The following is a 194,913-nucleotide window of genomic DNA, read 5'->3' as shown; positions in this document are numbered from 1 at the left end:
GCCGCCTCGCTGGTCGCCGCCTCAACGCTGGCCTTCTCGCTCGGGAAAATGACCTCCCAAAACGCTCCCGACCGCGCAGCCGGCCGATGAAACGGTGCGGGCCCGCGCGCCGATATTCAGACCCGGCGGTTCCGGTTTTTCTCGCCGTAGGCTGGATTTCGTGACGTCTTCGAGCGTTATGCGATCTGCTATCAATCGATAGTAGATGTAATATGAATGTATACGCTGGCGATGCCCCGAGTGTGCCCGCGTCTTTTTGGCGACTATCGCCGTCGAATTTGGGAGTCGCGTGCCGGGACCGCTTGATGTCCGATCGAGAAATCAATGCGGTGAGGCGGATCGGGGCCAATTCATCTGCGAAGGGGTGGAGGCGGTGGGCTCCGACTGCTACAAAGCTTGTCCGATTGCCAAGCTAACTCTGCGGGGAGGGCGCTGGCCGAGACGGATTCGCCGTTCGGTGTTCGCTGACCGATGCGCCTTCTGCCCGCTCGTTGGCAGGTCGCCTCTCTTCTGACGCCCAAAAGCCGCCCTCACAGTTCCAAACCGGAAGGCCGCCCCGTGACGCAGACCAGTGAACCTCCGAAAACCTGGCGTGAGTCCCTGCGCCTGATCGATCGACCGACCTTTCTCGGTGCCATCGGCCTTCTTCTGTTCGCCACCTTGCCGTTGGCGTTCTGGCCGAACGAGGGCGCCCTGTGGGTCGGCGTGGCGCGCGCCTTCATGGTGGATAAGATCGGCGTCGCCTATCTGCTGATCGGCCTCGGCGCCTTCTTCTTCATGATCTACGTCATCTTCAGCAAGATCGGGAAGATCAAGCTGGGCGATCCGGATGAGGAGCCGGAGTTCCCGACCGGTTCTTGGGCGGCCATGCTGTTCTGCGGCGGCATTGGCGCCAGCATTCTCTATTGGGGCGTGATCGAGTGGGCCTATTACTATGTCTCGCCGCCGTTCGGGCTGGAACCCGGCAGCCGGCCGGCGATCGAGTGGGCCGCAGCCTACGGCATGTTCCATTGGGGCCTGATCGCCTGGTCGATCTATCTGATCCCCGCACTGCCGATCGCCTACTTCTACTATGTGCGCAAGCGGCCGGCGCTCAAGATCTCGATCGCGGTGATGCCGGTGATCGGCCAGCGCGCGGCGGAAGGCTGGCCGGGCAAGGTGATCGACGTTCTCTTTATCTTCGGTCTTCTGGGCGGCGCGGCGACCACGCTCGGCCTCGCCGCGCCCTTGATCACCCAAGGTCTGAACATCCTGTTCGGTCTTCCGATGTCGATCTCCTCTCAGATCCTCGCCTTGTTGATCTGCACGGTGATCTTCGCGCTGTCGTCTTATGCCGGTCTTGGACGCGGCCTCAAGCTGCTCAGTAACATCAACCTGTGGCTTGCGATCGCCGTGCTGGCCTTCGTGCTGGTGGTTGGGCCGACGGTGTTCATGCTGGAGACGGGGCTTTCCTCCATGGGTCGGATGCTCTCCGACTTCTTCATCATGGCCACCTACACCGAATCCCTCGGCGGGTGGGGCCCGTTCGGCGACAGCCATTTCCCGCAGGACTGGACCATCTTCTATTGGGCCTGGTGGCTCGTCTTCGCCCCCAGCATGGGTCTCTTCATCGCGCGGATCTCCCGCGGCCGCACCATCGGCGAGATGGTGGCCGGATCGATCTTCTTCGGTTCCGTGGGCTGCATTCTGTTCTTCGTGATCCTCGGCAACTATGGCCTCTGGCTGCAGATTACCGGCGGGCTGGACATCGTCTCGCTGCTCGATGCGGATGGGCCGTTCGTGGCGATCTTCGCCGTCCTCGACACGCTGCCGTTCACTTGGCTGGTGATCCTCGCCTTCACCGTGCTGGCGGTTTTGTTCACGGCGACGAGCTTCGATTCCATCTCCTACATCCTCGCCTCCGTCGTGCAGAACGACGTGTCCGAGGAGCCGATGGCCTGGAACCGGCTGTTCTGGGCGCTGGCGCTCACCTTCCTGCCGGCGGTTCTGTTGATCGTAGGCGGTCTGGATACCTTGCAGACGGCGGCGATCGTGGGCGGCGTTCCGCTCTTGGTGATCACCGTGATGCTTTGCATCTCCACGATCCGCGTCGCTCAGATCGATTTGCGTCAGCAGCCCGACTACACCGATCCGATCATCAACATCGAGGATGTTCCGCGCATCGACCCCTGGTCGCCGGAGGGCGTGGCGCTCGGTCGGTTCGATCAGAAGCGGGCGGAAGCGAGCGCGGCGGCGGCGCGCGAGCGCGAGGCGCTGGAAGCGCTCACCACCTTCAAGCACACCTTGCGTCGGCGCTACGGTCCGTTCGGGACCTTCCGACCTGGCTCGCCGCAGGCGAACAAGGAAGAGCTGAAGCTCTTGGAGGAGTTGGAGGCGAGCTACGACGATGCCTCCTCCCACAAGATCGAGGCAACGCGGGCCGCCCAGCGGGCCCGCGCCGAATTCGATCGGCTGATGGCCGAGGGGGCGCCAGCCTGAACCCGCTTCGGTTGGGAGGCCGACTTTCGTCGGCCTCCTGCGCCCCTTGGGGGACGCGGTCGGGCTTCCCATATGGACGCTGGCTTTGAGCGCTTCGAGGCGAAGTGGAAATCGGTTCGCGGTTCGGAGGTGCGCCAAAGCGAAAGCTAAGGATCGATCTGCGAAGCCGTGAGAAGCGGGCCGGTTCTGGTTGGCAGCATCCGTCGGGAGGAAATCGATGTTCGACACGCGCAAGCTCTTGGACCAGTTTCTCGGCGCGGGCGGTCTCCCGTCGGGGCAAGCGGGCCAAGGTCAGACGCCGGCGCCACAGAAGGGCGGGTCCGTTTCCCAGTCGGGAGGTGGCGATCTGATCGGCCGCGTGTTGAACAGTGGTGCCTTCGGCGGCGCGGCCGCCGGTGGGCTCGTGACGCTGCTGTTGTCCAACAAGAAAAGCCGCAAGATGGCCGGCAGTCTCGTCAAGTACGGGGCGCTCGCCGCCGTCGGGGGGCTGGCCTACAAAGCCTATTCCGATTGGCAGAATGGCAAGGGCGCCGGCGCCACCCAGGCCGACATGGTGCGCGAGGCGACACCGCCCGCTCCGCCGAGCGGTTCCGCGTTCGAAGGCGGGGCCACGGTGGAGGCTCAGAGCGACCTGAGCCTGGCGCTGTTGCGGGCGATGATCGCGGCCGCCAAGGCCGACGGCCACATCGACGCGGACGAACAGTCCCGGATTTTTGGTTTTCTCGACCAGGTGGATCTCGACACCGAGGCCAAGGCCTTCGTGATGGACGAGCTGCGTGCGCCGTTGGATGTGGATGCGGTCGCCAAAGCTGCCACCAGCCAAGAGATCGCGGCCGAGCTCTATGCCGCGTCGCTTCTGATCGTCGACGAGCAGAATCCGGCGGAGAAAGGCTATCTCGCCATGCTGGCCGCTCGGCTGAACCTGCCGGAAGATCTGGTGGCCCACCTGCACGCCTCGGTCGCGGGAGCGAGCGAGCAGGCTCAGATTACGGGCTGACGAAGCAAAGCGGGAACCGGCTTTCCGGTCGGTTTTCTCCCCTCACACCGAAGTCGCTTCGCTCACCGGCGCCGCGAGAGGAAGAGCGGGCCGGAGCCGCGTATCAGGTGCGTGACTTTCGGGCGGTGGTCTTGCGCGGTGTCTTTGGTTTCTGTGCGGCCTTGAGCGCCGGAGCGGGAGCCTTGCGGAAATCGCCAAGGGTGTCGGCCGCCGTTTTCTGCAAAGCGTCCGTGTCGCAGGCGAGGATGGTGAGCTGAGCTCCGAGCGCGCGCCATTTGGCGCCGACGCTTTCGTTGATGGAGAAGGCGCCCGCAGCGGAACCGGCGGCGCGGACCTTTGAGATTATCGTGCCGACGGCGGTTTCGTGGGCCTCGCCGAGCGTCGGGAACAGGCTGAGCGACATGGCAAGATCGCCAGTGCCGACGAAGACCAGGTCGATCCCGTCGACGGCGGCGATCTCGGAGGCAGCCTCCATGCCCGCGCGTGTTTCGATCATCACCGCGACGAACGGCGCATCCTTGCTGACGGCGGCGAAGTGCGCGGAGAAATCCATGAGCGGACGCACGCCGCCCGCCGAGCGGATGCCCTCGGGCGGATAGCGCGTGGCGGCGACGGCGGCGCGGGCCGTGGCTGCGTCCTCCACCATCGGCACGATCACGCCGGCGGCGCCGGCCTCCAGGGCGACTGCGATGTCCTCGGCCCTCGCGGACAGAGTGCGCACCAGCGGGATCGTCCGGTTGGCAACGATCGAGATCGCGCTTTCCAGCGCTTGCCGGCTCCAGAGGCCATGCTGCAGGTCGAACACGGCGGCATCCGGCCCGCAATACGTCATCACCTCGGCCGCCGCCGTCGATCCCAGCGAGAGCCAGAGCGCGCCGATCGCCTCGCCCGCCGCCAGCTTGGCGCGCAGCTTTGCCTGTCCGGTGCGTGGTGACGTCGATGGGGCCATGAGAGGGGTTCCTGCTTATCTGTTGTTGTTGTCGCGGAATGTTTCGTTTGATCGCAATTTCGAACGGAAAATCGGTATCCACTTTTCCTGAAATTACTTTAGCGCTTCAGCACGATGCCGGCGGCTTCCCGGTCCCAGGTGGTGTCGGAACGGCCCTGTTCGCGCAGCTTGAACTTCTGGACCTTGCCGCTTTCGGTGCGCGGCAGTTCGGCCGCGAACTCCACGAACCGGGGCACCGCGAAATAGGACATCTTGCCCTCGCAATAGCGCACGATCTCCTCTTCGGTAAGGCTCGTGCCCTCTTTCAGGACCAAAGTCGCCATCACTTCGTCCTCGGCGAGATCGGAGCGGACGGGAAACACCGCCGCCAGCGCGACCGCCGGATGGCTGGTCAGCACCTGCTCCACCTCGTAGGAGGAGATGTTCTCGCCGCGCCGGCGGATCGCATCCTTCATGCGGTCGACGAAGCGATAGTAGCCGTCGGCGTCGCGCACCACCCGATCGCCGGTATGGAGCCAGAGATTGCGCCAGGTCTCGACCGTCTTTTCCGGCATGGCGAAATAGCCGTTAGAAAAGGCGAATGGCTCGTCGGCCCGCAAGATCAGCTCGCCGGCGACGCCGTCGGGCACCTCGTTGTCGTGCTCGTCGACCACCCGCGCCTGGACGCCATCGATCACGCGCCCCATCCAGCCGGGCTTGCGGGCCTCGGGCACGGAGGCGATCACAGCGTTGGTCTCCGTCGTGCCGAAGCCGTCGAGCAGGATGACGCCGGTGCGTTCGGTAAAGGGGGCGTGGTAGTTTTCCGGGACGCCCGGCGAGAGCGCGACGCGCACCTTGTGGCCTTTTTCGGCCGGCGTGGGGTCGCGTGACAAGAGCATCGGCACCATGGCGCCGAGCAGATAGGTGACGGTGGCGCCGGAGCGCACCAGCGCGGGCCAGAAATCGGTGACGGAGAAGCGCCGCTCCACCACCTGGGTGGCGCCGTAGACCATTGCCTGGAAGAAGCAGTTGAGCGCGTTGGTATGAAACAGCGGGAGCGGCGTGTGCAGCACGTCGCCTTCGACGACGCCGAGCTGGCGGCCGGTATAGACCGCCCACCAGAAGAATTGAGCGTGGGGGCAGCAGACCCCTTTCGAGGGGCCGGTGGTGCCGGAAGTGTAGAGGATCGTCAGGAGGTCGCCCGGCTGGCAAGGGGCGGCCGCGATCGCGCTGTCCGGTTCGGGCAGCGGCTCCAGGGTGAGGCCGGCCGGGGCTTCCGGCAGGTCCGGCTCTCCGAATGTCCAGATCCGCTCCACGGCGAGATCGGAAAAATCGACGGTTTCGAGCGCCGACAGGAAGGCGTCCTGCACCACTAGGATCTTCGCACCGGAATTGGCAAGCATATGGTGGAGTTGGAAGCCGCGCGAGGCGGTGTTGATCGGGACCGACACCGCCCCCAGCCAGGCAAGCCCGAGAAATAGGCGGACGAATTCCGGTGCGTTGCCGGAAATCAGCGCGACACGGTCGCCGCGCTCGACGCCCGTCTCGGCAAAGAGAGCGGCATAGCGTTTGGCATCGACGAGTGCGTCCGCGAAGCTGATCGCGACGTCGCCGCAACGGAACAGCGCCTGATCGCCGTAAGTTTCCGCCTGGCGTGCGAGCATCTGCGGCACCGTTCGCGCCTCGGGCGGGAAGATGGCTGTGGGACCAATCGGCGTCTTAGGGCTGGTCATCGGTCTGGAGACTCGTTCGTTCGTTATTCACAAGGGCAAAGACCCGGAGCGGGCTCCCCGAGCCGTTCTTGATCTTGAGCGGGGCGGCGACCACGACCGCGCCGGTCGGCGGCAGCAGGTCGAGATGGGTCAGGCATTGCAGGCCGTAGCGCCCGCCGCCGTGCAGAAAATGATGGGCCGGGTAGGGCGGAACGAAATGGTGCGCCTGTCCGGCATCGGTGCCGATCGTCTCTGTGCCGAAGCCCAGAATGCCGCGCGTCTCCACCAGCCACTTCATCACGTCGGAATCGGGACCGGGCGTGTGGGCGCCGTCTTCCAGGAGATTGGCGTACGCGCGTCCGCGCCGTTTCGACCAGTCGGTGCGAAACAGCACCCACTGGCCGGGCCGGATCTGGCCATGTTCGGCCTCCCAAGCCTCGACACGCGGGATGGTGAGAAGAAAGTCGGCGTCGTCCGCCGCCTCATCGGAGCAGTCGATTACGGCCGCCGGCGCGACAAAATGGGCCGCTGGCAGGGTGTCGACGGCGTTGTCGGAGAGATCGCGGCCGGTGATCCAGTGGATCGGCGCATCGAAATGGGTGCCGCAATGCTCGCCGACGGTAATGTTGTTCCAGTAGCAGAAGCCGCCTCGCTCGTCGTAACGGGAAATCTCCTCCATCCGGAACGGGGCGCACTGGCCGAGCTCGGGTGGCAGCACGATGGTCGGAAAATCTGGCGACAGCGTCTCCGTCAGGTCGACGACGCGGATGGCGCCAGCGGCAATCGCCGAGGCGAACGACAAGAGATCGGGTGCGGTCATGAAAGGGTCCTCACCGTCCAAGCTCGCGTTCGAGCGCTTTGGGGTCGTCGCGGAAACGGTCGCGGATGTCCGCGGCGACATCGCCGACATAGACGTCTTCCAGGCCGCGCTTCAGCCCGTCTACGAGCGCGCGCGCCAGCGCGGCCGGGCTCACCTTCGGCGGTGGTACGGTCTGGTACCATTCGGTATCGGTCGGGCCGGTAAAGACGTTCATGACGCGGATGCCGCCGGGCGCAAGCTCGGCGCGCAGGCTCTGGGTGGCGGAGAGACAGGCGGCGTCCACGGCGGAAGTGGCCCCGTAGGCCGGCCAATTGGTCAGCGCATAGACCGATAGGATGGAGACGAAGGCGGTGGCCGAGCGCGCGCCGTCGGCGCCGCGGGCGCGCATCACTGGGCCGAACGCCTGGGCGAGCCGCATCAGCCCGAGATAGCGGACCTCCAGCTCTTCCCGGGCGACCGTCACGCCATGGCGGTCCACCATGCCGCCGGGGCGGATGTGCTCGGCGGTGTTGACCAGGATATCGACCCGCTGGCCGTCCTGCTTGGCCCATTCTTCCACCGATTCGGAATCGGTCACGTCGAGGGGGACGATCTCGACGCCGGCGATGGTGCGTAGCGCCTCCTCGCCCGGAAACGGCTTCCAGGGGGAGGGAATGCCCACGAACACGATGTCGGCGCCGGCTGCCGCGAGCGCCTTGGCGACCGCCTGGCCGATCGGATGCCGACCGTCGGTCACCAGCGCGCGACGATATTTCGGGTCACAGGTGAGCTCGCGCAGCATCGGATCGTCCGCCATGTTCGGCGTCTCCTTGGCCGGCAGCGCGGCCATCACCGGCGCGCCGCTGCGATCGATCATGAGGGCAAGCCGGGTCTGCCCGCCTTCGGCGAGGTCGCCATGGAGATGGGCAACGACGATGGGCCCGGCATCGAGCTCGACGATGCCTGTGCGCCAGGGCGCGCGTTCGCGGAAATGCACGTCGGACGGCAAGCGGATCGTGGTTTCCGCCAGGAGCGTTCCGGCGGGATCGACGTCGCGCACGGTGAAGCCGCCGGACAGGCAAGCGGGACAGGCATCGCGCGGCGGATAGGCGACCTGGCCACAGGCGTCGCACACCTGTAGCGCGAAACGACCCTCGGCCGCGGCGGCAAGCAGATGATCGGCGGTGCGGCTGCGGGTTCCCTGGGGCGCCGTCGGCGTCCGGGTCCGCGCCAGTGGGTTTTTGCGTCCAGGGCGGGGCATCGCTTCGCTCATGCCGCCCTCGCCAGTAGCGCGGCACCGGAGGCAAGGCCGCGATCGTAGTTGATCATGCCGAAGCCGGACACGAGCCCGATCTCGGCGCCGGCCACCGGATTGCCGAGATGGTTGTCCGTAAGCTGTCGGATTGCTTCCACCATACCGAGATGGCCGCCGGCCGCGCCTGCCTGGCCCACGGAAAGCTGACCGCCGGAGGTGTTGTGCGGAAAGCTGCCGCCGGTGGTAAAGGAATGGCTGCGCACGAACTCCGGTCCCTCTCCCTTGGCACAGAAGCCGAGATCCTCGAACTGCATCATCGAGATCACGGGATAGTCGTCGTAGGTTTCCATGAAGTCGACCGCATCGGGTTTGACGTCCGCCATCGCCCAGAAGTCGTCAATGTCGGCCGCCCAGCCGCCGCGGATCTGGATCGGGTCGTCGGGAAAGCCGTTGTGGCGCTCGATGGTCGAAAGCAGCCGGGCGAACGGAACCCCAAGGGTCGCCGCCGTCTCTTCCCGCATGACCAGAAACGCCTCCGCGCCCGCGCACGGCATCACGCAATCGAAGAGGTGGACCGGATCGGAGATCGGCCGTGCCGCCATGTAGGCGTCGAGGGTGAGTGGCTTTTTCATCAGCGCATGGGGAACGGCGAGCGCGTTGGTGCGCTGGTCGACGCAGAGCTTCCCGAAGTCCTCCCGGGTCGCCCCGTACCGGTTCATGTAGTTCTTGGTAATGAGGGCAAAGCTCGCATTCGCGCCGCCCGCGCCATAGGGGTAGACGGCATCCTGGGCGAAGCGGGAAAAGCGCTCCAGCGTCTGGCGGTGAGAGTCCACGTGGTTGGTGTCGCCGGCAAGGCAGGCGACCACCTCGGCATCGCCGGCCTGGACGGCGCGGGCGGCCCGCCTGAGCGCCACGACAGCGGAGGCTCCGCCCAGCGCCACATGATCGAGCCAGCGTGGGGAGAGCCCGAAATGCTGGGTCAGGCCAATCGCGCTGTCGGGATGAAGCGTGAAACTCGCCACCGAGAAGCCGTCGATGTCGGTACGCTCCAGTCCGGTCCGGGTCAGCAGCTCATGGAGCGCACGGCCGAGCCACCAATGGGCGGTCTCGATCGAATAGCGCGCATAGGGGATCGTGACCGGGACGGCGACGGCCACCCCCTCGTAGCCAAGGCGCCGAGCCTGCTGTCTTGATTGCCTGCTGGCGCTCACGCTGCGTCTCCGCCGGTGGCGCACGGGCCGAGCTGACGATCGATGCTCATCGGTAGCCGTTTCGAAAGAACAGCAAGGGATCGCCTTCACCGGTCCTAACATCGACCAGGCGCCCCAGCGCGAGAACGCTGCCGTTGCGCTCGATCATCTCCTCCAGCCGGCAATCGAACGCGCAAATGGAGTCAGCGAGAATCGGGGCACCGGTCGCAAGCGTGGTCCAGCGGGTGGGCTCGAAGCGGTCGGCGCCTTGGCGCTCGGTTCGGCCGGAAAAGTCGTTGGCGAGGGCCTCGTCGGTGCGCACCAGATAGTTGACGGCGAAATGGCCCGCCGAGCGAACGGTGGCGAGCGCCGAGGTGCGGCCGTCGATGCTGACGGTGACGATCGGCGGATCGGCGGAGAGATGGGCGACGGACAGGGCCATGAAGCCGGCCGGCCCGTTCGCGTCCGCAGCCGTCACCACGGCCACAGCCGACGGCTTGGCCGCGATCGCGCTCCAGAACGTCTTCACATCGATCGGGGAGGAGGGCTGTTCGGAATCGGTCGTGCTCACCTGGCACCTCTGTCTTTTCGGTGGCTGTCGTCGGTCTGCGGCGACCGCTTGACGACGGTGCGTCGGTCGATAAGATCGCCAAACAGTATACTGTCGACGGTCGGCGGTGCAATGTCGGGTCCCATCGAATGACGCCACTTGCCCTCGATGAGCTGCAACGTGCGCCGGCGCTGGCCGACCAGATCTATCTGCAGCTTCGCTTTCAGCTCCGTTCCGGCGTTCATGCGCCGGGGGAGCGGCTGGTGGAGTCGGCGCTCGCCAGCGCTTTGTCGGTGTCGCGCTCGCCGGTGCGCGAGGCGCTCGCCCGGCTGGTGGCGGACGGCTTCCTCGACAGTGGCGGCATCGGCTATCAGGTCGTGGCGCCCACGGCCGCCGACATGGCTGAGATCTTCGAGATGCGCCGCCTGCTGGAGCCGACGGCGGCGCGCCATGTGGCCCGTCTCGCCGATGCGAGTCTCCTGGAGCGGCTTTCGCAGGTTCGCGACCGGGTCGAGACGGCGCACCGGGCGGATGATTTTTCCGGATTTCTCGCGGCGAACTACGATTTTCGCGCCGCCTGGGTGGAGCGCGTGCCGAACCGGCGGCTCGCCGAGGCGATCCTGAAATTCGACGATCAGGCGGGCTTCGTCCGGCGCACCACCCTCGTCCATGCGACCGCCCGCGAAGAGGTGTTGCACCTTCTCGCGCTGCATCTCGATGCCTTCGGCGCCAACGACGAAGCGGCTGCGGCGCGTGCCGCGCACGGCTTCATCGACGGCGCCGAACGCTACTACCGCGATGGCGAGGGTCGGCCAGACTGACCCCGTCTTCCATCCAGAGGCAAGAAAATGACAGCAACAAATCCCATGCACGGTCCGAACAAGTTCAAGATCGGCGTGTTTTCGATGAACGCCGATGGCGGGCTTGCCCTCACCAAGGTGCCGGAGCGCTGGCCGGCCAAATGGACCGAGATCGTCGAAGCCGCGCAGATGGCCGACCGCGCCGGCCTTGAGTTCGTGCTGCCGATTGCCCGTTGGAAGGGCTTCGGCGGCGAGCTCAACAGCCGTGAATGGAGCTTCGAAACCTTCACCTTCGCCGCCGGCCTCGCGGGTTTCACCAAGAACATCGCGCTGTTTGCCACCGTGCATGTGCCGATGGTGCATCCGGTGTTCGCCGCCAAGGCGCTCACCACCATTGACCACGCCTCCGGCGGCCGGGCCGGCTTCAACATCGTATGCGGCTGGAACCCGGAAGAGTTCGGCATGTTCGGCCTGCCGATGATCGAGAACCGCTACGACCAGGGGCTCGAATGGTTCGAGATCATCCAGAAGATCTACACCGCCGATGAGCCGTTCGATTATGACGGCCAGTTCTACAAGCTGGAGGGGGTGTCGGGTAAGCCGCAGCCGATCCAGAGCCCGCGACCGATCACGCTGAACGCCGCGTTCTCTCCGCCCGGACGGGAGTTCGCCGCCAAGGCCGCGGACTTCCTGTTCACCACCTTCATGGAGTTCGAGGATGCGGCGACGAACATCGCCGACATGAAGACGCGCAGTGCGGCCACCGGTCGCGAGGTTGGCGTCTTCACCACCTGTCCGGTGGTCTGCCGGCCGACCCAGGCGGAGGCGGAGGACTATTTCGAACACTACGCCGTCACCATGGCCGACACCGAAAGCGTCGATCACTACATGGCGCAGAAGCAGAAATTCTCCGGCTCCCATGATCCGGAAGCCTACCGGCTGCATCGCAAGCGCTTCGCCGGCGGTGCCGGCGGCTATCCGCTGGTCGGCACGCCCGAGCACATCGCGTCGGAAATCGAGAAGATGCACGAGGTCGGCTTCGCCGGGATGGCGATGTCGTTTGTGAACTATAAGAACGAGCTGCCCTACTTCAACGCGCAGGTGCTGCCGCTCCTGCGCGAGGCGGGGCTGCGCGAGACCTGAGTGCATCACGTGCCGATCTCGACCACGATCTTGCCCCGCACCGGCCCGGTTTCCGATTGGCCCTGTGCGACTCGGAATTCTGCGAAAGGGTAGATGCGGTCGATGATCGGCTTGAGCTTGCCGCAGCCGGCGAGCGCAAGGATCTCCGTCAGCGCGGCCGGGTCGGGGGCGATCGTCGGCCGGATCAGGGTGACGCCGTAGTCGGCGCTCTGCTCGACGAACGGTGCGGCGTTGAGCGCGACCAGCGCGCCACCCTTTTTGAGGACGCCGTAGCTGCGCGCGTGGACCTCGCCCCCCACCGTGTCGAAGACCAGGTCGAGATCGGTAAGCCGGTCCTCGAAACGGTCTTCGTCGTGGGCGATCACCTCCGAGGCCCCCAGGTTGCGCACGAAATCGGCGTTGCGCGCGGAACACGTCGCGGCAACGCTGGCGCCGCGCAGGCAAGCGAGCTGGATCGCGAGTGTCCCGATCCCGCCAGCCCCGGCGTGGATCAGCACCCGCATGCCCGGTTCGATCGGGGGCGCTGCGGCAAGCGCGGACCAGGCACTGAGGCCGGCGAGCGGCAGCGCGGCGGCCTCAGCGAAAGACAGGGTCTCCAGTATCGCAACGGCGAGATCGGCCCGCAAGGTGATGCGCTCGGCAAACGTGCCGCGATCATGGCCCACCATGAAGGCCACGCGTTGTCCGATCCGGCCGGGATCCACGCCCTCGCCGACGTCCGCAATGACGCCCGACCCGTCGCGCCCGACGGCGACTGGGAAGCGCGCGGGGAAAACGTCTTTTAGAAGGCCCTTGCGGAGCTTCCAGTCGATCGGGTTGACGCTCGCCGCCTTCATGTCGATGGCGACCTCGCCGGGCGCGGGGGTCGGCGCCTCGATCCGGTCTGCCGACAGGACGTCGACCGGGCCGTATGCGTGGAAGCGAATTGCGGTGATCTCAGCCATCGGCGGCCACCAGTTGCGGTGCGGCGGGGCCCGCCGCGCTGTCGAGGTCCGGGTGCCAGGTCGCGGTCGGATCGTCGGGCGGCACCGCGGCCAGAAGCGTGCGGGTGTAGGGATGCTGCGGCGCGTCGAACACCTGGGACGTGATGCCGCTTTCCACCACCTCGCCTTGGTACATCACCAGCACTCGGTCGCAGAGATAGCGCACCACCGACAGGTCGTGCGAAATCAGAAGCATGGAGAAGCCGCGTTTGCGGCGCAGCTCCAGCAGCAGGTTCAGAAGTTGCGCCTGCACGGAGACGTCGAGGCCGGAGACGATCTCGTCGGCGACCAGGATGGTCGGCGCCACGCACAGCGCTCGGGCGATGTTGACCCGCTGTTTTTGGCCGCCGGAGAGCTGGGTCGGGAAGCGCATGGCGGCCTCCGGCGGCAGCCCGATCTCCGACAAGAGCGCTTCGGCGCGCGACAGCCTGGTCTGCCAGTCCCGGTCGCCGGCCGCTTCCATCGCCTGAGTGACGATACTGCCCACGCGCCGGCGGGGGTTGAGCGCCGATTGCGGGTCCTGGAACACCATCTGGACATGATGGCGCTGATGGTTGCGATCGGCCGGCGAGGCCGCCGTCACGTCGCGCCCAGAGATGGCCAGGCTCCCGGAGGTCGGTGGTTCCAGCCCGCTCAGCATGCGCGCCACCGTGCTCTTGCCGCTGCCGCTCTCGCCCACGATGCCCACGAACTCGTTCTCGTGCAGGTCGAAGCTGATGGCTTTGACCGCTTCGACCCGGCTCTTGCGGAAAAAGCCCTGATCCACGGTGAAGGTCTTCGTCAGCGCCTTAACCTGAAGGACGGGGGTGCCGAGGTCGGGTTTTTCCGATGCCGTGAAAGGCGGGGCCGCGATGGCGGCGGTCTTGGCGCTTTGGAGGCAGGCGACCTGCTGATCGTCGCCGACCGTTCGGAACGCGGGAAGCCCGGTGCGGCAGTCGTCCTCCGCCACCGGGCAGCGCGGCGCGAAGGAGCAGCCGGCGAGATCCTTCAGAACGCTCAGCCCCGGCATGCGCTCCGGTAGCGTGTAGAGCCCGCGGCGCGGCCCGCTCATGGCCGGATTGGAGAGCTGCAGGCAGCGGGTATAGGGGTGGCCGGGGGTGGCGAACACCGATCGCGCGGGGCCGTATTCCACCGGCCGGCCGGCATAGAGCACCATGATGTCGTCGCAGATCTGGGCGGCAAGCTGCAGATCGTGGGTGATGAAGATGACGGCGGTGCCGTCGCGTTCCTTCATCTCGGCAATCAGCCGGACGACGCGGGCCTGGATCGTCACGTCCAGGGCGGTGGTCGGCTCGTCGGCGACGAGCAGCTTCGGCCGGCTGGCGAACGCCATGGCGATCAGCACTCGCTGGCACATGCCGCCGGAGAGCTGGTGGGGATATTTGTCCAGAAGCTCGGCCGGGCGCGACAGGTGCACCTCGTCCAGCATGGCTGTCGCGCGGTCGCGACGGGCTCGGCGCGATCCGCCGGCGATCCGCTTCAGGTGCTCGTCGAATTGCTGGCCGATGGTCAGAACTGGGTTCAGGCCGGAAAGCGGCTCCTGGGGCACGAAAGCGATTTCACGCCCGAGCATCGCCCGGAGTGTCGGGTCCGGCATCCGCACCAGGTCCTGCCCGTCGAACATCAGCTCGCCGCTTGCGATCCGGAAGCGCGAGGGCAAGAGCTTGGCGATCGTGCGGCCGATCATCGACTTGCCGGCGCCGGATTCGCCCACGAGCCCGAGAATGCGGCCGGCGGGCAGCGAGAAATCGAGTTCCCGGATAACCGGCACCACGCCGCCCGGCAGATCCGCCTCGACGCCGATATTCTTGGCGATCAGCATGTCCATGGCCATCAAACCCGCTGCGTTGCCGAGACGCGCACGTCCAGGGTGCGCCTCAGGCCGTCGCCCAGCATGTTGAAGCCGAACACCGCGAGGAAGATGGCCAGGAAAGGAAGGAACAGGTTCCAGGGCGCGTCGTAGATATATTGTCGCGCGTCAGCGATCATCTGGCCCCAGGCCGGCGTCTCGGCGCTCACCGACATGCCGACGAAGGACAGGATCGCTTCCACGATGACGGCGATCCCCATTTCCAGACTGACGAGGGTGATCAGAAGCGGCAGGCTCGCCGGCACGATCTCGCGAGTGATGGTGCGCCAGTGCGAGAAGCCGACCAGCCGGGCGGCGGCGACATAGTCGCGCCGGGCTGTCACCATCACCTCCGCGCGCAAGACGCGGCAAAAGCGGGTCCAGTCGACCAGGACGATCGCCAGGATCACGTTGGAAAGCCCGACGCCCAGCCCCACCATCAAGATCAGCGATAGGATCACCGGCGGAAACGACATCCAGACGTCCACCGCGCGGCCGATCACGGTGTCGACCTTGCCGCCGAAATAGCCGGCGAGATAGGCGAGCACGGCGCCGATCGCCATGGCGCCGAACGAGGCGACAATGGCGACCAGCATGGCGACACGGGCGCCATAGAGAAGCTGGGAGAGCACGTCGCGGCCGAGCCCGTCGGTGCCGAGCAGATGGGCGGGATCGCCGCCGGGCACCCAGACTGGCGGCAGATACATCGCCAGGAGATCCTGCTCGTTGGGATCGTAGGGCGACAGAACCGGCGCGAACACCGCGCATAGGAAGATCGCGGTCACGATCGTCAGCCCGGTCAGAACACGGGCGGACCGCATCCAGGGCGGCAGGATCTGCATCATCGCCGGATCCTCAGCTTGGGATTGAGGATGAGGTAGAGGCTGTCGACCACGGTGTTGATGAGGAGCACCATCACGCAGTAGGCGAGGCCGACCGCCTGGATGATCGGCAGGTCCGCGTTGCGCACGGCATCGACCATCAGATTGCCGAGGCCGGGATAGGAGAAGATCACTTCCACCAGAAGCGTGCCGCCGAATAGGAAACCGAATTGCACGCCCATCAGGCTGAGCGTCGGCAGGATCGCGTTCTTGAGCGCGTGGCGGATCAGGATGCGCCGCTCCGACAGGCCCCGCAGCCGCGCCAGATGGATATAGTCCTCATGGTAGGTGTCGATCAGGCTGGAGCGCAGCACCCGCATGATCGGCGGCGCAAAGCCGATCCCGAGCGCGAGAGACGGCAGGATCATGTGCTCGAACGCGCTCGCGAACACGTCGAACTGGCCGGCGACGAGGGAATCGACCAGCAGGAAGCCGGAGCCGTCGGGCATCGCCATGGAGGAATCCACCCGGCCGGTGAACGGCAGCCAGTTCAGCTCCACCCCGAAAAAGAAGATGAAGAACAAGGCCCAGAGGAATTCCGGGACCGACAGAAGCATGATGGAGCCAACATCGGCCGGGGCCTCCGCATAGCTGTCGCGGACATAAAACAGGAACAACCCACCGGCGAGGCCGAGCACGGTGGCGATGATCATGGAGAGCACGGCGAGCTCGATCGTCGCCGGCAGCGTCTCCAGAACCAGGCCGAGCACGCTGCGGCGGAACAGGATCGAAATCCCGAAGTCGCCATGGAGCACGTCGCCGAGCCAGATCACATATTGATGGGGCAGCGGCAGATTGAGCCCCATCTCCTGGCGCTTCTGCTCGATTTCCGCGAGCGTCGCGGTCGGCGGCAGCGACATGGCGGCCGGATCCACCGGCAACAGCCGCAAAACGCAGAACAGGAGAATGGAAACGATCAGCAGGATCAGCACCGACAGAAGCAGGCGCCGCCCAATCAGCGGAAGGATGGTGGCGATCATCGGCAATTCCCGCCGTCCCGGCGACGCCGTCCGATCATCGGATCAAACCGGCCGCCGGGACCACTCAGGCTACAAGATAAACAATCACGAGGGTGAGCGTGCCGCTCAGCCCCACTTCATGGTGTTCGCCAGCACCCAGCCGTTGGCATATTTGGTGTAGTCGAGGTCCTTCTTGCGCACGAGCGTCTGCACCGTCTGCAGGAGGGGGATCGTGGCGCCGGTTTCCACGGCGAAGACTTCGAAGTCCTTATAGCCCTGGATGCGCTTGTCGTAGTTGGTCTCGGTGAAGAGCTGTTCGATCTTCTCGCCGAGTTCCGGCTTCTTGAAGGCCGAGAACGGCATGTTCGGATTGAGCAGGTAGCCGGAGAAGATTTCCGGATCGCCGGTTGCGTTGTCCCAGGAATAGAGAGTCGCGTCGGGCAGCGTGCCGGAGCGGTTGAGCTCGAAATATTTGGTGTATTCGATCGTCTGAAGTTCGGCGTCGATGCCGACCTTTTTCCACATCTGCTGGATCGCGCGGGCGACATCGTAGTCGCTCGGGAAATGGCCGTTGGTCGTGCCGAACGTGATCTTGGCCGGCTTGTCGGGGCCGTAGCCCGCCTCCGCCAGGAGCGCCTTGGCTTTCTCCGGGTCATAGGGGAAGGAGAAGTCTTCGACATAGCCGGGCGTGCCGGGGGGCACCGGCAGGGCGAGCGCCACCGCCTTGCCGCCGTAGAAGGCCTTGGAGAGCGCCTCCTTGTCGATGGCGTGGTTGGCGGCAAGCCGCACCTTGTCCTCGGCGAAGCCCTGGTCGGCCCGGCACTGCAACAGGATCACGCGGGTGATCGGGTTGATTTCGCCGGTCAGATTCGGGTCGCTCTCGTAGCGCTGGATCTCGCGCACCGGCACGTTGATCGTCAGGTCGACCTGGCCGGATTTGACCGCCGCGCCGCGCGCCGACGGGTCCTTGATGACCTCGAAGATCACCCGTTTGATCGCGGGCTTCGGGCCCCAGAAACCGTCATAGGCTTCCATCACGCTGCGGGCGTTGAGTTGGTAGTCGACCAGCTTGTAGGGACCGCTGCCAATCGGCTTCTGGGCGAATTCCTTTTCGCCGACCTTCGTGAGATAGCCCTTCGGCACGACATAGCTGCCCAGGAAGGCAAGCCATTGCGGCGCGGTGGTCGACGGCTTGGAAAACTTCATGGTCGCCTTGGTGGGCGACTCGATCTCGATGTCCGTCAGGTTGCGCCAGGAATTCTTGATGTCGAGCGGCATCTCCGACGATTTCCGTTCCACGAAGGTAAAGCGGAAGTCCTCGGTGGTCATCTTGTCGCCGTTCTGGAACGTGATGTCGTCCCGGATCTCGAAGGCGAGGCTCGTGCCGTCCTCGGACATCTCCCATTTGGAGATGAGATTGGGGATCAGCTTCAGGTCCGGCGCCTGAGTCAGTGGTTGGCTGAAGATCTGCTTATAGAGCGGCTGGGAATCCGGCGAAAAGCGCAGGTTGGGGTCCCAGCTCGGGACGTCGCTCGGCCAACCGATCGTCACCGTGTCGCCGTCGGCGGCGAGCACCGGGAGACTTCTGCCGAACACGCCGGCGCTGGCGGCTCCCAACCCCAGCATCTGCATGAACGTGCGGCGTCGGATCTCGAAAACCATCTGAACCCCTCCGGTTATGATCTTCGCGGTATCGAAGGTGGTCGGGCGACGACGCGCAGCGGGCGGTTCTCTGCCCTTGTCTGTGCCGTTTCGGCCCTTCGGCCGACCCGCTCGGTCCCGACGCGGTGATCGGCGGCCGGGCTTCCAAGCTCCCTCCGGACCGCCGATTTATTTGAAGCTTAAACAGTATACTGTTTTGGCGCAACTGCCACGAAGGCCGCAGTTTTGCTGGAATTTCGGGCAGGCGCTGCTCGAAGCTGAAGCATTTTAGACCTCTCCGGCGATCCGTGTGCGCTGCATCGGGTGGTGGGTGTTCACGCCGGAAAAGGGTGGGAACGTACGGAAATGCTCCCGCAACTCCTCGCGCACCGGTGAGGCCATGGCGTGGTTGAAGGCGTCCATGTCGTCGAAGGCGACTTCATTGCCGATCAGGTAGGTCGGATCGGAAAGGCCGGGCGGATTGGGAAGGTCGCGCAGGGGCAGGTAGCAGAGGATGGCGCGGATGCCCGGCAGGTGCGCCTGGGTCGTCGGATGGGTGGCGATGTAGTTTTCGATGAAGGCGGCCTCGTCCTCGGCCGGGAGCTGGTAGCGTACGACATAGGAAAAGGGCGCGGAGAGCGGCGCGGGCTCGGACCCCGATCCGATGGGGTAGGTCAGCCGTTCGAATGCGGCGCCCGAGGCGACGATCCCCTCCGGCAGCGGGGTAAGGGCGGCTTCGATCGCATCGCTCGACAGCGCCGCGGCCAGGCTTTCCCGGCTTTCAAAACCGAGCATGAGCAGCATCACCGGCCCCGCGCCGTCGTGATTGTAAGGGTCCTGAGCGGTGCCGGTCGCCGGCGTATAGACATCCAGAAAGGCGAGGTTGGGAAGCGTGGACAGCGCATCTTTCGGCCCGCTGGCAAACCAATCCGCCAGCGGCCCGGCCTCGGCCGCGCCGGTCAATGCGACCTCGTAACTCCAGCCCATGCGATGCTCCGTCGTATCTCTGCTCGAAAAATTGCCGCTCGTAAAAGACCTGGCCGTTCGCCGATGCCGGACCGGCAACAGCGCAGCACTCATGGGCCGATTCTCAACAATTCCGGGCCCAAGCCCCCACAGCCTCTTGAGTCGTTGCGCTTTTCCCTGCACCGCAGACCGGCTGAAATTTGTTGCTTTGTCGCGTTTGCGGGCGGCAAACCGGTTTCCTCTAGCGACGCTCTAAATGGATACTGTATACGAGAGCGGCGCGGAAAACAGGGGCGGCCTGGGTCCGGTTTCCTTCCGACAAGCGCGCCAACGCGCCGAATGGGTCCCACGTCGGCGCGGGTTGAAGGAGAAGAGAAGGTGTCCACCGACGACCGAGCGTCCCGCAAACCGCTGCCGCCGCGGCAGACCAGCCTGCGGACCCAGATTCGCGACACGCTGCGGCGCAAGATCCAGCATGGCGAGGTGGGCGCGGACGAGCGTCTGGTCGATCTCGACATCGCCAACAGTCTCGGCGTGTCGCGCATGCCGGTGCGCGAGGCGCTGTTGGAGCTGGTGAGCGAGGGTTATCTGGTCGGGACGACCCGAGGCTTCATGCTGCCCCGCCTCTCGGTGGAGGACGTTGCCGATATCTTCGAGATCCGCAAGCTGTTAGAGCCGCGGGCGGCGGCCAATGCCGCGCGCCATCTGAGCGCGGAGGCGGAAGAGAAGCTGCGCGCTGCCTTCGAGCGGGCCAAACGCGCCCACGAGATCCGTGACGCCGACGAGCTCGGTCTCGCCAACATGCAATATCGCCATACTTGGCTGCAGGCCGAGCCGAACTGGCGGCTGGCGGCGACGATTTCGCGCTTTGCCGATCAGGTTCAGACCGTGCGGCTCGGGACGCTCTATATGCCGGAGACCCAGGACATCGTCATTGCCGGCCTCAGCGAGATTACGGAGGCCTTCCTGGCGCGCGATCCGGCCGCGGCCGAGGCGCGGATTCTGCGCTTTATCGAGGCGGCCGAAAATCTTTATTTCGCAGAGCGGGCACGGACGGAACAGGCCCAAGGGCAGACCGCCGCCCAGGCCACGACGTAGATCTTGCTGCGCGAATTGCGCAAGCGTGCGCAAAAGGAAGACTGCGCAAAGATGCGCAGGTTTGCGCGCATCAAATTATCAGGAAACCACGCCGTGCTGGTTTGCCAGCGCCCAGAGGGTCGCGGAGCGATTGCCCGACCGGCAATAGGCGAGAACCGGTTTCGGCAGCTCCTTGTAGGCCTTGGCAAAAGCCTTGAGCTCAGCGTCGCTCACGCCGCCGCCGATCGGGATATAACGGGTCGACAGCCCCTCCGTCCGTGCCGCCTCTTCCATCTCCGCAAAGCGAGGCTGGCGCCACCCCTCGCCGTCGGGCCGGTTGACGATCACGGAGCGGAAGCCGAGACGCTTCACCTCTGACAGGTCGGCCGGCTTGATCTGGCCGCAAACGGCGAAGTCGTCGTTGATCTGGCGGAAGCGCATTTGGGGAACGGGGCCTCGAATTGGGGTCGGTGGGATCTTGAGGCAGCATGGCCGCCGAAGCATTCAAGATATCTAATTTAGAATATTTAAATGTAAAGCATGCACGGGCGACTTTTCAGGCCGTGCGGTTCGGAAAAACCCCGTATGAGCAGAACGCCGATCGTCGGCTTTTTTTCATAAACCTCATAGGGTTAATCGGATTCGTCCCGGCATTCTGTGCAATCCGGCCGTTATCCGGCGCAAGCCAAGCGCAAGGTTGCAGGAGGAGGGTCAGCGCACTGATCTATTCCGGTGACGTCCTTTTCGGCGCGCGATGTCTCGCCGGTCACCCGAGCCGCCGCCGGAGATCAGGGTGCGGGGCCAAGGGCCTGACGATTCTCAACAGGCCCCATTCAAAGGACGTGCTTTTTCGCCATGACGACTATTCGCTCGCAAGCGCTTGCCCAGCGCTTTTCGTTCACCAAGTTCGATGAAGCCGCCCGAGCGGAATTGCGTGCATTGAAGCCGCTGATCGAGGCCGCGCTGCCGGACATCCTCGACCGCTTCTATGCCGATCTGGCGCGCCAGCCCGAAGCCAACGCGACCTTTGCCGACGAGGCCATGCGCCGTCATGCCCGGCAGAAGCAGCTTGAGCATTGGACGCGAATCACGGACGCGCGGTTCGAAGACGACTATTTGGACTCGGTCCGGCGGATCGGCCTTACGCACGCCCGGCTCGGTCTTAAGCCGGAGTGGTATTTCGGGGGCTACGCGAAGCTCGTCAGCGCGATGGTTCAGACCGTCATCGGCGCGTCTCGGGGGCGTGGCGGCCTGTTCGGAACCCGCAACGAGGCGGAGCGGCTCGGTCGCCAGGTGGATGCGCTGATCAAGGCGGCCCTCCTCGACATGGACCTCTGCATCAGCACGATCGAAGAAACCCGCGCCCAGGAAAAGGCGGCTGCGGCCGAAAAACTGGCGTTGGACTTCGAGCGCGAGGTGGCGGGCATCGTTGGGACGCTCGCGGCGGCCGCCGAAGAACTGACGGCAACGGCGAACGGGATGTCGCGCACGGCCGATGAAACGGTGTCGCGTACCTCCACCATGGCGGCGGCCTCGGAGGAGGTGTCGGCGGCGGCGCGGTCGGTCTCCGAGGCGGCTGGCGAGCTGACGTTGGCGATCGACTCGATTGCCGAGCGAGCTCACCATACCGCGACCGCCTCCTCCGGGGTTTCGGAGGATGCCCGCGCTACCGGCGAAACCATGCAGGAGCTTTCGCTGGCTGCGGAAAAGATCGGCGAGATCGTCGGTCTGATCGACAGTGTCGCCGCCCAGACGAACCTGTTGGCGCTCAATGCGACGATCGAGGCGGCTCGGGCCGGCGAAGCGGGCAAAGGGTTCGCCGTCGTCGCCAGCGAGGTCAAGGGCCTCGCCAGCCAGACCGCCAAAGCGACGGAGGAAATCTCCGGACAGATAGCGAGTATCCAGAGCGTGATGAAAACCGCGGTCGCCGCGATTGAGCGCGTCGGTCGGTCCGTGGAATCCGTCAACAGCGCGTCGGCGTCGATCTCGGCCGCTGTGGAGCAGCAGAACGCAGCGACTGCCGACATCAGCACGAACATCGGCGAGACGGCCCGCAGCGCCTCGTCGGTCGCCAAGACGATCAACGACGTGTTGGCCGGCGCGCGCGACACCAGCAATTCGGCCGAGGCCGTGGTGGGAGCTGCCGGCGAGCTTGGCCGTCAGGCGGAACAGCTTCGCTCGGGCGTTGCGACCTTCGTCGCGAAATTGCGCGCTGCATAAACCGCATAGGAGCCGGGATCGCGCGATCCGCGCTTGAGGCGGCGCGGGAACGATCAGGCGCGTCCGGTCGTTTCAAATTCAAGAGATATGGAGGCCAACCGATGCAGACCCGAGTTCAAATTGCTGCTCTTGTGTCCATGATGGCGAATGCCGTCGTGTTCGGGTTCGGCGCCATCGCGGTGCTCTCGGTGCCGGCGCTGGCCGTGCATGCTTCGGTCTTACTGCCGTTGATCATCGCCGTGAGTTTCGCGGTCACGCCCGTGATTGGCTGGGTTCTGGCGCCCCGCCTGCGCGCTCGCAACTGGCTCAACGGCGACTACAAGCCGGCCCCGGTCCATGTCCGAAGCTACCGGCGGCGGGACTGACCCGAACCCGGACACGCACAGAGGAACGCAAGTTACATTGCAACAAAGGGGCGCCGGTCAGATCTCTGGCCGGCGTCGTCGCGCCTTGTCCGCCTGCCCATGAAATTCCGTAGGCGCGCCTAATTTATAGGCAGGCCGAGTTCCTGGCTGAAAACGCACCAGGAATCGCGCCGGATTCGGCCCTCTCTCCGGAATGGCATCGGAGTTGCAACCCGAGGTCTTTGCCTTCGGGCTGCCTACTCAAAAACGATGTGTCAACTTCAGGAGGGATCATGATCGGCACCATCCGCAAAGCGGCGCGACCGATTGCAGCGGCCTTGTGTCTGACCGGCCTGGCCGCAGGCGTTGCACAGGCGCAGGACGACGAAACCATCAAAGTCGGCATCCTGCATTCGTTGTCGGGTACGATGGCGATCTCCGAGACGACTCTCAAAGACGCCATGCTGATGCTCATCGAGGAGCAGAATGCCAAGGGCGGCCTGCTCGGCAAGCAGCTCGAACCCGTCGTGGTGGATCCGGCTTCCGACTGGCCGCTGTTCGCCGAAAAGGCGCGTCAGCTCATTTCCCAGGACAAGGTGGCCGCCGTGTTCGGCTGCTGGACGTCGGTCTCGCGCAAGTCCGTGCTGCCGGTGTTTGAGGAGCTGGACGGCATCCTGTTCTATCCGGTGCAGTACGAAGGCGAGGAGTCCTCCCGCAACATCTTCTACACGGGCGCTGCCCCAAACCAGCAGGCGATCCCGGCCGTCGACTATCTGAAGGACCAGGGCGTGGAGCGCTGGGTGCTCGCCGGCACCGACTATGTCTACCCGCGCACGACCAACAAGATCCTTGAGCAATACCTCAAGGACAGCGGCGTCGCGGACGAAGACATCATGATCAACTACACGCCGTTCGGCCATTCCGATTGGCAGTCGATCGTGTCGGAGATCAAATCCTTTGGCTCCGCCGGCAAGAAGACGGCGGTGGTCTCCACCATCAACGGCGACGCCAACGTGCCGTTCTACAAGGAACTGGCGAACCAGGGCATCGAGGCGACCGACATCCCGGTCGTGGCGTTCTCGGTGGGTGAGGAAGAACTTGCCGGTATCGACACCGCGCCGCTGGTGGGTCACATGGCGGCCTGGAACTATTTCATGTCGCTCGACACCCCGGAGAACGACGCGTTCATCGAGAGCTGGCTGGAGTTCATCGGCGACGACAATCGTGTCTCCAACGACCCGATGGAGGCCCATTATATCGGCTTCAACATGTGGGTCGAAGCGGTGAAGAAGGCCGGTACGACGGATCCCGATGCCGTCATCGACGCGATGATCGGCGTGACGGTGCCGAACCTCTCCGGCGGCTATTCGGCGATGATGCCGAACCATCACATCACCAAGCCGGTGCTGATCGGCGAAATCCAGGACGACGGCCAGTTCGGTATCGTCTGGGAGACGCCGGGCCTGGTGCCGGGCGATGCCTGGTCGGACTATCTGCCGGACTCCAAGCCGCTCATCTCCGATTGGCGGGCGCCGATGTCCTGCGGCAACTTCAACACCGACACCGGCCAGTGCGGCGGTCAGGGCGCGCAGTAGCGTCAAGCTGATCCAAGGACGGCGCGGGGGCAAACGTCCCGCGCCGGTCTTTGCGGACGCCCGACGGGCGTCCGCTCTTTCCCCGCAACGGACCCGAGTGGACCCGCAATGCTGCCTCGCCCGCCGGTCGCAACGTTCCGGTCGCGATCCCTTCCCGCCGCCTTGGCGCGCTTCGTCCTCGTGCTCCTGCTTCTGGTGCCGGTCGCCGCAAGCGCCCAATCCGACCCCGATCCGGAAGCGCTGCGGCCATTGCTGAGCGGCCTCGACAACGGTCGCGACTTCGCCAAGACGGAAGCCGGCATCCGGGCGATCGCCGACACCGGCAACCCGGCCGCAGCCCCCCTCCTGGAGGCACTGCGGTCCGGGGACCTGGAAGTCCGCAAGGCCGATGATCGCGTGGTGCGCGTGGTTAAGGAGGGTGGCACGGAGATCGCGGTTGATCCGCTGAGTGGAGAGCGACTGGGCGAACTCGGCCGGCGCGACACCAGCCGAATCTCCATCAACAACAACATCCGCAACCTGATCGACGAACTGGTAGCCGGGCTGACGCTGCGTTCGCCGGATCCGACGGTTCGGCGCAATGCGGCGCTGGAAATGCTCGCCGGCGCGTCGCAAGACAATGTCGAACCGCTGCAGGCGGCGCTTGCGGAAGAGGACGATTCCTCGGTTCGCGCCGTCATGCAGCAGGCGCTGGCGGCCTCGCTGCTGCAGTCCGATGCCAGCGTCGAGGACAAGAAGGCCGCGCTTGAAACCGTCGCCGCCATGGGCGACCGGCAGGCGCTGCAACTTCTCAACCGCGCCGCCGGCGATCCGAATCTCGCCGACGAGGCCAACCGCCTGAAGCGGGGGGTCGAACGCCAGCTTCAGATGTGGGAGCTCGCCCAGAACGTTTGGTTCGGCCTTTCGCTCGGCTCGGTGCTGCTTTTGGCGGCGATCGGGCTTGCCATCACCTTCGGCGTGATGGGCGTCATCAACATGGCCCACGGCGAAATGGTGATGCTCGGCGCCTACACGACCTTCGTCGTGCAGGAGGTGATCCGCACGCATTTCCCCGGCCTGTTCGAGGCTTCGCTGGCGATCGCGCTGCCGCTCGCCTTCTGCGTGGCGGGGCTGGTCGGCATCGTGATCGAGCGGGTGGTGATCCGCTGGCTCTATGGCCGCCCCCTGGAGACGCTTCTGGCCACCTGGGGCATCTCGCTCATCCTACAGCAGACGGTGCGCGTCATCTTTGGGGCCACCAACCGCGAGGTCGGCAATCCGGACTGGATGTCCGGCGCCTTTCAGCTCGGCGGGCTCTCGATCACCTATGCCCGGCTCTCCATCGTGATCTTCTCGCTGATCGTGTTTGGGCTGCTGGTGCTGCTGCTGCAGCGCACGGCGTTCGGTCTGCAGATCCGCGCCGTTACCCAGAACCGCAAGATGGCGTCGGCCATGGGCATCCGCACGCCCTGGACCGATGCGCTCACCTTCGGGCTCGGCTCCGGGGTGGCGGGCATTGCCGGAGTGGCGTTGTCCCAGATCGACAATGTCTCGCCGAATCTCGGCCAGAGCTACATCATCGACTCGTTCCTGGTCGTGGTGTTCGGCGGCGTCGGCAACCTCTGGGGCACCTTCGTCGGGGCGCTGTCGCTCGGCGTCCTCAACAAGTTCCTGGAACCCTTCGCCGGCGCCGTGCTCGGCAAGATCCTGGTGCTCGTCCTGATCATCCTGTTCATCCAGAAGCGGCCGCGCGGGTTGTTCCCGCAAAAGGGCCGGGCCGCGGAGGGCTGATGACCACCATCTCACCCGCTCTGCTCACGCGGTTCGCGCTTTCGGCGATCGTCATCCTGCTCGTCGGCGCCGGCGTGATCGTCTACCTCAACCTGGCGCTCTCGCCCGGCGATGCCTGGCACGTGCCGACCTATGCGATCAGCCTCCTGGGCAAATATCTGGCGTTCGCCCTGTTGGCGCTGTCGATCGACCTGGTTTGGGGCTTCGGCGGCATTCTCACGCTCGGCCACGGCGCCTTCTTCGCGCTCGGCGGCTATGCCATGGGCATGTATCTGATGCGCCAGATCGGCGACCGGGGCGTCTACGGCAATCCGCTGTTGCCCGATTTCATGGTGTTTCTGAACTGGGATTCCTTGCCCTGGTATTGGCATGGCTTCGACATGGCGTGGTTTGCCGCGATCATGGTCGTGCTGGTGCCGGGCCTGCTCGCCTTCGTATTCGGTTGGTTCGCCTTCCGCTCGCGCGTCACGGGCGTCTATCTCTCCATCATCACCCAGGCGATGACGTTCGCGCTGATGCTCGCCTTCTTCCGCAACGAGATGGGGTTCGGCGGCAACAACGGCCTGACCGACTTCAAGGACATCCTGGGCTTCAACATCCAGGCCCAGGAGACCCGCGCCGCGCTGTTCTTCGCGACCGCGCTGGCGCTGTCGCTCGGGCTTTTGCTGTCGATCTGGCTGGTGCGCTCGCGCTTCGGCCAGGCGCTGGTCGCCGTCCGCGATGCGGAAGCCCGCGCGCGCTTCATCGGCTACCGGGTGGAGCACTACAAGCTGATCATCTGGACCCTGTCGGCGATGATGGCCGGCGTCGCGGGGGCGCTCTACGTGCCCCAGGTCGGCATCATCAATCCGAGCGAGTTCGCGCCGGCGAACTCCATCGAGGCGGTGGTCTGGGTCGCGGTCGGCGGCCGCGGCACTCTGGTCGGCTCGGTGGTGGGTGCCGTGCTGGTCAACTTCGGCAAGACCTATTTCACCGGCGCCTTTCCGGAGCTTTGGCTGTTCGTGCTTGGGGCGCTGTTCGTGGTGGTCACGGTCTTTCTGCCGCGTGGGATCATGGGGCCCTTCTTCGGCCTGATCGATCGCCGCCGCCAGCGCCGGCTGATCGCCGAACGCCAGGAAAGCCCTGCGCGCGCGTCCGCGGAGCGGGAGGCCGGCATCGACCCGGACGACGCGGTCGCCGCATCAGGAGGAGCGGGCCAATGAGCATGACCTCCTCGCTTCTGTACCTGAACGGCGTTACCGTTTCGTTCGACGGCTTCCGCGCGCTCAACAATCTCTCCCTGGTGCTGCAGGAAGGCGAGATGCGGGCGATCATCGGCCCGAACGGCGCCGGCAAGACCACGATGATGGACTGCATCACCGGCAAGACCCGGCCGGACGAGGGCACCATCCTGTTCGACGGGTCGCTCGACCTCACCGCGATGGACGAGGCGGCGATCGCCAGCCGGGGCATCGGGCGCAAGTTCCAGAAGCCGACCGTGTTCGAAAACCACACGGTGCGCACCAACGTCGCACTGGCGCTGAAGGAAAGCCGCTCGCCTTTCCACTATCTGTTCTCCTGGCTTTCCAGCGAGCAGAACGCGCGCATCGACGAGGTGCTCGACACCATCCGGCTGACCCATCTGCAGAAGGAGACGGCCGCCAACCTCTCCCATGGCCAGAAGCAGTGGCTGGAAATCGGCATGCTGCTGGCTCAGGATCCCCGGCTTCTGCTGGTCGACGAGCCGGTCGCCGGCATGACGGATTCCGAAACGGCGGAGACGGCCAAGCTCCTGGTCGAAATCGCCAAGAGCCACACCGTTATCGTGGTCGAGCACGACATGGCGTTCGTCCGCGATCTGGATGTGAAGGTGACCGTGCTGCACGAGGGTTCGGTGCTGTCGGAAGGATCGCTCGACCACGTTTCCGCCGACCAGCGCGTCATCGACGTCTATCTGGGGCGCTAGCACGGTATGCCGATTTTGAAACCAACCCGGTTCCCCAATCTCCGCTCATTCCCGCGAAAGCGGGAATCCATACGGCTTTTCGGTGTGGCTGCTGGGCCGATGGCTCTCTCTGGTGCGGGTAGCAGAATGGTGCTCACGCGCGGCGGATGTGGGCGCGATATGGCGAACTCCCTATGGATTCCCGCTTTCGCGGGAATGAGCGGAGGGTGGAGCTGGCGCTCCGCCCCTATCTGTTCGGCTCTCGGGGAGGCGTGCTGATCATGCTTCAAGTCCGCAACGTCGATCTTCACTACGGCGCCGCCCATGCGCTGCGCTCCGTCAGCCTGGCCTGCCAGCCGGGGCAGGTGACCTGCCTGATGGGCCGCAACGGCGTCGGCAAGACCTCGCTCTTGCGCGCCATCATGGGGCTGCACCCGATTTCCGGCGGCGCCATCGAGTGGGACGGCAAGCCGCTCGGGTCGAGCCCGCCCTATGAACGCGCCCGCAAGGGCATCGCCATGGTGCCCCAGGGCCGGGAGATTTTCCCGTTGATGACGGTCGGCGAGAATCTGCAGACCGGATTTGCCGGCCTGCCCGCGTCGGAGCGCAGCGTGCCCGACGATGTGTTCGAGCTGTTTCCGATCCTCTCCCAGATGATGAACCGGCGCGGCGGCGACCTCTCCGGCGGCCAGCAGCAGCAGCTCGCCATCGGCCGCGCCATGGTGCGTCGGCCGAAGCTGCTGCTCCTCGACGAGCCGACGGAAGGCATCCAGCCGTCGATCATCATCCAGATCGGCAACGCCATCGACTATCTGCGCAAGCGCGGCGACATGGCGATCTTGCTGGTGGAGCAATATTTCGAGTTCGCCCGCGACCTCGCCGACACCTTCGCCGTCATGGAGCGTGGCGAGATCGTCATGTCCGGCACCCGCGCCGAGATGGACGAGGACAAGATCCGCGCCAACATGACGGTGTAGGGCCGGCCCGGCGAAGCGGGAACAGGGCGGCTGTCTCCTGCCAAATCGTAATCGTACCACCGACTTTGGCCGGCGTCGGGCGACCTTCCGGCGGCTGGCTCCGGCTCGCCCTGCGAAAATCGGTCGCAGATCACACATCCAATATGATGTTTGAAACATCACTATAGCCTGTTAAAACTTGCATAGAGATATTTTGCGCGGGTCTTTTAAGGTGATCACGGCGGCCCAGATGCGCGCGGCGCGCGCCCTCCTCGGCATCGACCAGAAAACGCTGGCGGAAAAGGCCGGCGTTTCGGTGCCGACCATCCAGCGGATGGAGGCGAGCCCGGGCAACGTGCGGGGTGTCGTGGAAAGTCTCACCAAGGTCGTCGAGGCGCTGGATGCGCTGGGGATCGAGCTAATCGGCGACAACGCGCAAAGCCTGGCCGGCGGCCGCGGCGTCCGGCTTAGGGAGCCAACCCCGCCGCGGAGCAGTTGACCTTCCGTTTTTCGCGCCACCGCACGCCGCCGGATGCGGCGCCACCGAATTGTTAGGACGTCCGGAGATGACCACCGTCACCGGCCAAGCCAGCCCGAGCTTTGCTGAGCTCTTCACCCCGAAACTCGTAACCGTCCTGCGGGAGGGCTACGGCCTGCCGCAGCTCAAGGCCGATGCGCTGTCCGGCCTGACCGTTGCGATCGTCGCGCTGCCGCTTTCCATGGCGATCGCGATCGCCTCCGGCGCGACGCCGGCCCAGGGCCTCTATACCGCGATCGTCGGTGGCTTCTTCGTCTCCGCGCTGGGTGGCAGCCGGTTCCAGATCGGCGGGCCGGCCGGCGCCTTCATCGTGCTGGTGGCGGCAACGGTCCAGGCCTACGGCATCGAGGGCCTGTTCCTGGCGACCATCCTGTCGGGCTTCATTCTGGCGGCCCTCGGTCTGCTCCGCCTCGGCACCTACATCAAGTTCATTCCCTATCCGGTGACGGTCGGTTTCACGGCCGGCATCGCGGTGATCATTTTCGCCAGCCAGCTCAAGGAGCTGTTCGGGCTGACGCTCACGGGCGCGGAGCCGGGGCCGCTTCTCGACAAGATCCCGGTGTTGTGGGCGGCGGCGCCCTCCGCCGATCCGGCGACGATCGGGCTGGCGCTTGCCACCATCGTCATCATTGTCGGCCTGAAACGTTTGCGGCCCCACTGGCCGGGGCTTCTGATCGCGGTGGCCGCCGCCACGGTCGCCACCTATGTCCTGCACCTGCCGGTCGCGACCATCGGCTCTAAATTCGGTGGCATCCCGAGTTACCTGCCGGCGCCGCATCTACCGGAGATCACGCTCGACAAGGTGGTCGCGGTGTTGCCGAGCGCGGTCTCGTTCGCGCTTCTGGGCTCGATCGAATCGCTGCTGTCGGCCGTCGTTGCCGACGGTATGACGGGCCGGCGCCACCGCTCCAACTGCGAGCTTGTGGCGCAAGGGGTGGCGAACGTCGCCTCCGGTCTGTTCGGCGGCATCTGTGTGACCGGCACCATCGCCCGCACCGCGACCAACGTGCGCTCCGGCGCCCATGGCCCGCTCTCCGGCATTCTGCATTCCGGCTTCTTGATGCTGTTCATCCTGGTGGCAGCGCCGCTGGCCAGCTTCATTCCGCTGGCGAGCCTGGCGGGCGTGCTCGCCGTGGTTGCCTGGAACATGATCGAAAAGCACGCATTCGCCACTCTTGTCCGCACCTCGCGCGGGGATGCGGTGGTGCTGCTCGCCACCTTCCTGCTCACGGTGTTCCGGGACCTGACCGAGGGCATCGTGGTGGGCTTCGCCATCGGTTCGGTGCTGTTCATCCACCGCATGTCGAAGACGACGGCGATTGAGAGCGAGCGCCCGTTCGTTTCGGAAGACAGGGCGGATGCGGCCGATGGCCCGCGCATCCCTTATGAGGAGGAAGCCGCCGACCGCGACGTGGTGGTCTACCGGATCTCCGGCGCGTTCTTCTTCGGCGCGGCCGCCTCGATCGGCTCCATCCTCGACCGGATCGCCGACACCCACCGGGTGCTGATCATCGATTTTGCAGCGGTTCCATTCCTGGATTCCACCGCCGCCAACACCATTGGCGGCATGGTCCAGAAAGCAAGCCGGCGCGGCGTGAAGGTGTTTCTGTCCGGCACGTCCCAAGAGGTGCGCCGGGTGCTGATCGCCCACGGCATCAAGCCGCCGGAGGTCTCGTTCGAACACTCGGTGGAGTTCGCTCGTCACAAGGCCCGATCGTCGCTCGACACGGCCTGATCGGTTTCAGATCCCTTCAGCTTTTCTGGGGCCGTCGGGCGGATCTGACTGTCTTTTCTGCCGTAAGTTCGGACAGAAAACCGGTTCCCGCTTTTCTTGAAATTGCTCTACGCCCCCGTCCAGGCGAGGGCGCGGCGGAGTTCCGCCGTGCCGTTTTCCAGATAGCACCGGCCGTGGGCGAGGATCACCCGCTCCGGCGCCCAATCGATCATCGTCCTCGCGGCCCGGCGAACCTCGTCGCTGGGTTTGAAGATCATGCGCAGGTCACGTGGCGTGGATCCGTCGGGGTCTAGCACGCCGCTGAGCCCCATCACGGTGTGCGACAGCGTTCCGTGCACATGGTCCGGCTCGAAATTCTCGATGAGGTCGGTGAGGATCAAGGTGCGCGACGCGCGGTGAAAGAACTCGATCTCCGTCAGTACCTCGCTGGGCACCTGCACCTGCTCGAACGCGTCGGCCCAGGCCTCCGGCGCGCTGTCGCCGAGGGTGGCGTCGACGTGAAAATCGCCTTCTTCCTCCTTGGTCTCCACACCAGGGGCCGCATAGGTCACGACGCCGGGAAAGGCGCGCTGCCAGGCACCCAGCGAGAGCCAATGGATCCGGTTGGGGGCAACGAGATAGGCAATCTCCCCGAGGCCGGCAACCTCGGCGCGGAGCTCGTCGGTGAGTTCGGTCGGCGAATGGATCCAGAGCCGACCGTCTTCCAGCCGAACGATGGTCATTCGGGTGGAGAAGGGCAGGGAGGTCACCGCCATATAGCGCATATGGACGACCGGGCCGTCGACGATCCAGACATTGTCCACGACCGGCTTGAGAACGTTCAGCGGAGGGTAGGGGTCGACGGTGAACATGGTCTGCCTCGTGCCGATCGCGGATTTGTGGCAACACTGCCCGATACCGTAAGAGGGAGGCAATCGGGCCATGTCGTCGCGGCAGACATCATCATCGCCGGCACAGTCGCCGAAGCGGTCGAGGCCGGGAAGCCGGGACGACTACCGCGCCTTCCGTACCATCCAGACCCGCTGGATGGACAACGACGCCTACGGGCACATGAACAACGTCGTGCACTATTCGCTGTTCGATACGGCCGTGAACTGCTGGCTGATCGAGCAAGGCGTGCTCGATCTCAAGGCGAGCCAGCAGATCGGGCTCGTGGTGGAGACCGGCTGCCGCTATTTCGCTGAGATGGCATTTCCCGACGTGGTCACGGCCGGCTTGCGTATCGCGCGGCTCGGCACGTCGTCGGTACGCTACGAGATCGGCCTGTTTCGAAACGACGCCGCGGAATCGGCCGCGGAAGGATTCTTCGTCCACGTCTATGTCGACCGGGAAACGCGCCGACCAGTCCCGCTCTCCGCAGAGTTGCGGGGACGGTTTTCGACGATTCTGATCGGGTAAAAAGGCCGTTCAGGCGACCGAGCGGCCCTTGGAGGTTACGTCGGTGATGATCGGCTGGGAGATCGTGTCGGGACCGTAGTCGGCCGCAGTATCCACGGAAAGCATCTGCGCAAGGCGGGCGCGGGCACGGTTGACGCGGCTCTTCACCGTGCCGACGGCGCAGCCGCAGATTTCTGCCGCTTCCTCATAGGAGAAGCCCGAGGCGCCGATCAGGATCAAGGCCTCGCGCTGGTCCGACGGGAGCTGATCGAGCACGCGGCGGAAATCCTCGAAATCCATGTGGCCCGTCTGTTCGGGGTGGCTGGCGAGCTTCGCCGCCATCGCGCCGTCGGCGTCCTCCACTTCGCGTCGCTTCTTACGGAACTCCGAGTAGAACGCGTTGCGAAGGATGGTGAAGAGCCACGCGCGCATGTTGGTTCCCGGTTGGAACCTGTCCAGCGAGGTCCACGCTTTCATCAGCGCTTCCTGCACCAGATCGTCGGCCTGATCGGCATTGCCTGTCAACGACAGCGCGAACGCACGCAGATTTGGAATATGCTCCAAGAGCTCCTTGCGCGGGTTCATTCCTTGGCGCCCTTTTGGTCACCACGCGTCTGTTCGTCCAGCTTCTCTAAGAGCGAAACCAAGTGATCGGGAATCGGCTCATTGAGATAAGAATCGTACATGGCTTTCAGTTTCCGCCCGATCTGGGCCTGAAGCTGAGAATCGAGGCCAACGCCGGCGGACGGCTTGTCCGTCTGCCCGTCTTGCGCCTGCACCCCGGGCGATTTGTCGTCCTTCTGTCTCAACACGTATCGCTCTGCCTTGCTCGCCTTGCCCCAAATCCAACAAACGCCGATTTAAACGATTGGTTCCAGCCGGCGCAGCCTTCTACCGCGATTTTTTTGCGGGCGCGGGAACCCGATCGTCGTCCCTGGCGTTAACCCGCGACGATGTCATGAGGTTCCGGCTGGAAGGGCCAGCCGTTGAAAAGGGGTTTGCCGTATGTCGATTGCGATGGCCATTGCGCCGCACCTTCCCTATTTGCGGCGGTTTGCGCGCGCGCTCACGGGAAGTCAGCCGGGGGGCGACGCCTACGTAGCGGCGAGTCTCGAGGCGATTATCGCCGACCCGGCCCTCTTTGATGACAGCCTCGATCCGCGCGTCGCCACCTATCAGGTGTTGCTGGGCATCTGGGATTCCGTCGACATCAATCGCCATGTCGACACGACCGAAATGCCCTATGAGCGCAACTTGGAGGCGATGACGCCCCGTGCGCGCCAAGCCTTCCTGTTGACCACCGTCGAAGGCTTCGACGCGGCTCAGGCCGCCACCATCCTCAAGACGGACGATGCCGAAATCTCCGCGTTGCTCGATGAGGCCGGTCGGGAGATCGCCAGCCAGGTCGCGACCTCGGTGATGATCATCGAGGACGAGCCGCTGATCGCCATGGATATCGAAGTCTTGGTGGAAGGGCTCGGCCATGACGTGGCGGGCATCGCGCGCACCCATTCCGAAGCCGTCAAGCTGGCGCACGAGACCAACCCGGGCCTGATCCTGGCGGACATTCAGCTTGCCGACGGCAGCTCCGGACTGGAGGCGGTCAACGAGCTTCTGAACGAGCTCGACGTGCCGGTGATCTTCATCACCGCCTATCCGGAGCGGCTGCTCACCGGCGAGCGACCGGAGCCGGCCTTCCTGGTGACGAAGCCGTTCGAGCCGGAAGTGGTGAAGGCGGTGATCAGCCAGGCACTGTTCTTCGATACGCGCGCCGGCAAGTCCTCGAAGGTCGCCGCCGCCGGTTGACCGGCGTTTCAAAATCCGCGCGTAACGCTTCAAGCCGCGACGAGGGGAAACCCGATACCGTCGCGGCTTTTTTATTGAGGCCTTTCCGCGCGTCCGTGCACAGCGGAACGGCTCAAGAGCGTTTCCGAACGCAGTGGAAACCGGTTCGTCGGCCGCAAACGCGTCAAAACGACAGGTCGGAGCAGGCCTGCTTTTCTCTGAAACGCGGAACCGGCGTCAGCGCACAGCGGGTCGCGTCCGACCAAAAAAATGGCCCGGGAGCTGCTGCCCCCGGGCCAGGTGCGACCGCATGTGCGGGTCGCCTTGGGAGGATCTTTACATCCGCTGGCTGCCGGTTCCGAACTCCGGATAGGCCTCGACGCCGATCTCGACCCGGTCGAGACCGAGCTCTTCGTGCTCTGCGGTCGGACGGACCCCGATGACGGCCTTCAGGATCAGCCACAGGATCAGGCTGGCGACGAACGTGAACACGCCGTAGGCCACGATGCCGATGATCTGGGTGCCGAAGCTGGCATCGGAGTTGGTCAGCGGAACGGCGAGCGTGCCCCAGATGCCGCAGACCAGGTGGACCGGGATCGCGCCGACGACGTCGTCGATCTTCACCTTGTCGAGCAGCGGGACGACGATCACGACGATGACGCCGCCGATGGCGCCGATGATCGCGGCCATCAGCAGCGACGGGGCCAGCGGCTCGGCGGTGATGGAGACCAAACCGGCGAGCGCGCCGTTGAGCGCCATGGTGACGTCGACCTTCTGGTAGAGGATCTGGGTCAGGATCATCACGACCACGACGCCGGCCGCAGCCGCCGTGTTGGTGTTGACGAAGATCCGGGCCACCGACGAGGCGTCTTCCATCGAGCCGAGCGCGAGCTGCGAACCGCCGTTAAAGCCGAACCAGCCGAGCCACAGGATGAACATGCCGAGGGTCGCGAGCGGGATCGACGAGCCCGGGAAGGCGTGCACGGAGCCGTCCTTGCTGAACTTGCCGAGACGCGGGCCGATCACGAGCGCGCCGGCAAGCGCCGCCCAGCCACCGACGGAGTGCACGATGGTCGAACCGGCGAAGTCGGAGAAGCCCATCTCCGAAAGCCAGCCGCCACCCCAGCCCCAGGAGCCGGTGATCGGGTAGAGCACGCCGGTGAGAACCACGACGAAGATCATGAAGGGCCAGAGCTTCACACGCTCCGCAACGGTGCCCGACACGATCGACGCGGTGGTGGCGCAGAACACCATCTGGAAGAACCAGTCCGACGCCGCGGCATAGTCGCCGGTATCGGAGGCCGGATCGGGAACGACGAACCAGCTGAAGCTGCCGAGGTAACCTCCGTCGACGCCGTCGTACATGAGGTTGTAGCCGATCAGCCAGAACATGATGCCGGCAGTGGCGTAGATGCCGACATTCTTGAGGCACTGCATGGAGACGTTCTTCGTCCGCACGAGGCCTGCTTCGAGCATCGCGAAGCCGGCGGCCATGAACATGACCAGAAAGCCGGCGACGAGGAACAACAGCGTGTTGAAAATGAACGGAACGCCACTGTCGGTGGCCGTCTCCGTGACCTCGACGGCGGTTGTGGTTTCCTGAGCGAGCGCGCCGTGGCTCATGAGAGCCAGGCCGCCGCCGGCCACGGCGACGCCGCCGAGAAGGGTTGCGAGCTTTTTCATCGGCATTCTCTTGTCCAGACTCCTGTTCGAATCGTCGACGCCGGCCATCACAGAGCTTCCGCGTCGGTTTCGCCGGTGCGAATGCGCACCACCTGATCGATGGAGTAGGTGAAGATCTTCCCGTCACCGATCTGACCGGTCTTGGCTGCCGAGGCGATCACCTCGACCACCCGAGCCACCGTTTCGGAGGGAACGGCGACCTCGATCTTGAGCTTCGGCAGGAAGCTCACGGCGTATTCCGTTCCCCGATAGATTTCGGTGTGGCCTTTCTGACGGCCGTAGCCCTTGACCTCGGTAACGGTCAGCCCCTGGACGCCGATGCTCGTGAGGGCGTCGCGCACCTCGTCGAGCTTGAACGGCTTGATAATGGCCATCACGATTTTCATGCGTGGTTCCCGTTTTCCCTTCTCTTCACACCTACGCGGCGATGTGGCCGGCGCTTCCTATTGGCTCGGCCTGGCCGCCACACCCGCCGGCGGCGGTTGGGCGCGACATGGGAAAAGAGAATCAAGCTGCGTGCCAAACGCCGCTCGAAAGCGGTGCGGCGGGGCAAAAAGCGGCGAAAGTCTGGCGAAGGACTGCGGGAATGCTTATAAAATAAGCATATTGCCTAGGATATAATCCGCGAAAGGGCGGGATTTTGCGTTTTTCCGCCCCACACACGCGATTGCCTATTCCTGCGTCAGGTTCGTGCGCGGATCGGGCGGATCAGGCCTTCCTGGGCGACGGAGGCGACGAGTTCGCCGGCTCGGGTATAGATCAGGCCGCGAGTGAAGCCGCGGGCGCCGCCAGTCCAGGGGCTGTCCTGGGCATAAAGCAGCCACTCGTCGGCCTTGAACGGCCGGTGAAACCACATGGCGTGGTCGAGGCTGGCGATCTGGAGCGTGTGATCGAACACCGATGTGCCGTGCGGAAACAGCGCCGTATCCAGAAGCGTGAGATCGGAGGCATAGGCCATCACGCAGTTGTGGATCTCCGGATCGTCGGGCAGCGGCCCGGTGCTGCGCACCCAGACATATTGGTAGGGGTCGAGCCTGTCCCGGCTGGTATAGTGGCGCAGGTCGATCGGCCGGCGCTCGATCGGCCGTTCGCGCTGCCAGTAACGGCGCACATTTTCCGGCGCATCGGCTGTGATCAGCGCCTTGAATTCCCGCTCGCTTGGCAGCTCTTCCGGCATCGGAAGGCCGTCCGGCAGGTCGATCTGGTGCGTCGGGCCGTCTTCGGAGATCTGGAACGAAGCCGACATGGAGAAGATCGCCTTGCCGTGCTGGATCGCCACCACCCGTCGAGTCGTGAACGAGCGCCCGTCGCGAATGCGCTCCACCTGGTAGATGATCGGCACTTCGGGGTCGCCGGGACGCATGAAGTAGCCGTGCAGCGAATGCACCGCCAGGCCTTCGACGGTGCGGCTCGCCGCCACCAGCGATTGGCCGATCACCTGGCCGCCGAACACGCGCTGCCAGCCGACCTGCGGGCTGCGGCCGCGAAACAGGTCCTCTTCCAGGGGTTCCAGATCGAGGATGCCAAGAAGGTCGGTGACGGCGGTCATGAAATCTGATCCAGGGTCTCAATTCGAGAGCTGGTCGGCGCAAGCTGCAGCCGCGGCGGACGAGCGCACTTGCCGGCGGACCGGATCGGCTGTCAAGTTGGCGCCTCCTTATATATGGAGAGCTTGCAGACAGTGAGCGCTTCCAGCTCACGAAGCGAGGCGGGTGTCATGGGTGCGCTTCCCGATCAGATCGATGTGGCCATTGCCGGAGCGGGCTCCGTGGGCCTGTGCCTGGCGCTTGCCCTGAAACAGGCGGACCCGACGCTGTCGGTCGCCGTTATCGATCCGCGGCCGGTGGCGAAGATGGCCGCCGACGATCGCGCCTCGGCGATCGCAGCGGCGGCAAGGCGGATGCTCGTGCGCCTCAACGTGTGGCCGGACGTGGCCGACGAGGCGCAGCCGATCGAGGAAATGGTGATCACCGACAGTCGGCTGCGCGATGCGGTCCGGCCGGTGTTCCTTCGCTTTCTCGGCGATGTGGAGCCGGGCGAGCCCTATGCGCACATGATCCCCAACGATCGGCTGTTTCCCGCCATCGGTCGGCGGGCGCTGGAGGCCGGCGTGATCGAGCTTTCGCCGGAGACGGTTCGGATTTTCGATGCCGGCGACGCGGCGGTCGAGCTTCGGCTGGGATCGGGCGCGCGGCTGAAGGCGTCCCTGCTCGTGGCTTGCGACGGGGTGCGCTCCCGTTTGCGCGGACTTGCCGGCATCTCCACCGTCGGCGGGGCCTATGGCCAAAGCGGAATCGTCACCACCGTGCGCCACGAGGAGCCGCACAATGGCTGCGCCGTGGAGCATTTCCTGCCGGCCGGACCGTTCGCGATCTTGCCGCTCAAGGGCAATCGCTCGTCGATCGTGTGGACGGAGCGCACCATCGAGGCGGACCGGCTGGTGGCGCTCGACGATTTCTCCTTCGAAATCGAGCTGGCGCGCCGGTTCGGCACCGAGCTCGGCGACGTGCGGCTCGACGGGTCGCGCTCCGCCTATCCCTTGTTCGTGCAGCTCGCGCGGTCGTTCGTGGCGCCACGCTTCGCCCTCGCCGGCGATGCCGCCCACGCCATGCATCCGATCGCGGGTCAGGGCCTCAACATGGGCTTTCGCGACGTTGCCGCCCTGGCCGAAACGGTGGTGGAGGCGCGCCGGATCGGCCTCGATATCGGCAATCTCGGCGTGCTGGAGCGCTATCAGCGTTGGCGCCGGTACGACACCTGGGAGATGGCGGCCACCACCGATGTGCTCAACCGGTTGTTTTCCAACGACTTTGCGCCGGTCCGCCTGGCGCGCACCATGGGGCTGGGCATGGTCGACCGGCTACCGGGTCTGAAGCGCATGTTCATTCGGGAAGCGGCCGGTCTGGATCGGGCGTCGCCGAAGCTGCTGCGCGGCGAAGCGATCTGACAGCCCTCCCTCAAAATAGAGTTCGGCCGGCGCGCCTTGTGACGGCCGATTGAAAAAGGCACCGCGAATGGAGTCGTTCTTCTACAATCTCGTGCCCGTGGCGATCATCGCCGTGTTCGTGGTGCTGCTTCTCGGTCTGGTCAATCTGATTCGCGGCGGCAGTTCGAACCGCTCGCAGATGCTGATGCGCTGGCGCGTGATTCTACAGTTCGTGGCGATCGTGATTATCGTGGTGACGATCTATCTGGCGCGCGGATAGTCCCCACAGACGTCGGATCGCGAGGAGAAAACGTGGTCAAACTCAACAAGATCTACACCCGCACCGGCGATGACGGCACGACGGCGCTGGTCACCGGAGAGCGGCGCTCCAAGGCGGACTGCCGGGTCGTCACCTATGGCACAGTGGACGAACTCAACGCGGCCGTCGGCCTGGCCCGCCTGCAATCCGGCGAAGGCGAGCTCGATCAGATGCTCGCGCGAATCCAGAACGATTTGTTCGATCTGGGCGCCGACTTTGCGACGCCGTTTTCCGGCACCGGCGAGGACACGGCGCTGCGCATTGTCGCCAGCCAGGTGGCACGGCTGGAAGGCGAAATCGACCGGCTGAATGCCGACCTGGAGCCGCTGCGCTCGTTCGTGCTGCCCGGCGGAACGCCGCTTGCCGCCCACCTGCATTACTGCCGAACGGTCGCGCGGCGCGCCGAACGCTATGCCGTCGAACTTGCGGCGCAGGAGGAAATCAATGTCTCGGCGGTCGCCTATTTGAACCGGTTGTCGGATTTCTTCTTTGTGGCGTCGCGCGCAGCCAACGATGGCGGCGCGTCTGATGTTCTCTGGGTTCCCGGCCAGACCCGCTGAGTCGGCGGAGCGATCCGATCGCGGTGTTGGGCCGACGATTGATGTGGCAGAGGCTCAGCGGGTGCGTTGACACCTTTTTGCACCGCAAGTACGGTCCCGCGACTTCCCGGCAGCGCGGCGACTTTACGGGGTCCGACGGCGTCTCCCACGACGCGCGACGCCGAGGTCCCGAGACCACCGCACGGGTAAGAATTTGGGGAGTGACTGAATGAAGATCCTTGTGCCGGTTAAGCGTGTTGTCGACTACAACGTGAAGGTCCGTGTGAAGCCGGATGGCTCGGGCGTGGATCTGGCGAACGTTAAGATGTCGATGAACCCGTTCGACGAGATCGCGGTCGAAGAAGCGATCCGGCTGAAGGAAGCGGGCACGGCGAGCGAGATCGTGGCCGTGTCGATCGGGCCTCAGCAGGCCCAGGAGACGCTCAGGACCGCGCTGGCCATGGGCGCCGATCGGGGCATTCTGGTAAAGACCGACGCGACGCTGGAACCGCTGGCGGTGGCGAAGGTGCTGAAGGGCGTGGTCGAGGCGGAAGAGCCGGGCCTTGTCATTCTCGGCAAGCAGGCGATCGACGACGATTCCAACCAGACCGGCCAGATGCTGTCGGCGCTGCTCGGCTGGGCTCAGGCCACCTTCGCCTCCAAGCTGACGATTTCGGGCGAGGAAGCCGAAGTCATCCGCGAGGTGGACGGCGGCCTGCAGACCGTGAAGGTCAAGATGCCGGCGATCGTGACCACGGACCTGCGCCTCAACGAGCCGCGCTATGCTTCGCTTCCCAACATCATGAAGGCGAAGAAGAAGCCGATCGACGAGAAGACGGTCGAGGACTTCGGCGTCGACCCCGCTCCGCGTCTCGAGGTTCTGTCGACCGAGGAGCCGCCGGCCCGCCAGGCGGGCGTCAAGGTCGCCGACGTGGCCGAACTGGTCTCCAAGCTGAAGAACGAGGCCGGGGTTCTCTGAGCAATCCCAGAAAAAGTGGGAACCGGTTTTCCGTCCGGGATTGCGACTAAACGATTTTTCCGCTCACGCCCGCTCGCGTTGCTCGCGGCTCCGCGTGGGCGGCCTAACCGGCCGGCGCGCGGTCGCGCGCTGGCTTCGCGGGTCCAGGAAAAGTGGGAACCGGTTTCCCGTCCGGGATTGCGGAAAGAAAGCTGGTCCAGGAAAACCGGGACCTGTTTCCTTTCGACCCTGCTCTAGGCCCTTTCCGCTCAGGCGCGCCGGCGCGGAGCGAGAGAACGGAAGAGACGAACAACGATGACGACGCTTCTCATTGCCGCCCACGACAACACCAGCCTGAGCGAGCAGACGGCGAAGGCCTTGAGCGCTGCGAGCGCGCTCGGCGGCGACGTGCATGTGCTGGTCGCGGGCAAGGACTGCCGCGCCGTGGCCGACGAGGCGGCCGCGCTGGAGGGGGTTTCCAAGGTTCTGCTGGCCGAGGCGGATGGGCTTCAGGCGATGATGGCGGAGCCGATGGCGGACCTGATCGTGTCGTTGGCCGACGGCTACGACGCGCTGGTGGCGCCGGCGACGACCGCGGGCAAGAACGTGATGCCGCGCGTGGCGGCCCTTCTCGACGTCATGCAGATTTCCGAGGTGATGTCGGTGGAAGGGCCGGACACCTTCAAGCGTCCGATCTATGCCGGCAACGCGGTGCAGACCGTGAAGTCGTCGGATGCCAAGAAGGTGATGACGATCCGCACCGCGTCGTTCCAGGCGGTGGGCACCGGTGGGTCGGCGCCGGTGGAAGAGGTCTCCGCGCCGGCGGACTCCGGCCTGTCGTCGTTCGTGGGCGAGAGCCTGTCGGAATCGGATCGTCCGGATCTGACGTCGGCGAGGATCATCATCTCCGGGGGCCGGGCGCTGGGCTCGGCGGAAAAGTTCCAGGAGGTCATGACGCCGGTGGCGGACGCGTTGGGGGCGGCGATCGGCGCCTCGCGCGCGGCGGTGGACGCCGGCTATGCGCCCAACGATCTTCAGGTCGGCCAGACTGGCAAGGTCGTGGCGCCGGACCTCTACATCGCCTGCGGCATCTCCGGGGCGATCCAGCATCTGGCGGGCATGAAGGATTCCCGCGTCATCGTCGCCATCAACAAGGACGAGGACGCGCCGATCTTCCAGGTCGCCGACTATGGTCTCGTCGCCGACCTGTTCCAGGTCCTGCCGGAACTCAAGCAGGCGCTCGGCAAGTAGCGGCTGCGCCGGATCGGCCACAGCGGGCGGGCAAAGTATGTCGCTGCCGCCCGAACGTCTTGTGCAGCGCAAAGGATTGACCCACAGTCGCGCCGACGGCGCGTGAGATGGGTACCGATCGAGGACGGAATGGTCGAAATCAAGAAAGTGGGCGTGATCGGCGCGGGACAAATGGGCAGCGGCATCGCCCATGTCTGCGCGTTGGGTGGATTCGACGTCCTGATCAACGACGTGTCCATGGATCGGGTCCAGTCCGGGCTGGCCTCGATTAACGGCAACATGACCCGGCAGGTCGGGTCGGGGAAGATCTCCGACGAGGTTCGCCAGGCCGCGCTGGAGCGGATCGGGCCGGCCGAGCATCTCGACGCCCTGGGCGATGTCGACCTGATCATCGAGTCGGCGACGGAAAACGAGCAGATCAAGCGCAAGATCTTTTCCCAGGTCTGCCCGCTCCTGAAGCCGGAGGCGATGCTCGCCACCAACACCTCGTCGATTTCCATTACCCGGCTGGCGGCGTCGACCGACCGTCCGGAGCGCTTCATCGGCGTCCACTTCATGAACCCGGTTCCGGTCATGGAGCTGGTCGAGCTGGTGCGCGGCATCGCGACGGAGGACGAGACCTTCGAAGCGGCCAAGCGGTTCGTGGCGAAGCTTGGCAAGACAGCGGCCGTTGCGGAGGATTTCCCCGCCTTCATGGTCAATCGGATCCTGCTTCCGATGATCAACGAGGCGATCTACACGCTCTACGAGGGCGTGGGCTCGGTCGAGGCGATCGACACCGCCATGCGGCTCGGCGCCAACCACCCGATGGGGCCGCTGCAGCTCGCCGATTTCATCGGCCTCGACACCTGCCTCTCTATTATGCAGGTGCTTTATGAGGGGCTTGCCGATTCCAAATATCGGCCCTGTCCGCTGCTGGTGAAATATGTCGAGGCGGGTTGGCTTGGCCGCAAGGCCGGACGCGGCTTCTACGACTATCGCGGCGACAAGCCGGTTCCGACCCGCTGACGCAGCGCGCGCCGGCGCCGCGGTGCTGTCGCCGGCCCGGAGACGATGTCTCCGGTGGTGCGGACTGGCGGCCGTTGGCGCCGTGCTTGCGATCTTCCTCCCGACGATCGGCGGAAAGGCGCAGGGCGGCACCTCCGCTTGTTCCAGAGAGCGCCCGCAAGACGCGGTGGTCGACGCCGTTTCGGCGGATGCCACGCTGCATCTTGCCGACGGCCGGGCGGTCAAGCTGGCCGATATCGCAATCCCCGAGGCGGGGCGGCCCGAGGCCCTGCGCCGGCTGACGGGGCTGATCGGCACCCCAGTGCGCCTCAATCCGATCGCAAATGATCGCTATGGCCGTTTTCTCGCCCAGGTTGCCGTGAAGGGTGCTGCGCCGTCGCTCCAGGAGAGCCTGGTGCGGGAGGGTTTCGCGTTCGTCGTACCGGAGGTTATGGACGCCGCGTGTGTTCCCGCGCTTCTGGCGGCGGAGCGGACGGCGCGTCGTGATCGGGCGGGGATTTGGGACGGTGCATTGAGGATTCGTCAAGCTGACGATCCTAAGCTTGCGGCGGCCGTCGGTACCTATGCCCTGGTCGAGGGGCGCGTTCTTTCGGTGGGAACGACACAAACGAATCACTATTTGAACTTCGGACACGATTGGTCGGTTGATTTCACGGTGATGGTCCCCGTATCCGATCTCGGCTCGTGGGAGCACGAAAGCCGGGACCTCGATCGGCTCAAGGGACGACGGATCCGGGTGCGCGGCCTGTTGGAAAGCTGGAACGGGGTGTTGGTCCGCGTCTGGAACCCAGCGCAGATCGAGCCTTTGGAAGGTGAAGAAGATCGATGAGGCGTCGGGATTAGCGCGCGGCTTTGGGTGTCGCCCCCGGTCTCGTTCCGATCAATATGGATTCGATTGACGTTGATGGTCATGGCAGCTCCATTCCGGAATGGCGCCGCTCGTCTTTTGGGACGGGCGATGGCTGCGTGCGGCCTGGTGGCCGGCTTGACCGCATGCGTGCTGACGCCCACGGGCGATCCGATCATCACGTCGAGTTCGCCGGTCAATTCCATCGTGGCGCAGGAGCCGGCCCAGGCACCCTCGAGCGAGATCCGCGAGCACGAACGGCTGATCGAGGCCTATGGCGGCGTCTATTCCGATCCCAAGGTGGAGCGGACCGTGGCGCGCGTGGTCGGGCGTCTGGTCGCGGCCTCAGACGATCCGAGCCGCTCCTATCGCATCACCATCCTGAATTCGCCGGCGATCAACGCCTTCGCGCTGCCAACGGGCCACCTCTATATCACCCGCGGCCTTTTGGCGCTGGCGAGCGACCGTTCCGAGGTTGCCGCGGTGATCGCCCACGAGATGGCGCACGTGACGGCGCAACACGCGGTGGCGCGCCAGCGGCGCGCCCAGGCGATCGCGGTCGCCAACCGCGTCGTCTCCAACATGGTGCGGGATTCCGAAGCCGCTCAGCAGGCGCGGGAAACCACGCAGCTTTCGCTCGCCCGTTTCAGCCAGGATCAGGAGCTGGAAGCCGATTCCGTCGGCGTGCGCACGCTTGCGGCCGCCGGTTTCGATCCGTTCGCCGCTTCGCGTTTCCTCTCCAAGATGGCGCGCTACGCGCAATTGCAGAGCGTTTCGGCGGGTAGCAAGGGGCTCGACTTCCTGTCGTCGCATCCCTCCACCCCGTCGCGGATCGAACTCGCCAGGCGAGCAGCGCGCCAGTTCGGCGCGCCCGGCATCGGCGAGCAGGAGCGCGACGCCTACCTCAACAGCCTCGACGGCATGCTCTACGGCGACGATCCGCGCGAGGGCTATGTGCGCGGCCGGCAATATCTGCATGCCGCCCTCGGGATCGGCTTCACCGTTCCACCGGGCTTCGTCTTGAAGAACACGCCCGAGGCGGTGCTCGCGACCGACGGCGACCGGACCGCCTTGCGCTTCGACGGCGTGGCGCTGCCGGAAGGTATGTCGCTCACCGACTATCTGCGCTCCGGTTGGGTAAAGGGCCTGATCGAAGACAGTGTCCGGGAGGAGACGATCAACGGCATGCCGGCGGCGAGCGCCTCGGCGATTGCCGAGGGCTGGTCGTTCCGCATCGGCGTGGTAACGGCCGGCAGCCGGGTCTACCGGTTCATCTTCGCGACCTCGCGGCCGTCCGGCCGGTTCGACACCAGCTTCGAGGAGACCTTCGGCTCGTTCTCCCGGCTTTCCCGCACCGAGCGCAACGGCCTGAAGCCGCTTCGCGTCCGGGTCGTGACGGTCCAGCCGAGCGATACGGTGGAGAGCTTGTCCGCCCGTATGCAGGGCGTGGCGTCGGGCGAGCAGCGCAATCTGTTCGAGGTGTTGAACGGCATCGACGCCGACAACCCGCTGGTGCCCGGCGAACTCGTCAAGATCGTCGCGGACTAAAGCAAAGCCAGGAAAAGTGGGAACCGGTTTTCCGTCCGGGCTTTGCGTCGGGAAAAAGCCAAAGCCAGGAAAAGTGGGAACCGGTTTTCCGTCCGGGAAAAGCCCAAAGCGAGCGAACGTGGGAAGCTTTTTGTCCTCACGCTGTCGCGGCTTCGCCGCTTCGCTCCGGACGGGGCGGCCCATAGGGGCCGGCGCGCGGTCGCGCGCTGGCTTCGCAAGCCGGGAAAACCGCTTCGCACTTCTCCTGTGATTGCTTGGCCCCGCTCACCTCGCGGCGATGTTATCCGCCGGCCCCTTCCCTCCTGTCTGATCGCCCTATGTTGCGAAGGGCGAGCATTGGGTGATTGGTTTGACGCGTTTCCGGACGGAGAACGGGGGTTCTCCTCGCCTGGAAACGCGCCAATCGCGCATGCGCTGCGCTTGTCTGTCCATCAGGGAGGTCGACCACATGACTGCCATGCCTATCCGGATTGCAGCCGCCGCACTCCTCGTCGCAGGGACGGCCACGCCCGCGGCCGCCGATATCGTCACCCGGTCCGTCACTTACGACGTCGATGGCCAGTCCTTCGAAGGCTATTTCGCGATCAACGACGGGGCCGGGCCGGAGCAGCCGCTGGTTTTGATCATCCACGATTGGGACGGTCTCACCGAGTATGAGCAGCGCCGGGCCGAAATGCTCGCCGAGCTTGGCTATGCGGCCTTCGCCGTCGACGTCTACGGCAAGGGCGTGCGACCCACGACAACGGAGGACAAGAAGGCGGAGTCCGGCAAGCTCTACAGCGACCGGGCAGCCTTGCGCGCTCGCTTGGCGGGCGGGCTGGAAGCCGCGCTGCGGATGGACGGTGTCGAGGACGACGTGGTGGTGATGGGCTACTGCTTCGGCGGCGCGGCGGCATTGGAATTTGCGCGCTCGGGCGCCGATGTCGATGGCTTCGTGACATTCCATGGCGGCCTCGGAACACCCGACGGTCAGGACTACACCAACGTCGAGGCCCCGATCCTGATTCTGCACGGCTCGGAGGATCCGGCGGCGCCGATGTCGCAGGTTGCCGACCTTGTGGCCGCGATGAACAAGGACGGGGTCGACTTCGAGGTTCAGCTTTATTCCGGCGCCCGCCACTCCTTCACCGAGTGGTCGGCGAAAGGCGAGACGTCGCGTTACGACGCCACCGCCGATCGCAAGTCCTGGATAGCGCTGCTCGGGTTCCTGGATCAGCAGATCCGGTAGCCGATCCTTCGTCGTCCCGGTGCGCGCGGCGGACCGGGGTTATTGCCGACCGTGCTCGGCCAGAGTGCGGTCAGAAGCGCGGGCAGGCCGGCAACCAGGAAGGTGGCCTCGGATCCGATGCTGTCGGCCAGAACGCCGGCAATGGCGGGTCCGACGACGCTGCCGACCGCGACGGCGATCAACGTGGCCGTGAAGCCGAGCGTTCCACGACCGGGGAACAACCGCAGGCTCCAGAACGAAAACACGGCACTGACCGCCATCAGTGCTGCGCCGTGTAGGCCCGACGAGATGAGAACGGCGGGCCAGGATGTGGGTGCCAGCGCGATCAGGACGAGCGACAAGGCTGCTGCGGAGAAAATCGCCCGCAGCAGCCGGTCGAGCCCGATGGCTGCCTCGATCCGCCCGGTCATCAGACCCAGCATCCCGACCGTGCCGTAGCTGAAGAAGATCACGGCGGCGGCGGCCGTTTCCGGAAGACCCGGCAGCCCGCCGGCGGTGACGACACGGTCGGCTGCAAAGGACAGATAGATCGCGTTGGTCGCCCCGAAGCACAGCGCGGCACTGTAGAGCGGGACCGCCTGCCGGCAGAGAAGCGCTTGCGTCCCCGCCAGGGCGCCTTGAGTGTCGGACCCGGTCTGGCCGGCCGGCAGCGCGGCCGAGGTGGCGGCGACGGTCAAAGCCGCGGCCACCGCGAAAGCGAGCCAAGACGCCGGCCAGGCGATCTGGTCATAGGTAACGGCCAGTGCCAGGAGAGCGGCGCCGGCAACCCCGACGCTGGTTCCCGTGGCGACAGTGGAGAGCACGCCGCTGCGCGCGTCTTCGGAAACGACCCGTTCCGTCGCGTCGTTGAAGGGTGCCCAGCACAGGCCGGCGCTTGCGCCGGCAAACACCACGCCGACAGTGAGCCAGACAGCGTCCGACGCCAGCGCGACCGTCGCGAACCCGATCGCAGCCGACAACGACCCAGTCACGACCGGGCATCTCGGACCCAGCCTCGAGTTCAACACGGCCGCCAGCGGCAGTGTGGCCAGGAACGCCAGGAAGCCGGAGCTGGCGATCAGGCCTGCAACCGTGCTCGTGAGGCGGAACGTGTCCCGGAACTCGGGCAAAAATAGCCCGAAGCCCATGCGCGCGGGCCCAAAGGCGATCGCTGTCGCGGCAAAGCCGGCCAGCGCGAGATGGGTCTTGTGTGTCACCGCTCCGCACCCGGGTGTTTGGGAATCGAAGCGGCGAACGCATGGAGGCCGGCCCTCGTTCGGATCGAAGGCCCGAACGAGGGAAAATTTTCGGCTGTCGGGATTTATGAGTACTTGACTTAGCCCTGATCGCGCTTGGCGAGCGTGCGCAGCCGGAGCGCGTTGAGCCGGATGAAGCCGGCCGCGTCCTTCTGGTCGTAGGCGCCGTGATCGTCCTCGAAGGTGACGAGGGCGTCGGAATAAAGCGACTTCGGCGAAGCGCGACCTTCCACGATGACGTTGCCCTTGTAGAGCTTCAGCCGCACGGTCCCTTCGACGTGCTCCTGGCTCTTGTCGATCGCCGCCTGCAGCATCAACCGCTCGGGCGAGAACCAGAAGCCGTTGTAGATGAGCTCCGCGTAGCGCGGCATCAGCTCGTCCTTCAGGTGCGCCGCACCCCGGTCCAGCGTGATCGATTCGATCGCCCGGTGCGCGACGAGCAGGATGGTGCCGCCCGGGGTCTCGTAGACGCCGCGCGACTTCATGCCGACGAAGCGGTTTTCCACCAGGTCGAGCCGGCCGATGCCGTTGTCGCGGCCGAGATCGTTGAGCGCAGCCAGAAGCTCGTGCGGCTTCATGGTCTTGCCGTCGATCGACACCGGATCGCCCTTCTCAAAGCCGATTTCGACGATCGTGGGCGTATCCGGGGCCTCTTCCGGGCTCACGGTGCGCTGATACACGTAAGGTGGCGGCGTCTCGTTAGGATCCTCCAGCACCTTGCCCTCCGAGGAGGAGTGCAGAAGGTTGGCGTCGACGGAGAACGGCGCCTCGCCGCGCTTGTCCTTGGTCACCAGGATCTGGTTCTTCTCGGCGAAGTCGAGCAGCTCGGTTCGAGACTTGAACTCCCAGTCCCGCCAGGGCGCGATCACCTTGATGTCGGGATTGAGGGCATAGGCGGAGAGCTCGAAGCGGACCTGGTCGTTGCCCTTGCCGGTGGCGCCGTGGGCGATCGCGTCGGCACCGGTCTGGCGGGCGATCTCGACCAGGCGCTTTGAGATCAGCGGCCGGGCGATCGAGGTGCCGAGCAGATAGGTGCCCTCGTAGACGGCGTTGGCGCGGAACATCGGGAACACGAAGTCGCGGCAGAACTCCTCGCGCACGTCCTCGATGTAGATCTCCTTGATGCCTGCTCGCTCGGCCTTCTCGCGCGCCGGGCCGAGTTCTTCGCCCTGGCCGAGATCGGCGGTGAAGGTGACGACCTCCGCGCCGAGCTCGGTCTGCAACCACTTCAGGATGATCGACGTGTCGAGACCGCCGGAATAGGCGAGCACGACCTTTTTGACGGCGCCGGCTTCAGCCATGAGACCTCCTCGGGCATTCACGATGACGGCCGGGCGGCCGTCGGGACGCTTGGAACATGATGATGTCGGGCGCTCGGACCCGAACCGCAGTGATGGATTCCAATGAGTTGGAGCGGGATGCGGGCGGAAAACCGGTGCCCGCTTTTCCTCATCCCGCTCTACAAGCACATTGTGCCGGTCGAGGGTAGTCGGTAGACCTGCAATATCCTGGAAATCGGGTGCCGAAATATCATCTAATGGTGTCCGGCCCCCGTTCCCAAAGGGCCGTGCCGTCCGCGGACGGCCCTGCGGCATAGTCGCCGCACCTCCCCCATAACTGATGGCCGCCTCAATCCCATCACGCGTCAAGTGCTTGTTCGCTCGGATACGGCTGCCCATAATGTCAGCGCGATGAAGCTCGACTCGAAACATTTCGACCGGATCAGGATCAAGCGGAAGCCCGAGGCGGCGGTTCCGGACGCGCCCACCTGTGCGCACCCGGAGTGCGAAGGACGGGGGCTCTACCGCGCTCCGATGGGACGCGGACGCGAAGGCCAGTATCTCCTGCTGTGCCTGGATCACGTGCGGGAATACAACAAGTCCTACAACTACTTCGACGGCATGACCGACGAGGCGGTTCAGGCCTATCAGAAGGACGCGATCGTCGGGCATCGGCCGACCCGGCGGGTGGGTGTCAATTCCTGGTCCAAGGGCCACGGGCGCAAACCCGCCGAGGAACGACCGAAAACGGCCTGGAGCGGGCTCTACGAGGATCCGTTCGGGCTGTTCGGCGAAGACGGCGGAGACCATCCGGCGAGCGACAATCGGCCGCGCCGACGCGTCCTCGGGCCAGAGCGGCGGGCATTTGAAACCCTCGGCCTTGAGGAAAGCGCATCGCGCGACGACATCAAAACGAGATACAAGACTTTGGTGAAACGCCATCATCCGGACGCGAACCACGGCGATCGCGGTTCGGAAGAACGACTTCGGCGTATCATTCAAGCCTATACGGTGCTAAGGCGCGCCGGCTACTGTTAATCCCTTGCCCGTCCGGCGGGAATTCTCCCGCCGGCCTCGACGCGCGGACGTCGTGCGCGATGGAGGAATGATGACCACAGAGACCATGGAAAGTCCCGGACTGCCCGACATGAACGTGTCGGTGCGGCAGGTGTTCGGCATCGATGCCGATTTCGAGGTTCCCGCCTTTTCCGAACCGAGCGAGCACGTTCCGGACCTCGATCCCGACTACCTGTTCGACCGTCCCACGACGCTCGCGATCCTTGCCGGGTTCGCGCGCAATCGCCGGGTGATGGTCACGGGCTACCACGGCACCGGTAAGTCGACCCATATCGAGCAGGTCGCGGCCCGGCTCAACTGGCCGTGCGTGCGCGTCAATCTCGACAGCCACATCTCGCGGATCGACCTGGTCGGCAAGGACGCGATCGTCCTCAAGGACGGCCAGCAGGTTACGGAGTTCCGCGACGGCATCCTGCCTTGGGCGCTGCAGACCAACACCGCGCTGGTGTTCGACGAGTACGACGCCGGCCGGCCGGACGTCATGTTCGTGATCCAGCGCGTGCTGGAGGTGCAGGGCCGGCTGACGCTGCTCGACCAGAACCGGGTGATCCGCCCGCATCCCGCCTTCCGGTTGTTCGCGACGGCCAACACGGTCGGCCTCGGCGATACGTCGGGCCTCTATCACGGCACCCAGCAGATCAACCAGGGCCAGATGGACCGCTGGTCGATCGTGGTCACGCTGAACTATCTGCCGCACGACAACGAGGTCGACATCATCCTCGCCAAGTCGCCGAGCTATCGCGACGAAGCGGGCCGGGAGACGGTGTCGAAGATGGTTCGGCTCGCCGATCTCACCCGCAACGCCTTCATGAACGGCGACCTGTCGACCGTGATGAGCCCGCGGACGGTGCTGACCTGGGCGGAGAATGCCGAAATCTTCGGCGATATCGGCTTTGCCTTCCAGCTCACCTTCCTTAACAAGTGCGACGAGACCGAGCAGTCGATCGTCGCGGAGTTCTATCAGCGCTGCTTCGGCAAGGAACTCACGAACTCGGCTGCGAACGTCGTGATGAGCTGACCGGCCAGCGGCCTGGAGGAGCGAGCGACGATGGCGCAGGGAAGCAACTGGGATAAGACCGGCAGTCCGCCTGCCACGCGAAACGATACCTTCAAGCGGTCGGTGTCGGCGACGATGCGCGCGATCTCCGGCGATCCGGAGCTCGAGATCGTCTATTCGAACGATCGGCCGTCGCTGTCGGGCCACAAGGCGCGGGTGCCGGAACCGCCCCGGCGGATGACGGCGGCCGACGCCGCCGTTGCCCGTGGGATCGGCGATTCCATGGCGCTCAAGCTCGCCTGTCACGATCCCAAGGTGCACACCCACCTGTCGCCGGCCGGTCGCGAAGCGCGCGGCATCTTCGACGCTGTGGAGCAGGCGCGCTGCGAAGCGATCGGCTCCCGGCGGATGTCGGGGGTCGCCAGCAACCTCACGGCGATGCTGGAAGACCGCTATCATCGCGGCAATTACCACGAGATCACCGACCGAGCGGATGCGCCGATCGAGGATGCGCTGTCGCTCCTGGTGCGGGAGCGGCTGACCGGAGAGAAGCCGCCGGAAAGCGCGAAACGGCTGGTCGATCTCTGGCGGCCGTGGCTGGAGGAGAAGGCCGGCACCGATCTCGATCGCCTGGGCGCGTCGCTGGAAAATCAGCAGGCGTTCGGCGCGGCGATCCGGGAGGTTTTGGCCGCCCTGGACATGGCGGAAGAATATTCCTCCGAAGAGCGCGACGAGGAAGAGGACGAGTCCCAGTCCGACGACCGCTCGGAAACCTCCAGCGACGACCAGGCTTCGGCGGAGGGCCAGGAACAGCAGGAAGAGGCCGCCGCTCCCCAGGAGACGGAATCGTCCGGCGAAGAGGAAGAGGCCTCCGAATCGGAAAGCGCGGAGGCCACCAGCGAGGAATATCGCGAGGAAGAGCTCGCCGATCCGCGCGAAAGCGGCGAAGCCACCCGAGCCGAGCCGCCGGGCGCGCTGCGCCGGGCCGAGGTGGACTACCGGGTCTTCACCACCCGCTTCGACGAAATGGTGCGCGCGGAGGATCTGTGCGATCCGGCCGAGCTCGACCGGCTGCGCGGCTTCCTCGACAAGCAGCTCTCGCATCTGCAGGGCGTGGTGGCGCGGCTGGCCAACCGGTTGCAGCGCCGGCTGATGGCGCAACAGAACCGGGCCTGGGAATTCGATCAGGAAGAGGGCTGGCTCGACACGGCGCGGCTGACGCGCATCGTCATCGATCCGATGCAGCCGCTGGCCTTCAAGCGCGAGCGCGACGCCAACTTCCGCGACACCGTGGTGACGCTGCTTCTGGACAATTCCGGCTCCATGCGCGGCCGGCCGATAACGGTTGCGGCCACCTGCGCGGATATTCTGGCGCGTACGCTGGAGCGCTGCGGCGTGAAGGTGGAGATCCTGGGTTTCACCACCCGGGCCTGGAAGGGTGGCCAATCGCGCGAGCGCTGGCTGCAGAGCGGCAAGCCGATCAACCCGGGCCGGCTCAACGACCTTCGCCATATCATCTACAAGTCGGCCGACACGCCCTGGCGGCGGGCGCGCCGCAATCTCGGGCTGATGATGCGCGAGGGGCTCCTGAAGGAGAATATCGACGGCGAGGCGTTGGAATGGGCGCATTCGCGGCTGCTTGGGCGTCCGGAAAGCCGGCGCATCCTGATGATGATCTCCGATGGCGCGCCGGTCGACGACTCCACCCTGTCCGTCAACAGCGGCAACTATCTGGAGCGCCATCTGCGCGCGGTGATCGACGAGATCGAGACCAACTCGCCGGTTGAGCTGATCGCGATCGGCATCGGCCACGACGTGACGCGCTACTATCGCCGGGCGGTGACGATCGTCGATGCCGACGAGCTGGCCGGCGCGATGGTCGAGCAGCTCGCCTCGTTGTTCGACGAAGAAGGTCAGAGCAAGCCCCAGGGGCGCGGCGGGCGGCGCTCGGGCCGCGCTGCGTGAATCCTCCGAGCTTCTTTCGGGCCGGATGTCTGGCGCTGATGGTGCTGGCCACCCTGGGGGCGGCACCATTGAGGGCCGAGCCGATCAACATCGATGCGGCTGCGATCTCGCAATTTCACGTCCGCGATCCGGCACGGCGCTTCGGAGACCTCGTCTTTCTCGGCGGGCTGAACCTGACGGCGCGCGACCGCGATTTTGGCGGTTTCTCCGGCGTGCTCGCATCGCCCGACGGCACCGAGCTGCTGCTGGTCTCCGATCTCGGGCGCTGGCTCACCCTTTCTCTCGACCAGGGGGCGGACGGCACGCCGCGCGGGATCGCGCATGCCGAGCTTACCCCCCGCCTGACGGAGGCCGGCGAGACGCCGCCGACCAAGGCGGAAGAGGATGCCGAGGCGCTGGCCCGCAAAGGCGACCAGGTTCTGGTATCCGTCGAAAGCGGGCGAAAGCTGCTTGCCTATCCGGGTCCCGATCCGGTCGGAGACATCCCGACGCGTTTGCCGCTGCCGGCGGAGACGCGGTGCCTGCCTGGCAACGGCGGGCTGGAGGCGATGGCGGTCGCGCCGCCATCCAGTCCGGTGGCGGGCAGTCTGATGTTGTTTGCCGAACGCGCCTGCCGCAAGGGGGCGGGCCTGACCGGGGAGGGAATGCTGCCGTTTTGGCGGGTGACGCCCAACGGCTCGGTCGTTCGGGGCGCGCTGGTTCGCGACCGGGATTATCGCCCGACCGATGCGGCCTTCCTGCCGGGCGGCGATCTGTTGCTTCTGGAGCGGCGCTACGATGGCGGGATCGATATCGGCATGCAGGTCCGCCGGATCGGTCGCGATGCGCTAGCGGCGCGGGCGCCGCTGACCGGACCGGTTCTGATGGAGGCCGATTTCGCCTACGAGATCGACAATATGGAAGGGATTGCGGTGAGCGCGGACGGCTTCGGTCGGCCGTTGATGACGCTGATCTCCGACGACAACCGCTCGCTTCTGCAGCGTACGCTGCTGTTGCGCTTCCGGCTGGAAACGCCCGTTCCCCGTCCAAAACCGCAGATGTGAAGCTTTCGCGCCCGCTCTTATGCCTGGCGCGGCGCCGGCGTGGCGCCGAGAAGGCCCAGGAGCACGCGGTAGGGCGCCAGCAGCACCAGCGCGACGGCGAGCTTCACCGACAGATCGCCGAGCGCCCAGGACATCCAGCGCGGCAGCTCCACGGGCAGCACGCCGAACAGAGGCGCGGCTTCGATCGCGAACGGATCGTTCGGCCCGATCAGCGCGAACACCGCCGCAAAGGCGAGCCCGAAGAACAGGATCGTGTCGATCAGCGAGCCGATCACCGAGGAGACCAGAGGCGCGCGCCACCACGAGCCGCGCCGAAGCCGGTTGAACACCGCCACGTCCAGAAGCTGGGCGACCAGGAAGGCGGTGCCGGACGCGATCGCAATCCGCGGCGTCGACAGCATCACCGACAGCGCGATCGCGACAGTGAAACCGGCATAGACCACCATCCGTGCGGCAGCAGGGCCGAACCGGCGATTGGTGAGATCGGTCACCAGGAACGCAATCGGATAGGTAAACGCGCCCCAGGTCAGGAGGTCGGCGAGATTGATCGCGCCGAGCTGGGCTGAGACCGGGTACTGGACCAGGATATTCGACGCCAGAACGACGGCGGTCATGGCCGCAATGGCCAGCGCGATCGAGCGGGCGCGGAGATGGTCTGTGTTTGCCACGGCTTAGCCTGACCCTGCGTTCGAGCGTTTCCAGGCGAAATGAAAACCGGTTCGCCGTTTTAGAAACGCGTCTCACCTCTAACGGAGCGCCGACCCCGTCCGCGGCGGCAAGCGCCGCGGCGTCGCGGGTTTACGCGGTCGCTTCAGCCGGCGTTTCGGCCTTCTTCGCCACGACTTCGCGCTTCAGAAGAAGAGCGCGCGGCGACAGCGTCTTGTCGTCGGCCTTCAGGAGAAAGGCATCGATGCCGCCCCGGTGCTCCACGGTGCGCAGCGCAGCCGCGCTCACGCGCATGCGCACACCGCGCTCGAGGATGTCGGAGCGCAGGGTAACCGTGCACAGGTTGGGCAGAAAGCGGCGCCGCGTCTTGTTGTTGGCGTGGCTCACGTTGTTGCCGGTCAGCACGGCCTTGCCGGTCAGTTCACAGCGACGGGCCATTGCGAAAAAATCCTTGTCTTCGGGGCTGGGACAACCCGCCCTCACGTCGTCTCACAAAGTGATGGGAGCGTGTTTCTATAGGAATGCCGCCCATCCGCGTCAAGCGGGTCGGCACATGGAATCGGTCCTTCGAGGCTCTGCGTTAACCCCATGGTCACCATGATCCCGCTAGCGTCTTGCCGAACGAGAGCCGGATCGGATGCGCGCGGGAGGTTCCCGGCCGCGTCGATCCCGCTCCGACAATGACCACGGACCGCCGGTTTGGACAGGCCAGCCACCTGCCGCCGGTCGGACGGACAGACGAGGACATGGTGGTGCGCGCACGTCAGTCGAACAGCAAAGGGCGTCGTCTCCTATCGGTCGGGCTGGCCCTGGCCGCCTGCATCTGGTCGGGCGCCGCGGCGACCGCGAGCGAGCGGACCACGGCAGGCGTGCGTTACGACGTCAGCTTCAAGGGCGTCACGATCGCCAAGGGCACGCTTTCCGTCATCCTCGAAGGCGAGGCCTATTCGGTGAAGGTGAAGATGCAGCCGACCGGGCTTGCGTCGCTCCTGACCGCCTCCAAGGTGGATGCCGAAGTCGATGGGGCGATGGATGGCGGGGTGCTGCTTCCCGTCAAATACAGCCTCTTGTCGGTCGATCCGAGCGATACGACCAAGGTGAAGATGCGTCTCAACAAGGGGCGGGTTACGTCGCTTTCGGCCCTGCCGCCGCTCGACCCGGCGCCGGATCGGGTCGACGTCACGGCCGCCGACAAGCGCGATATCATCGATCCGATCAGCGCGTCGGTGCTGCCGATGCGCCGCACAGGTGCGGCGCCGACGGCGGCGGATGCCTGCAATCGCACCTTGCCGGTCTTCGATGGTTGGAGTCGCTATCAGGTGGATCTCTCCGCCAAAGGCGCGGAACGCGTGCGAACGCCGAGCTTCGATGGGGAAGCCTTCGTCTGTAGCGCGCGCTGGACGCCGATCTCCGGCCATCGCGCGAACTCCGAAAGCGTGGCCTATCTTGCAAAGAATCGCGGGCTGGAGGCCGCCTTCGTTCCGGTTGGGGATGCGGTCCTGATCCCGGTTCGCATCGAGATCGAAACCCCGCACGGCGTGCTGTCGGTCAATGCGACCGACGTGAAGCTCCAGGGCGTGCGGTTGGCCCAGGCCAAATAGAGGCGACTTGCCACCGTCCAAACGAGCCCCCAGTTCGGTGAGCTCAAGGCAAAGACGACGCCATTTCCGTCAGACGCACACGGCACCGGGGATCAAGGGCGGCAGAGAGCCGCCCTTTTTATTCGTATTCTGTATTATGGTAAATAAATACTTAGTTGGATCGTTTAGATGTCATCGATGTTGAGTCGATCCGCATTCGAAATCGGAACAAATCCAAAACATTTGCCAGATGGCGATTCGGGCCCGATTCGTACGACTTGCGTTCTTCTTGGGGGTGTGGGTGGCCGAGGCTGGCGCCCCAACGGTCGGACGGCGCCGCTTGACTCCGTCGCGATTCGGAGTCCGCGCCGGCGACTCGCATGACGTGTCCCTGTGGTGCGTGTGCGGGTGCGCCAAAAACAAGATCTCGTAGGCGAACTGCGATTCAAATCAAGGCGTTGCGTAGAACGAACCATGAATCAAAGAAAGTCGCCGATTCGGCCGCGATTCGTTCCAGACTCGTTCCGGTTGCGGTCCGGGGTGCGATTTTTTACGGGCATACCGGCGCATCGCTGTGCTAGAAAGACTCGCTGCGTGGCTTCGAGACCTTGTCGGATCTTGAGTTGCGCGGCGGCGAAACGTCGGCGACCCTGGAGGAACGCGGGACAGCCGGCGGACACGTTGTCGACCGCGCCTTCGTCACCGCGGACCCGAAATCGCCGGCCATGCGAGCCCGAGCCGACCACATTTCATGACGATTCAATCTCCCATGCCTCTTCCCCGTTCGGTCCGGGCGCGCACCGTGACCGCGGTTCTGGGGCCGACCAATACCGGCAAGACGCATCTGGCGATCGAGCGGATGCTGGGCCATCGATCAGGGTTGATCGGCCTGCCGCTGCGCCTGCTCGCCCGCGAGGTTTACGGCCGCGTGGTCGCGCGCGTTGGACCGGATCAGGCCGCCCTGATCACCGGCGAGGAGAAGATCCTTCCGGAAAATCCGCGCTATTTCATCTCCACTGTGGAGGCGATGCCGCAGACCACCGACGTCGATTTCGTGGCGATCGACGAGGTGCAACTCGCCAGCGATCTGGAGCGCGGACGGGTCTTTACCGATCGGATCCTGCGGCTGCGGGGCCATTCGGAGACGCTGCTTTTGGGTGCGGCGACGGCGCGCGCGCTTCTGGAAAAGCTGCTGCCCGGGCTCAACGTGGTGACGCGGCCACGCATGTCGGTGCTGCGCTATTCCGGCTCCAAGAAGATCACGCGGCTGCCGACGCGTTCGGCCGTCGTCGCCTTTTCCGCCAGCGAGGTTTACCAGATCGCGGAGCTGATCCGGCGCCAGCGCGGCGGTGCGGCGGTGGTGCTCGGCGCGCTCAGCCCGCGGACCCGCAATGCCCAGGTCGAGCTGTTTCAGTCCGGCGACGTCGATTTCCTGATCGCGACCGATGCCATCGGCATGGGCCTCAATCTCGACGTCGACCACGTGGCGTTCGCCGCCGATCGCAAATTCGACGGCTATCAGTACCGCCGGCTCAATCCAGGCGAGCTCGGCCAGATCGCCGGCCGTGCCGGTCGCCACATGCGCGACGGAACGTTCGGGGTGACCGGACGGGTCGATCCGTTCGGCGACGATCTGGTCGAGGCGCTGGAGACCCACAACTTCGAGCCGATTCGCGTGTTCCAGTGGCGCAATGCCGATCTGGATTACTCCTCCATCAGCGCGCTGCGCCGCAGCCTGGACGAGCCTCCGCGGGAAGATGGTCTGACCCGCGCCCCGCCGGCGGAGGACATGGTCTGTCTGGAGTACGCCGCAAAGGATCGCGAAATTGCCGACATGGCGCGCGGTGCCGACGCGGTGGAGCGGCTTTGGGATGTATGCCAGCTTCCCGACTATCGCCGCATCGCGCCGGCCAATCACGCCGACCTCGTGCTCGGGCTCTATCGGAACCTGATGACGTCTGGGCGCATTCCTGACGACTGGTTTGCGCGGCAGTTGGCCTTTGCGGATCGCACGGATGGCGATATCGACACACTGTCGAACCGTATCGCGCACATCCGGACCTGGACTTATGTTGCCAACCGTGCCGATTGGCTTGACGATCCCGTCCACTGGAGACAAACCACCCGCGCCATCGAGGATCGCCTTTCGGACGCTCTGCACGAGCGTTTGACCCAACGGTTCGTCGATCGCCGAACCAGTGTCCTGATGCGCCGGCTGAGAGACAACGACATGCTCGAATCCGAGATCACCACCTCGGGCGACGTGATGGTGGAAGGCCACCACGTCGGCAATCTACACGGTTTCCGTTTCATTCCCGTGTCGACGGCGGAAACGCCCGACACCAAGGCGGTGCGCGCCGCTGCTCAGAAAGCGCTTGCGAGCGAATTCGAGCGCCGGGCCGATCGCCTGGCAGAGGCGCCGGATGCCTCGTTCGTGCTGGCCTCCGACGGCGCCGTGCGCTGGCAGGGCGAAGCCGTCGCCAAGGTGGTGGCGGGCGAGGAGACGCTGCGGCCGAACCTGATCGTGCTGTCGGACGAGCAGCTCAGCGGGGCGGCGCTGGAGAAGGTCCAGGCGCGGCTTCAGCTCTGGCTGAAAACCCATGTCGAGACGCTGCTGAAGCCGCTGTTCGATCTGCGCCAGGCGGCGGATCTGGAGGGAATCGCCCGGGGGCTTGCCTTCCAGCTCACTGAAGCGCTGGGCGTTTTGGACCGGCAGGCCGTCGCCGACGAGGTCAAGAATCTCGATCAGCAGGCGCGGGCGGGCATGCGCCAGTATGGTGTGCGCTTCGGCGCCTATCACATCTATATTCCGGCGCTTTTGAAGCCGGCGCCGAGCCGCCTTCTGGCGCAGCTCTGGGCGCTCAAGAACGCCTCTCTCGATGTCGCCGGTCTGGCGGACCTGCCCCAGCTTTCCGCCTCGGGCCGGACGTCGATCCCGCTCGATCCGGAGGTGCCAAAGGCGCTTTATGGCGCCGTCGGGTTCCGGGCGTGTGGCAACCGCGCCGTGCGCGTGGACATCCTGGAACGGCTTGCCGACCAGATCCGCCCGCTGATCGCCTGGAAACCGGCGGAAGCGACGGCGACCCCGCCGGAAGGCGCGATTCCCGAAGGCGGCGGCTTTACCGTCACCGTTTCCATGACGTCGCTGCTGGGCTGCTCCGGGGAGGATTTCGCCTCGGTGTTGAAGTCGCTGGGCTATCGTCTGGAGCGTCGTCCGGCCCCGCCCAAGGCGCCCGCTCCGGCGGCACCTGCTGTGGCCGCCCCGGCCGAGGCGTCGGCGGTGCTGGAGGGCGAGACGGCTGAAGCCGACACCATCGTTGCGGCTGGCAATGGCGAAGCAATGGTGGCGTCGGCGAGCGATGATGCTCCGGCTTTGGTCGCCGAGGCGAATGCCTCGGGCGAGACGCTGTTCGAACCCGCGAGCGCAGATGCGGCCGCGCCGGCGGAAACCGTCGCCGAAGAAGCGATCTCTGCGTCCGCTGCCGGGGTAAGCCCGGACGTTGCGGAGCCGGTCGTGGCGGACGAGGCGGCCGCGGCGGAGCTGGTAGAGCCGGTCGAGGCAACGGTCTCACCGGAAGGAGAAGCACCGGCTGCCGAGTTCCCGGCGGCAGAGGCTGCCCAGACAAACGCAGTGCCGACGGAAACCGCCGACACGTCCACCGCATCCGCCCCGGAGGCGTCCGCCGAGCCGGAGATGATCGAGGTCTGGCGGCCTGGCCGCCGCCGGCGTCCGGACGAGCAGCGCCGGCGGGAGCACGCAAAGCGCGACGGCAATGCCGAGGGCGAGCGCCAGGGCCGCAATCGGGGCCGGCGGGGCGGCGATCATCAAGGTGCCGCCGGTCGTGGCGGCGGGCCCAAGGGGCGAAGCGAAGGCGCCGAAGGCCAGCCCAAGCGCGATCGCAACAACGGGCCGTCCGGCGGCAAGCCGCACCGAGGCAAGGGCGGTGGTGGGCCGGCGCATGCCGGCAAGCAGCCCCAGCAGGGCAAGGGCGATCCACGGAGGCGCTCCGGTCCGCCGAAGGATCGGCCGGTCGATCCGGATTCGCCGTTCGCCAAGCTGGCCGAGCTGAAGCGCAATCTGGAACGGGGAACGCGTGACCCGAGCTGAGGTCGACGAGGCGTCCAGCCGTCAACGCATCGATGTGTGGCTCTGGCGCATTCGCGCTGCAAAGACACGCGGCCTTGCGCAGACGCTGGTGACGAGCGGCCATGTCCGGGTCAATCGCGAAAAGGTGAAGGCGTCCTCGCGTCGTATCGGCCCGGGCGATGTGGTGACCATCGCCGGGCGACACGCGGTTCGGGTGCTGGAGGTGATTTGCCTGCCGGAGCGTCGCGGCCCCGCGCCGGAAGCCCACGCTTGCTACCGCGATCTGTCGGCGCCGGCGAACGCGGACGAGCGTGGGGATCGCGCTGAGACCTCGGACGCAGACGACGAGGATTGAGCGCTTTTCGTCGCACCGTTTCGTTGAAGGCGGCAGGCGGGAAACAAACGTTCTATCCAACGGGATCTGGCAGCGCCTGGTTGCTTGAGCCGTCTGCGCGATGACGCTAGAGCCATTCCAGGAAATGCCGAACCGAGGTTCGGTTCCCATTTGCGTCAACACAACGGATTGGCGCCAGGCGTTGCTTCGTTCTATCGAAGCGGCGATGCGCTTCCGGTTTTTCGGACGGAGACACCGAGCCCGTCCGCACGACTGCGTGCCGGCGCCGAGAAAGGCGCGCACGCCGATTGGAGGATTGAAATGACGTACGTCGTCACCGACGCGTGCATCAAGTGCAAGTACACCGACTGCGTTGAAGTCTGCCCGGTCGATTGCTTCTATGAAGGCGAGAACATGCTCGTCATTCATCCCGACGAATGCATCGACTGCGGCGTGTGCGAACCGGAATGCCCGATTGACGCGATCCGTCCGGACACCGAACCGGGCCTGGAAAAATGGCTCGAGGTGAACGCCGAGTATGCCTCAAAATGGCCGAACCTGACGGCGAAGAAGGACCCGTTGCCCGAGGCCGACGCGTTTGACGGTGTCGCCGACAAGTACGAGACTTATTTCTCGGCGGAGCCTGGCCCGGGGGATTGATCCGGCCGACTAGGCAAGACGGGTCAAGACGGCAGCGAAAAGCGCGTTTGCGTCCCAGCGACTGTTTGTCGCGCTGGGGCCGCGAACCGGTTTGCGCGCCGCCATAAAACGCTTCCGCACTGCATGCCGCGGCTTTTGCCGTGCGGCAAGCCTTTGATTTTTCCTCAATTTGAGATATATTAGGGAATTGCTTTGATCGCTCGTAGCGTCAACCGTGTCGAGGCACTGTCTGCCATCGAACTTCCCGCTCCGCAGTAGGCGAGGTGAACCTCGCTACGCCGCTCGGGTCGTCGAGGAACCCGCATGTTACCTCGACGGATGCGAGCGCGGCTCCGCCATTTTGGCGCGGGCACGGTTTTTGCCGCGGGCGCGCTGATGTCGTTCGTTCGGTCCGACGCAGTCGGCGACCAAAGCATCGATAGCGAAGCGCCGCTTGGCGCTCAATAGACGATTCGGCCTGAAGGTCCAAGGCCGGTCGAAAAACATGAAAAAGGCACAGGAGTGCAGACGCGTATGGCCACCTCGGCAAAGAAACCGGTTCAGCGGTCGACCTTCAAGCCCCAAGACTACATCGTCTATCCCGCGCACGGCGTCGGACAGATCGAAGCGATCGAGGAGCAGGAAGTCGCGGGTCATCGTCTCGAGCTGATCGTCGTCAACTTCGAGAAAGACAAGATGACGCTCCGCGTGCCGGTCGCCAAGGCCAAGAGCGCCGGACTGCGCAAGCTCGCCGATAGCCCGACCGTGAAGAAGGCGCTGGATCTTGTGACCGGCCGTGCCCGCGTCAAGCGCACCATGTGGAGCCGTCGCGCGCAGGAGTACGAGGCGAAGATCAACTCCGGCGATTTGTTGTCGATCGCGGAAGTCGTGCGCGACCTCTATCGTGCCGATACCCAGCCGGAGCAGTCCTATTCCGAGCGCCAGCTTTTCGAGGCCGCTCTCGACCGCATGGCGCGCGAAATTGGCGCGGTCAACAAGGTCTCCGAGACCGAGGCGGTCCGGCTGATCGAGGCGCAGCTCGCCAAGGCTCCGCGTCGCAACGCGAAGGTGGCCGACGGCGAGGGCGGTGAGGATCTCGACGGCGAGAACGAGCAGGAAGAAGCGGCCTGATCGCCGCTCTCCAACTTTTTTGAGCTTTTTCAGGAACGGGTGCCTCGCGGTGCCCGTTTCTTTCTTTATGGGGTTCGATCACGATTACGTGCTGAAGCACGAATAGGGCTCGCCTGATCCGCGGCGGCGCGTTCATCGTAGGAGAGTTGAACGCATCAGATGCGAGGACGCCATGTCCGGGGCAATGCTTTCTCGACGCCAGCTCGTCCGCGCCGCAATGGACGCGCCCTATCTCGATCGCGATGAGGAACTCGATCTCGCCCGAAAGTGGCGTGAAACCGGCGACCAATATGCGCTGGACCGCCTTGCGTCCGCTCATATGCGGCTGGTGATCGCGCTTGCTGCGAAGTTCCGCAATTTCGGCCTACCCATGAACGACTTGATCCAGGAAGGTCATGTCGGCCTGTTGGAGGCGGCCTCGCGCTTCGAGCCGGAGCGCAACGTGCGCTTCTCCACCTATGCCACCTGGTGGATCCGAGCCTCCATTCAGGACTACATCCTGCGCAACTGGTCGATCGTGCGCGGCGGGACCTCCTCGACCCAGAAGGCCTTGTTCTTCAACCTTCGGCGCTTGAGGGCGAAGCTCGCGCGGACCGGCACGGTCACGGCACAGTCCGAGCTGTTCGACGAAATCGCCACGGCGGTGGGTGTCTCGCGCGCCGATGTGGAGCTGATGAATGCCCGGCTGTCCGGCCCGGATGCGTCGTTGAACGCGCCGGTGATGGAAAGCGAAGACACAGGGGCGGACCGCCAGGACTTTCTGGTCTGCGAGCGTCCGCTTCAGGACGAGACGGTCGGCGAAGTAATCGACACCGAACGGCGCAGCCGCTGGCTCAAGCGGGCGCTGGGCGAGCTGTCGGAACGCGAACTGAAAATCGTGCGCGAACGGCGGCTGCGCGACGATGGCGCCACGCTGGAGGCGCTCGGCGCAGCGCTCGGGATTTCCAAGGAGCGCGTGCGCCAAATCGAAAGCCGGGCCTTGCAGAAGCTGCGCACCGCACTCCTGCGCGATCACCCGGACCAAGCCGCCTTCACGGGCTGAAACCGGCCCGATTTCGCACCAGCTGACAGACCGCGAAACCGAAGCTCGCGACGGACTTGCCAGGATCGAAGCCGGGCGACGCTGTGCGTTTGGCCCCCGAACGGCTTATTGCATCAGGTTTGGAAACAGGCCGAGAATGCCGATGATGATTAGGTAAGCCGCGACGGCATAGTTCAGCACGCGCGGCACCACCAGGATCAGGATGCCGACGATGAGGGCGAGGATCGGCTGAATCGCAACGACGTCCACCATGTCTCAGTCTCCGAGCTTGTGATGACCGGCCACCAGATAGACGGCCTGGATCTCCATCGTAGCAACGGGCCGTGACAGGCAGCCGTTCCACCGACCCACGTTTTTGAGGGCGTTCTGGGGCCCGAAGGGCCTGACGTCCAACGAAAAAGGGCGGCCCGAAGGCCGCCCTTTCCAAACGCGTCCGATGTCGCGCCGTCAGCGCGTATCGGATCAGCTCTTGTCGTCTTCTTCGCGGGCCTTCAGGGCCGCTCCGAGGATGTCGCCGAGCGACGCGCCGGAGTCGGTCGAGCCGTACTGGGCGACGGCCTCCTTCTCTTCGGCGATCTCCAGCGCCTTGATCGACACGGCGACCTTGCGCGCCTTCTTGTCGAACTGGGTGACGCGGGCGTCGACTTTCTGGCCAACCGAGAACCGCTCGGGCCGCTGCTCGGAGCGGTCGCGGGCGAGATCGGCGCGCCGAATGAAGGCGGTGAGGTCGGTGCCGACGATCTTCACTTCCAGACCGGCGTCCTGGACCTGGGTCACCTCGCAGGTGATGATCGCGCCCTTGCGAACGTCGCCCGCCTCGGTGAACGGATCGCCCTGGAGCTGCTTGATGCCCAGCGAGATCCGCTCCTTCTCCACGTCCACGTCGAGCACGACGGCGCGCACCATGTCGCCCTTGTTGTACTCGGCCATGACGTCTTCGCCCGGACGGTTCCAGTCCAGGTCGGAGAGGTGGACCATGCCGTCGATGTCGCCGTCGAGACCGATGAACAGACCGAACTCGGTCTTGTTCTTGACCTCGCCTTCGACCTCGGAGCCGACAGGATGGCTCTCCAGGAAGACTTCCCACGGATTGTCGAGGGTCTGCTTCAGGCCGAGCGAGATGCGGCGCTTCACCGGATCGACCTCGAGGATCATGACCTCGACTTCCTGGCTGGTCGACACGATCTTGCCCGGATGGACGTTCTTCTTCGTCCAGCTCATCTCCGAGACGTGGATCAGGCCTTCGATGCCCGGCTCCAGCTCAACGAACGCACCATAGTCGGTGATGTTGTTGACGCGGCCGGTGAAGCGCGCACCCACCGGGTACTTCGCCTCGATGCCCTCCCACGGATCGGCCATGAGCTGCTTCATGCCGAGCGAGATGCGGTGGGTCTCGTGGTTGACGCGGATCACCTGGACCTTGACGGTCTGTCCGATCGACAGGATCTCGGTCGGGTGATTGACGCGGCGCCACGCCATGTCGGTGACGTGGAGCAGGCCGTCGATGCCGCCGAGGTCCACGAAGGCGCCGTAGTCGGTGATGTTCTTCACCACGCCTTCGATGATCTGGCCTTCTTCCAGGCTCTGCACCAGCTCCGAACGCTGCTCGGCGCGGGTCTCTTCCAGAACCACGCGGCGCGACACCACGATGTTGCCGCGGCGCTTGTCCATCTTGAGGATCTGGAACGGCTGCGGCGTGTGCATCAGCGGGCCGACGTCGCGCACCGGCCGGATGTCGACCTGGCTGCGCGGCAGGAACGCCACGGCGCCGTCGAGATCGACCGTGAAGCCACCCTTGACGGAATTGAAGATCTGTCCGGTGACCTTCTCGTTCTTGTTGAAGGCCTCTTCCAGGCGAACCCAGCTCTCTTCGCGCCGCGCCTTGTCGCGCGACAGAACTGCTTCGCCGAGCGCATTTTCCACGCGCTCCAGATAGACCTCGACCTCGTCGCCCATGTTCAGGGCGCCGTCACGGCCTTTGACGCCGAATTCCTTCAGCGGAACGCGGCCTTCGACCTTGAGGCCGACGTCGATCACGGCGAGGTCTTTTTCGAAGCCGACCACCGTCCCCTTGACGACGGTGCCTTCCTGCATTTCGGCCGCTTTGAAAGACGCATCGAGGAGGGCGGCAAAATCCTCACGCGACGGGGTGGTTTGTAGGGTCATTCAGTCTCCTGGTCGCCGATTGCTCGGCATGCGCCGGGGGTTGGTGTTGCTCGTCCCGTCCTGCAGGAGTGAAAGATCTCACCCGCTTTCGACAAAGCGGTCCGGCGCAAGGTGCCCCGGCAGGACGGCTAAATTCTGGACTTGATGAAACGCCACGAGCGACCGGATCAGACGATCTCGGCCGTTCGCACCTGCTTCGCTATGTGGCTACGACGAATGCCGGTGTCCACCGTCTCAGGTTGCAGTCGAGAGGCCGCCATTTTGGCCGCCCTTCGCCCGCAAAGCCTGTCGGACGATATCCACAGCCGCGCGAAACGCCGCATCTATATCCAACTCGGTTGTATCGAGCAAGACGGCGTCCGGCGCTTGTGCGAGCGGCGCCACGCTGCGTCCGGTGTCGCGCGCGTCGCGGCGGCGCAGGTCGGCGAGCACTTCGTCGTAATGTCCGGGCTCGCCCCGCGACGCCATCTCGTCGGCGCGCCGCCGGGCGCGGGCCTCGGGCGTGGCGGTGACGAAGAGCTTCACCGGGGCGGCCGGGCAGACCACCGTACCGATGTCGCGCCCGTCGAGAACGGCGCCGGGCGGGGTCTCGGCGAAGCCGCGCTGATGGTCGACCAGGGCGGTTCTGAGTGCCGGCATCACCGCGATCTGCGAGGCGGCTTCGCCGATCCGGTGGCCGGCAAGGTGCGCCCGGTTCATGTTGGCGAAATCGACGCGCGCCACGGCACGTACCGCCGCCGGTTCGTCGTCGAGCGGTTCGCCGCAGCGCAGGAGCTCGTCGGCCACGGCGCGGTAGGTCAGTCCGGTGTCGAGGTAGCGCAGCCCGAAATGCGCCGCGAGGCGGCGGGCGAGCGTGCCCTTGCCCGAGGCGGCCGGTCCGTCGATCGCGATGATCATGACACCGGCGCCGTCTCGGCGGTGAACGCTGCCCCGAGGGCCTCCATCATCGTCACGAAGCCGGGGAAGCTGGTGGCGATCATGCGGGTGTCGTCCACGGTCACCGGCTCGTCGGCGGCAAGCCCCATGATCAGAAAGCTCATGGCGATGCGGTGATCGAGATGGGTGGCCACCGTGCCACCGCCGGAAAGGCCGGTGCGACCGGTGACGGCAAGCCACGTGTCGCCGCTTTCCACCTGGATACCGTTGGCGGCAAGGCCGGCGGTGACGGCGGCGAGCCGGTCGGTCTCCTTGACGCGGAGTTCGCCGACGCCCTCCATTCGCGTTTCGCCCTCCGCGAAGGCGGCGGCGACGGCGAGCACGGGATATTCGTCGATCATCGAGGGTGCCCGTGACGGCGGCACATCGACGCCCTTGAGCCGGCTGGCGCGGACATGGACGTCGCCGATGCGCTCGCCGCCGGAGATCCGCTCGTTCTCGATCGCGATGTCGCCGCCCATCTCGGCCAACGTGTCGAACAGGCCGGTGCGGGTCGGATTGAGCAGAACGTCGGTGACGGTGACATCCGAACCCGGCACGATCAGGCCCGCCACCACCGCGAAGGCGGCCGAACTCGGGTCGCCCGGCACGGTCAAATCCATCGGCTCCAGGGCGGCCGGGCCGGAAAGGCTGATCTGGCGGCGCCCGGCCTCGTCGGTCTCCGTCTTGATCGGCGCGCCGAAGCCGGCGAGCATCCGCTCGGTGTGGTCGCGGGTCGGCACCGGCTCGATCACGGTGGTGGTGCCCGGCGTGTTGAGGCCGGCAAGCAGCACGGCCGACTTCACCTGGGCGGACGGTACCGGCAGCTCGTAGGTGATCGGCACGGGCGTCTCCGCGCCGCGGATGGTCAACGGAAGCCGGTCGCCGGACCGCGCGATCACCTCCGCTCCCATCGTCCGCAACGGATCGAGCACGCGCGCCATCGGTCGCTTGGAGAGCGAGGGATCGCCGATCGCGGTGGCGACGATCGGGTGGCTGGCGATCAGGCCGAGGGTCAGGCGGACGCTGGTGCCGGCATTGCCGAAATCAAGCGCAGTCTCCGGCTCCAGAAGCGCGCCGACCCCGACGCCGTCGACCTGCCAGCGGCCATCGTCGAGTCGCTCGATGCCCGCGCCCATCGCGCCCAGCACCGAGGCGGTGGCGAGCACGTCCTCCGATTCCAGAAGGCCGCCGATCCGCGAGCGGCCGATCGCAAGCGCGGACAGCATCAGCGCGCGGTGGGAAACCGATTTGTCGCCAGGCACGCTCAGCCGTCCCTTCAACGGGGCGGACGGAGGAGAGGTCAACGGGATCGATACCAAGTCAGCCCTCGTAACGTGAATGACAGGAGCGCGCGGGTACCGCGGCAAAGCGGCGCGCGAAAGGGTCGTGTTGGGAGACTTTTGAAATTGACATGTCCACTCGTCGCGAACGAGACTCGAATGTCAAATTCGGTCCACTCGAAGCTGCTTGCTAGCATGAGGCTTGCAAGGCGTCACCCCGCTCGCGCCCGTCTATAGCGGTGCGAATTGCGTGCATTTTGCCACGCGATCCGGCGCTTGTGGGGCTCCGTGCATCTGCGATCGGCAGATTGCATGCGATTCGGCTTTGACAGGCGCAGGCGCTCTGTGTATTCGAGCCGCCTCATTTCAGAACGCGAGGCGGTTCCGTGGCGAAACCAGAGCTCGGCACGAAACGACAGTGCCCCGGTTGCGGGGCCAAATATTACGATCTCAACAAGGATCCGATCGTGTGCCCGAAGTGCGGCACGTTGTTCGCCGTTGCCCAGCAGCAACCGACGCCGTCGCGCGCGGCCAAGGCGGCTGCGGTCAGCGAAGCGGCGACGGAGACGGAAGCCGAAACCAGCGAAGAGGAGGCCAACGTCGAGCTGGTCTCGCTGGAAGAGGCCGACGAAGATGCGGCGCCGGCCGGGCGTGAGACGCCCGATGACGACGACGAGATCGACACCGATCTGCCGGACGATGAGGACGATACGTTCCTTGACGAGGACGATGAGGACGACGAAGTGTCCGATGTCGTGCGCGGCGATGTCGAGGACGACGAAGAAAATCGGTGATCGGACCGCGTCGGCGGTGGATAGTCCACAAACGGGCTATTGATTCCGGCGCGAAGGGCACCTAAGTTCCGATCCCGCTCGCCGGGGCATTCCCAAGCCCGGCGACTTAAGGGGCCATAGCTCAGTTGGGAGAGCGCTTGAATGGCATTCAAGAGGTCGGCGGTTCGATTCCGCCTGGCTCCACCAATTTTCTATCTCACGGCAGATTGCTTCGCTCGCGCCTCCGACAGGGGGCGCTGACCGCGCGGCCCGGTTGGGCTTTGCGAACCTTCGGTTCGGTCTGATTCCGTCGCCTTCCCGCGTTATTCGCTGGCGATAGCGCCAGCGCGAAAGGCGCCGCCCGAAGCTCGTTTTCGAGCGAAGGGGGGACGGGGCGGGCGCAGATTCGAGGCCCCGTCTCTCTTTCTTTCTCACACGCTTTTCACTGACACCGGGCCGATGCCGCGGCCGGCCTAATCCGCCGGTGGCGAGCGAAAACGCAAAACGGCCCGCCGGGATCCCGACGGGCCGTCTCGTCAGTCGTCTGTCGGAGGTGCGACTTACTTCGCCTGCAGGAAGTCGCCGACCTCGAGGGTCATGAACTCGTTGTTGTCGCGCTCGGTGGCCGACCGCCCCTTGGAGAAGGGGAAGTTGTTGTCGTTGGCGACGATGATGTGGGTCTCGTCGATCCGGTCGACGTCCTCGATCGTGACGAACGGGAAGGTGAAGCGGCCGTCCTCGCGCTTGCCGAGGCGGGCGAGGCCGTTCGGGTCCTGGATGTTCATCAGGTCGATGTAGCCGACCTTCTTCACCGGCTGGCCGGACTCAACGCCGTCCATGTTGATGAGGTAGATCCGCTTGAACTTGGCCGGGCTGTCGAAGCAGGCGTTGGTCTGCCCGTCGGCGCAGGCCTGGTCGGCATCGCCCTGGCCGTTGTCGCGCTCGATGATCAGGCCGCGGGTCGCGTCGATCATGTTGAAGTCGCCGATGGCATGGCCGTCGGCCTCCAGCGGATAGAGCCAGGAGCGGCCGGTGAAGGTCCGGTCGGCGACGTTGAACTCCAGGATGCGCAGGGCTTCCGTGCCGTCGACCTTCTCGTAGGACGCCGCGTCGGCATCCCAGATCGGGCCTTCCAGCAGCGGATAGAGCGTCTTGCCGTCCGGAGAGGCGGCGAAGCCCTCGAAGCCCTTGGAGCGCTTCAGGTTGATCGCCGGCATCTTGCCGTCCGGATTCGGCATCGAGACCGCATAGTTGTCGGGCGAGCGGACCGTGTTGCCGTCGAGCTCCGTCTCGTAAAACTCTTTCACGACGCCCGTCTTGCGGTCGACCGCGACGAGATAGGGACCAAATTCATCGCCGATGAACACGAGATCGTCGATCGGCTGGAAGCCCTCGGTGTCGAGGTCCCACCCCGTCAGATAGCGCTCGTCGCTCGCCTCGTTGGCGATCAGGAACGGCACCACCTTGTTCGGGTCCTTCAGGAAGGTCGTCTCCAGGATTTCCACCTTGCCGGTCTTAAAGTCCGGCTTCACGTGGTGGAACATCAGCATGGCGTCGGGCGAGTTGACCTTTTTGCCGAAGCCGTTGTCGGTCAGCACCATATAGGTGCCGTCGCCGAGGGTCTTGATGCCGGAGAATCCCTGCAGCGGCTGGCCGTTGAACGGCAGTTCGGCGCCGTCGGTCGGCTCCGAGGTCAGCCGGGCCGGGGTGTCGCCGGTAAACTTGCCGGAGACCTTCATCGCGGCCGGCGCATCGGCCGGGGTGGGGGTCAGCGATTCGGCCGGCAGCACGGCATGGCCGGTCAGCGTGGCCGGATATTCCTGCTGGGCGGCGGCCGGCAAAATGGCGGCGGCGAGCAATCCGATGGCAACGAGCGTGCGCATCCAGTCGGTCCTTTCCAAAACGAAACGTGTCTTGGACGGCAGACCGGCCGGTTAAGCGGCGCGATCACGCCGTCCGGGCGAGAATGGCAGGACCGTATCGCCGCGTTGTAACGGCCATGCTGCAGTGCAATGTCGGTTTTCTGAAGCTTTTCTGACAAGGGCCGGGTGCGTCAGGGAGGCCGCCCCGCGCCCTGGGTTGGCATCCCGTGAATTGCCCTTCACGGACCCGGCCGCGGATCAATCGCGGCTCACGATGAGAGGTGCTGTTCGCGCTCGCGCGGAGGGGGAGTGGAGGCGCCGGCGTCTGCGTTGCCACGAAATGGCTGGATCAGCATTCGGTCGAGCCAGAGGTCGCGGCGGGTGCGGAACAGCGGCAACCCGATTGTCATGCGGTCGTGTCCGGCCTTGGGCTGCGGAATGTAGGTCTTGAACAGCCGGTCCCAGACGGAAAGATTGAAGCCGTAATTGGAATCGGTCTCCCGGCGCTCGATGGAGTGGTGGACCCGGTGCATGTCCGGCGTGACCACCACCAGCCGCAGGAGCCGATCGATCCCTTCCGGCAGGCGCAAATTGGCGTGGTTGAACATCGCCATGGCGTTGAGCACGACTTCGAACAGGAGGACGGCGACGGCCGGCGCGCCAATCAGCGCCACCACCGCGAGCTTGAAGGCCATCGACAACAGGATTTCGATGGGATGGAAGCGCAGTCCTGTTGTCACGTCGATTTCGAGATCGGCGTGGTGCATCCGGTGCACGCGCCAGAGCGCCGGTACGGCATGAAAAGCCACGTGCTGGCCGTAGATCGCCAGGTCGAGCACGATGAAGGCGATAACGATCGCCATGCCCTCGGGAACGTCGAGCCAGTTCAGAAGACCAAAGCCGTGGGCATCGACCGACAGCGCGACCCCGACTGCGAGCACGGGAAAGGCGAGCCGCAGCGCGAGCGTATCGACGATCACCAGCCCGAGATTGTTGCTCCAGCGCACCAAGCGCGGGATCTCCCGGCGTCGACGCGGTGCGGCGATTTCCGCAATCGCCATCGCCGCCAGAATGGCGAGGAAGGCGACGAGGCGGATCAAGGGCTCATGAGCGAGAACAGCGGGCATCGAACGCGGCGGTCAATCGGCGACTTCACATCTGCGATCGTGCTAATGTGGCGTCGCGGTCGGCATTGTCCAATCAAGGGTCCGTGGGGAGATCTGCCGCCGTAATCCGCTCATCGGAACAGTGTGGTCAGCCGGTTCGATCGCCGACGCGATCTCGCCGCTCGGTCGCGCCTGTTGGGGAGTTTTATCGGCAATCTCGAACTGGAGTGTCGGGCGATCGACGCCAGCCATATCAAGGCGCGACCCTCAGGCTGCCAGCACTAAGGGGGTAGGCGTCTGCTCGGGCCAAAGGCGGCCTGAACCGCACGCTCGACCTGGCCGTCGATCTCCACGGCCTATCGGTTCGTTTCATCGATCTCATGGACGCCGACGACACGCCTTTCGCGCAAAGGCGCAGGAAAATGCGGCCGAAGGAAAGGCCGGTTTCCGGAACGGAAAAATCGCAGCGCCTTTTCCTGGAGAGCTCACGGAATGGGGGGATTTGCCCGACTGCTTGCATCGCAAGAGTTTGCCCCCTCGAAGAGGCGGGGACGGCAAAATCGCGCAGATTTCTGGTGCCTTGATCCTGACAGTCAACCAAGTCACCTCCGCACAAGACGTACGGATTTTGAGTTCGTGACTTAGGGTTGTCGCGGGAGGTGAAATGGGTGGACATTGCAGATGTCTGCTGATTACGGCCGCCATCGAATGTGGCCGGTTTTCGAATTTCTAGAGTGGTGCCGCATAGGGAGGCAAATATGGTGTCTTGGACCGACGGGTATGTGGCGGATATCGGCTATACGCACGGGTATTATCGAGAGCTTTCGCCATCGCTATTGAGCTTTGTCTCTCTCTTTCGGGGTATATCCGGGCCGCAGGCGGATCAAACGCTCACCTATTGCGAACTCGGCTGTGGGCAAGGGTTTTCCGCAAACCTGCTTGCCGCAGCCAATCCGCATATCCGTTTCTATGTCACCGATTTCAATCCGACACAAATTGCGGGGGCGAAAGCGCTCGCCGATGAGGCTGGAACAAAGAATATTCATTTCTATGATATGAGTTTTTCGGAGTTTGAAGCCGCATATGAGCTGCCAGAATATGTCGATATCATTGCGTTTCATGGGGTTTATAGCTGGATAAGCGCCAAAAATAGAGAAGAGATACTTAAATTTATAAGTAAAAAACTTAAAATCGGCGGAATTGTTTATTGTTCCTACAACTGCCTGCCGGGATGGGCCTCGGTCACTCCACTCCGAAAGTTGATGGTTTTGGCGGGAAAGGGCGAGGAGGCGGGCACTAAGGCCAGGTTGAATAAGGCATTTTCGATCGTTGATAAAATCATAGAGGCGGATTCGAGGTATTTTCAATCACATTCCGGCTTAAAGGAGCGATATGAGGGAATTAAGAGTGGAAATAAAAGTTATATTTCTCACGAATATTTTAATAGAGATTGGAGTGCCTTTGCCCACGCAGATGTTGCGGAAGACATGGCGCGCGCGAAGCTCACCTATCTAGGCTCTGCCAATATTCTTGACCATATCCCAGGCGTAGGGCTCACTGCGGAGCAGCAAAAGTTATTGGATCAAATTGACGATCCGTTCGTCGCGGAAACTGTCCGAGACTATATAACAAATCAGCAGTTTCGTAGAGACATATATATTAAAGGATCTGTTCCTCTTCGATCGCTTCAAGCAGAGCAACTTTGGCTCGGTCAGCGCTTCGCATTGTCGCAAACGGCAGGAAAGATTCAATTGAAGATAAAGGCGGCTCACGGAGAAGCTGCCTTGCAGAAGGATGTCTATGAGCCAATAATTGAAGCCCTTGCACAAGGGCCCAGAACTGTCCGGGAAATGAGCGAGCTCCCGGTTGTTTCTAAGCTTGGCAGCGGGCGTTTGCGCGAGGCATTGGCTGTACTCGTTGGGAAGGGAGATTGTCAGCCCTGCTTGTCGCCTGAAGGCGACGAAGTGCGATATGAGCGAACGCGGGCTTTAAATAAAGCTATTCTTGAGCGCGCGAAAGATTCAAGTGATTTGAATTGGTTGTGCTCGCCGGTGACCGGAGCCGGCATTCATGTCTCGCGCGCGTTCCAATTATTTATTTTGGGGCTATACGAAGGGCGAAGCGAAACTCGCGACTTGGCCGAGTACGCCTGGAACATACTGAGTTCGCAGAACCAAAGGATTGTCAAAAATGGCAAGCCGATTATCGAGACGGCAGACAATCTCGTGGAGCTTGAGGAAAGGGCTTCAAAATTTACCGAAGAGCTGCTTCCAATTTTGAAGATGCTTCGTGTCCTATGAGCCGACAGAGGCTGAACCTAAAATGCGGAACGAGGAATAACCGTTTTCGGTCAGCGGCTCAAAGGGCAAGCGAGTAGGCTATGGGGCCAGACGCCGCGCGGGAGAGCCGTTCAGGCCCGAACGGGTCAATGATGCCAACATTGGTGGACCTATCGATGCCCAATACGGCGTAATTTTTCGAACCTATCGCAGAAGGTCGAATGACCGGGTGGCGATGGGTTAAGAGACTGTTTGGAGCCGGGTTGGGAAGCGCAGCGTGGCTCCCAATCACGGAGCGACGCTATGGCCGGGAACACCTGCGCTCCGAAACCGACGTCGCGGAGCCGTCCGGCGCGGCAAGAGCCCGGAATGACGGCGAAGGGCCGAAAATCGCCAGCGGTTATGGTCGACGCAAGCTGGCGGGGCCTCGTGTCCGATCTTTAGCTCATGGATATCCCGGGTTGGGACGGCGCCGTTGTCGATTTCTGTCCTTCGGCTCGGTGCCCTCGGTTCCGTCAAAGGCAATTCGGCGGTTAAGATGCGCGTATCGTGCAGGATAAGCCGATTACCATTTTGTCCGGACCAAATCGCCCCGTTCTCCGATTAGGCCGTAAGCTTGCCGCAGTATTGCCTCCGCCTCGTCCTGTGACGACGCCTCCACTGTATGACGACCACCTCTCGGGAGGATCAGCGTATTGCCTTCGAGATAGTAACCTGTCTCGTAGCGCTCACCGCAGGCATTTTTATACAAGGTACCTCCTCCGTGTTGCGCGATCTCCGTTGCATCCCCCTCGGCAGCGGGGATTGAGCAATTTTGCGCAGTCGCTGCAGACGCCCCAAAAAAGCCGGCAGCCGCAAAAAAAATTGCATACACCACAATCATGACCTACCTCTGCTCGTTCGAATGGCAGTCTGCTACTGAGGGTTTCTTTTCTTGAGGGCGATATTGTGGCGCGGGGGCGGGGTGAGATGGTCTCGCCTCTCCGAGGTGCGCTGCATTTGGGCCTCTGAAATCTGAACGATTGCGGCTACGGGGCTGTCTGTGTAACTAGCCTTTTTTAGAAACAATGAATGTTTGTCGCGGAGCCAATCGGAAAGCGACCGGTGTGGACAAATTGGGATTAGCAAATGAAAGCCGTGGATAACCCAGATCCCAGAAAGGCGCCCGTACTTAAAAAGATAAAATGGTTTTTTAGTGCGTTCCCAAAAATCGGCGTTACGTCCAAACAGGTTAAGCGACTGGCGCTCGAAAGCGACCTTCTATCCGCTGGCCTGCGCGACCAGGCGAATGAGTTTACGGAGCGCGTTGTTGCACTTGCAAACGCCGATATGGATTCGTTCGAGCGACGAATTCGCGAGGATATGCGCGATCAGATCGATGACGTGTCTCAACGGCTTTCCGAAATTGAAAATATAGCAAATAAATTAGAGCAATCCCAGCACGCGCTCACACAAAAGCTCGAAGAGCGACTTCAAGAAGCATCGGATGGTTTTGACGATCGATATCGTTCCGCGGCGGAACAGGTCGATGGCAGGCTGAGCGATCTTTCAGAATCTTTAAATCGACAAATCTCCGAGATATCGGAGAATGCGAAATTCGAACAGGCGCTGATGGCGCGCGCCTATACGGGCTTGGACCAGAAGCTTGATAATATTCGATATGGTGGCCCGAAACCGCCGCCGTCGGAGGAGCCTACCTCGGAAGGCCTCAACGCCCTGCTGGATTATTTCTACAACCGTCTCGAGGCGCGCTTTCGCGGGTCGCGAGAAGAAATTGTGCGGCGGTTGACGGTTTACCTGCCGGATGCGCGGGCGGCTGTTGAACGAACAGGGAAAGGGGTGTTGGATCTCGGTTGCGGCCGTGGAGAGTGGCTGGAGCTCATGGGAAGCGTCGATATAGCGGCGACCGGGGTTGATTCGAACTCGCTCCAGGTCGCCGAAGCGCGCGCTCACGGTCTCGATGTTCTGGAAGGCGACGCTTGTGCATTTTTGGCGGAAGCCGCAGATGCGTCTTACGGCATGATCACGGCACACCACGTTGTGGAGCATCTACCGTTTAGAACCGTCGCCTGGATTACTCAGGAGTGCCTGCGGGTTCTCGCGCCCGGCGGCCTATTGTTGTTCGAGACACCCAATGCGAGCAGCCTTCTCGTCAGCGCGAAGAGCTTCTACATGGATCCAACCCATATCCGTCCGCTGCCGGGACCTGTGCTGACAACGCTCCTCGACACGGTCGGTTTTCATCCCGTTGAGACGCGAGACTTGCATCCGCACGAGAAGCTCGAGTCCTATTTCCGAGAGAAAAAGATTGATCCTGAGGTGGCAGGTCTGCTGTTCGGGCCCCAAGACTTGGCGGTGTTGGGAATGAAGCCAAATCCGACAGGCACGGACGCGTAACGCATATGCGGATCGTCGTAGTTCGAACACAGGTTCCGTTCGTCAATGGCGGAGCTGAACGGCATGGCCGAAATCTCTGTCTCGCGCTCGAGCGCCACGGACATGAGGCAACCGAAGTCACTCTGCCCTTTCGGTGGTATCCGGGCACGGTCCTTGTCGATCATATATTGTCTGCCAAGCTCGTTAACCTTGAGCGTTTTGAAGGGGCGCCGGTCGATCTTATGGTCGGCCTAAAGTTTCCCGCCTGGCTCGCTCACCATCCGAATAAGGTCTTCTGGGTCCTGCACCAGCACCGTCAGGCCTATGACTTTTGGGAGAGTGGGATTTCGGATCTTTTGGGCGAGCCGGACGCTTTTGCCCTTCGCGAGCTGATACAAGCGGAAGATCGGTCCGAGCTGGGCAGGGCAAACGCGCGCGTCTACGCAAATTCCGGCAACGTTGCCGCCCGGATGAAGCGCTTCCTCGGGATCGAGTCAAAGCCGCTCTACCATCCACCGCCGAATGCGGACCGGCTGCGGCCAGGCAGCTACGGCGATTATCTTTTGGTGCCTGGCCGGATCAATACTCTGAAACGCCAGGCGCTGGTGCTCGACGCGGTTGCGCGAGCCGGTGCGCCGCTGCGCGTGGTCTTTGCTGGCCCTCCGGACTCTCAGAGCTATTTGGACGAGCTGAGGCAAAAAGCGATCGATCTTGGTATCGATAGGAGTGTTGAGTGGCTTGGCGGCATCAGCGACGAGCATATGATTGAACTTTACGCCGGCGCTCGGGCGGTCATTTATACTCCGGTTGACGAAGATTATGGCTATGTAAGCCTCGAAGGAATGCTGTCCGCAAAGCCTCTCATTGTCACGACCGACTGTGGAGGACCGCTGGAATTTGTCCGTCACGGCAAAGAGGGTTGGATATGTGATCCGACGGCGGAGGCTCTGGCTGACGCGATCAAGGAGGCGGCCGATGATCCCGCACTATGCGAGCGGATGGGCTTGGCGGGATGCCAGCGCTACGCCGACTTCGATATTTCGTGGGACACGGCGGTGGAGTGTTTGACGCGGACGTCGGCTCCACGCTCCGATGCTCGATTAATGCCCCGGCGCGCGGAGGTCGCGGCGGGTGAGTAGCAGCGGAACCAAGCCGCGGATACACTGGGTTTCGCCGCTGCCGCCAGCGGAAACCGATATCGCGGAATATACTCGGCGCATCCTGCCCGCGCTATCGGAGCGTTCCGAACTAACGTTATGGACGGATCGCCAGGATTGGAGCGAAGGGCTGGATAGGAAAGCGAACGTTCGCGCGTTCGCGTCAGACTCGATTGAAACGCTCACGCAATCTCTCGGGAACTGTCGTCCCGGTCAGCCGGAAGCGGTTTTCCTTCATATCGGGAACAACTGGCAGTTTCACGCCGGAATTGCGAGATTGGCGCAGCAAATACCGGCCTATGTCGTTTTGCATGATGTCGCTCTCCTGGACTTTTTCCGCGACCTCTCGGGGCAGGGTAAAATACGTCGGCTCGGGCTGCTCCAGGATGTTGTCCGCTGGTACGGTGCCGACGCCGCCATGGAGATCGCGGCCGTCCTGACCGGTGGTTTGACGGGCCCGGACCTCTACGGTCGCTATCCGCTATGGGAAATTGGGATCGGACGCGCCGCGGGCGTCGTGGTCCACACCAAGCCGGCGGAAGCAATCGTTGGTGAGCGTGCGCCCGTTCCGGTCTATCGGCTCGAGCTTCCGTTTCGCGCGGGTGGAAACGGCTCTCCGAACCGACGAAATGACGGACCTCTTCGGTTCGTCCAATTCGGGCATATTGGTCCAAACCGTCGGCTTGATGTCATTTTCGAAGCGCTTGGCCAGGCCTCGCGTAAAATCCCGGACTTTGATTTCATATTCGATGTGTTCGGGAAGCTCTGGGATCCGGCGCTATTCAAGCGCCTTGCCGCAGACTACGGAATCTCGGATAAGATCCGCTTTCGGGGGTTCGTCTCCGAAACGGAGTTGGACGAGGCGATTTCGGACGCCCATCTCGTGTTCAATTTGCGCAATCCGACCATGGGCGAAGCGTCCGGGAGCCAGTTGCGGATTTGGGCGAATGCGGCCTATTCGGTGGTGACCGATATTGGGTGGTATGCGACGTTGCCCTCCGACACCGTGGCTAAAGTTCCCGCAGCGGACGAGCGCACCGGGCTCCTACAAGTCTTAGAGCGGCTGCATAAAAATAGGGCCGTTGGGCAGCAGTCGGGCGCTGCGGGTCTCCGTCTTGTAGGAGAAAAACACACGCCCGAGCGCTATGCGGACGACATCGTTTCTTTGGCCGAAAAGAGCGCTCGCGATATCGCAAATCAGCTTCTGAGAGAATCCGCGGAGCGTGTGCTGGCGAGGGGCGGAGGAAGCGAGCTATTCGCGCGCCGAATTGAGGAACGCTTGGGGTCTGGTTTTCTCGTATCGTAGGCCGGCGCAACAACGTCGACGGAAACGGATTCCGCGTTGACCTGACGTGCCGTCCCCGCCCGGTAGCCGTTCCGATTTACAATCTTGATCGATGCCCATTCATCATGGCCGAGGGCTCATTCCCTGTGGCTGATGGGTATGATGCGCCAAAGCGGGTCGCCGAGACGGGGCCAAGCCTCGCGGCACGAACCGGCGACGGGTCCCGACCCCAGCGTTCGGCGGCTGATCGGTACGCCGCCCCCTCCCGAACCGAGTGCACCGGGTTCACCCGGCGCGAGCCCCAGACCGAGGGTCTCCGAACTTAGGGTCCGGGTCGTCGTGAGGGAGCTTGCACGTGTGCTGGCTCATAAAAAAAGCCCCCGACCGCAAAGTCGGGGGCTTCTGATTTCCGTGCCAGCGGGCCGTCGAATTGGCCAATCTGGCGCAGATCCAGTTGAGTCGCTTAGATCAGGAACTCGTCGCTCGATATTGGCATACCAAACGCACCATTCACCTGGAACGCGACGTCGTCCGTGGCTGTGAAGTTTCCATCGCCGTTCGCGTCGACGAACACGTAATTCTCGTAGATGCCGCCTCCTGTATCATAGATACCAAAAGCAACACCCCGGTCGCCGCCGGCATCCGCGAAGAAGTCGTCAATCGAGGCATCGAAATCGCCGCCCGTAAGGCTGACGGCAAAGGTACCTTTATCGAGTGTAGCTGCCTCATAGCCGGAGAAGTCGAAGCCAGTCACGTCGATCAGATCGTACAGGCCTGAGCCGGCCGTAAAGTCGTTGACTGTTTCGACTGAGCTACCCGCCTCGATGTCGCCCTCTGCATCCACTGTCAAAGTGGTGTCATCGGCGGATTTGTAGCTAATCACGTTGCGAGCACCGGATCCTGAGTCAAGCGTGATCTGGTCGTTGCTCTGTCCGCCGTAGACCGCGCCGCCTCCGGAGCCCGCCGTGTAGGTGTCGACCCCTTCGGAACCAGTGTAGGCCACCTTGCTTGTGACAGTCGAAACATCGAGCGTCACGTCGCCCGTCGACCCGCTGGCGTCCACCTTCGTCAGCGTGTTGCCGCTGTTCGTAAACGCGCTGAAGACGATATCGCTATCGCCGGTCAGCGTCAGGGTCTCCACGCTATCCGCGATCAGATCGTCGAAGGTCGTCGAATAATCCGAGGCGACCTGATCGGTGGGCAGCGTATCAACGGTTGAATCGACCGTGATCGATTCAACGTCATTGATCGTGGTCGACGTGGAGAACGTCACATTGCCTTCGGGGGAGGTGTTTTCGCTGCTGTCGTTGATGGAAACGTCCAGAGTGACCGCGTCGTTCGACCCAGTGGCGTCTTTCAATGCGATCGTCTGATCGGATCCGAGGGCGAGATCGCTGTCGGAGCTCATCACATCGAACTCGAAGCCCGCTTCAACGTTCGACAAGGTGGTCGAGCCGGATAGGGCAGACGTTGCCTGCACCGTATCGAAGCTCGTTGTCTCGAAGTTGTAGGTCCCTTGTCCGCCTCCGATTTCCAGGATTTCGAAGCCGGAAATGTTCGCGCCCGTCGCTTTGGTGAGCGTCGACCCGTCGGTGATGCCGATGGTGTCGGTGCCGTCGCCGCCGGCAACCGACGCGAAGTTGGCGAGCTGGTCGCCCACCAAGGCCGTGTCATCGCCCTCGCCGAGATCAAGCGTGGAGTCCATCTGGACCGTCGTGTCCATATAAACCGTGTCGTCCCCGGATCCGCCGGTGACGGCAGCTTTCTCGTTGCTTGCGATGCCGACTTCCACGCCGCCACTGTTTTCAGAAGCATCGAATTTGGTGAAGTCGCCGTCGAAAGGGTTCGTTCCGGTAAAGAAATCAACCGACCCTTCGCCCGTCACGGTCACGGACGTGATGTCGTCGGTTGCCCCTCCGAAGGTAATGTCGTTCTCACCGGTAGCCGCGACGGTAAGGGTCCCGAATGCACCAGCGACGGGCGATGAAACCACCGCATCGACATTGGTTACGGTGAGGTTGAGTGTCGACGGCGCGTTGCTCAAGAAGCTGACCCCGCTGTCGTAATTGGTGAGTTCGAGGCCGACGGTCTCGGCGGTCACACCATGAAAGTCTACGTCCGTGCTCTGGTTCTTAACGACCAGCGATGACACATCGCCAATATTCCCGATGGCTAGGTCACCGGTACCATTGGCAACCGTGATCATCGCAATGCCGCTGGCACCATTGAGGTCGAGGGAGCTGCTCGCGACAGACCGTAAGTTTAAGTTTTCGATCGACGTCAGTGTGGGCGCAGCCAGGCTGCCATTCAGAGTTGCGGTCAGCAGATCGGTCCCGGCTCCACCGTCAAGCGTATCCACGCTCTGCAACGTATCGGCGAGCGTGCCGACTCCGGTCGCCACAACGTTCGCGGTGAACGTGTCGTTGCCGGCCGTCCCCGTCAGCGTATCCTGGTTGATCGTGAGGAAGAAGGCGTCGCCAGTCCCCTCAGCCGTCGGCGCGGCTTCCGCAGCGGCCGTCTGCTCGGTCAGGTTGGAATCCGTGGTGTTGTCGACGATCTCGTGCGCCTGCTGAAGCTGGGCGTTCGTCCACGTCACACCATCGGCCACATAGGAGTTGGCATAGGTGAGACCAACGGAAATCTTGTTCTGATAGGTGGTCGCGTCCTGCCCGTCCGGCGAGTCCTGAGCGCCGCCAGCAATCTGCATGACCAGATTGCCGACACCCTCTCCGCTTTCCAGCAGGCTGACCAGCTGGTCCGTCCAGAAATCGAGGCCGGCGGCATCAGGGTCGCGGTTGAACAGGTTCTGATAGATTTCGGTGATGAACGCTTCCTGGGCGGTGGGGTTGCCGACCAAGAGGTTCGGAGTGGCAAGCTGCGGATATTGGGCGACGCCCTCCGTGTCCGCCGAGAAATAGTTGATGATGGTCTCTAGGATCTGCTCTTCGGTTTGGCCTTCGGCAAGAAAGTCATTGTAGACGCCGATCCAGTAATTCAATCCGCCCGGATCGGGCGCGCGCCCGAAGAAGGCCACGTAGGAGGCAGTCACCTGCTCCGAGACGCTAAGTCCGTAGATGTCGAAGGCCATTCTTTCCTCCAAAAAAATTGCACCAACTGCGGCGCGGTGCGGTCAAACTTGGTAGCTCGCTCTCAAGCCATGATGCGACGGGCCCCGCCTTCGAACGAGCAACCCAATCCCAATCAACCAGAGATTCATAAACGATCCCACGTACCCAACTCAAGGCTCAGCACAACAAATTGCATCGCATCATATTGCGACCGAGGGTTCTGTCACGACTTTTCCGCTCGCTGTCGCCAAATGGGCACACCGGAGAGATGGCATTCGCGGGTTGAGAGAGCCGGGCTTGTCCCCTGTCGGGGCAGGGCACGGACGTACATTGAGCTTGCTAGGGGTGAGTTCGAGCCGGACTCCGCGGGGGCCGCACAGTCCTTGCCGCTTTGTCGCCGGTTTGCGCGGCAGGCGGGGCGTTTCGAGCCGCCCGCGCTCTTCGAATTCGTGAGGGGCGAGGTCTCCTGGACCATGGTCCTAGCCGCCGCTCAGATCTCATGGGTTAGAGATCTGTCGTCGGTCGCCGAACTTGGGCGCTTGCGCCATCTGCATCGGTTGATGCGCTCATCGGTTAAGCAGACGAAGGGAGCCCTATTTCGGCTCTCTTCCGGAGGCGGTCGAAGCCGCGCAACTCGAAGTTTCCGCATTTTTGAGGCCGTGACCTAAAGCGGCCAACTCAACGGCAGGCCGCGTTTCATCTCCGCCCCATGCTGTCGCGACAACGCCAATGGAGCAGTCCAACCACGTGTGGTTGGAAACCGGACTGTGAGGCAGCTCGGCCGCATTCTATCCGGCAAGCTCAAATGAGGTTCCCGAAAGTTGCAAATGCGCCCTCTTTCCCTTAAAAGATGCCTTTCCGTCACGCGCCACGCCCCTTGACGGACATCGAAAAGGCCGGTTGAGTTTTGTCGACTACGGACTTCACGTCCTAAAAATGCAGTCAAAATGGCAAGAATCTGCAAGAAATGCGGTGAAAGGCAGGGTTTTTACCCTCTTATGTGGGATGATGACATGGCGCGAACGGGAGGAAATGCAGGACACGAATTCATGAATTCGTAGTTCGGCTCTCATTTGGGCTTTTGTGAGGGGGTGGAGGATTTTAGTTTCCCATCCTGCTTGAATTGTGCGAGTCCACTCCTGGATTTGAGTGTGTCGATCACGGCAGATGCTGGAAACAAATTGCTATTTGTGCCTGAAAACATTTGGTCTGCTATAAAAGACTGGTTGTTAATGGATGAGATCAGTCGCTCATCCCCTCGTTTTGAGGAGGTGGCGGAGTTTTAGTTCGAAGGTATCCATGGTTCGATCTCAGAAAGAGAATAACGAGTTGCGGAATGCGCTCGGCAAGTGTTTCTCAATATTTTTGCCGGTTGCGATATTTAGTTTTTTTATAAACATGTTTATGTTTATTGTTCCGATCTATATGTTGCAAATTTACGGGAGGGTTCTGACCTCCCGAAGCGAGGACACGCTGGTCGTGCTTACGGTCATGGCGTGTGTCGCTTTGGTTGCATACGCAAGCCTGGAGTTTATCCGGTCCCGCCTTCTCGTTCGGGCCGGATTTCGATTCGACGAGTTGTTGAGCGAGCGAATCTTTAAGGCTGTTTTTCGCTATGCGGTAAAGGTTCCGGGGGCTGCAACTTCTCAAGCGCTGCGAGATATCAATACGGTCAGGGAGTTTCTTACGGGGCAGGGCCTGATTGCGTTTTTTGATGCGCCATGGGTTCCGGTATTCGTGGCCGTCGGCTTTCTCTTTCATCCCTGGCTCGGCTACATTAGCTTGGCTGGCGCTCTTGTCATATTTGCGCTTGCTGCCCTGAACGAGGTCGTTACCCGAAAACATCTTCAGTCCGGGTTTCAATCACAGATCGCGGCTTCGGACTATGCGGAATTTGGCGTCCGCAACGCGGATGCTGTGTACGCTATGGGCATGGAAGATGCCCTTCACGGCGGCTGGTCGGGGTTAAAAAAAGAAGCCCTCCTTTCTCAGGCAAAGGCGAGCGATCGGTCTTCGACGATTATGACGCTTTCCCGTTTCGTTCGAACGGGATTGCAGATCGCCGTCCTGGGCGTGGGGGCCTATCTCGTGCTCGAACAGCAGATCGCCCCGGGGGTGATGGTTGCCGCGTCCATCGTTATGGCTCGAGCGTTGGCGCCCGTCGAAATGGCGGTGGGTCAATGGAAGACCTTTATTGGTGCCCGCTCGGCGTATGCCCGGCTCAAAGCGCTGCTCGAGGCCATCCCCGAGGATGAAGACAAGATCTACTATCCGGACCCTAAGGGCGCGCTTACATTGCAAAATGTTGCAGTTGCCGTGCCGGGGCACCGCAAACTTGTCGTCCAAGGAGCCACGTTCTCGCTCTCTCCCGGAGAGCTTCTTGCCGTCATCGGGCCGAGCGGCAGCGGAAAAAGTACCTTGGCAAGAGCGATTTGCGGGATCTGGCCTGCAGTGGGCGGCGCGATTCTGCTCGATTCCGTTCCGCTTGCACATTGGCGTACGGATCAGCTCGGCGCGAAATTGGGGTATCTGCCGCAAGACGTCGAGCTTTTCGATGGTACCATCGCCGACAACATTGCGCGTTTCACGCCGGATGCGGCCGATGAGGATGTCCTGAACGCGGCGAAGATGGCCGGCGTTTACGAGCTGATCAATGGCCTGCCTCAGGGGTTCAAGACGCGAATTGGACGGGGCGGAGAGGGGCTCTCCGCGGGGCAACGTCAACGAATTGGCCTTGCCAGGGCGCTTTTCCGGGTGCCCGCGGTGGTGGTCCTGGACGAGCCCAACTCCAACCTCGATAGCGATGGCGAAGCCGCTCTTAGGGATGGCTTGGAGCGCGCAAAGAAAGCAGGATCGACGATAATCGCGATCACGCACCGTACCTCGCTCCTATCGGTTGCCGACAAAGTTCTCCTTATGCGCGGGGGAACCATCGAGGCATTTGGTCCGCGAGATGAGGTGTTAACCCGGCTTCGGCAGCAAAACGTTGTTCAACTTGCCGCAGGGGCGAAGGCTCAACAATCTGCGGCGTCGGAAACAACGCAGGCGGGCGCCGAAAAATAAGTCGGTTTTGTACGATCTTTGGTGGTCAATATGCGAGATGTGTCCAATCGGCAAAACTCGGAGCACGGCAGCTCCTATGCCGCCTCGGCGAGGTATTATATTGCCGTTGGAATTGCGATCTTGTTCGCGTTCTTCGGTAGCCTTACCGCCTGGAGCGCGATTGCGCCTCTTATGAAAGGCGCAGTTGCCCCAGGCGTCGTGACGGTGGAGGGAAACCGTCGCACGATTCAGCATCTTGAGGGCGGGATCGTCCGGGAGATCAATGTCTTCGAAGGCGAAATGGTCGAAAAAGGTCAGACGTTGGTCGTCCTTGATGAGATACAGGCGCAGTCGAAGGTTGAGATTATCAAGAATCGGTATTGGAATGCCCTCGCGCGGCAGGCAAGGCTTCAGGCACAGCGCGACGGTTCGGTTGACGTGCAGTGGCCGAGGGAGCTCTCGCGGCTGCTTCCGGACCCGATAGTGAAGGCCATTATCGATTCACAGCAAGCCGCCCTCACCACACAAGTCGAGTCGCTCGAAGGTCAGCAGGAACTGATCCGCAAGCAAATCGAGCAGGCTAGGCGCCAGATCGATGGAATCGAGGCGCAGAACGTTTCCCTCGATCGTCAGCTCGAATTGATCAAGATGGAGGAGGCGGATGCGCAAACGCTCTACGATAAGGATTTGCTTCCGCGGCCCCGCCTTCTTGCGCTCCAGCGAGAAAGAGCGAAATTGAGCGGTCAGATTGCGAGTAATTCAGCGGAGATAGCTCGGACCGAGCAGCAAATTTCCGAAAGTACGACCAAGCTGCTCTATCTAAAAACGTCTTATATGGAAAAGGTGTTGGACGAGCTCCAGGAAGTCGACGAGGAAGCCTCCAGCCTTAAGGAACAGTTCGTTGCCGCGCAGGATGTGCTGTCGCGGATTGTGATAAAAGCGCCCGTTTCGGGCCAAATTCTCAATCTGTCGGTGCATACCATCGGTGGGGTTGTTAAGCCCGGGCAGGCACTGCTTGATATCGTGCCGTCCGGCGACGACTTAAAAATTGATGCCAAGGTGAACCCGCTCAACAAGGATGTCGTTCACACCGGTATGCCGGCAAGCGTCGTATTTACCTCGTACAATCAGAGGACCCATTCCCCTGTCCCGGCGGTTGTCGAGCATGTGTCTGGAGATGCAGTCGAAGACGAGCGAACCGGTGCGACATATTACAAGGCGCGTCTCCGCGTCGACCGGTCGGACCTTACAGCGATCGGTTTGGACGATGTCGAGCTAGTTCCGGGTATGCCTGTCGAAGTCTACTTGAAAGCCGGACAACGAACGGCGTTCGAATATATCATCGAGCCGATTTCGGATGCCGCAAGAAGGGGCCTCGTCGGGGAATAGGTTGTGCCTTCCTCGGGATTCGACAGCTTCTCGTCGCTGTTGGGTCGTGCGGGCTCGCTGCGACAGCGTTTAAGTGTGAGAGCGGCCTTCAGGTGGGCGACGGCGCTGGCGGTCTTTTCGTCCGGATCGACTTGAGTGAAGCTTGGCCGAGAGCGGTCGTAAATGGCAACATGGCCCCCTCCCTTTCGCTTGGTAGAGGGTCCGTCATTTTGTGCGCCGTGCGGGCAAATGCCTGCATCTCGTTCGGCGGTCTGTGGCGTTTGCCCGCAAAGCGCCCCTGCACGATCCGGTCTCGACCAGTTGGCGTCAGACGGGGCCATTGTGATGGATGTTCAATCGCGACCCTCCTCCCGGGCGGCCTGAAGCGGGATTATTCCAATCACGTCGGCAAACCCAAATGGACAACCTATCCAAACCCCACAGCTAAAAGCTATTTGGAGCTAGAGATTGACGCCGTGTTTGCGCCGCTTCGGCATATAAGAACGAAGGGATCGTGTTTGTTGGCACAGGCGCGACGGACGGCTCTTACGTGTCTCGCCCACGAGCGTCCGTCGAGAATGGCCGAGGCTGCACGAACCGATCCCAAGCCGAAAACGTTACCCTCGCCTGCCGAGTTCCGAAGGACGGATAAGGGGCCGGCGCCTTGTTCGGTTATGAATTGTGTGAGCCTGCGATCGTGAATAGGTGTCTCTTCGACTTTCAGATTGAGCTGTCTTCCATGTCGCCTGCAGCATCGTTTCCGCCAAATTCAAAATTTTTCCGTCATAAGGTGTCCTTATGAAGGTCAGCTTCAGACGTTTTCTTCGCATGCTTCCTGGCTTGCGGGGGGCGGAATACCTTCAAAATACTTCCAAACCATCGCACGCTTCGGCTCAAATCGGTGGCGATTCTGCGGATCAAGAAGAACCGGAAGTAACAACGCCTGCGCGGGATGGCGGCCAAGTGGATATGGTGGGAGCGCAGGAACAGGCTGTCGTGGCTCTTTCCGATGCCATCGCGCCACCGCAGCCGCCAAAATCCCTTTCCTTCACGTCAATTGAAGACGTCCTGAGGGCCTATGCGTTCGAGGAGTTGCCTGCCGCACTTGGGCGCGAAGACGTGCCGTTTGACGAGGAATTGTCGTCTTACCTTGGGACTCATTGGACGCGCTTCCTGACCACGCTATCCTATTTGGAAGGGTTGTCGCCCCAAAACGCACTTGATGTTGGTGTCTTCCCTCCGCTGGTCTTCCAAGCGCTTTTGGCTAATAGCTTTCCAGGGATTTCGATGGCGGGCCTTTGGGAGGGCCCAAATCCTTACTCGCAAAGAATTCGATCGCGACGGCCGGATTTGCCGAGCTTTCCCGTTCGGCTCGATCCGGCCAACAGCGAACGCGACCGGTGGCCGTATGAAGACGAGACCTTTGATCTGGTTACAGGGATGGAAATTCTCGAGCACTTGGCGCTCGATCCATACTTCTTTTTTTCCGAAGCAAGCCGCGTATTGAAGCCCGGAGGTCATTTACTAATCACCACTCCGAATATCGTTAGTCATAGAGGGGTGTGGAAGATGCTAAATGGTATTGCTCCTTATTCGTTCGGTATCTTCGTCCCTTCCGGCGGTGTTTACGGTCGCCACAACCGAGAATACGCTCCGCCTGAGATTGCGGAGATTGGCGAAGCTGCGGGTTTCGAAACGATGCGCCTGTCCACGGTCGATGTCTATGATCGCAAAATTGATCCCGCGACTGCAGAGTTGCTGGTGTCTCGAGGCGACGATCTGGCCTTTCGAGGGGAGACGATCTTCTATCTATCGCGGAAATCCTCCAAGCCGCGTGGCGCACCGGGCCGTCTATATCATGGTGATCCCGTGCGGATGAGCGGTGCCTTCCATGTTTTGGAACACGGCGACGAATTTGTGAGGCTCGGCCTCGAAAATACGTCATCGGCATGTTGGCTCATCGCGGGAAAGGGGGCCACATGTCTCTTCGCGGAGTGGATCGATGCAAATGGTAGCCTGCGTCACCAATATTCTTTTCAACCGCTCGGAAAACCTGTCGAACCGGGTGAAGCCTGTGAAATAGAACTGCCATTAGGCTCAGATACAATAGAGAGTAAGGGGATCCTGCGTCTCCACTTTCATCAGGTGGGAGTGGGAGTGATGACGGGCTCCGGGCGTGCGCCGACGATATCGCTGGCCTGCTCGGAGAAGGAGTTCTTCCGACTTGCAAAATTGGGTAACAAGTCAGGACATGTGGCGTGACGATTTTTAGAGGTCTGGACAGTCGTGCCGGGTAGGATCGTTATATATGTCTGCCACTGGAGCTGGCGGAAATATATCGGAGGCTGTGGTGAGTCGTGAGGCCGAGGTGTACTCTCCTGAATGGATGTATTCTCATCAGGTAATGAAAAGGGATCGCGTCGCGATTCTTCTTAGTTTACGCATGTGAGCTTGATCTTCCGCAGTTCGGTTGAATTGGCCTGTGTTTCTCCCAGTCAAATTGTTTCAATCTGAACGCTAAGGACTTCTCAACCTATTGCATCCGGAGCCGTTGCTCGTCGCTCAAATGTTTTCTCCTGAGCGGAAAAGGGCTCTGGTAGGCTGGTGAACTTGGGGCCAGCAAGCTCGGCTTGTGCGGACTTGCAGGCGTTGTCGGTAAGAATCTTGGAATCACCAACGCTATGTCCGTCAGGTTTCTCGAAAAAATTTCTGTCTCTAGATCACGATTTTTCCTGGTCGGTGTTCTTTGTATAGGTTTTACCGTTTTATACGCCCTGAACGCAGGGCAAGATGTCAACTTCGATCAGAGAAACTACCATTTCTACGATGCGTATGCGTTTCTAAATGGACGGCACGCGGTAGACGTCACCGCCGCAGGGGTGCACTCATTCCTGAACCCATTGCCTTACGTCATTGATTTTCTGCTCGCTCAGCATTTCTCGCCCGTCGTTACAAGTGCAATTATATCTGCCGTTCAAGGCCTGAACCTTCTGCTTGTCTTTGTGCTTTGCGAGCGCATGTTGGTCTCTGCCTCCGCAGGGACGCGCTTTCTTCTCGCTCTCGCCGCCACTCTCATGGCGGCCTCCAGCCCGACGTACCTCGCTGAACTCGGCACCACCTTTTCAGACGCCGCTACAAGTATCCTTGTGCTGGGCGGTGTGGTTTTGCTGGTCCATGTTCCCGCTGGTGTCCGAGGCAGCGGAGCCTGGCAAACCGCATTCGGAGGCTTTCTTGTCGGGGCGGCGGCGGCTCTAAAGCTAACAAATGCGATTTTCGCGCTCGCCGTGGTTCCGATGGTTCTCCTCGGACCCAAATGGCGAAACCGCTATATCTCAATCTTATTGCTCGCATGCGGTGGCGTGGGAGGCGCTCTGCTCTTTGGAGGCGCTTGGCATTTCCAGCTTTGGCAGACTTACGGAAACCCGACTTTCCCGTTTTACAACCAGATTTTCGCTTCGCCGGAGTTCCCGCTGGAGAACATCCGGGATCACCGTTGGCAGGTAGATGGGCTTTGGCAAGCGATCTACGGTCCGCTCCAGATGGCGTTCGGGGTTCAATCGACCAATGAGCTCGATTTCCGCGACGCGCGGTATCTTCTCCTAGGTCTGGTTATTCTGGGCGCGCTAACTGCGTACGGCGTGCGTCGAGGCTCGGCAGCAAAAGTCGATACGGTCGCCGACATCGACCGGATTCGGGAGCGGCTGATGCTCGGACGCCTTGGGGCGTTCTTCATAGTGGCTGGCGGGTTATGGACGGTTCTTTTCTATATACAGCGCTATGCGCTACCTCTCGAATTGATCGCCGGGCCGTTGATCGTAGCGTTGATCTGGCAATCATCGACGTCCTTGATTTTAAACTGGCGCGTGCCGGTTGCAGTGAGCCTTGTATGCGCGCTTGTGCTTGTGTTTTGGAATGAGACATACTCGTGGGGGCGCGTTCCATTTCAGGATGCCTGGTACGAACTTCCGGATGTTCCCGAGTTCAATGGCCCTGCCGCCTATCTCGTGGTCGACAAGGCGGAACCGATTTCTTGGTTGTTTACTGAGCTAGACCCCGAGTCTCGGATCTATCGACTGGGTAGTCTGCCAATTGAAAAAGGTGGGACATTTGACCGAAAGATCCGAGAGGGACTCGCGTCCCCGCCCGGGGGCATCGTTCGTTTGGTGACGGTCGAAGGGACAAATGAGGAAGGGGATCTGGCTCTTCATCGCTACGGGCTTTCAAAAAAGGCATGTCGGCACGTCCGAACCACGTTTGAGACCTTGAATGTCTGCACGTTAATCGATCGAACGAGCGCTGGTGTCGCCGTCGAGAATGGCATCGAGGTCGGAAAGAAAATGCTGTTTGCCGACGGGCTGAATGGTCAACTTCTCAAGGATGGCTGGTCCAGACAGGAGAGCTGGGGCGTTTGGACTGAGGCCGACACCGCGACGATCACACTTGATACAGGTGGGATAGAGTCGCCTCTGTCCGGGCTCGCGATTCACTTCCAGCCTTTCTTCGGCCCGGGCATGGAAGATCAGACCCTAAGAGTTTTGATCAACGGCAAACGAGTGGCCAGTTGGGAACTCATTCGGATATCTCTTCCGCAATATTGCTGTGAAATGATCGTACCACTTCCCGACGCCGTTGAGCCGGGCCAGGAAATTGAAGTTGAATTCGAAATCGCAAAGCCAACATCGCCAAAGAGTCTTGGGCTCTCGAAAGATGACCGGCCGCTCGGCATCGGTCTCATCGACATGACAATTTTGGCGGAATCTCTCTGTCCGTCGATGCAGGAGCTGACGTCATCAAGCGAATGCACGCCGATCCGCTCGAACAATTGAAGAATTGGCAATCCAGGTTCGGAGCCGGTCGATGTCGGTCAATGACTGCATGAGCTTGTCGTGAAGCCAGGCCGACCGGCGATCGGTAAGGCGGGGCCAACGCGACCCGGAAACGCTCGTATTTTCTCTTCCCCGGAGACGACGCGCGATGCGCGCGGGGAGACGAGCGCGTGAGGAAACCTGCTGATCGAGTGAGATCGCTTCAGTTTCCGGGGCTTGCCGGAGGCCTATGATGTGCTGTTCGCAAGCAACGGGGACCAGGTGGGGATGATCCTCTATCGTGTGCTGACCGGCGTGGATGACGCTGCGTTCTGCCATCGCCTTACGGAGGCGTTGAATCGCGGTTGGAAACTGCATGGAGCGCCGAGTCTGGCATACGATCTGAGCCGGCAAGCGATGGTTTGCGGGCAGGCGATTACGAAAGAGGTCGAGGACCGACACTACGATCCGTCCGTCGACCTCTCCACTCAATAGGCCGGGGATTTCCGATGGTGGCAGGACTTCTTCTTCCCGGTATCGGCGGATCCGGCGCGGCGCACTGGCAGAGCCATTGGGAAGCCGAGAACCGCTCCTTTCAGAGATTTCGTCCGGCCGATTGGGACCAGCCCGATTTGATCGATTGGCTGCGTGCACTGGAGGTTGCCGTGACCGAGGCCGAAGAGAAGCCGGTGCTGATCGCCCACAGCCTGGCCTGTCTGCTCGTCGCCCACGCCGCCGAGCGGGTCGGGCCACGGGTTCGCGGAGCGTTTCTCGTCGCCGTTCCGGATCCCGACGAGCCGGCCTTTCCCGACGAGGCGGCCGGTTTCGGAGATCCGCCCACGCGGCCTTTGCCGTTTCCGACGCTGATCGTGGGCAGCACGGACGATCCCTATGGTTCGCTGGACTATGTTCGCCGGCGCGCCCGGGAATGGAATGCGGGCTTGGTCGACGTTGGTGCCCGCGGGCACATCAACGGCGACAGTGGTCTCGGAGCATGGAAGGAAGGACGCATGCTCTTGGAAGCCTTCTGCGCCGGTTTGCGAGGTTGATATGGAGCCCACCACCGCGATCCTTGCGTTTTCCCTGGCAGCCGGTCTGCTGACGATCACGCCGGGTCTGGATACCGCTCTGGTCTTGCGGACAGCGACGGTGGAAGGCGGCAGGGAGGCGATGGCGGCGGGCGCCGGCGTGGTCGCCGGCGTGCTGGCATGGGGGCTCTTCGCCTCGCTCGGTCTTGGCGCCGTGCTTGCGGTGTCGGAACTTGGCTACCGTGTCCTGCAATATGCCGGTGCGGCCTATCTTGTTTGGCTGGGCGCAAAGCTGCTCCTTGCCGGTCTGCGCGGTGCAGGGGAGGCGCTGGAGGGGGCAGGGTTGGAGGCATCCCGTGGCCGGTCGACCGGCTGGTTCTGGCGCGGACTGATGACCAATCTGCTGAACCCGAAAGTCGGGGTGTTCTATGTCAGTCTGCTGCCGCAGTTTATCCCAGTGGGTGTGCCCATCGTTGGCTTCAGCATCGGGTTGGCCGCCATTCACGCCGCGATGGGGCTAACGTGGTTCGCGATCCTCACAGCGGCGACGCGTCCCTTCGCGACGCTTTTGCGCCGTCCCGGCTTCGTGCGGGGGGTCGACGGTCTGACCGGGTCGGTCCTGGTCGCGTTCGGCGTCCGGCTCGCGCTCGACCGGCAGACCTGATCCGTCATGGATGTTTACGATTTCCTTCTGCTCGGCGCGGCTGGGTTCGTCGGGGGCGGCTGCAACGCCATCGCCGGGGGCGGGACCTTCTTCACGTTTCCGGCTCTGCTCGCCGCCGGGGTTCCGCCGGTCATGGCCAATGCCACCAGCGCCATCTCGATCTGGCCCGGCCATGCCACGAGCCTTCTCGGCTATCGTCAGGAACTCCGCCGTCATGCCGACCGCTTGAAAACGAGTGCGCCGGTCTTTGTGATCGGCTCGATCATTGGCGCCGGATTGTTGTCGGTGACCGGCAATGGTCTGTTCCGGCAGCTCATTCCGTGGTTGCTGCTCGCCGCGACCTTGCTCTTTGCCGCCGGGCCGAAGCTGCGGTCCTGGGTGCTGGCGAGCCGATCCGGCAATCTCTCGAAACCGGTGGCGCTGATCCTGGATTTGATCGTCGCAATCTACGGCGGCTATTTCGGTGCCGGGCTCGGAATTCTTTTAATGGCGGTGCTGACGCTGGTGGGGCTGGACGATGTGAACGAGGCAAACGCGGTCAAGAACGCGCTCGCCACGATCGTCTCCAGCGTTGCCGTTGCGATCTTCGTCGTCACGGGGATTATCGCCTGGGGGCCGGGTGCCGTGGTTTTGGCGGGGGCGGTCGCGGGTGGCTATCTCGGCGCGCACTTCGCCCGCTGGATCAATCCCGCCATCTTGCGGGTCCTCATCATCGCCGTCGGCCTTGGATTGACTTGGCTCTATCTCTAGAGACCGTTCAAAGATGGGCTGCGACGGGCACCCTTCGGCGAATCGATGTCTGGAAGTCGTCGATCAGCTTTCGCGTCACCGGCCCGATGTCCCACTGCATGCGGCCTTCGTTCGACGCGAGTTCGATCACCGGCTGGATCTCGATCGAGGTGCCGACGACGAACACCTCATCGGCGGCGCGGAGATCCGCAAGCGAAACCTTCCGCTCTTCGTTGGCAAGACCGTGCTTTTGCGACAGGTCGAACACGTAGCGTTTGGTGATGCTGTCGAGGAAGCAATCGGCGACGGGGGAGACGAGCACGCCATCCTTGACGATGATGATATTGGTGGACGTCGTCTCGGCGATGTTTCCGTCCAGATCGAGAAGCAGGGCGTCGTCAGCTCCCTCGTCGAGGGCTGCATGGCGCGCCAGCGTGCCGATCATGTAGAGACCGGAACACTTGGAAGCGGTGGGTGCGGTGTCCGGGCGCGGCCGGCGCCAGGTCGCGAGCTGAAGACGGATGCCGGTCTTGCTCTTGCCCAGCGCTGCCGGGGTCGGCCAGTCCCACGCCGCGATGGCGACATGGATCGTTGCGCCGTGCGCGGCCACGGATACGCTTTCGCTGCCGCGCCATGCGAGCGGGCGGATATAGGCGTCCTTCAGCTCATTGGCCCAAAGCACGGCTTCCGTCGCCTTGGTGATTTCAAGCGGGGAATAGGGAAGCACGTAGCCGAGCAGTTCGGCGGACCGCGCAAACCGCTCGAAATGGGCGTCTCCGAGAAAGATCTCTCCGTCGTAGGCCCGTATGCCCTCGAAGACCGCGCCACCCATATGAAGCGCATGGGTGAGAACATGAAGCCGGGCCTCGGACCAGGGCACGAGAGCACCGTCGAACCAGATCAATCCATCACGATCGTCAAAGGGAAGCATCGAAGCGTCGCTCTCGGCTGTTCAAGACTGTTGACGAGGGATAGTTTTCTGCGGGCACCTTGCTTTCGGCGAGTGAGTAATCTTCAGAGCAAAGTGAGAAATCATCCGTTGTGCTGCCCGATGGTGTTCGGTTCCTGGAGCGCCGGATACGTGGTGGAAACTTGCGGTGGCTGGTTGTGACCGAGACAATGCGACTGAACGTGCCGTTGAACGCATTGCGCGCCTTCGAGGCAGCCGCGCGCCATCTGTCGATCAAGGGGGCGGCCGCGGAAATCGGCGTGACGCCGTCGGCCGTCAGCCATCAGTTGCGGATCCTGGAGGAGCTGTTGGGCGTGGAGCTGATGCGCCGGGTGGGCCCGCGTCTGGAACTGACGGAGTCCGGGCAAGTTCTGGCGCCGGAACTCACGGCCGGCTTCAGCCGGATCGTCGGGGCGGTGGGGGCGTTGAAGAATGAACGCAAGCTCGGGCCGCTTCGTCTTTCCATGCTGCCGACGTTTGCGGTCCACTGGCTGTCGCCGCGGCTCACGACCTATCCGTTCGCGCGGTCCGGTTTCGAGCTCCTCATCTCGACGACGCAGGCTGCCGTCGACCTCAGCGCCGGCGTTGCAGACGCCGCCGTCCGCCACGGGCGCGGCGTCTGGCCGGGCGTTCTCGCCGAGCCGTTGTTCGAGGAGACGGTCGCCTTGCTGGGCAAGCCCGACTGGGCCTTGCAGGACGAGGCCACTCTTCGCGAGACGATTGGACACGCCAACCTGTTCCTGTCCCAACATCGGCGGGAGAATTTCGAGCGCTGGAACGAAACGCTTCCTGGCGGCCCCATCAAGCCGGGGGCGATCACCATCGTGGATTCGGCGGGCATTGGGCTGAAAGCCGCGATCGATGGGGCGGGGCTGACGCTCGCGGGCACCGAGATTGCGGCATGGGATATTGCCGCAGGGCGGCTGAGTCTCCTTCTCGGTCACAAGGTGCCGGCCAATGCCGGCTACTATCTGTGCTTTCCGCCGGCTCTCGAGCGCGATCGGCGGATCAGGAATGTCCGCGCCTGGATGCTGGACGAAGCGAAAAAAGCCGAAAATTTGGCTTCGGAGGAGCATTCCTGACCGGCGGTCATGAGCATTGGCCGTAAGACCGGCCCCGCTCCGCCGATCACCAGCCTCCGCGTTCGATCCACTGCTCCATCATCGCCATCCGATCCCAGCCCCAGAACGGCTCTTCATCGGCGACGAAGAACGGCGAGCCGAAAACGCCAAGGGCAACAGCGTCATCGGAAATCCGCTTCACCCTGTCCTTGATCGGCGGAGATGCCGCATTGGCGGCAAGGGACTTCGTTTCGAGTCCAAGCGAGGCGGCAATCTCCAGGACCTGGCTGAGACTTCCCGAGTCGATGCCGTGCGTAAAGTAGGCCTCGAAGACCGCACGGGCGAAGCCGGGCGCAGCCGCCGGGTCTGTTTCCTCGATGAGGTAAAAGACGCGCGTTGCGGCGAGCGCGACGGAGGGATGGTGGTCGGGAAGCCGAAATGGAACCCCGCGCAGCCGGGCAATGCGTTGCCAGTCTCGCCAGGCATAGTCCCGTTTCAGCGGAGTCGAGGACAGCCCTCGTGAACCTGTCGCCTTGAAGGCCGTGCCCAGCATATAGGGGCGCCAGACGATCCGCCGGCCCACGCGCTTGCCGAGTGCATCGATGTCGAGCGCGGCGAAATAGGCATAGCCGGAGGCGAAATCGAACCAGAAATCGATCGTTTTTTCGCTCGTCATGAGCGCCCTGGCGGGTTCGAAGCCGTTCCACCGAAGCGCATCTTCTGCTCGGCCCTCAATCTTCGCCCTCCCAGTAGTCGACACGATCGGCCGGACGCACCACGAGATCCACGCGGCGGGCGGCCTTGTCGCCGCCCGGCGCAGATCCTGCGAACACGGCCATTTTCCCGCTGTCGGGATATTCCAGCACATCGGGTTCGCGCATGCTGCTGACGGCAAGATATTTGAGCGGCTGATCGCCTTCTGCGGTCAACTGGTGCGCGCTTTCCGCGCCGCCGGCGGGGCACACCACAACGTCGCCAGAGGCGATCGCATAGTCGTGGCCGCCATGGCGGAGCCGCCCGCGCCCTTCGAGGATCACGAACAGTTCGTCGTTGGCGTGATGGCTGTGATAGGGCCACGCTTTCTTGCCGGGGGGGATTTCCACATAACGGGCACCGAGATGCGTCGCACCGAGTGGCGCGGCGACCGACGCCGTGCGCGCCAGGAAGCTTTCGCCATGGGTCTGTGCCTGGAGCGATAGCTCCTCAAGCTTGATGACTGGTCGCATTGAACCGTGTCCGCCGGTTGCTCCTTGCTTAAGAAAAACGCTCGAACCGTTGCCAAGGCAAATGAGCACTTCTCAGCTCATGCGGAGACATGCTCATTCGACGCTCCCGCTGCAGCGCGGAAAATGTCAGCATCACACCGGAGCCTTTCCGCTCAGATGGACACATCTAAGCGATAAGAAATGGCCTCGGATTCAAGGGCTTGAGTACCGGAGCGAGAGGGCGTGGGAGAGCTGACGCGTTGCACAGGATGGGCGGTCAATTCGAGCGGGCAGCGGGTTGGTGTGCCGTTTCGGATGGATGCCGCCGATCGCGTGGCGATCGGTGGCTTCATTTGGAGCCACGACCCGGACGAAGTCGGGCGTCCTGTCGTGGTGGTGTCGGCGGCGACATCCGTTCGGTGTCGATACTATTCGCGTTTCGCCGACTATCTGTTTGCCAACGGCTTCAACGTCGTGACCTTCGACTATCGGGGGATCGGGGAGTCCCGTCCGCGGTCCCTGCGTGGGTTCCGGGCGGATTGGGTCGACTGGGGCGAGCGCGATTTGGAAGCGGCGCTGCGTTTTGCGCAATCGGAGTTTCCCGGCCAGCCGATCCACGTCGTCGGCCACTCGATCGGTGGGTTTGCCATCGGGCTCGCGCCCTCCAATCGGAAGATCGCGCGGATCCTGACGGTGGGCTCGCAGTTCGCCCATTGGCGCGACTACGGAAGGACGCAGCGCCGGAAGATGTATCTGAAATGGCATGTCGTCATGCCGCTGCTGACACAGGTGTTCGGCTACTTTCCGGCCAAGCGTTTGGGCTGGATGGAGGATACGCCGGCCGGCGTCGTCCGGGACTGGAGTCGCATGAAGGCACGGTTCGAGGAGACGGTGCGGCAGGATCTGTTCATTGGCGGGGAACGCGAGTCGGAGCTGTTACGGGGCCGTTTCACCAAGCCGACCGCACCGATCCTGGCGATCGGGCTGAGCGACGATCCGCATGGGACGCCGGCAGCGCTCAGTCGGTTGCTCGCCTACTTTAGCTCGTCCGAACGGCTTCATTGGGAGATTGCGCCCTCGGACATCGGGGTGGACGTGATCGGGCACTTTGCCTTCTTCCACGACCGCTTCAAGGAGACGCTCTGGCCGCTCGCGCTCGCCTGGCTGCAATCCGGCGACATCCCAGTGGGAGCGCCCGGCCGCCTGCTGGCTCGCGCAGCTCCGGACGGTCAGAGAAAAGGTTAGAGACGATGCCGACAATCTCGGCCGCCGGCCCGACGGATCGGCGCGAATGGGAGCGCTTGTGGGCAGAAAACTGCGCGCATTTCAAGGCTGGCGGAATGACGGGCGCCGTGGTCGATGGGCTGTGGCAACGCATTCTCGATCCTGCCTCGCCGATGCAGGCGTGGCTTGCCGTCCGCGACAATCGGGCAATCGGACTGGCCCACACCATCCTCCACCCCCACACGTTTTCGTTCGCGGTGGTGTGCCTTCTGGAGGACCTTTGGGTGACGCCCAAGGCCCAAGGCCAGGGCGTCGCGACCAAGATACTCGCTCATCTGGAGGCCGTGGGACGGCAACAAGGGTGGCGACGGCTTTGCTGGGAAACGGACGTGGACAACATGCCGGCCCGACGCCTCTATGATCGCATCGCCACGCGCCGTCCGACGGTCACGTACCGGATCGAGCTCAACGGATGATTTGTCGCTGAGTTTTCTGTGTGATCCCGGTCATCGCAGCGAGCGTCCGCAAGGTCGTCCGATCGGTTCTGGCGGCGAGCGCCGCCAAAATTTGGCACTACTCGGCAGCCTGCGCCGGACCGTCGTTCTGCGAAAGCATCATCCAGGCGTGATATTGCGACAGGAAGACCTCCCCGTTGAGCTCTTGCAGGAAGTGCGCGGTCTTCAGCCGGTCCATCACGGGGCCTTTCACCTCGCTCAAATGCAGGCCGATGCCGAGATCCTTGAGGCGATGATTGATCGCTTCCAGCGTCTCGACCGCTGAGAAGTCGACCTCGTTCACCGCCGAAAACATTAAGACGACGTCCCGGATTCCGGAGCCTTCGTAGACCCGGTCCTGAACCAGATCCTCCAGGAAGCGCGCATTGACGAAATAGAGGCTCTCGTCGACCCGAAGCGTCAGGACGAACGGCACGGTTTCCACCGTGTAGCGCTTGATATTGCGGAAGTGCTGGGTGCCGGGCACGAGCCCCACTTCGGCCACATGCGGACGCGCGGTCTTGGAGAGGTGCAGGGCGACGGAGAGGAGAACGCCGGCGGCGACGCCGACCTCCACGCCGGCGGCAAGCGTCAGAACGATCGTCGCGACGACGGCGGCGAAGTCGGCGCGAGAGTAGCGCCAGGTCTTCTTCAGGATGGAGAAGTCGACCAGGCTCAACACCGCGACGATGATGGTGGCCGCCAGCGTCGCCTTGGGCAGGAAGTAGATCAGCGGCGTCAGCGCCACGGAGGCGATGGCGAGGCCGATTGCCGTAAAGGCGCCGGCGGCGGGCGTCTCCGCGCCCGCGTCGAAGTTCACGACCGATCGCGAAAAGCCACCGGTCACGGGATAGCCGCCGGTAAAGGCCGCGCCGAGATTGGCCGCACCGAGGCCGATCAGTTCCTGGTCGGGATTGATGCGCTGGCGCTTCTTGGCGGCGAGCGTCTGGGCGACCGAAACGCTCTCCACGAAGCCGATGATGGAGATCAGGACGGCCGGCAGCGCGAGCTCGGAAATCAGCTCCAGCGACAGGCCGGGCATGGTGAAGGGCGGGAGGCTCTGCGGCACTTCGCCGACGATGGCGACCCCTCGGTCGTGAAGCCCGAAGCCCCAGACCGCGAGCGTCGTTGCCACCACGGCGGCGACCGGTCCGGCCTTGGCGGCGATGTCGGCAAGGCGCGGGCCAACGCCGAGGCTGCGCAGGAGCGGCTTCAGTCCTTTGCGCACCCAGAACAGAAAGCCGGTTGCCAGCACGCCGATGATCAGCGTTATCCAATTGAGCGTGCCGAGATGGGTGACGAGCGAGTCCACCATCTCGAACAGCGTGAAGCCGCCGGCGCTCACCCCGAGAATGTGCCGGAGCTGGCTGGTGGCGATCAGGATGCCAGATGCGGTGATGAAACCGGCGATCACCGGATGGCTCAGGAAGTTCGCCAGGATGCCCAGCCGGAAGATGCCGAGGAACAGAAGGAAGCCGCCGGACAGGAGCGCTAGCGTCAGCGCCGCCACGGCATAGCCGGCGGTGCCTTGCTGGGCGACTTGCCCGATCGCCGTCGCCGTCATCAAGGACACCACGGCCACCGGCCCGACCGCAAGCGCGCGGCTGGTGCCGAACACCGCGTAAAGCAGGATCGGAACGATCGAGGCGTAGATGCCCGCCTCCGGCGGCAGGCCGGCCAGCAGCGCATAGGCCAGCGATTGCGGGATCAGCATGATCGTGACGATGAGCGCCGCGATCAGGTCGTTCGATAGGGTATTTCGGTCGTAGCTGCGTCCCCAGTCGAGAACCGGAATGTAGCGGGCAAGTCCGTGCATGCTTCAGCCTTCGGGAAAGCCGGGGACGCACGAGGCGTCGTCCCGGATAGACGCCGACGCCCCGGCCGGGCGTCGGAAATGGTTGCTAGACAGTCCGCGTTTCCGAGGGGCGAACGAACGGGCGCCCGCCGCGCTCGGAAACGAGTTTAATCGACGGCCTTGGCTATCACCTTTTCCGGCTTCGCCATCCATTCTCGGCCGCGCAGCATCGCCTTCCAGTAGATCGGCGGCAGGATCCGCTCCTTCAGCAGCCATGCCGCCCGCGCCGAAGTCTGTCAGAGCCCGTTGAGAGGCACCTTCAGGAAGCGCTTGCCGCTGGTGTCCGCCGGCGGCAGCTCGCCGCCGCGCATGTTGACCTGTAAGGAGGGGATGATCAGCTTCGGCATGTCGAGCTGCGCATCGCGTTCGGTGCGGAACTTGACGAACTCTTCCTTGGTCTTGCCGCCGCCTACGTGGATGTTGTGGAGCTTCTCGTCGGCGACCGTGGTCTCCCAACGGATGTCGCGGCCGTTGGGGCCGTAGTCATGGCACATGAAAAGCCGTGTCTCGTCCGGCAGGCTCAGCACCTTCTGGATGGAATTGTAGAGCACGCTGGCATCGCCGCCGGGAAAGTCGGCCCGGGCGGACCCGCCGTCCGGCATGAACAGCGTGTCGCCGACGAAGGCGGCGTCGCCCATCACATGGGTCATGCAGGCCGGCGTATGGCCAGGCGTGTGGATGGCGAGGCATTCCATGCCGCCGACCTTGTAGGTGTCGCCATCGTCGAAGAGACGATCGAACTGCGAGCCATCGCGCTGGAACTCGGTGCCTTCGTTGAACACCTTGCCGAAAGTGTCCTGCACGACGGTGATGTTGCGTCCGATGCCGAGCTTGCCGCCGAGCTTGTCCTGGATGTAGGGCGCGGCGGAGAGATGGTCGGCGTGAACATGGGTTTCGATCAACCATTCGACCTTGAGGTCGTGCTGCTTCACCCACTTGATGATCTCGTCGGCATGGTCGTAGGTGATGCGGCCGGCGGCATAGTCGATGTCCATCACGGAATCGACGATGGCGCAGGCGTTGGAGCCGGGATCCTTGACCACATAGCTGATCGTGTTGGTTGCGGGGTCGAAGAAGCCTTTCACCTCGGGCTTCACGGACGTGTCGATCCGATATTCGCTCATGATTTCCTCCATTGTTGGGCTCAGGCCGATCGCTGGCGCACGGTGGTGACCCGCACCAGCACGTGGGCGATCGCCATCCCCGCCAGAAGTGCGGCGACAAAGACGAAAACCAACGGGTTTGCCGTCCCGAGCGCGGGCAGCGCTCCGCCTGGGCAGAAGCCCGCAATGCCCCACCCGATGCCGAACACGGCCGAACCCGCGATTAGGCGCGCATCGATCAGCTTCGTGTAGGGAAGCGAGAAATTGGGCGCGAAGATCGGAGCGCGGCGCGTGAAGACGAGACGGTAGCCAATCGCCGTGACCACCAGCGCGCCACCCATGACGAAGATGAGGGACGGGTCCCAGGTCCCGGCCACGTCGAAGAAGTTCAAGACCTTGGCCGGGTTCGCCATTCCCGAAATCGAAATGCCGATGCCGAAGACCAAGCCGGCGAGATAGACAAGTACGAGCCGCATTTTTCAGCCTCCGATCACGTGGCGAACGACAAAGACGGTGACGAAGGTCGCGGCCATGAAGCTCAGCGTGGCGACGATGGAGCGGACGGAAAACCGCGCCATGCCGCACACGCCGTGGCCGGACGTACAGCCGGAGCCGAAGGTCACGCCGATGCCGACAATGAAGCCGCCGATGACGAGTGCGGTCGGAGTCACGGGCACCTCGATTGCCGGCAGGCGACCGGTGACGGCCAGCACGACGAGCGGACCCGTGACCATGCCCAAAAGCAGGGCGACCCGCCATGCGACGTCGCCGGGGCGCCGGTCGAACACCGCGCCGGAGAGAATGCCGGTCGCGCCCATGATGCGGCCATTCAGAGCCATCAGCGCGACGGATGCGAGGCCAATCAGGATACCGCCGAACAGCGAGGCCCATGGGGTGAAATCAGTCTCTATCATCATCGGGAGGGGCAAGTCCTGATACCGAACACGCGATAAAGCGGGCATACGCCGACCAGCGCGGTCACCACGAAGATGGCAGCCACCGCCAGCAGCACCCAGTGAAGAGCACCCGCGGCGGCAAAGTCGGTTGCGAAGGCGATGAGGATCAACACGGCGGCCGCGACGAGGCGCAGTCCGCGATCCAACCTCCCCATATTCGTCGTCATCTCGTGCTCCTTGGCGAAACTCTGATCGGTTCACCATCGCACGAACGGGATAGAGACTTCGGTGACTTCGTCACAAAGTCGTCGTCAGGGAGGCGGGGGCGCATCGGGCCCGATCAGCGGGAACGGGTGCCGGCTCTCGACGGGTCGGCTATCGGTCAGCCCTCGCCGGCCGAGCGGACAAGCTGTTCGAGCCCGGCGCGGCCGACGATGCGAACCTCGCCGCGTGACTGCTGGACCCAGCCCCGGCGCTGAAATTCCGACAGCGTCCGCGAGATGACTTCGCGCGCCGTGCCGAGTTCGGTGCCGAGCACGGCGTGGGTGGCATGCACGACGCCGTCCGGGCCGGCGAGTTCCAGCAGCCGCGAGGCAAGCCGCACGTCCATGCGCTGGAAGACGATGTCGTCGATGAGGGTGAACAGGTCCGTGATGCGGCGGGAATAGGCGGTGAAGACGAACTCGCGGAACACCGCCGAGCGGGCGACCAGGTCATCGAACGTGGCGCGGGGGATGGCGACGGCCGTGACGTCGGTCTCGGCGATGCCGTCGGCCGAATAGTCTTCGAAGGCGAGCATGCAGGCGGTGGTCAGGACGCAGCTCTCTCCGGCATGCACCCGAAACAGAAAGACTTCGCGGCCGGTGTCGGAGCGCTGCTGGACGCGGACGGTGCCTTGAAGAAGAAGGAGCAGTCGGTCAGCCGACTGCCCCGGTTCGAACACCTGGGTGCCCGCGGGAACGGAGATGATCTGACTTCCTTTGACCAGATCGGCGCGAATGTCGTCCGGCAGCGCGCTCAGCCCGGCAAAATGGTCGATCCACCCCGCGTCCGTCTTTTCCGTGGTCTCCTGCATCCTGCACCTCTCGCCGCCGGCCCGAACAAGGCAGCCTCGCGTATCGATCCACACCAGGGCCTATCCCACCGGAATCGGTCACGTTCATGATTTCGGGTCTTCGGGACCTTAACCTATCGTGATCTAGGGTTCCGACCCTAGGCGTGCTGCGGTGGCAGCTTCTGGGCGTGTCTGGAGGTGAACGATCCCCGCGAGAGCCGCGATAGGGCGGCCGGTGCCGAGATCAGGATCCGTCCGCGTTCTTGAACGATCCAGCCGCGCTCGGCAAACACCTTGAGCCGCCGCGAGACGACCTCGCGGGCGGTGACGAGATCGTCGGCGATCTCGCGATGGGTCGCGACCATCGCGCCGGCCTGCGCATGGGCCAGGAGCCAGTCGGACAATCGCCCGTCGAAACCGATGGCGGCGTCCGCCGACAGGCGGGCGAAGAAGGCCGGGAGCCGATGGGCGTGGCTGGCGAAGATCGCGCCGCGCACGTTCGGGTGCTCGTGAATCAGGCGGACGAAGATGTTCGGATCGAGTTCGATCCAGGAGGATGGCGCCAGGCAGGTGGCGCGCGCTGAGAATGCGGCGCCCGATAGGATCGCCGCCGTGATCGGCATGCAATCCTGCTGGCCGCTTGTCCGGCATTCCGCCCAGGGCACTGTCCGTCCCTTGGTACGGAAGCGCACCGAAAGCTGACCTCGCCGCAAAAACACGAACGCCTCCGGCCGACCCGCCCAGGCAAACGCCACCCGCCCCCGCTCGGCGCAATGCGGCACGCCACCGGCATCAAGGAAGGCTCGATCGAGGAAATGGGGCTCGCGCATGACAGGTCTCCGTCTTGAGCGGGCGAGCATGCCATGGCTTGGGTGCGGCGGACGGTGACAAGGTCACGCAAAACCCGAGCGGATCGGAGCGATCAGCGGCCCGATGGCCCCTTCCGGCAGGGGCTGGAAGTGCCGCCGCCAAGATTTTTCCTGCGAAAGCGTAAGCGGCGGTGGAACGATCCCGATGCGGGCGGCGTCCATACATCGAAAACGCCTTCAAAGCCTTTCGCGGTGATGGATGACGACGCAAGACAGCGATCTGGAATGGGCGATCACGCTGGAGATCCCGCATCTTCGCCGGTATGCGCGTTCGTTGACGCGCGACGCGGATGTGGCGGACGATCTCGTTCAGTCGGCATTGGAAACCGCGCTGCGCAAACGGCGGTCCTGGAAACGCACAGGGTCGGTGCGAAGCTGGATGTTTTCCGTTCTGCATCGCACCTTTCTCGACCAGCAGCGCGCCGCGCGCCGGCGCCGGCATTGGACCGGCCTGTTTCAATCGGAACGACATGACGACGTCGAAGCGTCTCCGCAGGAGGCTTGGGTGGAGCGTGCGAGCATTTTAGAGGCGCTCGGCCGGCTGCCCGACGATCAGCGCGCGGTGATCTTGCTCGTGGCCGTCGAAGGCTTTGGCTACGACGACGTCGCGCGCATTTTGAACGTTCCCGTCGGCACCGTCCGCTCGCGCCTGTCGCGCGGTCGGGAAGCGCTGAGCCGGCAGTGGGACGACCACGAAGAGCGCCCCCGTTTGAGGAGCGTGAAATGACGCAACGGCCAGACTCCGTCTCCGACCTCGACCTCATGGCCTATGCCGACGGGCTGCTCGACGCCTATCCGCAGCGAAAGCGGGCGATCGAGGCCTATCTTGTCGGCGCGCCGGAGGCCGCAGCCTATGTCGCGCGGATCAGCCGGCAGAACGAGGCCTTGCGCGCTTCCTGCAATGCGCTCCTGTCGGACGCCGCCGATCGGGTTCCGTCGGCCGCGCACCTTGCGGCCGGAAATGGCGCCCCACGGAACGCGCGCCGCTACGGCTCCCTCGCCGCCATGCTGTTGGCGGCCGTCGGGCTTGGCTGGTTCCTCGGCGAAAGTTCGAACGCGCCGTCGCCGGTCTCCGAGGCCTTCCTTGGCGAGGTGGCCGACCTGGATGCGCGGACGAGTGAGGATGCCTTTCCCCCCGCCATGCCGCTACAGGCCGCGGTCGACCGTCCCGAAGCGTCGGCGACGATGGGCGCCTATCAAGAGACATCCGCGATTCAACTCGTCGCGCCCGATCTGAGCGATCTCGGATTCCAATATGAGGGCATGCGGCTGGTTCATTCCGGCACGAACGATCTGGTTCAGTTGTCCTACCGGGTCGTCGGGACGTCGGATCAAACCATGCGCCTCTATATCGGGCCGGCGGCTCTGCCGGCCACGAAAGAGCGCGCGAGCATCGAAAGCCGTGACCGCACGCTCCACTATTGGCGCAGCGGGCCGTTTTCCGTGGTGACGACGTTCAGCGGCGAGACCCCGTTGTCGAACCGGCTCCTGGACCGGCTCGCCGAAGAGCAGCCGCTTTTGCAGATCGCGCCGCAGCCGCGCGGGATCCAGGTTCCGCAACCCGCCCTGAACGTCCAATCCCGTCCGGGTGCAGATCCACCGGCCGCCCGGCTGAAACAGCCTTTGTCCGGTACGGCGACATCGGCTGACGCCGCCAGCTTCAACTGACCTAGAGGATGTCAGGCGCAATGAAATTGTCCTGCCGAATGGGCGCGATGGGCGCCGCCGCTGCGGCACTGGCCGTCGTTTGGCTGTCCGCTTCCGTCGCGTCGGCGCAGGACCTCCCGGAGGAGGTCGAGCCGCTACTCGGCTGCCGCGAACTTCAGGACTCGCAAGAGCGCCTGGCCTGTTTCGATCGGGAAGTGGCATCGCTCGCGCCCGTGGAGGAAACGAATGCGCCCGGATCGCTGATGGAGTTCAACGGAGCCGGCGAGTGGACGTCTCCCGAGATCGACATCGATCAGCCGTGGCGTGTGGTTTGGTCCTCTCAGCAATCGATCTTTACGCTCGAACGGCGCACCGCCGACGATCAGCTCGATACCGTGATCGGCTTCAAAACCGGTGCCGGCGAAGGGCAGAGCGATGTCGGCCAACCCGGCACCTACCGCCTCGGCGTCCGCGGCAGCGAGGGAAGCTGGCACCTGACCGTGGTGCCGTCGCGATGACACGCCATCCCGCCTTTTCCGGAAGCTTTGCAAGCAAGAGAGCCTTACCGGCTCAAGCAACGTCTCATATTCGAAGCCCTTTTCCCGTCAATCGAACCCCAAGCGAAGGAGACGCGAAAAATGCGTACCATTCTCACCGCAACGTTCTTCCTGGCCGCCGTCAGCACCGGAGCCATGGCCCAGTCCCAGGCTCCGCAACAGCAGCAGCCGACCTGTGCTCAGGCGTTGCCGCAGATCGAACAGCTCAAATCCCAGGCCGATGAGCTCGGGATCGACACCTCGACGGCCACCAACCAGCTGGAGACGGCGCGAGACGCGCGGTCTTCGGGCGATGAACAGCAGTGCATGCAGGCCCTCGTCCTGGCTCAGCGCGACATCATGCAGCGCGCGGAAGCAAAAGGCCTGACCAACTAGAGCGTTTCCAGGCCAAGTGGAAACTGACTGGCCATTCGGAAACGTCGAAACAATAACTTAGACCCGCTCCGTGAGTTCTAGAAAAGCGGAACGGGTCTCGTTTTCTGTTTCCAATAGAATGGACCTGGCCCGGGCGACCTCCGGGCCGGGTCTTTGTTGGACACGCGTTGCCAATGAGGTTTTCGGGCCGACGAGACGTTAGACGTCTCCATTTCGTTTCCGCACACGCCTGTGTCGCGCCCCCACGATTTCATTGATTTCTTCCCAAAATATGTCCGCCCCGACCAAAGGGCGGTGGGCGAAGCGGGCTGTTGCAGCCTTGGCTTGCCGGGTATGGTTCGCCTCTTCGTGTCTCTTTGCGATGTGCGAGGGACTCCGCGCCGGTGGCGGGCCAGGTCTGTGGCGAGGGATCGGCCAATCTCATGGCCGACTGCTCGAAGGAAAACCTGATTCGCCTCGAATTCAGGGGCGACATGTCGGATCTCATTCGCAGTCTGCGAACCGTAAATCTCAATTTGCTGCCGATTTTCGCGGAGCTGCTGCGGTGTCGCAATGTGACGCGGGCGGCGGAGCGCCTGAATTTGACGCAATCGACAGTGAGCGGTGCGCTGCGTCAGCTTCGCGATATCTTTCAGGATGAGATCCTGGTCCAGCGCGGCCGCGAGATGCATCTGACGGAAAAAGCGCGCCGTTTGCATCCGGAGGTCGAGCGGCTAATCGAGTTGAGCAGCCGCCTGTTCCAGAAGGAATATTTCGACCCGCTGACCGCTCAGACGAATTTTCATGTGGCGACGGCCGACTATGTGTCCGCGCTGATGGCGTCGCGGATTGCGCGTGTTCTCAGTCGCGAAGCTCCCAATGTCAGCCTAACGCTTGCGCCCACGCCCGGTTCGTCGATCGCCGGCCTGCGACTGGGAACGCTGGACCTGATCATCTGCCCCAACCGACGCTCCAACCTGGAGGCTTGTGGTCTGGACGAGGGCGATACCGACTTCGGTTGCGAGACCTTTATGCATGAGGAGTGGGTGGCCATTCAGTGGGCTGAACACTCTTCGGTTGCCAACGAGGTGACCCGAGAGGAGTATTTCTCGCGACCGCATGCGATCTATTGCCGGACAGATGGCCGCAACACCATCGAGCAGGACACGCTGGAAGAAATGGGGATCCATCAGACCAACCAGTTCTTCGTTCCTTATTTCACGCTTCTGCCGCAGATGGTGGTCGGTACGAACCTTATCAGCGTCATCCCGAAAACGATGGCCGACCAGTATGCCAAGCAATACCCGGTCGCCATCTTCCCATTGCCCTACGACTTGCCGGGATTCGATATTGCGATGATATGGATCCGGAATCGCGAAGCGAATGCGGATCTCGCTTGGCTACGTTCCGTCATTCGTCGAACGGCTTCGACCTGTGAAGACGACATCGGCGCGGAAACACCGGAAACATAGTCCTCGGTTTTCTTGCCGGCCATCGCCCCTGCCGATACCTGATATCTGATTTCTCGATTTCCTCGCCTCGAGCGCCTGTGTTGTTAGACAAGAAACAACAAGCGCAAGTGATGCGGGGAGCAGGCGTCCATGGAATTCGTCATTGGCGGTGCCGGGAGATCGGCATCGGGCGGAAAGCGCTCCGAGCATCGCGCCCCGGATAGGGGCGGGGTCGTCTCGCCGACGGCCGCGACGGTGCGGCGCCAGGGCGCTCAAACATGCAACTAAGCGGAATTGCGACCGGGCTTGGTCGCCTCGGGAGCGGGGCATCCAATGTGTGCGCCGCGGTGACGCTTGCCGCCATCGTGGTGTTGATGGTGGTGGATGTGACGGCCCGCTACCTGTTCAACAGCCCGGTTCCCGGTGCGGGGGAAATTATCGAGCTCGCCATGGCGGTGCTTGTCTTTTCGGCGTTGCCAATGACTACGCTTCGGCGAGAGCACGTCACTCTCGACTATTTGGAACATCTGCTTCCGGCGAATGCCCAGCGGGTCGTCGGCGCGATCGCCGACATCGCGACGGCGGCGATCATCGGGTTTCTCGCCTGGCGGCTGATGGAAAAGTCAGCGACCATCGTCCGATACGGTGACACCACGCCCTATCTGAGCTGGCCGATCGCGCCGATTGCGATCTTCATGTCGGCAATGTCGGCGGTGACGGCCGTGCTCCTCGCCATCAGCGCGTTCCGTCCCCGTCGCCGCTATGAAAGCTTCGAAGAGGGCAGCCTATGACCGCCGTCGCGGCCGGCCTCGGCGGCATGTTCCTGCTGGTTGCCGGCGGGATCCCGATTGCGTTCGCCATGGCCTTAGCGGGATTCGTCGGCTTTGCGCTCGTGGTCGGCGTCTCGCCGGCGATGTCGATGGTCGGCCAGATCGCCTTCGATACGGTGATGAACTACAACCTGTCGGTATTGCCGCTGTTCATCCTGATGGGGAACTTCATCACGCGGGCGCGCCTGTCGGAAGATCTGTACACGGCCGCCCATGCCTTTGTCGGGCATTTCCGCGGCGGCATGGCGCTCTCGACGCTCATCGCCTGTGGCGGCTTTTCCGCTGTCAGCGGCTCGTCGCTGGCCACCGCCGCGACGATGTCGCGCGTGGCGATGCCGGAGATGCGTCGCTTCGGCTACAGCGACAGCCTCGCATCGGGCTCGATCGCCGCCGGCGGGACGTTGGGAATACTGATCCCGCCCTCCGTCGCGCTGGTGCTGTTCGGCATCATGACCGGCAACGACATCGGCAAGCTGTTCATCGCGGGCATTCTGCCCGGCCTTCTGGGCCTTCTCCTCTATTGTCTCGCGGTCCTGATCACCACCGGATTGGATCGGTCCTCCGGCCCTCCCGGCGTGCGCACGCCGTGGGCGCAACGGCTGAGGGTCTTGGGGCGCGTCTGGGGTGTCCTCTTCCTCTTCGCCGTTGTGATCGGCGGCATCTATCTCGGCGTTTTCACCACCACCGAGGCGGCCGGGATCGGAGCGGCGGTGGCTGCGGTCTTCGCTATTGTCCGCGGTGGCATGCGGGCGCGGGAGATCTACGGGACGCTTTTGGCAAGTGCCCGGATGACGGCGATGATTTTCGCCATCCTGATCGGCGCGATGATCTTCGCCAACTTCGTTAATGTCGGTGGGATCTTGCAGATGCTGGACGGGTTCCTTCGTGGCCTCGACCTGTCTCCGCTCGGCGTTCTGCTATCGGTCTTCGTGCTCTATCTGGTGCTGGGCATGGTGCTGGAGAGCATGTCCATGATGCTGCTGACCGTACCGATCTTCTATCCGCTGATGATGAGCTACGGCTACGATCCGATCTGGTTTGGCATCTTTGTCGTGGTGGTGATCGAGATCAGCCTGATCACGCCGCCGGTCGGGATGAATGTCTTCGTCTTGCGCTCGACGCTTCCGGACACGCAGACCTCGACGATTTTTCGCGGCGTGATGCCCTTCGTGGCTGCCGATATTTTGCGATTACTTCTCATCATCGCATTTCCCTGGCTGGTTCTGGTCTTGCCGGGGAGCCTCTGACGATCAATCAAATAAAGGGAGGACACACCTATGCTGAAGACACTCGCGAGCGCATCCGCGATCGTCCTTGCGATGGCGAACGCCGCCGCCGCCCAAGAAACGACGATCCGGTTCTCCGATTGGCTGCCGCCGACGCATCCCGTCACCACCGAAATGTTGAGACCTTGGGCCGCCAAGGTCGAGGAGGCGACCGAGGGCCGCGTGAAGGTTCAGTTCATTCCGGCGCTGGGCAAACCGCAGGCTCATTTTGACCTCGTGCGCGACGGTGTCGCGGACGCTGGAATGAGCGTGCAGGCTTATACGGCTGATCGTTTTCCTTCGGCCTATGGGTTCACGCTGCCTGGCTACGCCGACGACGCGACCACGGCCTCAGTTGCCTATTGGCGCACCTATGACGAGATGTTGAAGCCCCTGGGAGAGTTCGAGGACGTGCATCTTCTCGGGCTCTGGGCCCACGGTCCGGCGCATGTCTTCACCAGTAACGATGAAGTCAAGACGATGGACGACCTGGATGGGCTCAGGTTGCGGGCGACCGGCGGCATCGTGCAGGACGTCTCCGAGCAGCTCGGCATCGTGCCGCAGTTCTCCTCCGCAAGCGAAGCCTATGAGCTTTTGACCCGCGGCGTCGTCGACGGTGTCATGTTCAATTCCGACTCCGTCTACTCGTTCAATTTGCAAGACGGGTTGAACTATGCTTATCGCGTACCGGGCGGGCTGTATCGCGACGTCCACTACGTCATCATGAACAAAGACACGTACAACAGCCTGAGCGAGGCGGATCGGGCGGCGATCGATCGCGTGTCCGGCGAAGCGTTGGCCCGGTTGGCCGGCGAAGCTTGGGACCGGGTCGAGGGCGAGGCCTGGGAGAAAATGGAGGCCTCGGACTATACCATCAACGAGGCAAGCGAAGAGGACGTGGCGCATCTCCTGGAAGTCGCCGAGCCTCTGAAGCAAGCCTGGATCGCCCGCATGAAAGAGCAGGGCGCGGACGGCGAAGCCATCCTCGAAACCTTCGCCGGACATGTCTCCGAAGTCCAAGCGGAAACCTCCGCGCAATGAGCGTTGGAGACACGACCACGGTGCGCCAGAGGGCGCACCGCAGCGTTCTAACCGCAGCTCTGGGAGACCTGCGCGCGCTGCTTGGAGAGCGGATGTCGACGGGGGACTCCGTGCTGGCTCAGTACGGTCGCGACGAAAGCTGGCATCGCCCACAGTTGCCGGATGCCGTTGTCTTTCCCGAAACGACGAAGGACGTCTCGGACATTTGCGCCATCTGTTACCGCCACGAGGTTCCCATCATTCCTTACGGAGTTGGGTCCTCGGTGGAAGGGGCGCTGATTCCGGTTTCTGGCGGGGTTGTCGTCAGCTTGGGGCGAATGAACCAAGTGCTGAGCGTCGATCCGGGAAACTTCGATTGCACGGTGCAACCGGGCCTGCAGCGCCGGGCGTTGAATGAGTATCTTCGCGATACCGGCCTCACATTCACGGTCGATCCGGGGGCGGATGCCTCCATCGGCGGGATGGTTGCCACGCGCGCCAGCGGAACCAACGCGGTGCGCTACGGCACCATGGCCGATGTGGTCCGCGCGATGGAGGTCGTCCTGGTCGATGGAACGGTGATTAGGACTGGCACGCGGGCTGCCAAGTCGGCTGCGGGCTATGATCTCGGCCACCTCTTCATCGGCTCGGAAGGGACGCTCGGTATCGTCACGGAGATCACCGTTCGCTTGTTTCCGATTCCGGAGACGGTGGTGGCGATGACGTGTTGCTTCGAGACGTTGAAGCAAGCGGTGGACGCTTCGGTCGAGGTCATGCAGGCGAGCCTCCCCGTGGCGCGGATCGAGCTTCTGGACGATCTGATGATCGATGCGGTCAACAGCTATTCGAAGACCGCGATGCCGGTGGTTCCGCATTTGTTTTTCGAGCTGCACGGCGATCCTGAAAGCGTGCGACGGAACGCCGAGGCCGTTGAGGAAATGGTAAAGGCCGCCGGCGGCTTCAGCATCGAGTGGTCCGAGAATCGCGAGGAGCAAAACCGGCTTTGGCGCGCCCGGCACGATTGTGCCTATGCCTGCATGGCCTATCGCCGGCCTCGAAAGATGCTGACCACGGATGTGTGTGTGCCCATTCCCGCGCTGACCGATTGCATTCTGTCGGCGAGCGAGGACGCCAAGGCGAACGACATCGTTGCGCCGGTTCTCGGCCATGTGGGTGATGGCAACTTCCACATGGTTCTTCTGATCGATCCCGATGACGTCGACGAGATCCGGCGGGCCGAAGGTGTCAGCCGTCGATTGGTCGAGCGCGCCATCGCGGCAGGCGGCACCTGTACCGGTGAACACGGAGTCGGGCTCGGAAAAAGGGACTATCTAGTCTTGGAGCATGGGTCCGCCGCCGTCGAGACGATGCGAGCGATAAAGCGTGCGCTCGATCCGAAGGGGCTCATGAACCCGGGGAAAATACTTCCCGAGTCGCAGATCGATACCGCATGAGGGCGGATCCGCCAGGTAATTCGCGTAGTGAAATCGCGTTAGCCGATACCTGATATCCGAAATCTCAATTTCAGCGCTGGGAGTACTTGTTGTTAGACACGAAAAAACAAGGTCAAATTGTGCGGGGAGCACATGTCCACGGAAACTCTTCTGGTCATCGATAACGTTGCGCGGCCGGCGTCGAGCGGTCGTACCTACGAACATCGCAACGCTGTGAGCGGAGACGTCGTCACACGGGCGGCTTCGGCCGGCGCGGACGATGCAACTCTCGCCGCGGACTCCGCGCACGCCGCTTTCGCCACATGGTCCCGCACGGGCCCGACCGAGCGCCGCCGGATTCTCCTCGCCGCGGCGGACTGCCTTGAGGCGAAGACGGCGGAGTTCATTTCGGTCATGGCTTCGGAGATCGGAGCCTCTCAGCTTTGGGCCGGCTTCAACGTCATGCTTGCCGCCAATCTATTTCGCGAAGCCGCTTCTCTGGCTACGCAGATTCAGGGCGAGACCATTCCGACCGACAAGCCCGGCACGCTGTCGATGACCGTGCGTCAGCCGGTCGGCGCCGTTCTCAGCATCGTGCCCTGGAACGGGCCGGTTGTCCTCGCTGCCCGTGCCATCGCCTATCCGATCGTCTGCGGCAACACGGTTGTGTTCCGTGCTTCCGAAAGCAGCCCCCGGACCCATATGCTTGTGGCGGAGGCTCTTTACGAAGCGGGCCTGCCGGCTGGCGTGCTGAACGTGGTGACCAATGCGCCGGCCCAAGCCGAAGAGGTGGTCGACACGCTGATCGCCCATCCGGCAATCCGCCGCGTGAACTTCACCGGGTCGACGCGCGTCGGGCGCATCATCGCGGAAAAAGCCGGTCGGCATCTCAAGCGCTGTCTGCTGGAGCTTGGCGGCAAGTCGCCGATGGTGGTCCTCGATGACGCCGATCTCGACGCCGCCGTGCGCGCCGCAACGTTCGGCGCCTTCCTCTATCAAGGGCAGATCTGCATGACGACCGGGCGCATCATCGTCGACGAGCGCATCGCCGATGATTTCGTGGCTCGGCTTGCGGCGCGGGCGGCCGACCTATCGGTTGGCGATCCGACGATCAGGGGTGACTGCGTCATCGGTCCGCTGATTGGCTCCGGTGCGGGCGAGCGTATCCATGCCCTGATCGAAGACGCCGTTGCGAAGGGTGCGACCGTTGTAACGGGCGGGGGAAGCTCCGGCGCTCAGATGTCGGCGACGATCGTCGACCACGTGACCGCAGCGATGCGGATCTACGACGAGGAAACGTTCGGTCCTTGCACCGTCGTGGTTCGTGCCAAGGACACCGAAGACGCTGTCCGGATCGCCAACGATACCGAATATGGCTTGTCTGCCGCCGTTTTCGGTCGTGACGTCACGCGCGCTCTCGACGCAGCGATGCGGATCGACGCCGGCTGCTGTCACGTCAACGGCTCGACCGTGCAGAACGAAGCCCAGGCCCCTTATGGCGGCATGAAGGCCAGCGGCTATGGCCGCTTCGATGGGCGGGCGGTGATCGACGAATTCACCGAGCTGAAATGGGTCACGGTCGAACCCGCCGATCAGGCCTACCCGTTCTAACCCTTCCCGCTGGCACAGGGATGGTCGCGCGGGGGCATCGGCACGAGGTGCTGCGCAGGGACTGCCCGGCTGCTTCGGTCGTCTCAAGAAAGAGTTCCAATGTCCAACTCACGTCTCACCGTCGATGATATTCAGGGCTGCTGGGCAATTATGCCGACCCCGGCAACCGCCGATGCCTCCGATCCCGCCGCGCGGGACACTGTCGACCTCGCCGAAACCGCCCGCGTCGTCGACGCGCTCATCGCCGCTGGCATCGACGGCATCATCACCCTCGGGACCCTGGGCGAGTGCGCGACGCTGACCTGGGAGGAAAAGCACGCCTTCATGGCGACGCTCGCCGAGACAGCCCGTGGGCGTGTTCCTGTATTTGGTGGCACCACGAGCCTGAACACGCGCGAGACGATCCGCCAGACGCGTGAAGCCCGGGCGCTTGGGATCGACGGAGTCATGCTCGGCCCGCCGATGTGGTGCGCCCCGGACGTGCCGACCGTGGTGCAGTTCTATCGCAATGTCGCGGACGCCTGTCCCGATACGGCGATCTGCGTCTATGCGAACCCCGAGGCCTTCAAGTTCGACTTTCCGCGGCCGTTCTGGGCGCAGGTGGCTGAAATCCCGCAGGTCGTTTCGGCGAAATATCTGGGCATCGGAGCGCTGCATATCGATCTCGAACTGACGCAGCGGCGGATTCGGTTCTTGCCGTTGGATGTCGATTACTATGCCGCCGCCCGGATCGATCCGCAGTTCTGCACGGCGTTCTGGACCAGCGGCGCGGTATGCGGTCCCGCCCCGGCACTGCAGCTGCGCGACCTGGTCGCCAAAGCAGCGCAGGGAGGAGACTGGGAAGCGCCCAAGGCGCTGACCAACGAGATTGCCGCGACTTATCGCACACTGTTTCCGAACGGCTCCTTTCGGGAGTTTTCCAGCTACAATATCGGCCTGGAAAAGGCGCGCATGAATGCTGCAGGTTGGATGAATGCCGGCCCCTGCCGCCCGCCTTATCACCTCGTGCCATCGGCCTATCTGGAAGGCGCTGTCACGTCGGGCCGGCGATGGGCCGATCTCGACAGGAGCTTATCATCCGGCCGCAACTGATTATGCCCCGTCATCGCCGTAGAACATCTGATCATGCCCGAAACATTGGACTTCTATTTCGATTTCATGAGTCCCTACGCCTATCTTGCCTACCAGAAGCTTCCTGGCCTGGCGGATGAATTCGGACTGCGGCTGATGCCGAAGGTGATAGATTTGGCGGGTACCAAGACGGCGGCCGGCAATACCGGGCCGCGCAACGTCGATATCCCGCCCAAGATCCGCTACCTGAAAGTGGATCTACAGCGCTGGGCCCAACGCTACGGGGTCGATCTGATCTTTCCGAGATCGCTTGAGTCCCAGCGTTTGAACAAGGGCATGTTCTTCGCGTCCGACCGGGACATGGTGTCGGACTATCTGGACGCGGCCTGGTCGCTCGCTTGGGCGAGCGGCGCCGACATGAGCGATGCTGCCGTTCTCGCGAATTTGGCACGAGGTCTCGGCTGGCCGGAGGCGGAGTTCCTCGCCTTCGTCGATACCGCCGATGCGGCGGCCCGTTACGAGGCGTCCAGCCTAGAAGCGCAGAATCGTGGCGTCTTTGGCGTGCCGATCATGATGATCGGCGACGAGATGTGGTGGGGCAACGACCGCCTCGGCTTCCTGCGGGACTTTCTCCTGGAGCGAATTTGACATTTGAGCGCCGCTCGCCGCTAACCGGCGTCTCAAATGTCAAACTCAAAAGATAAAATAGAATCAATGATAGTGATTGTCGGATTTCGACATTCGCACGCGAGTGTGCTGCACAAGATGCCAATATCGAAATTAAACCACGAGAGCCGTTCCACTTTTCTCAACAAAGCGGAGCAGGTTTAAGGTGTGGTTTCGACACGTTTCCGGACGGCCAACCGGGTTCCCCTTGGCCTAACCGTGAAGCGGTTTCAGTACTTCCGCCCAGCGCTTGAGCTCCGACAGCATCGCGTCCGCGCTTTCAAGCTGCAGGTCGTTGGGTGTGAACACCCCGTCCTGGATCTGGTTGGCCACCATCGGGCACATCACGAGTTCCGGCACGGCCATCATCCGCAAGGTGCCGAACCAGGTCCGAGCCTGGTCGACAGCGCGGGTGCCGCCTGAAACGCCGCCATAGCTCACGAACGAGGCGGGCTTGTAGCCCCATTCCTTTGAGACATAGGTGAACGCGTTCACCAGCGCCGGGGTCGGGTGATAGTTATATTCCGGCGTCACGAACACAAAGGCGTCGGCGGCCGATACGCTCGCCGCCCAGGCCTTGGTGTGATCGTGCTGATAGTCCTGAAGCCGGGGATGTTTCGGCTCGTCATAGACCGGCAGGTTGAAGTCGGCGAGATCGACGAGATGCGGTTCGAAGCTGCCGTGCTCCTTGGCGTAGCCGAGGAACCAGTTGGCAACGCTCGGTCCGACCCGGCCGGGCCGCGTGCTTGCGACGATGATGTTCAGACGAAGGGACATTGCTGCCTTCCTATTTTTTGGGCCTGAGATTAGGTATCAAAATGATACCGCTATCTCGCCGATTGCGCTGCGGTGCACAAGAGGGCACATCGATGGATGTCGAGCACATGCATGTTTCCGGACGCTGTAAACGGGTCGCGCCGGTTCTGGCGCGCATCGGCGACAAGTGGGCCGTCCTGGTGGTGGAAACGCTCGCCGACGGACCGGTTCGCTTCAATGCGCTGAAACGGGAGATCGGTGTAATTTCCCAGCGGATGCTGACCTTCACCCTGCGTGGGCTCGAGCGCGACGGTCTCGTCACCCGCACCGTCTATCCGGCCGTGCCGCCGCGGGTCGAGTACGCTCTGACACCGCTCGGCCGGTCCCTCTTGGAGCCGATCGGACATCTCGCGCGCTGGGCTCACGATCATGCCGACGAAATGGCGGCGGCGCGGCTCGCGTTCGACGCGGAAAATACGGCGGAAGCTGCCGAGTAGATCCTTTTCGCCGCCCTACTCCGCCGCGTCGCTGGCGCGCTGGCCGAAGCGTTGCTCGATATAGTCGGCGACCATCTGCTTGAACTCGTCGGCAATGCCGGGGCCACGTAGCGTCTTGACCTTCCGGCCGTCGACGAACACCGGGGCGGAGGGCTGCTCGCCGGTGCCGGGGAGCGAAATGCCGATGTCGGCATGTTTGGATTCGCCCGGACCGTTGACGATGCAGCCCATCACGGCGACCTGCAGCTCCTCCACGCCGGGGTAGCGTTCCTTCCAGACCGGCATGGACGAGGATAGATGGTCCTGGATCTCCTTGGCGAGCTCCTGGAACACCGTCGAAGTGGTGCGGCCGCAGCCGGGGCAGGCGGCCACCTCCGGCACGAAGGCGCGGAAACCCATGGTCTGCAGGAGTTCCTGGGCGACCTTGACTTCCAGGGTCCGGTCGCCGTTCGGCTCCGGCGTGAGCGAAATGCGGATGGTGTCGCCGATGCCTTCCTGCAGCAGGATACCGAGGGCGGCGGACGACGCCACGATGCCTTTGGAGCCCATGCCCGCCTCCGTCAGGCCGAGATGGAGCGCGTAGTCGCAGCGCCGGGCGAGGTCGCGGTAGACGGCGATCAACTCCTGGACGTCGCTCACCTTGGCCGACAACAGGATCCGATCGCGCCCGAGCCCCAGCTCCTCGGCGCGCTCGGCGGAGAGAAGCGCGGAGCGGATCATCGCCTCGCGCATGATCGCGGCCGCCGAAAGCGGTGCCTCGGCGCTGGCGTTCTCGTCCATCAGATGGGTCAGGAGCTCCTGGTCGAGGGAGCCCCAGTTCACGCCGATCCGCACGGGCTTATCGTTGCGCTGGGCGATCTCGATGATCGCGCCGAACTGGGCGTCGCGCTTGGCCTTGAAGCCGACATTGCCGGGATTGATTCGGTACTTGGCGAGTGCCTCGGCGCAAGCGGGATGATCGGCCAGCAGCTTGTGGCCGATATAGTGAAAGTCGCCCACGATCGGCACGGTGATGTTCTTCAGCCAGAGCCGATCGCGAATGTGCGGCACGGCGGCGGCGGCCTCGTCGCGGTCGACGGTGATGCGCACCAGCTCGGAGCCGGCGCGGGCAAGCGCGGCGATCTGGGCGACCGTGGCCTCGATGTCGGCGGTGTCGGTGTTGGTCATGGACTGCACCACGACCGGCGCGTGACCGCCAACCGTGACGCCGCCGACATTGACGGGCACCGAGCGCCGCCGCTCGGACGGGCCGGAGGAAAGGGGGGCAAGGGGCGCAGTCATCGCCTGGCTCTTTCTGTCGACCTCGGTCTCGGAGGAGGGCCTCAAGGATCTCTCAACCGGCCCTTATCTAGAGCTTTCGGGCGGCTCTGTCAGGACGCGATCAGGATCTTCGTGCGCGCGGGCGATAGTTGACCAGGACCAGGCCGGCGAACACCAGCGCGGCCGCAACCGAGAAGCCGGGCGTGAGCGGCTCGCCGAGCACGAGCACGCCGGCGGCGATCCCGAATACGGGCGTCATGGAGGTGCCGGCCTGCAGCGGCCCGGCGGCGTAGCGCGCCAAAAGGCTGAACCAGACCATGTAGGTGACGGCGACTACCCAGATCATCTGATAGCCAACCCAGAGGACCGCATGCGTCGAGACCGGCCACGACACCGTCTCGCCGCGAACGAGCGCCATCACCCCTGCGATCACGGTCGCGACGGCGAGCTGGTAGATCAGCACTTTCTCGAAAGGGAGCGTGCGGAGCACGGATTTGCGGACGGTCAGCGTCTGGCAGGCCCACAGCGCGCCGGCCAGAACGCAGCTTGCGTCCGCGATCAGGCTCGATGCGCTGGCTGAGGACGACGGCACGCCGAGCGCGAGCATGACGCCCATGAAGGAGAACCCCATGCCCAGCCATTGCAGCGGCCGCAACCGTTCGTTCGGCAGAACCACGATGGCGCCCAGCGCCACGAAGAAGGGGGCCGTGTAGAGAAACAACGAGACGCGGCTGGCGGTGGTGTGGTCGAGCGCCAGATACACCAGCGCGAACTCGACCCCGAAAAAGAGGCCGGAGAGCAGGCCCGGCAGCAGCGAGCCGTCGCGCCGAAACAGCGGCACGCCGCGCGCGAACGCCCAGAGCAAGACCAGGATGAGGGCGCCGGCGTAGCGGATCGCCATCTGTGTCAGGGACGGAAAATCGACCAGGGCGAGCTTGATCGCGACCTGTTGCAGTCCCCAGCTTGCGCACAGGATCACCAGAAGTCCGATCGCCCTTAGATCCGGCAACGGGGCGGGCGCGTGACGCGCATCGGCCGACGCCGTCATGCCGCTTCGGCCGCGCAATGTTCACAGATGCCGAAGATCTCGATCGCCGCTCGGTGCGGCTGGAAGCCCGCGGCGCGTGCCACGGCGTCGATGCGGATGTCCAGGTCGGCGGCCGTCGCCTCTCCGACCTGACGGCACCGTTCGCAAATCAGAAACACCAGCGGTTGGGCCTCGCCGTGGCGTTCCGCGCAGGCCACGTAGGCGTTGAGGCTTTCGATGCGGTGGGCCAGGCCTTCCTGGGTCAGGAAGGAAAGGGCGCGATAGACCGAGATCGGAGCGGGCCGTCCCGCCTCGCCGGCAAGCCGGTCGAGGATGTCGTAGGCGCCGAGCGGCGTATGGCTCTCCGCAAGCGTCTCCAGAACCGAGCGGCGCATGGACGACAGGCGCAGCCCTTTCGCCTTGCAATGACGTTCGGCTGCCAGCACAGCCGTGCTGGCGCACTTGCGATGGTCATGGGCTGGGTCGGGAAAGATTGCGCTCATTGTCTGGTCCGCTTCTTGCGGGGATCGGCGTATGCGCCGGTGTCGCGAAGAGGCTGCTTTGGCCTTGTCTGCCGTCTTAGCGCGGCCGGAGCGAATTTGCGAGCGGTTCGCATACGGCTGCGCCTTTCGGTTCGTTTACTCAGACTGTCGTCATATTGCGGTAAATCTTCGCTTGATTACGTAGACGCCGCGGGCGATGCCATCATCTGGAACCATCCGGATGCCAATCGAAAGGGACGCGCACATGCTTAAAGGTAAGACGGCTGTCATCACCGGCTCCACCTCCGGTATCGGTCTCGGCTACGCCCGTGCGATGGCCGAAAAGGGCGCCAACGTCGTCATCAACGGATTTGGCGATGCCGACGCGATCGAAAAAGAGCGTGCTGCGATCGAAAGCGAATTCGGCGTGAAATGCGTCTACTCCGCTGCCGATATGACCAAACCGGACGAGATCAGCGGCATGATCAAGACGGCGGAAGATACGTTCGGCGCAGTCGACATCCTGGTCAACAACGCCGGTATCCAGCACGTCGCGCCGATCGAGGAATTCCCGGACGCCAAGTGGGACGCGATCCTGGCGATCAACCTGTCGTCGGCCTTCCACACCATCAAGGCCGCTGTGCCGGGCATGAAGAGCCGCAAGTGGGGCCGGATCATCAACACCGCCTCCGCCCACGCGCTGGTCGCCTCGCCGGACAAGGCCGCCTACGTGGCAGCCAAGCACGGCATCGCCGGCTTGACCAAGGTGGTGGCGCTGGAGACAGCCCAGCACGGCATCACGGTGAACGCGATTTGCCCCGGCTACGTCTGGACCCCCCTGGTGGAGAAGCAGATCCCGGATACCGCCAAGGCGCGCGGCATCTCCGAGGAGGAAGTGAAGAAGAACGTTCTTCTCTCCGCCCAGCCGACCAAGGAGTTCGTGACCGTCGAGCAAGTGGCCGACTTCGCGGTGTTCCTGTGCTCCGACGGAGCGGCGTCGATCACCGGTGCGATCCTGCCGATCGACGGCGGCTGGACTGCCGAGTAGCCGACCCAGCCTTCCGGCGCAGACCGTGCGCCATGCCCACGGTCTGCGTCCGCGTCTTCCCTTTTAGAAGGCGTTGACGGGGATTTTGAGGTAGGAGCGGCCGTTCTCCTCCACGTCGGGGAGGCGCCCGCCGCGCATGTTCACCTGCAACGCCGCGAGCATCAGCTTGGGCAGGGGCAGTTCCGCGTCGCGCTTGGTGCGCAACGCGACGTAGTCGGCTTCCGTCGGTGCCTGCTTCAGGTGCGGATTCTCCGCCTTCTGCCGGGCCACGGTCGATTCCCAGGCGACGTCCCGCCCGCCCGGCTGGTAGTCGTGGCCGGTGAAGAGCCGGGTCTCGTCCGGCAGCGCCAGAATTTCCATGATCGAGCGATAGAGCATGCCGGCGTCCCCGCCGGGAAAGTCCGCCCGCGCCGTTCCGAAATCGGGCTGGAACAGCGTGTCATGCACGAAGGCGGCGTCACCCACGACATAGGTGATCGATGCGATGGTGTGGCCGGGCGAGTAGATCACCCGCGCATCCATCTCACCGATCTTGAAGGTCTCGCCGTCGGCGAAGGTGTGATCCCAAAATCCGGTCCCGACCTCGAAGTCCGGCAGATGGTAAATCTCTTTCCAGATTTTCTGGACCTCGACCACCTTTTCGCCGATCGCGCGCGGGGCACCGGTCTTCTGCTGCAGATAGATCGCCGATGAGAAATGGTCGGCGTGGGGATGGGTGTCGAGGATCCACTCGACCGTCCAGCCCTCGCGCGCCACGATCCCCAAAAGGGCGTCGGCGTTCTCGGTCGTGACCTTGCCCGAATTGGGATCGAAATCGAGCACCGGGTCGATGATCGCGCATTTCCCGGTAGCCGGGTCGGCGACCACGTACTGCACCGAGAAGGTCGCGGGGTCGTAGTGTCCCCGCACGATGGGGGCGGTCGGCGTTGTGGTCATGCCTACATTCCTCTCGTCACCATATCCGCGATCCCGCGCAAGCGGGATCGTCTTATATTAGCGATATCGGATATAGGTCGGTTCCCTTTGCGGCGAAACCGATCGGCGACCAGAATTCTCTTATCGATCGAGGCCCGCGAGGCTCAGATATTTGAGCTCGAGATACTCTTCGATGCCGTGGTGGGAGCCTTCGCGGCCAAGCCCGCTCTCCTTCACGCCGCCGAATGGAGCCACCTCGGTGGAGATCAGGCCGGTGTTCACGCCCACCATGCCATATTCCAGACCCTCGCCGACGCGGAGGATGCGGCCCATGTCGCGAGCGTAGAAATAGGAGGCGAGGCCGAATTCGGTGGCGTTGGCGAGCTGGACGCCTTCCTCGTCGCTGTCGAAGCGGAACAGCGGCGCCATCGGACCGAAGGTCTCTTCGCGCATCACCGCCATGTCGGGCGTGACGCCGGTGAGCACGGTCGGCTCGAAGAAGGTGCCGCCGAGAGGATGGCGTCCGCCGCCGGTCATCACCTTGGCGCCTTTGTCGACGGCGTCGGCGATGTGCCGTTCGACCTTCTCTACGGCCTTCTCGTTGATGAGCGGGCCTTGCATCACGCCGTCTTCGAAGCCGTTGCCGACCTTCAGTGATTTGGTCGCCGACACCAGCTTTTCCGCAAAGGCATCATAGACGCCGGACTGGACGAACAGCCGGTTGGCGCAGACGCAGGTCTGGCCGGCGTTGCGGTATTTCGAGGCCATCGCGCCTTCTACCGCGGCGTCGAGGTCGGCATCGTCGAACACCAGGAAAGGAGCGTTGCCGCCGAGTTCCAGCGACAGCTTTTTCACCGTGTCGGAGGACTGGCGCATCAACAGCTTGCCGACGGCGGTCGAGCCAGTGAAGGAAAGCTTGCGGACGATCGGGTTCGCCGTCATCTCGCCGCCGATCGGGGCGGCGTCGCCGGTCACCACGGAGATCACGCCTTCCGGCACGCCGGCCCGTTCGGCCAGAACGCACAGCGCGAGCGCGGAGTAGGGCGTCAGCTCCGACGGCTTGATCACCATCGGGCAGCCGGCCGCCAGCGCGGGGGCGAGCTTGCGGGTGATCATCGCTGCCGGGAAGTTCCAGGGCGTGATCGCCGCGGTCACGCCGATCGGCTGCTTGATCACCAGGATCCGGCGATCGGCGAGCGGGGCGGGGATGGTTTCGCCATAGACGCGCTTGGCCTCCTCGGCGAACCACTCCAGGAAGCTTGCGGCATAGACGATCTCGCCGCGCGATTCCGAGAGAGGCTTGCCCTGCTCGGCAGTCATCAGCCGAGCGAGATCCTCCTGGTTCTCCATCATCAGTTCGAAAAGCCGGCGGATGATCTGACCGCGATCTTTGGCAGTGCGGGCGCGCCAGGCCGGCCAGGCGGTGTTGGCGGCTTCGATCGCGCGGCGGGTCTCTGGCGCCTTGCAGTTGGGGATGGTGCCAAGAACGTCGCCGGTTGCCGGATCGGTTACCTCGGCCGTCGCGCCGTCGTCGGCATCGCTCCATCGGCCGGCGATGAAGGCCTGCGTGCGGAACAGGCTCGGGTCCTTGAGGCCGAGCCGGTCGATGGCCGGAGTGGTCGAGGACGACGTCGAGGCAACAGCCATGGCTTGAACTCCCTGCGAGATCGATAACGGACGCTTCGCCGGCGCGGTCAGAAAGTGGCCGGTAAACGGCTTGCGTCCCTTTGAAACGCGCGAAGCGAAGGCGACGTTCGCGGAAACCGTGAGCGGACCATAATGCGTTTCCCGGCAAAGGGGACACCGGTTTTCCGTTTGCAGGCCCGCTCTGACGCCTTTTTCGGCTTGGGCAGAGCGCAGGCAGAGTTCGCGGCCTTTGCCGCGACGCCGCGATCGGGCTATGCCGGCGCGACATCTATTTGCCCGCGCGCAGGAGCTCCGCCATGGCCGTCAGTCCCTTCGATTCCGCGATTTATGGACCGTTGTTCTCCAATCCGGAGGTGGCGCGCCTGTTCACCGACGAGGCCGAGCTTGCGGCCATGATCCGGGTGGAGCGGGCGCTTGCCCGGGTGGAAGGGCGGCTCGGCGTGATCCCGGCGGCGGCTGCGGAGGCGATCGATGAGCGTCTCAAGGAGATCGCGATCGATCCGGCGTCGTTAGCAGGCGGCGTCGTCAGCGCCGGGGTGCCGCTTCCCGGGCTGGTCAAGGACCTTCGCAAACACGTGGGGGGCGAGGCCGCTCAGTTCGTGCACTGGGGCGCCACCAGCCAGGATATCGTCGACACCGCCCTGGTGCTCCGGCTCGGCGAGGCGCTGGATCTCATGGCCGCCCGGTTGGATCGGTTGATCGAGGCCCTCGCCGCGCTTGCCGAGCGCCACCGTTCGACGGTGATGGCGGCGCGCACCCGTACCCAGATCGCGGTTCCGACGACCTTCGGCCTGAAAGTCGCCGGCTGGCTTGCGCCATTGATCCGCCGGCGGCGCAAGCTCGCCGAGGTCCGGCGCGACCTCGCTCAGGTGCAGTTCGGTGGCGCCGGCGGAACGGCCTCGGCGATCGGGGCGGACGGGTTGAAGGTGATGGAGGCGCTGGCGGAGGAATTGGGGCTGAACGCCGGGCCGATGCCCTGGCACACCCAGCGCGATGGCTTGTTCGAGCTGGCCGCCTGGTTGACCTCGCTAACGGCGAGCCTGGGCAAGATCGGCACCGACGTGGCCCTGCTGGCCCGCAGCGAAATCGTGGAGCTGCGGCCGGGAAGCGGCGGCGGGTCGTCGACCATGCCGCAGAAGGCGAACCCGGTCGCCGCGGAACTGTTGGTGACGCTGGCGCGCACCGCAGCCGGCACGCTCGGCACATTCGCCCAGGCGGGCCTCCATGCGGAGGAGCGCGACGGCGCGGCCTGGTCTATCGAGTGGGCGACGCTGCCGAGCCTGGTCGCCGCGGCCGCCGGGGGGCTCGCCCATGGCGAAGCGCTGGTGGGAAGCCTGGTGGTCGAAGAGGCTGCGATGGCCGGCCGCGCGGGCGGAGCGACCCTGGCCGAGGCGGCAAGCTTCGCGCTGTCGGAACACATGACACGTGAAGAGGCCCAGGCGCTCGTGAAGGAGGCTGCCGGGCGCGGCGGCGATTTGATCGCGACGCTCTCCACCCTCTCGGATGCGCCGATCGACTGGGAGGCGCTGGGTGACCCGGCCCGTCATCTGGGCGTCGCGGAAGCCTTTGTGGATCGGGTGCTGGCCGAAGCGCGGTCGTGAGCCGGATTGATGGCGCGGCCTCAACGAGTGCGCTTCAGCCGCGCCATGGCGGCTCTGTGAGGCCTCACACCAGACCGGATTAACCGTCCGACCCTTCCGGAGTTGGCTCCAAAAGCCGCGCATAGAGCGTTTTCGCGGCCGCCTCGATCTCGACGAAGCAGGTCTCGAAATCGTCTTCGGGGCCGGTATAGGGGTCGTCCACATCGGCGTCGACGTCTTCGGCCACCTGCCGGAACAGCCCGATTCGGGCGGTGGCATCGGCCGGCGCACGTTGGAGCACGTTGGCGAGGACGGAGCGGTCCATTGCCAGGATCATGTCGTAACTGCGGTAGTCTACCTCCGCGATCATCTGCGCGCGCTCGCCGGTCAGGTCGATGCCGTGACGCTGGGCCGCGGCGATGGCGCGACCGTCCGGCGGCTTGCCGACGTGCCAGGGTCCGACCCCGGCGGACTCGATCCGGATCGGCCGCACGCTCGTCGCCGCCAGCGATCGCAGAATGCCGGCGGCCATCGGCGAACGGCAGATGTTGCCCAGACAGACGAACAGGATGGAAGTTTCCGGCGGTCTGCTCATGATGTCCTTTTCAGGTCCTCAAGTTCAGCGTCGGTCGGATCGCCTCTCGACTCGCGCTCCGGCGTCCCCCATGTTTCATGAGCGAAACGACGGGAGATGCCGATGGCCGAACGACTTTCGCCCGAAGCGCGCGCCGAAGCGCTTGCCGAGTTGACCGGATGGACGGCGCTGCAAGACAGAGACGCCATCACGCGAACGTTCACATTTCGGAACTTCCAGGAAGCGTTCGCGTGGATGACGCGGATTGCCCTGGTCGCGGAAAAAATGGATCATCATCCGGAATGGATGAACGTCTATAAGACAGTAACGGTCACCTTGTCGACCCATGATGCCGGCGGATTGACCGCACTGGATGTCCGGCTCGCAAAGGAAATGGATCGCATTTTCGGCGTGTGAACTGGCTTCAACGGGGCCGATGAGATCGGTTCGATTGGACGTTTGGGGGCCGTGTCGACTCCCCTTGCGCAGGAAATCTCGGTTTCTGGTGCGTTATTTTGGATTAGGAACAGAATGTTCGGAAAGAACCGGAAGAAGCAGGAACCCGAGATTCTCCCGCCGGACCACCCGTTTGCCCAGGAGGATGTGGTGCGCAACCGCTTCTGGCGCACGGCGCGACGCGCGGCCGGCCAGATTCCGTTCGTGGAAGATCTGGTCGCCGCCTACTATTGCGCGTTGGATCCGGCGACCCCGATGCGGGTCCGTGGCATGCTGATGGGCGCGCTCGGCTACTTCGTGCTGCCGACGGATCTCATCCCCGACGTTCTGCTCGGTTTCGGCTTCACGGACGATGCCTCGGTGCTCATCGGCGTGATTGCGCTGGTCTCCACCCACATCAAGGACGAGCACCGGCAGGAGGCCCGCCGGGTGCTCGATCTCGATTCGCTCAAGGCTTGATGATCAGCTTGCCCTTGACGGCGCGGGCGGCCAACCGATCGAGGGCGGCCGGCGTCTCCTCCAGGGGGAAGACCGTGTCGACGTGCGGCTTCAGCCGGCCTTCCGAGACCCAGTCGAGAAGCTGACGCACATTGGCGCGATGTCCCTCCGGATCGCGCTTGATCGCCGCTCCCCAGAACACGCCGCGGATGTCGCAGCTTTTCAGGAGCGCGAGATTCAGCGGGATTTTCGGAATCTCGCCCGAAGCGAACCCGATCACCAGAAACCGGCCGAGCCAGCCGAGCGCGCGTAGCGCCTCTTCCGCCAGCGCACCACCCACGGGATCGTAGACCACGTCGACGCCAGCTCCGCCGGTGATCTCCTTCAGCTGCTCTTTGAGGGAGAGCGAACCGTAGTCGATCCCGTCGTCGGCGCCGAGGCTGCGGGCAAAGGCGACCTTGTCGGCGGAGGAGGCGCACGCGATCACATGGGCGCCCATCGCCTTGCCGATTTCCACGGCTGCCTGACCGGTGCCGCCGGAAGCGCCGAGAACGGCCAGCGTCTCGCCCCGTTTCAGACCGCCGCGATCCCGCAGCGCATAGAGCGTGGTGCCGTAGGTCACGATCAGCCCGGCCGCGATCTCGCTCGGCATTCCGTCGGGGATCTTGACCAGCTCGTCGGACTTTACCACCACGCGCTCGCGGCAGGTTCCCCAGCCGAGATAGGCGACCACTCGGTCGCCGACGGCAAACGCGTCGACGCCCTCTCCGAGCGCCTCCACCCGTCCGGCCATTTCGGCGCCGGGGGAGAACGGGCGCTCGGGTTTGAACTGGTAGCGATCGGCGATGATCAGCGTGTCGAAGAAATTGAGGGCGGCGGCCTCGACCGCGACTGAAACCTCTCCGGGGCCGGGTGTCGGATCGGGAAGCGTCTCCAGCGTCAGGCTGGAGGGGGGGCCGGGGGCTCTGCTCAGGACGGCGCGCAAGGCGGGTGTCTCCTCGTCTGTGCGGAAAATCTCGGGAGGTCAGGTCGTGTCGTCGGGTGCGGCATCGTCCAAGAGCCGGCGCAAGCGCGTGAACGCAAGTCGGATGCGCGATTTGACCGTGCCGAGCGGCAGGCCGGTGGCGTCGGCGATCTCGGAATGGGACAATCCCTTGAAGAAGGCGAGTTGAACCAGCTCGAGCTGTTCCGCCGGCAGCGTGTCGAGCGCCTGGCGGACCAGGCCGTCGCGTTCGCGGGAATCCACGAACGCGTCCGGGGCATCGGCGGGAGCGGGTTGCAGCATGGGCTCTTCGGGATCGAGCCGGTTGGAGCGATCGCGCCGCTTCAGGTCGATCAGGCGATTGCGGGCGATTCGGAACAGCCAGGTGGCGGTCGACGATTTGGTGCGGTCGAATAGCGCGGCCTTGCGCCACAAGGTGACCATCACTTCCTGCGTCAATTCTTCCGCGGAGCCGTTGTCGGTTCCGAGCCGCAACAGGAAAGCGTTGATTCGCGGGGCGAAATGGTCGTAGAGCGCGATGAACGCGGTTCGGTCCCGAAGTTCGGCCACCGCCTCGACCAGATCGGCGTAAGGGTCGTCGTCTGCCACGGTCGCCTAAGAATTATGGTTCGTTTCTGGAATGATGGTTGTGCAACGGATTGGGCAAATTGGGGACAACACGAGACGTCCGCCTTTGGCGGGGATCTCGCGGCTCGGAGAGCCCTGGGTCACACTCTTGCCCCAATTCTGCGGCCAGCGTCCTCATGTTCCGGTAATCATAGACGGAATTCGATCGCGTCGCTACGGGCCGGCACCGCGACGGCGGCGACTCGATCGGTTATATACCCTTCGTGAACTCGGTCCCGGCTACCTTGCCGGTTGCCCCGCGAAATCAATTCCACAGCCGATGGGTGGGCTATGCTGAAGCGTATCGCGATACTTGCCGCTTGTATGTCGTTGCTGGCAACCGGGGCTGTTTTCGCGCAGTCGTCGAAGCCTACGTTGTTGCAGCAATACAGCGACTGGGAAGTCTATACCTACGACGGCCAGAACGGAAAGATCTGCTACGCGCTGTCTAAGCCGAAGGATATTCAGCCTTCCGACCGCGACCACGGGGATGTGTTCTTCTTCGTGTCGAGCCGGCCGCAGGAAGGAGTGAAGGGCGAGACCAGCATTCTGGTCGGCTACACCTTCAAGGAGAATTCCAGCGTCAGCGTGGACGTGGATGGCCAGAAATTCACCATGTTCACCAAGGGCGATGGCGCCTGGATGGAGAATCCGGCGCAGGAATCGACCCTTCTGAACGCCATGCGGGCCGGTCGCGCCATGTCGGTGTCCGGACAGTCCTCGCGCGGGACGGACACGAGCTACCGGTTCTCGCTTTCCGGCGTGACCGCCGCAACCAACCGCCTCAACGAAGTCTGCAACTGATTTCCGAGTTCGGTTCGAAAGGCGACCGGCTTTCCCGCGAGGAAGCCGGTCCTTTTTTGCTGTGGTCGTCCGGCGCTGTGGCGTTTGCGGACGGCCAACCGGTTTCCACTTGGCCTGGAAACGCTCCACGCGTGACGGCCCCGCCTCTTTCGTGCGATAAGGACGACGTTTTCCAACGCAATCCGGTCCGAAAGCGCCGATCCTCCCCTTGCCGGAGCGGGGCGCCGCACCGATCTTGAGCCGTCATGACCGTGCAACTTGATATCGTCGCCGCAACACCTGCCGCATCCGTCCGTCCGGCCTCGGATGAGGACGGCCGTATGGATCTCGTCGGTCGCGACCGGGACGGCCTGGCGGAGGTTTTGCGCGCGGCTGGCGTGCCGGATCGTCAGATCAAGATGCGCGTCGCGCAGCTCTGGCATTGGCTTTATCTGCGTGGCGCCACCAGCATCGACGATATGACCAATGTCAGTCGGGAGTTGCGTGCACGCCTGGCGGAGGTTGCGCAGCTCGCCGAACCGAAGATCGTCGACGAGCAGATCTCGGTGGACGGCACCCGCAAGTGGCTGTTCCGCTTTCCCGCGCGCGGTGCCGGCCGGCCGGTCGAGGTCGAGACGGTCTATATTCCGGAAGAGGGACGAGGAACGCTCTGCGTCTCCAGCCAGGTCGGCTGCACGCTGAACTGCTCCTTCTGCCACACCGGCACGCAGCGCCTGGTGCGCAACCTGACCGCCGGGGAGATCTTGCAGCAGATCCTGGCGGCCCGCACCCGGCTCGGCGATCTGCCGGGCCAAGCGCCGGCGACCGGAGCGATCGTCCCCACCGAAGGTCGGCTCGTGTCCAACATCGTGATGATGGGCATGGGCGAGCCGCTCTACAATTTCGACGCTGTCAAGCAGGCGCTTTTGATCGCCTCCGATGGCGACGGGGTCGGCCTGTCGAAGCGGCGAATCACGCTGTCGACCTCCGGCGTCGTGCCGATGATCCCGCGCGCCGGCGACGAGATCGGCGTCATGCTCGCGATTTCGCTGCATGCCGTGCGCGACGAGATCCGCGACGAGCTGGTGCCGCTGAACAAGCGCTATCCGATCGCCGAGCTGCTCGATGCCTGCCGGGCCTATCCGGGCCTGTCGAATGCTCGCCGGATCACGTTCGAGTATGTGATGCTTGCCGGCGTGAACGACAGCCCGGCCGATGCGCGCGAGCTGGTGCGGCTGCTCAAGGGCATCCCGGCCAAGATCAACCTGATCCCGTTCAATCCCTGGCCCGGTTCGGCCTACGACTGCTCGGATTGGGAGACGATCGAGACTTTCGCCGAGATCGTGAATCGCGCGGGCTATGCCTCGCCGATTCGCACCCCGCGCGGGCGCGATATCTCGGCCGCCTGCGGCCAGCTCAAGTCGGCGTCGGAGAAGCTACGCGCCAGCGCCCGCCGTCAGGCCGCAGCCGCCGAATAAGCTCAGTCGGCTCGCGCGAGCACCAGCTTCACCGCGAAGGCGCCCATCACGGACGCAAACAGCCAGTCGATCAGGCGGGTGAGGCGCGGCGAGCGGCGCAGGCGCAATGCGATCCCGTCCGCCACCAGGATGATGGCGCCGCCCAGGAGCACGGCGACGACCGCGAACAGCACGCCGAGGAAGAGCAGCGTCGCGGCCGCGTTCGGGTCGCTCGGGGTGACGAACTGGGGCAGGAAGGTCACGAAGAAGACGATGATCTTCGGGTTCAGCAGATTGATCATCAGCCCCTTGGCGAACACCTTCCCGATCGGATCGGGCGCAGCTCGCCGATCGGAAAGCGCCAAGCCGGAGCCATGCCGAAGCGCCTCGATCGCAAGCCACAAGAGATAGGCGGCGCCGACCACCTTCAGGATCATGAAGGCCGTCGCGGACGCGGCGAGCAGGGCGGACAGGCCGACGGCAACGAGAATGGTGTGGATGAGGAGGCCGACGGTTGCGCCGGCCATGGAGGCGAAGCCCGCCAGACGGCTCTGGGAGAGCGTCTTGCCCAGGAACAGCGTCATATCGGGGCCGGGCGTCAGCGTCAGTGCGACAACGGCGACGAGATAGGCGGACAGAACGGCAAGGCTTGGAACGAAGGTCACGGCGATGGCTTCCGATGAGTTGGTAACCTGCCATCGCACAATTTGCGCATGGGGGCGAGCCTCACGACCTGAAGCCGTTCAGCTCTTTATGAAATCGCGGAACGGCTCCAACCGTTTGTTTTGACGCATTTCCGGACGGCCAACCGGTTCCCACCTGGCCTGGAAATGCTCTACCGCTGGCGGAACACGACCTCGACGGTGGCGACCGGCAGGCCGACCTTGCTGACCACCGCCTTGTTGACGACGACGGTGCGCGACTGCGGGATCAGGACGTCCTCGAAGTGCAACTTGCGCGCCTTGCCGGACTTGCCGGCGACCATGGCGTCGTAGGAAAGCCGCACCGTGTCGCCGTCCTGGGCCACGTAGGCGACCCCGACGACGTCCTCCCGCGTGCCGCGATAGCTGCCGTCCTTCTGCTTGGTGAAGCGCCAGGTCTTGGAATCCCGCTCACCGTCGTCAAAGCGGAAATCCTCCCGCAGCGTCAGGGTTCGGCCATCCCAGGTGCCGAAGGTATCGACCACGAACGAGCGGTCCACGCCCGCAACGCCGCTCTCGAATCGACCTTCCCCCTTCCCGTGGCCCCGGAAAAAGTCCTCCAGCACAAGCGAATCGACGTTCGGCGGGACGGCGGCTTCGGGTTCGCGGACACAGCCGGCAAGAAGTGCGCCAGTGAAGAGCACGAGCAGGAGCCGGGACAACGACATGATCGGCCTCGCGATGGGGAAACGATAAAGGAAATACGCAGGCGCTGGTTTATCGGACCAGTGTGACAGGGCCTATGGCGAACGTGGCGGGTCAGGTTCGCGAAGTTAGCCCGCGCGCGGATGGGCCTTGGCGTAACTTTGTAGCAGATGGGCCGTGTCGACTTCTGTATAGCCCTGGGTGGTCGACAGGCTGGCGTGGCCGAGAAGCTCCTGGATGGAGCGAAGATCGCCGCCCGCGGCCAGCAGATGGGTCGCGAACGCATGGCGCAGCGCATGGGGCGTGGCCGTCTCCGGCAGGCCGAGGCCGCCGCGGAGTTGGGCGACCGTGCGCTGGATGATGCGCGGGGATAGCGGGCCACCCTTTTCGCCGACGAACAGCGGTCCATCGGGTTTGAGCGTGTAGGGCACGCGGTGGAGATAGCCGGAAATGGCGTCGGCGACGGCGGGCAGCACCGGCACCAGCCGGGTGCGGCCGCCTTTGCCGGTGACGCGCAGGGGAATGCGCGCGTCCGTCGGTGCGTCAGCGCGGGTAAGCGACAAGGCCTCGCCGATGCGCAGTCCGGCTCCGTAGAGAAGGGTCAGCACGGCGGTGTCGCGCGTTGCGATCCAGGGCACAGCGTGGTCGTCGGCCGATTCGATCATCGCGCGGGCATCGTCGATCCCGACCGGACGTGGCAGGCGCTTCGGCGTCTTCGGCGCCGTCACCATTCGGAAGGCGGTGGCATCGATCAGGCCGCGCCGCTCCAGATAGGCGATGAAGGAGCGCACGCCCGCAAGCCCCCGCCCGAGCGAGCGGGGCGAGGCACCATCCATGCGCCGCCGGGCGAAAAAGGCGCGAACATCGCGGGTCTTCAATTCGGCAAGATCGGCAAGGCCTGGCGGTGCGCCCAGATGGTCGGTCAGGAAGGCGGCGAGCTGGCGCACGTCGCGCTCATAGGCTTCGAGCGTGTTTGGGGAGAGCCTGCGCTCGCCGGCGAGATGGGCGCGCCAGGCGGTGACCTCGGTGGCGAGGTCGGAGGCCATGATGCGGATCGGTGGCGCGCTCATCTGCGGCTCTGGCGTCGAGGTCGGGTCGATCCAGTCTGAAACGCGAGCGGGTTAAGGCCCGCCTAATGGGGGCTCGCGAGCTTGCCGGAGGAGCCGTCCGCGATCGTGCGAAAACGGAACGGCTTCTACAGAATCGTCTGGCCGGTCGCCTTCCAATCGGCGAGGAACTGCGAAAGTCCCTTGTCGGTCAGCGGGTGCTCGACCAGCTTGTGGATGATCGCCGGCGGAATGGTGGCGACGTCGGCACCGGCGAGCGCGCAGTCGCGGACATGGTTGGAGGTGCGCAGCGATGCCGCCAGGAGCTCGGTTTCCAGCGCCGGATAGTTGTCGAAGACGGTGCGGATTTCCTGGATAAGCTGCATCCCGTCCAGGCCGATATCGTCGAGCCGCCCGATGAAGGGCGAGACGAAGGTGGCGCCGGCCTTGGCGGCCAAAAGCGCCTGCACGGCGGAGAAACACAGCGTCACGTTGACCATGGTGCCTTCGTCGGAGAGCGTCCGGCAGGCCTTCAGCCCGTCCCAGGTCAGCGGCACCTTGACCGTGACGTTGGATGCGATCTTGGCGAGCTTGCGGCCTTCCGCGATCATCTCCTCGGCGTCGGTCGCCGCCACTTCCGCGCTGACCGGACCGGGCACGATCTCGCAGATCTCGGCGATGACGTCGAGCATGGGACGGCCGGCCTTCATCACCAGCGAGGGATTGGTGGTCACGCCATCGAGCAGTCCGGTCTCCGCAAGCGTGCGAATCTCGGCTACATCGGCGGTATCGACGAAGAACTTCATGGGCGCGCCTTCCCTTCGTTTCCCGTGTTTCTACCGCGTCCTGATGGGCCAGCCTCGGCCCAGACGCAAGGAGGAATGACCGTGATTCTCGATCATATCGGCATTCGCGTCCCCGTCTGCCACGCGCCGGCCTGACGCGCCTGGACAGCAACGGCGAGCGGATCGAGCGCACGAATGGGATATCAGGCCGAACCGGACATGTTCGGGCGCGAGGGCGTCCACCGGGTGTCGGTGCTCGTGCCCGTCGCGATCGACCAGCCCTACACTTACGCCAGCGACCGGCCGCTGGAGCCGGGCACTGTGGTGGCGGTTCCGCTCGGCACCCGCATGGTGCTCGGCGCGGTCTGGGACGACGCGCCCGATCCTTCGATCGGCGGCAATCGGATTCGTGCCGTCGAACAGGTGTTCGATTGCCCGCCGCTGACGGACGATCTCAGGCGATTCGTCGATTGGGTCGCGGCCTGGACGCTGGCAAGCCGCGGCATGGTGCTGCGCATGGTGTTGCGCGTGCCGGATGCGCTGGCGCCGGAGCCGCCCCTGAAGGCGGTCCGCGTCACCGGCGTCGCGCCGGAGCGCCAGACCGCGGCGCGCAAGCGGGTGTTGGAGCTGGCCGGTGACGGCCTCGCGTGGTCGAAGTCCGGGTTGGTCACGGCGGCCGGCGTGTCGCCTTCGGTGATCGACGGGCTGGTGGCCCAAGGCGCGCTGGAGGTGGTGTTCGTGCCGCCCTCGACCGCCTATGCCGAGCCGGATCCGGACGCACATCAGCCGGATCTTTCCGACAGTCAGGCCCATGCCGCAGAGAGCCTGGTGACGGCGGTCGAGGCGGACCGCTTCTCCGTCGCGCTCATCGACGGCGTGACCGGGTCGGGCAAGACCGAGGTTTTCCTGGAGGCGGTTGCGGCCAACTTGAAGCGGGGCCGGCAAAGCCTGATTCTGATGCCGGAAATCTCGCTGACCAACGTCGTGATAGACCGCATCGAGCGGCGCTTCGCCGCGCGGCCCGCCGAGTGGCATTCCGCCGTGCCGCCGCGTCAGCGCGCGCGGGTGTGGCGCGGTGTCGCGGAAGGGCGGGTGCCGATCGTGGTGGGGGCCCGATCGGCACTGTTCCTGCCGTTCGCCAATCTCGGTCTGGTGATCGTCGATGAGGAGCACGACCCCGCTTACAAGCAGGAGGATCGGGTCAGCTATCACGCTCGGGATATGGCGATCGTGCGCGGCCGCGAGGGCGGTTTTCCGGTGGTTCTGTCCTCGGCGACGCCTTCGATCGAAAGCCGGGTCAACGCAGACCAGGGCCGCTATCGCCGCCTTCATCTGCCCTCGCGCCATTCCGGTGCCGATATGCCCGACGTGACGGCGATCGACATGCGTCGCGACGGGCCGCCTTCCGGCCAATGGATCTCGCCGCTTCTGACCGCCGCCGCCGATGTGGAACTGGCGGCGGGCCGGCAGGTCCTGTTTTTCCTCAATCGCCGCGGCTATGCGCCGCTGACGCTCTGCCGCACCTGCGGCCATCGCTTCGTGTGTCCGAACTGTTCTTCCTGGCTGGTGGACCACCGGCTGAGGGGGCGGCTGGAATGCCACCATTGCGGCTATTTCGAACCCCGGCCGGAGGCATGTCCCTCCTGCGGCAGTCTGGACACGTTGGTCGCCTGCGGCCCCGGCGTGGAACGGATCGCGGAGGAGGTGCGGGCGCGCCATCCCGACAGCCGGATCTTGATTCTCTCCTCCGACCTGCCGGGCGGTACGGAGCGGCTCAGGCGCGAGCTGCAGGTGGTGGCCGACGGCGGCGCCGATATCGTGGTCGGCACCCAACTCGTGGCGAAAGGCCACACCTTTCCGAACCTCGCGCTGGTGGGGGTGATCGATGCCGATCTCGGGCTCGCCAACGGCGATCCACGCGCGGCGGAGCGGACTTTCCAGCTTTTGACGCAGGTAACGGGGCGCGCCGGACGCACCGGCGGTCCCGGCCGCGGCATGCTGCAGACCTACGCTCCCGGCCATCCGGTGATTCAGGCGCTGGTCTCCGGCGATAGCGAGGCCTTCTATCGTGAGGAGATCGCGGTGCGGCGCAACGCCGGGCTGCCTCCGTTCGGCCGGCTTGCCGCGATCGTGGTCTCCGGGCCGGACAAGGCGGAGACCGATGCCTACGCGCGGGCGCTTGCACGAGCCGCACCCAAAAGTGGCGAGATCCAGGTTCTCGGTCCCGCCGAGGCGGCACTTGCGGTGCTGCGCGGCCGCCACCGGTTCCGCCTGCTCGTGCGGTGTCCGCGTTCTGTGGATCTCCAAGCTTATTTGCGCGACTGGCTTTCCGCCGCGCCGGCACCCCGCGGTGCGCTGAGACGCTGGGTCGACGTCGATCCACAGAGCTTCCTGTGACGATGCAAGAAGATGGCGGTTGGTGCGCCTTGTGCGTGCGGTGTGTTGCGCGCCGATATCCCGTGTGCTAAGCGGGCCGCGGCCGCTGCGAAGGCCGGCGGGCCGCCGATTTCTGTTCTGCGAATAATTTAAGGTATACGGGGCACTTGCTGCCGACCCGTCCGCCTGAACGAAAGAAGGATACCGGTGACAGAGGCCAGTTCGCTCACATCCGGCGTCGCCTTGCGCTACGCGTCCGCGCTGTTCGATCTTGCGAAGGACGAAAACGCGCTCGATGCCGTGGAAGCCGACGTCGAAGCCTTCGGCAAGATGCTCGACGAAAGCGAAGACCTTCGGCGCCTGACCGAAAGCCCGCTCTATTCCAAGGGCGAGCAGGTCGCGGCGCTGGATGCCGTCTTCCAGAAGGCGGAGATGGGTCCGCTCGCGTCGAACTTTTTCAAGGTCGTCGCCGAGAACCGTCGTCTTTTCGCCGTCCGCGGCATCGTGCGCGCATTCCAGTCGCTGATGTCGGCACATCGCGGCGAAATGCTCGCCGAGGTGACCAGTGCCGAGCCACTGTCTGAGGCAAATGAGACGCAATTGCGTCAAATCCTTGCCGAGCAGACCGGACGTGCTATCAAGCTCGCCACAAAGGTCGACCCGAGTCTCATTGGCGGACTCGTCGTCAAGGTCGGCTCCCGTATGATCGATACGTCTTTGCGTACCCGATTGAATTCGCTCAAGACCGCTATGAAAGAGGTCGGTTGATGGATATTCGCGCCGCGGAAATCTCCGCCATCCTCAAGCAGCAGATCAAGAACTTCGGCCAGGAAGTCGAGGTTTCCGAGGTCGGCCAGGTTCTCTCCATCGGCGACGGCATCGCCCGCGTCTACGGCCTTGATAAGGTGCAGGCCGGTGAGCTCGTCGAGTTCCCGAACGGCATCCGCGGCATGACGCTGAATCTCGAGGTCGACAATGTCGGCATCGTGGTGTTCGGCGACGACCGCGAGATCAAGGAAGGCGACACGGTCAAGCGCACCGGCGCGATCGTGGACGCTCCGGTCGGCAAGGGCCTGCTTGGCCGCGTGGTCGACGCGCTTGGTAATCCGATCGACGGCAAGGGCCCGATCGACGCCGCCGAGCGCCGCCGCGTGGACGTGAAGGCGCCGGGCATCATTCCCCGCAAGTCGGTGCATGAGCCGATGTCGACGGGCCTCAAGGCGATCGACGCCCTGATCCCGGTCGGCCGCGGCCAGCGCGAGTTGATCATCGGCGACCGCCAGACCGGCAAGACCGCGATCATTCTCGATACCTTCCTCAACCAGAAGCCGCTGAACCAGGGCGACGACGAGAGCCAGAAGCTCTACTGCGTCTACGTCGCCGTCGGTCAGAAGCGCTCCACGGTTGCGCAGTTCGTGAAGACGCTGGAAGAAAACGGCGCGCTGGAATATTCCGTCGTCGTCGCCGCGACCGCGTCGGACCCGGCGCCGATGCAGTTTCTGGCGCCGTTCACCGCCTGTGCCATGGGCGAATATTTCCGCGACAATGCCATGCACGCCGTGATCGGCTACGATGACCTGTCCAAGCAGGCCGTTGCCTATCGTCAGATGTCGCTGCTCTTGCGCCGCCCGCCGGGCCGCGAAGCCTATCCGGGCGACGTGTTCTACCTGCACTCCCGCCTGCTGGAGCGCGCGGCGAAGCTGAACGCCGATCATGGCTCCGGCTCGCTGACCGCGCTGCCGGTCATCGAGACCCAGGCGAACGACGTGTCGGCCTATATCCCGACCAACGTGATCTCGATCACCGACGGCCAGATCTTCCTCGAGACGGATCTGTTCTATCAGGGCATCCGTCCGGCGGTGAACGTCGGCCTCTCGGTGTCGCGCGTGGGCTCGTCGGCTCAGATCAAGGCGATGAAGCAGGTGGCGGGCCCGATTAAGGGCGAGCTTGCCCAGTATCGCGAAATGGCGGCTTTCGCCCAGTTCGGTTCTGACCTGGACGCGGCCACCCAGCGGCTTCTCGCCCGCGGTGCCCGTCTGACGGAGCTTTTGAAGCAGCCGCAGTTCTCGCCGCTGAAGACGGAAGAGCAGGTCGCGGTCATCTTCGCCGGCGTGAACGGTTATCTCGACAAGCTGCCGGTTGCGTCCGTCGGCGAGTTCGAGGAAGGGCTGCTGCTCTATCTCCGTGGGGAGCACAAGGCGCTCCTGGACGAGATCTGGGACAAGAAGGAGCTTTCCGACGATCTGCGCGGCAAGCTCAAGTCGGCGATCGATTCTTTCGCCAAAACCTTCAGCGCGTAATCCTCGCGCCCACGTCTGAAGAGGACGCGCTATGGCGAGCCTGAAGGACCTTAGAAACCGCATCTCCTCGGTGAAGGCGACGCAGAAGATCACCCGCGCCATGCAGATGGTGGCAGCGGCGAAGCTGCGTCGTGCCCAGGAGGCGGCCGAAGCCGCCCGGCCTTATGCCGAGCGGATGCACGGTGTGTTGGCGAGCCTCGCCGATGCGGTGAAAGGCAGCGATGAGGCGCCGACCCTGATGGTCGGCACCGGCCGTGACGACCGGCATCTGCTGGTGGTCTGCACGGCCGACCGTGGCCTGTGCGGCGCCTTCAACTCCTCCATCGTCCGGTTGGCGCGCGAGCATGCGCGTCGGCTGATGCGGGAGGGTAAGACGGTTCAGTTCTTCTGTGTCGGCCGGAAAGGCTACGACATGCTCCGTCGCGAGTATGCCAGCCAGATCGTCGACACGATCGAGCTCAAGGACGTTCGGCGGATCTCCTTCGCCGATGCCCAGAAGATCGCGGACAAACTCTTGCATCGCTTCGACAATGGCGATTTCGACGTTGCCACGCTCTTCTATTCGACGTTCAAGTCGGTGATCAGCCAGATCCCGACCGCACAGCAGGTGATCCCCGCCGATCTCGGCGAGGAGGAAGCCGGCGAAGCCGCGTCGAGCGAGGTGTCGGCGGTGCGTGAATACGAGCCGGAGGAGAGCGAGATCCTCGCCGATCTCGTCCCGCGCAACATCTCGGTGCAGATCCTGCGCGCGCTTCTGGAGAATGCAGCGTCCGAGCAGGGCGCCCGGATGAGTGCGATGGACAACGCCACCCGCAACGCCGGCGAGATGATCGACAAGCTGACGATGGAGTACAACCGGACCCGTCAGGCGCAGATCACCAAGGAGCTGATCGAGATCATCTCCGGCGCTGAGGCACTGTGACGGCGGCCGGCAACGGACGCGACTTTCGAACCTAACCGCGGCCGCTGCGCCCCGTCCTTCGGACAGGCGGCGCGGCCGGTGGATCAGACCCAGGCACACCCTCCTCCTTCACCGGGAGGTTGGACGCGAGCTCGAGACGGAGCAGACCATGACGAAGAATGTCGGAAAAATTCATCAGGTGATCGGCGCCGTTGTTGACGTGAAGTTCGACGATGAACTGCCTGCGATCATGAACTCGCTCGAGACCGACAACAACGGCGTCCGTCTGGTTCTCGAGGTCGCGCAGCACCTGGGCGAGAACACCGTCCGCTGCATCGCGATGGACGGGACCGAGGGGCTGGTCCGCGGCCAGGACGTGACCGACACCGGCCAGCCGATCCTGGTGCCGGTGGGCGACGGTACGCTCGGCCGCATCATGAACGTGATCGGCGAGCCGGTGGACGAAGCCGGCCCGATCCAACACACCGAGGTCCGCCCGATCCACGCGCCGGCCCCGTCCTACGTGGACCAGTCCACGGAAGCGGAGATCCTGGTCACGGGCATCAAGGTCGTCGACCTGCTCGCACCGTATGCCCGCGGCGGTAAGATCGGCCTGTTCGGCGGCGCCGGCGTCGGAAAGACCGTGCTGATCCAGGAGCTGATCAACAACGTCGCGACCCAGCACGGCGGTTATTCGGTGTTCGCCGGCGTCGGCGAGCGCACCCGCGAGGGCAACGATCTCTACTACGAGATGATCGAGTCCGGCGTGAACAAGGAAGGCGGCGGCGAGGGCTCCAAGGCCTCGCTCGTGTACGGCCAGATGAACGAGCCTCCGGGCGCCCGTGCCCGCGTGGCGCTCTCCGGCTTGACCGTCGCGGAATATTTCCGCGACCAGGGCCAGGACGTGCTGTTCTTCGTCGACAACATCTTCCGCTTCACCCAGGCGGGCTCCGAGGTGTCGGCGCTTCTGGGCCGCATTCCTTCGGCGGTGGGCTATCAGCCGACGCTCGCCACCGACATGGGCGCCCTGCAGGAGCGCATCACGACCACCAACAAGGGCTCGATCACCTCGGTGCAGGCGATTTACGTGCCGGCCGACGACCTGACCGACCCGGCGCCGGCGACCTCGTTCGCCCACTTGGACGCCACCACGGTGTTGAACCGCGCGATCTCGGAAAAGGGCATTTACCCTGCAGTGGATCCGCTCGACTCCACTTCGCGCATGCTTTCGGCGATGATCATCGGCGAAGAGCACTACAACACCGCCCGCCAGGTGCAGGAGATCCTGCAGCGCTACAAGTCGCTCCAGGACATCATCGCGATCCTGGGCATGGACGAGCTGTCGGAAGAGGACAAGCTGACGGTGGCGCGCGCCCGTAAGATCGAGCGCTTCCTGTCGCAGCCGTTCCACGTCGCCGAGGTGTTCACCGGCAAGCCGGGCGTGTTCGTCGAGCTGGCCGATACCATCAAGGGCTTCAAAGGGCTCTGCGAGGGTGAATACGACCACCTTCCCGAGGCGGCTTTCTACATGGTCGGCACGATCGAGGAAGCGGTCGAGAAGGCCCAGCAGCTCGCTTCCGAAGCCGCTTAAGGCGGTTCGCGGTGGTGGTGAGCGTTTCGATGACGAGCGAGGGACCTGCCAATGGCCGGTAGCTTCCATTTCGAACTGGTTTCGCCGGAACGTCTTCTGATCTCCGACGAGGTGGAAGCGGTTCGCGTGCCGGGAAGCGAGGGCGAGTTCGAGGTCCTCGAAGGTCACGCGCCGTTCTTGTCGACGCTGCGTCCCGGCCTGATGACGGTGCGCGGCGGCGAGAAGCCCGAGCGCCAGATCTTCGTGCGCGGCGGCTTTGCCGATACCGGACCCAACGGGCTGACCGTTCTGGCGGAAGAGGCGATCCCGGTCGAGGAAATCGATCGCGAGGTGATCGCGAGCCAGATCTCCGACGCCGAAGACGACGTCAAGGATGCCAAGGACGAGGCGACCCGCGACGAGGCGGAGCGCAGCCTGGAGCATCTGCGCGACGTTCAGCGGGCGCTCGGTCACGGCTGATCAAGTCGCGTCGCCAGACGATCCAAATTACGAAAGCCCGCGTTCGCCGAACGCGGGCTTTTCGCGAGTAGGCTGCACCCGTTCGAACGAAAGTGCGTTTGTCTCAGTTCGAACGGGACATGCTCTAATTCGCTGAGGTGGGAGACGCATCTTGCGCGTCCTGAAGGGCGTCGATGACATCCGTCAGTAAGGCGCCGCGATCGTACAGCCCCTGCGGATTGGTCATCCCCAACCGTACGACCACCAGATCGAGCGAGGGGACAATTGCGACGGTCTGGCCGTCATGGCCGCGCATCCAGAGCGTGTCCGGGGGAACTGCGCTTTCGCTGGCGCCCGGAAGCCCTGATTGCAGCCAGATCTGGCCTTGTCCGAACGCGCCGCCGGACCCTTGGACAGGCTCTACCATGGTGTCGACCCAGCCGACTGGCAGCACCTGCTTGCCCTCCCAAAGTCCCTTTTGGAGAATGAGCTGGCCGAACCGGGCCCAGTCGCGTGCGGTGGCGTAGAGCCAGGACGAGCCCATGAAGGTTCCGGCCGGGTCGGTTTCGAAAACTGCGCTGGTCATTCCGATCGGCTGAAACAGGGCCGCTTGCGGAAAGGTCGCCCATTGATCGGCCGGTAGGGCGTGGCGGATGGCCCCCATGGAGAGCACTGTTGCGCCGGAGGAGTAGGCCCACCGGGTCCCTGGCTCATGGGCAAGCTCCATGTCCGCCAGGAAGTCGACGGCATTGCCGACCTCGTAAAGCATCCGGGTCGTGTCGGTTACCGCGCCATAGCTCTCATTGTAGGACAGGCCATCGGTCATCCCTAAAAGCGAGGAAAACGGAATCCGGCTTTTCGGGCTGGCATCGTTGGACCATTGGGTCAGGAGCTGATCTTCGTCGAGCGCGAGATCGCTTTCGTTCATGGCGATCCCGGCGAGGGCACCGGTGACCGTCTTCGCCATCGACCAGCCGGTGAGCGGCGTCGTGGGCTGGATGCCGTCGGCATAGCGCTCCGCGACCAACTCGCCGTTTTGGACGACGACCACTGCGCGGGTGCGCAGCTTGCCGGCGTTGGTGCCCTCCGGCTCCGCAAAGGCGCGCTCGAGTGCGCCGGCCAGCGGCGCCGATGGTGCCGGCGGCACGGCCGAACCGGCCGGCCAAGGCGTGTCGCTCGGATGGGTGACTTTCATCGGCGCGATCGCTTCGCTGGCCAGGTCCCCCGGCGAAATCCCAATGGCAAGCGCACAGCCGAGGCCTTCGCGGTGCACGGCCGTGCGCTCGAAGAGGCCGAGACCGAACGGAGAGGCGGTGATCCGTTTCGCCGGGTCGTCCACGCTGACGCGAAAGAAGCCCAGAAGCGCGTTTTCGCGCCCGAGGACGTCCTCGTTCCAGACCCGGTCGAGATCGAGGCCCGATACGTACATGCCGGAACAGACCGTCTTGGCCGCATAGCCAGACCCGATTGCAAGCATCGGCGGAAGCTGCCAGGCCAAGGCCGCGAACGCGCCGGCGAGCATGATCACGATGCCGATCGATAGCCAGCGCAGGAACAAGCGGAAGGGAAAGGCGGCGGCCATGGCGGTCTCCCGGGTGTTCGGCGACGGCTTCTTTCTGCCATGGCGGCTGGCGCCTGTCACCGCGTGAGGCGTGCGATCAAGTCCTCCCGGCCGAGGCTGAAGTCGCTTTCGATCCAGATGGCTTCGAGCCGGGCGAGGGTCGAGCCGACCTCGGGGCCAGAGGGGACGCCGGCTTTGATGAGGCTTTTGCCGTCGAGCGGAAAGGTCGGCGGGTTCCAGGTTCGGGGCAGTTCCAACAGCATCGGCCACGGGCGCGCATCCGCTGCCGCGCGAGCTTGCGCCCAGGCAAGCCGTACCCCGTTGCTGTAGTCGGTGGGGCCGAGACGGTAGAGTAAGGTCCGGGCCGCATGGGCGGTGTCGACGGGAAAATGCGCGGCAGCGGCAATCGCCCCGAGCATGGTCTTGGCCTCCGCCTTGGAGAGCTTCAGTCGGGTTGCAATCCGTTCGGCATCTTCGCGGATCGCCGCGCCGGCTGCGGCAAATCGCAACGCGGCGGATGGGCGTTCGCCCCGCCATGCCTCCAGATGGGCGAGCCGGTCGAGCACGTTCGGATAGGCGATCCCGGCAAACACGATCTCGATCAGCCCGGCTTCCGACATCAATGCGACCGTTTCGGCCGCACGGCGGGCCAGCAGAAGACGGCGCATCTCCTGGGCGATGCGTTCGGCGGATAGCCGCCGAAGGCCGTCGCGACCGCCAATGGCGGCCCGAAAGCCGGCGGGGTCCGGCGCCCCGTTGCCATAATGGGCGTGAAAGCGGAAAAACCGCAGGATGCGCAGATAGTCTTCCTTTACCCGGCGCTCTGCGTCGCCGACGAAGCAGACCTGGCGGGCCCGGCAATCGTCATAGCCGCCGACGGGATCGTAAAGCCGCCCGGTGCGGTCCACCGACAAGGTGTTCATGGTGAAGTCGCGCCGATAGGCGTCGGCCTCCCAGTCCCGGCCGAACCGCACGGTGGCGTGGCGGCCGAAGGTCTCGACGTCCTCGCGCAAGGTCGTTACCTCGAACGGCGTGCCATCCACGACAATGGTCACGGTGCCGTGGGCGACGCCGGTGGGCACGGTTTTGAAGCCGGCCGCCCGGGTGCGGGCCATCACCGTTTCCGGCGTGGCGGTGGTGGCGATATCGACCTCGTGCACCGCCTCGCCCAGAAGCGTGTTGCGCACCGCACCACCGATCACGCGGGCTTCCTCGCCGTCGCGGTCGAGCACGGCCAGCACAGCCTGGGTGGCCTTGGCCCGAAGCCAGGATGCGTCCGCCAGGGAAGGGAGCGTGGGGCTCATTCGTCGAAACTGCCGGGAACGAGCTTGCCGTCCTCGAAGCGCAACGGATGGTAGACCCCGGTGGCATGCTCGCCGACCACGCCGAGCGCAAGGAAGCCGGCAATCGACAACAGCAGCCCCGCGACCGCCAGCCAATAGGGCATTGGGCCTATGAAATAGCTCGATCGGGCGTCTGACAGTCCGCGCGTCACTGCAAGATAGATCCCCCACCCGATAAACGGCAGGAGAAACAGCACGAGCTGGACGATGATGACGCGCACCATGGGTCGCGCTCCTCGTTCGGCAGATGTCGGGATACCGGGTCGCGATCTCATCGGTCGGGTCGACCCGTGACCATGATCGCGGCCGGCGGCTTCATTCGTGACCTCGAACCGTTCCGCTTTCTACCGAAGCTCGGGTCGGCTCTCCGTCCTTGTTCTGACGCGTTTCCCGAGCGCGAACCGGTTTTCAGTTCGCCAGGAAACGCTAGCGATACAGCCGCTCGAACAGCGAGCGGACGATACCTGCCGTAACGCCCCAGATATAGCGATCCTGATAGGGCATCGTGTAGAAATAGCGGCGCGAGCCGTTCCATTCCCGGCTGCCGCGCACATGGTTGGCCGGCGTCATCAGGTGCGACAGCGGCACTTCGAACACATCGGCCACCTCCTGCGGATTGGCTCGGATCTGAGCCTCCGGGGAGACCAGTCCCACAACGGGCACGATCCGGAAGCCGGAGCCGGTGGCATAGGTATCGCCATAGCCGAGCGGTTCCACCAGGCGCGGCGACAGGCCGATCTCCTCGTCGGCTTCGCGCAAGGCGGCGGCGAGCGGGTCGCGGTCGGTGGCGTCGATCTTGCCGCCGGGCAGAGCGATCTGGCCGGCGTGGGAGCTCAGATTTGCGTTGCGCAGCGTGAACAGGACCGTAGCTTCCGGCTCGCGCTTGATCACGGCGAACAGCACGGCGGCGTCGCGCAAGGCGGCGGGCACTTCGGGGCTTTCCTGCAAATGCGGGTTCAGGACATGGTCGCCCGCCAGCGGCTGCGCGACGATCGGCTGATCGAAGCGAACGAGACGGCTGGCCCGCGCTCGGATCGACCGCCAGTCCGCAACGACATCGGTACGGCCGCCCTCAAGCGTCGGGATCTCATGGGTCATCGGCTTAATCGCTCCAGCTCCGCCTGCCGCATCATCGGGAAAAACAGGCCGTTCGACCACACGCCGAACCAGTCGGTGCCATCGCGCGTCTCCACGGTTCCAACCTCCACCAGCTCGTAAAGCAACGGGCGCGCGAGCCGCGCCTCGAGCCGCCCACGCACCAGCACATAAGGCTGCAGCCCGTCGGTCCCCTCTTCCGGTTGGAACCGCAGCGGATGTTCGGCATCGATGGTTACCACGTCTCCGACATTGGTGCGCACGGTCAAAACTTGGTCATGTCCCGCGCCCGAGGCATGCATCTCCACGCCGATGAAGGGGACGTCCTCGACGGTGATCTCGATCTTTTCCACGGGCGTGACGAGATAGGTGATGCCGTCGTCGTCGCGCCGCAGAACCGAGGCGAACAGGCGCACCAGCGGCTCGCGCCCGATCGGCGAACCGAGATAGTGCCACAGGCCGTTGCGGTCGATACGGATGTCGAGCTTGCCGCAATGGGGCGGGTTCCAACGTTCCACCGGCGGCGGGCCGCTTGATTCTCCCGCCCGGCGAATCAGCGCCTCGAGCCCCGGCAGTCCGCCGTTCACGTCGTGTTGATCGTCGGGCTGTCCACGCATTTTCTTTCCCCTACGCCTCCTTTTTCCGCGCCGCGGGTGCCCCATTTCCGCCAGCTTCGGAAGGTCGTGTCGTGGTTGGAACATAGGTTGCAACAGCGGCAATGACGAGGATTGGATCTGACCGGCTGGGCGCGGGCCGGTGAACACCCTAAACTTTTGTCTCAGGACCGACACAAGGATCAGCAAGGCTTTAGCAGCCTCGGGGTGATGACCTAGAGTGGGGTAACGGAAAAGGGCACGGGTTTTGCCCGCAGCCCGCTCTGACGTGTCGCAATCGATTGGGTAACGCCGCGAAAGGGTCTGCGGATGAGTGTTATGAACAAGCCGATCGAGGCGGAGGATTCCGCAGTCGTCGCGGAGGCCGAAGCGGCCGCGGAGCGGATGGTCGCGGCGCGTACCGAAATCGGCCGGGTGATCTTCGGCCAGGAGGCGGTTGTCGAGCGCACCCTGGTGACGCTTTTGTCCGGCGGCCACGGGCTTCTGGTCGGCGTACCGGGGTTGGCGAAGACGCGTCTGGTGACTGCGCTCGGCACGGTGTTGGGCCTCGATTCCCGCCGCATTCAGTTCACGCCGGATCTGATGCCCTCGGACATTCTGGGGTCGGAGGTTTTGGAGCAGGCGTCCGACGGCAGCCGGGTGTTCCGCTTCGTTATGGGGCCGGTCTTCACCCAGCTCCTGATGGCCGACGAGATCAACCGGGCCAGCCCGCGGACCCAGTCCGCGCTGTTGCAGGCCATGCAGGAAAATCATGTGACGGTTGCTGGCCAGTCCCACGCCCTGCCGCAACCCTTTCACGTGCTCGCGACCCAAAACCCGCTGGAGCATGAAGGCACCTACCCGCTGCCGGAAGCCCAGCTCGACCGCTTCTTGATGCAGATCGACGTGCTCTATCCGGAGCGCGAAGCGGAACGGCAGATTCTGCTGGAGACCACAGGGGCGGAGGACGCGCAGCCTGAAACGGTGCTCCAGGAGGGCGAGCTTGCCCGCTATCAAAAGTTGGTACGCCGTTTGCCGGTCGGCGAATCCGTCGTCGAGGCGATCCTGGATCTGGTGCGCTCCGCCCGTCCGGAGGATGGCGACGGCGAGACCGGAGATATCGCCTGGGGCCCCGGACCGCGCGCGAGCCAAGCGTTGATGCTCACGGTGCGCGCACGGGCGCTGATCGAGGGCCGCCTGTCGCCCTCGGTGGACGACGTGCTGGCACTCGCCGAGCCGGTGTTGCAGCACCGTATGGCGCTGACCTTCGCCGCCCGCGCGGAAGGGCGTACGGTGCGCGGCGTGATCGGCAAACTTGCGGCGGAGATCGGGTAGAGCAAATCCGGGAAAAGTGGGAACCGGTTTTCCGTCCGGATTTGGACAACAGACAACCATGCGGCGCCTTGCTGGGCCATTGTGGCCAGAAGCGGTGCCAACGGCTCGAACTAGGGATCAACTCGACCGGTGAGCGCGCAGTCTGATCGTGTGAAGGCTGGAGACGGAGGTGAAGGCGCCGCTGCGCTCCTCACCGCTCGCTCGCTCGCCGCCACCATGCCCGATCTGCTCGTGGAGGCGCGCCGGGTGGCGGCGACGGTCGCCATGGGCTGGCACGGGCGTCGGCGCGCTGGCCCTGGCGAGACCTTTTGGGAGTTCCGGCCGTTCGAACCGGGCGAGCCCGCTCACCGGGTGGACTGGCGCCGCTCGGCCCGCGACGACCATTTGTTCGTGCGCGAGCAGGAATGGGAGGCGGCGCACACGGTCTGGCTCGCCGTCGACCGCTCGCCCTCCATGGCGTTCGGCTCCAAGCTCTCTCCCGTCGTCAAGCGCGACCGCGCGGTGGTGATCACGCTTGCGCTCGCCGATCTGCTGGCGCGCGGCGGCGAGCGGATCGGCCTTGTTGACGGCATGCGGCCGACCGCCAGCCGCGACGCGGCGGAACGGGTGGCCGACGCGCTGATGCATCTGCCGGTGCAGTCGGCCTTGCCGGACATCGCCGGGATCCGGCGCTTTTCCGATGTGGTGGTGATCGGCGACCTTCTGGATCCGATCGACGAGATCGACATCTGGATGCAGAAGCTCGCGGGCTCCGGCGCCCGCGCCCATCTGGTGCAGGTTCTCGATCCGGTCGAGGAGACCTTTCCGTTCGGCGGACGGGCGGAGTTTCGCGACCCGGAAAACGGCACGATGCTGCTCGTCGGCCGGGCCGAGCGCTGGCGCGACGACTATCGCCGGGTGCTGAACGCCCACCGCGAGGCCTTGGCCGACCGCTGCCGCCGAATGGGCTGGAGCTTCCTGGTTCATCATACCGACCGCTCGGCGGCCGAACCGCTGCTTGCGCTGAGGGCGCGGCTGGCGGCGGGAGCGCACGCATGATCGGTCCGCTGTCCGCCCTCGGTTTCACCACGCCGATCGTGCTCGTCTCGCTGGCGCTTTTGCCGGTGATCTGGTGGCTGTTGCGGGTGACACCGCCGCGCCCGCAGCGGATCGCCTTTCCGCCCACGCGGCTTCTGTTGGAGCTCGGCAAGCGCGAGGAGACGCCGTCGCGCAGTCCGTGGTGGCTGATGCTCTTGCGGCTTCTGCTCGCCGCGGTTGTGATCATCGCGCTCGCCGGCCCGGTCTGGCGTCCGGCCGCGGATGCGACCGGGGGCTCGGGGCCGGTCTGGATCGTGGTCGACAATGGCTGGGCAGCGGCGGAAGGCTGGAGCGAGCGCGAACGCGTCGCGACGGGGCTTCTGGATCAGGCGCAGACCGCCGGTCGTCCGGTGGTGCTGGTCGCCACTGCGGATGGACCCGGACAGCCGGTCGAGCCGGTGGAGGCGGCGGCGGCGCGCGATCGCCTTGCCGCACTGGAACCGCGCCCCTGGCCGGAACGGCGCGGCGACCTGGCCGGGCTTGTCCGGCGGATGGGCGAGGCCTCCGATCCGGGGCTCGTTGCCTGGCTCGCCGATGCCGTGGAAGAGCCCGGAGCCGACGCCTTTACCGACGCCTTGTCGGAGGTGGCCGGTGATGCGCCGATCCAGGTCTACCGCGATGGGGCTCCGCGGATTTTGGCGCTTGCGGGCGTGGAGAACGCCAGCGAGGGCATGGACGTGCGGCTTGTGCGCCTGGCTTCCGCCGCACCGGAAACGGCGGAGGGAACCGTCGTCGCGCGCGATCGGCGCGGCTTCGCGCTGGGCGAGGCGCCGTTCGGGTTCGACGAAGGAGCCGAGACCGCTTCTGTTCGCTTCGATTTGCCGGTGCAGTTGCGCAACGACATCGCCAGGCTGGACGTTGCCGGGATCGAGAGCGCCGGCGCGGTGCAGCTTGTGGACGATCGCTGGCAGAGGCGCTCGGTCGGGCTGGTCTCCGGCGGGGCGGCCGATCTGGCCCAGCCGTTGCTGTCGCCGTTGCACTATCTGCAGCGGGCGCTGGCGCCTTTCGCGGAAGTGCGGGTGCCGAGAGATGCCGATCTCGCCTCTCAGATCGATGGTCTGATCGACGCCGGTGTGTCGGTGATCGTGCTGGCCGATGTCGGAACGCTGGTCGGCGACACCGAAGAAACGCTGTCGCGCTTCGTGGAATCGGGTGGGGTTCTGATCCGGTTTGCCGGCCCCCGCACTGTCGATGGGGTCGATTCGCTGGTGCCGGTTCCCATGCGCGAAGGCGCGCGGGTGCTCGGCGGCAGCCTGTCCTGGGAAGATCCCCAGCCGCTTGCGCCGTTCGACGCCAACAGCCCGTTCGCGGGCGTGGAAACCCCGACCGACGTTGCCGTCACCCGCCAGCTTCTGGCCGAACCGTCCGCGAGCCTGCCCGACCGCACCTGGGCGAGCCTTGCCGACGGCACGCCGCTGGTAACCGCGCGGGCGGACGGAGACGGCTGGCTGGTGTTCTTCCACGTCACCGCCGACACAACGTGGTCGACGCTGCCCCTTTCGGGCACCTTCGTGGAAATGCTGCGTCGTCTCGTCGGCCTTGCCGGCGCGCCATCGGCCGGCGAAACGGGCGATGCGCAGGGCGCCCCGCTGCCACCGTTGCGGGTGCTCGACGGCGCCGGGCGGTTTACCGATCCCGGTTCCGCCGTGCGCCCGCTTCCGGTGCGTGCGGAGAATGTGGTGATCGGGCCGGAACATCCGCCGGGCCTCTACGGTACCGAGGACGGCTTCCGCGCGCTCAACCTCTTGAGCGAGGGCGACAGCCTGACGCCGCTGGATCTCGGCGCGCTCGGCGATCGGGCGGTGGAGCGCGACTATCTGAGCGAAGGGCCGATCGACCTGAAGCGCTGGCTTCTGGGCGCGTCGGCTGGGCTGTTGCTGCTTGACGCGCTTGCCGTTCTGGTGCTGGCCGGCGGGCTTAGCGTGGGTCGCCGGCAGGCAGCCGCGGTACTGATCGCCGCGGCGGCGGTCGGCTTCATGGCCGCCCCGGGGCCGGCTCAGGCGGCGGACGAGACGTTCGATATGGAGGCCGCCCTCAACACCCGGCTCGCCTATGTGACCACCGGCGACGACACTCTTGATGAGACCAGCCGGGCCGGCCTGTCCGGGCTTTCCATGTTCCTTGCGCGGCGGACCGCGCTGGAGCCCGCGGACCCGATGGGCGTCGATCTGGAAAATGACGACCTCGCCTTCTTCCCGTTGATCTACTGGCCGGTCACGGAAGATGCGCTGAAGCCGTCCGCCGAGGCGATGGCCAAGGTCGACGCCTATATGAAAAATGGCGGCACGATCCTGTTCGACACCAAGGACCAGATCACCGCCGGCACGCGGGTGGATCGCCTTGGGGCGAGCCCGGCCACGCTTCGGCTTCGGGAAATCCTCGACGGGCTCAACATTCCGCCGCTGGAGCCGGTCCCGCCCGAGCACGTGCTGACCAAGGCCTTCTATCTTTTGCAGGAGTTTCCGGGCCGCTGGGCCGGCAGTCCGCTCTGGGTGGAGGCGCTGAGTGCCGACGACACCTTGACCGATCGGCCGGCGCGCTCCGGCGACGGCGTGTCGCCGATCCTGATCACCGCCAACGACTTCACCGGTGCGTGGGCGGTCGGCCAGGACGGCAATTTCATGTTCCCGACGGTTCCGGCCGATCCGTACCAGCGCGAAATGGCCATCCGCACCGGCATCAACATCGTGATGTACACGCTCACCGGAAACTATAAGGCCGATCAGGTGCATATTCCGGCCTTGCTCGAGCGGCTTGGACAGTGACGGGGCGCAATTGGCAATGAACTGGTCCATCGCCTTCGATCCGCTGCTGCCGACCTGGCTTATCATCGCGTTTGCCGCGGCCGGCGCGGCTTTGGTGCTCGCGGCCGTCGTGCGTCGGGTGCGTGGTGCGCTCGTGCGCGCGCTGGCGATCGCAGCGCTGGCGATCGCCCTCCTCAACCCGTCTCTGCGCGATGAGATCCGCACGCCGCTCTCCAGCGTGGTTGCGGTCGTTGTCGACGAAAGCCAAAGCCAGACGATCGAAAACCGGCAGGACGAGACTCGTCAGATCCGGGAGTTGGTCGAACAGGAGCTTGCCGGCCTCGACGGCGTGGAGGTACGCACCATCGTGGTGGATCGCGCCAGCGGCGCCGGGGCGGACGGGACGGAGCTGTTCTCCGCCGCCTACGACGCGCTCTCCGACGTGCCGCCCGACCGGATCGGAGGCGCGATCTTCATCACCGATGGCCAGGTACATGACGCCCCGGCGGAGGGGACGCCGCCGGCGATCGCAGGGCCGGTGCACGCGCTCGTGACCGGACGGCCGGACGAGATCGACCGTCGTATCGTGCTGGAGCGGGTGCCCCGGTTCGGTCTTGTCGATTCCACCCAGATGGTGGAGATGCGGATCGAGGATCAGGGCGGCGTCACGGGCGGCAGCGCTACGCTGACCGTGCGTCGGGATGGGGAGGAGATCGACACCCGCGATGTCGCGATCGGCGAGACGGTGCGCGTGCCGGTCGAAATCACCCATGGCGGCAACAACATCTTCGAGTTCGAGGTGGCGCCGCGCGACGACGAGCTCTCCGACGTCAACAACCAGGCCGTCGCGATCATCGACGGCGTGCGCGACAACCTGCGGGTCCTGCTGGTCTCCGGGGAGCCTCATGCCGGCGAGCGGACCTGGCGCAATCTTCTGAAATCGGACGCCTCGGTGGATCTCGTTCACTTCACCATTCTGCGGCCGCCGGAGAAGCAGGACGGCACGCCGATCAACGAGCTGTCGTTGATCGCGTTTCCCACCCGCGAGCTGTTTTCGGAGAAGATCGACGAGTTCGATCTGATCGTGTTCGACCGCTATCACCGGCGCAACGTGCTGCCGTCGCTCTATTTCGACAACATCGCCCAATATGTCCGCAATGGCGGTGCGCTGCTGGTGGCTTCGGGACCCGACTATGCCAACTTGCAGAGCGTCTATTATACGCCGCTTTCCAGCGTGCTGCCGGCGGAGCCGTCGGGCGATATCCTTGAAGAGCCTTATTATCCGGAGGTCAGCGCGCTCGGCGAGAAGCACCCGGTGACCCGCGACCTGCCGGGGGCCGATGGAGATCCGCCCGATTGGAGCCAGTGGTTCCGGTTGATCGATGCCGCACCGACGGCGGGCGACACGATCATGACCGGCCCGGGAGAGCATCCGCTGCTGCAGCTTGCGCGCCAGGACGAGGGGCGGATCGCGCTGATGCTGTCGGATCATGTCTGGCTGTGGGCGCGCGGCTATGAAGGTGGTGGGCCGTACGTTCCTCTGCTTCGCCGTTTGGCGCATTGGCTGATGAAGGAGCCGGAGCTGGAGGAAGAGGCGCTTCGGCTGAAGCCCAATGGCCAGGAGCTTCTCGTGGAGCGGCAGACGCTTGGCGACGAGGTGGCGCCGGTGACGCTGACGGCGCCCGGCGGCGCCGAGCAGACCGTGGAGCTGGAGCAGGCCGAGCCGGGGTTGTGGCAGGCGCGCGTGCCGGTCGACGAGGTCGGACTTTACCGCGCGAGCGACGGCGACAAGAGCGCGATCGCCCATGTGGGGCCGCCCAACCCGGAAGAGATCGCCGATCTGCGCTCCACCACCGAGCGGATGCAGCCGGCGGCCGACGCCACCAACGGCACCGTCACCAGAGCCGTTCAGGACGGATCGATCGAGCTGCCACGGGTGAGCCTGCGCGATGGTGGCGAGCGCATGGGAGGGCTCGGCTGGATCGGCCTCAAGCGCTCCGAGGCGAGTTCGCTCGACGGCGTGGAGCAGATCCCGCTGTTTTCCGGCTTCCTCGGCCTCGCCGTGCTTCTGGGACTGATCGCCAGCACCTGGTATCGCGAGGGGCACTAGACCCCTTCCGCTTTTCTCGGAATCTCGGAGCGGGTCTCAGTTGTTGTTTCGACGCGCTTGCGAACGGCCAATCGGTTTCCACCTGGCTTGGAAGCGCCCTAAATCCGGCTAACTTCGCTTTCCGCCGCTCACTCCCGCATGTGCGAAAGTGAGCGGGTGGTGCTGTTTCTTCTTTCTTGTCTCAAACCTGTCTCAGACCGGCAGGCGGCGGGCTTCGCCGCGAATCTCGCCGGCGGTCGGGCCGAGGCGGGCGGCCAGGATCCGCCGGGCGTCGACAGGGCCCGGCAGTGTGATCTCGCCGAAGGGCACCGGCTCGAAGCCGAGTGGGCCGTAATAGGGCGGGTCGCCGACGAGAAGCACCAGCCGGTGACCGAGTTCCGCCGCGCGCTCCACCGAGATCCGGACCAGGGCACGGCCGATCCCACGGCTTGCGACGTCGGGGTGCACGGCAAGTGGGCCGAGAAGTTGAGCGTCGGACGTGCCGATCCGGATCGGGGTCAGTCGGACGGAGCCGACGAGACGTCCCTCCCAGGTCGCCACGAACGAAAGCAACGGATCATGGGGGACGCCCTCCCGCAGGCGGTAGGCGGTGCGGGCGAAGCGTCCCGGACCGAAGGCGGCGTCATTGAGATGGTCGATCTCCGGGCAATCGCCCGGCTCTTCGAGGCGGAGGAGATAGGCTTTATCGGTCACCGTCGGAAAACCTCGACAACGGACGTGAGCGCAAACCGCTGGAAACCGCCGAAATCCAGCCGGAGTGGCCGGGCATTTCTGCAATCCCGTGAGAGCTGAGAGGGATGGGCGCACACGATCTGCGCTCTTGGTTTTGCATCCCGCTCCCAGGAGCGGTCGACCGCTCCAGCAGATCAGAAACGAACGAACAGTGCCGGCCCGGAAGGGGCCGCACGTCGGTCGGTCGTTCGTCGTCGCATTCTGGCGGTGCCGTTTCCGCGATCTTGGGCGGAAATGACGGCGCCGATCCGCTGGCCGTTCATTCTGGTTGTCTTGTGCTCCGAAGCGCGGACTGTCGCGACAATCCGCAAAACGGCGGCTTCGCTAGCACGGCGGCTTTCCACTGTCCATGGCAATGAAGGCGCCGCGTGCCGGCCGCATGCCGTTTTGGGCCGGGTGATCCCTTTGGATTGTCAGATGTTCCGGTTCGCCTTAATCATCTCGGATGGGAAAGGCGCCGGGTTCCGCCGCGTCGGGTGGGAGGGCGACGGCGAACCAGCGGGGGCAGGGCCAGCCAGATGAGCTTCGACGTCAATACGCTCTATTCGGCATCCGTGCTGGTTCTCGGATTGGTTGGCGTCCTTCTGTTATGGGCCTGGCTGCAAAGTCGCCACAGCAATGCGCTGGTGTGGTGGGCCTTCGCCTTCATCGTTTCCACGATCGGTGTCGTCCTCCTGTCGGACTGGGATATCCTGCCGGATCTCTGGTCGGTGGAGGTCGCGCTCACCCTGATCGTCGTTGGCCATGGCCTGATCTGGGCGGGGGTGCGCTCATTCGCCGGCAAACCGGTGCCATGGTTCGGCATCCTGATAGGGGCGATCGTATGGATGATCGCCTATCAAACCCAGGCGGTGGAGGAGTCGACCACCGATCGCGTCGTGATCATGGCGCTGCTCTCCATTATCTATTCCGCCCTTACCGCGTTCGAGCTGATCCGCCAGGGCGGCTTCGCGATGCGGTCGGGGCGGGCGGCCGTAGGGCTGCTCGTTCTGCACATCGTCATGCTCCTGCTCCGGATTCCGGTCGCTCGCCAGCTTCCCTTTCCCTTCCAGGATGAAACGGCCGATCCGCATATGGCGCTGTTGACCATCGAACCGATGCTGTTCGCTGTCGCCATCGGGTTCGTGCTTCTGACGCTGACGCGCGAACGCGACGAGGCGATCGAGCACGCGGCGGCGTCCACCGACCCGCTGACCGGCGTACTCAATCGCCGAGGCTTCTTCGATGCGGCGGAGAAACTGCGCCGGCGCGCAGGTCGCCACAAGCATCCGGTCGCCGCGCTGCTTCTGGACATCGACCATTTCAAGGTGGTCAACGACACCTACGGCCATGCGGCTGGGGATGCCGTTCTGGAACGCTTCGCGGCAGGTGTGCGCGAAACCTTGCGGCTTCACGACGTGTTCGGCCGGATCGGCGGCGAAGAGTTCGCCATCGTGTTCGCCGAGGGCGATCAGGAGCAGGTGGGTGCGCTCGCCGAGCGGATCCGCAAGCGGATCGAGGCGCAGCCGATCGACTGGCGCAATACGGAGATCGCGATCACCACCAGTGTCGGCGTGGCGGTGGATCCGCGTCCCACACTGACGGTGGAAGCGCTGCTGGAGGCGGCCGACCGTGCCCTCTACGAGGCCAAAAGGCGCGGTCGCAACCAGGTCGTGGTGGCGAATACGGCGGCCCGCACGATCGACAAACCGGCGGGCGGACCGGTGCCCGACGATCAAATCGATCTCCGAGACACGAGCGGAACAAGCCTGTCGTGAGGCGCCCGTTCCGGCCGTTGCGCGACCCAAAGCATCTGCTTCTGCTTGACGTCGGTTTTGGACCTGTTCCGCTTTTCTCGGACTCACGGAGCGGGCTTAAGTTCTTGTTTTGAAGCGTTTTTGTACGGCCATCCGGCACCCACTTGGTCTGGAAACGCTCTAGGAGAGTGCGCCGATCAGCCGGCGCATGAAGTCCGTTCCCGCTTCAAGCTGCTCCACCGCGATGAATTCGTCGGGCTGATGGGCCTGGTCGATCGAGCCGGGCCCGCACACCACGACGTCCCAGCCGGGCTCGCGGAACTGGCCGGCTTCCGTGCCGTAGGATACCGCGTGCAGGCCGTTGTCGCCGGTCAGGCGACGGCACAGCGTCTCAGCCTCGTTTATCGGTTCCGGCACCAGACCGGGCACATGGGCGCGAATGGCGACCTCGACGCCGGCTTCCGGCGCAATCGCCTTCATTTTCGGCTCGATCTCTTCGGCAACGTAGCGGCGGTAGCGGTCGTAGTAGGAGAGGGGATCGTCGTCGGGAAGCGCGCGGATATCGGTGACGAACCGGCACTCCTGCGCGACGATGTTGTGGGCGGTGCCGCCGTTGATCATGCCGGTGTGGATGGTGGTGAAGGGCGGGTCGAACAGGCTGTCGGGTGCCGGATGCGCCATGTTCTCCCGCAGCATGTCGTCCAGGAAGGCAACCAGCCGGGCGGCATTTGTCACCGCCGAGACACCCAGATGGATCTGGCTGGAATGAACCGGCCGCCCGCGCACCACGGTGGTAAACGAGAAAGTGGTCTTCTGGCCCGTGACGACCGCCATCGATGTCGGTTCCCCCACGATCACGGCGGCCGGCCGGGGCAGGTGAGCGGCCATGTCGGCAATCATGGACGGTGCGCCGACGCAGCCGATCTCCTCGTCATAGGAAAATGCGAAATGGATGGGCCGCTTCAGTTTAGCGCGAACCATGTCCGGCACTTGCGCGAGCGCGGTGGCGACGAACCCTTTCATGTCGCAGGTGCCCCGCCCGTAGAGCCGGCCATCGCGCTCGGTGACCGTCCAGGGATCGCTGGTCCAGTTCTGCCCTTCCACCGGCACGACGTCGGTGTGTCCCGACAGCACCACGCCGCCCTCCACGGTGGGACCGATCGTCGCGTAGAGGTTCGCCTTGGTGCCGGACGTGTCGTAGATGAGCGAGCTCGCGACGCCGAATCCGTCGAGATAGTTCCTGACGAACTCGATCAGGGCCAGATTGCTGTTGCTGGAAACCGTCGCAAACGCGACGAGCCGGTCCAACATTTCGCGCGAGGTCGATGTGGCCGGGAACGGGAACGTCGGCACTTTAGCTCTCCCTGGATCACGATGATTATTGGGTCCACCCCCCAAAATCATGCGACGTGATCGGTGTTCGAACAGGAACCTGAATGCGGCCGGGCAGGCGGTCTCCTCTTGCCCGGAACCGCTTTTTCCGACACCTCCGACCGACTGTCCACGCCCGCTCGCAGATCGGCGAGTGGGGTCGGCATCACTCGTATCGTCAACCGGGAGGCTTGCACGCAAGTCGCATGCCCATTTCTGCTGAAAGCTCCTCGTCGGTCAATTCGCAACGTCCTGCGCGCGAGCGCGGACGGCCGCTTGGGTCGCTCGCGCTCTCGACGGGAAGCCGGTTGCAGCGGTTGCGTTTGGCGAGCGGGCTGGTGCTGTTCGTCTTCGTCCTCGCCCATCTTCTGAACCACGCGCTCGGCATCGTCTCGCTCGCCTGGATGGACGCCGTGGAAGATGTGCGCACCGCGCTGTGGCGCTCGTTGCCGGGTACGGTTCTGCTCTACGGCGCACTTTTGGTGCATGCGACGCTCGCGATCATACGGGTCGCGCGGCGACGCACCGTGCGCATGCCGGTCTGGGAGGCGGTGCAAATCGTGCTTGGGCTGCTGATTCCGTTTCTGCTGGTTCAGCACGCCGTCGGCACGCGCGGGCTGAATGAGGTGTTCGGGTTCGACGACACCTATCGGACGGTTCTCGGGGTGTTGTGGCCGGGAAATGCGGTGACGCAGACGCTGCTGCTGCTTCTGGTCTGGGTGCACGGCTGCATCGGCCTTCATTTCTGGCTGCGCCTCAAGCCGTTTTACGCGCAATGGGCGCCCTGGTTGCTGGCGGTCGCGGTCGCCGTACCGCTGCTGTCGAGCTGGGGGTGGATCGAAGCCGCGCGCCGGCTTGCGCTGTCCGACGCGCCGCCAGGCATGCCCTCCGCCCAGATGGGCGCTTGGGCGAACGGCACGATCTACGCCTTCCGAACCGGCTACATCATGCTGATGGCAGCCGTTTTGGTGGCGTTTCCGCTCCTTGCGGGCGCGCGACTGCGCGGCCGGGGGCTCAAGATCACCTATCCCAATGGTCAGGTGGTGCGCGCGATGCCCGGTCCGACCCTTCTGGAAGTCAGCCGGATGGGTGGCATTCCTCATGCCGCCGTTTGCGGTGGTCGAGCCCGGTGCTCGACCTGTCGCGTCCGGATCGCCGCCAGCGATGAGGACATCGCCCCGCCGGGACCGACGGAGGCGCGCGTGCTGGCGCGTATCGATGCGCCGGCCGATGTGCGCCTTGCCTGCCAGGTTCGCCCCACCTCCAACATGGTGGTGCAGCCGTTGTTGCCGATGGAGGCGCTCTCCGGCGAGCAGGATCCGATAGGAGCCTCCTATCGGTGGGGGCGCGAACAGTCGGTGGCCGTGTTATTCGTCGATATGCGCGGCTTCACGACCCTCTCGGAGGGCCGCTATCCCTACGATGTCGTCTACCTGCTGAACGAATATCTGAGCGCCATGAGCGCTGCGGTGACGGCCAACGGCGGCTATGTCGACAAATTCATCGGCGATGCGGTGATGGCGATCTTCGGGATCGGTACCTCGGCGGAAAAGGGCGCCCGGGCGGCGCTGGCGGCGAGCGGCGACATGGTGCGGGCGCTGGAACAGCTCAACCGATCGTTCGGGTCGCAGCTCCCCTCGTCGATCCGCATCGGGGTGGGCATCCACACCGGCCCGGCCGTGCTTGGACGGATCGGCGTCGCCGGCGCGCATCAGCAATTCGGCCTGACGGCGCTGGGCGACACCGTCAACGTCGCCAGCCGGCTCGAAGACGCCACGAAGGAGCTCGCCACCACGCTGGTGGTCTCCGCCGACACGATCACCGCGGCCGGGGTTGCGGTATCCGAGGCGCGAACCGCCAAGATCGTGGTGCGCGGACGTCACCAGCCGTTCGAGGTGTTCGCCATCGACGACCCGACGGTGTTCTCTTTCGATCGCACGCCGGTCGGGCGTGTCGCCCGCCGGTTCCGCTTTCGCAAGCCGGCGTCGCTATGAGCTGCTGTCAGCCCGATTTGCCAGCCGATCGAGATCGAAGCGGTCCATATCGGAAAGCAGCGCGACCAGACCGCGCGCGGCATGGTCGAGCGCGACGGCGCCTTTTTCCGCGGTGGCGATGGCGGCATTGCCGACCGCACCGGTTGGATTGAGGTCCTGTGCCATCCAGCCGAAGCCGTGCGGACCGTGGGCGGTGAGGTGCTGAAATTCGGCCAGGAAGTCGAGCTGGGTGGAGTGGAAGTCGGAGGCCTTGTCCATATCCACCAAATCGGGCCGAAGATGCAGCATTACGGAGGTCTCGCGCTCGTCGCCATGAATGCCGTAGGCTGCGCCGGCCGGATCGAAGGTGCCGTTGGGCGGCGGAAACCGGAACCAGCCGGTGTGGACGGCCAGCATGCCCAGCCGGACGCGCAATTCGCGCACGACCACGTCGATCAGCGCGACATTACCGCCATGGGCGTTCAGGATCAGGAGCTTGCGCACTCCGGCCCGGTGCACGCTCTCGCCGATCTCGACCCATGAGCGAATGACGGTGTCCCACGAGAGCGTGAGCGTGCCGGGCGAAGCGATGTGCTCGTTCGACTTGCCGATCGCCTGGAGCGGCAGCACCGTGACAGGCAGGTCATCGGGCAGCAACGCCACCATGCGTGCGACGACGCCTTGGGCGATCGTCGCATCGGTGGAGACCGGCAGATGCGGCCCGTGCTGCTCTGTCGCGGCGACCGGTAGCACCGCGATCCAGCGCGCGGTGTCTGCCTCGGCGAACATTTCGGCGGTCATGTCGCCCCAGATGCGGGCGGGCAACGTCGTGCGGGGGGCCATGGAGCTACCGATCTGTCCCCAGCACCAGCGTGCCGAGCCGACGTGCGTCCGTCACGACCGGGCCTTTCCGGCGGCGAGCGCTTCTATTTCGACCTTGAATTCGGGCCGGGAGAAGCCGGAGACGATCATCAGCGTGGACGCCGGCGCTCGGGCCCCCACGAACCGGTCGCGCGCCCGCATATAGCCGGCGAGATCGGCGCGGTCGGTCACGAAGGCGTTGAGCCGCACGATGTCGTCCGCGCAGAGCGCGGCCGATTTCAGGATTTCCACGATGTTGGAAAAGCAGATCTCGGCCTGGGCTTCGACGTCCGCCGGTACCTGATCGTCGGGCGTGGCGCCGAGCTGTCCGGAACAGACGAGAAGCCGGTAGCCCGCCGGCACTTCGATGCCATGGGCATAGTTGGCGAACGGTGCGCGAATGGTTTCGGGCGTATGTGGTGTGAGCAATGTAAAATGCTCCCCCGGTCGGAAGTGACGACGGTTGAACCTACCGCAAATGGACCGTGGCCGATATGGTGACGCGCTGGCGCCCTGGCACGTCGGTTGCAAATTTCCCATGCTGTCGCCCCGCCGCGAGGACGAGAGGACCGATGACTCGACCCAGCCGAATTGCCATTCCGTGTCTCGCCCTGATCGCCGCCACGGCAGTCGCCTCCGGCGCGTGGGGAGCGGAGCTGAAAAAGGTCTCGTTCGGGACCAACTGGCTGCCGGAAGCCGAACACGGTGGCTACTATCAGGCGGTCGCCGACGGCTCCTATGCCGATTGCGGCCTTGACGTGACGATCCTGCCCGGAGGGCCTCAGGTGAATAACCGGGCCCTGCTTCTGGCCGGCAAGATCGAATTTCACATGGGCGGCAACCTGATCCAGGCGTTCTCCGCCGTGGAGCAGGACATTCCGCTCAAGGTCGTGGCCGCGCATTTTCAGAAGGAGCCCCAGGTCATTCTGACCCATCCGGGGCAGGGGCTGGATAGCTGGGGCAGCCTGAAGGACATCAAGCTGTTCATCGGCGAGAATGGCTTCCAATCCTACTATCAGTGGATGATAGCGGCCTACGGCTTCAAGGCGAGCCAGCGCGCGCCCTACACGTTCAATCCGGCGCCGTTCCTGGCCGATCCGAAATCCGGCCAGCAGGGCTATGTGACCTCCGAGCCGTTCGCGATCGAGAAGGCGGGCGGGTTCGAGCCGAACATCTTCCTGATCGCGGACTATGGCTTCGACACCTACGCCTCTACGGTGGAGGTGATGGACGAGATGATCGAGACCGGTCCGGAAGCGGTGCAGTGCTTCGTCGATGCGTCCGCGCGCGGCTGGTACACCTATCTCTATGGAGACCCGTCGGCCGGCGATGAGTTGATCTTGACGTCCAATCCGGAGATGACGCCGGAGCAGCTTGCCTTCACGCGCAAGATGCTGAGGGACTATGGCATCGTCGATTCCGGCGATGCCCGCACGCTGGGCATCGGAGCGATGACGGACGCGCGCTTCAATAGCTTCTACGAGAAAATGGTCGATGCGGGCGTCGTGCCGGATGGCCTCGACATCGCCTCTTCCTATACGCTCGATTTCGTCGACAAAGGGGTCGGGCTCGATCTCAGAAAGACGCTGACGGGGGAATAGGCCGCTCGCCGGATCGACGTCGGGCTTTGGACGAAGGAGCAAGTCATGACGCCACATGCCGACGGACCGATCGGAGCACGGGAGGCGCCGGCGCTCGCGTTGCGGGGTGTCACGAAGAGCTTTCCCTCCGGAACCACCGCGCTCGCCGGGGTGGATCTGGCCGTGCGTCCTGGCGAGGTCCTGAGCCTGCTTGGTCCGTCCGGCTGCGGCAAGTCCACCGTGCTGAGGTTGATCGCCGGCTTGATCGAGCCCACGGCCGGCAGCATCGAGCGGGCCGGGCGCGCGGAGGAGCGCGACATTGGGTTCGTGTTCCAGGAACCCACTTTGATGCCGTGGGCCAACGCGTTCACCAATGTTTGGCTGCCGCTGCGGCTAAAGGGCATGTCGAAGCGGGCGGCCGAGGAGCGGGTGATGACCGCGCTCTCCGGCGTCGGGCTTGCCGATTTCGCGAACGCCTATCCGCGCGAGCTCTCCGGCGGGATGCGGATGCGGGTCTCCATCGCTCGCGCCCTGGTCACCGAGCCGAGCCTTCTGCTTCTCGACGAGCCATTTGCCGCGCTCGACGAGATCACCCGCTTCAAGCTTAACAACGACCTGCTCGAGCTCTGGCAGCGTCATGGCTTCACCGTGGTGTTCGTGACGCATTCGGTGTTCGAATCGGTTTATCTCTCCAGCCGCATTGCCGTGATGGCCGCGCGTCCTGGCCGGGTTGTGCGCACGCTTCGGATCGACGAGCCCTATCCCAGGCACGATGCCTTCCGCACCAGCGAGGCCTATGCCGGCTTTTGCCGCGAAACGTCTGCGGCGCTGGCCATGGCCATGGATGCGGAGGAGGCGGCGTAACGGACCGGCGAACGTGTCGACAACCAGCCTCACGTCATCGGATGAGGACAAGACGGACAATCGGGCTCGGCCCGCGCCGGTCTCCGGTCGAGGTCGGACCGCCATGACGGGACGCAGGATGGAGCGGGCGATCCGGATCCTGCTGCCGTTGGCGGCGCTGGCGCTCCTGATTGGGGCCTGGGAGCTGGTCGTCGTCGCCTATCAGATCCCGCCCTACATCCTGCCGGGTCCGGGCGCGGTGGCCGCGACGCTGGTGGCCGATTGGCCGATCCTGTCGGAAGCTTTGATCAACACGCTCGCGATCACCGCGTTGGCGCTCGTGGTGGCGACCGTCGGCGGTGTCGGACTCGCCATCATGTTTTCCCAGTCGCGGCTGGTGGAATATGCACTGTTTCCAATCGCGGTGGTGCTGCAGGTGACGCCGGTGGTCGCGATCTTTCCGCTCATCAACATCTACGTCGACAACACCACGACCAAGCTTCTCATCTGTGCGTGGATCGTCGCCTTTTTCCCAATCCTCTCCAACACCACGGTCGGTCTGAACTCTGCGGACCGCAACCTACACAGCCTGTTCACCCTTTATGGCGCGAGCCGCTGGCAGGTGCTGCGCTATCTCCGGCTGCCCTCGGCGATGCCCTATTTCCTGGCCGGGCTCAGGATCGCCGGCGGGCTGTCGCTGATCGGCGCGGTGGTGGCGGAGTTCGTCGCGGGCACGGCCGGGTTCGGCTCCGGGCTCGCGTTCCGTATCATCGAGGCTGGTTACCGGCTCAACACGGCGCGCATGTTCGCCGCCCTCATCCTGATCTCGCTGGCGGGCGTCGTGATCTATCTGGTTCTGAGCCTGGTCTCTCACCTGATCCTGCATCGCTGGCACGAAAGCGCGATCGGTCGGGAGCGCTGACGATGGGCTGGCACGATCGCCTGACGCCGGGGACGCGACCGGTCCGATTGCGCCGGGCCAGCGTTCCGGTCGCGCTGTGTCCCGCGCTTCGCGCGACGGCGGATGCCAGAGGGCTCGCACTTGCCGATATCGCGCTGGCCGATGGTCGGATCGCGGCGATTTCGCCGAGCGATCCGGAATGGCCCGACCCCGAGGCCGTCGATCTCGATCACGGGTTGGTGCTGCCGACGTTTGCCGACATACACACCCATCTCGACAAGGGCCATATCTGGCCGCGAACCGACAACCCGGACGGCACGTTTGCCGCCGCCCTGGACGCAGCCGGTGCCGATCGCGATCAGCACTGGAATGCCGACGACGTCCGACGGCGAATGGATTTTTCGCTCAGATCCGCCGAGGCGCACGGGACCCGTCTGATCCGAACCCACCTGGACTCCATCCCGCCTCAGAATGCGATCACTTGGCCGCTCTTTGCGGAGCTTCGTGACGCTTGGCGCGGCCGGATCGAGCTGCAGGGCGTCGCACTGATCGGAATTGACGAGCTGCCGGAGGGCGCGGCGCTCGATGCCTATGTCCGCCTCGTCGCCGATCATGGCGGGCTCCTCGGGGCGGCGATCTATCCGATGCCGGATCTGGATCAGCGCCTCGCCCGACTGTTCGACGCGGCCAGCCGCCATGGGCTGGGGCTCGATCTGCATGTCGACGAAAGCGGGGATCCCGCCGCCGACGGGCTCGCCCGAGTTGCGGAGATGGCGATTGCGGTCGACGTGCCCGGACCGGTGGTCGTCGGCCATTGCTGCTCGCTTGCCGTCCAGGACGAGTCGGAGGTTCGCCGCACGCTCGACAAGGTGGCGCGCGCCGGCCTCGGTGTGGTCACGCTGCCGCTCTGCAATCTCTATCTGCAGGATCGCCATCCCGGCCGGACGCCGCGCTGGCGCGGCGTGACGCTCGTCCACGAGATGCGGGAGCGAGACATTCCCGTCGCAATTGCGAGCGACAACACGCGGGATCCGTTTTACGCGTACGGCGATCTCGATATGCTCGAAGTGTTCCGTGCCGCAACGCGGATCCTGCATCTCGACCATCCCTTCGGCGGTTGGCCGGCCGCGGTCTGCCGGACACCGGCCGAATTGATGGGATTCGAAGGGGTGGGGGCGATCGCGGAAGGGGCCGCGGCGGACCTCGTGGTGTTTCGGGCAAGGACGTTCAGCGAACTGCTTGCCCGCAGCCAGGACGATCGGATCGTGATGCGGAACGCGCAGGTGATCGCCCGCCGGGTGCCCGATTACCGGGAACTCGACGACGTGGTGGGAGGATGAGAATGCCGGATCTCGAGGCGCTGGCGGCCGAGCTTGAGGGCATCAAGCTGGAAACGCACCCTTCGCTGGTCAAGCAGAAGAGCCGGGACTTCTTCTGGTACTCGCCGGTTCTGAAGCGGCAGCTCGATCACGTGACCGGCGATATCGTCGCCACGCCGAAGAGCGAGGCGGACGTGTCGCGGGTGCTGGCGACCTGTTTCCGCCACGATGTGGCCGTCACCGTGCGCGGCGCCGGCACCGGCAACTATGGCCAGGCGATGCCGCTGGCCGGTGGCCTCGTGCTCAATCTTGCCGAGATGACCGCAGTCAAGTCGATCGAGCCGGGGCTCGTGGTGACCGAGCCGGGCGCGATCATCGCCGATATCGACCGTCAGACCCGGGCCGACAGCGGACAGGAGCTCCGCATGCATCCCTCCACCCACCGGACCGCCTCGATCGGCGGCTTCGTTGCCGGCGGGTCGGGCGGCATCGGCTCTGTGCGCTGGGGCGGCTTGCGCGATCTCGGCAACATCGTGCGCGCCAAGGTCATGACCATGGAGGCCGAGCCGCGCACCTTCGATCTGGTTGGCGAGGACATCCACAAGGTCAGCCATGCGTACGGCACCAATGGCGTCATCACCGAGCTCGCGATGCCGCTGACGGCCGCCTACGACTGGGTCGACGTGATCGTCGGCTTCGAGGCGCTGTCGACGGCCTCCGCCTTCGCCGACATGATCGCCAACGAGGACGGGATCCTGACCAAGGAGGTGGCTGTGGTCGCCGCCCCCGCCGGCCACGATTATTTTCTGCGCCATCAGCACTTCATCGGGGCGCAGCAGCACGTGGTGGTGATGCTGGTCGCGCCGTTCGCGCTCGATGCGGTGGCAAGCTTGGTCGGCCGGGCGCGGGGCGCCCTTCTGTTCCGTTCCGACCGGGTCGCGGAGAGCGAACGCGCCACCCTGCCGCCGGCCTACGAGCTGACCTGGAACCACACCACGCTGCGAGCCCTGCGGGTCGATCCGACCGTCACCTATCTCCAGGTGCTCTATCCTTATCCCGATCATCTGGCGAAGGTTGCCGCCCTTGCCGACCGGTTCGGCGACGAGGTGATCACGCACCTTGAATTCGTCCGCTTCGACGGCACGGTCACGTGCTTCGGTCTTCCGCTCGTGCGCTTCACCAGCGAGGATCGGCTGGAGGAGATCGTGGCGATCCACGAGGCGGAGGGCTGTCCGGTCTTCAATCCGCATCGCTACACGCTGGAAGAGGGCGGTATGAAGCGTACCGACGAGGTGCAGCTCGATTTCAAGCGCGGGTCGGATCCCAAAGGGCTCCTCAATCCCGGTAAGATGGTCGCCTGGGACGACCCGGATTTCGATCTGTCGCAGAAGAAGACTTGGCTGTTTCCGGGGCTGCAACGATGAGTGCGGTGCGCGTCGCGATCAGCTCGGGGACGCGGTGAACGTTCTCGTCGTCTACGCCCATCCCTGCCCGGAGAGCTTCAACGCCGCCGTGAAGGATAAGGTGGTGACGACGCTGGAAGCGGCCGGCCATCTTGTCCGCGTGGCGGATCTCTATGCGGAAGGCTTTCAGCCGGCGATGGATGCGGCCGAGCGGCGACGCTACCACGATGCCGGCGAAAATGAGCACGGCGTTACCCGCGAGATCGAGCGGATCAAGTGGGCTCAGGCGCTGGTCTTCGTCTATCCGACCTGGTGGTTCGGACTGCCGGCGATGCTGAAAGGGTGGCTTGATCGGTCGTTCGTGCCCCATATGGCATTCGCCATGCCGCCGGAGAGCGAAAGCTTGTCCGGCAAGCTCGACCACATTCGCGTCGTTGGCGTGGTGACCACTTGCGGGGCCAATTGGATGGTCTCGAAACTGATGGGCGAACCAGGCCGCAAGATGCTTGTGCGCGGCATCCGCGGGCTCTGTGCGCGGCAATGCCGCACCTTCTATTGCGCACTTTATAAGATGGACACGGTGAGCGAGGGCGAGCGACGGCGCTATCTCAATGAGATCGCGCGCACGCTGACCCGTTCGCTCGGCCATTGACGCGAATGATGAGCCGGCGAACCATCGCGGTAGACGGGGAGCGAAGAATGTTGACCCAATATGGCAACGACATTGCCGAAAACCGGGTGGTCGACTACCGTTTTTGAGGCGATTCGCTGGCGGTCCGTTCGGAGTCATTCAGCCGTCATTGCGGCTTGCTACTACAGGCGGCACGATGTCATTCAATTATCGAAAGACGGCGACCTATCGTCTCGCGCAAGCCGCGAAAGCGCACCGGGTGCGGTCCGGCGGGCATTTGAGTCGTATTGGGCTGCATCCGGGGCAGGAATTCGTTCTGAAGGCGCTGGCGGACACCGACGGCCAGACCATGAGCGAGCTCGCTGCGGTTCTCGGCGTGCAGCCGCCGACGGTGACCAAGATGATCAGCCGGCTTGCCGCCCATGGGCTGGTGGAGCGCCAAAGCTCCGAATCCGACGGCCGTCTGGCGCGGGTCTTCCTGACGGAGGACGGGCGGGCGCGGATCGCCGACGTCGATCGGGCCTGGAAGCGTCTCGAAAAGGAAGCCCTGAGCGGTATCGACGACAAGGACCGCAAGCGTTTGCGCAAGCTCTTGCGGGTTATCGAAAAGAACCTTGCCGCCGCCGGCGGCTTTTCCGATGCCGTCGATGAGGATCCCGACGAGGTCGAAGAAGCCGCCGAAGCTTGATGCTGTTGGCGCCCGCTTCGAAGGTCGCAGAATCCAGCACACGCGTGGCGGTCGCCCGGCACGCCGCAAAAGCCTCTCAGCCCGTGGATTTCTTTGTTTCCCTGGCGGCACCTCGCGTCGGTCCAAGCGTGCGGGGCGGCAAAGGCTATGGCGGTTAGGTCCGACACGGATCTGGAAGTCGCCGTTTCCGCAATCAAAGCCGCAAAGCTGCGATGCAGATCGACAGTCGGATCGATCCAACACATGCGCGGAACCAAAGCCGGTAGGTTGGCAAGAGCTCGGATTCCCGAAATAGGCGTCGGTCCAGCCCGCATGCTGGGCAGAACGATTAGATGCTGAGCAATGCTCTCTGTGGATAGTCCGTGCACTCAACTGACTTGATCCTGGCACCTGGATGGAGGCTTTCCGCCACCAGGTTGGCAAGCCGCGATTGGGCCGGGAGTGTATGAGCAACATGATGAGCCGAGCCGAGACCCGTTTTCCGGCCGTGGATGTGCCCGAGGGAAAACTGCTCATCGACGGCCAATGGGTCGAGGGTGCGACCGGCACGCGCATTCCGGTGGTCAACCCGGCCACCGAGCAGGTCTTCGCATATGTCGCGTCAGCCTCTGCGGAGGATGTCGGCCGGGCCGTCGAAGCTGCGCACCGTCGCTTCGAGAGCCGGTCCTGGCAGAATATGCGCCCGCTCGACCGTGGACGTCTCCTGGAGACGCTGGCCCTCCTGATTGAGGCTCGGGCCGAGGAGCTGGCGACGCTGGAAAGCTGGGACAATGGCAAGCCCTATGCGGTGTCGCGGCATGTGGACCTCGCCTTCACCATCGACGCCTTGCGCTACTATGGCGGATGGGCGTCGAAGATGGCGGGCGAATATCTGACCCTTTCTCCGTTTTTCGACGATGGAGGCACCTATCGCGCTTACACCGAGCGCCGGCCGGTTGGGGTGGTCGGAGGCATCACGCCCTGGAATTTTCCGTTGGGACAGGCGATCCAGAAGATTGCGCCGGCGATCGCTTTTGGCTGTACGGTGGTTCTGAAGCCCTCCGAGCTCACCTCGCTGACCACCTTGCGCCTTGGTGAGCTCATTTGCGAAGCCGGCTTCCCGGACGGCGCAGTGAACATCGTCACCGGCTACGGCGATCCGGTCGGGAGCGCTTTGGTGGCGCATCCGATGGTCCGTAAGATCGCCTTTACCGGATCGACGGAAACCGGCCGGAAAATCCTGGCGGCCGCCTCGGCCGATATGAAGCGGGTCACGCTGGAGCTGGGGGGCAAGTCGCCGACGGTCGTGCTGGCCGATGCCGACATGGAGCAGGCGATCCCCGGCGCTGCCATGGCCATCTTCGGCAATTCCGGCCAGGTCTGCACCGCTGGCTCGCGTCTGATCGTCCAGTCGGAGGTTTTCGACCAAGTGGTGGAAGGTGTCGCCGAGTTCGCGTCGAAGCTGACGATCGGGCACGCCTTCGAGCCGGACGTCACGATCGGGCCCCTTGTCTCAGACCGTCAGTTGGACCGCGTAAGCGGTATGGTGGAACAAGGGATTGCGGACGGAGCGGACCTTGTTGCAGGCGGCGAACGGCTGAGCGGGACGGGCTTCTATTATCCGCCGACGGTCCTGCGCAATGTGCGGCCCGATGCCCGGATCGCGCGGGAGGAAATCTTCGGACCCGTCGTGGTCGCCAGCCGGTTGGAGGACCTGAAAAGCCTCAAGGCGGCTGCCAACGACACGGACTACGGCCTTGGTGCCAGCATCTGGACCCGGGATCTCAACAAGGCGCATCTGCTCGCCGCACAGATCGATTCCGGCACCGTCTGGATCAACACCCACAATATCCTGGATACGGCGATGCCGTTCGGCGGCGTCAAGATGTCCGGCCTCGGGCGCGAGTTCGGGAGCGAAGCGATCAATGCCTTCACCGAGCCGAAGGCTGTTTGCATGCGGCTCGATCCGGCTGTTCTGGAGTAGCGAATAGATCTCCGTCCCGTCTCACCAACAAAAAAATATCCTTCTGGAGAGAACGACATGCTCAAAAAAATCGCAAAGGCTGGGGTCCTCCCATCCGCTGTTCTGCTGGCCGCGCTTGGCGCTGCCCAGGCCGACGACACCTTGGTCGGCTATGTCTCGCCGATCGCCAGCCAACCGGGCCAGGCCATGGCCAACGACGTGATGGAGAGGATGGCCGCGGACCTCGGTTGGCAGTATCGCATGCTCGACGCCAACCTTTCCCCGGATCGCCAAGTCTCCCACGTCGACACGCTGGTCAATCTCGGCGCTGATGCGATTGCATCCTGGTCGCTCGATCCGAACGCCGTCGCTGCCGCCTACACGCGGGCGAACGAGCAGGGCATTCCGGTCGTCGGCGTCAATTCCGAGGGTGATGGCGTTACCACCACGGTCTGGTGGGAAACCAATCTCTGCGAGCCGGGCGGCACCTACGAGCAGGAGGCGAAGTGGATCGCGGAGCGCCGGCCGGGGGCGAAGGTCATCGTTTTCGGCGGGCCGCCGGTACCTTCGATCCAGCAGAACACGGCCTGCTTCGCGGATGCGGCTAAGGCTGCCGGGCTCGATGTACTGACCCGGGTCGACAACACCAAGGACTCCACCGCCAATGCGATGACGATGGCGAGCGACCTCCTGGTCCGCCATCCCGATGTCGAGGCCTTCTGGGCCTATAACGACTCCAGTGCGCTCGGGATTTCCGCAGCAACGTTGGCAGCCGGAAAGTCTGTCGCCACCGCGGACAACCCCGAAGGCGTCATGATTTTCGGGATGAACGGCGACGAAGAAGCCGTCGTCGCGATCCGCGAGGGGCGGATCACCGGCACTTGGGATCCGGATCTTGCGGGCATGGGAGCGGCCATCATTCTCGCGATGAAGCGCCTGTTGGACGACCCGGATGCCGACCAGCCGGATCTGATCGTCGAAGCGACCTTCCTGACTTCGGAGAATATCGGCGCCTACGTCCCCACCGACGAGCGCGACTACACGCTGGACACGGTGCCGCTCGTCAAATGAGCGGTTTCTCGTCCCGCTTGTGGGGCGGGGGCCCCGGGGCAGCGGCTGCCCGCGAAAAGCAAGAACGGAGCGCTTATGGCTGTATCGGGTGATGCCATTGCGTCGATTGAGACCGACTACCTCGTCATCGGTGCGGGATCGGCCGGCTGCGTCATGGCCTCCCGGCTGAGCGAAGACGGGCGGTCGCGCGTGACGGTTCTGGAGGCGGGGCGGCGCGACTCCAATCCCTGGATTCACATTCCGATCGGCTACGGCAAGACCATCGTCAATCCGAACGTCAACTGGCGCTTCGAGACGGAGGCCGGTGCGGAGATTGCCGATCGCCCGATGTACTGGCCGCGCGGCAAGGTGCTGGGAGGTTCGTCGTCGATCAACGGGCTGCTTTATATCCGCGGACAAGCCGCCGACTACGATCATTGGCGCCAACTCGGCAATGCCGGGTGGTCCTACGAAGATGTGCTGCCCTATTTCCGCAAGGCGGAGGATCAGGAAAACGGGGAAGATGCGTTTCACGGTGCGGGCGGGCCGCTGCGGGTCTCCAACCTGGTCGAGCGCAATCCGCTCTGCGAAGCCTTTATCCGCAGCGGCGTGGATGCCGGAATTCCGCGCAACGACGATTTCAACGGGGCCACGCAAGAAGGGATCGGCTACTACCAGCTAACCACCCGGCGGGCGCGGCGCTGCTCTGCGGCCGTTGCCTACCTACGGCCTGCGATGAAACGCACGAACCTGCGCGTCGAGACCGGGGCGTTGGTGGAGCGGATCCTGTTCGAGGGCCGAAGGGCAGTCGGTGCCGTGTTTCGGCAGGGGGAACGCGTCGTCACCGTTCGCGCCAAGCGCGAGGTGATCCTAAGCGCCGGCTCGATCAAGTCGCCGCACCTCCTTCTGCTCTCCGGCGTCGGTCCGGCCGAACAGCTCTCGGAGCTCGGTGTCGACGTCGTTCACGATCTGCCCGGTGTGGGGGAGAACCTTCAGGACCACTACGGTGCGCTCCTGACCTATCGCAGCCGCGAACCGCTGACGATCAACGACCTCATGCGCAGTCCGGTCCGCCAAGTCATCGCAGGGCTGCAATATGCCGTTTTGCGACGCGGACCGTTGACCATTTCCGCGGCCCAGGTGGGGGCCTTCGTCCGCTCCTTGCCTCAAGTGGCGACGCCCGACATCCAGTTCCTTTTCCAGACATTCAGTCACGACGAATACGATGACGGGTTGCACGCCTTTTCGGGCTTTGCCAATGCCGTTTGCCCCATCCGGCCGGAAAGCCGCGGAACCCTTCGACTTCGCTCGTCCGACCCGCGCGAGAATCCGGCCATGCAGCCGAACTATCTGTCCGCCGAGGCCGACCGGCGGACCCTGGTGGCGGCCATCAAAATCGCTCGGCAGGTGGCGGAAAAGCCCGATATCGCCCACTACATCGTCGACGAATACGCGCCTGGCCCGTCCTATTCTTCCGACGACGATCTCCTGACCTATGCCCGCGAGACCGGGCTGTCGATCGCCCATCAGGTTGGGACCTGCAAGATGGGAACGGATCCGATGGCGGTGGTGGATCCCACGCTTCGCGTCCACGGCCTTGAGGGGCTGCGGGTGGTCGACGCCTCGATCATGCCGACGCTCGTTTCCGGCAACACCAATGCGCCGACGATCATGATCGCCGAGAAGGCCGCCGACCTGATGCGGGGGCAGGCGAAGCCATGAACGGGGCCGAGTTCGACTATGTCGTCATCGGGGCTGGATCGGCGGGGTGCGTGCTTGCCGCCCGGTTGAGCGAGGATGGCCGCAATCGGGTGCTTCTGGTCGAGGCGGGTGGTGCGGACCGGGACTTCTGGCTCCACATCCCCGTCGGCTACGGACGCACGATCGCCCGGCCGGACGTGAACTGGATGTTCGAGACCGAACCGAACCCCGGCCTCGGCGGCCGTCGGATCTTCTGGCCGCGCGGCAAGGTTCTCGGCGGCTCGTCCTCCATCAACGGTCTGATCTACATACGCGGTCAAGCGGAAGACTACGATCTGTGGCGGCAGGAGGGAAATGTCGGCTGGTCCTACGAGGACGTGCTGCCCTATTTCCGCAAGGCGGAGGATCAGGAGAACGGAGAAGACGCGTTTCACGGAACTGGCGGACCTCTGTCGGTCACCAATCTGACCGAGCGCAATCCGCTCTGCGATGCATTTATCGGCTCCGCCGAGGCGGTCGGCATTCCCCGCAACGACGATTTCAACGGGGCCAGCCAGGAGGGGGCCGGCTATTTTCAGGCCACGATCCGCCGTGGTCGGCGCGCCTCGACGTCCGTTTCCTATCTCCGGCCGGCAATGCGTCGCCCCAATCTCAGCGTGATGACCGGCGCTACCGCGGACCGCATTCTTTTCGACGGATCTCTGGCCAAAGGGGTGCGCCTGAGCCGCGACGGCGCAACCTTCGACGTCACGGCGCGTCGGGAGATCCTGCTCGCCGCTGGGTCGGTCAAGTCTCCTCAGTTGCTGATGGTGTCGGGCCTGGGGCGTGGCGACGATCTCCGCAGCCACGGGATCGATGTTCTCCGCGAGCTCCCCGGCGTCGGCCAAAATCTGCAAGACCACTATGGCGGCCAGATCACCTGGCGCTGTACGCGGCCGATCACTCTGAACGACGTCATGATGAGCCGCTGGCGGCAAGCGGGCGCGGGCCTGCGGTGGCTTCTCACCCGTGGCGGGCCTCTGTCCGTTCCGGCTGGTCAGGCGGGTTTGTTCACACGCGTCCTGCCGGAAAGCGCGACCCCCGATCTGCAGTTTTTGTTCCAGACCTTTAGCGGTGGCTACTACGAGGATGGTCTGTTCAAGTTTTCCGGCTTCGCCAATTTCGTTTGCCCGGTGCGGCCGCGCAGCCGGGGCTATCTGACGCTGCGCTCGCCGGATCCGGCGGACCCGCCGCGGCTCTACCCGAACTATTTCTCCGACCCGACGGATCGGCACATCGCGGTGGAGGGCCTCAAGCTTGCCCGGCGAATGGCCGCGACGGCTCCCCTGTCAGGCTTCGTCGTCGACGAGCATTTGCCGGGGGCGGAGACCGCGACTGACGACGAGATCGAAATCTACCTGCGCGACAATGGCGGCTGCGTCTCTCATCAGGCGGGAACATGCCGGATGGGGCAGGACGAGAGCGCCGTGGTCGACGAGCGCTTGCGCGTGCAAGGCGTCCAGGGTTTGCGGGTCGTGGACGCATCGATCATGCCGAGGTTGATCTCCGGCAACACCAACGCGGCGACGATCATGATCGCGGAAAAGGCCGCGGACATGATCCGGGAGGAGGCGGGATGACGCCGTTGTCGCCCGGGATGGCAGCCGGCAAGCCGGTCCTTTTGGAAGCGCGCGGCATCTGCAAGTCGTTTCCCGGGGTCCGGGCGCTGGACCAGGTGGACCTCCTGGTTCGGGCCGGCGAGGTCCACGCGCTCACTGGCGAAAACGGTTCCGGCAAGTCGACCCTCTCCAAGGTGATCTCGGGTTTGATTCGGCCGGATGAAGGCGAACTGGTTATCGATGGCGTCCCGTGCGCCCTGGAAAGCCCGGCAGACGCCATCGCGCGTGGCATCGTCATGATCAGCCAGGAATTGACGCTCGCGCCGACATTGACCGTCGCCGAGAACATTTTCATGGGGCGCTTGCCGCTAACACGCTTCGCCACGGTCGATTGGCGGCGACTCGTCGTCGATGCGGCGGCCGTGCTGGATCGGCTGGACGTGCACGTCTCGCCCTACGCAAAGGTCTCCGACCTTGGCATGGAGCTGCGCCAGGAAGTCGAAATCGCCCGCGCCCTGTCCGCCGATGCTCGCCTCCTCATCCTCGACGAGGCGACCAGCTCGCTGTCGGAGACTGCGACCGAACGGCTTCTACAACTGGTGCTGCAAGAGCGCGATCGGGGCATGGCGGTCTTGATGATCACCCACAGAATGCCGGAAATCTACGCCGTCGCGAGCGTCGCTACGGTGTTGCGGGATGGGCGCAAAATCGACACCGTTCCGCTGCCGCAAACGGCGGAAGAGGATCTCGTCCGGCTCATGGTGGGGCGAGAGATCGAAGACTACTACGGCAAGCGCGAGATCGCCGAGGGCGGGATCGTTCTTGAGATCGAGGAGCTGGAGACCGAAGACGGTCAGGTTCAGCCAACCTCGCTCACCGTCCGGCGCGGCGAGATCCTGGGCGTGGCCGGGCTCGCCGGGTCGGGAAAGTCGGAGTTTGCCCAAGCCCTCGGCGGCGCGGTGCCTGCCACGGGACGGGTTCGCGTCGACGGCCGCCCTGTGTCGCTGAGCGATCCCGCTCAGGCGATCGCCGCTGGCATCGGCTACGTCCCCGACGATCGCAAGGGCGCCGCCATTCTCCCCGTGCGCGACATCGCGGAAAACTTCGCCGTCGCCTGGCTGGACCGGCTGACCCGTTGGGGTCTGCTGTCCTTGGGGCGACAGATGCAAGCGGTGGCGCGCGCGATCGACGACTACGGCGTCGTTGCGGCGTCTCCCGCCGTGTTGATTTCGACCCTCTCCGGCGGCAACCAACAAAAGGTGGTGCTGGGCCGCACATTCTGGCGCTCCCCCCAAGTGCTCGTCCTCAACGAGCCGACGCGCGGTGTCGATGTCGGAGCGAAGAGCGAAATCTACAGGCTGCTGCAGGATGCGGCTGAGGGTGGCGCGGCGGTGATCGTCGTGTCGTCCGAACTACCGGAAATCCTTGGCATTGCCGACCGCATCGCGGTCTTTTTCGAAGGACGTGTGGTCGCCGAGTTCGCGCGAGGCGAGACCAGCGAGGAAACCATCGCCCATGCCGCCGTGGCGGGCGAAACCAGCCTTGCCGACAGAAATGGGAAAGCAACCGCATGACGACGGGCCACGTACACACGCCCCATCGCGGAGGGGTCGCGGCACTCGCCGTCGGAGTCCTGCAAAGCCGCTATGCGGGCGCTCTTCTCAGTCTGCTGATCATTTCGGTGCTTCTCTACGTCTCTCAGCCGGTCTTCCTGACCTGGCCCAACTTGATGAACATCGTGAAGTCGAACAGCGTGCCCTTCGTGCTCGCGCTCGGCGTTACCTTCGTGGTGATCTCAGGGACGGTGGATCTCTCCTTCGCCTCGGCCACCACGGCAAGCGCGATGGTTTTCGGCCTGCTTCTCGTGGCCGGCGTTCCACTGCCGCTGGCCGCCATCCTGGCGATCGTCGCTGGAGCGGTACTCGGCATGATCAACGGCGCCTTGGTCAGCTACGCCAACATCTCGTTCTTCGTCGTCACGCTCGGCACTCTGTCCGTGTTTCAGAGCGTGGCGTTGATCATGAACGACGGCGGCAGCATTTCGGTGTTTTCGCAGCCGGGGTTCAGGGCGCTGAACCAGCTCGTGAACGGCAATATTGGACCGGTGCCGATCATTCTCGTCTTCGATTTGGTGCTGTTTCTCATCGCCGGCGGCGTGCTGCGCTACACGGCTTTTGGAAGGTCGCTTTATTCGATCGGCTCGAACCGGGAGGCGGCCCGGCTGAACGGGATCAACGTCAAGCGCGTCCTCTTTCTCGTCTTCGTTATCTCCGGGGTCATGGCCGGCCTCGCCAGCGTCGTGCAGGTGGGGCGACTGACCGTCTCGTCTCCGGAAGTCGACATGAACCTGCTGCTGACGGTGCTGGCCGCGGTCCTGATCGGGGGAACCTCGATGACCGGCGGCGAAGGCGGAGTTCTCGGCACGCTGATCGGCGTCCTGTTCCTGGGCGTGGTGCAAAACGGTCTGACACTGATGGACGTGTCTTCCTTCTGGCAGGGCACGTTGAGCGGCGGGATCCTCATCTTTTCTGTCTGGCTGGGGAGCGTGCGCGGCATGTTGAGAGCGCGGCGGCAGGCCAAGCTCGATTGACGCTCGACCCGACAGCGCATTTTTGAAGGGAGAACCGCCATGTCGCGCCTCGAAAACGACTTTGGCCTGTTGGGAGAGGAAGCCAAAGCCTATCTCGACCGCGTGCACGGTCTTCATATCGGCGGGCGGGAGGTGGCGACACGCGACAGCTACGCGCTGTGCGATCCGACAACGGGACGCGAGTTCGCCCGGGCTGCCGAGGCGGGGCCCGATGAGATCGATGCGGCGGTCGCGGCCGCCCGCACGGCGCTCAACGGGGACTGGGCGACCTTGCGGCCCTATGAGCGAGAACGCCGCCTGCTGCGTCTCGCGGACCTGCTGGAGGCCCACGAGCGGGAGCTCTCGGAGATTGAAACGGTCTGCTCGGGGCGGCTGCTGCCCAACACCGCCGGTGTCGATGTGGGGTATTCGGCACATGTGCTGCGCTATATGGGCGGTTGGGCGACCAAGCTCGAAGGGCAGACGGCGCGGCTCTCCGTCCCCTATATCCCGACCGGCGATCTGCAGGGGTTCACCTTTCGCGAGCCCGTCGGGGTGGTCGGCGCCATCGTGCCATGGAACGTGGCGCTCGGAATCGCGGTCTGGAAAATCGCGCCGGCCTTAGCAGCCGGATGTACCATCGTGCTCAAGCCGGCTCCGCAAACGCCGCTTTCGGCTCTGCGATTTGCCCGCTTGGCGCTGGAAGCCGGCATTCCCCCTGGCGTTCTCAACATCGTTACGGGAAGTGGGCCGGAGGTTGGGGAGCTACTGGTGCGCCACCCCGACATCGCGATGGTCAGCTTCACCGGCTCCACCGAGGTCGGCCGCAAGATCGCCGCGGAGGCGGCAGGACAATTCAAGCGCATCAGTCTGGAACTCGGTGGCAAGTCGCCCGTCATCGTGATGGAAGATGCCGAGGTGGCCGCGGCTTCCGAAGCGGCTGCCTGGGCGATCTTTGCCAACCACGGCCAGAATTGCTGCGCGGGCTCGAGGCTCTACGTCCACCGCTCTCTCTACGGCGAGGTCATCGACCGGGTCGTGGCGATCGCCGAAAGCATCGAACTTTCCGCGCCGCTGCTGCCGGATGCAGCGATGGGGCCGCTGGTCAACCAGGCACAACGGCAGCGCGTCTTGCGCTATGTCGAAGCCGGGTTGGCCGAGGGAGCGCGCCTGGTAACCGGCGGAACGGCTCCGGATCATGTGGGCGCCTATGTACGGCCCACCGTGTTGGCGGATGCCGAACCGCAGATGAGCTCGGTGAAAGACGAGATCTTCGGGCCGGTGCTGATGGCCGCGGCCTTCGAACGCGAGGAGGACGTTCTGGCCCTTGCCAACGACTCCCGCTTCGGACTTGGCGCCAGCGTTTGGACACGGGACGTCGACCGCGTTCACCGCATGACGCGGGCTCTGGAAGTCGGGTCCGTCTGGATCAATGTCCACAACGCCCTGGACGTGGCCTTGCCGTTCGGCGGCTGGAAGGACTCCGGTGTCGGCAACGATCTGAGCGAAGCGGCCGTGCTGGCCCACACTCGGATCAAGGCTTCGGTGCATCACCACGCCTGAGACCGGCTTGCCACGGGCGCCTGTCCGCCGAACAATACCGAAGGCGCGCCATGAGCGGATCGGTACCGCGCATGCGCAGACGTGAGTGGTGCGCCAGCATGGTGTGGCGAGGGGATGCAGATGATCGCGCAATTCCAGGATCTGATCCGGCCTGACGATCCGCTTCGAAGCGACCTTCGGACCCAGGCCGTTTGCCTCGGCGATGCCGGCGATATTCGCGGGCACCTGGATACGGCGCTCGCCCCGCACAGTTTTTCGCTCACCAACGCCAGGTCTTCCGCCGTCGGGTTTTGGCATCGGTCCGTCGATCTGGCCGGAATGAGCGTGCACTATATCGATTATGAATGCGACGCCGAGCATGCGACGGTGGACGTTGATCAACCGCAAGACGGCATCATGCTCAAATTGCCGCTTGCGGGGGCAACCGTCATCAGCGTTGATGGTGACGATTACGTTGTCGAGCCCAACCAATTTGCCATTATCCGTCCGGGCGCGCCCTTTCGGGCCGTGATGGCCGGCGATAGCCGCCATGTGACGCTGACCATCGAAGGAAGCTGGCTGCAGGGCTATCTCGCCTCGCGCGACCTCGGCCTCCGACATGGCGACTTGTCGTTCCAGAAAGGGCCCTACAACGTCCAAACCGACGGGCTCTTGCTGTCCGGCGTCATCACCTCCTTGATCTGCAGTCTTGCGCGCGGCGATGGAACGCTCGGCGCGCCCGGAGTGGTGACGCACTTGAAAGAGCTCATCACCTCGGCCGTTCTCGGACTATCGCCGGAATATCGTCTTGCGGGGCGCGCGGACGATGCGTCCGATAGCGCGCCGGCATATGTGCGCAGGGCGGAACGGTTCATGCGGGAAAATCTCGATCAGCCGATCGATATGGGTGACATCATCCACAGCAGCGGCGTCATGCGGCGGACGCTTTATTCGGGGTTTCGCCGGCATCGCGGGACGACTCCGATGGCCTTTTTGAAGGCGCTCCGGCTCAAGGCCGCCAAGCAGGCCTTGGAACGAACCCCGCCCGGCCGCAATGCCGTGACCGAGATCGCCATGACCTACGGTTTTTTTCACCTCGGTCGGTTCAGCCGCGACTTCAAGCTGACCTATGGCGTTCTGCCGTCCGAGCTTGTTGGTCGCAACGATAGATCCCGAGGGGGACGCGCGTTTTCGTGAGGATGCTTCGGCCGCCCGGACGCCTGTCCGACCGGTGCTCTCCCGCCTGGGCCGTGAAGCCGGATTTTCGAACCCGAAACCACCTTATTGTTCAAGGCGGCATGTGAGCGGTGCGGGAAGAAGAAGATGGCGCGCCCGACAGGATTCGAACCTGTGACCTCTGCCTTCGGAGCTGGTCTAAGGAGCCATCCGAATAGCACGATAGGGCACGCAAGAGCATGCTAACCACCTGAAACATACTGATTTTCAGAATCGGAGCTCCGAAGTTTCTATCCGTGGATACTCCGCATCCCGAGCCGGAGCCGACATCATCGACCGCACCAATGGGCTCGCCGCTCGCGGCCAAGCGCCTTTTCTCGATGGCGCAGCCGATTATGGGCACACTCGCGGAATCGTATTTCCGTAGTCGCGGCATTACGGCTTTGCACGGAACTGGATCATTGCGGTTTCATCCGCGCTGCTACTACCGGCCCGATGAGCACAGCCCGACCGAGACCTGGCCCGCGCTGATTGCGTCAGTCACCGATCTCGACGGTCACCAGACCGGCGCCCATCGCACCTGGCTCGATCCGGACGGATTCAGCGAGGCGGCACTCGGCAAGGCCCCGATCGAGACCCCGCGACGGGCGATGGGCGACCTGCTCGGCCATGCGGTGCGGTTCGGCGTGGCGGGCGAGGTCATGGCGGCCGGCGAAGGCGTCGAGACCATGCTGTCGCTGCGATGTGTCTTGCTCGAGATGCCGACGTCAGCCGCGCTCTCCGCAGCCCATCTCGCCGCCATCCTGTTCCCCGACACGCTGCGCCGGCTCTATATCGTCCGCGATGACGATCCGGCGGGAGACGGCGCAAGGGGCACGCTCGTTGAACGGGCAGACGTGCTCGGCATCGAAGCGCTGCCACTCTCGCCGATGCTGGGCGATCTCAACGAGGATTTGCGCCTGCGTGGCATCGATGCCTTCCGGGCCTCGATCCGCGTCCAGCTCGCTCCACAGGATGTCGCCAGGTTCATGGAGTCCGCCTGAACGGGGCAGCGGTGCGGGCTATGGCGGTGACGTCGCGGCCTTCGTCAACGCCTCCCTATGGATGTCGGAGAGGGCCGCGCCCCGGCCTTCTTCTCAAGAGCACCGGACTGCAGGCGGCCCGGTCCGGCAATGGTTGCGGCCAGCGATTTTCCGGCGGCCCTGCGGGCCTTTCCACCGCGAAACAAAATCGCCGGTCTCCGCCATCCTCCGCTGACGCTCCGGTCCTTGCGCTGCCGCTCCAGGATGCAGGCCCGGATCCACGCCTCGTCCCGGAGGACAATGTCATCACAGGCGCCGTCTCCGACATCTTCGACGCCCTGATCGCCACCATGGCGGATACCGCCCTCGATGGCGAACTCGACGATCTGCTCTGGTCGACCGTTAACATGTTCCACCGTTCGGCCGACCGGCTCGAACGCAAGCTCGACGACAACGAGCAGGCCCAGAAGCGCGGGCAGCGCGAACAGGATGGCTCTGAAATCAAGGCCGTCGAGCTCGAACGGCTCATCGAGACCGGACAAGATCTCATCGAACGCCGCGACAGCCTGGAGGTCTTCCGCGACAGCGCTGCCGAGCATTATCTGCGCACCACCGGTTCACCTTGGTCCCCGCGCACCGGCTCGCAGGTGAATCATCGCGCCCTGACATCGGCGATGATCGACAGCCGGGACTTCATCTCCGAGCGCAAACGCGCCAGTCGCGAGGTGCTATTGCCAGCAGGTCCGAAGGTCGCTGTCTCCGGAGGCGCCGAGTTCAACGATCACAAGCTGATCTGGGACAAGCTCGACCAGGTGCATGCAAAGCACCCCGACATGGTGCTGACGCACGGCAAGTCGCCGAAGGGTGCCGAGAAGATCGCTGCCCGCTGGGCCGATCACCGCAGCGTCACGCAGATCGTTTTCGCTCCGGATTGGACTAAGCACGGTCGCGCAGCGCCCTTCAAGCGCAATGACCAGATGCTCGATGTCCTGCCGGTCGGGGTCATGGTCTTCCCGGGCACCGGCATTCAGGAGAACCTCGCCGACAAGGCTAGGAAACTTGGCATCCCGGTTTGGCGGTTCGAAAAAACCGCCTCAGCCGGCAGCTTAGGGGACTCTCCGGTCATTCCCGGCACCATGTCCATGGTCTGCTTCTGTCATCTCAGCGAAGTGGTTCAGTAAAACCACTGTTGAAATCTGAGCACCGATTATGGCCCGCTGTGCGGTTTGAATACAGCGCGCGTAGCCATAACTTATTGGCAACGCTTCTTTCCGACGTGCTGTGGCTCATCGTCGAGCCGCAGGATAGGGCATGGTGCGCCTATGCCTTTGGAGTGCCCTGTGCGGCATTCGAGACGTCAGCCCACTTCTCCCACGTCTCGATCCGGCTCTGGTAATGCTGCTTGACCATCGGCAAAAGCCAGTTGCCAAGGATCAGCCGCAATGGCGGATCTTCAGCGTCCACCACCTGCAAGATCGCGGGGGGCGTGGCCTCCGGGTCGCCGATGATCGCGCCGTTGAACCGGCCGTGCACCTCCTTGCGCAGCGCCTCATAGGCAGGCATCGCCGTTTCCAGCTTCGTTGCGCTTCGGAAGCCAGTCGAAAAACTGCCCGGCTCGATAATCGTCACCTTGACGCCGAAGCCGGCGACTTCGCCCGCAAGCCCTTCCGATAATGCTTCAACCGCCCATTTGGAGGCGATATAGCTGCCGCCGGTCGGCAGGCTGACCATGCCGGCGATGCTCGAAAGCGTCAGGATGTGACCGCTGCCCTGTTCGCGAAGATAGGGCATTGCGGCCTGAATGACGTTCAGCGTACCCCAGACATTGGTTTCGAAATTCGCCTTGGCCGCATCGATGTCGATCTCTTCGACGGCGCTCATATAGCCGTATCCCGCATTGCTGAGGATCACGTCCAGACGGCCGAAATGCGCGTGTCCTTTCGCAACAGCATCGAAAACCGCCGCCCGGTCGGTAACATCGAGCGGCAGGGCCAGAACAGCTTCTCCGTACCGGTCGGCGAGTTCTTTCAGTGCTTCGGGCCTGCGCGCCGTCGCCACAACCTTGTCGCCGCGTTCCAGTGCGGCCTCCGTCCAAAGACGGCCCAGACCGCCCGATGCGCCCGTTACAAACCAGACCTTTTCCTGTGTCATTTTCCGTTCCTCGATATAATTGCACTCAGTGCATATTTATTTATTGCATCGAGTGCATCTTTTCAAGCCACGTCCGAGCGTGGCAAAACGGGCGGAATGGAAAACGCATCGGACAAACCGGAAGGCCGGCGCGCGCAAAAGCGCCGGGAAACCCATCAGCGCATTGTTGACACAGGCCTGTCCCTGTTTCTGCGGCATGGCTACGAAGCGACCACGATCGACATGATCGCGAAGGCTGCCGGGATCTCGCGCAGGTCTTTCTTCTCGTACTTCGGGTCGAAGGAAGATGTGTTGCTGGCCCGCGTGGGAAGCGGCTTTCCAGAGGCGCTTCGGCTGGCCATGGCCGAACAATCGTCACAGATGACGCCGCTGGAAACTGCCAGGCAGTGTTTCATCAAGCTGGCATCAAGGTACGAAACGGATGAATCCGCAGCGGTTGATCGGCTGTTGCAGTCGACAGTGGCGCTGAGGGCGCGCAAGAACGCCCTGTTCCTGGAGATCGAACAGACCCTTGCGGACGGGATGCATGCGCTCTGGCCTGAACAGGAGTGCCGGACCGAGCTGCGCCTGGCGGCGATGGCCGCGGTCGGGGCCTTGCGCCTGGCACTAGAAGATCGCCGCAACGATGACGACGGACAGCCGCTGGAATATTACCTGGATCGCAATTTCGCGCTTCTTGCCGAGCTTTCATAAATGCACGGATGGCACGACGCCCAAACGGGGACGGTGCCTATATACGTCAACCTCGGCGGCTGTGGCGCAGCACACCGTCCGGATCAGGCGGACATGATCTGAGGCTCGCGAAATGGCGCGCCAGGGCTTCTGTCGCGATGCGGACCTTCGCGGGTCTGCCGGTCTGCGGAGACAGGACCATCATCACCGGAACGGGGGCCGATCGCCAGTCGGGCAGGACCCGGACCAGTGTGCCGCTTTCCAGCGAGGGCAGCACGTCAGTATAGACCAGTTGCGCCATACCCGCTCCTTGTTCGCACATTTGCCGTGCGGTGACCTGGTTGGTGCAGGTGATCCGTGCAGACAGGTGCAGCTCTGGGGTCTGGGTTTGGCGGTTCAGCCGGATCGTCCCCGGCGGCGCAGTACCCGGCTGCAAAGCGGTATCGGCCAAGGATGGTGAGACCGCGATCCACTGATGGGCATCCAGATCATTCTTCGTCAGGGGAATGCCATGCCTCTCCAGATAGGCTGGCGCGGCGCAGAGCACGGTTTCGAAATCGCACAGCTTGCGCGTGATCCACTCGGAATCGGCCAGCTGTCCAACTCGCAGGGCGATGTCGATCCGGGCCGCGACCAAGTCGATCATCGCGTCGTCCACGATCAGGCTGAGGGTCAGGTTCGGCCAGTCCGCAAGCGTCGGGGCCAGGGCCGGCGCGATATAGGGGGCAAAGCCCAGCGGGGCGGAAATGCGTAGCTCTCCAACAGGGGCGTCCCGGGCCTGCGCCAGGGAGTCCTTGGCGGCATTGGCCGCTGCCAGCAATTGCAGGCAATGGGGATAGCACCGCTCTCCGGCCTCGGTGAGCGACAGCTTCCTGGTCGACCGGTGAAGCAGCGCGACACCCGTCTGTTTTTCCAGCGCGCTGATGGTCTGGCTGACGGCGGACGGTGACATGCCCAGTCGCCGGGCCGCGCCGCTCATGGAGCCGGCCGAGACCGTCTCGGCGAAGACGGCAAAAGGCTTCAGGTCGTTCATTTGTTAGCCTGGCTTAAAAGATATGGTGAAAAGCGGCCGCTAATCGGCGCATCTTGAAGCCTATACTTTTGTGGGACCAATGCGAAAGAGGTCACCATGAAAGTCGCTCTGATCGGCGCAACAGGATTTGTTGGCGCCGCCACACTGAAGGAATTGCTGGATCGCGGGCATCAGGTCATCGCGGTCGTGCGCGCGCCGGGGAAGTTGGCCGCAAGGCCCGGCCTGACCGAAACAGTGGCCGATGCTTACGATGCCGATGGGATCGCCAGCGCGGTCGCAGGCTGTGACGCCGTGATCTCGGCGTTCAATCCCGGCTGGCACGACCCGGACCTCTACGACAGGTTCCTTCGCGGATCGGCTTCCATCGAACGCGGGGTCGAGGCGAGCGGCGTCAAGCGGTTCATCGTCGTCGGTGGTGCGGGCAGCCTTTACGTCGCGCCGGGCGTTCAACTCGTGGATACGCCGGAATTCACCTCGCAGGTTCCCGATTACGTCGTCCCCGGCGCCCGGGGCGCGCGGGATGCCATGGCGACCATTTTGGAGAACCGCATTCTCGACTGGACGTTCGTCAGCCCGCCGGCATTCCTCGAGGTCGGCGAGCGCAGAGGTCGTTACCGGCTGGGCAAAAATGATCTTCTGATGGAGGGTGAAAAGCCCGCCGGCATCTCTGTTGCGGATCTCGCCATCGCGATTGTCGATGAACTGGAACAGCCCAGGCATGTCCGGTCCCGTTTTACCGTCGCGCGGGAACTATAACCCATGGCGACTTCTTCCCCGCGGCCGGGATCGCAAACGGGCGGCGAGTCATGTTCGTCCCTGCTCGCGGTCTTTGTCGCCCTTGGCGTGTGCGGCTTCGCCATCGGCACGAGCGAATTCATGATCATGGGCTTGCTGCCCGATATCGCCGATGATCTCGACATTTCGCTTCCCCAGGCAGGGCATCTGGTCAGCGCCTACGCGATTGGCGTGATGATCGGGGCGCCGCTTCTAGCCGTGCTGGCCGCTCGGACGCCGCGGCGCAGGCTGCTGACCATGCTCGCGACACTGCACGGGGTGGCGAATCTCGCTGCCCTTGCCGTTGATGGTCAATCGGCCATGCTTGTCATGCGCTTTGCGGCAGGGCTGCCCCACGGCGCCTATTTCGGAGCCGCAGCCGTCACGGGCGCCTCTCTCGTCACGCCTGCACATCGCGGGCGCGCCATCGGCTATGTCATGCTTGGGCTGACGCTGGCGATGCTTGCGGGAACGCCTCTGGCGAGCTGGATCGGCATTCAGCAGGGATGGCGAACTGCCTTCGGCGCGGTCGGTGCGGTCTGCCTCGTCGGAGCTGTCATGATCCGGTTTGTTGTCCCGCAAGTGCCGGCTCCGGACGCGGCGAGCCCGTTGGAGGAATTGCGCAGCTTGGCAAAACCGCATCTCTGGCTCGCCCTGTCGGTGGTGGGGATCGGTTTTGGCGGCATGTTTTGTGTCTTCAGCTACATTGCTCCACTCCTGATTCCGGTGAGCGGGTTCAACGCGGCCTATATTCCACTGGCGCTGGCCCTCTTCGGGACGGGAGGTTTGGCGGGAACGCTGTTTGGTGGCCGGCTCGCGGACATCGCGCTGATGCGGACGATTGGCGGCTTGCTTCTCTATGCCACTGTGCTGCTTGGCCTGTTCTCTTGGCTGGCGGGCAGCGTACCGACAGCGCTTCTCAGCACGTTCCTTCTCGGCGGTATCGTCGCCATCGGGCCGAGCTTTCAGATCTGGCTGATGGATCTCGCAGGGCAGGCAAAGATACTGGGAGCCGCCCTGACCCACTCGGCAATCAACTTCGCAAACGCGCTCGGCGCTTGGCTCGGAGGCCTGACTATTGCTGCTGGCTGGGGTTTTCACTCTCTGGGGTGGACCGGGGCGCTGCTGGGACTGGGCGGATTGGCATTGTTCGCTATTGCTCGCGTCACATCCAACGACACGACGGGAAAGGATGTGAGCGATGCATGAGGTCATACTGCATTACGTCCATGACCCTCTCTGCGGCTGGTGCTACGCGGCAAAGCCGCTCGTCCAGGCAGCGCGGGACAACGGGTTGCGCATCATTCTGCATGGTGGCGGATTATGGCAAACTCCGCTCTGCCCCGATGAAACGACTCGGGAATATCTGCGGCGGAATGATGCCAGAATCGGCGCACTTACCGGTCAACCTTTTGGCGAGGCGTATCTCGAAGGATTGCTACGCGATCCTGAGACCGTCTTCTGGTCTGAGCCGACGATCGCTGCGGTGATGGCGGCCAGCGCCGTTCAGCCGCGGTCGGAATTCGATATGATCTCCGCGATCCAGCATGCGCATTATGTCCAGGGTGCACCCGTCGTCGAAAAAGCAACCCTTGTCCGCGTGGCCGCAAGTATCGGACTGGAGCAAACTGATTTTCTTTCGGCGCTCAAGCAAGCGTCCGTGCGGCAGCACATGGCAGATACCAAACGGTTCATGCAGCGTTTTGATCTGCGAGGCTATCCCGGCTTCGTACTCGAACGAAACGGGCGTTTCCAGGTGATCGAACATCAGGTCCACTACGGACACCCGGAGTCCTTTGTCGCGGGGTTGGAGGGCTCTAATACCCCGCGACGTTCCCGTGGCAAACGGCTGCTGCCGCATACCTGCTGCTGCAGCAGTTCGTGCCAGCTCTGGGCGCTCTCGCGCACGCCCACCTGGAAGCCGACCAGCTCCTTCTTGCCCTCGGGCGTCGCGCCGATGATCACCAGCATGCAGGCCGCATCGTCCTCCATGCGCGCCTGAAGATAGACGCCGTCGGCCCAGATGTAGACGTAGCGGTGCACTGAGAGATCGCGGCGCTTCCAGCGTTCGTATTCGCCTTGCCAGTCCTCCTTCAGGCGGCCGATCACCGAGGGCGACAGGTTTGGGGCGTCCTTGCCGAGCAGCGCCGCCAGGGCCTCCTGGAAATCGCCGGTCGAGAGGCCGCGCAAATAGAGAACCGGCAGCAGCGCATCGAGGCTCTTCGTCCGGCGCGCCCACTTCGGCAGGATCGCCGAGGCGAAGGTGACGCGCTCGCCTGCCAGGCCATCCACGTCGGCGGGGCCGCGATCGCGGACCTTCGCCCGCTTTACAGGAACCGCGCCGATCCCCGTCTGGATCGTCCGCTCGGGGCCATGACCAGGGCGCACGAAACGGGCGCGGCCGTCCGCCAAGCGCTCCTCCTTCATCGCGGCCAGGAACGCTTCGGCCTCCGCCTCGATCGCCTCCGCGAGCAGCCGCCGAGCGCCCTCGCGCAGCACGCTGGTCAGGGGATCGTCAATGTCTTCGGGATGCTGAAAGGCAACTATGGTGCTATCCGTACTCATGGCGTATCGCTCTCCTCGAGAGGTTCGGGCAGGCTCAGCACCCGCCTCGATACGCCGCCCTCCTCAGGCCGTCATCACCCACTTTCCAACATAGCTCCAAGACCGATCAGACCGCCATTGCCCGCATCCTCGCCGAGCACGATCGTGCTGGGTTTCTCGGCGCATGGCTACGCGAGCGCGGAATCGACTGGGCGGCCGATCTCATTCCGAATCTCAGCAATTTCGATCGTCAATCAGAGGAGGCTGCATCATGATCGACATATTCCACAACCGTGCCGTCCAGATGTCTGAAGCGCGTCTTTCGACCTACGGGCGTCTTCTGGACCGGCTCCAGTTGTTCGCTGCCAGCCTCCGTCAACGTGGTAATTGCGGACTCGAGACGATCGACCTTTATGGTCAGCCGGGTCGCCTCGAAGGGCGCGCGTCGGTCAGGTGTTCCGGCGATAATGAGCACGGAAAGCGCGTCAGAAGAGACCGAGGCCAGTTCCAGCCCGACGTCCGGGTAGGCGAAGCGCATCGTCACCTGGCCCGACAGCAGAGCAACATAGAAGTCGATCGTCCGGACAAATGCGCCCGGTTCGACGAAGATGCGGGTAAAAGTCTCGATAATCATTCCTGCTTCCAACATAGTCTCAGCACGTTCATCAGCCGTACCCGCCGTAGCTCATGTCGTCGCGCGCCTGAGCCTTTTCGAGCATCCACTGAGCGGGCTTGTCGGCAAATCGGGTCGGCCGAGTGGAGCTGATGATAATCGCAATGCGGGGTTTGTCAGTCATGATAATCGTCTCTTGATTGGTGCGAAAACAATGGCTGCGGCCATTGGCAGCAATGGTGGTGTCCGGGATCTGTCAGTGGGAGCTACGCCCCAGCCACCGGGAGAGCGAGGAGCGTTGCAGGTAAATCACCGCTCCAAGCAGGGCAGCGATCGCCACGGTATGGATCCAGTCGATATGCAGGATGGTGACCTGTGCGACGAAGGCGCCCAGATCGACAATGAGCAGGAGCACTGCCCCCAGAACCGACACGGCCGGGATCAGGAGTGCGATTGCGCCTGTAAGCTCAAGCAGACCGGTGAAATAACGAAACCATTGACCAAGCCCGACCATGTCGAATTCGACAATCATCGCTTCGCGTCCGGCGAGCTTCATGACGGCGAAAAGCACAAAGGCGAGGGCCAGCAGGATGCGGAGCGCCCAGAGGCCCAGATGCGCCGTGCGGTTTTGGGTTCGGGGTTCAACGGCCAACGTATCTCGTTCCATTTCGATAGCTTTCATGTTGGTTTCTATATGTAACCAACATACAAATTGTTATCGCTCGAAAAAAGGAGGCACTTTCCTGCCATCAGGTCACCAAAAGGAAACCGGGGGGCGTGGCGCATTCTGCGCCACAGTCACGCCGGACCCGGTTCAGGATGCGGCGGCTTCGCGCTCCTGCGGAACGACGGCAGGGCCGAACCGGTAGCTTGAGGTCGTGATCGCGCCCATGAAGTCCCTCTCGTAATAGACGCGGGCCCCGGCATCCGTACCGGCGGCGCCAACCGCGACCATCAGCGGGATCAGGTGATCTTCCTGCGGGTGAGCGGCGCGGGCGGACGGCGCGGTCTCCCAGTGCAAGAGGCCTTCGCGGCGCTGTTCCGGCGACGACGTCACGAGCGTCTTCATGAGCCATTCGTCGAACGCGGCCGAGTCGGCGGCGCCCGCGCCGTTCCTGATCGAGCGCGTGTCGTGGAAGCTGAACCCGCTGCCGATGATCAGGACGCCCTCGTCGCGCAGAGGCGCGAGCAGTTCGCCGACCCTGATATGCTCGGCAGGGTCGTAGCGCGCGTCGATCGACAGCTGTACCACCGGCATCTCGGCTTCCGGGTACATCGGATACATCAGGGTAAAGGTGCCGTGATCGTATCCGCGGATCGGGTCCAGGCCCGTGCGAACCCCGCCGTGATCGAGCATGTCGCGCACCTGTTCGGCCAGTTCGGGATCGCCCGGCGCATTGTATTGGATGCGATAGGTGTGTTCGGGAAAACCGCCGTAGTCGTAGAGCATCGTCGGACGGGCGGCCGAAGACAGCATGAATCCGTCTGCCTCCCAGTGGCCCGACACCATCAGCACGGCGCGGGGCGCTTCGCCAAGCTCGCGCCGTACGCCGATCAGCGATTGCTCCAGTTGGATATAGGGATCGCCCGTCGGCCGCCTCAGCCATGGCCAGGGGCCTCCTCCGTGGGAGAGGAAGTAGGTGGGAAGCTGCGCCTTCGTCATGTCGTTCGCCTTGTTAAGCTGATCTTAGGCGGTTACAATTCGATACCAAATTACATATCGCGCTCGGTTTGGTTCAAGGAGGCACTTTGCAGACACCAGATAACCAAAAGGGAACTGCCAATTGCGTGCTGATTGGCCGGATGTTGTCGCAGATCACCGACAAGTGGACGGTGCTCATCATTCGCGTGCTTGGTCGCGGGCCGCACCGCTTCAACGCCCTTCGCCGCGAGGTTGGCGAAATCAGCCAGAAGGTGTTGGCAAGCTCATTGCGGGATCTTGAACAGAACGGTTTCGTCTCCCGCGCCGTGACGCCCACGAATCCGCCTCAGGTCGAGTATGCGCTCACCGATCTTGGCCGGGAGTTTCTCTGTCCGATACGCGGTCTGGCCGAATGGGTGCTGGAAAACCACGCGCGTATAGAAGATGCCCGCTCGGATTATGCATCGCGCCGTGAAGGTGGCACTCACACTGATTAAGCTGGACAGATGAGGGCTCTACTTCCAACGTTCCGGGGGCGCCCTACGGACGCTTACCAAGGAACAGGCCCCGCTTCGTTGAAGAAGCCCATCGTGGGACCGGTTTCATCGCTGGTCGCCAGCCAGACGATCACCTCGGCGGCTTCCACGACCGTGTGGTTGCCCGAGTGGTTGGTGAAATCGGTCTTCGTCCAGCCGGGATCCGCGCTGTTCACCCGAATGCCGAGGGGCTCGAGTGCCTTGGCGAGCGAAACCGTCACGCCGTTCAGCGCAGCTTTCGAGCTGTTATAGCCCAGAAAGTTGGTGCCGTAGTACGGATTGTCCGGGTCCGTCAGCCAGCCGAACGAGGCGAGCCCGGTGCTGACATTGACGATGTTTCCCCTCTCGGCGGCCTGAAGAAGCGGCAGGAACGCATAGGTAACCCGGATCGGACCGAATACATTCGTTTCATAGACATTGCGAATATCGGCAAGACCTTGATCGAGCGGTGCCGCGTAGTTGCCGGGGATGCCGGCGTTGTTGATCAGGACGTCAAGCTTGCCATCCTCGGCCATCACGCGTTTGGCGGCGGCCTTGACGCTGGCGTCGTCATCCACCGCGATCTGAACAAAGACCACGTCGTGCCCGACATCGCGCAGGGTCTGCGCAGCCGCTTCGCCACGCCCGTCGTCGCGGGCGCCGAGCCAGACGCGGTAGTCCTGTTCCCCCAGTCGGCGGGCGGTTTCGTATCCGATGCTCTTGTTCGCGCCGGTAATCAGAACGTTGCGTGTCAAGGTTGGTCTCCATCATTGCCGTTCGCGCCTAGCCATGCCGTGGCGCTTGGCAAAGCTAGGTGGGCCCGAAGTCGAACTGAATGCCGGAAACTCCTCGGATTGTGCCTGATCCTCCGATGCGGTACGTGATCGATAGATAGTCGAAAATGTGCGTTCTTGCTGTTCGGAAAAGCGAGACTCATGAGCCTGAACGAGACGGCAACGGCGGTACTGGGCGAATACGGCGGCGAGGATGGCTACTTCACGACGCGCATACCCGGCTTGAGTGTCATGAAGTGCAGCAGCCCCACGCGGCCGCAATGCATGATGTATCGCCCGTCGTTTTGCCTGATCGTCCAAGGCGCCAAGGCGGTCACCGTCGGGGATACACGCGCCGTTTATTCCACGGGCCAGTCCATGGTCATCACGGCGGACGGGCCAACCACCAGCCACATCATCGAGGCAACCCCCGAGCGTCCCTTCATCGGCTTCGGCTTGGAATTGAACATCGCCGACATGCGCGAGGTGATTGACGCGCTCGGGATATCGGCTGCCCCGGGGCAGGACCAGGTGTTCGACCTTTTCGTGAGCGAGACCAGCGCCGCCGTCGCGGACTGCATCGGCCGGCTCGTCGATCTGGCGGAGCGGGCGCGCGGGTTGGACATCCTGCTGGCCTCCGTGATGCGGGAGGTCTATTTCCGCCTGCTGACCGGAGATGACGGGGACCGGATCGCCCGGCAGGTGGTCATATTGGGACGGGCAGATCGCATCGCACGTGTCCTCCATTATATCCGCGCACGGTTCGACTATCCGATCAGCATTGATGAACTCTCCGCCTTGGCGAACATGAGCCCATCGTCGCTGCATCATCACTTCAAGGCGGTGACCTCGATGACGCCCTTGCAGTTCCAGAAGCAGCTCAGGCTGATCGAGGCTCGGCGCCTGCTGGTGAGCGAGGGGATGAATGTGGCACGGGCCGCCCACCAGGTCGGGTATGAGAGCGCATCGCAATTCAGCCGCGAATACAGTCGCATGTTCGGGCTGCCACCCGCGCGGGATACCTCGGGCTTCTTCGACCAGCTCCACGCCGCTGAATGAGGCCATCGACCTGCCGATTGACATATCGGGGCCCCGTTTCCTGAGGGCACCCCGGCCCGGCCCCAATGTCTGTCATGGTCAGGGGACACCGGCAGGTCCGAACGCCTCCGCTCAACTTGCCGATCCTGACCGTTGGCAGCAGGCTGGGCCGCCGCTATTCTTCTTTGGAATGGATAGGGTCGCCGCACTTCAGTTTTTCGTCCGGGTCGTGGAAAGCAGCAGCTTCTCCCAGGCCGCGCGCGAGCTGGGGGTCGGGCAGCCCGCCGTCAGCAAGCAGGTCGCCGCGCTCGAGCGAAGGTTGGGCGCGCAATTGCTGAACCGTACGTCACGCGGATTGCGGCCCACGCCCGCGGGCGCGGATTTCTACGACGACGCGGTGCGGGTGCTCGGCGAGCTCGACGAGGCGGAAAGCCGCGTCGCAAGCGGTCACGGCCGGCCAAGCGGCATAGTCCGGGTTGCGGTCCCGCCGATGCTGACCGCCATGATGATCGTTCCGAACCTTGAGGAATTTTTCAGGCGCTTCCCGCGCATCGCTGTCGAGTTCACCGCGTCCGAGCGTCACGCCGACCTCGTGCAGGAAGGCCTTGATCTGGCGATCCGCGTGGGCAATCTCGACAGTTCCGGGCTGTTGGCGAAAAAGATCGGGAACATGCGGATCGCGACCGTGGCCAGTCCGGCATATCTGGCACGCCATGGATTTCCTGTGACTCCGGCGGACCTCAACGAACACCAGCTTGTAACCAATCGACACCGTGGAGCGATCAACAACTGGCATTTCTCGACCGCCGAGGGCGAGTTTGCGATGCCTGCAGCAGGACGGTTCGGCAGCAATGACCCTGCCGACATACACGCTGCCGTGCTTGCGGGCCTGGGGATTGCCCAAGGTGCGCGCGGCGTGTTTGAGGAGGACCTTCGTGCCGGTCGAGTGATGGAATTGCTGATGGACTTCGCGCCCGACCCGCTTCCCATCCACGCGCTGTACAGCAGTTCGCGGATACCACAGCGAGTCCGGGTTATAACTGATTTCATCACTCAGTGCGTCAACAGGCATTCGGACTTCCGGCTTCAACAAGGCGCCATTCCGGATGGGAATGGAAGCTAGTCCTGCCACCCGCCTACTGCACGGGTGACATGCTTCCCAGCTAACAGCGGCACCGCTCGTGTGGGGCGGGAGCGCGCATACCCGTGGTGACTAGACAAAGATTTCGGTGCGCATCGCCCAATGGGGCGAGCATGCCAGTTCAGCTCTTTGAGTAAACGCGCTTCAGAATGCAGAATATGTAGAAAGAGATGTTGGTAGAAATGACGAGAATGCAAGGAAAGAAAGTCTTCATCACTGGTGCAGCTCGAGGGCTGGGCGCAGCCTACGCGAAGCATTTCGCCGCCAACGAGGCGCACGTGATCATCGCCGATATCAATGAGAGCGGTGCGCAGAACATGGCTGACGCAATCGCCAAGGAAGGCGGCACGGTGATGGCCTTGCCCATCGATGTCACTGATGAGTCGTCGGTTGGCGCCGCGATAGAGGCCGCTCGGTCTCAATTCGGCGGTGTCGATGTTCTTATCAACAATGCCGGCGGCGCCTTCACCGATACACCTGCAGAGGAGGTTTCACTCGCTGACTGGAACAAAACGCTCGCTTTGTGCCTCACCGGAACCTGGCTCTGTTCGCGAGCTGTCATCCCGAGCATGAAGGCGGCCCGGGCTGGAAGAATCATCAACACTGTGTCGACCACTACCGACAGGGGGTTTCCAACTTTGATGGTTCCCTACATCGCAGCCAAGGGAGGTGTGGCAACCTTGACCCGAGCACTTGCCCGCGAACTGGGTGAATTCGGCATCACGGTGAACGCTATATCGCCTGGGATGTTTGTGGCAGATCATGGTGAAGCCCATGTTCCTCTCGCCAAGAAGATCATGACGGAGCAGTGCATTCCACGGCTTGGAATTCCGGAAGATCTTGTCGGGGCAGCGGAGTTTCTGGCTTCTGACGCTTCTTCTTACGTTACCGGCCAGATATTCAATGTCGATGCTGGTTGGACGATGAGGTGAAGGACTGGATTATTGCCCGTAAGCGCCGGTGGCGTAGATGTGAGGAATGACGGAAGGCAGCCATGGGAGCCTATTGCTGAAGGTGGTGGAATTGGGAGCCTTCGACCTGGTCTTTGGACCATCGACGGTGGCCCGCGTCCACCACTTTGCAACTGTCTCGGGATTGATCCCAGGTTACCGCCTCACCATCGCGAGCGGAGATTTCCACAGCCACCCGTGCCGCTGTGACAGCGTGGATGGTTGGGACGCTCCCGCGACAGACCGACCCTGTACGGCGTCCGTCCAATTCAACGCAAAGGGTCGCCGCCAAATCGGGGGCATATGCCTGACTACCTGCGCGACAGAAGACTGAGCAGCAACTCCATGCTCGTGGCGACGGTGGAGAGGCCCTTTTCCGGGCGCATTGCCCCGTCGCTTTCGATCGCAAGAAGACCGTGGGCACTGGCGAAGATGAGGCTGGCCAGCGTATGACTGGGAGCGTCTGGTAAATAACCCGCTTGTTGGCACGCCTCAACGATCGCGCGCAGGTGCTCGAAGGTTTCTGTGGCTGCGATTCGTAGCTCGCCATCGGCGGACGCGGTGTCCGGGTTGTTGAAGAGCAGGCGGTAGCGCGCGGGCGTTTTCTGATGGAAGTCGATCGTCAGCGCGATGGTGTCCGACAATTTGTCCTTCGGTGAGGTCGACGCCTGCCGGATGGCCTGCATCGCCATGGCAAGATCTCTGAATGAAGCGGTCGCAACCGCGGCCAGAAGGGCGCTGCGGTTGGCGAAGTGCTTGTAGGGAGCATTATGAGAAACCCCCGCGGCGCTGCCGACGGCGCGGAGGGTCACGGCCCCTTCGCCGCCCGAATCCAGCAGGTCGGCAGCCGCCTCGATCAGTCTTTCGGCCGTTGTCTTCGTGATGGCGGCACCTCTTATGCCT

At 64.0% G+C, this 194,913-nt stretch carries 175 protein-coding genes, 1 tRNA gene and 4 pseudogenes (2 of these 180 only partly in view); 108 read left to right on the top strand and 72 right to left on the bottom strand.

All coding sequences use genetic code 11. The annotated features are described in order from the left end of the window. Positions 1 to 558 precede the first annotated feature (558 nt). A complete protein-coding gene (locus tag HNS03_RS02420; RefSeq protein ID WP_367192790.1) occupies positions 559 to 2,478 on the top strand; it encodes a BCCT family transporter in 1,920 nt (639 codons plus the stop codon). Positions 2,479 to 2,695: 217 nt separating this feature from the next. Continuing rightward, positions 2,696 to 3,475 (top strand): tellurite resistance TerB family protein, encoded by a 780-nt coding sequence (locus tag HNS03_RS02415; protein WP_367192788.1) that lies wholly within the window; start codon positions 2,696 to 2,698, stop codon positions 3,473 to 3,475. Between the two features lie 103 nt (positions 3,476 to 3,578). Here HNS03_RS02415 and HNS03_RS02410 read toward each other — a convergent pair whose 3' ends face one another. From HNS03_RS02410 to HNS03_RS02385, 6 genes are all read right to left on the bottom strand, one after another. After that, a complete protein-coding gene (locus HNS03_RS02410; RefSeq protein WP_367192787.1) occupies positions 3,579 to 4,424 on the bottom strand; it encodes an HpcH/HpaI aldolase/citrate lyase family protein in 846 nt (281 codons plus the stop codon). Between the two features lie 98 nt (positions 4,425 to 4,522). Further along, positions 4,523 to 6,136, bottom strand: coding sequence for an ATP-dependent acyl-CoA ligase (locus HNS03_RS02405; RefSeq protein WP_367192786.1), 1,614 nt, complete (start codon positions 6,134 to 6,136; stop codon positions 4,523 to 4,525). Beyond that, positions 6,123 to 6,935 (bottom strand): cyclase family protein, encoded by an 813-nt coding sequence (locus HNS03_RS02400; RefSeq protein ID WP_367192784.1) that lies wholly within the window; start codon positions 6,933 to 6,935, stop codon positions 6,123 to 6,125. The genes HNS03_RS02405 and HNS03_RS02400 overlap by 14 nt, the downstream gene beginning before the upstream one ends. Before the next feature lie 10 nt (positions 6,936 to 6,945). Further along, the gene (locus HNS03_RS02395; RefSeq protein ID WP_367192783.1) at positions 6,946 to 8,187 is read right to left on the bottom strand and encodes an SDR family oxidoreductase; all 1,242 of its coding nucleotides are present in this window, start codon (positions 8,185 to 8,187) and stop codon (positions 6,946 to 6,948) included. Further along, positions 8,184 to 9,380, bottom strand: a complete 1,197-nt coding sequence (locus HNS03_RS02390; protein WP_367192781.1) for a thiolase family protein — start codon at positions 9,378 to 9,380, stop codon at positions 8,184 to 8,186. Before HNS03_RS02390 ends, HNS03_RS02395 begins: the two co-directional genes overlap by 4 nt. A gap of 46 nt (positions 9,381 to 9,426) precedes the next feature. After that, on the bottom strand, positions 9,427 to 9,930 hold the full coding sequence (locus tag HNS03_RS02385) for a flavin reductase family protein (RefSeq protein ID WP_367192779.1): 504 nt from the start codon (positions 9,928 to 9,930) through the stop codon (positions 9,427 to 9,429). A 128-nt stretch (positions 9,931 to 10,058) separates the two neighbouring features. On the opposite strand from HNS03_RS02385, the gene HNS03_RS02380 reads away from it, so the two are divergent. Both HNS03_RS02380 and HNS03_RS02375 read left to right on the top strand, forming a co-directional pair. Continuing rightward, complete coding sequence (locus HNS03_RS02380) at positions 10,059 to 10,730, top strand: GntR family transcriptional regulator (protein ID WP_367192778.1); 672 nt, start codon at positions 10,059 to 10,061, stop codon at positions 10,728 to 10,730. A 27-nt stretch (positions 10,731 to 10,757) separates the two neighbouring features. Next, positions 10,758 to 11,852, top strand: coding sequence for an LLM class flavin-dependent oxidoreductase (locus tag HNS03_RS02375; protein ID WP_367192776.1), 1,095 nt, complete (start codon positions 10,758 to 10,760; stop codon positions 11,850 to 11,852). Between the two features lie 5 nt (positions 11,853 to 11,857). On the opposite strand, the gene HNS03_RS02370 is transcribed toward HNS03_RS02375, so the two are convergent. The 6 genes from HNS03_RS02370 to HNS03_RS02345 all read right to left on the bottom strand — a co-directional run bounded on the left by HNS03_RS02370 (position 11,858) and on the right by HNS03_RS02345 (position 19,152). Continuing rightward, positions 11,858 to 12,796, bottom strand: a complete 939-nt coding sequence (locus HNS03_RS02370) for an NADP-dependent oxidoreductase (RefSeq protein WP_367192775.1) — start codon at positions 12,794 to 12,796, stop codon at positions 11,858 to 11,860. Next, the gene (locus tag HNS03_RS02365; RefSeq protein ID WP_367192774.1) at positions 12,789 to 14,669 is read right to left on the bottom strand and encodes a dipeptide ABC transporter ATP-binding protein; all 1,881 of its coding nucleotides are present in this window, start codon (positions 14,667 to 14,669) and stop codon (positions 12,789 to 12,791) included. Before HNS03_RS02365 ends, HNS03_RS02370 begins: the two co-directional genes overlap by 8 nt. After that, positions 14,669 to 15,529, bottom strand: a complete 861-nt coding sequence (locus HNS03_RS02360) for an ABC transporter permease (protein ID WP_367192772.1) — start codon at positions 15,527 to 15,529, stop codon at positions 14,669 to 14,671. Before HNS03_RS02360 ends, HNS03_RS02365 begins: the two co-directional genes overlap by 1 nt. After that, positions 15,526 to 16,545, bottom strand: coding sequence for an ABC transporter permease (locus HNS03_RS02355; protein ID WP_367192771.1), 1,020 nt, complete (start codon positions 16,543 to 16,545; stop codon positions 15,526 to 15,528). Before HNS03_RS02355 ends, HNS03_RS02360 begins: the two co-directional genes overlap by 4 nt. A 105-nt stretch (positions 16,546 to 16,650) precedes the next feature. Next, positions 16,651 to 18,186 carry an ABC transporter substrate-binding protein gene (locus HNS03_RS02350; RefSeq protein WP_367192769.1) on the bottom strand — a complete coding sequence of 512 codons (1,536 nt, stop codon included), beginning with the start codon at positions 18,184 to 18,186 and terminating at the stop codon, positions 16,651 to 16,653. A gap of 267 nt (positions 18,187 to 18,453) precedes the next feature. Continuing rightward, a complete protein-coding gene (locus HNS03_RS02345) occupies positions 18,454 to 19,152 on the bottom strand; it encodes a hypothetical protein (RefSeq protein ID WP_367192768.1) in 699 nt (232 codons plus the stop codon). A 357-nt stretch (positions 19,153 to 19,509) separates the two neighbouring features. Here HNS03_RS02345 and HNS03_RS02340 point away from each other — a divergent pair, with 357 nt between their 5' ends. Next, entirely contained in the window at positions 19,510 to 20,229 is a 720-nt protein-coding gene (locus HNS03_RS02340) for a GntR family transcriptional regulator (RefSeq protein WP_367192767.1), read from the top strand. Between the two features lie 78 nt (positions 20,230 to 20,307). Here HNS03_RS02340 and HNS03_RS02335 read toward each other — a convergent pair whose 3' ends face one another. After that, positions 20,308 to 20,649, bottom strand: coding sequence for a TIGR01244 family sulfur transferase (locus HNS03_RS02335; protein WP_367192766.1), 342 nt, complete (start codon positions 20,647 to 20,649; stop codon positions 20,308 to 20,310). Between the two features lie 414 nt (positions 20,650 to 21,063). Between HNS03_RS02335 and HNS03_RS02330 the strand changes: the two genes are divergently transcribed. The 9 genes from HNS03_RS02330 (at position 21,064) to HNS03_RS02290 (ending at position 31,290) form a co-directional block, all read left to right on the top strand. Beyond that, positions 21,064 to 22,428 (top strand): protoglobin domain-containing protein, encoded by a 1,365-nt coding sequence (locus HNS03_RS02330; protein ID WP_367192765.1) that lies wholly within the window; start codon positions 21,064 to 21,066, stop codon positions 22,426 to 22,428. A 101-nt stretch (positions 22,429 to 22,529) separates the two neighbouring features. Beyond that, entirely contained in the window at positions 22,530 to 22,793 is a 264-nt protein-coding gene (locus tag HNS03_RS02325; protein WP_367192764.1) for a hypothetical protein, read from the top strand. 272 nt (positions 22,794 to 23,065) lie between these two features. Continuing rightward, positions 23,066 to 24,367: an urea ABC transporter substrate-binding protein gene (gene urtA, locus HNS03_RS02320; RefSeq protein WP_367192763.1), complete on the top strand. Its 1,302-nt coding sequence runs from the start codon at positions 23,066 to 23,068 to the stop codon at positions 24,365 to 24,367. Between the two features lie 108 nt (positions 24,368 to 24,475). Continuing rightward, positions 24,476 to 26,137, top strand: a complete 1,662-nt coding sequence (gene urtB / locus HNS03_RS02315) for an urea ABC transporter permease subunit UrtB (protein ID WP_367192762.1) — start codon at positions 24,476 to 24,478, stop codon at positions 26,135 to 26,137. Further along, complete coding sequence (gene urtC, locus HNS03_RS02310) at positions 26,137 to 27,339, top strand: urea ABC transporter permease subunit UrtC (protein ID WP_367192761.1); 1,203 nt, start codon at positions 26,137 to 26,139, stop codon at positions 27,337 to 27,339. The genes urtB and urtC overlap by 1 nt, the downstream gene beginning before the upstream one ends. Next, on the top strand, positions 27,336 to 28,082 hold the full coding sequence (gene urtD, locus HNS03_RS02305; RefSeq protein WP_367192759.1) for an urea ABC transporter ATP-binding protein UrtD: 747 nt from the start codon (positions 27,336 to 27,338) through the stop codon (positions 28,080 to 28,082). Before urtC ends, urtD begins: the two co-directional genes overlap by 4 nt. A gap of 260 nt (positions 28,083 to 28,342) precedes the next feature. After that, the gene (gene urtE / locus HNS03_RS02300; protein ID WP_367192818.1) at positions 28,343 to 29,038 is read left to right on the top strand and encodes an urea ABC transporter ATP-binding subunit UrtE; all 696 of its coding nucleotides are present in this window, start codon (positions 28,343 to 28,345) and stop codon (positions 29,036 to 29,038) included. Positions 29,039 to 29,249: 211 nt separating this feature from the next. Beyond that, positions 29,250 to 29,516, top strand: a complete 267-nt coding sequence (locus tag HNS03_RS02295; protein ID WP_367192816.1) for a helix-turn-helix domain-containing protein — start codon at positions 29,250 to 29,252, stop codon at positions 29,514 to 29,516. 67 nt (positions 29,517 to 29,583) lie between these two features. After that, entirely contained in the window at positions 29,584 to 31,290 is a 1,707-nt protein-coding gene (locus HNS03_RS02290) for a SulP family inorganic anion transporter (protein ID WP_367192758.1), read from the top strand. A 107-nt stretch (positions 31,291 to 31,397) separates the two neighbouring features. Here the strand turns inward: HNS03_RS02290 and HNS03_RS02285 are convergent, their stop codons facing one another. Beyond that, entirely contained in the window at positions 31,398 to 32,141 is a 744-nt protein-coding gene (locus tag HNS03_RS02285; RefSeq protein ID WP_367192757.1) for a DUF4336 domain-containing protein, read from the bottom strand. 70 nt (positions 32,142 to 32,211) lie between these two features. On the opposite strand from HNS03_RS02285, the gene HNS03_RS02280 reads away from it, so the two are divergent. Further along, the gene (locus HNS03_RS02280; RefSeq protein ID WP_367192755.1) at positions 32,212 to 32,688 is read left to right on the top strand and encodes an acyl-CoA thioesterase; all 477 of its coding nucleotides are present in this window, start codon (positions 32,212 to 32,214) and stop codon (positions 32,686 to 32,688) included. Between the two features lie 9 nt (positions 32,689 to 32,697). Here HNS03_RS02280 and HNS03_RS02275 read toward each other — a convergent pair whose 3' ends face one another. Both HNS03_RS02275 and HNS03_RS02270 read right to left on the bottom strand, forming a co-directional pair. Then, entirely contained in the window at positions 32,698 to 33,252 is a 555-nt protein-coding gene (locus HNS03_RS02275; protein ID WP_367192754.1) for a sigma-70 family RNA polymerase sigma factor, read from the bottom strand. Continuing rightward, the gene (locus tag HNS03_RS02270; protein WP_367192753.1) at positions 33,249 to 33,476 is read right to left on the bottom strand and encodes a NepR family anti-sigma factor; all 228 of its coding nucleotides are present in this window, start codon (positions 33,474 to 33,476) and stop codon (positions 33,249 to 33,251) included. Before HNS03_RS02270 ends, HNS03_RS02275 begins: the two co-directional genes overlap by 4 nt. A gap of 196 nt (positions 33,477 to 33,672) precedes the next feature. Here HNS03_RS02270 and HNS03_RS02265 point away from each other — a divergent pair, with 196 nt between their 5' ends. Then, positions 33,673 to 34,473 (top strand): response regulator, encoded by an 801-nt coding sequence (locus HNS03_RS02265; RefSeq protein ID WP_367192752.1) that lies wholly within the window; start codon positions 33,673 to 33,675, stop codon positions 34,471 to 34,473. A 315-nt stretch (positions 34,474 to 34,788) separates the two neighbouring features. Here HNS03_RS02265 and amt read toward each other — a convergent pair whose 3' ends face one another. From amt to tesB, 3 genes are all read right to left on the bottom strand, one after another. After that, a complete protein-coding gene (amt, locus tag HNS03_RS02260) occupies positions 34,789 to 36,135 on the bottom strand; it encodes an ammonium transporter (protein WP_367192750.1) in 1,347 nt (448 codons plus the stop codon). A 47-nt stretch (positions 36,136 to 36,182) separates the two neighbouring features. Then, positions 36,183 to 36,521 carry a P-II family nitrogen regulator gene (locus HNS03_RS02255; protein ID WP_367192748.1) on the bottom strand — a complete coding sequence of 113 codons (339 nt, stop codon included), beginning with the start codon at positions 36,519 to 36,521 and terminating at the stop codon, positions 36,183 to 36,185. A gap of 296 nt (positions 36,522 to 36,817) precedes the next feature. Beyond that, a complete protein-coding gene (tesB, locus tag HNS03_RS02250; protein WP_367192747.1) occupies positions 36,818 to 37,684 on the bottom strand; it encodes an acyl-CoA thioesterase II in 867 nt (288 codons plus the stop codon). Between the two features lie 168 nt (positions 37,685 to 37,852). On the opposite strand from tesB, the gene HNS03_RS02245 reads away from it, so the two are divergent. The 9 genes from HNS03_RS02245 to HNS03_RS02205 all read left to right on the top strand — a co-directional run bounded on the left by HNS03_RS02245 (position 37,853) and on the right by HNS03_RS02205 (position 46,759). Next, on the top strand, positions 37,853 to 39,082 hold the full coding sequence (locus tag HNS03_RS02245) for a ubiquinone biosynthesis hydroxylase (RefSeq protein ID WP_367192746.1): 1,230 nt from the start codon (positions 37,853 to 37,855) through the stop codon (positions 39,080 to 39,082). Between the two features lie 67 nt (positions 39,083 to 39,149). Next, entirely contained in the window at positions 39,150 to 39,341 is a 192-nt protein-coding gene (locus HNS03_RS02240) for a twin transmembrane helix small protein (RefSeq protein WP_367192744.1), read from the top strand. Between the two features lie 32 nt (positions 39,342 to 39,373). After that, complete coding sequence (locus HNS03_RS02235) at positions 39,374 to 39,940, top strand: cob(I)yrinic acid a,c-diamide adenosyltransferase (RefSeq protein WP_367192742.1); 567 nt, start codon at positions 39,374 to 39,376, stop codon at positions 39,938 to 39,940. 208 nt (positions 39,941 to 40,148) lie between these two features. Further along, positions 40,149 to 40,898: an electron transfer flavoprotein subunit beta/FixA family protein gene (locus tag HNS03_RS02230; RefSeq protein ID WP_367192740.1), complete on the top strand. Its 750-nt coding sequence runs from the start codon at positions 40,149 to 40,151 to the stop codon at positions 40,896 to 40,898. Between the two features lie 294 nt (positions 40,899 to 41,192). Beyond that, the gene (locus tag HNS03_RS02225; protein ID WP_367192739.1) at positions 41,193 to 42,128 is read left to right on the top strand and encodes an electron transfer flavoprotein subunit alpha/FixB family protein; all 936 of its coding nucleotides are present in this window, start codon (positions 41,193 to 41,195) and stop codon (positions 42,126 to 42,128) included. A 129-nt stretch (positions 42,129 to 42,257) separates the two neighbouring features. After that, on the top strand, positions 42,258 to 43,136 hold the full coding sequence (locus HNS03_RS02220) for a 3-hydroxybutyryl-CoA dehydrogenase (RefSeq protein WP_367192737.1): 879 nt from the start codon (positions 42,258 to 42,260) through the stop codon (positions 43,134 to 43,136). A gap of 82 nt (positions 43,137 to 43,218) precedes the next feature. Beyond that, the gene (locus tag HNS03_RS02215) at positions 43,219 to 43,965 is read left to right on the top strand and encodes a thermonuclease family protein (protein WP_367192736.1); all 747 of its coding nucleotides are present in this window, start codon (positions 43,219 to 43,221) and stop codon (positions 43,963 to 43,965) included. 129 nt (positions 43,966 to 44,094) lie between these two features. Continuing rightward, on the top strand, positions 44,095 to 45,531 hold the full coding sequence (locus HNS03_RS02210) for a M48 family metalloprotease (protein WP_367192734.1): 1,437 nt from the start codon (positions 44,095 to 44,097) through the stop codon (positions 45,529 to 45,531). 448 nt (positions 45,532 to 45,979) lie between these two features. After that, entirely contained in the window at positions 45,980 to 46,759 is a 780-nt protein-coding gene (locus HNS03_RS02205) for a dienelactone hydrolase family protein (RefSeq protein WP_367192733.1), read from the top strand. Here the strand turns inward: HNS03_RS02205 and HNS03_RS02200 are convergent. Both HNS03_RS02200 and HNS03_RS02195 read right to left on the bottom strand, forming a co-directional pair. Beyond that, complete coding sequence (locus HNS03_RS02200; RefSeq protein ID WP_367192731.1) at positions 46,744 to 47,955, bottom strand: MFS transporter; 1,212 nt, start codon at positions 47,953 to 47,955, stop codon at positions 46,744 to 46,746. The two genes, HNS03_RS02205 and HNS03_RS02200, sit on opposite strands and share 16 nt — an antisense overlap. Before the next feature lie 119 nt (positions 47,956 to 48,074). After that, positions 48,075 to 49,295, bottom strand: coding sequence for an argininosuccinate synthase (locus tag HNS03_RS02195; RefSeq protein WP_367192730.1), 1,221 nt, complete (start codon positions 49,293 to 49,295; stop codon positions 48,075 to 48,077). 390 nt (positions 49,296 to 49,685) lie between these two features. On the opposite strand from HNS03_RS02195, the gene HNS03_RS02190 reads away from it, so the two are divergent. The 4 genes from HNS03_RS02190 (at position 49,686) to HNS03_RS02175 (ending at position 54,356) form a co-directional block, all read left to right on the top strand. After that, on the top strand, positions 49,686 to 50,312 hold the full coding sequence (locus tag HNS03_RS02190) for a J domain-containing protein (protein WP_367192728.1): 627 nt from the start codon (positions 49,686 to 49,688) through the stop codon (positions 50,310 to 50,312). A gap of 67 nt (positions 50,313 to 50,379) precedes the next feature. Then, a complete protein-coding gene (gene cobS, locus HNS03_RS02185) occupies positions 50,380 to 51,369 on the top strand; it encodes a cobaltochelatase subunit CobS (protein ID WP_367192727.1) in 990 nt (329 codons plus the stop codon). A gap of 30 nt (positions 51,370 to 51,399) precedes the next feature. Further along, positions 51,400 to 53,313 (top strand): cobaltochelatase subunit CobT, encoded by a 1,914-nt coding sequence (gene cobT, locus HNS03_RS02180; RefSeq protein WP_367192726.1) that lies wholly within the window; start codon positions 51,400 to 51,402, stop codon positions 53,311 to 53,313. Between the two features lie 38 nt (positions 53,314 to 53,351). Next, complete coding sequence (locus HNS03_RS02175) at positions 53,352 to 54,356, top strand: esterase-like activity of phytase family protein (protein WP_367192724.1); 1,005 nt, start codon at positions 53,352 to 53,354, stop codon at positions 54,354 to 54,356. A gap of 17 nt (positions 54,357 to 54,373) precedes the next feature. Here HNS03_RS02175 and HNS03_RS02170 read toward each other — a convergent pair whose 3' ends face one another. After that, positions 54,374 to 54,970, bottom strand: coding sequence for a queuosine precursor transporter (locus HNS03_RS02170; RefSeq protein WP_367192815.1), 597 nt, complete (start codon positions 54,968 to 54,970; stop codon positions 54,374 to 54,376). A gap of 184 nt (positions 54,971 to 55,154) precedes the next feature. Next, the gene (gene rpmB, locus HNS03_RS02165) at positions 55,155 to 55,460 is read right to left on the bottom strand and encodes a 50S ribosomal protein L28 (protein WP_367192723.1); all 306 of its coding nucleotides are present in this window, start codon (positions 55,458 to 55,460) and stop codon (positions 55,155 to 55,157) included. Between the two features lie 242 nt (positions 55,461 to 55,702). Here rpmB and HNS03_RS02160 point away from each other — a divergent pair, with 242 nt between their 5' ends. The 6 genes from HNS03_RS02160 (at position 55,703) to HNS03_RS02135 (ending at position 63,835) form a co-directional block, all read left to right on the top strand. Next, positions 55,703 to 56,623, top strand: a complete 921-nt coding sequence (locus tag HNS03_RS02160; protein ID WP_367192722.1) for a DUF3108 domain-containing protein — start codon at positions 55,703 to 55,705, stop codon at positions 56,621 to 56,623. 748 nt (positions 56,624 to 57,371) lie between these two features. Beyond that, complete coding sequence (locus HNS03_RS02155; protein WP_367192721.1) at positions 57,372 to 60,710, top strand: helicase-related protein; 3,339 nt, start codon at positions 57,372 to 57,374, stop codon at positions 60,708 to 60,710. Continuing rightward, positions 60,697 to 61,044 (top strand): RNA-binding S4 domain-containing protein, encoded by a 348-nt coding sequence (locus HNS03_RS02150; RefSeq protein ID WP_367192720.1) that lies wholly within the window; start codon positions 60,697 to 60,699, stop codon positions 61,042 to 61,044. The genes HNS03_RS02155 and HNS03_RS02150 overlap by 14 nt, the downstream gene beginning before the upstream one ends. Positions 61,045 to 61,344: 300 nt before the next feature. Beyond that, positions 61,345 to 61,683, top strand: a complete 339-nt coding sequence (fdxA, locus tag HNS03_RS02145) for a ferredoxin FdxA (protein ID WP_367192719.1) — start codon at positions 61,345 to 61,347, stop codon at positions 61,681 to 61,683. 513 nt (positions 61,684 to 62,196) lie between these two features. Continuing rightward, positions 62,197 to 62,793: a CarD family transcriptional regulator gene (locus tag HNS03_RS02140; protein WP_367192717.1), complete on the top strand. Its 597-nt coding sequence runs from the start codon at positions 62,197 to 62,199 to the stop codon at positions 62,791 to 62,793. Between the two features lie 172 nt (positions 62,794 to 62,965). Further along, complete coding sequence (locus tag HNS03_RS02135) at positions 62,966 to 63,835, top strand: RNA polymerase factor sigma-32 (protein ID WP_367192716.1); 870 nt, start codon at positions 62,966 to 62,968, stop codon at positions 63,833 to 63,835. 105 nt (positions 63,836 to 63,940) lie between these two features. Here HNS03_RS02135 and HNS03_RS02130 read toward each other — a convergent pair whose 3' ends face one another. The 4 genes from HNS03_RS02130 to aroA all read right to left on the bottom strand — a co-directional run bounded on the left by HNS03_RS02130 (position 63,941) and on the right by aroA (position 68,223). Further along, positions 63,941 to 64,087, bottom strand: coding sequence for a DUF3096 domain-containing protein (locus HNS03_RS02130; protein WP_367192715.1), 147 nt, complete (start codon positions 64,085 to 64,087; stop codon positions 63,941 to 63,943). Between the two features lie 210 nt (positions 64,088 to 64,297). Further along, a complete protein-coding gene (rpsA, locus tag HNS03_RS02125; RefSeq protein WP_367192714.1) occupies positions 64,298 to 66,001 on the bottom strand; it encodes a 30S ribosomal protein S1 in 1,704 nt (567 codons plus the stop codon). Between the two features lie 234 nt (positions 66,002 to 66,235). Then, the gene (gene cmk / locus HNS03_RS02120) at positions 66,236 to 66,898 is read right to left on the bottom strand and encodes a (d)CMP kinase (protein WP_367192713.1); all 663 of its coding nucleotides are present in this window, start codon (positions 66,896 to 66,898) and stop codon (positions 66,236 to 66,238) included. Continuing rightward, on the bottom strand, positions 66,895 to 68,223 hold the full coding sequence (gene aroA, locus HNS03_RS02115; protein WP_367192814.1) for a 3-phosphoshikimate 1-carboxyvinyltransferase: 1,329 nt from the start codon (positions 68,221 to 68,223) through the stop codon (positions 66,895 to 66,897). The genes cmk and aroA overlap by 4 nt, the downstream gene beginning before the upstream one ends. Before the next feature lie 362 nt (positions 68,224 to 68,585). Here aroA and HNS03_RS02110 point away from each other — a divergent pair, with 362 nt between their 5' ends. Beyond that, positions 68,586 to 68,993, top strand: coding sequence for a TIGR02300 family protein (locus HNS03_RS02110; protein ID WP_367192711.1), 408 nt, complete (start codon positions 68,586 to 68,588; stop codon positions 68,991 to 68,993). Positions 68,994 to 69,103: 110 nt separating this feature from the next. Next, positions 69,104 to 69,179: transfer RNA gene (locus HNS03_RS02105), tRNA-Ala, on the top strand. Positions 69,180 to 69,532: 353 nt separating this feature from the next. On the opposite strand, the gene HNS03_RS02100 is transcribed toward HNS03_RS02105, so the two are convergent. Together HNS03_RS02100 and HNS03_RS02095 are read right to left on the bottom strand one after the other, a co-directional pair. After that, on the bottom strand, positions 69,533 to 70,855 hold the full coding sequence (locus tag HNS03_RS02100; protein WP_367192710.1) for an esterase-like activity of phytase family protein: 1,323 nt from the start codon (positions 70,853 to 70,855) through the stop codon (positions 69,533 to 69,535). A 248-nt stretch (positions 70,856 to 71,103) separates the two neighbouring features. Continuing rightward, positions 71,104 to 71,961: a sterol desaturase family protein gene (locus tag HNS03_RS02095; protein WP_367192708.1), complete on the bottom strand. Its 858-nt coding sequence runs from the start codon at positions 71,959 to 71,961 to the stop codon at positions 71,104 to 71,106. Positions 71,962 to 72,698: 737 nt separating this feature from the next. Between HNS03_RS02095 and HNS03_RS02090 the strand changes: the two genes are divergently transcribed. From HNS03_RS02090 to HNS03_RS02075, 4 genes are all read left to right on the top strand, one after another. Further along, the gene (locus tag HNS03_RS02090) at positions 72,699 to 74,240 is read left to right on the top strand and encodes a methyltransferase regulatory domain-containing protein (RefSeq protein WP_367192707.1); all 1,542 of its coding nucleotides are present in this window, start codon (positions 72,699 to 72,701) and stop codon (positions 74,238 to 74,240) included. A gap of 1,107 nt (positions 74,241 to 75,347) precedes the next feature. After that, positions 75,348 to 76,616: a methyltransferase domain-containing protein gene (locus HNS03_RS02085; protein ID WP_367192706.1), complete on the top strand. Its 1,269-nt coding sequence runs from the start codon at positions 75,348 to 75,350 to the stop codon at positions 76,614 to 76,616. Between the two features lie 5 nt (positions 76,617 to 76,621). Then, on the top strand, positions 76,622 to 77,734 hold the full coding sequence (locus HNS03_RS02080; protein ID WP_367192705.1) for a glycosyltransferase family 4 protein: 1,113 nt from the start codon (positions 76,622 to 76,624) through the stop codon (positions 77,732 to 77,734). Then, complete coding sequence (locus HNS03_RS02075) at positions 77,727 to 79,058, top strand: hypothetical protein (protein WP_367192704.1); 1,332 nt, start codon at positions 77,727 to 77,729, stop codon at positions 79,056 to 79,058. The genes HNS03_RS02080 and HNS03_RS02075 overlap by 8 nt, the downstream gene beginning before the upstream one ends. A 442-nt stretch (positions 79,059 to 79,500) precedes the next feature. Here HNS03_RS02075 and HNS03_RS02070 read toward each other — a convergent pair whose 3' ends face one another. Beyond that, a complete protein-coding gene (locus HNS03_RS02070) occupies positions 79,501 to 82,125 on the bottom strand; it encodes a DUF4214 domain-containing protein (protein WP_367192703.1) in 2,625 nt (874 codons plus the stop codon). 1,279 nt (positions 82,126 to 83,404) lie between these two features. Between HNS03_RS02070 and HNS03_RS02065 the strand changes: the two genes are divergently transcribed. The 8 genes from HNS03_RS02065 (at position 83,405) to HNS03_RS02030 (ending at position 93,762) form a co-directional block, all read left to right on the top strand. Next, the gene (locus HNS03_RS02065) at positions 83,405 to 85,168 is read left to right on the top strand and encodes a type I secretion system permease/ATPase (protein WP_367192701.1); all 1,764 of its coding nucleotides are present in this window, start codon (positions 83,405 to 83,407) and stop codon (positions 85,166 to 85,168) included. A gap of 30 nt (positions 85,169 to 85,198) precedes the next feature. Beyond that, entirely contained in the window at positions 85,199 to 86,536 is a 1,338-nt protein-coding gene (locus tag HNS03_RS02060) for an HlyD family type I secretion periplasmic adaptor subunit (protein ID WP_367192700.1), read from the top strand. A gap of 777 nt (positions 86,537 to 87,313) precedes the next feature. Then, entirely contained in the window at positions 87,314 to 88,777 is a 1,464-nt protein-coding gene (locus HNS03_RS02055) for a methyltransferase domain-containing protein (RefSeq protein ID WP_367192699.1), read from the top strand. Between the two features lie 419 nt (positions 88,778 to 89,196). Continuing rightward, on the top strand, positions 89,197 to 91,341 hold the full coding sequence (locus tag HNS03_RS02050; RefSeq protein WP_367192697.1) for a hypothetical protein: 2,145 nt from the start codon (positions 89,197 to 89,199) through the stop codon (positions 91,339 to 91,341). A gap of 267 nt (positions 91,342 to 91,608) precedes the next feature. Then, on the top strand, positions 91,609 to 91,815 hold the full coding sequence (locus HNS03_RS02045; RefSeq protein ID WP_367192696.1) for a DUF1737 domain-containing protein: 207 nt from the start codon (positions 91,609 to 91,611) through the stop codon (positions 91,813 to 91,815). 14 nt (positions 91,816 to 91,829) lie between these two features. Next, on the top strand, positions 91,830 to 92,369 hold the full coding sequence (locus HNS03_RS02040; protein WP_367192695.1) for an RBBP9/YdeN family alpha/beta hydrolase: 540 nt from the start codon (positions 91,830 to 91,832) through the stop codon (positions 92,367 to 92,369). Position 92,370: 1 nt separating this feature from the next. Further along, the gene (locus tag HNS03_RS02035; protein ID WP_367192694.1) at positions 92,371 to 93,012 is read left to right on the top strand and encodes a LysE family translocator; all 642 of its coding nucleotides are present in this window, start codon (positions 92,371 to 92,373) and stop codon (positions 93,010 to 93,012) included. A 6-nt stretch (positions 93,013 to 93,018) separates the two neighbouring features. Further along, a complete protein-coding gene (locus HNS03_RS02030) occupies positions 93,019 to 93,762 on the top strand; it encodes a sulfite exporter TauE/SafE family protein (protein WP_367192693.1) in 744 nt (247 codons plus the stop codon). Positions 93,763 to 93,769: 7 nt separating this feature from the next. Here HNS03_RS02030 and ilvE read toward each other — a convergent pair whose 3' ends face one another. After that, the gene (ilvE, locus tag HNS03_RS02025) at positions 93,770 to 94,672 is read right to left on the bottom strand and encodes a branched-chain-amino-acid transaminase (RefSeq protein WP_367192691.1); all 903 of its coding nucleotides are present in this window, start codon (positions 94,670 to 94,672) and stop codon (positions 93,770 to 93,772) included. A gap of 176 nt (positions 94,673 to 94,848) precedes the next feature. On the opposite strand from ilvE, the gene HNS03_RS02020 reads away from it, so the two are divergent. Continuing rightward, entirely contained in the window at positions 94,849 to 95,772 is a 924-nt protein-coding gene (locus HNS03_RS02020) for a LysR substrate-binding domain-containing protein (RefSeq protein WP_367192690.1), read from the top strand. A gap of 46 nt (positions 95,773 to 95,818) precedes the next feature. Here HNS03_RS02020 and HNS03_RS02015 read toward each other — a convergent pair whose 3' ends face one another. Together HNS03_RS02015 and HNS03_RS02010 are read right to left on the bottom strand one after the other, a co-directional pair. Next, positions 95,819 to 96,427, bottom strand: a complete 609-nt coding sequence (locus tag HNS03_RS02015) for a 2-hydroxychromene-2-carboxylate isomerase (protein ID WP_367192688.1) — start codon at positions 96,425 to 96,427, stop codon at positions 95,819 to 95,821. Positions 96,428 to 96,482: 55 nt separating this feature from the next. Beyond that, positions 96,483 to 96,977: a cupin domain-containing protein gene (locus HNS03_RS02010; protein ID WP_367192687.1), complete on the bottom strand. Its 495-nt coding sequence runs from the start codon at positions 96,975 to 96,977 to the stop codon at positions 96,483 to 96,485. 222 nt (positions 96,978 to 97,199) lie between these two features. Here HNS03_RS02010 and HNS03_RS02005 point away from each other — a divergent pair, with 222 nt between their 5' ends. Next, positions 97,200 to 98,201 (top strand): alpha/beta fold hydrolase, encoded by a 1,002-nt coding sequence (locus HNS03_RS02005; RefSeq protein ID WP_367192685.1) that lies wholly within the window; start codon positions 97,200 to 97,202, stop codon positions 98,199 to 98,201. Positions 98,202 to 98,206: 5 nt separating this feature from the next. Then, positions 98,207 to 98,656 carry a GNAT family N-acetyltransferase gene (locus HNS03_RS02000; RefSeq protein ID WP_367192684.1) on the top strand — a complete coding sequence of 150 codons (450 nt, stop codon included), beginning with the start codon at positions 98,207 to 98,209 and terminating at the stop codon, positions 98,654 to 98,656. A 97-nt stretch (positions 98,657 to 98,753) separates the two neighbouring features. On the opposite strand, the gene HNS03_RS01995 is transcribed toward HNS03_RS02000, so the two are convergent. The 7 genes from HNS03_RS01995 to HNS03_RS01965 form a co-directional block, all read right to left on the bottom strand. Then, positions 98,754 to 100,490, bottom strand: coding sequence for a SulP family inorganic anion transporter (locus HNS03_RS01995; RefSeq protein ID WP_367192683.1), 1,737 nt, complete (start codon positions 100,488 to 100,490; stop codon positions 98,754 to 98,756). Positions 100,491 to 100,765: 275 nt separating this feature from the next. Next, on the bottom strand, positions 100,766 to 101,653 hold the full coding sequence (locus HNS03_RS01990; RefSeq protein WP_367192682.1) for an MBL fold metallo-hydrolase: 888 nt from the start codon (positions 101,651 to 101,653) through the stop codon (positions 100,766 to 100,768). Between the two features lie 20 nt (positions 101,654 to 101,673). Further along, positions 101,674 to 102,108 carry a DUF6691 family protein gene (locus HNS03_RS01985; protein WP_367192680.1) on the bottom strand — a complete coding sequence of 145 codons (435 nt, stop codon included), beginning with the start codon at positions 102,106 to 102,108 and terminating at the stop codon, positions 101,674 to 101,676. Positions 102,109 to 102,111: 3 nt separating this feature from the next. Beyond that, a complete protein-coding gene (locus HNS03_RS01980; protein WP_367192679.1) occupies positions 102,112 to 102,549 on the bottom strand; it encodes a YeeE/YedE family protein in 438 nt (145 codons plus the stop codon). Then, positions 102,546 to 102,755: a DUF2892 domain-containing protein gene (locus HNS03_RS01975; RefSeq protein ID WP_367192678.1), complete on the bottom strand. Its 210-nt coding sequence runs from the start codon at positions 102,753 to 102,755 to the stop codon at positions 102,546 to 102,548. The genes HNS03_RS01980 and HNS03_RS01975 overlap by 4 nt, the downstream gene beginning before the upstream one ends. Before the next feature lie 155 nt (positions 102,756 to 102,910). Then, positions 102,911 to 103,603, bottom strand: a complete 693-nt coding sequence (locus tag HNS03_RS01970; RefSeq protein WP_367192677.1) for a Crp/Fnr family transcriptional regulator — start codon at positions 103,601 to 103,603, stop codon at positions 102,911 to 102,913. 137 nt (positions 103,604 to 103,740) lie between these two features. Next, positions 103,741 to 104,412: a Crp/Fnr family transcriptional regulator gene (locus HNS03_RS01965; RefSeq protein ID WP_367192675.1), complete on the bottom strand. Its 672-nt coding sequence runs from the start codon at positions 104,410 to 104,412 to the stop codon at positions 103,741 to 103,743. 238 nt (positions 104,413 to 104,650) lie between these two features. Here HNS03_RS01965 and HNS03_RS01960 point away from each other — a divergent pair, with 238 nt between their 5' ends. The 12 genes from HNS03_RS01960 to HNS03_RS01905 all read left to right on the top strand — a co-directional run bounded on the left by HNS03_RS01960 (position 104,651) and on the right by HNS03_RS01905 (position 116,338). Then, a complete protein-coding gene (locus HNS03_RS01960; RefSeq protein ID WP_367192674.1) occupies positions 104,651 to 105,178 on the top strand; it encodes a sigma-70 family RNA polymerase sigma factor in 528 nt (175 codons plus the stop codon). Continuing rightward, entirely contained in the window at positions 105,175 to 106,119 is a 945-nt protein-coding gene (locus HNS03_RS01955; protein ID WP_367192673.1) for an anti-sigma factor, read from the top strand. Before HNS03_RS01960 ends, HNS03_RS01955 begins: the two co-directional genes overlap by 4 nt. A gap of 20 nt (positions 106,120 to 106,139) precedes the next feature. Beyond that, complete coding sequence (locus HNS03_RS01950) at positions 106,140 to 106,616, top strand: hypothetical protein (RefSeq protein ID WP_367192671.1); 477 nt, start codon at positions 106,140 to 106,142, stop codon at positions 106,614 to 106,616. A 120-nt stretch (positions 106,617 to 106,736) separates the two neighbouring features. Then, positions 106,737 to 107,030 (top strand): hypothetical protein, encoded by a 294-nt coding sequence (locus HNS03_RS01945; RefSeq protein WP_367192670.1) that lies wholly within the window; start codon positions 106,737 to 106,739, stop codon positions 107,028 to 107,030. A 383-nt stretch (positions 107,031 to 107,413) separates the two neighbouring features. Then, on the top strand, positions 107,414 to 108,481 hold the full coding sequence (locus HNS03_RS01940; RefSeq protein ID WP_367192668.1) for a LysR family transcriptional regulator: 1,068 nt from the start codon (positions 107,414 to 107,416) through the stop codon (positions 108,479 to 108,481). A gap of 257 nt (positions 108,482 to 108,738) precedes the next feature. Then, a complete protein-coding gene (locus HNS03_RS01935) occupies positions 108,739 to 109,251 on the top strand; it encodes a TRAP transporter small permease (protein ID WP_367192667.1) in 513 nt (170 codons plus the stop codon). Then, positions 109,248 to 110,537, top strand: coding sequence for a TRAP transporter large permease (locus tag HNS03_RS01930; RefSeq protein ID WP_367192666.1), 1,290 nt, complete (start codon positions 109,248 to 109,250; stop codon positions 110,535 to 110,537). Before HNS03_RS01935 ends, HNS03_RS01930 begins: the two co-directional genes overlap by 4 nt. A 30-nt stretch (positions 110,538 to 110,567) precedes the next feature. Further along, entirely contained in the window at positions 110,568 to 111,596 is a 1,029-nt protein-coding gene (locus tag HNS03_RS01925) for a TRAP transporter substrate-binding protein (protein ID WP_367192665.1), read from the top strand. Then, positions 111,593 to 113,029, top strand: a complete 1,437-nt coding sequence (locus HNS03_RS01920; RefSeq protein WP_367192664.1) for an FAD-binding oxidoreductase — start codon at positions 111,593 to 111,595, stop codon at positions 113,027 to 113,029. The genes HNS03_RS01925 and HNS03_RS01920 overlap by 4 nt, the downstream gene beginning before the upstream one ends. 132 nt (positions 113,030 to 113,161) lie before the next feature. Then, entirely contained in the window at positions 113,162 to 114,619 is a 1,458-nt protein-coding gene (locus HNS03_RS01915; protein WP_367192663.1) for an aldehyde dehydrogenase, read from the top strand. Between the two features lie 99 nt (positions 114,620 to 114,718). Further along, positions 114,719 to 115,711, top strand: coding sequence for a dihydrodipicolinate synthase family protein (locus HNS03_RS01910; protein ID WP_367192661.1), 993 nt, complete (start codon positions 114,719 to 114,721; stop codon positions 115,709 to 115,711). 33 nt (positions 115,712 to 115,744) lie between these two features. Further along, a complete protein-coding gene (locus HNS03_RS01905; protein ID WP_367192660.1) occupies positions 115,745 to 116,338 on the top strand; it encodes a 2-hydroxychromene-2-carboxylate isomerase in 594 nt (197 codons plus the stop codon). A gap of 231 nt (positions 116,339 to 116,569) precedes the next feature. Here the strand turns inward: HNS03_RS01905 and HNS03_RS01900 are convergent, their stop codons facing one another. Beyond that, the gene (locus HNS03_RS01900; protein WP_367192659.1) at positions 116,570 to 117,133 is read right to left on the bottom strand and encodes an NADPH-dependent FMN reductase; all 564 of its coding nucleotides are present in this window, start codon (positions 117,131 to 117,133) and stop codon (positions 116,570 to 116,572) included. 92 nt (positions 117,134 to 117,225) lie between these two features. Here HNS03_RS01900 and HNS03_RS01895 point away from each other — a divergent pair, with 92 nt between their 5' ends. Next, positions 117,226 to 117,609 carry a winged helix-turn-helix transcriptional regulator gene (locus HNS03_RS01895; protein ID WP_367192657.1) on the top strand — a complete coding sequence of 128 codons (384 nt, stop codon included), beginning with the start codon at positions 117,226 to 117,228 and terminating at the stop codon, positions 117,607 to 117,609. A 15-nt stretch (positions 117,610 to 117,624) separates the two neighbouring features. Here the strand turns inward: HNS03_RS01895 and ispG are convergent, their stop codons facing one another. The 3 genes from ispG to HNS03_RS01880 form a co-directional block, all read right to left on the bottom strand. Beyond that, the gene (gene ispG, locus HNS03_RS01890) at positions 117,625 to 118,890 is read right to left on the bottom strand and encodes a flavodoxin-dependent (E)-4-hydroxy-3-methylbut-2-enyl-diphosphate synthase (protein WP_367192656.1); all 1,266 of its coding nucleotides are present in this window, start codon (positions 118,888 to 118,890) and stop codon (positions 117,625 to 117,627) included. A gap of 100 nt (positions 118,891 to 118,990) precedes the next feature. Beyond that, positions 118,991 to 119,917 carry a DMT family transporter gene (locus HNS03_RS01885; protein ID WP_367192655.1) on the bottom strand — a complete coding sequence of 309 codons (927 nt, stop codon included), beginning with the start codon at positions 119,915 to 119,917 and terminating at the stop codon, positions 118,991 to 118,993. Continuing rightward, on the bottom strand, positions 119,914 to 120,399 hold the full coding sequence (locus HNS03_RS01880; RefSeq protein ID WP_367192654.1) for a Fur family transcriptional regulator: 486 nt from the start codon (positions 120,397 to 120,399) through the stop codon (positions 119,914 to 119,916). The genes HNS03_RS01885 and HNS03_RS01880 overlap by 4 nt, the downstream gene beginning before the upstream one ends. A gap of 244 nt (positions 120,400 to 120,643) precedes the next feature. Between HNS03_RS01880 and HNS03_RS01875 the strand changes: the two genes are divergently transcribed. Further along, a complete protein-coding gene (locus HNS03_RS01875; protein ID WP_367192653.1) occupies positions 120,644 to 121,426 on the top strand; it encodes a 3-hydroxybutyrate dehydrogenase in 783 nt (260 codons plus the stop codon). Positions 121,427 to 121,489: 63 nt separating this feature from the next. On the opposite strand, the gene HNS03_RS01870 is transcribed toward HNS03_RS01875, so the two are convergent. Beyond that, positions 121,490 to 122,362, bottom strand: a complete 873-nt coding sequence (locus HNS03_RS01870) for an MBL fold metallo-hydrolase (RefSeq protein WP_367192651.1) — start codon at positions 122,360 to 122,362, stop codon at positions 121,490 to 121,492. Positions 122,363 to 122,482: 120 nt separating this feature from the next. Beyond that, positions 122,483 to 123,988: an NAD-dependent succinate-semialdehyde dehydrogenase gene (locus HNS03_RS01865; RefSeq protein WP_367192650.1), complete on the bottom strand. Its 1,506-nt coding sequence runs from the start codon at positions 123,986 to 123,988 to the stop codon at positions 122,483 to 122,485. Between the two features lie 296 nt (positions 123,989 to 124,284). Here HNS03_RS01865 and pcaB point away from each other — a divergent pair, with 296 nt between their 5' ends. Continuing rightward, positions 124,285 to 125,589: a 3-carboxy-cis,cis-muconate cycloisomerase gene (gene pcaB, locus HNS03_RS01860; RefSeq protein WP_367192648.1), complete on the top strand. Its 1,305-nt coding sequence runs from the start codon at positions 124,285 to 124,287 to the stop codon at positions 125,587 to 125,589. Positions 125,590 to 125,668: 79 nt separating this feature from the next. On the opposite strand, the gene HNS03_RS01855 is transcribed toward pcaB, so the two are convergent. After that, positions 125,669 to 126,163: a low molecular weight protein-tyrosine-phosphatase gene (locus HNS03_RS01855; RefSeq protein WP_367192646.1), complete on the bottom strand. Its 495-nt coding sequence runs from the start codon at positions 126,161 to 126,163 to the stop codon at positions 125,669 to 125,671. A 102-nt stretch (positions 126,164 to 126,265) separates the two neighbouring features. Here HNS03_RS01855 and HNS03_RS01850 point away from each other — a divergent pair, with 102 nt between their 5' ends. Further along, a complete protein-coding gene (locus HNS03_RS01850) occupies positions 126,266 to 126,559 on the top strand; it encodes a 4a-hydroxytetrahydrobiopterin dehydratase (protein WP_367192645.1) in 294 nt (97 codons plus the stop codon). Between the two features lie 114 nt (positions 126,560 to 126,673). Continuing rightward, positions 126,674 to 127,057, top strand: a complete 384-nt coding sequence (locus HNS03_RS01845; RefSeq protein ID WP_367192644.1) for a YkvA family protein — start codon at positions 126,674 to 126,676, stop codon at positions 127,055 to 127,057. Here the strand turns inward: HNS03_RS01845 and HNS03_RS01840 are convergent. Further along, positions 127,047 to 128,021, bottom strand: coding sequence for an NADPH:quinone oxidoreductase family protein (locus tag HNS03_RS01840; protein WP_367192643.1), 975 nt, complete (start codon positions 128,019 to 128,021; stop codon positions 127,047 to 127,049). The genes HNS03_RS01845 and HNS03_RS01840 overlap by 11 nt on opposite strands. A gap of 39 nt (positions 128,022 to 128,060) precedes the next feature. Next, complete coding sequence (locus tag HNS03_RS01835; RefSeq protein ID WP_367192642.1) at positions 128,061 to 128,627, bottom strand: sigma-70 family RNA polymerase sigma factor; 567 nt, start codon at positions 128,625 to 128,627, stop codon at positions 128,061 to 128,063. Between the two features lie 309 nt (positions 128,628 to 128,936). Here HNS03_RS01835 and HNS03_RS01830 point away from each other — a divergent pair, with 309 nt between their 5' ends. Continuing rightward, positions 128,937 to 129,449 (top strand): invasion associated locus B family protein, encoded by a 513-nt coding sequence (locus HNS03_RS01830; protein WP_367192640.1) that lies wholly within the window; start codon positions 128,937 to 128,939, stop codon positions 129,447 to 129,449. A 245-nt stretch (positions 129,450 to 129,694) separates the two neighbouring features. Beyond that, positions 129,695 to 130,906 (top strand): 23S rRNA (adenine(2503)-C(2))-methyltransferase RlmN, encoded by a 1,212-nt coding sequence (gene rlmN / locus HNS03_RS01825; RefSeq protein ID WP_367192638.1) that lies wholly within the window; start codon positions 129,695 to 129,697, stop codon positions 130,904 to 130,906. Between the two features lie 2 nt (positions 130,907 to 130,908). Here the strand turns inward: rlmN and HNS03_RS01820 are convergent, their stop codons facing one another. The 4 genes from HNS03_RS01820 to fsa form a co-directional block, all read right to left on the bottom strand. Continuing rightward, a complete protein-coding gene (locus HNS03_RS01820) occupies positions 130,909 to 131,550 on the bottom strand; it encodes a LysE family translocator (RefSeq protein ID WP_367192637.1) in 642 nt (213 codons plus the stop codon). A 170-nt stretch (positions 131,551 to 131,720) separates the two neighbouring features. Continuing rightward, a complete protein-coding gene (locus tag HNS03_RS01815) occupies positions 131,721 to 132,254 on the bottom strand; it encodes a DUF3833 family protein (protein ID WP_367192635.1) in 534 nt (177 codons plus the stop codon). Between the two features lie 105 nt (positions 132,255 to 132,359). Then, positions 132,360 to 133,277, bottom strand: a complete 918-nt coding sequence (locus HNS03_RS01810) for a tyrosine recombinase XerC (RefSeq protein WP_367192812.1) — start codon at positions 133,275 to 133,277, stop codon at positions 132,360 to 132,362. 149 nt (positions 133,278 to 133,426) lie between these two features. Beyond that, a complete protein-coding gene (gene fsa / locus HNS03_RS01805) occupies positions 133,427 to 134,083 on the bottom strand; it encodes a fructose-6-phosphate aldolase (protein WP_367192633.1) in 657 nt (218 codons plus the stop codon). Positions 134,084 to 134,257: 174 nt separating this feature from the next. On the opposite strand from fsa, the gene HNS03_RS01800 reads away from it, so the two are divergent. From HNS03_RS01800 to HNS03_RS01775, 6 genes are all read left to right on the top strand, one after another. After that, the gene (locus tag HNS03_RS01800) at positions 134,258 to 136,459 is read left to right on the top strand and encodes a primosomal protein N' (RefSeq protein WP_367192631.1); all 2,202 of its coding nucleotides are present in this window, start codon (positions 134,258 to 134,260) and stop codon (positions 136,457 to 136,459) included. A 180-nt stretch (positions 136,460 to 136,639) separates the two neighbouring features. After that, on the top strand, positions 136,640 to 137,206 hold the full coding sequence (locus HNS03_RS01795) for a F0F1 ATP synthase subunit delta (protein WP_367192811.1): 567 nt from the start codon (positions 136,640 to 136,642) through the stop codon (positions 137,204 to 137,206). Then, positions 137,206 to 138,738 carry a F0F1 ATP synthase subunit alpha gene (gene atpA / locus HNS03_RS01790; protein ID WP_367192630.1) on the top strand — a complete coding sequence of 511 codons (1,533 nt, stop codon included), beginning with the start codon at positions 137,206 to 137,208 and terminating at the stop codon, positions 138,736 to 138,738. Before HNS03_RS01795 ends, atpA begins: the two co-directional genes overlap by 1 nt. A 31-nt stretch (positions 138,739 to 138,769) precedes the next feature. Continuing rightward, positions 138,770 to 139,660 (top strand): F0F1 ATP synthase subunit gamma, encoded by an 891-nt coding sequence (locus HNS03_RS01785; protein WP_367192629.1) that lies wholly within the window; start codon positions 138,770 to 138,772, stop codon positions 139,658 to 139,660. Between the two features lie 148 nt (positions 139,661 to 139,808). Next, positions 139,809 to 141,230, top strand: coding sequence for a F0F1 ATP synthase subunit beta (gene atpD / locus HNS03_RS01780; protein WP_367192628.1), 1,422 nt, complete (start codon positions 139,809 to 139,811; stop codon positions 141,228 to 141,230). Between the two features lie 51 nt (positions 141,231 to 141,281). After that, positions 141,282 to 141,689, top strand: coding sequence for a F0F1 ATP synthase subunit epsilon (locus tag HNS03_RS01775; RefSeq protein WP_367192627.1), 408 nt, complete (start codon positions 141,282 to 141,284; stop codon positions 141,687 to 141,689). 124 nt (positions 141,690 to 141,813) lie between these two features. On the opposite strand, the gene HNS03_RS01770 is transcribed toward HNS03_RS01775, so the two are convergent. The 5 genes from HNS03_RS01770 to HNS03_RS01750 form a co-directional block, all read right to left on the bottom strand. Next, positions 141,814 to 143,250 (bottom strand): serine hydrolase domain-containing protein, encoded by a 1,437-nt coding sequence (locus tag HNS03_RS01770; RefSeq protein ID WP_367192626.1) that lies wholly within the window; start codon positions 143,248 to 143,250, stop codon positions 141,814 to 141,816. 56 nt (positions 143,251 to 143,306) lie between these two features. Next, a complete protein-coding gene (locus HNS03_RS01765) occupies positions 143,307 to 144,533 on the bottom strand; it encodes a CCA tRNA nucleotidyltransferase (protein ID WP_367192625.1) in 1,227 nt (408 codons plus the stop codon). Continuing rightward, positions 144,530 to 144,796, bottom strand: a complete 267-nt coding sequence (locus tag HNS03_RS01760; RefSeq protein WP_367192623.1) for a DUF6111 family protein — start codon at positions 144,794 to 144,796, stop codon at positions 144,530 to 144,532. The genes HNS03_RS01765 and HNS03_RS01760 overlap by 4 nt, the downstream gene beginning before the upstream one ends. 202 nt (positions 144,797 to 144,998) lie before the next feature. After that, positions 144,999 to 145,670 carry a CoA pyrophosphatase gene (locus tag HNS03_RS01755; protein ID WP_367192622.1) on the bottom strand — a complete coding sequence of 224 codons (672 nt, stop codon included), beginning with the start codon at positions 145,668 to 145,670 and terminating at the stop codon, positions 144,999 to 145,001. After that, positions 145,667 to 146,284 (bottom strand): DUF1285 domain-containing protein, encoded by a 618-nt coding sequence (locus HNS03_RS01750; protein ID WP_367192621.1) that lies wholly within the window; start codon positions 146,282 to 146,284, stop codon positions 145,667 to 145,669. The genes HNS03_RS01755 and HNS03_RS01750 overlap by 4 nt, the downstream gene beginning before the upstream one ends. A gap of 306 nt (positions 146,285 to 146,590) precedes the next feature. Between HNS03_RS01750 and HNS03_RS01745 the strand changes: the two genes are divergently transcribed. The 4 genes from HNS03_RS01745 (at position 146,591) to HNS03_RS01730 (ending at position 153,526) form a co-directional block, all read left to right on the top strand. Then, the gene (locus tag HNS03_RS01745) at positions 146,591 to 147,595 is read left to right on the top strand and encodes an AAA family ATPase (protein ID WP_367192619.1); all 1,005 of its coding nucleotides are present in this window, start codon (positions 146,591 to 146,593) and stop codon (positions 147,593 to 147,595) included. Positions 147,596 to 147,745: 150 nt separating this feature from the next. After that, a complete protein-coding gene (locus HNS03_RS01740) occupies positions 147,746 to 148,633 on the top strand; it encodes a DUF58 domain-containing protein (protein WP_367192809.1) in 888 nt (295 codons plus the stop codon). Then, positions 148,630 to 151,437: a DUF4159 domain-containing protein gene (locus HNS03_RS01735; RefSeq protein ID WP_367192617.1), complete on the top strand. Its 2,808-nt coding sequence runs from the start codon at positions 148,630 to 148,632 to the stop codon at positions 151,435 to 151,437. Before HNS03_RS01740 ends, HNS03_RS01735 begins: the two co-directional genes overlap by 4 nt. A gap of 16 nt (positions 151,438 to 151,453) precedes the next feature. After that, positions 151,454 to 153,526, top strand: coding sequence for a hypothetical protein (locus tag HNS03_RS01730; protein ID WP_367192616.1), 2,073 nt, complete (start codon positions 151,454 to 151,456; stop codon positions 153,524 to 153,526). A gap of 192 nt (positions 153,527 to 153,718) precedes the next feature. Here the strand turns inward: HNS03_RS01730 and HNS03_RS01725 are convergent, their stop codons facing one another. Continuing rightward, a complete protein-coding gene (locus tag HNS03_RS01725) occupies positions 153,719 to 154,219 on the bottom strand; it encodes a GNAT family N-acetyltransferase (RefSeq protein ID WP_367192615.1) in 501 nt (166 codons plus the stop codon). 557 nt (positions 154,220 to 154,776) lie between these two features. Between HNS03_RS01725 and HNS03_RS01720 the strand changes: the two genes are divergently transcribed. Further along, on the top strand, positions 154,777 to 156,015 hold the full coding sequence (locus tag HNS03_RS01720; RefSeq protein WP_367192613.1) for a GGDEF domain-containing protein: 1,239 nt from the start codon (positions 154,777 to 154,779) through the stop codon (positions 156,013 to 156,015). 159 nt (positions 156,016 to 156,174) lie between these two features. Here the strand turns inward: HNS03_RS01720 and argE are convergent, their stop codons facing one another. Beyond that, positions 156,175 to 157,347: an acetylornithine deacetylase gene (argE, locus tag HNS03_RS01715; RefSeq protein WP_367192612.1), complete on the bottom strand. Its 1,173-nt coding sequence runs from the start codon at positions 157,345 to 157,347 to the stop codon at positions 156,175 to 156,177. A 326-nt stretch (positions 157,348 to 157,673) separates the two neighbouring features. Between argE and HNS03_RS01710 the strand changes: the two genes are divergently transcribed. Next, a complete protein-coding gene (locus HNS03_RS01710) occupies positions 157,674 to 159,359 on the top strand; it encodes an adenylate/guanylate cyclase domain-containing protein (RefSeq protein ID WP_367192610.1) in 1,686 nt (561 codons plus the stop codon). On the opposite strand, the gene HNS03_RS01705 is transcribed toward HNS03_RS01710, so the two are convergent. Both HNS03_RS01705 and HNS03_RS01700 read right to left on the bottom strand, forming a co-directional pair. Next, positions 159,354 to 160,181 (bottom strand): creatininase family protein, encoded by an 828-nt coding sequence (locus HNS03_RS01705; protein WP_367192609.1) that lies wholly within the window; start codon positions 160,179 to 160,181, stop codon positions 159,354 to 159,356. The two genes, HNS03_RS01710 and HNS03_RS01705, sit on opposite strands and share 6 nt — an antisense overlap. A gap of 51 nt (positions 160,182 to 160,232) precedes the next feature. Beyond that, positions 160,233 to 160,628, bottom strand: a complete 396-nt coding sequence (locus HNS03_RS01700) for a RidA family protein (protein WP_367192607.1) — start codon at positions 160,626 to 160,628, stop codon at positions 160,233 to 160,235. A 143-nt stretch (positions 160,629 to 160,771) separates the two neighbouring features. Between HNS03_RS01700 and HNS03_RS01695 the strand changes: the two genes are divergently transcribed. The 17 genes and pseudogenes from HNS03_RS01695 to HNS03_RS01615 all read left to right on the top strand — a co-directional run bounded on the left by HNS03_RS01695 (position 160,772) and on the right by HNS03_RS01615 (position 181,345). Continuing rightward, complete coding sequence (locus HNS03_RS01695; RefSeq protein ID WP_367192606.1) at positions 160,772 to 161,800, top strand: ABC transporter substrate-binding protein; 1,029 nt, start codon at positions 160,772 to 160,774, stop codon at positions 161,798 to 161,800. A gap of 45 nt (positions 161,801 to 161,845) precedes the next feature. After that, complete coding sequence (locus tag HNS03_RS01690) at positions 161,846 to 162,643, top strand: ABC transporter ATP-binding protein (protein ID WP_367192604.1); 798 nt, start codon at positions 161,846 to 161,848, stop codon at positions 162,641 to 162,643. A 103-nt stretch (positions 162,644 to 162,746) separates the two neighbouring features. Further along, positions 162,747 to 163,544, top strand: a complete 798-nt coding sequence (locus HNS03_RS01685; protein ID WP_367192603.1) for an ABC transporter permease — start codon at positions 162,747 to 162,749, stop codon at positions 163,542 to 163,544. Positions 163,545 to 163,546: 2 nt separating this feature from the next. Further along, positions 163,547 to 164,863 carry a cytosine deaminase gene (locus HNS03_RS01680; protein ID WP_367192601.1) on the top strand — a complete coding sequence of 439 codons (1,317 nt, stop codon included), beginning with the start codon at positions 163,547 to 163,549 and terminating at the stop codon, positions 164,861 to 164,863. Positions 164,864 to 164,865: 2 nt separating this feature from the next. Then, positions 164,866 to 166,266, top strand: coding sequence for an FAD-binding oxidoreductase (locus HNS03_RS01675; RefSeq protein WP_367192600.1), 1,401 nt, complete (start codon positions 164,866 to 164,868; stop codon positions 166,264 to 166,266). Between the two features lie 34 nt (positions 166,267 to 166,300). Further along, positions 166,301 to 166,897, top strand: a complete 597-nt coding sequence (locus tag HNS03_RS01670; RefSeq protein WP_367192599.1) for an NAD(P)H-dependent oxidoreductase — start codon at positions 166,301 to 166,303, stop codon at positions 166,895 to 166,897. Positions 166,898 to 167,072: 175 nt separating this feature from the next. Further along, a complete protein-coding gene (locus HNS03_RS01665; protein WP_367192598.1) occupies positions 167,073 to 167,564 on the top strand; it encodes a MarR family winged helix-turn-helix transcriptional regulator in 492 nt (163 codons plus the stop codon). 445 nt (positions 167,565 to 168,009) lie between these two features. Continuing rightward, positions 168,010 to 169,527 (top strand): aldehyde dehydrogenase, encoded by a 1,518-nt coding sequence (locus HNS03_RS01660; protein WP_367192597.1) that lies wholly within the window; start codon positions 168,010 to 168,012, stop codon positions 169,525 to 169,527. 57 nt (positions 169,528 to 169,584) lie between these two features. Continuing rightward, positions 169,585 to 170,577, top strand: a complete 993-nt coding sequence (locus tag HNS03_RS01655; RefSeq protein ID WP_367192596.1) for a sugar ABC transporter substrate-binding protein — start codon at positions 169,585 to 169,587, stop codon at positions 170,575 to 170,577. 75 nt (positions 170,578 to 170,652) lie between these two features. Further along, positions 170,653 to 172,278, top strand: coding sequence for a GMC family oxidoreductase (locus tag HNS03_RS01650; RefSeq protein ID WP_367192594.1), 1,626 nt, complete (start codon positions 170,653 to 170,655; stop codon positions 172,276 to 172,278). Beyond that, entirely contained in the window at positions 172,275 to 173,876 is a 1,602-nt protein-coding gene (locus HNS03_RS01645; RefSeq protein WP_367192593.1) for a GMC family oxidoreductase, read from the top strand. Before HNS03_RS01650 ends, HNS03_RS01645 begins: the two co-directional genes overlap by 4 nt. Continuing rightward, positions 173,873 to 175,429 carry a sugar ABC transporter ATP-binding protein gene (locus HNS03_RS01640; RefSeq protein WP_367192592.1) on the top strand — a complete coding sequence of 519 codons (1,557 nt, stop codon included), beginning with the start codon at positions 173,873 to 173,875 and terminating at the stop codon, positions 175,427 to 175,429. Before HNS03_RS01645 ends, HNS03_RS01640 begins: the two co-directional genes overlap by 4 nt. Continuing rightward, positions 175,426 to 176,445, top strand: coding sequence for an ABC transporter permease (locus HNS03_RS01635; RefSeq protein WP_367192591.1), 1,020 nt, complete (start codon positions 175,426 to 175,428; stop codon positions 176,443 to 176,445). The genes HNS03_RS01640 and HNS03_RS01635 overlap by 4 nt, the downstream gene beginning before the upstream one ends. Before the next feature lie 39 nt (positions 176,446 to 176,484). Further along, positions 176,485 to 177,987 carry an aldehyde dehydrogenase gene (locus tag HNS03_RS01630; RefSeq protein WP_367192590.1) on the top strand — a complete coding sequence of 501 codons (1,503 nt, stop codon included), beginning with the start codon at positions 176,485 to 176,487 and terminating at the stop codon, positions 177,985 to 177,987. Between the two features lie 120 nt (positions 177,988 to 178,107). Then, entirely contained in the window at positions 178,108 to 179,163 is a 1,056-nt protein-coding gene (locus HNS03_RS01625; RefSeq protein ID WP_367192588.1) for an AraC family transcriptional regulator, read from the top strand. A gap of 257 nt (positions 179,164 to 179,420) precedes the next feature. Further along, a pseudogene (locus tag HNS03_RS01620) lies at positions 179,421 to 180,185 on the top strand (toprim domain-containing protein); the annotation flags it as partial. Positions 180,186 to 180,205: 20 nt separating this feature from the next. Then, positions 180,206 to 181,345 (top strand): DUF2493 domain-containing protein, encoded by a 1,140-nt coding sequence (locus tag HNS03_RS01615; RefSeq protein ID WP_367192587.1) that lies wholly within the window; start codon positions 180,206 to 180,208, stop codon positions 181,343 to 181,345. 139 nt (positions 181,346 to 181,484) lie between these two features. Here HNS03_RS01615 and HNS03_RS01610 read toward each other — a convergent pair whose 3' ends face one another. Beyond that, the gene (locus HNS03_RS01610) at positions 181,485 to 182,315 is read right to left on the bottom strand and encodes an SDR family NAD(P)-dependent oxidoreductase (protein ID WP_367192585.1); all 831 of its coding nucleotides are present in this window, start codon (positions 182,313 to 182,315) and stop codon (positions 181,485 to 181,487) included. A 96-nt stretch (positions 182,316 to 182,411) separates the two neighbouring features. Between HNS03_RS01610 and HNS03_RS01605 the strand changes: the two genes are divergently transcribed. After that, positions 182,412 to 183,008: a TetR/AcrR family transcriptional regulator gene (locus tag HNS03_RS01605; protein ID WP_367192584.1), complete on the top strand. Its 597-nt coding sequence runs from the start codon at positions 182,412 to 182,414 to the stop codon at positions 183,006 to 183,008. 46 nt (positions 183,009 to 183,054) lie between these two features. Here HNS03_RS01605 and HNS03_RS01600 read toward each other — a convergent pair whose 3' ends face one another. After that, on the bottom strand, positions 183,055 to 184,020 hold the full coding sequence (locus HNS03_RS01600; protein ID WP_367192582.1) for a LysR family transcriptional regulator: 966 nt from the start codon (positions 184,018 to 184,020) through the stop codon (positions 183,055 to 183,057). A 96-nt stretch (positions 184,021 to 184,116) separates the two neighbouring features. Here HNS03_RS01600 and HNS03_RS01595 point away from each other — a divergent pair, with 96 nt between their 5' ends. The 3 genes and pseudogenes from HNS03_RS01595 to HNS03_RS01585 all read left to right on the top strand — a co-directional run. Next, positions 184,117 to 184,776, top strand: a complete 660-nt coding sequence (locus HNS03_RS01595; RefSeq protein WP_367192581.1) for an NAD(P)-dependent oxidoreductase — start codon at positions 184,117 to 184,119, stop codon at positions 184,774 to 184,776. A gap of 3 nt (positions 184,777 to 184,779) precedes the next feature. Then, the gene (locus HNS03_RS01590; protein ID WP_367192579.1) at positions 184,780 to 186,003 is read left to right on the top strand and encodes an MFS transporter; all 1,224 of its coding nucleotides are present in this window, start codon (positions 184,780 to 184,782) and stop codon (positions 186,001 to 186,003) included. Further along, positions 185,996 to 186,484: pseudogene (locus tag HNS03_RS01585) on the top strand (DsbA family protein); the annotation flags it as partial. The gene HNS03_RS01590 and the pseudogene HNS03_RS01585, both read left to right, overlap by 8 nt. A gap of 182 nt (positions 186,485 to 186,666) precedes the next feature. On the opposite strand, the pseudogene HNS03_RS01580 reads toward HNS03_RS01585, so the two are convergent. The 5 genes and pseudogenes from HNS03_RS01580 to HNS03_RS01560 form a co-directional block, all read right to left on the bottom strand. Further along, a pseudogene (locus HNS03_RS01580) lies at positions 186,667 to 187,359 on the bottom strand (transposase); the annotation flags it as partial. 229 nt (positions 187,360 to 187,588) lie between these two features. Continuing rightward, the gene (locus HNS03_RS01575; protein WP_367192578.1) at positions 187,589 to 187,972 is read right to left on the bottom strand and encodes a VOC family protein; all 384 of its coding nucleotides are present in this window, start codon (positions 187,970 to 187,972) and stop codon (positions 187,589 to 187,591) included. Positions 187,973 to 188,024: 52 nt separating this feature from the next. Continuing rightward, a pseudogene (locus tag HNS03_RS01570) lies at positions 188,025 to 188,135 on the bottom strand (FMN reductase); the annotation flags it as partial. A gap of 72 nt (positions 188,136 to 188,207) precedes the next feature. Continuing rightward, entirely contained in the window at positions 188,208 to 188,633 is a 426-nt protein-coding gene (locus HNS03_RS01565) for a DoxX family protein (RefSeq protein WP_367192576.1), read from the bottom strand. A 132-nt stretch (positions 188,634 to 188,765) separates the two neighbouring features. After that, positions 188,766 to 189,614: a class III extradiol ring-cleavage dioxygenase gene (locus HNS03_RS01560; protein WP_367192575.1), complete on the bottom strand. Its 849-nt coding sequence runs from the start codon at positions 189,612 to 189,614 to the stop codon at positions 188,766 to 188,768. A 140-nt stretch (positions 189,615 to 189,754) separates the two neighbouring features. On the opposite strand from HNS03_RS01560, the gene HNS03_RS01555 reads away from it, so the two are divergent. Then, on the top strand, positions 189,755 to 190,090 hold the full coding sequence (locus HNS03_RS01555) for a winged helix-turn-helix transcriptional regulator (protein WP_367192808.1): 336 nt from the start codon (positions 189,755 to 189,757) through the stop codon (positions 190,088 to 190,090). A 53-nt stretch (positions 190,091 to 190,143) separates the two neighbouring features. Here HNS03_RS01555 and HNS03_RS01550 read toward each other — a convergent pair whose 3' ends face one another. Then, positions 190,144 to 190,863 carry an SDR family oxidoreductase gene (locus tag HNS03_RS01550; RefSeq protein ID WP_367192574.1) on the bottom strand — a complete coding sequence of 240 codons (720 nt, stop codon included), beginning with the start codon at positions 190,861 to 190,863 and terminating at the stop codon, positions 190,144 to 190,146. Positions 190,864 to 191,043: 180 nt separating this feature from the next. Between HNS03_RS01550 and HNS03_RS01545 the strand changes: the two genes are divergently transcribed. From HNS03_RS01545 to HNS03_RS01535, 3 genes are all read left to right on the top strand, one after another. Next, positions 191,044 to 191,940: an AraC family transcriptional regulator N-terminal domain-containing protein gene (locus tag HNS03_RS01545; RefSeq protein WP_367192572.1), complete on the top strand. Its 897-nt coding sequence runs from the start codon at positions 191,044 to 191,046 to the stop codon at positions 191,938 to 191,940. A gap of 169 nt (positions 191,941 to 192,109) precedes the next feature. After that, positions 192,110 to 193,042: a LysR family transcriptional regulator gene (locus tag HNS03_RS01540; protein ID WP_367192571.1), complete on the top strand. Its 933-nt coding sequence runs from the start codon at positions 192,110 to 192,112 to the stop codon at positions 193,040 to 193,042. Positions 193,043 to 193,230: 188 nt separating this feature from the next. Next, positions 193,231 to 193,992, top strand: a complete 762-nt coding sequence (locus tag HNS03_RS01535; protein ID WP_367192570.1) for an SDR family NAD(P)-dependent oxidoreductase — start codon at positions 193,231 to 193,233, stop codon at positions 193,990 to 193,992. A 329-nt stretch (positions 193,993 to 194,321) separates the two neighbouring features. On the opposite strand, the gene HNS03_RS01530 is transcribed toward HNS03_RS01535, so the two are convergent. Continuing rightward, a protein-coding gene (locus HNS03_RS01530) for a TetR/AcrR family transcriptional regulator (protein WP_367192569.1) crosses the window boundary here: on the bottom strand, positions 194,322 to 194,913 show its 3' portion. It continues 32 nt past the right edge of the window; only the last 592 of its 624 coding nucleotides appear in the window; its start codon lies beyond the right edge, outside the window; it ends in the stop codon at positions 194,322 to 194,324. Continuing rightward, a protein-coding gene (locus tag HNS03_RS01525; RefSeq protein WP_367192567.1) for an SDR family NAD(P)-dependent oxidoreductase crosses the window boundary here: on the bottom strand, positions 194,906 to 194,913 show its final stretch. Its footprint extends 970 nt past the window's final position; only the last 8 of its 978 coding nucleotides appear in the window; its start codon lies beyond the right edge, outside the window; the stop codon is at positions 194,906 to 194,908. Before HNS03_RS01525 ends, HNS03_RS01530 begins: the two co-directional genes overlap by 40 nt.

It is taken from the genome of Amorphus sp. 3PC139-8, from assembly GCF_040750475.1.
Classification (GTDB): Bacteria; Pseudomonadota; Alphaproteobacteria; order Rhizobiales; family Amorphaceae; genus Amorphus.
The sequence above is the reverse complement of the archived record's forward strand: the minus strand, read 5'-3'. Positions and strand labels throughout refer to the sequence as shown.

Bases quoted from the DNA above. Each gene is read 5' to 3' on its own strand.
- HNS03_RS01895 (WP_367192657.1), top strand. From the start codon at position 117,226: ATGGATGTCGAGCACATGCATGTTTCCGGACGCTGTAAACGGGTCGCG.
- HNS03_RS02205 (WP_367192733.1), top strand. From the start codon at position 45,980: ATGACTGCCATGCCTATCCGGATTGCAGCCGCCGCACTCCTCGTCGCA.
- HNS03_RS01745 (WP_367192619.1), top strand. From the start codon at position 146,591: ATGAGTGTTATGAACAAGCCGATCGAGGCGGAGGATTCCGCAGTCGTC.
- HNS03_RS01925 (WP_367192665.1), top strand. From the start codon at position 110,568: ATGCTGAAGACACTCGCGAGCGCATCCGCGATCGTCCTTGCGATGGCG.
- HNS03_RS01885 (WP_367192655.1), bottom strand. From the start codon at position 119,917: ATGACGGCGTCGGCCGATGCGCGTCACGCGCCCGCCCCGTTGCCGGAT.
- HNS03_RS01720 (WP_367192613.1), top strand. From the start codon at position 154,777: ATGAGCTTCGACGTCAATACGCTCTATTCGGCATCCGTGCTGGTTCTC.
- HNS03_RS02290 (WP_367192758.1), top strand. From the start codon at position 29,584: ATGACCACCGTCACCGGCCAAGCCAGCCCGAGCTTTGCTGAGCTCTTC.
- HNS03_RS01660 (WP_367192597.1), top strand. From the start codon at position 168,010: ATGAGCAACATGATGAGCCGAGCCGAGACCCGTTTTCCGGCCGTGGAT.
- HNS03_RS02355 (WP_367192771.1), bottom strand. From the start codon at position 16,545: ATGATCGCCACCATCCTTCCGCTGATTGGGCGGCGCCTGCTTCTGTCG.
- HNS03_RS01610 (WP_367192585.1), bottom strand. From the start codon at position 182,315: ATGACACAGGAAAAGGTCTGGTTTGTAACGGGCGCATCGGGCGGTCTG.
- HNS03_RS01875 (WP_367192653.1), top strand. From the start codon at position 120,644: ATGCTTAAAGGTAAGACGGCTGTCATCACCGGCTCCACCTCCGGTATC.
- urtB (WP_367192762.1), top strand. From the start codon at position 24,476: ATGCTGCCTCGCCCGCCGGTCGCAACGTTCCGGTCGCGATCCCTTCCC.
- HNS03_RS01565 (WP_367192576.1), bottom strand. From the start codon at position 188,633: ATGAAAGCTATCGAAATGGAACGAGATACGTTGGCCGTTGAACCCCGA.
- HNS03_RS01555 (WP_367192808.1), top strand. From the start codon at position 189,755: ATGTTGTCGCAGATCACCGACAAGTGGACGGTGCTCATCATTCGCGTG.
- HNS03_RS01920 (WP_367192664.1), top strand. From the start codon at position 111,593: ATGAGCGTTGGAGACACGACCACGGTGCGCCAGAGGGCGCACCGCAGC.
- HNS03_RS01600 (WP_367192582.1), bottom strand. From the start codon at position 184,020: ATGAACGACCTGAAGCCTTTTGCCGTCTTCGCCGAGACGGTCTCGGCC.
- HNS03_RS01785 (WP_367192629.1), top strand. From the start codon at position 138,770: ATGGCGAGCCTGAAGGACCTTAGAAACCGCATCTCCTCGGTGAAGGCG.
- rpsA (WP_367192714.1), bottom strand. From the start codon at position 66,001: ATGACCCTACAAACCACCCCGTCGCGTGAGGATTTTGCCGCCCTCCTC.
- HNS03_RS02060 (WP_367192700.1), top strand. From the start codon at position 85,199: ATGCGAGATGTGTCCAATCGGCAAAACTCGGAGCACGGCAGCTCCTAT.
- urtD (WP_367192759.1), top strand. From the start codon at position 27,336: ATGAGCATGACCTCCTCGCTTCTGTACCTGAACGGCGTTACCGTTTCG.
- HNS03_RS02285 (WP_367192757.1), bottom strand. From the start codon at position 32,141: ATGTTCACCGTCGACCCCTACCCTCCGCTGAACGTTCTCAAGCCGGTC.
- HNS03_RS01630 (WP_367192590.1), top strand. From the start codon at position 176,485: ATGTCGCGCCTCGAAAACGACTTTGGCCTGTTGGGAGAGGAAGCCAAA.
- HNS03_RS01665 (WP_367192598.1), top strand. From the start codon at position 167,073: ATGTCATTCAATTATCGAAAGACGGCGACCTATCGTCTCGCGCAAGCC.
- HNS03_RS01830 (WP_367192640.1), top strand. From the start codon at position 128,937: ATGCTGAAGCGTATCGCGATACTTGCCGCTTGTATGTCGTTGCTGGCA.
- HNS03_RS01880 (WP_367192654.1), bottom strand. From the start codon at position 120,399: ATGAGCGCAATCTTTCCCGACCCAGCCCATGACCATCGCAAGTGCGCC.
- HNS03_RS01970 (WP_367192677.1), bottom strand. From the start codon at position 103,603: ATGCAGGAGACCACGGAAAAGACGGACGCGGGGTGGATCGACCATTTT.
- ispG (WP_367192656.1), bottom strand. From the start codon at position 118,890: ATGACTGCGCCCCTTGCCCCCCTTTCCTCCGGCCCGTCCGAGCGGCGG.
- HNS03_RS02410 (WP_367192787.1), bottom strand. From the start codon at position 4,424: ATGGCCCCATCGACGTCACCACGCACCGGACAGGCAAAGCTGCGCGCC.
- urtC (WP_367192761.1), top strand. From the start codon at position 26,137: ATGACCACCATCTCACCCGCTCTGCTCACGCGGTTCGCGCTTTCGGCG.
- HNS03_RS01985 (WP_367192680.1), bottom strand. From the start codon at position 102,108: ATGCGGCTCGTACTTGTCTATCTCGCCGGCTTGGTCTTCGGCATCGGC.
- HNS03_RS02175 (WP_367192724.1), top strand. From the start codon at position 53,352: ATGGTGCTGGCCACCCTGGGGGCGGCACCATTGAGGGCCGAGCCGATC.
- HNS03_RS01855 (WP_367192646.1), bottom strand. From the start codon at position 126,163: ATGAGCAGACCGCCGGAAACTTCCATCCTGTTCGTCTGTCTGGGCAAC.
- HNS03_RS02100 (WP_367192710.1), bottom strand. From the start codon at position 70,855: ATGCGCACGCTCGTTGCCATCGGATTGCTCGCCGCCGCCATTTTGCCG.
- HNS03_RS02335 (WP_367192766.1), bottom strand. From the start codon at position 20,649: ATGCGCTTCCGCCAGATCAACGACGACTTCGCCGTTTGCGGCCAGATC.
- HNS03_RS01605 (WP_367192584.1), top strand. From the start codon at position 182,412: ATGGAAAACGCATCGGACAAACCGGAAGGCCGGCGCGCGCAAAAGCGC.
- HNS03_RS01755 (WP_367192622.1), bottom strand. From the start codon at position 145,670: ATGACCCATGAGATCCCGACGCTTGAGGGCGGCCGTACCGATGTCGTT.
- HNS03_RS01705 (WP_367192609.1), bottom strand. From the start codon at position 160,181: ATGGCCCCCCGCACGACGTTGCCCGCCCGCATCTGGGGCGACATGACC.
- HNS03_RS01995 (WP_367192683.1), bottom strand. From the start codon at position 100,490: ATGCACGGACTTGCCCGCTACATTCCGGTTCTCGACTGGGGACGCAGC.
- HNS03_RS02365 (WP_367192774.1), bottom strand. From the start codon at position 14,669: ATGGCCATGGACATGCTGATCGCCAAGAATATCGGCGTCGAGGCGGAT.
- HNS03_RS01930 (WP_367192666.1), top strand. From the start codon at position 109,248: ATGACCGCCGTCGCGGCCGGCCTCGGCGGCATGTTCCTGCTGGTTGCC.
- HNS03_RS01775 (WP_367192627.1), top strand. From the start codon at position 141,282: ATGGCCGGTAGCTTCCATTTCGAACTGGTTTCGCCGGAACGTCTTCTG.
- HNS03_RS01535 (WP_367192570.1), top strand. From the start codon at position 193,231: ATGTTGGTAGAAATGACGAGAATGCAAGGAAAGAAAGTCTTCATCACT.
- HNS03_RS02245 (WP_367192746.1), top strand. From the start codon at position 37,853: ATGGGTGCGCTTCCCGATCAGATCGATGTGGCCATTGCCGGAGCGGGC.
- HNS03_RS02400 (WP_367192784.1), bottom strand. From the start codon at position 6,935: ATGACCGCACCCGATCTCTTGTCGTTCGCCTCGGCGATTGCCGCTGGC.
- fdxA (WP_367192719.1), top strand. From the start codon at position 61,345: ATGACGTACGTCGTCACCGACGCGTGCATCAAGTGCAAGTACACCGAC.
- HNS03_RS02380 (WP_367192778.1), top strand. From the start codon at position 10,059: ATGACGCCACTTGCCCTCGATGAGCTGCAACGTGCGCCGGCGCTGGCC.
- HNS03_RS01730 (WP_367192616.1), top strand. From the start codon at position 151,454: ATGAACTGGTCCATCGCCTTCGATCCGCTGCTGCCGACCTGGCTTATC.
- HNS03_RS02280 (WP_367192755.1), top strand. From the start codon at position 32,212: ATGTCGTCGCGGCAGACATCATCATCGCCGGCACAGTCGCCGAAGCGG.
- HNS03_RS02370 (WP_367192775.1), bottom strand. From the start codon at position 12,796: ATGGCTGAGATCACCGCAATTCGCTTCCACGCATACGGCCCGGTCGAC.
- HNS03_RS02255 (WP_367192748.1), bottom strand. From the start codon at position 36,521: ATGAAAATCGTGATGGCCATTATCAAGCCGTTCAAGCTCGACGAGGTG.
- HNS03_RS02140 (WP_367192717.1), top strand. From the start codon at position 62,197: ATGGCCACCTCGGCAAAGAAACCGGTTCAGCGGTCGACCTTCAAGCCC.
- HNS03_RS01900 (WP_367192659.1), bottom strand. From the start codon at position 117,133: ATGTCCCTTCGTCTGAACATCATCGTCGCAAGCACGCGGCCCGGCCGG.
- HNS03_RS02220 (WP_367192737.1), top strand. From the start codon at position 42,258: ATGGTCGAAATCAAGAAAGTGGGCGTGATCGGCGCGGGACAAATGGGC.
- HNS03_RS02130 (WP_367192715.1), bottom strand. From the start codon at position 64,087: ATGGTGGACGTCGTTGCGATTCAGCCGATCCTCGCCCTCATCGTCGGC.
- tesB (WP_367192747.1), bottom strand. From the start codon at position 37,684: ATGACCGCCGTCACCGACCTTCTTGGCATCCTCGATCTGGAACCCCTG.
- HNS03_RS01695 (WP_367192606.1), top strand. From the start codon at position 160,772: ATGACTCGACCCAGCCGAATTGCCATTCCGTGTCTCGCCCTGATCGCC.
- rlmN (WP_367192638.1), top strand. From the start codon at position 129,695: ATGACCGTGCAACTTGATATCGTCGCCGCAACACCTGCCGCATCCGTC.
- HNS03_RS02395 (WP_367192783.1), bottom strand. From the start codon at position 8,187: ATGAGCGAAGCGATGCCCCGCCCTGGACGCAAAAACCCACTGGCGCGG.
- HNS03_RS01595 (WP_367192581.1), top strand. From the start codon at position 184,117: ATGAAAGTCGCTCTGATCGGCGCAACAGGATTTGTTGGCGCCGCCACA.
- HNS03_RS02010 (WP_367192687.1), bottom strand. From the start codon at position 96,977: ATGCGACCAGTCATCAAGCTTGAGGAGCTATCGCTCCAGGCACAGACC.
- HNS03_RS02090 (WP_367192707.1), top strand. From the start codon at position 72,699: ATGGTGTCTTGGACCGACGGGTATGTGGCGGATATCGGCTATACGCAC.
- HNS03_RS02050 (WP_367192697.1), top strand. From the start codon at position 89,197: ATGTCCGTCAGGTTTCTCGAAAAAATTTCTGTCTCTAGATCACGATTT.
- HNS03_RS02415 (WP_367192788.1), top strand. From the start codon at position 2,696: ATGTTCGACACGCGCAAGCTCTTGGACCAGTTTCTCGGCGCGGGCGGT.
- HNS03_RS01645 (WP_367192593.1), top strand. From the start codon at position 172,275: ATGAACGGGGCCGAGTTCGACTATGTCGTCATCGGGGCTGGATCGGCG.
- HNS03_RS02080 (WP_367192705.1), top strand. From the start codon at position 76,622: ATGCGGATCGTCGTAGTTCGAACACAGGTTCCGTTCGTCAATGGCGGA.
- HNS03_RS02330 (WP_367192765.1), top strand. From the start codon at position 21,064: ATGACGACTATTCGCTCGCAAGCGCTTGCCCAGCGCTTTTCGTTCACC.
- HNS03_RS01560 (WP_367192575.1), bottom strand. From the start codon at position 189,614: ATGACGAAGGCGCAGCTTCCCACCTACTTCCTCTCCCACGGAGGAGGC.
- HNS03_RS01980 (WP_367192679.1), bottom strand. From the start codon at position 102,549: ATGATGATAGAGACTGATTTCACCCCATGGGCCTCGCTGTTCGGCGGT.
- HNS03_RS01990 (WP_367192682.1), bottom strand. From the start codon at position 101,653: ATGAGCGAATATCGGATCGACACGTCCGTGAAGCCCGAGGTGAAAGGC.
- HNS03_RS02405 (WP_367192786.1), bottom strand. From the start codon at position 6,136: ATGACCAGCCCTAAGACGCCGATTGGTCCCACAGCCATCTTCCCGCCC.
- HNS03_RS01905 (WP_367192660.1), top strand. From the start codon at position 115,745: ATGCCCGAAACATTGGACTTCTATTTCGATTTCATGAGTCCCTACGCC.
- HNS03_RS01735 (WP_367192617.1), top strand. From the start codon at position 148,630: ATGATCGGTCCGCTGTCCGCCCTCGGTTTCACCACGCCGATCGTGCTC.
- HNS03_RS02190 (WP_367192728.1), top strand. From the start codon at position 49,686: ATGAAGCTCGACTCGAAACATTTCGACCGGATCAGGATCAAGCGGAAG.
- HNS03_RS02360 (WP_367192772.1), bottom strand. From the start codon at position 15,529: ATGATGCAGATCCTGCCGCCCTGGATGCGGTCCGCCCGTGTTCTGACC.
- HNS03_RS01615 (WP_367192587.1), top strand. From the start codon at position 180,206: ATGGCGGTGACGTCGCGGCCTTCGTCAACGCCTCCCTATGGATGTCGG.
- HNS03_RS01770 (WP_367192626.1), bottom strand. From the start codon at position 143,250: ATGGCCGCCGCCTTTCCCTTCCGCTTGTTCCTGCGCTGGCTATCGATC.
- HNS03_RS01965 (WP_367192675.1), bottom strand. From the start codon at position 104,412: ATGCGCGAGCCCCATTTCCTCGATCGAGCCTTCCTTGATGCCGGTGGC.
- HNS03_RS02195 (WP_367192730.1), bottom strand. From the start codon at position 49,295: ATGGCTGAAGCCGGCGCCGTCAAAAAGGTCGTGCTCGCCTATTCCGGC.
- HNS03_RS01675 (WP_367192600.1), top strand. From the start codon at position 164,866: ATGCCGGATCTCGAGGCGCTGGCGGCCGAGCTTGAGGGCATCAAGCTG.
- HNS03_RS02030 (WP_367192693.1), top strand. From the start codon at position 93,019: ATGGATGTTTACGATTTCCTTCTGCTCGGCGCGGCTGGGTTCGTCGGG.
- amt (WP_367192750.1), bottom strand. From the start codon at position 36,135: ATGAAAAAGCTCGCAACCCTTCTCGGCGGCGTCGCCGTGGCCGGCGGC.
- HNS03_RS01935 (WP_367192667.1), top strand. From the start codon at position 108,739: ATGCAACTAAGCGGAATTGCGACCGGGCTTGGTCGCCTCGGGAGCGGG.
- HNS03_RS02170 (WP_367192815.1), bottom strand. From the start codon at position 54,970: ATGACCGCCGTCGTTCTGGCGTCGAATATCCTGGTCCAGTACCCGGTC.
- HNS03_RS01915 (WP_367192663.1), top strand. From the start codon at position 113,162: ATGTCCACGGAAACTCTTCTGGTCATCGATAACGTTGCGCGGCCGGCG.
- HNS03_RS01765 (WP_367192625.1), bottom strand. From the start codon at position 144,533: ATGAGCCCCACGCTCCCTTCCCTGGCGGACGCATCCTGGCTTCGGGCC.
- HNS03_RS02045 (WP_367192696.1), top strand. From the start codon at position 91,609: ATGATCCTCTATCGTGTGCTGACCGGCGTGGATGACGCTGCGTTCTGC.
- fsa (WP_367192633.1), bottom strand. From the start codon at position 134,083: ATGAAGTTCTTCGTCGATACCGCCGATGTAGCCGAGATTCGCACGCTT.
- HNS03_RS02040 (WP_367192695.1), top strand. From the start codon at position 91,830: ATGGTGGCAGGACTTCTTCTTCCCGGTATCGGCGGATCCGGCGCGGCG.
- HNS03_RS02230 (WP_367192740.1), top strand. From the start codon at position 40,149: ATGAAGATCCTTGTGCCGGTTAAGCGTGTTGTCGACTACAACGTGAAG.
- HNS03_RS02085 (WP_367192706.1), top strand. From the start codon at position 75,348: ATGAAAGCCGTGGATAACCCAGATCCCAGAAAGGCGCCCGTACTTAAA.
- HNS03_RS02015 (WP_367192688.1), bottom strand. From the start codon at position 96,427: ATGACGAGCGAAAAAACGATCGATTTCTGGTTCGATTTCGCCTCCGGC.
- HNS03_RS01640 (WP_367192592.1), top strand. From the start codon at position 173,873: ATGACGCCGTTGTCGCCCGGGATGGCAGCCGGCAAGCCGGTCCTTTTG.
- HNS03_RS01950 (WP_367192671.1), top strand. From the start codon at position 106,140: ATGAAATTGTCCTGCCGAATGGGCGCGATGGGCGCCGCCGCTGCGGCA.
- HNS03_RS01865 (WP_367192650.1), bottom strand. From the start codon at position 123,988: ATGGCTGTTGCCTCGACGTCGTCCTCGACCACTCCGGCCATCGACCGG.
- HNS03_RS01910 (WP_367192661.1), top strand. From the start codon at position 114,719: ATGTCCAACTCACGTCTCACCGTCGATGATATTCAGGGCTGCTGGGCA.
- HNS03_RS01810 (WP_367192812.1), bottom strand. From the start codon at position 133,277: ATGGCCTCCGACCTCGCCACCGAGGTCACCGCCTGGCGCGCCCATCTC.
- HNS03_RS02065 (WP_367192701.1), top strand. From the start codon at position 83,405: ATGGTTCGATCTCAGAAAGAGAATAACGAGTTGCGGAATGCGCTCGGC.
- HNS03_RS01650 (WP_367192594.1), top strand. From the start codon at position 170,653: ATGGCTGTATCGGGTGATGCCATTGCGTCGATTGAGACCGACTACCTC.
- HNS03_RS01850 (WP_367192645.1), top strand. From the start codon at position 126,266: ATGGCCGAACGACTTTCGCCCGAAGCGCGCGCCGAAGCGCTTGCCGAG.
- HNS03_RS02345 (WP_367192768.1), bottom strand. From the start codon at position 19,152: ATGGGCTGGAGTTACGAGGTCGCATTGACCGGCGCGGCCGAGGCCGGG.
- HNS03_RS02160 (WP_367192722.1), top strand. From the start codon at position 55,703: ATGACCACGGACCGCCGGTTTGGACAGGCCAGCCACCTGCCGCCGGTC.
- HNS03_RS01870 (WP_367192651.1), bottom strand. From the start codon at position 122,362: ATGACCACAACGCCGACCGCCCCCATCGTGCGGGGACACTACGACCCC.
- HNS03_RS01975 (WP_367192678.1), bottom strand. From the start codon at position 102,755: ATGACGACGAATATGGGGAGGTTGGATCGCGGACTGCGCCTCGTCGCG.
- HNS03_RS02325 (WP_367192764.1), top strand. From the start codon at position 22,530: ATGCAGACCCGAGTTCAAATTGCTGCTCTTGTGTCCATGATGGCGAAT.
- HNS03_RS02000 (WP_367192684.1), top strand. From the start codon at position 98,207: ATGCCGACAATCTCGGCCGCCGGCCCGACGGATCGGCGCGAATGGGAG.
- HNS03_RS02350 (WP_367192769.1), bottom strand. From the start codon at position 18,186: ATGGTTTTCGAGATCCGACGCCGCACGTTCATGCAGATGCTGGGGTTG.
- HNS03_RS02275 (WP_367192754.1), bottom strand. From the start codon at position 33,252: ATGAACCCGCGCAAGGAGCTCTTGGAGCATATTCCAAATCTGCGTGCG.
- HNS03_RS02225 (WP_367192739.1), top strand. From the start codon at position 41,193: ATGACGACGCTTCTCATTGCCGCCCACGACAACACCAGCCTGAGCGAG.
- HNS03_RS01845 (WP_367192644.1), top strand. From the start codon at position 126,674: ATGTTCGGAAAGAACCGGAAGAAGCAGGAACCCGAGATTCTCCCGCCG.
- rpmB (WP_367192723.1), bottom strand. From the start codon at position 55,460: ATGGCCCGTCGCTGTGAACTGACCGGCAAGGCCGTGCTGACCGGCAAC.
- HNS03_RS02240 (WP_367192744.1), top strand. From the start codon at position 39,150: ATGGAGTCGTTCTTCTACAATCTCGTGCCCGTGGCGATCATCGCCGTG.
- HNS03_RS01685 (WP_367192603.1), top strand. From the start codon at position 162,747: ATGACGGGACGCAGGATGGAGCGGGCGATCCGGATCCTGCTGCCGTTG.
- HNS03_RS01680 (WP_367192601.1), top strand. From the start codon at position 163,547: ATGGGCTGGCACGATCGCCTGACGCCGGGGACGCGACCGGTCCGATTG.
- HNS03_RS02155 (WP_367192721.1), top strand. From the start codon at position 57,372: ATGCCTCTTCCCCGTTCGGTCCGGGCGCGCACCGTGACCGCGGTTCTG.
- HNS03_RS01760 (WP_367192623.1), bottom strand. From the start codon at position 144,796: ATGGTGCGCGTCATCATCGTCCAGCTCGTGCTGTTTCTCCTGCCGTTT.
- cobT (WP_367192726.1), top strand. From the start codon at position 51,400: ATGGCGCAGGGAAGCAACTGGGATAAGACCGGCAGTCCGCCTGCCACG.
- pcaB (WP_367192648.1), top strand. From the start codon at position 124,285: ATGGCCGTCAGTCCCTTCGATTCCGCGATTTATGGACCGTTGTTCTCC.
- HNS03_RS01655 (WP_367192596.1), top strand. From the start codon at position 169,585: ATGCTCAAAAAAATCGCAAAGGCTGGGGTCCTCCCATCCGCTGTTCTG.
- atpD (WP_367192628.1), top strand. From the start codon at position 139,809: ATGACGAAGAATGTCGGAAAAATTCATCAGGTGATCGGCGCCGTTGTT.
- HNS03_RS01625 (WP_367192588.1), top strand. From the start codon at position 178,108: ATGATCGCGCAATTCCAGGATCTGATCCGGCCTGACGATCCGCTTCGA.
- HNS03_RS01540 (WP_367192571.1), top strand. From the start codon at position 192,110: ATGGATAGGGTCGCCGCACTTCAGTTTTTCGTCCGGGTCGTGGAAAGC.
- cobS (WP_367192727.1), top strand. From the start codon at position 50,380: ATGATGACCACAGAGACCATGGAAAGTCCCGGACTGCCCGACATGAAC.
- HNS03_RS02035 (WP_367192694.1), top strand. From the start codon at position 92,371: ATGGAGCCCACCACCGCGATCCTTGCGTTTTCCCTGGCAGCCGGTCTG.
- atpA (WP_367192630.1), top strand. From the start codon at position 137,206: ATGGATATTCGCGCCGCGGAAATCTCCGCCATCCTCAAGCAGCAGATC.
- HNS03_RS01800 (WP_367192631.1), top strand. From the start codon at position 134,258: ATGGGATATCAGGCCGAACCGGACATGTTCGGGCGCGAGGGCGTCCAC.
- HNS03_RS02055 (WP_367192699.1), top strand. From the start codon at position 87,314: ATGAAGGTCAGCTTCAGACGTTTTCTTCGCATGCTTCCTGGCTTGCGG.
- HNS03_RS02265 (WP_367192752.1), top strand. From the start codon at position 33,673: ATGTCGATTGCGATGGCCATTGCGCCGCACCTTCCCTATTTGCGGCGG.
- HNS03_RS02375 (WP_367192776.1), top strand. From the start codon at position 10,758: ATGACAGCAACAAATCCCATGCACGGTCCGAACAAGTTCAAGATCGGC.
- ilvE (WP_367192691.1), bottom strand. From the start codon at position 94,672: ATGCTTCCCTTTGACGATCGTGATGGATTGATCTGGTTCGACGGTGCT.
- HNS03_RS01635 (WP_367192591.1), top strand. From the start codon at position 175,426: ATGACGACGGGCCACGTACACACGCCCCATCGCGGAGGGGTCGCGGCA.
- HNS03_RS01590 (WP_367192579.1), top strand. From the start codon at position 184,780: ATGGCGACTTCTTCCCCGCGGCCGGGATCGCAAACGGGCGGCGAGTCA.
- HNS03_RS01750 (WP_367192621.1), bottom strand. From the start codon at position 146,284: ATGCGTGGACAGCCCGACGATCAACACGACGTGAACGGCGGACTGCCG.
- urtA (WP_367192763.1), top strand. From the start codon at position 23,066: ATGATCGGCACCATCCGCAAAGCGGCGCGACCGATTGCAGCGGCCTTG.
- cmk (WP_367192713.1), bottom strand. From the start codon at position 66,898: ATGATCATCGCGATCGACGGACCGGCCGCCTCGGGCAAGGGCACGCTC.
- HNS03_RS02070 (WP_367192703.1), bottom strand. From the start codon at position 82,125: ATGGCCTTCGACATCTACGGACTTAGCGTCTCGGAGCAGGTGACTGCC.
- HNS03_RS01955 (WP_367192673.1), top strand. From the start codon at position 105,175: ATGACGCAACGGCCAGACTCCGTCTCCGACCTCGACCTCATGGCCTAT.
- HNS03_RS01545 (WP_367192572.1), top strand. From the start codon at position 191,044: ATGAGCCTGAACGAGACGGCAACGGCGGTACTGGGCGAATACGGCGGC.
- HNS03_RS02210 (WP_367192734.1), top strand. From the start codon at position 44,095: ATGGCTGCGTGCGGCCTGGTGGCCGGCTTGACCGCATGCGTGCTGACG.
- HNS03_RS02095 (WP_367192708.1), bottom strand. From the start codon at position 71,961: ATGCCCGCTGTTCTCGCTCATGAGCCCTTGATCCGCCTCGTCGCCTTC.
- HNS03_RS01945 (WP_367192670.1), top strand. From the start codon at position 106,737: ATGCGTACCATTCTCACCGCAACGTTCTTCCTGGCCGCCGTCAGCACC.
- HNS03_RS01815 (WP_367192635.1), bottom strand. From the start codon at position 132,254: ATGTCGTTGTCCCGGCTCCTGCTCGTGCTCTTCACTGGCGCACTTCTT.
- urtE (WP_367192818.1), top strand. From the start codon at position 28,343: ATGCTTCAAGTCCGCAACGTCGATCTTCACTACGGCGCCGCCCATGCG.
- HNS03_RS01690 (WP_367192604.1), top strand. From the start codon at position 161,846: ATGACGCCACATGCCGACGGACCGATCGGAGCACGGGAGGCGCCGGCG.
- HNS03_RS01575 (WP_367192578.1), bottom strand. From the start codon at position 187,972: ATGATTATCGAGACTTTTACCCGCATCTTCGTCGAACCGGGCGCATTT.
- HNS03_RS02135 (WP_367192716.1), top strand. From the start codon at position 62,966: ATGTCCGGGGCAATGCTTTCTCGACGCCAGCTCGTCCGCGCCGCAATG.
- HNS03_RS01960 (WP_367192674.1), top strand. From the start codon at position 104,651: ATGACGACGCAAGACAGCGATCTGGAATGGGCGATCACGCTGGAGATC.